120 protein-coding genes, 1 pseudogene and 6 riboswitches are annotated in these 170,774 nt (G+C 35.7%); of the genes and pseudogenes, 80 read left to right on the top strand and 41 right to left on the bottom strand.

Going from position 1 to position 170,774, the window contains the following annotated elements; translation table 11 throughout:
• Positions 1-253: 253 nt before the first annotated feature.
• On the top strand, positions 254-838 hold the full coding sequence (locus tag QA612_RS04810; protein ID WP_278282628.1) for a YdcF family protein: 585 nt from the start codon (positions 254-256) through the stop codon (positions 836-838).
• A gap of 388 nt (positions 839-1,226) precedes the next feature.
• Complete coding sequence (locus QA612_RS04805) at positions 1,227-2,393, top strand: nucleotide sugar dehydrogenase (RefSeq protein WP_278282627.1); 1,167 nt, start codon at positions 1,227-1,229, stop codon at positions 2,391-2,393.
• A gap of 644 nt (positions 2,394-3,037) precedes the next feature.
• Here the strand turns inward: QA612_RS04805 and QA612_RS04800 are convergent.
• Positions 3,038-5,359, bottom strand: coding sequence for an EAL domain-containing protein (locus tag QA612_RS04800; RefSeq protein WP_278282626.1), 2,322 nt, complete (start codon positions 5,357-5,359; stop codon positions 3,038-3,040).
• A gap of 181 nt (positions 5,360-5,540) precedes the next feature.
• Positions 5,541-6,083, bottom strand: a complete 543-nt coding sequence (locus tag QA612_RS04795; protein WP_278282625.1) for a site-2 protease family protein — start codon at positions 6,081-6,083, stop codon at positions 5,541-5,543.
• A gap of 201 nt (positions 6,084-6,284) precedes the next feature.
• Between QA612_RS04795 and QA612_RS04790 the strand changes: the two genes are divergently transcribed.
• From QA612_RS04790 to QA612_RS04770, 5 genes are all read left to right on the top strand, one after another.
• The gene (locus QA612_RS04790) at positions 6,285-6,719 is read left to right on the top strand and encodes a ferritin-like domain-containing protein (protein WP_278282624.1); all 435 of its coding nucleotides are present in this window, start codon (positions 6,285-6,287) and stop codon (positions 6,717-6,719) included.
• Positions 6,720-6,754: 35 nt separating this feature from the next.
• Positions 6,755-7,108: a SpoIIAA family protein gene (locus QA612_RS04785; protein ID WP_278282623.1), complete on the top strand. Its 354-nt coding sequence runs from the start codon at positions 6,755-6,757 to the stop codon at positions 7,106-7,108.
• 69 nt (positions 7,109-7,177) lie between these two features.
• The gene (locus QA612_RS04780) at positions 7,178-8,044 is read left to right on the top strand and encodes an MBL fold metallo-hydrolase (protein WP_278282622.1); all 867 of its coding nucleotides are present in this window, start codon (positions 7,178-7,180) and stop codon (positions 8,042-8,044) included.
• A gap of 169 nt (positions 8,045-8,213) precedes the next feature.
• Positions 8,214-8,297, top strand: a riboswitch (cyclic di-GMP riboswitch).
• 111 nt (positions 8,298-8,408) lie between these two features.
• A complete protein-coding gene (locus QA612_RS04775) occupies positions 8,409-9,713 on the top strand; it encodes a methyl-accepting chemotaxis protein (RefSeq protein ID WP_278282621.1) in 1,305 nt (434 codons plus the stop codon).
• Between the two features lie 79 nt (positions 9,714-9,792).
• A riboswitch (ZMP/ZTP riboswitch) is annotated at positions 9,793-9,873 on the top strand.
• Positions 9,874-10,451: 578 nt separating this feature from the next.
• Positions 10,452-11,651, top strand: coding sequence for a phosphoglycerate dehydrogenase (locus QA612_RS04770; protein WP_278282620.1), 1,200 nt, complete (start codon positions 10,452-10,454; stop codon positions 11,649-11,651).
• Positions 11,652-11,700: 49 nt separating this feature from the next.
• Here QA612_RS04770 and QA612_RS04765 read toward each other — a convergent pair whose 3' ends face one another.
• Both QA612_RS04765 and QA612_RS04760 read right to left on the bottom strand, forming a co-directional pair.
• Positions 11,701-12,168: a hypothetical protein gene (locus QA612_RS04765; RefSeq protein WP_278282619.1), complete on the bottom strand. Its 468-nt coding sequence runs from the start codon at positions 12,166-12,168 to the stop codon at positions 11,701-11,703.
• A 62-nt stretch (positions 12,169-12,230) separates the two neighbouring features.
• On the bottom strand, positions 12,231-12,743 hold the full coding sequence (locus QA612_RS04760; protein ID WP_278282618.1) for an RDD family protein: 513 nt from the start codon (positions 12,741-12,743) through the stop codon (positions 12,231-12,233).
• A gap of 424 nt (positions 12,744-13,167) precedes the next feature.
• Between QA612_RS04760 and QA612_RS04755 the strand changes: the two genes are divergently transcribed.
• Positions 13,168-15,552 carry an ABC transporter ATP-binding protein/permease gene (locus QA612_RS04755; protein WP_278282617.1) on the top strand — a complete coding sequence of 795 codons (2,385 nt, stop codon included), beginning with the start codon at positions 13,168-13,170 and terminating at the stop codon, positions 15,550-15,552.
• 187 nt (positions 15,553-15,739) lie between these two features.
• Positions 15,740-15,822: riboswitch (cyclic di-GMP riboswitch) on the top strand.
• Positions 15,823-15,961: 139 nt separating this feature from the next.
• Positions 15,962-16,159, top strand: coding sequence for a hypothetical protein (locus QA612_RS04750; protein WP_278282616.1), 198 nt, complete (start codon positions 15,962-15,964; stop codon positions 16,157-16,159).
• Between the two features lie 74 nt (positions 16,160-16,233).
• Here QA612_RS04750 and QA612_RS04745 read toward each other — a convergent pair whose 3' ends face one another.
• On the bottom strand, positions 16,234-17,028 hold the full coding sequence (locus QA612_RS04745; RefSeq protein ID WP_278282615.1) for a coiled-coil domain-containing protein: 795 nt from the start codon (positions 17,026-17,028) through the stop codon (positions 16,234-16,236).
• Between the two features lie 174 nt (positions 17,029-17,202).
• Between QA612_RS04745 and QA612_RS04740 the strand changes: the two genes are divergently transcribed.
• The 3 genes from QA612_RS04740 to QA612_RS04730 all read left to right on the top strand — a co-directional run bounded on the left by QA612_RS04740 (position 17,203) and on the right by QA612_RS04730 (position 18,272).
• Complete coding sequence (locus tag QA612_RS04740) at positions 17,203-17,763, top strand: BsuPI-related putative proteinase inhibitor (RefSeq protein ID WP_278282614.1); 561 nt, start codon at positions 17,203-17,205, stop codon at positions 17,761-17,763.
• Positions 17,764-17,948: 185 nt separating this feature from the next.
• A complete protein-coding gene (yjcZ, locus tag QA612_RS04735; RefSeq protein WP_278282613.1) occupies positions 17,949-18,089 on the top strand; it encodes a sporulation protein YjcZ in 141 nt (46 codons plus the stop codon).
• A 42-nt stretch (positions 18,090-18,131) separates the two neighbouring features.
• The gene (locus QA612_RS04730) at positions 18,132-18,272 is read left to right on the top strand and encodes a hypothetical protein (protein WP_278282612.1); all 141 of its coding nucleotides are present in this window, start codon (positions 18,132-18,134) and stop codon (positions 18,270-18,272) included.
• A 227-nt stretch (positions 18,273-18,499) separates the two neighbouring features.
• Here the strand turns inward: QA612_RS04730 and QA612_RS04725 are convergent, their stop codons facing one another.
• From QA612_RS04725 to QA612_RS04715, 3 genes are all read right to left on the bottom strand, one after another.
• Positions 18,500-19,030: a VanZ family protein gene (locus QA612_RS04725; protein WP_278282611.1), complete on the bottom strand. Its 531-nt coding sequence runs from the start codon at positions 19,028-19,030 to the stop codon at positions 18,500-18,502.
• Positions 19,031-19,202: 172 nt separating this feature from the next.
• Entirely contained in the window at positions 19,203-19,502 is a 300-nt protein-coding gene (locus tag QA612_RS04720) for a hypothetical protein (RefSeq protein WP_278282610.1), read from the bottom strand.
• A gap of 401 nt (positions 19,503-19,903) precedes the next feature.
• Positions 19,904-21,868 (bottom strand): hypothetical protein, encoded by a 1,965-nt coding sequence (locus QA612_RS04715; RefSeq protein WP_278282609.1) that lies wholly within the window; start codon positions 21,866-21,868, stop codon positions 19,904-19,906.
• 279 nt (positions 21,869-22,147) lie between these two features.
• Between QA612_RS04715 and QA612_RS04710 the strand changes: the two genes are divergently transcribed.
• Positions 22,148-22,693: a hypothetical protein gene (locus QA612_RS04710; RefSeq protein WP_278282608.1), complete on the top strand. Its 546-nt coding sequence runs from the start codon at positions 22,148-22,150 to the stop codon at positions 22,691-22,693.
• A gap of 97 nt (positions 22,694-22,790) precedes the next feature.
• On the opposite strand, the gene QA612_RS04705 is transcribed toward QA612_RS04710, so the two are convergent.
• Entirely contained in the window at positions 22,791-23,216 is a 426-nt protein-coding gene (locus QA612_RS04705) for a DUF2500 domain-containing protein (RefSeq protein ID WP_278282607.1), read from the bottom strand.
• A gap of 234 nt (positions 23,217-23,450) precedes the next feature.
• Positions 23,451-24,038 carry a TetR/AcrR family transcriptional regulator gene (locus QA612_RS04700; RefSeq protein WP_278282606.1) on the bottom strand — a complete coding sequence of 196 codons (588 nt, stop codon included), beginning with the start codon at positions 24,036-24,038 and terminating at the stop codon, positions 23,451-23,453.
• Positions 24,039-24,215: 177 nt separating this feature from the next.
• Here QA612_RS04700 and QA612_RS04695 point away from each other — a divergent pair, with 177 nt between their 5' ends.
• The 9 genes from QA612_RS04695 (at position 24,216) to QA612_RS04655 (ending at position 34,038) form a co-directional block, all read left to right on the top strand.
• Positions 24,216-25,130 (top strand): ABC transporter ATP-binding protein, encoded by a 915-nt coding sequence (locus QA612_RS04695; protein ID WP_278282635.1) that lies wholly within the window; start codon positions 24,216-24,218, stop codon positions 25,128-25,130.
• Positions 25,130-26,734, top strand: a complete 1,605-nt coding sequence (locus QA612_RS04690) for an ABC transporter permease (RefSeq protein WP_278282605.1) — start codon at positions 25,130-25,132, stop codon at positions 26,732-26,734. The genes QA612_RS04695 and QA612_RS04690 overlap by 1 nt, the downstream gene beginning before the upstream one ends.
• Positions 26,735-27,399: 665 nt before the next feature.
• Positions 27,400-27,795 carry a hypothetical protein gene (locus QA612_RS04685; protein ID WP_278282604.1) on the top strand — a complete coding sequence of 132 codons (396 nt, stop codon included), beginning with the start codon at positions 27,400-27,402 and terminating at the stop codon, positions 27,793-27,795.
• A 487-nt stretch (positions 27,796-28,282) separates the two neighbouring features.
• Positions 28,283-28,381, top strand: a riboswitch (cyclic di-GMP riboswitch).
• A 115-nt stretch (positions 28,382-28,496) separates the two neighbouring features.
• Positions 28,497-28,982 carry a chemotaxis protein CheX gene (locus tag QA612_RS04680; RefSeq protein ID WP_278282603.1) on the top strand — a complete coding sequence of 162 codons (486 nt, stop codon included), beginning with the start codon at positions 28,497-28,499 and terminating at the stop codon, positions 28,980-28,982.
• A complete protein-coding gene (locus QA612_RS04675) occupies positions 28,979-29,332 on the top strand; it encodes a response regulator (protein WP_278282602.1) in 354 nt (117 codons plus the stop codon). The genes QA612_RS04680 and QA612_RS04675 overlap by 4 nt, the downstream gene beginning before the upstream one ends.
• Positions 29,333-29,663: 331 nt before the next feature.
• Complete coding sequence (locus QA612_RS04670) at positions 29,664-30,737, top strand: hypothetical protein (protein WP_278282601.1); 1,074 nt, start codon at positions 29,664-29,666, stop codon at positions 30,735-30,737.
• A 153-nt stretch (positions 30,738-30,890) separates the two neighbouring features.
• Positions 30,891-31,778 (top strand): NAD(P)-dependent oxidoreductase, encoded by an 888-nt coding sequence (locus tag QA612_RS04665; RefSeq protein WP_278282600.1) that lies wholly within the window; start codon positions 30,891-30,893, stop codon positions 31,776-31,778.
• A 294-nt stretch (positions 31,779-32,072) separates the two neighbouring features.
• Positions 32,073-33,248: a sensor domain-containing protein gene (locus tag QA612_RS04660; RefSeq protein ID WP_278282599.1), complete on the top strand. Its 1,176-nt coding sequence runs from the start codon at positions 32,073-32,075 to the stop codon at positions 33,246-33,248.
• Positions 33,249-33,453: 205 nt separating this feature from the next.
• A complete protein-coding gene (locus tag QA612_RS04655) occupies positions 33,454-34,038 on the top strand; it encodes a YdcF family protein (protein WP_278282598.1) in 585 nt (194 codons plus the stop codon).
• Positions 34,039-34,062: 24 nt separating this feature from the next.
• Here QA612_RS04655 and QA612_RS04650 read toward each other — a convergent pair whose 3' ends face one another.
• The gene (locus QA612_RS04650; RefSeq protein ID WP_278282597.1) at positions 34,063-34,911 is read right to left on the bottom strand and encodes a hypothetical protein; all 849 of its coding nucleotides are present in this window, start codon (positions 34,909-34,911) and stop codon (positions 34,063-34,065) included.
• 376 nt (positions 34,912-35,287) lie between these two features.
• Between QA612_RS04650 and QA612_RS04645 the strand changes: the two genes are divergently transcribed.
• The 3 genes from QA612_RS04645 to QA612_RS04635 all read left to right on the top strand — a co-directional run bounded on the left by QA612_RS04645 (position 35,288) and on the right by QA612_RS04635 (position 39,836).
• On the top strand, positions 35,288-36,610 hold the full coding sequence (locus QA612_RS04645; protein ID WP_278282596.1) for an Ig-like domain-containing protein: 1,323 nt from the start codon (positions 35,288-35,290) through the stop codon (positions 36,608-36,610).
• Positions 36,611-36,811: 201 nt separating this feature from the next.
• Positions 36,812-38,620 (top strand): glycerophosphoryl diester phosphodiesterase membrane domain-containing protein, encoded by a 1,809-nt coding sequence (locus QA612_RS04640; RefSeq protein ID WP_278282595.1) that lies wholly within the window; start codon positions 36,812-36,814, stop codon positions 38,618-38,620.
• Positions 38,621-38,846: 226 nt separating this feature from the next.
• Complete coding sequence (locus QA612_RS04635) at positions 38,847-39,836, top strand: ring-cleaving dioxygenase (protein WP_481804409.1); 990 nt, start codon at positions 38,847-38,849, stop codon at positions 39,834-39,836.
• Positions 39,837-39,949: 113 nt separating this feature from the next.
• Here the strand turns inward: QA612_RS04635 and QA612_RS04630 are convergent, their stop codons facing one another.
• Positions 39,950-41,482: a methyl-accepting chemotaxis protein gene (locus tag QA612_RS04630; protein ID WP_278282594.1), complete on the bottom strand. Its 1,533-nt coding sequence runs from the start codon at positions 41,480-41,482 to the stop codon at positions 39,950-39,952.
• 144 nt (positions 41,483-41,626) lie between these two features.
• Positions 41,627-42,388 carry an NRDE family protein gene (locus tag QA612_RS04625; RefSeq protein WP_278282593.1) on the bottom strand — a complete coding sequence of 254 codons (762 nt, stop codon included), beginning with the start codon at positions 42,386-42,388 and terminating at the stop codon, positions 41,627-41,629.
• A 344-nt stretch (positions 42,389-42,732) separates the two neighbouring features.
• Here QA612_RS04625 and QA612_RS04620 point away from each other — a divergent pair, with 344 nt between their 5' ends.
• Positions 42,733-43,119 carry a hypothetical protein gene (locus QA612_RS04620; protein WP_278282592.1) on the top strand — a complete coding sequence of 129 codons (387 nt, stop codon included), beginning with the start codon at positions 42,733-42,735 and terminating at the stop codon, positions 43,117-43,119.
• 87 nt (positions 43,120-43,206) lie between these two features.
• Here the strand turns inward: QA612_RS04620 and QA612_RS04615 are convergent, their stop codons facing one another.
• Positions 43,207-45,156 (bottom strand): InlB B-repeat-containing protein, encoded by a 1,950-nt coding sequence (locus QA612_RS04615; protein WP_278282591.1) that lies wholly within the window; start codon positions 45,154-45,156, stop codon positions 43,207-43,209.
• Positions 45,157-46,441: 1,285 nt separating this feature from the next.
• Between QA612_RS04615 and QA612_RS04610 the strand changes: the two genes are divergently transcribed.
• From QA612_RS04610 to QA612_RS04595, 4 genes are all read left to right on the top strand, one after another.
• The gene (locus tag QA612_RS04610) at positions 46,442-48,259 is read left to right on the top strand and encodes a diguanylate cyclase (protein WP_278282590.1); all 1,818 of its coding nucleotides are present in this window, start codon (positions 46,442-46,444) and stop codon (positions 48,257-48,259) included.
• A 316-nt stretch (positions 48,260-48,575) separates the two neighbouring features.
• On the top strand, positions 48,576-49,382 hold the full coding sequence (locus QA612_RS04605; protein ID WP_278282589.1) for a ZIP family metal transporter: 807 nt from the start codon (positions 48,576-48,578) through the stop codon (positions 49,380-49,382).
• A 94-nt stretch (positions 49,383-49,476) separates the two neighbouring features.
• Positions 49,477-49,956, top strand: coding sequence for a redoxin domain-containing protein (locus QA612_RS04600; protein WP_278282588.1), 480 nt, complete (start codon positions 49,477-49,479; stop codon positions 49,954-49,956).
• A gap of 207 nt (positions 49,957-50,163) precedes the next feature.
• Positions 50,164-50,613, top strand: coding sequence for a hypothetical protein (locus QA612_RS04595; protein ID WP_278282587.1), 450 nt, complete (start codon positions 50,164-50,166; stop codon positions 50,611-50,613).
• Between the two features lie 69 nt (positions 50,614-50,682).
• Here QA612_RS04595 and QA612_RS04590 read toward each other — a convergent pair whose 3' ends face one another.
• The 4 genes from QA612_RS04590 to QA612_RS04575 all read right to left on the bottom strand — a co-directional run bounded on the left by QA612_RS04590 (position 50,683) and on the right by QA612_RS04575 (position 53,879).
• Positions 50,683-52,143 carry a DUF4153 domain-containing protein gene (locus QA612_RS04590; RefSeq protein ID WP_278282586.1) on the bottom strand — a complete coding sequence of 487 codons (1,461 nt, stop codon included), beginning with the start codon at positions 52,141-52,143 and terminating at the stop codon, positions 50,683-50,685.
• Positions 52,144-52,318: 175 nt separating this feature from the next.
• Positions 52,319-52,963 carry a hypothetical protein gene (locus tag QA612_RS04585; protein WP_278282585.1) on the bottom strand — a complete coding sequence of 215 codons (645 nt, stop codon included), beginning with the start codon at positions 52,961-52,963 and terminating at the stop codon, positions 52,319-52,321.
• Entirely contained in the window at positions 52,950-53,291 is a 342-nt protein-coding gene (locus QA612_RS04580) for a PadR family transcriptional regulator (protein ID WP_278282584.1), read from the bottom strand. The genes QA612_RS04585 and QA612_RS04580 overlap by 14 nt, the downstream gene beginning before the upstream one ends.
• A gap of 219 nt (positions 53,292-53,510) precedes the next feature.
• Entirely contained in the window at positions 53,511-53,879 is a 369-nt protein-coding gene (locus tag QA612_RS04575; protein WP_278282583.1) for a hypothetical protein, read from the bottom strand.
• A gap of 739 nt (positions 53,880-54,618) precedes the next feature.
• Between QA612_RS04575 and QA612_RS04570 the strand changes: the two genes are divergently transcribed.
• The 4 genes from QA612_RS04570 (at position 54,619) to QA612_RS04555 (ending at position 57,909) form a co-directional block, all read left to right on the top strand.
• Positions 54,619-55,659, top strand: a complete 1,041-nt coding sequence (locus QA612_RS04570) for a M42 family metallopeptidase (RefSeq protein ID WP_278282582.1) — start codon at positions 54,619-54,621, stop codon at positions 55,657-55,659.
• Between the two features lie 97 nt (positions 55,660-55,756).
• Positions 55,757-56,002: a hypothetical protein gene (locus tag QA612_RS04565; RefSeq protein WP_278282581.1), complete on the top strand. Its 246-nt coding sequence runs from the start codon at positions 55,757-55,759 to the stop codon at positions 56,000-56,002.
• A gap of 865 nt (positions 56,003-56,867) precedes the next feature.
• Positions 56,868-57,263: a CidA/LrgA family protein gene (locus QA612_RS04560; protein WP_278282580.1), complete on the top strand. Its 396-nt coding sequence runs from the start codon at positions 56,868-56,870 to the stop codon at positions 57,261-57,263.
• The gene (locus QA612_RS04555) at positions 57,238-57,909 is read left to right on the top strand and encodes an LrgB family protein (RefSeq protein ID WP_278282579.1); all 672 of its coding nucleotides are present in this window, start codon (positions 57,238-57,240) and stop codon (positions 57,907-57,909) included. Before QA612_RS04560 ends, QA612_RS04555 begins: the two co-directional genes overlap by 26 nt.
• Positions 57,910-58,074: 165 nt before the next feature.
• On the opposite strand, the gene QA612_RS04550 is transcribed toward QA612_RS04555, so the two are convergent.
• Positions 58,075-59,112 (bottom strand): hypothetical protein, encoded by a 1,038-nt coding sequence (locus tag QA612_RS04550; protein ID WP_278282578.1) that lies wholly within the window; start codon positions 59,110-59,112, stop codon positions 58,075-58,077.
• Positions 59,113-59,806: 694 nt separating this feature from the next.
• Here QA612_RS04550 and QA612_RS04545 point away from each other — a divergent pair.
• Positions 59,807-61,159, top strand: coding sequence for an ABC transporter substrate-binding protein (locus tag QA612_RS04545; RefSeq protein WP_278282577.1), 1,353 nt, complete (start codon positions 59,807-59,809; stop codon positions 61,157-61,159).
• 118 nt (positions 61,160-61,277) lie between these two features.
• Here the strand turns inward: QA612_RS04545 and QA612_RS04540 are convergent, their stop codons facing one another.
• Positions 61,278-61,862: a hypothetical protein gene (locus tag QA612_RS04540; protein WP_278282576.1), complete on the bottom strand. Its 585-nt coding sequence runs from the start codon at positions 61,860-61,862 to the stop codon at positions 61,278-61,280.
• Between the two features lie 1,054 nt (positions 61,863-62,916).
• Here QA612_RS04540 and QA612_RS04535 point away from each other — a divergent pair.
• Positions 62,917-64,260: an ABC transporter substrate-binding protein gene (locus QA612_RS04535; protein ID WP_278282575.1), complete on the top strand. Its 1,344-nt coding sequence runs from the start codon at positions 62,917-62,919 to the stop codon at positions 64,258-64,260.
• 649 nt (positions 64,261-64,909) lie between these two features.
• Entirely contained in the window at positions 64,910-66,283 is a 1,374-nt protein-coding gene (locus QA612_RS04530) for an ABC transporter substrate-binding protein (RefSeq protein ID WP_278282574.1), read from the top strand.
• 1,644 nt (positions 66,284-67,927) lie between these two features.
• On the opposite strand, the gene QA612_RS04525 is transcribed toward QA612_RS04530, so the two are convergent.
• Positions 67,928-69,286, bottom strand: coding sequence for an ABC transporter substrate-binding protein (locus tag QA612_RS04525; protein ID WP_278282573.1), 1,359 nt, complete (start codon positions 69,284-69,286; stop codon positions 67,928-67,930).
• Between the two features lie 139 nt (positions 69,287-69,425).
• Complete coding sequence (locus QA612_RS04520; protein ID WP_278282572.1) at positions 69,426-70,775, bottom strand: ABC transporter substrate-binding protein; 1,350 nt, start codon at positions 70,773-70,775, stop codon at positions 69,426-69,428.
• A gap of 969 nt (positions 70,776-71,744) precedes the next feature.
• Here QA612_RS04520 and QA612_RS04515 point away from each other — a divergent pair.
• From QA612_RS04515 to QA612_RS04485, 7 genes are all read left to right on the top strand, one after another.
• On the top strand, positions 71,745-72,353 hold the full coding sequence (locus tag QA612_RS04515) for a polysaccharide deacetylase family protein (protein WP_278282571.1): 609 nt from the start codon (positions 71,745-71,747) through the stop codon (positions 72,351-72,353).
• A gap of 150 nt (positions 72,354-72,503) precedes the next feature.
• Positions 72,504-73,265: an IclR family transcriptional regulator gene (locus QA612_RS04510; protein ID WP_278282570.1), complete on the top strand. Its 762-nt coding sequence runs from the start codon at positions 72,504-72,506 to the stop codon at positions 73,263-73,265.
• A 1,058-nt stretch (positions 73,266-74,323) separates the two neighbouring features.
• The gene (locus QA612_RS04505; protein ID WP_278282569.1) at positions 74,324-75,220 is read left to right on the top strand and encodes a fumarylacetoacetate hydrolase family protein; all 897 of its coding nucleotides are present in this window, start codon (positions 74,324-74,326) and stop codon (positions 75,218-75,220) included.
• Positions 75,221-75,337: 117 nt separating this feature from the next.
• Positions 75,338-76,357, top strand: coding sequence for a zinc-dependent alcohol dehydrogenase (locus QA612_RS04500; RefSeq protein ID WP_278282568.1), 1,020 nt, complete (start codon positions 75,338-75,340; stop codon positions 76,355-76,357).
• 17 nt (positions 76,358-76,374) lie between these two features.
• The gene (gene rhmD, locus QA612_RS04495; protein ID WP_278282567.1) at positions 76,375-77,568 is read left to right on the top strand and encodes an L-rhamnonate dehydratase; all 1,194 of its coding nucleotides are present in this window, start codon (positions 76,375-76,377) and stop codon (positions 77,566-77,568) included.
• A 726-nt stretch (positions 77,569-78,294) separates the two neighbouring features.
• On the top strand, positions 78,295-81,048 hold the full coding sequence (ppc, locus tag QA612_RS04490) for a phosphoenolpyruvate carboxylase (RefSeq protein WP_278282566.1): 2,754 nt from the start codon (positions 78,295-78,297) through the stop codon (positions 81,046-81,048).
• 287 nt (positions 81,049-81,335) lie between these two features.
• Positions 81,336-82,172, top strand: a complete 837-nt coding sequence (locus QA612_RS04485) for a Cof-type HAD-IIB family hydrolase (protein WP_278282565.1) — start codon at positions 81,336-81,338, stop codon at positions 82,170-82,172.
• A gap of 78 nt (positions 82,173-82,250) precedes the next feature.
• Here QA612_RS04485 and QA612_RS04480 read toward each other — a convergent pair whose 3' ends face one another.
• The 3 genes from QA612_RS04480 to QA612_RS04470 form a co-directional block, all read right to left on the bottom strand.
• Positions 82,251-82,820 carry a PilZ domain-containing protein gene (locus tag QA612_RS04480; protein WP_278282564.1) on the bottom strand — a complete coding sequence of 190 codons (570 nt, stop codon included), beginning with the start codon at positions 82,818-82,820 and terminating at the stop codon, positions 82,251-82,253.
• A complete protein-coding gene (locus QA612_RS04475) occupies positions 82,820-83,536 on the bottom strand; it encodes an EAL domain-containing protein (protein WP_278282563.1) in 717 nt (238 codons plus the stop codon). The genes QA612_RS04480 and QA612_RS04475 overlap by 1 nt, the downstream gene beginning before the upstream one ends.
• 73 nt (positions 83,537-83,609) lie before the next feature.
• Positions 83,610-83,693, bottom strand: a riboswitch (cyclic di-GMP riboswitch).
• A gap of 191 nt (positions 83,694-83,884) precedes the next feature.
• Positions 83,885-84,463, bottom strand: coding sequence for a hypothetical protein (locus QA612_RS04470; RefSeq protein ID WP_278282562.1), 579 nt, complete (start codon positions 84,461-84,463; stop codon positions 83,885-83,887).
• Positions 84,464-84,626: 163 nt separating this feature from the next.
• Between QA612_RS04470 and nagA the strand changes: the two genes are divergently transcribed.
• From nagA to msrB, 5 genes and pseudogenes are all read left to right on the top strand, one after another.
• Positions 84,627-85,862, top strand: a complete 1,236-nt coding sequence (nagA, locus tag QA612_RS04465; protein WP_278282561.1) for an N-acetylglucosamine-6-phosphate deacetylase — start codon at positions 84,627-84,629, stop codon at positions 85,860-85,862.
• Positions 85,863-86,248: 386 nt separating this feature from the next.
• Positions 86,249-96,565: a fibronectin type III domain-containing protein gene (locus tag QA612_RS04460; RefSeq protein WP_278282633.1), complete on the top strand. Its 10,317-nt coding sequence runs from the start codon at positions 86,249-86,251 to the stop codon at positions 96,563-96,565.
• A gap of 605 nt (positions 96,566-97,170) precedes the next feature.
• On the top strand, positions 97,171-97,512 hold the full coding sequence (locus QA612_RS04455) for a DUF5658 family protein (RefSeq protein ID WP_278282560.1): 342 nt from the start codon (positions 97,171-97,173) through the stop codon (positions 97,510-97,512).
• Between the two features lie 128 nt (positions 97,513-97,640).
• A pseudogene (locus QA612_RS04450) lies at positions 97,641-98,219 on the top strand (peptide-methionine (S)-S-oxide reductase MsrA); the annotation flags it as partial.
• 45 nt (positions 98,220-98,264) lie between these two features.
• Entirely contained in the window at positions 98,265-99,245 is a 981-nt protein-coding gene (gene msrB / locus QA612_RS04445) for a peptide-methionine (R)-S-oxide reductase MsrB (protein WP_278282559.1), read from the top strand.
• Positions 99,246-99,287: 42 nt separating this feature from the next.
• On the opposite strand, the gene QA612_RS04440 is transcribed toward msrB, so the two are convergent.
• The 3 genes from QA612_RS04440 to thiC form a co-directional block, all read right to left on the bottom strand.
• Positions 99,288-99,563 (bottom strand): DUF1292 domain-containing protein, encoded by a 276-nt coding sequence (locus tag QA612_RS04440; protein WP_278282558.1) that lies wholly within the window; start codon positions 99,561-99,563, stop codon positions 99,288-99,290.
• A gap of 345 nt (positions 99,564-99,908) precedes the next feature.
• Entirely contained in the window at positions 99,909-100,079 is a 171-nt protein-coding gene (locus QA612_RS04435; RefSeq protein ID WP_278282557.1) for a serine protease, read from the bottom strand.
• A 24-nt stretch (positions 100,080-100,103) separates the two neighbouring features.
• Entirely contained in the window at positions 100,104-101,888 is a 1,785-nt protein-coding gene (gene thiC, locus QA612_RS04430) for a phosphomethylpyrimidine synthase ThiC (protein WP_278282556.1), read from the bottom strand.
• Positions 101,889-102,022: 134 nt separating this feature from the next.
• Positions 102,023-102,139: riboswitch (TPP riboswitch) on the bottom strand.
• A gap of 295 nt (positions 102,140-102,434) precedes the next feature.
• On the opposite strand from thiC, the gene QA612_RS04425 reads away from it, so the two are divergent.
• The 3 genes from QA612_RS04425 to QA612_RS04415 all read left to right on the top strand — a co-directional run bounded on the left by QA612_RS04425 (position 102,435) and on the right by QA612_RS04415 (position 106,255).
• Positions 102,435-102,566 carry a hypothetical protein gene (locus QA612_RS04425; RefSeq protein WP_278282555.1) on the top strand — a complete coding sequence of 44 codons (132 nt, stop codon included), beginning with the start codon at positions 102,435-102,437 and terminating at the stop codon, positions 102,564-102,566.
• Between the two features lie 98 nt (positions 102,567-102,664).
• Entirely contained in the window at positions 102,665-103,519 is an 855-nt protein-coding gene (locus QA612_RS04420) for a J domain-containing protein (protein ID WP_278282554.1), read from the top strand.
• Positions 103,520-103,771: 252 nt separating this feature from the next.
• Positions 103,772-106,255, top strand: coding sequence for a septation ring formation regulator EzrA (locus QA612_RS04415; protein ID WP_278282553.1), 2,484 nt, complete (start codon positions 103,772-103,774; stop codon positions 106,253-106,255).
• A 184-nt stretch (positions 106,256-106,439) separates the two neighbouring features.
• Here QA612_RS04415 and QA612_RS04410 read toward each other — a convergent pair whose 3' ends face one another.
• The 3 genes from QA612_RS04410 to QA612_RS04400 all read right to left on the bottom strand — a co-directional run bounded on the left by QA612_RS04410 (position 106,440) and on the right by QA612_RS04400 (position 108,663).
• Complete coding sequence (locus tag QA612_RS04410) at positions 106,440-107,117, bottom strand: PspA/IM30 family protein (protein ID WP_278282552.1); 678 nt, start codon at positions 107,115-107,117, stop codon at positions 106,440-106,442.
• A 107-nt stretch (positions 107,118-107,224) separates the two neighbouring features.
• Complete coding sequence (locus tag QA612_RS04405; protein ID WP_278282551.1) at positions 107,225-107,386, bottom strand: hypothetical protein; 162 nt, start codon at positions 107,384-107,386, stop codon at positions 107,225-107,227.
• Positions 107,374-108,663: a helix-turn-helix domain-containing protein gene (locus tag QA612_RS04400; protein WP_278282550.1), complete on the bottom strand. Its 1,290-nt coding sequence runs from the start codon at positions 108,661-108,663 to the stop codon at positions 107,374-107,376. Before QA612_RS04400 ends, QA612_RS04405 begins: the two co-directional genes overlap by 13 nt.
• 269 nt (positions 108,664-108,932) lie before the next feature.
• Here QA612_RS04400 and QA612_RS04395 point away from each other — a divergent pair, with 269 nt between their 5' ends.
• The 3 genes from QA612_RS04395 to QA612_RS04385 all read left to right on the top strand — a co-directional run bounded on the left by QA612_RS04395 (position 108,933) and on the right by QA612_RS04385 (position 112,877).
• A complete protein-coding gene (locus QA612_RS04395) occupies positions 108,933-109,583 on the top strand; it encodes a ThuA domain-containing protein (protein WP_278282549.1) in 651 nt (216 codons plus the stop codon).
• A gap of 19 nt (positions 109,584-109,602) precedes the next feature.
• On the top strand, positions 109,603-110,688 hold the full coding sequence (locus QA612_RS04390; protein WP_278282548.1) for a Gfo/Idh/MocA family protein: 1,086 nt from the start codon (positions 109,603-109,605) through the stop codon (positions 110,686-110,688).
• A gap of 128 nt (positions 110,689-110,816) precedes the next feature.
• Positions 110,817-112,877, top strand: coding sequence for a glycoside hydrolase family 65 (locus QA612_RS04385; RefSeq protein WP_278282547.1), 2,061 nt, complete (start codon positions 110,817-110,819; stop codon positions 112,875-112,877).
• A 60-nt stretch (positions 112,878-112,937) separates the two neighbouring features.
• On the opposite strand, the gene QA612_RS04380 is transcribed toward QA612_RS04385, so the two are convergent.
• Both QA612_RS04380 and QA612_RS04375 read right to left on the bottom strand, forming a co-directional pair.
• Positions 112,938-113,330, bottom strand: a complete 393-nt coding sequence (locus QA612_RS04380; protein WP_278282546.1) for a hypothetical protein — start codon at positions 113,328-113,330, stop codon at positions 112,938-112,940.
• Between the two features lie 174 nt (positions 113,331-113,504).
• The gene (locus QA612_RS04375) at positions 113,505-114,404 is read right to left on the bottom strand and encodes an SIR2 family protein (RefSeq protein ID WP_278282545.1); all 900 of its coding nucleotides are present in this window, start codon (positions 114,402-114,404) and stop codon (positions 113,505-113,507) included.
• 235 nt (positions 114,405-114,639) lie between these two features.
• Here QA612_RS04375 and QA612_RS04370 point away from each other — a divergent pair, with 235 nt between their 5' ends.
• The 3 genes from QA612_RS04370 to QA612_RS04360 all read left to right on the top strand — a co-directional run bounded on the left by QA612_RS04370 (position 114,640) and on the right by QA612_RS04360 (position 122,044).
• Positions 114,640-116,670 (top strand): PAS domain S-box protein, encoded by a 2,031-nt coding sequence (locus QA612_RS04370; protein ID WP_278282544.1) that lies wholly within the window; start codon positions 114,640-114,642, stop codon positions 116,668-116,670.
• 513 nt (positions 116,671-117,183) lie between these two features.
• On the top strand, positions 117,184-120,186 hold the full coding sequence (locus QA612_RS04365) for an EAL domain-containing protein (RefSeq protein ID WP_278282543.1): 3,003 nt from the start codon (positions 117,184-117,186) through the stop codon (positions 120,184-120,186).
• A gap of 133 nt (positions 120,187-120,319) precedes the next feature.
• The gene (locus tag QA612_RS04360; RefSeq protein WP_278282542.1) at positions 120,320-122,044 is read left to right on the top strand and encodes a phospho-sugar mutase; all 1,725 of its coding nucleotides are present in this window, start codon (positions 120,320-120,322) and stop codon (positions 122,042-122,044) included.
• 164 nt (positions 122,045-122,208) lie between these two features.
• Here QA612_RS04360 and QA612_RS04355 read toward each other — a convergent pair whose 3' ends face one another.
• Together QA612_RS04355 and QA612_RS04350 are read right to left on the bottom strand one after the other, a co-directional pair.
• On the bottom strand, positions 122,209-122,916 hold the full coding sequence (locus QA612_RS04355; protein ID WP_278282541.1) for a hypothetical protein: 708 nt from the start codon (positions 122,914-122,916) through the stop codon (positions 122,209-122,211).
• Between the two features lie 98 nt (positions 122,917-123,014).
• Entirely contained in the window at positions 123,015-124,505 is a 1,491-nt protein-coding gene (locus QA612_RS04350; RefSeq protein WP_278282540.1) for a gluconokinase, read from the bottom strand.
• A gap of 203 nt (positions 124,506-124,708) precedes the next feature.
• On the opposite strand from QA612_RS04350, the gene QA612_RS04345 reads away from it, so the two are divergent.
• A complete protein-coding gene (locus QA612_RS04345) occupies positions 124,709-124,918 on the top strand; it encodes a methionine aminopeptidase (protein ID WP_278282539.1) in 210 nt (69 codons plus the stop codon).
• A gap of 830 nt (positions 124,919-125,748) precedes the next feature.
• On the opposite strand, the gene QA612_RS04340 is transcribed toward QA612_RS04345, so the two are convergent.
• Positions 125,749-126,213 carry a hypothetical protein gene (locus QA612_RS04340; protein ID WP_278282538.1) on the bottom strand — a complete coding sequence of 155 codons (465 nt, stop codon included), beginning with the start codon at positions 126,211-126,213 and terminating at the stop codon, positions 125,749-125,751.
• A 271-nt stretch (positions 126,214-126,484) separates the two neighbouring features.
• On the opposite strand from QA612_RS04340, the gene QA612_RS04335 reads away from it, so the two are divergent.
• The 4 genes from QA612_RS04335 (at position 126,485) to QA612_RS04320 (ending at position 130,908) form a co-directional block, all read left to right on the top strand.
• Positions 126,485-126,985: a VanZ family protein gene (locus QA612_RS04335; protein ID WP_278282537.1), complete on the top strand. Its 501-nt coding sequence runs from the start codon at positions 126,485-126,487 to the stop codon at positions 126,983-126,985.
• 76 nt (positions 126,986-127,061) lie between these two features.
• Positions 127,062-129,119: a penicillin-binding transpeptidase domain-containing protein gene (locus QA612_RS04330; RefSeq protein WP_278282536.1), complete on the top strand. Its 2,058-nt coding sequence runs from the start codon at positions 127,062-127,064 to the stop codon at positions 129,117-129,119.
• Between the two features lie 256 nt (positions 129,120-129,375).
• Positions 129,376-129,972 (top strand): class D sortase, encoded by a 597-nt coding sequence (locus QA612_RS04325; RefSeq protein WP_278282535.1) that lies wholly within the window; start codon positions 129,376-129,378, stop codon positions 129,970-129,972.
• Positions 129,973-130,080: 108 nt separating this feature from the next.
• Positions 130,081-130,908 (top strand): hypothetical protein, encoded by an 828-nt coding sequence (locus tag QA612_RS04320; RefSeq protein WP_278282534.1) that lies wholly within the window; start codon positions 130,081-130,083, stop codon positions 130,906-130,908.
• Between the two features lie 66 nt (positions 130,909-130,974).
• Here QA612_RS04320 and QA612_RS04315 read toward each other — a convergent pair whose 3' ends face one another.
• A complete protein-coding gene (locus QA612_RS04315) occupies positions 130,975-131,217 on the bottom strand; it encodes a CpXC domain-containing protein (RefSeq protein WP_278282533.1) in 243 nt (80 codons plus the stop codon).
• Positions 131,218-131,682: 465 nt separating this feature from the next.
• Here QA612_RS04315 and QA612_RS04310 point away from each other — a divergent pair, with 465 nt between their 5' ends.
• The 14 genes from QA612_RS04310 (at position 131,683) to QA612_RS04245 (ending at position 162,167) form a co-directional block, all read left to right on the top strand.
• Entirely contained in the window at positions 131,683-132,801 is a 1,119-nt protein-coding gene (locus QA612_RS04310; RefSeq protein WP_278282532.1) for a glycosyltransferase, read from the top strand.
• Between the two features lie 38 nt (positions 132,802-132,839).
• Entirely contained in the window at positions 132,840-133,973 is a 1,134-nt protein-coding gene (locus QA612_RS04305) for a glycosyltransferase (protein WP_278282531.1), read from the top strand.
• Between the two features lie 128 nt (positions 133,974-134,101).
• Entirely contained in the window at positions 134,102-134,881 is a 780-nt protein-coding gene (locus QA612_RS04300) for a glycosyltransferase family 2 protein (protein ID WP_278282530.1), read from the top strand.
• A 152-nt stretch (positions 134,882-135,033) separates the two neighbouring features.
• Positions 135,034-135,816 carry an ABC transporter permease gene (locus QA612_RS04295; RefSeq protein ID WP_278282529.1) on the top strand — a complete coding sequence of 261 codons (783 nt, stop codon included), beginning with the start codon at positions 135,034-135,036 and terminating at the stop codon, positions 135,814-135,816.
• A 265-nt stretch (positions 135,817-136,081) separates the two neighbouring features.
• Positions 136,082-138,832 carry an ATP-binding cassette domain-containing protein gene (locus QA612_RS04290; protein ID WP_278282528.1) on the top strand — a complete coding sequence of 917 codons (2,751 nt, stop codon included), beginning with the start codon at positions 136,082-136,084 and terminating at the stop codon, positions 138,830-138,832.
• Positions 138,833-138,875: 43 nt separating this feature from the next.
• Entirely contained in the window at positions 138,876-141,836 is a 2,961-nt protein-coding gene (locus tag QA612_RS04285; protein ID WP_278282527.1) for a glycosyltransferase, read from the top strand.
• Between the two features lie 95 nt (positions 141,837-141,931).
• Positions 141,932-144,490 (top strand): glycosyltransferase, encoded by a 2,559-nt coding sequence (locus tag QA612_RS04280; RefSeq protein ID WP_278282526.1) that lies wholly within the window; start codon positions 141,932-141,934, stop codon positions 144,488-144,490.
• A 186-nt stretch (positions 144,491-144,676) separates the two neighbouring features.
• The gene (locus QA612_RS04275) at positions 144,677-147,889 is read left to right on the top strand and encodes an N-acetylglucosaminidase (protein ID WP_278282525.1); all 3,213 of its coding nucleotides are present in this window, start codon (positions 144,677-144,679) and stop codon (positions 147,887-147,889) included.
• A gap of 240 nt (positions 147,890-148,129) precedes the next feature.
• Positions 148,130-152,107, top strand: coding sequence for a S8 family serine peptidase (locus QA612_RS04270; protein ID WP_278282524.1), 3,978 nt, complete (start codon positions 148,130-148,132; stop codon positions 152,105-152,107).
• A 366-nt stretch (positions 152,108-152,473) separates the two neighbouring features.
• Positions 152,474-153,355, top strand: a complete 882-nt coding sequence (gene galU, locus QA612_RS04265; protein WP_278282523.1) for a UTP--glucose-1-phosphate uridylyltransferase GalU — start codon at positions 152,474-152,476, stop codon at positions 153,353-153,355.
• 319 nt (positions 153,356-153,674) lie between these two features.
• The gene (locus tag QA612_RS04260; RefSeq protein ID WP_278282522.1) at positions 153,675-155,075 is read left to right on the top strand and encodes a sugar transferase; all 1,401 of its coding nucleotides are present in this window, start codon (positions 153,675-153,677) and stop codon (positions 155,073-155,075) included.
• A 124-nt stretch (positions 155,076-155,199) separates the two neighbouring features.
• Positions 155,200-156,141, top strand: a complete 942-nt coding sequence (locus QA612_RS04255) for an SDR family NAD(P)-dependent oxidoreductase (protein WP_278282521.1) — start codon at positions 155,200-155,202, stop codon at positions 156,139-156,141.
• 422 nt (positions 156,142-156,563) lie between these two features.
• The gene (locus QA612_RS04250) at positions 156,564-157,622 is read left to right on the top strand and encodes an LCP family protein (RefSeq protein WP_278282520.1); all 1,059 of its coding nucleotides are present in this window, start codon (positions 156,564-156,566) and stop codon (positions 157,620-157,622) included.
• Positions 157,623-158,354: 732 nt separating this feature from the next.
• Positions 158,355-162,167 carry a M14 family metallopeptidase gene (locus tag QA612_RS04245; protein WP_278282519.1) on the top strand — a complete coding sequence of 1,271 codons (3,813 nt, stop codon included), beginning with the start codon at positions 158,355-158,357 and terminating at the stop codon, positions 162,165-162,167.
• Positions 162,168-162,392: 225 nt separating this feature from the next.
• On the opposite strand, the gene QA612_RS04240 is transcribed toward QA612_RS04245, so the two are convergent.
• The 3 genes from QA612_RS04240 to QA612_RS04230 form a co-directional block, all read right to left on the bottom strand.
• Positions 162,393-163,409, bottom strand: a complete 1,017-nt coding sequence (locus tag QA612_RS04240; protein ID WP_278282518.1) for an LCP family glycopolymer transferase — start codon at positions 163,407-163,409, stop codon at positions 162,393-162,395.
• 443 nt (positions 163,410-163,852) lie between these two features.
• On the bottom strand, positions 163,853-164,143 hold the full coding sequence (locus QA612_RS04235; protein ID WP_278282517.1) for a hypothetical protein: 291 nt from the start codon (positions 164,141-164,143) through the stop codon (positions 163,853-163,855).
• A 161-nt stretch (positions 164,144-164,304) separates the two neighbouring features.
• Positions 164,305-165,309, bottom strand: coding sequence for an LCP family glycopolymer transferase (locus QA612_RS04230; RefSeq protein WP_278282516.1), 1,005 nt, complete (start codon positions 165,307-165,309; stop codon positions 164,305-164,307).
• Positions 165,310-166,053: 744 nt separating this feature from the next.
• Between QA612_RS04230 and QA612_RS04225 the strand changes: the two genes are divergently transcribed.
• On the top strand, positions 166,054-167,010 hold the full coding sequence (locus tag QA612_RS04225) for an ATP-binding protein (protein WP_278282515.1): 957 nt from the start codon (positions 166,054-166,056) through the stop codon (positions 167,008-167,010).
• A gap of 126 nt (positions 167,011-167,136) precedes the next feature.
• On the opposite strand, the gene QA612_RS04220 is transcribed toward QA612_RS04225, so the two are convergent.
• Positions 167,137-167,775: a YigZ family protein gene (locus QA612_RS04220; protein ID WP_278282514.1), complete on the bottom strand. Its 639-nt coding sequence runs from the start codon at positions 167,773-167,775 to the stop codon at positions 167,137-167,139.
• A gap of 717 nt (positions 167,776-168,492) precedes the next feature.
• Between QA612_RS04220 and QA612_RS04215 the strand changes: the two genes are divergently transcribed.
• Positions 168,493-169,632 (top strand): sensor histidine kinase, encoded by a 1,140-nt coding sequence (locus QA612_RS04215; RefSeq protein WP_278282513.1) that lies wholly within the window; start codon positions 168,493-168,495, stop codon positions 169,630-169,632.
• A 156-nt stretch (positions 169,633-169,788) separates the two neighbouring features.
• On the top strand, positions 169,789-170,487 hold the full coding sequence (locus QA612_RS04210; RefSeq protein ID WP_278282512.1) for a response regulator: 699 nt from the start codon (positions 169,789-169,791) through the stop codon (positions 170,485-170,487).
• The last annotated feature ends 287 nt before the right edge of the window (positions 170,488-170,774 follow it).

The following is a 170,774-nucleotide window of genomic DNA, read 5'->3' as shown; positions in this document are numbered from 1 at the left end:
ACTATAAAGGAATATATTGGTGGTATTTAGGAGACTGAAAAGTTGCCCACGGCAATGAAGACTCTGTGAAGCATGAACAGATGTGGCACTTATGCCTGTGGTGAAAGCATTCGCCTGCAACGGATGAACACCTTAGTAAGAATATTTTCATTCTTCATGGTGCAAGATTTTTCTTGCATCGAGGTCTACCCTGAAAATAGAAAATATAAAGTCCTGATGTTAGTGGATTTAGTTAAAGGTAAGGTGATATCTTATGAAAATGGGACGTTGGAAAAAATGGTTAACCATTGCTGTCAGTCTGTTTGTTGTAGTAGGGTTATTGTTTTTACTAAATTTACATAGATTCATAGTTACAGTAGATGAACCGATAGAGGCAGATGCCATTTTAGTGTTGAGTGGTGGTGTAGGCGATCGTGAGGCAGAGGCTGCAGAGCTTTATTTTGAAGGCTTTAGCGATCAGATTATTCTCACTGGTACCCTTGTTGGATGGGAAACGTATTCGTCTGATTTAATGAAGAAACATTTGTTAGCCCTTGAAGTACCAGAGGATGCCATTTTGGAGTTTAAGCCTGCCACTAGTACCCGTGAAGAGGCGGAGTTATTGAAGCCAGAGCTTGTAAAGATGGGAATTGAAAACGTTATTTTAGTGACCAGTAAATTTCATTCGTCACGTGCGCAATGGATTTTTGAAAAAACGTTTAGTGATACGGATATTCAGGTCATTTCTGTTCCAGTCAGAGAGGACACATTTGATCGCCATTGGTGGAGGGAGCACGAAACAAGGAAGCAAGGTGCAAATGAAATTCTTCGGTTTATTTGGGAGTTTTTCCGACTATAGTTTTAATCTCTGTTCATAGATCAGTATTTACAAGTGGAAATGAATGCTTTATATATGAATAGAAAGAGTAAGTGAATGGTTAATGGTAGGGATGTTTACAATACAATTGTTTTATATAAATATCCCTTTAAATTGATGAGGCATTACATTATAATAATTTAGTGGGTTAAATAGGAAAAATGTCGAATTACTTCTCGGTAGATTGTAGATATTGTTCGTCGAAAAAGATGGTTTTTATGTGAACCGAGTGCATCATTATTTTGTGATGTTGTCGTCAGGAATAATATGGTGTTTTTGTTAGATGCTATCATAAAGTGAGTTTTATTATGTGATCGATGACAGTTTAAAATATATATTCATTTATGGAAAAGTGAGGTTTTGTTGAAAAATGAAAATCGCAGTAGCAGGTACAGGTTATGTAGGATTATCAAACGCAGTTTTGTTATCGCAAAATAATGAAGTTGTAGCAGTAGATATTGTTCAAGAAAAGGTTGATATGTTAAACAGAAAGGAATCTCCAATTGTTGATAAGGAGATTGAAGAGTTTTTAACTACGAAAGACTTGAATTTAGTTGCTACAATGGATCAACAGAAGGCATATGGTGACGCGGAATTTGTCATTATTGCTACACCGACAGATTATGATCCAGATACGAATTACTTTAATACGAAGTCAGTGGAAGCTGTTATTCAATCCGTGATGGACATAAATCCAAATGCTGTTATGGTAATTAAATCAACTATTCCAGTAGGATATACGAAAGAGGTAAGGGAGAAGTTTGGTACAGACAGTATTATGTTTTCTCCAGAGTTCCTTCGTGAAGGGCTTGCCTTATATGACAATCTTTATCCGTCTCGAATAATTGTAGGAGAGCAGTCTGAACGGGCGAAAAAATTTGCTGACCTCCTGTTAGAAGGGGCTATTAAGAAAGATGTTCCAGTTCTTTTTACAAATTCTACAGAAGCAGAGGCTGTAAAATTATTCTCCAATACTTATTTAGCTATGCGCGTTGCGTACTTTAACGAATTAGACACGTATGCAGAATTAAAAGGCTTAAATACGAAGCAAATTATTGAAGGTGTTGGTCTTGATCCACGGATCGGTGATCACTACAACAATCCATCCTTCGGTTATGGGGGATATTGCTTACCGAAGGATACGAAACAGCTTCGTGCAAACTATGAAGGCATTCCAAATAACATTATTGGAGCAATTGTAGATTCCAATACAGTTCGTATGGACCACATTGCTGAACAAATCATAGCAAAAAATCCTGAAGTAGTAGGTATTTTCCGTCTTACAATGAAGACAAACTCGGATAACTTTCGAGCATCTGCTATCCAAGGAATTATGGAACGCATTCGTGCAAAAGGTATCGAGGTTGTTATTTATGAACCGGTACTTGAAGAGGACACGTTTGATAACTTTAAAGTTATTCATGATTTAGAGGAATTCAAGAACACTTCCGATGTCATTGTAACGAATCGCTTAAGTGACGAATTAAGCGACGTATTATCGAAGGTGTACACACGGGATTTATTTACGCGAGACTAACTAGCTAGCGTTAATTATAAAATTTATCCATCAAAAAGGAGGAGGAAGCCGGTTAAAACCGAAGCTTTCTTCTCCTTTTCTTGTCGTTGTAACGGATTGAACTAGGGGGAAAACGAAGCAGGTACAGCGGAAGTAGGTACAAAAACCCCCGGTTCAATCCGAGAGTATGAAGGAGCATGAGAGAGCTTGAACCAGGGGGAAACGAAGCAGGTACAGGGGAAGCAGGTACAAAAACCCCCGGTTCAATCCGAGAGTATGAAGGAGCATGAGAGAGCTTGAACCAGGGGAAGACGAAGCAGGTACAGGGGAAGCAGGTACAAAAACCCCCGGTTCAATCTGAGAGCATGAAGGAGCATGAGAGAGCTTGAACCAGGGGAAGACGAAGCAGGTACAGGGGAAGCAGGTACAAAAACCCCCGGTTCAATCCGAGAGCATGAAGGAGCATGAGAGAGCTTGAACCAGGGTAAAACGAAGCAGGTACAGGGGAAGCAGGTACAAAAACCCCCGGTTCAAAAGTGAAGGACGGCAACTCCAGTGGGATAGCGCGATACAAAAATCCCCTACGACTTACTGAGTAAGTTGTAGGGGGTAAAAGATTATTTTTTTCCTCGGTGGTGCAAGTATTAAATTTACTTGCATGAGGGTTACAAGGAAATCCGAAGGTCACCATCATTCTGATCCCACTCTGTGTCTTTGGCTGCTTTTGGTCTGCTGAAATAGTATCCTTGCTGCTGGTGACAGTGTTGTTGGATTAGAAATTGCTCTTGCTCTTTTGTTTCTACTCCTTCTGCTATGACGTTTAGCTCAAGACTGTGGGCAAGGTTGATTACATTTTTTACGATTGCCTTGCTTTTAACGTCATGAAATAGATCATGAATGAAGGATTTATCGATTTTAATTGTATCGATAGGAAAATCCTTTAAATATGCTAGAGAGGAGTAGCCTGTTCCGAAGTCATCGAGAGCTAAACCGACTCCTAGTTTTTTCAGTGCATGTAGTATTTTAGTTGCTTCGTTTTTATTCTTCATCATAATGCTTTCCGTTATTTCTAATTCTAAATATTGTGGCTCTAAAGCTGTTTCAGCTAGTACTGTTGAGACGGTTTTGACAATATCTGTTTGAAAAAATTGGCGAGTGGATAGATTCACTTTTACTGGTATTGGCGAATAGCCTTCCTCTTGCCATCTTTTGTTTTGCATACAAGCCTCGGTTAGTACCCATTCTCCTATCCTTACTATATATTCTGTTTCTTCTGCTATAGGAATAAATTCTCCTGGGGAAACAAGGCCACGAGCTGGGTGTTCCCATCGGATTAATGCTTCCATTCCACATACTTCCCGTGTCCTACTGCAGATCTGTGGCTGATAAAATAGGATGAATTCCTTTTCTTTAATTGCTCGTTCTAATTCATGTTCCATTTTTCTTCTTTCGATGAATGGGTCATGGAACGAAGGGCTATAAAAGGCTGAGGAATTCAGTCCTTTCTTTTTGGCTTCGAACATAGCTAGATCTGAATTTTTTACCAAAGTATCAATCGTTTCGCCATCGCTTGGGTAAATGCTGATGCCAATGTTTGCGGATACGTTCAGCTCCATATCTTGGATAGGGAATGGTTGGTGGAAATTTGCTAGAATATCGTTTGCCAATTTTTCACATTGAGCTTTTTCGGAAAAATATGGTGTGATGAGTGTGAATTCGTCTCCGGCTATTCGTGATGTGAAAACTCCTTCTGGTAGGTTGCTTGTTAGTCGTTTTGTTATTTGCTTTAGTAATTGGTCCCCGTAGGAGTGGCCGAGCCAGTCGTTGATGTGTTCAAAGTTATGAATGTCAAAAAATAAGATGGCGAATTTTTTTGGTGATTGATTATGCTTTTTGGCTTCGTATATTTTTTGTTTAAGTATTTTATTGAAATATCTTCTGTTTGGTAAGTTGGTTAGGGCATCGTGATAGGCCATGTGTTTAATTCTTTCTAATGCTTTTTTTTGTTTCGTTATGTCTATATTTATTCCGAGTATTGCTGGTTTTCCGTGATAGGTAATGGCTGTTGAGTTTGCTTGTACGTCCATTGTTGTTCCGTCTAGTCTTTGTAGTTTCGTATCATATGGTTTTAATTGTTTTTTGGTTTTAATGGCATGCTCTCTTCGTTTTTTTGATTTCTTTTTAAGTTCTGGTGGGATAAAGTCACTTGCTGGTTTTCCTATGATTTCAGTAGGGTGGTTCGCACCAATCATTTTGGCACCAGATTGGTTAATATATGCTAGTCTATCATTTACATGTACGAAGATGGAAATTGGTAAAAGATCGGCTAAATGCTTGTATCGTTGTTCGCTTTCTTGAAAGGATTCGATTGCTTGCTCTTCTTTTGTAATGTTGTTTGCGATGGTTAGTGCGCCAAGTACTTCTCCGTTATCTGATCGTATTTGTTTACTAGTAACCTTTAAGGTGTACTGCTCCCCAGCTTTATTTTTGATCAATATTTTTTCTTTTGTTGTTTCTTCCCCGTGTAGTGCTTTATGTAATGGTAATTCGTGTTTGGTTAATGGTGTTTCAGAGTTGGGATGGATAACTATTGCTTCCTTTGTGTAAAAATCTAGGGTGGACGGTGTGTAGGCTTGTCCAGTTATTTTGCTGTGGGCACGATTAATAAACGTTATTTTTCCGTTTTTGTCACAGGCAATGACCCCTTCTTCCATACTATCGAGGATTGATTTCAATGTGGATTCTCTCACAGATAGTGTAGATAAAGCTTCTTTTAGTATTATATTTTTATACCAAATTACATATAGAAGTGGCAATATTCCGACAATAATGATTGTAAGTTGTATAATCGTTGTCCAAAAGTTATTTAAGTTGTTAAAAGTGATAAGTATTTTATCTAAAAATAATACGGAAGTGAGTACTAAAAAAAAGTATATGGAGACGATGACTTTGTTTTTTGTAAGTTTAATAATTTTCTTCTCCCACATAGAAATCCAGCCCCTCTGATTGTGTGATATTTCAGACAAGTTTCTCGTTTATTTTATCACGTTTGTTACTTTCGAACTATGCGAATGGCAGAATTAATAGATTTATAGAGGTAATGGAGTTGAAAAGTCCTAGGAGGGGCCGGGTGTTGTCCAAGGCACCTGGCGGGATATGTCGAAAACGCTACCTATCCTTTGTTGTTCGATTGTTTTCTCTCATTTTTTCAGCTTCTTCATTAAAGTCTCCTTTTTCAAACGAAACTTTATTTCCGTATCGTAGAAGTTCGTAAATGACTCGGCCATTACTTGGCTGTCCGTCATGGTAGGTCATTGGTATTAAATCAAAAATGACGAAATAGATAGAGAAATAGACAAATTGATACCAAAGAATGGAGGAGTCTAAAACACCGATGATGGTTAACCAGTTTACTAGTAATGCAGCTGAGAGATTCAGGATCATGGGTCCGGAGTATACGAGAATATTTGTTAATCGGTTATCTTTTTCCAAATCACTATAGTAACACCAGCTATACCAAAAATAATATTTTCTGATTTCTAGAAATTTATATTTAAATATTGGCTTTCCGCAGCCAATTGTCATTTTAAAATTTTTAGCACCGAATAGACATGCAAAAAGGAGGTGTCCTAACTCATGTATGAAGGATACTAGTGGAAAAACAATAAATAGTGCATAAATGATTCGGGCTAAATCTGATAGTTCAAACATAACTTCACCCTCCAATTGTATTTATGAAAGTGAAACAGTCAGGGAAGACGCTGTCCTTTCTATGTTTGTGTTTGTACCTTCCTTTTCCAATTGATGAAGCTATTAAACTTTACTACAAAATTGGTTGAGATATGTTTATCTAGAATTGAGTGGGGAATCGAGATAAATATGATAGAAATTTTTTATTCGAGGTGATTTTTAATGGATATTAAAATGAAAGTTTTAATCGATGGACTAAATGAAGATCTAGCAAATGAGTATGCTGCTAGTATTATGTACACGAATAATGCAGCTGTTGTATCGGGTCTATACCGTCAGACATTGAAGCCTTTCTTTGAAAGTGAAATTGGTGATGAACAAGGACATGCCCTATATTTAGCAGATAAGATAAAGGTTCTTGGTGGGACGCCAACAACATCTCCAGCTCCAGTTAAACAGCCTAATGATGTAAAGGAAATGCTTATGGAAGCGAGGAAAGCAGAACAAGAGACAATCGAACGTTACGAATTACGTAAACTACAGGCTGAGGAATTAAATCAAACGGAGCTTGTGGTAAAGCTTGAAGATATGATTGCAGACGAAACGAAGCACAAGGAAGAATTGGACCGAATTTTAGCCGACTCACAGTTTCATTAATCCTAGAGAGTTTACCTAAAATTGGAGGCGTAAAGATGATTACCATAAAGCCCAAAAATAAAGAAGCTATTATGGAAGTAATCGTGAATGGGAAGATTACAACGGAGGATATTGAAGAGTTTGAAATGATCTTCAAAGAGAAGAAAGAGAATTACGGAAAGATTAACCTTCTAATGGAGGTACATGAAATTCAAGGCTACTCCATGAATGCTGTAATGGAGGATTTGAAGTTTAGCGCAAATCATTGGAAGGAATTTAATAAAATTGCTGTTATTACAGACAAAAAGTGGATTGGGCTTGGAAGTAAGATAAGTAATATATTGCCTGGAGTGGAAGTGAAGCACTTCGATTTCGATGAAAAAGAAAAAGCATTGTATTGGTTAGAGTAGTGAGGGGTGCCTGGCACCTCTCCTATTTTTGTATAATGTTATGATAGTAACTAATAGAGGAGGTCTTATATGATTGTATTTAAAAACAAACATGTAACTGTTTTTCAAAGCTCTATCGTTCAAACAAATTCCACTGTAATAGAAACGGAAGATATGATTCTTGTAGTAGATCCTGCTTGGCTTCCAAGTGAAGTGGAAATGTTAAGAGTGGAAGTGGAGAAGTTAATAAGAGAGGCGGATCGTCCTGTTTATCTTTTGTTTACCCATTCAGATTTTGATCATGTTCTAGGATATGGTGCATTTCCAAAGGCTAAAACAATTGCAAGTATAGGTGTGAAGGAGCATTCAGCAAAAGAAGAAATTGTGAAAAAAATAAAAGCCTTTGATGATGAAATATATGTGAAACGTCAATATGAGATTGAATTTCCCCAAATTAATCATGTTATTGTAGAAGATGGTCAAAAGCTCACATTGGGTGCTACAGTCCTAACCTTCTATAGAGCTCCAGGTCATACAGCAGATGGTATTTTTACTGTAATAGATTCGCTTGGGATATTTATTGGGGGAGATTATTTGTCAGACCAAGAGTTTCCCTTTATAGAAAACAGAAAAGATTATGAACGTACGTTAGTAAAAGCAGCGGGGATTGTAGAAAACCATCCCATCACATTGTATATTCCTGGCCATGGTCAACCGACTGACGATACTAGGGAAATAATAAGGCGACAGCAGAATGATCTTCAATATATAAGGAAGCTTACGGAATTGTTCTCCGTTGGGAATAAGAAGAATGAGTTGGAGGAGCACATCAATCAATATGAATTTATTGAAGGCATTCGTCAAGAGCATGATAAAAATATGGAAGTGGTAAAAAAGGAAATAGTACAAGACACTTCTCAAAATTTGTGGAATGAAGATTTAGAAGATAGAAAATAAATAAGTTTTGTAAAATTATCGGTTAGTGCTAGTTAGAAAAGTAGGGAAATAATTTGTCGCAACTCTATAAATCTAATTGCATTCTATTAAATGGGTATTTTTTATACAGTCTTGTATATTTTTGTTTTTTTATATAGACTTTTGTCATTTGATCAATTACTATGTAAATAAAATGAAGGGGCAAACTTTCTGAAAAGGAAGGACGCAAAGCTACGAGCCTAAAGCTATATGCTATGGTAGTCGAGTTGCCGAAAATCGGGTTTAAGCATACCTGTTTTGGTATGCTATTTTTCTGTTTATAAAGCTATATTCTGTTTTCACTAATACCTGTCTAATTATGAAAAGAAGTTAAAGGGGAATTTATATGAACTTAATGTCAAACTTAAAGCTAAGTACAAAAATGAATTTACTTGTTCTAGGCATTCTGTCTACTTTTTCAATGGTGATTGTTGTTATTTATTTTATTCAGATTAATAGATATTTATTGGATTCAGGAGTAAGTAGTGAAGTAATTGAAACGATGGTTGGTAATTTCCTATTTGTGATAGTTATGGTTTTTATCTTTTCCTTTATTGTCGTGTTACTTTTTACAAGAAAAATCAAAAAAAGATTAAAGAACATTAATTATGCCCTTGAACAAGCAGGGAAAGGTGATTTTTCTGTATCAATTACTGATAAGCAGAAGGATGAAATTGGCCAGCTGGCTAATGGTTACAATAGCATGAAAGAAAACTTAAGTGAATTAATCCAAACTGTTGTACAGTCTTCAGAGCAGGTTGCTACATCCTCTGAACAATTAACAGCAAGTGCAGAAGAATCTTCTCAAGCAACAGAAGTAATTTCTGGAACAATTCAAGAATTGGCGTCTGGTGCAGATGAGCAGGTAACTGTCACCCATTCCATCAGCCAATCGGTAAATGAAGTAACTATTGGAGTAGAGCAAATTGCAAGTAGTATGACCAACGTTAACGACTCTGCTTCAAAAATGTTAGAAAAAGCAGAACAAGGAAACAGTGTTATTTATAAGACTGTTGAGCAGATTAGAATGATTGAGAAAAATACAAATAATACAGCAACTATTGTAAATGACCTTAATGAAAAGTCTGTTAAAATAAATGACATTATCTCTTTGATTACTGATATTTCAGATCAAACGAATCTACTTGCCCTTAACGCTGCAATTGAGGCAGCTAGAGCTGGTGAGCATGGACAAGGCTTTGCTGTTGTTGCTGATGAAGTTCGTAAATTAGCGGAGCAATCCAGAAATTCTGCAACGGAGATTCAAGAACTTATTAATGATATTCAAAGTGGTATTAAGGAGTCTGCTTCATCTATGGTAGAAGGACGTAACTCCGTTAAAGAAGGAATAAAATTTGTGGATCAAGCTGGGGAATCTTTTGAGGTTATCTCAGAATCCATTGGGGATGTTACTACACAAGTTCAGGAGGTAACTGCAGCTGCTCAACAAATCTCTTCTATTAGTGAATCAATGGTTGCTTCTGTAAAAGAAACGAGTCAGGTGGCAGAAGAAACAGCAAAGAATTCACAAGAAATTGCATCTTCTGCTGAAGAGCAAAATGCATCTATGGAGGAAATTACTACTTCTTCAGAAATGCTAAGTAAGATGGCAGAAGAACTGCAGCAATCTGTGAAAGTGTTTAAATTTTAATTCGTTCAGTGATCCATATTCTTCCTCTTTTTTTAGGGTTGAAGGTTGGAAGGAAATTTGGTACTATAAAAGAAATGAAAAGGCTATGTGTAACTGGCGAAACACGGAGAACCGTGAGGGAGCACGTAGTGTCGATTAGCCGTTCGCCTGGGCAGAGGTAAGGGGATTTCAAACCCTTACCTCTTTGTGCTTATTAGGGGGGATCATTGGCGATAGTGGTAATAGATTAGGGCAATCGATGTGTGGTTGTAGAGAAGTCGTCTTTGTGAAAATTTGTTGTCATACCTTTACTCGTGATTTAGAAGTGTGTTATTGTGAGGATATTGTAAATCGCTTTAATTCGTTAAAGGGTCAAATTGGATTGCTATCTAGTTGTGAGAGTAGGACGAAATGGTCCTATTTGAATATTGCAAGTTTAAATCGTCAGACGATTCAAACTTTATACTTGACTAACCATCTTTTTTTTAGAATAATAGAGTCTATTATTTTATGTTAGGTTTTTTTACACAGGCACAATATACACAATAATTTTTAAATAGAAGTTTGTTGAGACGGTATCGTTCATGTAGTTGAAATCAAAATTCAAAAAGAGTTCCATTTTATTTTTGCCGAAAAAATCAGTATGGTGTTTCTGTTCATGGTTCATTTCGGTGTTAAGCTATCATTTATTTGTGTTTCTATACACAAGGGTGTTAATAATGTTGAATCAATAAAAAATGGGAAAGAGGAGAATTTATTATGAGCACAGTTACAACTAGCAAAGTGAACACGATTAAAACGTTGAATAATATTTCGGAAAAAGGATTGAATGTTTTTAGTCAGGAAAAATATACGATTGATGATGGAAGTGAAAATCCTGATGCAATCGTTGTTCGTAGCTTCAACATGCATGATTTAGAGCTAGAATCTAATCTGAAGGCTATTGCTCGTGCTGGAGCAGGTGTAAATAATATTCCTATCGACAAATGTACTGAACGTGGAATTGTTGTTTTTAACACACCAGGTGCTAACGCAAACGCAGTAAAGGAGCTTGTGTTAACAACGTTAATCGCTGCATCTCGTAATCTTTTTGATGGGGCTGCTTGGGTTAAAACATTAGAAGGTGAAGGGGAAAACATTCCGAAGCTAGTTGAATCTGGTAAGAAGAACTTTGTCGGTAAAGAAATTAAAGGTAAAACTCTTGGTGTAATTGGTTTAGGGGCAATCGGTGCTCTTGTTGCAAATGATGCTTTAAACTTAGAAATGGATGTTATCGGCTTTGATCCATTTATCTCTGTTGATACTGCTTGGAGCCTTTCTCGCAACATCCATCGTGCAATGTCTCTTGAAGAGTTATTCGCTAAGTCTGACTACATCACTGTGCACGTACCATTAACGCCTGATACGAAAGGAATGTTTAATGCAGAAACATTCGGTATCATGAAGGATGACGTGTATATTCTTAACTTCTCCCGTGGTGGACTTGTGGATGAAAAGGATATTGCTGTAGCGCTTGAGGAAGGGAAAGTAGGAAAATACATTACAGACTTCCCGAATGCAGACGTTTTGAAGATGAAAAATGCGATTCCAATCCCTCATCTTGGGGCTTCAACGAACGAGTCTGAGGAAAACTGTGCAATCATGGCTGCTCATGAAGTGAAAGATTATCTTGAGACTGGTAATATTAAAAACTCTGTGAATTTTCCAAACGCATCGTTACCATACACAGGTAAGCGTCGTGTGACTGTATTCCATAAGAACGTTCCGAATATGGTTGGTCAAATGACAACAGCCCTTTCTGACTATAAATTAAACATTGCAGATATGGTAAACAGAAGCCGTGGGGACTATGCCTACACAATGATCGATATTGACAACAAAGTAAACGGTGAAGTTCTTCCAGGTCTAGAAGCAAAAATTAAAGAAATTACTGGTGTTGTTTCAATAAGATTCATTTAATAGGTAGGTGCTGTGTTAAGTATCTTCTGGATTTAATTGAATTATGACCCTATTGTCGGTATGTATGAAAAAGCGTGGAACTTTTATGGTTCCATGCTTTTTCTTTTAGGGTACACCGGCTATGCAAGTGGAGGTTTGTGGGAATATCGAAGGTCGCCAATAAGCCTGCAAAAGGGAAAAGGAGATTTGCAGGCTTATAGGAGGTCGCCAATAAGCCTGCAAAAGGGAAAAAGAGATTTGCAGGCGTATAGGAGGTCGCCAATAAGCCTGCAAAAGGGAAAAAGAGATTTGCAGGCGTATAGAAGGTCGCCAATAAGCCTGCAAAAGGGAAAAGGAGATTTGCAGGCGTATAGGAGGTCGCCAATAAGCCTGCAAAAGGGAAAAAGAGATTTGCAGGCGTATAGGAGGTCGCCAATAAGCCTGCAAAAGGGAAAAAGAGATTTGCAGGCGTATAGGAGGTCGCCAATAAGCCTGCAAAAGGGAAAAAGAGATTTGCAGGCGTATAGAAGTCCGCCAATGTGCTTACCTGACCTTTATTTGTTAATCCTGATAAGTTCGATAACAGCTTTTCAGGATAGACTACTCTTTAATAACTTCTGTTTTTGCAATGATATCGTACAGTGCTTGTTTCTTTTTCGTGAAAATAGCAGTGAATATATAAGTGAAAATCAGTCCGTATATAATTCCACCAATAATATAGTAACGGGTAGGAACTTGACTTTCTCCTAAGTAAATAAGACGATAAACAAGGAAATGGGATAATTCCCATGGGAGAAACTTCAGTATCGTTCGGAAGGTTACATGAATAATAGAAAGTGGTGCTCCGTTTTTATTTATTATTCGGATACCTGTTCTCCTTTTTCCAAAGGATTGCCCAACAATGGATGAGTCAGTAATAATAAAATAAATGGACACAGGGAGTGTCACCATAATAAACCCTGTGAGCTGGGCTACTATGATAGACCCGGTGAAAAATTCTTGTAAGGATGGAAAAAGGAATATATTTATGAAGAAGAGGATTATTAAGTAACAAAGAATAATTATGTAATCAAACAAGAAAGCTTTTAAGCGTAAAAGAAACGTCGCGTTCATGATTGGAATGGCCTCCCTTTTGGAATGAATTCGGTGTTTTGCAACAAGCTATATTAACCTCCTTAGTATAGCTGAAAAGCTGTGCTCCTTAGTATATATTCGATTTTTTTGAAAGAATTTATAATTTTTTCTATCATTGTCTAGGTGTTAGGAGGACGATGATTTAACCGTTGCCTTCAGGACGTGGGCTGCATCTAGGGGAAATTGGGCGTCTTGTGCTTTTCATACTACTAAATCGCCTCAAGTCATTCATCGATGCTTACTTGGATGTTATTTTCTCCTCTTAAACTAGCAGTCCCTTTTATAAATATTTCATTTTTTCAGTGAGTGAAATCTTTTCCGAACAGAAATCAGCATGTTCATCCTCCCTTCATAATCAAGTGCTACACTATAAATATCTTAACCATCAAAGGAGTAGGTCTGTTTGTGGAAATTTAAGCTTATAGATATAAGAAAGTCGTATACAGCAGGAGACGTTGCAACAGAAGTTCTAAAGGGAATTTCTCTTGAGTTCAGAGAAAGTGAATTTGTCACCATTTTAGGGCAATCAGGGTCTGGAAAAACAACACTATTAAACATTATCGGAGGACTTGATCGTTACGATAGTGGTGACTTAATCATTAAAAATCAATCTACGAAGAAATATAAGGACTCTGATTGGGATGCTTATCGGAACAGATCAATAGGATTTGTATTTCAAAATTATAATCTCATTGGTCATCAATCGGTTTTGCAAAATGTAGAAATTGCCATGACATTGTCCGGAGTGTCCAATTCAGAAAGGAAGGAACGGGCGAAGGAAGTACTCCGCGAAGTTGGTTTAGGTGACCATATAGATAAAAAACCAAGTCAACTTTCTGGAGGACAAATGCAGCGAGTGGCAATAGCAAGATCTCTTGTGAATAATCCTGATATCATACTTGCGGACGAACCTACTGGCGCATTAGATAGTGAGACTAGTTTTCAAGTAATGGAGATACTTAAAGAAATAGGGAAAACGCGCCTCGTAATTATGGTCACGCATAATGAGGAGCTGGCAAAAGAATATAGTACAAGAGTGATTCGATTTTTGGATGGAGAAGTGCAATCAGATAGTAACCCATTGGGAAAAACAGAGTCCAGTACTCATCAAGAAATGGGAAGCTCTAATAAAGTAAAGCGTAGTAAGACGTCCATGTCTTTAACAACAGCTATGCTACTCTCATTTAAAAATTTATTGACGAAAAAAGGAAGAACGATAATTACAGCTTTTGCTGGTAGCATTGGAATTATCGGTGTAGCCCTCGTTCTAGCACTGTCGAACGGATTATCGCAGCAGATTGCTGAAATGGAGTCAGATACTCTGTCTAGTTTTCCTATAACAATTAGTACGGATGAACAGGCAGTACCATTACATAATGATGATCCTTCAAGTGCTGGTGATAGTAATAGAATAAATGATTATGAAGAATTTACAGAGGAAGATGTTATTTATCGTCAAGATCGACGTGGAAATGTTACAAGGCACCGAAATGTATTTACCGATGAATACATAGATTTTATTGGGCAGATGGAGGAGGAAATGCCTGATGCCGTGAATGTCATTTCCTACACAAGGGGTGTGGAGATGAATGTGCTAGCTAAAGGTGAGGATGTCGTTGTGAATTTTGCGCCATCTGCTAGTAGTTCTTCCCAGGGGATGGCTCCTAGGAATGGTTCTAGTCAATGGCAGGAAATGCCGGAAAATGAGGAGTTTATCCTCTCAATCAATGATCTCATTGGAGAGGGGAGTCGCTTACCGACTGCGGAAAACGAGATTGCTCTAGTAGTGGATGAGTATAATCGATTAAATGCTTCATTTTTTGAAAAACTAGGTATTCACTCTGAAGATGAAATGTACAGTCTAAACGATTTTATTGGAACAAGCATGTTAAAGGTCATTCCGAATAATGATTTTTATACAGAAGTAGAAGATGGGATTTTTGAACCAGCAGCACCAGCTCAATACAATGATTTGTTTCACGGTGATAGTGGAATGGAGCTAACAATTACAGGTATTTTGCGAATTAAGGAGAATGCTGTTAGCGAATATTTTTCTCAAGGATTGATTTATACACAAGCTTTAACTGATTTCATTGTTAGTGATGCAAAAAAATCAAATATATCAGTTGAACAACAGGAGTCGGATGTTGATGTTATTCAAGGGGTACCTTTTTCAAGTGAAAGAGAAAAGGAGCAGTCACTTATTCGCTTAGGTGCAATCACTTCTCCAACAGGTATTGATATATATCCAAATGATTTTGCCAGTAAGGATGAAATTAAAGCATATTTGGATGAATATAATGATGGAAAAGAAAAGGAGGATCAAGTTATATATACTGATCTTGCAGAAATGATTACAGGCATGATTGGAGCAATGATTAATACTGTCACGTATGTTCTAGTTGGTTTTGCAGCTATTTCTCTTATTGTCTCTACTATTATGATCGGAATCATTACCTATGTCTCAGTGATTGAACGGACGAAGGAAATTGGGATTTTACGAAGTGTAGGAGCAAGAAAGAAGGATGTTTCACGGGTTTTTAACGCTGAGACACTTATAGTAGGATTCGTGGCTGGTTTACTGGGCGTTGGGATTTCGTACCTTCTTCTCATACCAATTAATGCAATCATCTACGGTTTAACAGAAATTCAAGACTTAGCAAGCTTAAATGTAATCGCAGCCCTTTTACTCATCGGAGGGAGCATGTTACTCACACTCATATCGGGTCTTATCCCAGCGCGAATGGCAGCAAAAAAAGACCCAGTAGATGCATTGCGGACAGAATAATGCACTAGCTTCTGCTCGAATTTTGTCGAACTATACTAGTGACGGGTGATAGTCCTATTATTGTTCAAATTATAATGAGGTTTTATGGTACGACTATATCTAGTTTATGTAAACTTGTAGGAATGTTAATCTGTTCCATGTATAGTAAATAGTATAAAAGTATTAATTTAACTGGATAAAAATAGTTTAAAGTTAATAGCAAACTTATTGAAAAATAAGGACGCAAAGCCACGGGCCTAAAGTGTAAGCTATGGTAGCCGAGTTGCCAAAGAAACTGATATTAGATGGATATCTTTTCTTTAGGTATCCATCTTTATTTGAAAAAGGACTCACTTGTTTCATTCATAAAGATCTCGCTTTTTAACATGGTTTATATGTAATAATCCATTAAAATGAAGGGGGAAATATGATGTATAAAGTAGAACCAAATCTAAAAGAAATGCTTAAACTGACTGAACAAAGTCTGGAAGAATTAAAAGGTAGATACAAAGTACTAATGGAAGAGTTGAATTTTGCAAGAAATGCATTTGAATTTGATAGAGCATCTGAAATAAAAACAGAGATGGTCTACATCATTGAGGAGTTAAAGAAGAGAAGTAGAATGTGAAAGTATAGAGAAATGGAAAAAGCATGGAGGACCATGCTTTTTCACCTTTTTACCAATGGCGAGCTCTTAACAGATTATATCGTCCATCTGTCTACAACTAAACCGACTAAATACCATTCACCATCATACTCCTCGAATGCAAGTATAAGATTAGCCCAATCTAGTTCTCCTTCTGTCGGTGTTACATAGTAACTCACAAAATTAGCCTCAGGAAACGCTTCCTCTACATTCACAATAATATTTCCATATTCTTCAATATCATTCACTACAATTTCTGAAGATTCTCTACTGAAATCACGGATATAAATATATTCTTCGTAGTACTCAGTAGGAGTCATCTCGATTGGGTGACCAGATCCATCTTGTGTTCCCCAATCATACTCTTCGTTGTCATTAGCAAAGTTACCAACCTCTTCTGCACTAAAACTAAGATCTTCGTCAAAATCCACATGTCCATAAGGAGAAAATAGTACACCCTGTTCCGGATGAACGTACTCTCCTAAACTAGTGAAATTCATATTTTCTAAAGCAATAACGACCTGATCTGCTCGATTACGAAGAACTTCATCTTGAGTTGGATCAGAATCTCCATTGGTTTGACCATTGTTATTTGTGCCATTATCCCCTGAATCACCGTTTTGTTCATCTAACTGGGACTCTAAATCAGCAATTTCATCTTCTTTTTCTGCTAGATCAGATCTAAGCTGTGAAATTTCTTCATTCAATTCCTCAATCTGAGCTTGAAGTGAATCTACCTCATTATTATTGTTGTTTTCACCATCATCATTGTCATTATTACACCCACTAATTATGAGTAAAAATGATACAAACGTTAAGGTGAAAATAGGAAATTTTATTTTACGAAACATCTAATCCCTCCCATATGCATCGTATGAATATAGTTTCCCGATAATGAATGAAGTAAACGTTTTTGGTACCAGATGTCTGTGTAAATTTGTCGAAATAAATGTGTAACTTTCTTATTTTATTCGCGACTAAAAAGGTGAAAAATAAATATGGAAGATGTAGAGGAGGTAAGTTAAATGAAGAAACTTTTCATCGTTTTAACTATAGCTATATTGATTCTTTCTGCATGTGGAACTGGAAATAGTGAAGGGAGTCAAGGTATGAATGACAGATTGTCCACTGGAAGTGGGGGGAATGGAGTTCAGGAAGGGAATGATTCGAATAATAACGATTCGAATCATAATGATGATAAAAAGGATGAAGATACCTTGGAAAATGAAGGGGATAGTAGTGAGGAAATGACTAGTGAGCTCGTACCTAATCTAGAAAATGAGGTCCTTTTCCAATATGTTGTCTTTAATGATTCGCAAGACACTATTACAATGTCATTCTCAAGCGGGCAGCGGTTTGATTATTCTGTTGAGACAACAGCTGGTGAACAACTTTTCTTATATTCAAGCGTTGCAGTGTTTATGCAAATGGAAGGAGAAGAGGTAATACATCCGGGAGAACAATTAGATTATGATATTGATTTAAATGAACTTGATCTAGAATCTGGTGACTATGTTTTAACTGCATGGATGACACCAAAAGAAGGAGAAGTCTTTGAAACATCCTTTCCATTTACAGTAGAGTAAAATGGATGAAAATAAAGGTGTAACACCAACCAAGAATAATTTGTCATTTCCTATAATACAACTTGTTCGTATAGGTATTTGCATTAATTAGTTTCATTACCTAGTTTATCGGTACAAATGTCCATTCGTAATTAGATGTATAACATATGCTGTCATTGAAGACAGAGAAAAGGAGATGACTTTTAATGACTTATCCAGCAGGTAAAGGAGCGCCAGCAGGAGAGACAGCAGCGCCAGCAACAACAGCAGTAGGTGGCTTTGCCTTTATTATTGTGATGTTTGTGTTACTAGCCATTATTGGAGCTGTAATAGTCGGGGCTTACTAAGTGCCAGGCACTCCCCGAAATTTGTCTAATAGGAAACGAGATATGATTCTCGTTTCCTTTATTTGGTTTTGGGGTAGGGAACTACATAACGGAGATGAAAGGGAAGAGAACGAATTGACCTCTGCTGAAGGAAATAAAGAGTTGGAGATTGTTCTTAATTTTGACCCTTTTAAACAAGTTTAATGGTGCCACGTACCGATTTCATTGGTGTATGGCACTTTTCCTTTGTTAAATTTCACAGGACAAAACAATCTAAATCACAGGATTTCGACAAATGAACTAATTATTCCCTAGGAAATATAAATTACCTATGTAAGTAGATGACAGGTTATACTGAAAAATTGTGTCGTAATAAAGTAACAGTAGGACAAATGCCTACTTAGCGACACAGTAGTAACCACAACTCATGATCAGGGAGCACTAATCCATTCTCTACCTGTTTGTTTTTCATCATATTTCATTTCATACTTGTATTTAATACGTTGTTTCATTAATAGTAAGCCATATAAAACTAAAATAGTGAAAATCGTAAAGAAGCTACCAGCAATATTAATGTAAATATCGAATAATCTTCCACTGCGATCGCTTAAAAAATATTGATGATATTCATCAATTGCACCAATAATAGATGATGAACTTGCTGCAGTGACGCCTCTTATCCAAATGTTGTGAATTGGAAGGACGATGAATATAAAAGCTGCAAGTGTTCCATAAAAAATAAAGTGACCAATTTTTCGCAGTTGTAATGTAGCTGAACCATCTATAATAGAAAAACTAGAATAAAATGAACTGTTCCAATCAAGAAAAAATAATGGATTCACTTCTGCTTTATAGATACTGCGTATGATGTTTGTATCCATCGATCCATTAGTTTCCTTTCCAATGGACACGATAATAACCAAAAGGGACAAAAAAATAATAACTGGAAAGGCAAATCGCATAAATAAACCTCCTGTCTATTAAACTATCATAGACAAATAGAGGTTTTTTAAACAGAAAGAATACTTAAACCTATGGAATCCAACCGAATTTTACAGTAGGTTGTGCTTGGATGTACAAAGAATTCCATCATTATTATACGTATTTCTTCAGCTGAAAAAATTTAGATTTACTTTATAAAGACAAGCTTATGTCCCCATCCTCTGTTATTTCAACGGTTGAATAGCTTTTAAATGTATCAGGATTTGTAAATTCATGTCCTTCTTCCCTAGAGAAGCTTTCCATATAGTGTTGATATTGATCAAGGTCCTTGATGATATGATAAAAATAAATGGTTTTTCCATCTATAGTGTCTGTATTCCTAAGAGCAAAACGTTCGTGAAACTGCTTTTTAAACCATTGTCTTGCTTCGTCATGATTAATAAAATCGGGCATTTCGTTACTGATAGTAGTAATATCAATGTCCATGTTCATCTTTTTTTAAAGCCTCCTTCTATACTCTCTTTTTTAGTATGGCATGGAGGAAGATAATTAATGCAAGGGAACATTGTTTCAATCAATATGAATTCATTTTTTTGCTGATTAGTTTTCCTTGTTTATGCCAATACTTCATATAAGAAAGAACGGAGGTTGGTGTAGTGGAACGAGAAGGAAATTTTTTTAAAGGTTTATTGTGGGGGACTGCATTTAGCTTACCTCTTTGGGGAATCTTTATCTGGTTATTATTTTGATATTACATGAAAAATTGATAATGTAATTTTATGTGATAGTTTTAATAGTAATCCGTATGAGAAGAGGAACCTTCAGAATTCCATGCTCAAAAATAAAAGCACACTTTATCGTGTGCTTCTACTTTTAGAGTGTATTGATTTAACTTAATCAGCTCTTGTTAAAGTACTATCAGTAATAATGATACTTGGGATATATTCACTTCGTTCGTACGTGTTAGTGAAGTAAATAGCCCTTAGTCGGTTTACTCCTTCTACATTCATTTCAACAGTTTCAATTGGACTGTTAGGAGAGAGTGTAACTTCTGCTAATGGCGTCCCAAATTCTGATGCGTTAGCACCTGATTGTCTATTTCCAAGGATCGCATTATGATCGTAATCATCACCATAGAAAACGACTCTGACATCATTAGAGAAGTCTTGAGATTCAGCTGTCCCAATACTCACTTCCAGATCTGTGTATTGTCCGTATAAGTAAAATCCATCACTTCGATTTCGCACTTCTTCACCACGACTCCCAGTTCCACGCATTGCTGGGAGGATGATAGTATTATTATGAGTATTTCCTACATTATCTTCTATACCAAAAATGTCAGTTTTGAAAATTGTAGATGGTAAAAATCCATCGGCTCTGTAAATACTAGTTTCAGATATTGTATGATATAAGCTGTTGTACTCATCTATAAATTCCTCATCTAAGTTTCCTTCAGTAAGGTCAAGCTTAAATGCTACACCAGCCACAAAGAAGTTCATCATTTTTATTTCTTTACTAATAGGAGTATCTAGATTGATGCTAAAGTCAAACGGAACAACCATATTGGAGAAATAGTCCCTAGTATCTTGTGCTCTCACTTGTGAATACTTATCCAGTTGTGGGATATATACATTAGCTTCAAGTCTATAATCCTGTTCATCCTGTTTAAACTCAATGGTTCCAGATATTGCAATACTATCTTCTATGAATACTCTACTGATAGAAACGATTCTATCATCAGTCTCTATTAGTAATGGGTCAAATGCCAAGAAATCATTATTAGGCAAAACCTCTACTCCTGGAATTGTTATTGTTTCATTAAATTCGGAGAGATCTATGATATTAGTAAAGTCTCCATCTCTATCTATTCTGTAATCTAGTCTTGCTAAAGGTCCATCGTTCTCGTCGAATAAAACAACAATTTTTCCTTGATCACTTATATATCTATTATAATCCGTATTTCCATTCACAATTCTGAAGAGACTGTCGTTAGCATTCACTGAAATGCCTCTAAAGTTAAAGTAATCATCAAATGTTCTTTCCCACTCGGTACTAAACGGTCCTTCAAATAGGATTGCTATTGCATTATTTCCTAAAGCTTCATTGTAATTGTGACCTAATAATGTTACTTTTCCATTTTCATTTTCATGTAAAACCTCGTCAATTTTTATAAAGTCCATCGGTTCCAGTAAGTAATTAACTGGTGCAGACATAGTGTCCGTTACTTCTGCTAACTGGTAATGAATTCTACCGTCTAGTCCTACTCGGTGATAATCCTCGGCAAAATATAAATATTGATTAAATAATTCCTCTCCATTTTCTAAAACGATCATATTAATTTTAACAACTTCATCGAAAGTTTTATACGGTGTGGAGTATGATGGGATGATGTCTACCACTTCATGTTTGACGATAGATGCGCCACTAGGTGTTTCCCATAATTGTCCAATTTCTAACGGGTATTTTAATTGAAGACGATCGGGGTCCAAATTGTCTATACTATCCATGGCCTCCTCTAAACTTAATCCAACAGAATAGATGCCATCTTCATTCTCAAAATAGTAGGTATTTACTTCCTCTCCTTGATAATATGTAATCATGCGTACAAGGCCTTCTTCTACCGTTTCATATTGTGCAACCATATCATCGATTTCGTCACCACGGTGAACATAAACGCCATCTTTAGGTAGAAATGACTTTGTTTTTTCTTGTTGATCATCTGTTTCTTCATCTAGGTTTTCTAGAGTTTCACCATTATTATCGTTGTTTTCCATTTCTGCTTCCGTTGGTTCATTACTATTACAAGCGACAATCAATAGTAATAGAAACAAAAGGATCAATAAATTAACTTTTTTCATTAACATACCACCTTTTCAAATTTTTACAGTATAATATTACCATAAACAATTATGTAAGGGGTATATTTTTAAACTATATTACTTAAAAAGGTTAGAAAATTGTTTTATAATAAGTAAGTTCATTTCTTCATGTGCTAATTTCCTTTAAAACTTGTATATTCATACAAAATGTTTGAATTTATGCGAAAATTAAAGATATATTCAAATAGATTATTGAATGTAGCAGATCATAATATCAAATCACGATTTCAAATTGCTAAAAGGAAGGGGGATGGAAAAATGGATAAGGAAACGAAAGCTCTATTTGAAAAATTAGAGTCAAATGATAAGAACGAAGTGTATGAGGCGTACACGGCTATTTTAGTTTTGACAGAAAAAGAAGTAGATTGGGCATATGAAGTTTGGGATCAATGGAAGGGAAACCTCTCGAGCAAGGATAATCATAAGCGATCACTAGCTGCACAATTTCTTTCTAGTTTGGCAATTAGTGATCCTGAAGGAAGAATGCTACTTGATTTCCCGGCAGTATGGAAAGTGACGATGGATAAGAAGTTCGTTACAGCAAGGCACAGTTTACAGTCTATTTGGAAGATAGGTTTAGCTGGAGATGAGCAAAAGGAATTGGTAACAACTCACCTCATTGAACGATATCGTACGTGTATGTCCGAAAAGAATGGGACGTTAATTCGATTTGATATTATTCAAGGGCTTAAGAATCTGTATGACAAATGCCATGATGAGAACATAAAAGGGGAAGCGTTAAAACTAATTGAAGAAGAAGAGGACTCAAAGTATCGAAAAAAGTATGGGTTAGTTTGGAATTAGCAAGCATCATGTATGACTCTATACTTAACAAAATAAAAAGGGGTGAAACGTATCAGAAACGTTAACCCCCATTTTTGTAAATCTTAAAAATCCTATTTTAAATAGATCCAGCTCTTTCAAAATCCAGATACCTTGTCCCTTGAAATTCTAGGTAGCCTACGTCGTCTTCTGACAGCATAGAATATTCCTTTCCATTTACCTTAAATTCTAAGCGTTGATCATTATCTAATTCAAAGGTGACGTAATATTTCGTAATTGATCGACTCATTCCGATGTTAATACCAGTACCCTTATTTCTATGGGGTCTGTGACGAACATCTTCTCTCTTCGCTACTACCATGGCTTTTTCTTTTTCAATAGGTTTTCTATTATTAGAAAACCATTCTACTATTCGTCGAATGATAGAATAGAACGTGACTCCCAAAATGACAATAACTAATAGTGGAAAAAGCCAAGAAGAAATGTCAGCTAGTAGAAACAAAGGAAGTACATTTCCACTTATGTTTTCTCCAAGTATGAACATAGAAAATTTCCCACCTTATATCCCAAATTCCTTCACTATTAATAGTTTCATTTAGTGGCATTGTGTTTAATGGGTAGATAATGTTACAGTGCCTTTCCCACCATGTAATAATCATAAACATACAGCATTTATAACAATGAGGTTGTATCATGATTGATGTTGGAACGCTTTCAATTTTATGCAAAACAAAAAATAAACAGACCAAATGATATTGTGGTCTGTTTAATATTAAGACTAATCTTTCTTATTGCCTAATATCCCATAAAACATAAGCTTTGTAATATCTTCCGTATGTGGCAGGATCTTAGAATAAATCTCTTCACGCTGCATACTATCCTTTATCATATGCATGTACATAATAATTGCTTCGTTTGAGATAGTTGGATCGATGAACCCTTTTTCTCGTCCTTCATTAAATAATTGAACAAGACGAGGTATGGCTCTTTTCTGGTAAAACTCTTCAATATACGTAATACCAGCGGTGTATTCCTTCATGAAATAGTTGTAAAATTCAGGGTGGATACGATTAGCTGCTTCTTTTTTATTAAAAATAAGTGCCTTTATTTTTTCTTCAAAAGGAATGTCACTACTGACGACAGCCTCCATTTCCGCCCATGCATCATCTACATAAAAGTGTATTGTTTCTTTTGCAAGGTTGTGCTTGCTTTCGAAGTAATTATATATAGTTACCTGAGATACATTTGCTGTTTTTGCGATTTCGGAAATAGACACTTTCTGAACACCATGTGTCATAAAAAGGTCTAGGGCTGCTTTTAAAATTTCTGTTTTTTTCTGCTCTCTACGACGCATAAATCCATCCATGCAGTGATCACCTCATACTATTAAGTGTAATAAAAATTATGAAATAAAACAAATAATATATTTCAAAAAATATTGCAAAGACATTCAATGATGTTATATTATGAAATATATAAAGTGAAATATTTCATATTTTTCACAAGCTACTGATTACATCCTATATTAGGGAGAGGATTCATGATGAGTCTATTGCAAGTAACGAATTTAACAAAAAAGTTTGGAAAGTTTACAGCTCTAGATGGAGTTAATCTTGAAGTGAATAGTGGGGAAATCTTTGGTTTTATTGGTCCAAACGGCGCTGGTAAATCAACAACAATCCGTGTTTTACTTGGGATTTTGAAAGCAACAGAAGGGGAAGTGAAAATATTCGGTAAGGATGCTTGGAATGACGCGGTGGAAATTCATAAGCGTGTTGCCTATGTTCCTGGAGATGTGAATTTATGGCCCAATTTAACAGGTGGAGAGGTTATTGATTTATTTGTAAAACTTCGTGGGGGGAATAATAAGAGCAAAAGAGAAGAATTAATAAAGAAGTTTGACTTGGATCCTACGAAGAAATGTCGAACATATTCAAAGGGAAATAGGCAGAAGGTCGCCCTAATTGCAGCGTTCTCTTCTGATGCAGATTTATATATTTTAGACGAACCTACTTCTGGACTTGATCCGTTGATGGAAAAGATTTTTCAAGAGTGTGTAATAGAGGTAAAAAAAGAAGGGAAAAGTGTTTTACTATCTAGTCATATTTTATCTGAAGTAGAAAAGCTTTGTGATAGAGTAGGTATTATTCGAGAAGGTAGAATTATAGAATCAGGTTCATTAACAGAGCTACGTCACTTAACTCGTACGCAAATGCTCGTGCAAACGAAGGAGCCTGTTAACTTAAAAGAGTTAAAGGGAATTCATGAAATAGAAGAAACGGAGCAAGGTTTATCGTTCCAAGTGGATACGGAAGAGTTAGATAATGCGATTAAGCATATTAGCCAATTTGGTGTGTTGAAGCTTGAAAGTTCCCCTCCTACATTAGAGGACTTATTCATGCGCCACTACGAAGGAACAGAAAAAGCTCACGATACAGGAGTTGGAGGTGGAAAGTAATGGCTAAAAATTTAATTGCCAAAACAGGCCACCTTACAAGGTTTATCCTTCGTTTAGATAGTATTAAAATTCCATTATGGTTAGTAGGTTTGACGTTTTTTACCTTGATCGTTCCTCCTGCGTTTGTTGGATTATTTGATTCCCAGCAGGAAAGGGATGCCATGGCGGAAACGATGGCTAACCCTGCCATGACAGCAATGGTAGGTCCAGGTGATTTGGGTAACTATACGATAGGTGCCATGACTGCTCATCAAATGCTACTGATGACCGCAGTTGTTGCTGGTTTAATGGGAATCCTACTTGTTTGTCGCCATACTAGAGCTGATGAAGAGGATGGTCGAGTCGAAATGGTCCGTTCCTTACCAGTTGGAAGACTTGCCTATTTAAATGCAACAATCATTACTTTAGTGTTTGCAAGTATTGCCTTAGCAGCTATTAATGCTTTTGGCTTGTATGCATTAGGCATTGAATCAATGGATTTTGAAGGATCCTTGCTTTACGGTATAGCTTTAGGAGCTACAACTTTATTTTTTGGTGGAGTAGCTGCTGTGTTTGCACAGTTATCCGATAGCTCCCGAGGAACAACTGGTTACTCTATTGCTATTTTGCTCGTTGCTTATTTATTTAGGGCCATCACGGACGTAAGTTATGAAGCTTTATCGTGGATTTCACCATTAGCTTGGGTAACAAAGGCAGAGGTATATTCCACTAACAATTGGTGGCCAATCCTATTAATGATAGGGGCTTCTATCGTTCTATTTATTATTGCTAATTATTTAAACAGTATTCGAGACTTAGAGTCTGGTTTTTTACCTGCAAAACCAGGTAAAAGATATGCATCAGCTTTTTTACAAAGTCCAACGGGTCTTGCTTTAAGACTTCAACGTACTGGTATAATTTCTTGGGCTATTGGGATGTATGTACTCGGTGCTTCCTACGGTTCGGTTTTTGGAGATCTTGAATCCTTTTTTGAAGGAAACGAAATGCTGGGGCAGATGTTAAATGGAGACGATGATGTGTCATTAGTTGAACAGTTTATTCCTATGTTAATGATCGTCATTTCCCTCCTTGCCACTATTCCACCCATTATGGCTATCAATAAGCTGCGAGGGGAAGAGAAAAAAGGCCGCCTCGATCATTTGTTAGGAAGAGCTGTCTCACGTACTCATTTAATGGGAAGCTACTTAGCTATTTCAGTTGTGAATGGATTTGTTATGCTTTCTCTTGCTGCTATTGGACTTTGGTCTGCAGGGGCAGCTGTTATGGAGGAAGGTTTACAATTTGGAATGATATACGGTGCTGCCATGGCGTATTATCCAGCTATGCTTGTGATGATTGGTATTGTAGTGTTTATGATCGGATTTATCCCGAAAGCAACAAGTTTCATTTGGTTGTATGTGTTGTACTCGTTCTTCGTTCTCTATTTAGGTGGATTATTCCAATTCTCAGAGTGGATTGGGAAGATTTCTCCATTTGGTCATGTTCCTCAAGCACCAATTGAAGAGTTTACATGGGGACCGTTGATCGTTCTAAGTGCATTGGCCATAGTGTTGATGATAGTTGGCTTTATTGGCTTTAACAAACGAGATATTGAAAGCTCTTAATCTATTATAGAAGCCCTATTAATTGGTCGTGTTGATGTTTGATCACTGTGGATTGAAGCGGAAGGATCGTTGGCCCCCTACTGGAAGGAGCATCCTGAAGTCAAAATCAATCAGGAAGATTAACAGCGCAAAAAATGAGCAGTGTCTCTATTTCCTCTACTACATTTATTAAGGAGAAATAGAGGCATTTTTTGTTTTGAAACTACTAAAAAAGTTCATTTGTTTTGAAAAATAAAAGGGATTTTTCATCATATGTTGAAATAGATGCTAAGAAGAGGAACTACCTTATAAAGAGGAGGGGGATACTATGAATGCCTTTAAAATATTCAGAATATTACGGATATTCAGGAGGATACGATTCCTAAGAAGGTTAAAATAATCTGATTTAACTTTAATGCAAGTTGTTACAGTACATTCTGAACGAGAAATGCCATCTCATTCTGCGAAAGGGATAGTAATTCTGTGAGTCAACGTGCTTTACTGGTGAAACGGTGTATTTTCAGGGTAGATTCACCTATGGTGCAAGTGAAGTGAAACTTGCAATATGGGGGGAGAAAATGTTCTTACACAGCAATCACATCTTATGCATTTGTAACATTGCAGTCGTCTAGTTTGGTCCTATTATACTGCAAATTGCATAAACATTACTTGCGGGCACAGAGGAAGTGTCCAGCGTTCCTGCAAAGAGAGAAAATGAGATTTGCAGGCACGGAGGAAGAAGCCAGCGTTCCTGCAAAGAGAGAAAAAGAGATTTGCAGGCACAGAGGAAGAAGCCAGCGTTCCTGCAAAGAGAGAAAAAGAGGTTTGCAGGCACAGAGGAAGAAGCCAGCGTTCCTGCAGAGAGTGAAAAAGGGGTTTGCGGGAACAGAGGAAGTGTCCAGCGTTCCTGCAAAGAGAGAAAAAGAGGTTTGCAGGCACAGAGGAAGAAGCCAGCGTTCCTGCAAAGAGAGAAAAAGAGATTTGCGGGAACAGAGGAAGTAGCAGCGTTACTGCAAAGGGAGGAAAGGATTAGCGGAAGTTTCTTGGCTACCGCATTTCATGATATTTCTGCTTTCCGGTAGTCAAGGCGTTTCTAGTGTGCAACATTTGTTTATTTTTCCCTGCTTTCTGTGCCTTTAGAATGCTTCTTGTAGATCGGGTCTTCGTCCTATCATCCCGCATTTCTGATTTCCCACCGTTTGCGGTAAGATAGCCAGCTTCTATTATCCCGAAATTCAGTTTTTCCACCGTTTGCGAGAACAAGACCCCCTCGATCTCAATCATACTTCACCATGCTCACTGTGATTGAACCGGCAAGTATTGAAGCATGTTCAAACTTCCCCTAGCCATCAAAAGGGTAATTATAAACACGATTAAAAACTCCAGTATGCATTTGTGTTTGTAGGGGTTTTTTCACCTTTAAATAATGGAAAAGAAATAGGTTAAAGGTACCATAAATATAAAATGATTTTATGAGTAAATAATGCAATGTACCCTAATTTGATGTGAAAAATGGTCGGATAATATGGACTTATGACTTATTTTCATATAAAATGAAAGCAATTAAAAAATTGAAAAAGGCAAACCTACTCAAAGGTAGGGACGCAAAGCCACGAGCCTAAGGTATGTTTCTTCATTTTTTCATACTATGGTAGTCGGGTTGCCGAAAACTGGTTTCTGCATTGTAGTGTATACCTTTTTCGGGTGTACATTTTTTTATTTTTCCAAATAACAATCAAACAATTAGTTAAATCGAAAAGTAAATTCATAGGTGGTGAAAGTAATGAGGGAAGTGAAGGTTGAAAGCAAGCATAACTTCATTGTTAAAGAAAGCATTAACGGCATGATTAAAAGTGTGATGGATATTATCCCAACAGAAACAAAGGTGGATTCTCCTTCATTAATAAAAAAAGAGTTTTATAAACGGGAAATGGGTGTGCTTATTGGTCTCACAGGTAATTTAAGTGGACAAGTATTGATTGAGGGGGATAAGGATGCCTTTAATTTCATCGCCCAATCTATGTATGGTATGGCACTTGAAGGAGAAATGCTAGAATCATTTATTGGTGAGTTGGGGAACATGATTTCTGGGAATATGATTACTAATATTTCAAAAAAGGAAATCTCCCTTGATATTTCTCCTCCTACTGTCATTGTTGGTGTTTCTAAATTTACAGCTTTTGAAAACGGTATTCAATTGGGAGTAAATCTTAGTGAAAATGATAAGATTACTATTGTTTTAATGATTAAAGAGGAGGCAGTAGTTTGAAGGTACTAGTAACAGATGACGCAAAATTTATGCGAATGCAACTATCAGATATATTATCAAAAATTGGCCACGAAGTTGTAGGAGAAGCGGAAAATGGGAAGGATGCAATTGAGAAATATAAAGAGTTGATGCCAGATTTGGTTACTATGGATATTACGATGCCAGAGATGGACGGTGTTAGTGCTCTTAAGGAAATCATGCAGGTTAATCCTAATGCGAAGGTTATTATGTGCTCTGCTATGGGTCAACAAAGCATGGTAATCGATTCTATTCAAAGTGGTGCGAAGGACTTTATTGTAAAACCTTTTGATAGAGAAAGAATCGAGAATGCTATAAGTAAACTAGTTTAATAGTGATTGGGAAGCGTGGAATAGAATTCTGTGCTTCCTTTTCGTATTTTCAATAACTATTGGTTTGTAAGTCATTGTTTGAAAACTTCAATATTAGGGGTAGAAGATATGGCAGTTATTCATAAAGGACAAAATGAATTAAATAAGTAAGCAGTAAAGTATCGGAATTTATCCATCCTGTTTTTTGTTCCCGGAACGGAGGAAAGAGAGCAAATGCAGTAAGATAGAGCCGTCCAATGTTCCCGCAACCGAAGAAAAGAAGGATTTGCGGTCGCATAGAAAAAAATGCTTCTATCTTACCGGTACAAGTAACAGTAAAGGAGGTGTTTTTATGCTTGGAAATATAATGAATTTGAAAAAAAGTAAGTTTGTTGTCTTAGATGAAATTCTTCGTCCTATGGTAGATGGGAAGGGGGAGACCGTTCACTTTTATGTGGATGTCCATGCTTTAGTAAAGTCGTTGTATACCCCTAGTTCGTTAAAAATATTTGATAGTTTAAGTGACGGTAAAGATGTACAGGATGTATGTTCTGAGCTTGCATCTGAGCTGTTAAACATCGCTGGTCATTATCGCCGATATTGCGCGACAAGACTTGGAAAAAGAACGGCAATCTATTTTTATTACACCTATGACCGCAGTAAACTTTTAACAGAAGTTCATCACGAGTATAAGAAAAAGCTCTATGAAAAATATAAGACTAATATAAATGAAAAATACAGTAGAATGAACAGAATATTGATAGAGAGCTTGAAGATAGCGAAGCTCGTTGGAGAATATATTCCTAACATTTATTTTATCGATTCTAAACATCTGGAACCAAATGTTGTACCTTATCATTTCATAGAAAACATGAATGATGAGCAGTTCTTTGATACGGATCTAGTTATTTCAAATGATGAACTGAACTGGCAGATGGCAAATCATTTTGGGGTGTACGTATTAACGACCAAAGGGGCCTATTCGTCCATCATAACGTCAGATGATTTAATAGATTTGTTTTTAGGAAAAAATGCAGATGCTGTAGATCATCAAGTGAGCAATGATTTTTATAGTTATTTTTATGCACTAAAAGGACATTCGCAATATAGTGTGAAGGGAATTCCGAAATATGGGGCAAAAAGAACGGTAGAACTCCTAAAGGAAGCTGTACATAATAAAATAATTCCTAATACTAGGATTGATGATTTTCAATCATTAACGGATACATTAATTGAGGGTAAGCTATTGCCGCGGGAATACGGAAATGTAGTCAATACTAATTTTCAACTCCTTGATATACCTACTGCCTATTCACGAATAAGTGAGGATGAAAAGGCTCTTATTCTGGATAGTCAGGTCGTTGATCGTCATGATCTTAAGGAACGGAATAGATTAGTAACATTTATTTTAAAAATTATAAGTTGAACATTCTTTTCTTAATGTCAGGAGAAAAAGAGGATCAAGACATACTTAGTTAGAAAATATAATAGGTGGGAATTTTTTTGGTAGATGTGAAAAACGTCACCGTCTTATACGATCTTTTTTAAATTAATCAAAATGAAGAGGGGATGTAACGAAATGGGTGTGGAAAATACAGTAGGTTTTATTGGATTAGGAATAATGGGTAAGCCCATGGCAAAAAATTTAGTGGCTGCTAACTTGCAGGTGAGTGTTTGGAATAGAACTGCTTCTGTGATGGAGGACGTAGTGGAGTTAGGGGCAACTGCAGCAGCGTCTCCTAAGGATATAGCAGAAAGGTCATCTATTGTTTTTCTTATGCTGGCAAATGATGCAGTAGTAGAGGACGTGGTTTTTGGAGTGAATGGTGTGATCCATGGAGCTTCGAAGCCGAAAATTATAATTAATAGTAGTACGGTAAGTCCAGAAACTTCTAAGAGTGTATATAATCGATTAAAGGGTTTGGATATTGCTTATGTGGAGGCGCCAGTAACAGGGAGTAAAGTTCAAGCTGAGGAAGGTAACCTAAACTTTTTAGTTGGTGCTGATGAAGCGGTGGTGAAGGATTGTGAACCGTACTTTAATATACTTGGTAGAAATACAACCTATTTTGGTGAGGTAGGAACAGCAGCCACTGCAAAAATAGCGAATAATTCAATCGTAGCAATTAATTTATTATCCTTACTCCAAGGGTTAAGCATTGCGAAACAGGGGAATGTGGACGAGAAACTATTTTTACACGTATTAAAGCAAGGTGGAGCTAATAGTGCAATCCTCCAGGGGAAAGAGGAAGCTATTTTAGAAAGAAACTTTGATCCACAATTCTCCTTAGGGTTAATGTACAAGGATTTAGGATTAGCAAAAACCATGGCTGATGAGTTACAAGTACCGACGCCAATGTTATCCCAAGCGAAGGATCTATTTTTACTAGGAGCAAACATGGGGTTAAAGGAAGAAGATATGTCCGCAATGTTAAAGTGCTTTGAAAACATGATAAATAATAAGTAGTAGGAACCCTCCATACAGAAGTTAGTCACAAAGCTGTCACAGACCATGTCTGTGACAGCTTTGTGTATTTACCAACTTTCCAGACCTTACCCAAGGACTACGGGCTAAATGGATTGGGAATAGAACCACATGCGCATATTAAAAACAAAAGTATTATAGATAATGTATAATCAAACTGTATCGACAAAATATCCGTAAATTCGTCAATGATAGAGTTGTTTAGAATTAATTGCATGATAATTTGAATGTGCCGTCATGTTTGAAATGGTACGGAGATAGAAAGTAGGAACAATAATGAAAAACAAAATAAGACTATTGTCTTTGGCTATATTTTTATTGGCAGTTATCTTGGAGGTATATTATTTTAGTGCAAATGAAGGAATTCCGTTCATTCGGTATCTTTTCTTGGCATCACTAATATTATTTGTTTATATATTAGGAAATCGCCTCGAAAAACTAAGTTTTACGATGGAAAGCCTTGTAGCTGACAACCTCAACCTTGAAGAGCAGTTAGAGAAAACAAAGCAAAGTAACCAAGATTATAAAACGCTGTTTAACTCCTTAGATGGAGCTGTTTATTCGTATGATTTACAACGAGAAAAAACGTTTTTCTCAAAAGGAATTGAAGATGTTTATGGGTACTCCAGTGAAGAATTCCAAGACAACCCATATTTGTGGACAGATATTATTTTTGAAGAGGATAAAGAAAAAGTTCGAATAGAGGAGGAAAAGGTGCTTTTAGGTGAGTCATCAAAGGTAGAGTACCGCATCCATCATCCTGAATATGGAATTAGGTGGATAATGAGGTTCTTTTCTCCCATAATTAATATAGATGGTAAGGTTTCAAAGGTAAATGGTCAAATTTTTGATATTACCTTTAGGAAGGGTCTTGAGGAAGAATTAAAGCAAATGGCATATTACGATGATTTGACAGATTTACCTAATAGAAAAGCGTTATATATGCATATTACGAAAGGACTTGCACGGGCAAAGCGACATAAAGAGCAATTGTCCATCATGTTTCTTGACTTAGACGATTTTAAATATGTGAATGATACGTTAGGCCATGATGCTGGGGATGAACTGCTGAAAGAAGTAGTAAGAAGGTTACAAGAAAATCTGAGGGAAGAGGATCTTATTTCACGAATTGGTGGTGATGAATTCATCCTTGTTTTAGAAGAAGTAGCTTCAGAAAAAATGGAAGAGATTGCACAGCGAATTGTGGAAACTGTTTCAAAACCATATCAAATCCAAGGCAATGAAGCCAAGGTCTCCGTAAGTATTGGAATAAGTACCTATCCAGAAGATGGAGAAGATAAAGATACACTGATTGAAAAAGCAGATAAAGCTATGTATACTGCGAAAAATCAAGGGAAAAACAATTACAAATTTTATACCCCAGATTTAGAAGATTACGACTTCCAACAAACAGGGTTCTTAGATAAAATAAAAGCTAAGTTATTTAAATAGAGGTACAAGAAACCTCATGGATTTTGTCAAATAAATATTAAGAAAGCTCGGCAGTTCACAATCATAGCTGAGCTATTCTAAATAGAATATGGACAATATAACAGGAATACATATTTCATATCATTATTGATTTGTTAGACGGAATGCTCGTAGTTTTTAATAGGGTGTATTTAATATGTTGAGTTCAATTGGAGGACTAGTTTAAATGATGCTTTTCATGTGGAGCTTACTACTTTTTATAATAGCTTTTCTCATCATTTTTATTGCACTAGTTTGTAATCTACATCGTTTACTAGTTTCTGAAGATGAACGAGAAAAAGGCGATGCCATATTAGTTTTAAGTGACGGTAACGGAAATGGAGATAGGGAAGCTGAAGCAGCAAAGCTCTATCATGAAGGATATTGTAATAAAATCATATTGACAGGTACGATTGTGGGTTGGAAAACGTATTCCTCCCATATTATGAGAGAACATTTAATTGCCCTTCAAGTACCTGATGACGCGATTTATGAATATACAGGAGTAACCAGTACTCGGGACGAGGCAGAATTGGCTAAGGAGTTGCTGGAAGGGTTAAAAATAAGGAAGCTTTTACTTGTAACGAATAAATATCATTCTGCAAGATCCAAATGGATATTTAAGAAAACCTATAAGAACAAGGGTGTAAAAATTGTATCCGTACCAGTACGGGAGGATACATTTAATCGTAATTGGTGGAAGGATCACGAAACTCGCAAACAGGGTGTAAGCGAAATACTAAAGTTTTTTTGGGAGATTCTACGATTGTGAAGCTTGAATGATCTAAAGCCAATGTTAAATTAGGAAGTTTATTTGTAACCTGGGAGCATCTGGGCCGAGGAACAGGGTGGTGCCAATGAACTTGTAAAAAGAGAAAAAGCAGGTTTGAAGTAATATAGAATGCTGCCAATGATCCCGCAAAAGGGGAAAAGCCGTTTTGCAGGCAAATAGAAAGCCGCCAATGAGCCTGCAAAAGGGGAAAAGCAGGTTTGCAGGAATATAGAATGCTGCCAATGATCCCGCAAAAGGGAAAAAGCCGTTTTGCAGGCAAATAGAAGACCGCCAATGATCCCGCAAAAGGGAAAAAGCCGTTTTGCAGGCAAATAGAAGACCGCCAATGAGCCTGCAAAAGGGAAAAAGCCGTTTTGCAGGAATATAGAAGACCGCCAATAAGCCTGCAAAAGGGAAAAAGCCGTTTTGCAGGCAAATAGAAGACCGCCAATAAGCCTGCAAAAGGGAAAAAGCCGATTTGCAGGAATATAGAAGACCGCCAATAAGCCTGCAAAAGGGGAAAAGCCGATTTGCAGGAATATAGAAGACCGCCAATAAGCCTGCAAAAGGGGAAAAGCCGTTTTGCAGGAATATGGAATGCCGCCAATAAGCCTGCAAAAGGGAAAAAGCCGTTTTGCAGTAATATAGAAGCCCGCCAATAAGCCTGCAAAAGGGGAAAAGCCGTTTTGCAGGAATATAGAAGACCGCCAATAAGCCTGCAAAAGGGGAAAAGCCGTTTTGCAGTAATATAGAATGCTGCCAATGATCCCGCAACCAGTCAATAAAGAGATTTGCAGAATTATTGAAGGCGATCAGTTCCCCTCCATTTTCTCCACACCCCTTCATACACCACAAATCCACAATTTCATTCAAAATTAATATGATCCTCTTTCATAAAGCTCTTCAAAAATGAAAGACACACAACCGTGATGGATGAATTTTTACTCTTTATTATTATACAAAAGTATAGTTTTCTAAAAATTCTGCAAGTTCGTTGTGACGAACGGTGTTGTATGATAAAATTTATGTTGAAGTTTCGCTATAACGAATCTATTGAACTCTTTGTAATGGTTTTTCAAAAAAGGAGGGATTATTTTAACGGTTGATTAAGCTTATTTTTTATTGATGATGTGTAACTGTTTACATATTCATCGTTCGCCAGTTTTCTGAAGGTGGATGGGATATTTTTATTTATTTGTTGTAGGTTGTAACGGAATTCTAGGATATGATCACTTGGAGGTGGACGCTTATGGAAAAAATAAAGAAGTTTAAGAAAAGCTTGATCTTATGTGTATTATTAGTAGTAGTAAAGCCTTTGTTAATGGGAACAACTGCTTTTGCAGTAACGGATGGAGGTGGTCCGGCAGACGCAATACCAATTGATATAACCTTTGAGACAGAAAGCTTTTCTATTGCTGTAGGAGAATCGAAGGAATTATTAGTACGAGAGCTTTATTCCGATGGTTCATTAGGTGAAATATTAGATAATGAAGACGAGTATTTAAGTTTTGAAATAGATGATGAAAGTGTTGCAACTGTTAGTGAAAACGGGGTGTTAGAAGGGGTATCACCAGGAGAGACAACAGTTATAGCTCATATCATGTATGATTATGTAGCAGAAGCTACTGTTATCGTAGAGGAAGAACAGGCTATCCCAGTTGGTATATCCTTTGAACAGGAAATATATTCCCTAGAAGTGGGAGAAACTGTAGACGTTGTTGTAAGAGAGCTTTATTCTGATGGTTCATTAGGTGAGGCGTTAAGCGTTGAACAATATTATTTAGAATTTAACGTGGAAGACGATAGTGTTGCTACTGTTAGTTTTCTTGGTGAGTTGCAGGGGATAGCACCTGGAGAAACAACGATAACAGTTGATGCTGGTCATGGCTACTCGGCTGAAGGGATGATTGTTGTAGCGGAGGAGGATGTTGATCCAGGGCCTGTAGGAAGCAAGGTTATTTTTGACGGGGTAGAAACGAATGTAGAACCTGGAGAAACATATACGATTCCTGGTACTACTGCATCCATTATTTTACCGGACGATTTACCAGATGGGGTTTCCTTGCTTATTGAAGAATTAAGTGAAGAAATGAAGGTTAGCTTGATGGAAGGATCAACATTTGAGATAGCGGGGTCCATTTATCAGTATACATTGATAAACGAAAGTGGATTGGAATTTGAAGGCAGCTTCACTCTTTTATATAGCTATAATCCAGAGGAATATGAAGAGGACGATGTCTCCATTTATTATTACAATGGAGAGGATGAAGAATGGGAGCACAAGGGTGGTATAGTAGATGCGGAAAACGGCATTGTGGCCCTTGAGGTAGATCATTTCTCTATTTATGGTTTATTGGCTGAGGTTCAAGAGGAAGAGGAATCTACGGAAGAAGAGGAAGAAGATTCCTCTGATGAGAATGGTAAAGAGGAAGAAGAAAAAGGTGAAGATGTAGATGGAGATGAACTTCCAAATACAGCAACATCTATGTACACCTTCTTATTCATCGGCTTTGTAATCATGGCTGTAGGAGCAGCAGTATTGTTTATGAAAAGAAAGAGGGTTGAAGTTTAAGTAGGATGGGAGGTGCCAGTCACCTCCCTTTTTTTGTTGTCTCTTGTCGATCTCACACTGGTTCCTACGTTTAATAATGGAATGTATGGGGTATGGGGAAGGATATTAATTGTATCTGTATACGGCAAAGTCTTATTGACTTGTCATAAAAACAATTCATACTTATATATAAATCAAATGTTTACGGTAGTGGGGGATTTTATGTTTGAGGTAGTTAGAAAAAGCTGGCGAGATTTTAAAGCATCCTATAGGCAGTATCTTTCTTTTACTTTAATCTTTATGGTTTTAACGAGTTTGCTGTTTGTTCCTCTAATTTCGTTTATTTTTAATCGAATATTACAAATGATAGGGGCAGGGTCTTTACTTAATGCGGAAGTTTATAGAATAGGGCTAAGCACCGCTGGATTTATTGGTATGCTCATCATTAGCTTTTTAGTGGTGATCATTTTATTAATAGAATTCGGTGTCATGATTACTTTGGCACAAAAAAGATATTTTAATAAGAAGGTCCTCGTTTCGGAGGCATTCTTCACTACGTTAAAAAAATTACCTTCCTTATTAGGATTTGGTATGCTTCAGTTAATCTTTGTCTTTTTACTAATTATTCCATTTATCAGCTCTGCAGGATTACCAGCTCTATTAGATTTTAATTTACCTATATTTTTAACGAATCAGCTTTACGGGCTGTCAATGTTGTCTATTCTAATTTATATATTGGTTTTATTTTTGGTTATTTCTTTCATCATTCGTTTACTATTTACGTTACATTACATTTTTATTGAAGAAACATCCATTTGGACCGGAATGAAAAGGAGCTGGCGTTTAACGAAAGGAAATAAACTCAAATTAATCATTAAGCTTGTTTTACTGAATTTGGTCATCTTTTTGATTGGTTTTGTGTTTGTTACATTTCTTTCTTACATACCTAGAGTAACGGATGCCTTCCTCTTAGGGTACATCATTGAAGATTATTTACTAACGTTTGCTAGTTACATGATGATTTTATTTTCTCTGTTGCTGATTCCCATGAACGTTATTATCCTTACAAGATCCTTTTTTCGGTTTAGGAAAAACCAAGGTGAAGCAGTTGTGGATCATGTAACGATTTATGGTAATAGAAGGTTAACTGCCTTAGAAAATAGAATTGTTCGTTTTTTTACAAAAAGAAGGTTTACGTTATCGTTCGTTATTTTCTTCTATGTAACTGGAATGTTTGCCGTAAATTACAATGTTAATGATAATATCGTTTATTTAAAATGGAATGTACAGGTTGCAGCTCATAGAGGTGATGTACAAAATGCACCAGAAAACTCCATGAGTGCTATTTTGTCGGCTATTGAAAAAGGAGTAGACGCTGTCGAGTTTGATGTGATGCTAACAATGGATGGGCAGGTCATTCTAAATCACGATGATGATCTGCAGCGGGTTGCAGGTGTACCAAGACGGGTGGACGAAATGACGTATGAGGAATTAGCAGAGGTGGACATAGGGCGTTTGTATTCTGATGAGTTCATTGGTGAAGGAATTCCTACATTAGATGAAGTGTTAGAAGAGATTCAAGGTGAAAATGTGAATCTGATTGTTGATGTAAAAGTGTTAAATCCTAGCAGAAATCGAGAATTAGCAGAGGGGATAGTGGAATCAATTGAAACGTATGATTTCATTGACAATGCGTACGTTCAAGCCTTTGATTACAATGTCCTTCAAGAGGTGCGACAGCTAAATAGTGACATTAAAATCGGACAAATATTATTTTTATCAGCAGGTGACTTATCAAGACTAGATGTTGATTTTTATACCATTCGCCAAACGATGCTATCAGAACGATTTGTATCAAACGCCCGTCGTCAAAATCGGGAAGTATGGGTGTGGACAGTAAATCTAGAACGTAATATTAGAGAGGTATTAAAATACGATATCGATGGAATCATAACGAGCTACCCAGAAAGAGTAATGGGACTCGTACCTGGAGTAGCCACTGAAGAACCAATGGAAGAAAACAGAGACTAATGAGGTATACCCCGAAACAGTTCAACAAATGCACACAAAATGTTCACAAACCTGTTTAGTGTCAGAGGCGTTCACAAACATGGTTAGTGGCAATTATGTGTCAATTATTTGCATTAACATTAAAAATAAAGTAACTTTATAAATGTAAGCAAAATCAATAAAATGCAGACCCAATTGAAAAATAGATTCGATTAAAAATTGGTTCCACTTCATTGGAGGGTATCGTATGAATAATGAATTAAAAGGTGTACACCATGTAACAGCCATTACTAGTAGTGCAGAAAAGAATTATGAGTTTTTTACTTACGTTTTAGGAATGCGTTTAGTGAAAAAAACAGTAAATCAGGATGACATACAGACGTATCATTTATTTTTTGCAGATGATGTTGGGAGTCCAGGCACTGATATGACGTTCTTTGACTTTCCTGGTATTCCGAAGGGGACACATGGGACCAATGAAATTTCAAAAACCTCCTTCAGAGTACCGAGTGATGAGGCAATAGATTATTGGGAGAAACGCTTTGAACGTCTAGAGGTGAAGCATACAGGAGTAAAGGAGCAGTTCGGGAAAAAGACTCTTTCCTTTGTAGACTTTGATGATCAGCAATATCTACTTGTTTCTGATGAAGGAAACAAAGGAGTAGAAGCTGGAACGCCTTGGGAGAAGGGACCCATTCCTGTAGAGTATGCCATTACAGGATTAGGCCCATTGTTTGTTCGTATTGCTCAGTTTGATTATTTTAAAGAAATGCTGGAAAAGGTACTAAAGTTTAAGGAAATTGATCAGGAGAATTCTTTTCACTTGTTTGAGGTTGGTGAAGGTGGAAATGGGGCTCAAGTGATTGTAGAGCACAACGCCGTATTGCCACAGGGTCAGCAAGGATTTGGTACCGTTCATCATGCAGCCTTTCGCATTGAGGACCGGGCAGAGCTAGATGCATGGGATGAAAGGTTAAGGAGCTTTGGTTTTCAAACATCTGGTTATGTAGATCGTTTCTTTTTTAAGTCTCTGTATGCACGTGTTGCACCGCAAATTTTATTTGAGTTTGCAACGGATGGTCCTGGGTTTATGGGAGATGAACCTTATGAAACCCTTGGGGAAAAACTATCCTTACCTCCTTTTTTAGAAGGAAAAAGAGAGCAAATTGAACAAATGGTACGCCCTATTGATACGGTAAGGAGTACGAAAAAATTTAAAAAAGAGTACGAAAAATGATAGGGCCCACTGACTACCGACTACCGATCACCATGAGGTGATTCCTAAAGAGCATGATAATTAAAAGTGAACAAAGCCCCAAAGCTATGAAAACTTTGGGGCTTACTGTGTGTTTATTTCCTTTTTGAGATGTCATGAACGAGCTTATCTAATTTTTCCATCATTTCTGTTAAAATTAACGTATTTTCATTAAAGCTTTCAAAGGTAGCAAGCTGCTCTTCAGAGGCTGCAGACATGTTCTCTGTACTTTCTTGATACTGTTCAGAAACTGCAGTCATGGAATTAATGGCGTCTGTTAGATCAGCCACTTTTTGAACAATTTGTTTTGATTTTTCAAAAGTATCATCAACATTTTCATGTACTGTTGCCGTATTTTCTACAATTTGTTCAAATAATTTCTCTGTGGTGGATACTTGATTCAAGCCTTCCCTTACTTGTTGGTTTGTAGCTTGCATTACTTCACTAGCTGCCTCTGTTTCTTGCAACAAATCTCCAATAATAGCGGAAATTTGTTGAGAATATTGACCTGATTGATCTGCAAGCTTTCTTACCTCATCTGCAACGATTGCAAAGCCTCTTCCAGATTCACCGGCTCGTGCGGCTTCAATGGCTGCATTTAATGCCAGAAGATTTGTTTGTTCTGCAATGTCAGACATAAATACTAATGTATTTTGTATTTCTGATGAACGTTCTTGAAGACGTTTTACCACGTCATTCATTAGTTTAACTGCCATGGAAATTTCATTCATCTGTTTTCCTGTATTACTCATGCTAGATTTTCCGGATTCAGCTAATGATAAGGTTTCGTTTGATGACTCTTTCGAACGTTTTGATTGTTCTGTAATGATCGATACTTCTGTAGATACATTTTCAATTGACTGATGACTTGTTTGAGCATACTGTAGCTGCTCACCTGCACCTGTAACAATATACTGAATGGAATTCGTCATGTCTTCAGTAGCAGAAGCTGATTCTTTCACTCCGATTTCTAAATGCTTTATTCTTTCTAGTGCTTCTTTAGATGTAGTTGTTAATTGTTCATTTAGTTCACGAATGACAGAATTCTGCTCCGACTCTCTTAGCAGAACTGTTTTTTTGTATCGTTGGTTTGCAGAGATTTGTACTAGTAGAACACCACTTGTTAATACTAAAAATAAAGCATGGATTAGTAATAAACTAAATGGATATTCTGTCGTTCCTGTAATCAACTCTGGTGAAAGAACATAACCAGCAAAATGCTGTATGGCAAAAACAACAGTGCTTATAATGATTAATCGTTTACTTTCATAATAAGTGAGGATAGCAAGAACCATAAAAATAGAAAAATGGTATTCTACCATTCCATCTCCACCAGCAATAATAGAAATACTTCCAAAAGTTAGTGCGAGAGTTAAATAATATGGTATATGATTGTGTGTTTTATTTTTTATATATAGGATTAGGCCAATTAAAGCTAATAGTAACGGTATAACGAGTAGAATATTTAATGGGACTGAAAAACTGCCGGCACTATGATCATGTGCAAAGGAAGATTGATAGTACTCGTTAAGAAAATGAAAGTTCCTATGTAGTACATGAGTAATTAATGAAAGGATTACAACAATAAATGTAAAGGATAACATTAATAGGTTTTTTCGCTGTTGCAATATAATTTCCTCCAGTAGTAGTGTGTTTTAGTATCAATAGTTTTGCTACAAAAGTTTTATACACTTAATTATACTAGAACATACGTGTAGAAACAGTGACAGTTTTTATAACATTTATGGAGGGAAATACTGATATATTGAGCTTCATTGAAGTGTAAATTCATAAGACTTCACTTGTGTTAACGGTTTATAAGACTTTTCTATAAAGGTACATCTATCATTGTTATCTACGAGAATAACAGTACTAGATCTAGATCCGTACTGTTCTCCTTTTAGAAAAATTGGAGATAGCATTTTTTCCATCTCTAATCCAACTCCTGTGTTTGGTAACTGTGCAGCTGGGGCTTGTTTATCGTTTGAAAGGAGCTGAAACAGTTCATCCTGGAATTTATCCCTTGTCAGGAAAGAGGCCGATTTTGAGCATAGATCAGCGATTCCTTGTCTCAATTTATTTACCTTTGGCCATGGTGAATTAAGCTTCCCATTACTTACTGAATAAATCCCTTTAGTTATTTTTTCCGTCAAGTCTGTTCGGTTGGATGTATAAATGAGCTCATTTATTTTGCCGTATAGGAGGTTGAATCCATCATATTGATCCTTTACTTGCAGTTTTTCATGAAAGGTTTCTGGAGATTGCAAAAATCCTTTCACTAATTCCCCTCTTGATGGAGCATTTTCACTAGCAGTCACCATTTCTCGTACGTTGGTCAAAGCTGCTATACTACCATTTGTTGTGATTCCAAGCCATGATCCTCCTTTTTCTAAGTCTTTTCCTCCGATTATGTGTGGTGACTCCTCCCAAAAATGAGCTGGTAAGGTGGGACGAGCAAAAAATTCATCTCGATTTGCAGCTAATATAAAAGGATATTTTTCGTGTGATTTTAATGCAATGCCTATGATGCACATGTTATTCAATCGTCCTTTCGTGAATTGAGACGTTGGCTAGGCTATCATGTCTTTATTTTATCATTCATTCCTTTTTGTAAAAAATGAACGATCCAGTTCATGTAGGTGCTTAAAATATGTTCATAGTACGACTTAACATTTGAATAAGTATTACTGTTGTCGTCTTTCATCCAACGTATATAGCTTTCAATGAGTATATGCAAAATTCTCGGAATGACAATTTCATAAAGCTTAGGGAGGGAAATGCTATAAAAGCGAAAATGCTGGTGGGACTGTATTTTCTTAGCTTTTTATTGTTGGTCGTAGGGTGTAATGATCCGGTCCGAGATGATATGGATAAATATATGGAAGACTTAGAACCTTTAGTGGAGCTTGAGGATGTCATTGTTTATGAATATAACAGTGTGATTGGGATCAATGCAACGGATGATTGGACAACGTATGTTCATATTGAGGAGGTAGTTGTGCCAATGTATTTGGACTTTATTGATCGATTAGAAGCTGTGTCTCCAGATACTAGAGAGGTAAGGGGTGCCCATGAAATATATATTCAAGCATCGAACTTGCAATATAATGCCATGTTAAAAACACTGTCTGCACTAGAATTTCAGAGCTATGAAATGATGAGTGAGGCGAATCAAATGCTCTCTGAAGCAAGGGCTACTATGCGTAGATATGTACATGAGATGGAGGACTTAGCAGAAAAGCATAATATAGAGTTCGAGGAATAATTGTCCGTGAAGGTATCACTTTTATAAAAAACAAGCCGTCACCCATTTTAAAATTGGTGACGACTTGTTTAATGTTATAACACTTTTTTAACCTACACTTTCTCCACTACTATTACTTTCATTATCATTGGATTGATTTTCTTTCTCAAAAATAGCTTGAATGGAATGGTTCCGATCCATTTTTACTTGGATAGTATGACCTGTACCTAGCACCGTATCACCTTGTCGCCATTCCACTATTCTGGAACCAGAAGCTGCAACAGCAGTCAGTGTTATAGTAGTTCCCTCCTCAAAGGAATTCCCAGATAAACTTCTGCTTACTGTTCCATTTCCTGATGTTGAAATGGTTAGATCATACATTGTGGGAGAAGGTTCTGTCTGATCAGATTCTTTTTCATTATTATTTTTACTATCATCGTTATTATTGTTGGAGTCATTGTTACTATCATTGTTTTTTGAACTGTCGTTTTTCCCACTATCATTGCTATTGTTATTGCTACTATTATTTGAACCTGAATCGTTGTTAGAATTAGAATTACGATCGTTCCTACTAGAATCATTATTATTGCTTGAATCCGATTCAGAGCTTTCATTATCGTTCCTACTTGAATTGTTTCCTGAAGAACTATTTTCACGAACAAAGATGGCTTGCACATATTTGTCGTTATCCATTACAAAGGAAACAGAAGAGGAATTAGACTCAATTCCACCAGTCCAACGTTCAAATTTCCAGCCTGATCTTGGGCGTGCTGTAAGTGTAACCATGTCACCGTGGTCATACGATGTTGCTAGAGAGCTACTTACAATTTCTCCGTGTCCAGTTGTAATTAATGAAAGCTGATAAGTTTTTCTTTGGAAAATAGCTTCAATTCGTTTATGGTCATCCATTGTAAGGGTAATTGGATTTTCATCTCCAGTTATATCTCCTCCCCATTCAACAAAAGACCATCCATTATTCGGTTCGGCTTCAATTGTTATTTCACTGTTTATTTCATAGGCCTCTTCCGTTGGTGAGATATGCAGCTTTCCTTCACCAATGATATCGTGTGTTAAAAATTTATTTTCTCCATCAATAATAATGACGGTTAGTTCCTTTTTCATATCTTCATAAGTAATGTGGATCGTTTCAATACCAGCTTTATTAGGAGTAAAACTTGTTTGTAATTCTGACAGCTGGCTAAGTGTACCTAAATCATTTTCAACTTCCCAATCTGGAGAAAATGTAAAAGAATCGTCATTAAAATCAAAGCCTTGTACAGTAATAGAAACCGTTTCATCCTTGTTAATTTGCACAACATTTTCACTAGTCATTTCCGGATCCGTATTCACATGAATATCCGCTAAAACTTGCTCTCTCACTTCTAAGTCGGTTTGGACGGTTATGGAACTGATGGAAGCTGTTACAGTTGTTTCTCCAACATTTGTAGCTGAAAAAGTGGTAGTAGCATCTTCTTCATCTACAAAGACGTTTCCAATACGATTATTTGAAAGATTCACCGCTGCTTCGATAGGAAAGCTTCGTCCATTTTCAGCCATCCAAAAAACGTCAATATCAACATCGAAACCTATTTGTACGATGTTCCGATCTAGTTTTATAAGGATATTTTCCTCTATGTATTCAAGAAGTTCCTTCAACTCATCATGATTTGTGGCACCGATTCCACGTTCTGTTAACATAACAGCCCGCCTGATGTCCTCTTGAAAAACGTAGAAATCAGCTATGTTTAAATAGTAGGCTACTTCATTTGGAGACTTATCAATTCCCTCCAATAAAACCTGTTCCACCTTATTCCAATCCTCTAATGCAAAATAGCATTTTGCTATTCCTAAGCGTGCTTGAACATTGTTTTCATCTAATTCTAGAACTCTATAAAAAGCCTCGAGACTTTTCTCGTAATCTTCTTCTAAAAAAGCATCTTCTGCAACCTTTAACTGTTCATTTACACTATTAGACTGAACAACGTGAACAGTGAAAAAACCTGCAAAGGTGAGTGTGACGATACTAGCAACAATTATAAAAATATATTTTTTATCCATCTTGTCATCCTCTCCGTCCAAATAATAATAGAAATAAGTCATGAAATCGCATGATAGAGTATATATATGTATTAATAATTTCAGGGGTAAGTTATATTTTCCTCAATGTGTATTCTCAAAGAAAAATTGAAACAAATGCTATTTCAACAAAAATTGGTTTATTTTGCTATCTATCGACAAGAATATCACAAAATGGAAATAAACAGAATAGATTTTTATGGCAAAAATAATCGTAAAGAAGAGGTAGTTTGTTAGTTGAATGAATAGGCTTTCAATGCAGTTGAAAAGTTAGCACAATTTGTTTTAGAATTTTGACAAGATTCTTCACACTTTGAAAGCGTTTTCAAGTATAATAATAGTACACCATAGTGAACGATGCGATGCTGCAATAACTAAGACAAGGGAGATGATGTTATGATAGAGGAAAATAAAGTATTTACTGGTGTATGCTGGGCTGTCTTAATGTGTACTCCTGTTTGGGCACTCATTATATTTTTATTTAAATTAACATTTTTGTAAGAGTTACTTTTAAATTTTGTGTTAACGATAATGGAAAAAGAGTATTGGCCTTTTGGCTAGTACTTTTTTTATGTTAAAAAATAGTGCACAAAGAAGGGGAATAGTAAGTGTATTTTGATAGGTGAAAAAAATAGTGAGAAAAATCAAATAATTGTAAAAATATGTTGAATAAAATAGAAAAAGAATGTAAAATTAAGTTCATTATAAAGAATATTTCGTCTTTTTACTAATTATTGAAATGGATAGAATAACAGAGGAATGTTTTTCTACTATTCTTATTACTAACTAAATAGTAAGAAGAATCAACTAGTTATATAGACGAAAGTACCTACTGTATATAAGGTTTACATGTATCGTTTGTACTATTTCTCGATTTGGATATAGGTATTTTACTTAGGCTGTATTGATAAACATTTATATTTTAAAAAAATAATATAATATCAAGTAATAAGGTGACGATAGGATTTAAGATTCGTTTGTAAGAACTAACTTGTAAAAAACTAGATTTTATTAAATCAGGCTTTTCACAAATGATAAACATTATATTTGGAAAATATTTATATAATGTTAAAATTCTTGCAATTAGGACGTGAAAGGGGGTGAGAACTATGAAAAATTCAGTTTATAAACTTCAGCGCGTTGCTTATACTTTTGCTCTTGTAGGAGCTGTTGTTGTACCATTAGGGTGGAAACTTGTATAATAACTTTTTAGAGGGAGTGAAAAACTAGACACTTCCTCTAAAATATTTAAAAGAGTGTGATAAAAATGGCGAATCTATCAAGAATAAACCTATTAAATTCAAAGCTATATCTTACCACTATTTACTTTATTGGAATAATTTTGTTTCTTTTACATTTAGGTGATTCATTGAGCATTCATCAGCTTAACTGGTTGACTGTTTTATTCCTTATCATTTCTATAACGGTACTTAATTATTTTCTCATTCTCTTACCCCCAAAAGGGAACGGATTTTCAATGGATTCAGCAATATGTTTAGCTACAATGTTTGTATTTGGAATAGAGGTAGCATTGGCTGTTTTATTTTGGAGTAGTCTTATTTTCACAATTATCCAGAGAAAGACCGTTTGGTGGAAGCATCTATTTAATTTTTCTACCTATACATTAATGATAATCGCTGCCTATCATACCTTTCAATTTTTAGGTGGTGATGTTGGAAATATTCAAGTAGAAGGATTGGGTTCGTATATAATTGCTCTATTAGTCTATTTTTCATTAAATATTACAATAGTTGGACTATACTTTTTAGTATTAAAAGAGGAAAATCTGTTTATCATTTTAAAGGGATTGGTAAAGGAGTCCGTATCTGGTTATTTTGCAACGTTAGTGCTGTCGTTAATTTTAAGTATTTTGTTAGTATCTCACCAGAATTTTGGTTTAATTTTGTTTACTACCGTAGTTATATTTTTGTCTATCTTATTTAAACAGTATTTTAACCTTTATTCAGAAGTTCTAAAAAAGGTGAATATTGATGAGTTAACTGGCTTATATAATCATAGTTATTTCAAGGAAGTGTTAAATGATTATTTAGAAAATAAAAAAGTGGATTCATTGAGTCTTGCTTTTATTGATATAGACGATTTCAAAAAATACAATGATTATTTTGGGCATATTGCTGGAGATGAATTATTAACGTTTTTTGGAAAACTACTAAAGGAAAAATGTGATGAGGAAGAGTTTTTTGTTGCCCGATATGGGGGAGAAGAATTCGTCATTATTTTTCCAAATGTTAATAAGGATGAAGCTTATCAATATTTAAACAAACTTAGAAAAGAATTTAATGATTCTTACTTTAAAGGTGTTGAGATTCTTCCTCATGGCTGTTTATCCTTCTCAGGTGGTATTGTGGAGTATGAAAAAGATACGTACAACGCTACTGAGTTCATAAGTAAAGCTGATCAGGCTATGTATCGTGCAAAAACGGATGGAAAGAATACCATACATTTATTTAATAAAAATGATTTTGATGTAAGTTTATTAGATCTTGAAAAGGAAATTGATCAATTAGAGCAGCAGCTTCGTTTTTTCTTATTTAAAGATGTATACACGTATCAGCATAGTAAACGTGTTTTTCAGTATGCGAACCTGTTTTCACAAGAATTAGAGCTCAGCAGATATGACAGAAAGCTACTCATTTTAGGAGCATTAATTCACGATATTGGTAAGATTGAAATTCCTAGAAATATTATTAATAAAAAAGGGAAGTTGTCCCCAGTAGAATGGGATACGGTTAAAAAGCATGTTCAATGGGGGAAGGATATTGTTGCTACAAACAATTCTCTACAGGAATTAATTCCTTTAGTTGAGCTTCATCATGAACGTTATGATGGAAAAGGCTATCCGCATAATTTGAAGGGAGAAGGGATTCCGAAGTTAGCGCGTATGCTATGTATTGTAGATTCCTTTGATGCCATGACAACGGAACGACCTTATCAACCAACAAAGTCTTTTTCTGAAGCTATTAATGAATTAGAACGATGTGCAGGGACACAATTTGATCCGAAATATGTGCCGACATTTATTAAAATGATTCGTAAACATTATCCTAATAAGCTCGGTGCGTAACGACGTAATTTATGTATTAAAAAATATGATGTTGTTTTGTTTCCATCAAAAACCGTTAGCTGTGATTACTCACCGTTGACGGTTTTCTATTTGTTATAGGAAAAAGAAAGCCCTGTGTATATTCCGTCTTAATTTGAAGACGTTAATATAATGGAAGGAAAAATTTTTCAAAAGGTAAGAATATATAAATTTTTATTTTCTACGAAAGGTGTCTAGGAGACAGGACGTCGATGATTTAACCTTTGCCCACAGGACGTGGGCGTTCTTAGGTTAAATTGAGACGCCTTGCGCTTTTCTTATTAGGAGGATTTTTCCAATGTGGAATGCCATATTGTGGGGGACAATCGCAGCTTCAGCAACATTGATGGGGGCTTTAGTTGTTTTAAAATTTTCAATTCCTAAAAAGGTTATTGGCTTTATTATGGCGTTAGGTACAGGTGCTCTAATTGGTGCAACGACATATGAGTTACTAGAAGAGTCTCTTGAGATCAGTGGGTTTATGGAAGTGGCCATTGGTTTCCTTGGGGGAGCACTTCTATTTACTCTTTTAGATTTTTGGATATCTCATAAAGGGGGAGGTCATCAACGGAAGCAATCGGATCGTGGTGGAGACGTTGATGACCAGACTACTTTACTTACGAAGGTAAATGGTGACAAGAAGGGGAAGAAAAAAAGTAGTTCAACGAATGAATCGAAATCAGGTAAGGGGATTTTTATAGGGACTGTCATGGACACACTCCCTGAGTCTGCTATGATAGGGATGAGTCTTATAGGTGGAGGTTCAGTAAGCTTAGCGCTTGTTGTTTCCATTTTTATTAGTAATATCCCTGAAGGTCTTTCAAGTACAGTAGGCTTACAGAAAAGTGGATATTCTAAGAAGAAGATTCTTTTTTTATGGATTCTAGTTGTATTCTTCTCTGCTTTAAGCTCTTTAGCTGGTGCTACATTATTAGAAGAAGCTTCCGACAGTGTTAAAGCGATTGTAAGTTGCTTTGCCGGAGGAGCTATTATTGCTATGATTGCATCAACCATGATGCCAGAAGCATATAAGGAAGGTGGCCCAGTTGTAGGTTTTGTTACTTCTATCGGGGTTTTTATCTCCCTTTGGTTGCATTACTTATAAAAAATAAGCATGGCTAATGATTGTATTTTTGAAAGTAAGGTGAATACTATAATATATATTTCAATAGTTCATTTAGAGGGAGGTTACGAACTGGATGGAAACAACGTTAAAAGTAGGGGATGTAGCACCGAACTTTACTTTATCGTCCACTTTAAAGGAAAAAATTTCTTTGTCAGATTACCGTGGTAAAAAGAATGTGTTAGTTGCCTTTTATCCTCTTAATTTTACACCAGGTTGAATTAAGGAAATTACCTCTTGGAAAGAGGATTATAAAAAGTTTGGTCAATTGGAAGCAGAGGTTTTGGCAATTAGTGTAGATCATATTTATTCACACAATGTTTTTGCTGCCAGTTTAGGAACACTTCCATACCCACTATTATCCGACTGGCATAAGGAAACGGTGAAAAAATACGGAGTCTTTCATAAGGAAAATGAAACTGCCATAAGATCTGTTTTCATTGTAAATAGAGATGGCTTGATTACGTATTTGAATACTTCCTTTGATGCCAATAAAAGAGAGGATTATTATGAAGTATTCAACAAACTGAGGGAACTTACAGCAGGTTCAAAATAATGATAAAATATTGAGGTCTCCAGTTTTCTGGAGACCTTTTTGGTTTATGGGGACGGTTCTCATGAGTCGTTTCCCCCTATTATAATCTGCAAATATAGTAAATGAATCGTAAATAGGAATAAGCAATACCCCTTATTAATATAAATGATGTACTAGTTTATTTATAAATTCGTTTTATATCATTACTATTAATAAGGGGAGGTTAAGATGGGGGTTTTAAACGAGTTTGCTAAAAGAATGAAGGAGTTTACAGGAAATAGAATGGCGATCCGAATAACAAAGGAAAAAATTTTGCGTGTATTAAAAGAAAATATCTCAAAGGACGATGTATTAATCTCCTCTGTAGATTTAGATGTTGGATTAATTGTTATTTCAGGTGTTGTAAAAAAAATGGGGATACCCCTGTCATTCTCTGTATCACTTGTGCCGGATGGTGTAGAAAGTAATATTATTAAATTTCATGTAAAAAAAGTAAAGCCATTACATTTAAATAGTATTAATAAGCGAATTTTTAATAAAGCACCTTATGTTTCTTATATGGATGAGGTCATTTATGTTGACCTTGACCAAGTAGAAAAAGTAAATAAAATACCTGTAGGTAAAATGAAAGGCTTTGATGTTTTTACCGATCATGTATTAATCCGATTAGGTATATAAGGGCGATTAGAGTCAAATTCACTATCACCGAAAGGCCCTTGTATGGTGGCAATCAATCTACATTACAAATTAATCACGTTTATTTAATTCCACGTTCTCTAAAGCAGAACGAGCTCTCTCCCTAGAAAAGTTGAATGAATACCAGGGATCTCGTTCCCCTAATTCATCCTGTTTTTCCTCCAACAGACTTTCTAACCCATCAATGCTAGGATCAGTATTGTACAGTTCAACTAAATGGGGAACAGCACTATGGGATAATGTACTTAAATAATATATGTCGATTTCCTCTGTTGTCTCGTACCGTTCTATATTTTTTGTGATAATAAAGTCATCAATACCAACGACATTTAAGCTAATATAAAATAACAAAGAAAATAACAGATAAAATCGTACCATGGACAATCGTGGTAACCAAACCTTTATTAATGTAAAGGCAAAAATAATAAGTAGATAAACCATGAAAGCATGTGCAAAAATTCTAGAGTACGTGTAACCAAACGCTTGTTCATACATCATCAACCTTATAAATGCGGAAACAAGCATAACACCACTAAATAAAATGATTAAGGTTAACTGACTTTTAACGAAAATACTAACATCCTTTTTGGAAAAACGAAGTGTTGCAGTTAATGTAACATAGTTAATAAGTGTAACAGCTAATAACTCGAAAAAGCCTCTACGTGCATACTCAGCATAAGTAAAATTCGTAGTTAATTCTCCACTACTAAAGAAATATTGAAACTGGACTATTGTAAACAATAAATATATTAGGTTCAAGGAAACGAGGACTGTCGCCACTATAATAGAATCCCAATTTTGGTGACTAACTATAGGGTTTACACTAGTTTGGTTCAGTGGTGTTCTTCTGTTTAGAGTCATTAGAAAGGAATAAAATAAAGACGATAATAACACGATAAGTACACCATCCCATAAAAATGTAAGGTTCAAATTCATTAAAAGTTCTGGAATGGAGGACATTAAGCTTGCAAATTCAGCATCTGCTAATAAGAGTAAATTTATGACAATGAATACAACAGGAAAGGCTATTAGAATCCCAATTGCAATCTTTTTTGCATTTACGTATGCAGAGTTACCTAAATTACGTTTCATTTTCCTTTTTATAATCTTAAGATGTAAATAGTTGCACGAAATCGTTTGAATAAGCTTTTGTTTTATAAAATCGAAAAAACTCGGTTTGTACCAATAAATGTTTCTTGGCCCCATCGTTAAAATAGTGTGACAAAGTATTAGAAATGGAATTAATAAATAGTTTATCCCATTAAAAACCGAATTAGAAAAAATGGCATACATAATGGTCAATGTGACGATGGAAAACAATAAAAACGTACTAATTTGCTTGTGTTGAAATGACTGTCCTTTAAAACGTAAGAAAAATATGATGTAAAAAACGGTAATAAAAATACTGTAGGAAATTCCAATCGGTCCCTTAAAGAAAGTGAAATTCCCTAGAAGCCCAAGTAATACGCAGCTTAATAAAAACAAACTATCAATTTTACTTCCCTTCACCATGATTCAATCATCCTTTCTTCACATACATCGTAATTCTATGTATATGAGCAAAAATTTTTATAGTGGAACACTCTTGAAAGATTTAAACCTAATTTTTTTACCGTGGGTGATGTGTTAGGGGAAAAGTTTTCTAAAGCATCAATACATAGTATTTCTATGTATGTGAGTAAAAAAATTAAATTGAACGACGAATTCCCCACCGGTATCCACTGTAGCTTATAGGATATAATAGGATAGTACATGCAATGCAAGCATAAATAAATGGTTGTGATAATAATGGATCAAACCACCCTAAAGGTATTATTCGGAAGACAACTAATGTCATTAAAAGTAAATTAGGAACTAATGTAAAATAAAAGGTTTTAAATAATAACCCTTTTCCAGCATAACCAAATTCTTTACCAATTTCATATCCTAATAGCAACCAAAAAAACATGTATAATAGCATAATGATCATAGGTATACTCGTTAAAAATAGCCAAATTTGATTACCGATGTGGGATGGAGTAAATTGGTAAAAGGCAGTTAAAGTAACCCCCATTACAAAAAAGAATAGGTTAATTCCTATGAATGTCCATTGTGTTTTTGCTGGGGTGATCTGTAGCTCTTGATGGTAATAACTAGCTACTTCTCTTGGGGTACCTACGCGATCTATCAGTTTTTTCATAGCTTCCTTTTCAGATACATTTTCTATCGTATAGATTTCTGTTAGTACATCTGATAAATGCACATCCATTTCATGGACGATTTCATCTGAATCAGGAGTCTTTTTCAATTCTTTTTTTAATTTATCTAAGTACCCTTGTTTAGACAGAATCATAGCCGTTTCTCCCCATAACCTTATCAATCGTTTTTACAAACTTGTTCCACTCATTTGTTTTTTGTTGTAAAATTTCAGTGCCATCCTTTGTAATGCGATAGTATTTCCTCGCCGGCCCCTTTTCTTGTTCATTCCAATAAGACGCAATAAACTGTTGTTTCTCTAGTTTATGAAGGGCTGGGTAGAGAGTTCCTTCTTTTATTTGGAGAACATTTTCACTCCTTTTTTCCATTTCCTTCACAATCTCATAACCATACATATCCTTTTCAGCTAACAATTGTAATAATAGAAGTGATGTGCTTCCCTTAACAAGCTCACGGTTAAACATTTTTTCACCTACCTAGAATAAAAAGGTATTTGTTGTTATCTATTATAGTAAAAATATGATAAATTACAACCACAAATTTAAAAAAGGGGATAATTTCCCCTCTTTGCTTAAAATAAATTTAGTTTTATTACTACATAGTAAAAATTCAATCGGGTATAACTAGACCGGGTAAAAAAAGCCGGTTCACTTATGAAAAATGTATACATGCAATGGACACCATTAGTTAGCAATTAAATACTTATATGCCTGTTCATATGTATCAAAATGGAACTCCCTTTCATGTTTTGATTCTCTGGTGGTTCTGTTCAATTGCATTTTTGCCAGTGCACCTTGCACTACAACTGCTGCTCTATTCATTCCAAGTGTTAAAAGCATTTGTTGGTGTTTAACTAGTTCATCTCGGGTATCTTGCTTCATCACCTTTACGTTCGTCATATCCACTAATAAATCAAAACCAGGTGAAGAAAATGACTCTATACTTTCTTTTAGTTTAGTATTTGCTTCTAGAATTTCATTCGGTTCCACCATACCAATCCATTTAATTAATAAGATTTTCTTTTCTTTATCTAACAATTTAACGTCATGCATAGAACATATCCCCTTTGTATAATTATTTTTTAACTTCTGTATAAATATAGTATAATTTTAACCTTTATATTTAACAAGTATTACGCACTAAATCTATACAATACGTATACAAATGGTGCGAGGATGATATAAAAGGTGGGAATGAAACTAGATCAATAGGAGTGCTATTCTCTGAAAAATTGATGATCTATTGTACAGGTATAGAGGCGGATATGAGAGAGAGGGAATGAGATTGAACTATGGTGGGATGAACCGAGTACAAGTAGACCAGGTACACAAAACCCCCACGGTGCAAATTTCCACTTACATGACGGCTTACCCTGAAAATAGAAGCGTTCTAGACGACCCAAAGCTAAGAAAAAATGAAATGCGGTATAAAAGAAGCTGATATTGTTCTCGCAAATGATGGGAAATCACAAATGCGGGATGAATGAAGCCGATATTCTTCCTGCAAACAGTATGAGAATGGAATTTCGGGAAGGTAGTAAACCTTAGCTAGAATATTTTCATCCCCTTTGGTGACGATTTACCCTAGAAATAGCAATAGTCTTAATATGAGCATCTATGATTATTGTGTAATCATTGGTGATGATCTACGAAAAAGGTATAATAATAGATGTGTTGACTGATCGGAAGCAGTAGCGAATATATGGTTTAACCTATTGTAAAAACTTCTGTTTACGTTCCATTCATATCATCCTATACATACTAGAAAAAATTAAACTTGGAGGAATTATTAATGACATATCCAAATGCAAAAGAAACCGTACAATTAATCAAAGACTTAGTATCAATTCCTAGCCCGTCAGGAAATACATATGAAGTTATATCTTTCGTTGAAAATTTTTTATCTGAACTTAAAGTAGAAACGAAACGTAATAGAAAAGGAGGTCTCATTGCCACAATTCCTGGGAAGGATCAAGGAACACATCGTATGTTAACGGCTCACGTTGATACATTAGGTGCAATGGTGAAGGAAATTAAATCCAATGGACGATTAAAGCTGGATCTCATAGGTGGCTTTCGATATAACTCCATTGAAGGAGAGTACTGTGAAATTGAGACTGCTACTGGTGAGAAGATTACAGGAACGATTTTAATGCATCAAACCTCTGTTCATGTTTACAAAGATGCTGGAAAAGCAGAACGAAATCAAGATAATATGGAGGTTCGTATCGATGCAAAGGTCCATAGTGCAAAAGAAGTACGAGAGCTAGGAATTGAAGTAGGAGACTTTGTTTCCTTTGATCCGCGAGTTCAAATTTTACCTAATGGTTACATAAAATCTCGTCATCTTGATGATAAGGCAAGTGTAGGGATTTTGCTGGAATTAATCAAACAAATTGTAACAGAACAGATAGAACTTCCATATACTACTCACTTCTTGATTTCTAACAATGAAGAAATTGGGTACGGCGGGAACTCAAATATCACACCTGAAACAGTAGAGTATTTGGCTGTTGATATGGGGGCAATGGGAGATGGGCAAACCACAGATGAGTATACGGTATCGATTTGCGTAAAGGATGCAAGCGGACCATACCACTATGGCTTCCGTAAAAAATTAGTAGAGATCGCTAAAGAAAATGACGTTGATTATAAGTTAGACATTTATCCTTACTACGGGTCAGATGCATCTGCTGCAATTCGTTCAGGTAATGATATCGTTCATGGATTAATCGGACCAGGAATCGATTCCTCCCACGCATTTGAAAGAACACATATTTCTTCTATCGAAAACACAACAAAGCTACTGTATCATTATTTGCAGTCATCATAAATGACAATAACTCCACATGATTTGTAGGAAGGGCGTTTGGATTACCTTATCCAAACGTTTTTCAGAAAATAGGAAAGTTCTCACAAAGAGTGAGAAAGTGAAATGCGGGACGAAAGAAGACTCCATTGTTACAGCAAATGGTGGAAAATCAGAAATGCGGGACAAAGGAAGCCACTATTTGTTCCTGCAAATGGTGGAAAATCAGAAATGCGGGACAAAGGAAGCCTCTATTGTTCCCGCAAATGGTGGAAAATCAGAAATGCGGGACGAAAGAAGACTCCATTGTTCCGTAAATGGTGAGAAATCAGAAATGCGGGAAGGTAGTATACCTAAGTTAGAATAATTTTCATCCCTCATGGTGCAAATTCCACTTGCATCGAGGTCTATCCTGAAAATAAGTGTTATCGAACTTAGCAGTATTAACAAAAAAAGGGCAGGTTAATCATTCGTTTCATCACACATCGCTTTCCGTGGGCAACGCCTCAGCTTCACACTTCGCACACTGTGCCGAAGTGCGGAATCTTCACCTGTTGCTTTTCCCACTGGAGTCTTGTGGGATTCTACTCATTCCAATTGGATTAAAATTATTTTCATCCTCCATGGTGCAAATCTCCACTTGCATGGGCGGTCTATCCTGAAAATACGAAAGTTCTTGACGTCCGGAAAGCAGTAAAAAATCCAAATGCGGTATCCAAGAAGCGTTCTAGAAGCCCGGAAAGCAATGAAAAACAGAAATGCGGTACTCAAGAAACGTTCTAGAAGCCCGGAAAGTAATGAAAAAAGTAAATGCGGTCCTCAAGAAGCCGATATTCTTCCCACAAAAGGCGGAAGATCACAATTGCGGGAAGGTAGTATACCTTAGATAGAATATTTATATCATTCATGGTACAAGTATTCACTTGAATGGAAATCTATCCTGAAAACAGAACGCTTCATGAGTGGAAGACAGCGACTCCTGTGGGATCAGCTCGAGTCGAAAATCCCCTAGCGCTTACCGAGTAAGTGCAGGAAGTTGAGGCCGTGCCCCATGGAAAGCGTTCACCAGTAACGAATGAACTTCCTGATGAGTATTTTCATTCCCCATTGTGTAATTTCCACTTGCATAGGAGGTCTACCCAAGTTTTTCTAATGTCATTAAGGCTTAAGAAGGAGTAAACTATTACATAGATTTATAATGGAAGATTGATAGTTTGAAAGAGGCGATTGTTTTGATTAAAAACGGAAGTATTATTGCAATACAACTGGCCATTTTGTGGGCAGTGAATCAGTTAGGATATGTAATTGTCAGTTGGACAGGTATTCCACTACCTGGTAATGTAGTAGGAATCTTCATTTTACTTCTACTGTTAATGACTAAAATTTTACCATTGTCTTTTGTTGAAAAGGGAGCAAGTATATTAGTGAAGCATTTAGGCTTCTTTTTTATTCCTATTTCAGTTGGGTTGATTGCGTATGGAGATTTATTTTTATCCCACGGTATTCCATTGGCTATCGTTATTATAGTTAGTGTGATGGTAGGTATATATGTATCGGGGATTGTATCACAGGTTTTAGTAGAGAAAAAGGAGAAGAAAAAGCATGAGCATAGTCGTAACCCTGCTTAGTATTATTGGAACGGTAACTGCATATTTACTTTCTAGAAAAATTGCAAATAAGAAGCCGTCCCCATTTACAACACCAGTTTTCCTTAGTACAGTTCTAATTATTTTAGTCATGGTTATGACGGGGACAAGCTACGGACAATATGAACAAGCGAAAGACATCATGACCTATTTGCTAGGGCCTGCTACAGTTGCTTTGGCAGTTCCTATTTATAAAAATCGACATTTAATCGTACAATATTGTGTACCAGCTGGCACTGGACTCATTTTAGGATCAATTGTAACAATCTTTCTTTCTATATTAATTGGTGGTCTTTTTCAATTATCAGAAGTACTTATTTCGTCACTTGCTGTAAAATCAGCAACGGTTCCAATAGCAATTGAAATAAGTCACATTATTAATGGAGATATGTCTATTACAGCAGCATTTGTAATTATAACGGGTATATTAGGTGCCATGCTCGGACCGTGGCTCTTGACGAAAACAAATATTACAAATCCTGTTGCAAGAGGTTTGGCAGTGGGAACCATTTCTCATGGTATTGGTACAGCAGAAATAGCAAGAGAAGGGGAGCTGCAAGGAGCAGTGTCTGGTACTGCCATGGCAATAGCGGCAATCTTCACATCCATTTTTGTACCTCTCCTTTGAGGTGCTAGGAACCTCAGTGAATTTCGCGAAAAAGTTTGTTGAGATAAAGGAAGATGGAAAAGAAACGGGGACATGATAACTTTGTGTCCCTGTTTTTCTTTGAGTTTAAGAACTTGTGAAGATATCGTGGGGGTTCTAGCCAAATTAATTGATGGCAAATTTTAATTAATTTGCCGGGGCCAACGTCCCAATGTGATAAGCATCAATATCAGATATATTATTTTTAATAGAAAGAATGGACACTTGAATTGGATCATATATGGCAGCGGGAACGTAACCTTCAACGATAGTATTCGGTTCAATTGATGTTGGTAATGTATCTACTTCAAGATATTCCAGTTCAGCTACATCTATCTCCTGTTTACAAGTAATTTCATTTTCTTCTATTACAGAGGAGCAGAGAGAGAAATAATCCATAATTAATGTTTCGTCTGTTGTATTAGCAACTCGTAATTTTAATAAAATGATAGTGCCTTCCTCGTTTAGTCGTATACTTCCTAATGTTTTATTGTTTGTTAAAAGTACTTCTGTAATTTGATATTTAATCTTCCCATCTCCAACGATGGCACCCATTCTTGTAGCTTGTGGCATACTACTAGTTCGTAATGGAGTACTATCAGATATGAACTCCCTTGGTGAATCAGTTAGAAAAAATGGTAAATGAAGATTGTCATAGTTTAAATATATTGTATTTACACTCTCCGCTTCAGTAGATACGGTTACTTTCTTACTATCGTTCGGATCAATCGTAATTGGACTATCTATTATGCTTGATATTACTGATTCACTGTCATTGAAGTCGCTTAGATCAAAATATAAGTTTTCATCAGAAATGGTAATTGGTGTGGTACTAGTATTTGCAATTTCAAAAGTTGCCTCTGTTATTTCTGAGGTTGCTATTTTTTCCACAAAAATCATTCTAAAGCTATCCCTATATAGGGGAGTAAGCATTGGTAATGCACCTTGCATGGATAGAGCTACATTGTTCATGGATGGATACGGTTCAAAGGAAAGTGAAGGTCTTTGATCCTTTATCAGTTCAATGTGAAAGTTTAGTTCTTCTAATGGTATGGAGTCAGATGAAATTCCCCTTCCATCATCATTATTGTTATTATTCGTTGATTTTTCATTCGATGTTGAGCAAGCAGATAGTACTACAAGAATGATAAATAATATATAGAAGAAACGCTTGCTTATAAGCATAGTAGGAACCCCCTAGTTTTTTTAAAAACATGAAAGATATACTGAACGAATTATATTTTAGCATATGTATACCATTATTTCTCTCTTATAAAGTAAACCCCATTCAAAATTATTCATTGTTTGTATATAGGAAGCTATCTATGTAGCAGAGATGTTTGTAATGATATTTCTAATAGATACCAGTGTATTTTCATTTAGATGAATGCTTCTTTATGCATAGGGGATATGTCAAGCTGAAAATGACTAATTAAAGATAAGTGAAGTTATTGAAAATTAAGAATATTACAATAAAGTTACACAAAATAGTCTATTTTAATATAGTTGTAATATTTTTACGGTAATATATTAACATATAAAGGAAAAAATAAAAATAAATAACAATATATAGAGGTATTAATGTAATAGTCTTATATATTTTCGCTTTAATATGTCTAAAGTGTGTCATTTTTTAAATTATTGTAACAATTTTTAAAAATTTGTCTTGTAAGCGCTTTATAAAGGTGTTATTATAAATTTACAACGTTGTTCTACAGTATTCGATTTACTTTGTAAGCCTTTTCAACGTTGTGTACTCTATAGAAGTGAGGTGTATAGACTCATAGATAAATAATAATGAAGACTTCAATTAATCAATCAAGAATTAATGGTTTGCCGCAAGTGTAATATCTAACAAATAAATATAGGGGGAAATACAATGAAAAAATTCAAGATTTTCTCAGTAATATTAGTTTTATTACTCGCGTTAGCTGTTGTTGGTTGTTCAAATAATGAAGATGCTTCTGGTGCTAACAACAATGATAATAATAATAATGAAAATAACGACAATAATAACAATAATGACGATGCAGAGTTAGAAGACGTTGAGCTTCGTTACATGTGGTGGGGAAGCCAAACTCGCCATGATAGAATTCTAGAATTAATTGATCTTTTTGAAGACGAAAATCCAAATATTACAATCAACTATGAGTTCTTAAGTTTTGATGATTTCTCTGAGAGACTTGCTACTCAATCAGCTGCTGGAAATGCGCCAGACGTATTCCACATTGTTGACCGTTGGTTACCACAATACAGTCAAGCAGGATTACTAGCTGACTTACAACCGTTCATCGATTCTGGTGCGATTAACACAGATCACGTTGATCAATCTGCATTAAACCCTGGTTACATTGGTGATGAGTTAGTAGCTTTAAACGCTGGAGGGAACGCGTTTGCTCTAGTTTATGACCCAGCGATGTTTGATGAAGCTGGTGTTGATTATCCAGAACCAGGTTACACTTGGTCAGAGTATGTTGAAATGGGACGTGCAGTACAAGAAGCTTTAGACTTACCTTACGCTGTACGAATGGACGCTGCACATGATCGTGAATTCGGTATTAACTTAAGACAACAAGGACAATGGTTATACAATGACGATGCTAGCTCACTTGGATGGGAAGATGATGACTTATTCTTAGACTATGTTAACTTCTGGTTAGACTTAGTTGAAGAAGGAGTAGCTCCTCCTGCAGACGTAATGCAAGCTACTGGTAATATTGAAAACTATCTAATTGTTCATGAAGAAGTTCCGATGCAAGTAATTCACAGTAACCAAATCGTAGCGGTATCTGCTGCTGCAAACCGTGATCTTGAATTAACTATCTTACCTTCAGGTGAGAATGGTGAATCTGGTCAATATATCCGTGCATCAATGTTCATTGCGATGAACGCTAACACTGAACACCCTGACGAAGTTGCGAAGTTCTTAAACTTCATGACAAATAGTCCTGAAGCTCATGAAATTATGCAAGGTGACTTAGGTGTACCAATTTCTTCTGAAATTCGTGAACACTTATACGCTGATGCTGAAAAAACTGTACAACAACAGTTTGACTACATTGAGTTAATTGGTCAGCATGCTGGTGATGCACCACCACCACCACCTGCAACAGGTCAAGAAATGGATAGATTCTTTGAAGATGTTATCTATGAAATTCTTTACGGAGTAAAATCTCCAGAAGATGCACTTGAAGATTACCGTGATGGTGTTCAAGATATTATCGACAGATAAGTTTTAAAACCCCTTAAGTTTTAAACATATAAAAGAAAGCCGACTCTACAAGTTGCGGATATGCAACAAAAGGAGTCGGCTTTTTTATTATTGGTTCAGTTCTACATGACGTTTATCCTTATAAAAACCTAAACGTGCCATCATCCAATGAAAAATAATCAATTATATTATTGATCGCCTCTGAAACATTTCTTCTTTTTACATCATCAAATGCTTCTTCAAATTCTAATAATATATCTTCCTCAAACCCATTCGAATTAATTTCTGACTTTAAATTTTCATATTTATTTTGATATCGCGATTCTGTTTCTTCGATTAAGCTAATACCCCCGCGATAATATGTTTGATACAAATGAAAGACTGATGGTCTTTCCCCTTCATTAGTATATTGTTCGAAATCTGAAATTGCGTTTGAGATGAAATTATTTATGTTTTGTTTAATATCCATTTCAAGCAGGACTAACTTATCCTTGTATGTATTTAATAATTCATCTTCGGAAATAATTGTAGATTCTGAATGATGATTATCTTTGTTTGTTATTTCATTATTTAATATTATGGTGTCATTAACAGTATTGTTAGAAGTAGAATTTTTATGAATTATTTCATTTTCTGTAGTTGTTGAAATACTTTGCTCTAAAAAGAAAGCAATTCCTCCTAAAATAAATACGCTAATTATAGCGGTCCAAGTAAATTTCCTCATAATGAAAAACCTCCATAAATATTGTATTAGCATCCTACCCAATATTTAGTGAGATATTCATACATGAATTACTTTTATGTTTTTCAATTAGAGGTATGCAATATTTTATTAATGACATTTACACAGGTGCCGTAATATAACTATGGTTTATTAGGTTTTTCAAAGTAAAGGAAATAGAGTGAGTATACACTTCGATCCAATTGTTGCATGAAAATTGCTAGAAAAACGTTAAATTTAGTACTTTATCAAAATTGATTTCATGTATGAGGTGAAAATTTTCATTTATTAAAGTGTTATAGTTGAATTTAAGAATTTATTGGTTTTTAGAATGGATTGGACTAATTTTTTCCATTTCACTTACTTTAAATTAACATAACAATATTAGATACTAGAACGTTCAATGTGTGAAGGTTGCTGCTTAATATTTGAAGGGAATGTGATTCCTAAAGAAAGAATGAGCAATAAGTGAGTGATCACTTATTATTATAGAAAGGTATATGAAGAATGATAATGAATGAACATATAATTATATTAATCTATTTATGTTTTTAAAAAAGCAATAATACATTTATAAAAGAGTTTTAAAATGATAAAAATGGAAAAATTTTAAAAACCTTGATTTATACATGTTTTATTATTGATTTATCTATTAAATACTTCAGTATATTGATAAATAATAATATATTATTACAGGACAATAATAAATATTACTATAAAGTTAAATAGTGCACATATTCAAAATTTTTTTAAAAAATTTTAAAAGTATTCGATCCTTTGGGGGAGAAGGGATCCACATTGTGAAATTAATTCAATTTTGGTCGAAATAAATATTAAGCCATTGAAAGCGTTTTATATTTTTGCTACGATTTATTTACAACGTTGTTACGAAGATCAACTCATTCATGAAAACCTTTTCATATTATGAGATGATCTTAAAAAGGTGGTGATATAACAGAGTAAACTTATAGTAATAGTATGGAATTAGTTTAGCTGTTTCGTAGGTTGAATGTGTAACGTAGCAAGAACATTGAAACAAAATATAGGGGGAAAAACAATGAAAAAAAGATATGGTATTTTCTCAGCTTTAGTTTTAACACTACTACTTATTTTTAGTGCATGTTCTTCAAATGAAAATACATCAGGAGATGGAGACGGCAATGGAGATGGCAATGGAGATGGAAATGGCAATGATGAAGTTACAGATGAAGAAGTAGAACTTCGTTATATGTGGTGGGGAAGTCAGACTCGCCATGATAGAATTTTAGAATTAATAGATTTATTTGAAGAAGAGAATCCGAATATTACAATCAGTTATGAGTTCTTAGGATTTGATGACTTTTCTGAAAGATTAGCAACACAATCAGCAGCGGGTAATGCACCAGATGTGTTCCATATTGTTGACCGTTGGTTACCGCAGTATGCTGAAGCAGACTTATTGGCTGATCTTCAACCGTACATTGATAGCGGTGCAATTAATACAGATAATATTGAACAATCCTCATTAGATCCTGGTTACATCGGTGATGAGTTAGTAGCAATGAACGCAGGTAGTAATGCTTTCGCTTTAGTTTATGATCCAGCAATGTTTGATGAAGCAGGTGTTGACTATCCAGAACCAGGTTACACTTGGGATGAATATGTTGAAATGGGTCGTGAAGTACAAGAAGCTTTAGATCTACCTTATGCAGTTCGTATGGACGCTGCACATGATCGTGAGTTTGGTATTTGGTTAAGACAGAACGGCTACTGGTTATATAATGATGATGCAACAGGTCTTGGTTGGGACGATGACGACTTATTTTTAGACTATGCAAACTTCTGGGTTGATTTAATTGACCAAGGCTATGCTCCTCCAGCTGACGTAATGGAAGCTACTGGTAGTATTGAACAGTATTTAATTGTACATGAAGAAGTACCAATGCAAGTAATTCACAGTAACCAAATTGTAGCTACATCTCAAGCTGCAAACCGTGACCTTGAATTAACTATTTTACCATCTAATGAAAATGGTGAATCTGGTCAATATATCCGTGCATCTATGTTCTTATCTATGAATGCAAACACAGAGCATCCAGATGAGGTTGTTAAATTCTTAGACTTCATGACAAATAGTCCTGAAGCTCATGAAATTATGCAAGGTGACTTAGGTGTACCAATTTCATCAGAAATTCGTGAACATTTATATGATGATGCTGAAAGAACAGTACAGCAACAATTTGACTATATTGACTTAATTGGTCAGCACGCTGGTGAAGCACCACCACCACCGCCTGCAACAGGTCAAGAAATGGACAGATTTTTTGAAGATGTTATTTATGAACTGTTATATGGAGTAGCTACTCCAGAAGAAACACTTGAAAACTATCGTAATGGTGTTCAAGACATTATCGATAGATAAATACTATATATAACATTTATATAGTAGAAAAAATTTAAAATTAAAAGGTAGCCTGTTAACAGGCTACCTTTTAATTTTAAATTATGCCGTTGGAGAAGTCTAATTTACTAATAAATTTAAACCTTACATAGATGTCAATGGTTAAGAATTGTTTAAAATTAGTGAAAAAATACAAAGCAATGGGAATATGAAAGAACCATCTTAGGAAGGAAGTTGCTTTATATATTTTTTACGACAATAAGCGACGATCCCTTTATTCGAATGGTACATTTTCGATTAGCTACAGAATATCTAAAATAATTTTTACAGTTATATTACGAAATTTATTAATCAGATAATTGTAAGTATTTTTGAAAAAATAGAAAAAAATTTACAGCTAATAAAACCTTGATACATAAGGGTTTTAATTGTGAAATTAGTTCAAAAAATCAGAAATTTAAAAATTTAGTATTGAAAGCGCTTTATTTTGATGTTACCATTGCATTACAACGTTGTTACAAACGTCCTATACTCTTATGTAAACCCTTACATAAAGGTAGGTAAATTGTTGAAAGTTGGTGATATAATACATAAAATAAATTAGTATTCTTTTCATACTTATGTTGTCCTGTCGCTTTGTGTCACAACAAAAAATAAGGGGGAAAGATTAATGACAAAAAAATTTAGAATAATAGCAGTTCTCTTTGTATTATCACTATTATTAATCTTTGTTGGATGTAATAACAATGAAGATGCTTCTGGTAATGGTAATAATAACAATGACAATACGGAGAACAATGATAATAACGACAATAATAACAATAATAATAATAATGATGAGCTTGAGGAAGTTGAATTACGTTATATGTGGTGGGGAAGCCAAACTCGCCATGATAGAATACTAGAATTAATTGATCTTTTTGAAGGAGAAAACCCACATATTACAATCAACTATGAATTCTTAAGCTTTGGTGACTTCGGTGAAAGACTTGCAACGCAATCTGCTGCTGGAAATGCGCCAGACGTATTCCATATTGTTGACCGTTGGTTACCTCAATATTCAGATGCTGGATTGCTAGCTGATTTACAACCATTCATTGATTCTGGTGCAATCAATACAGATCATGTAGAGCAATCTTCACTTGATCCTGGTTATATCGGGAATGAACTAGTTGCTCTTAATGCTGGTAGTAACGCATTCGCTTTAGTTTATGATCCAGCAATGTTTGATGAAGCTGGTGTTGATTACCCAGAACCAGGATACACTTGGGATGAGTATGTAGAAATGGGAATTGAAGTAAGAGACGCTTTAGACTTACCTTACGCAGTTCAAATGGATGCTGCACATGATCGTGAATTCGGTATCAATTTAAGACAGAACGGCTACTGGTTATATAATGATGATGCAACTGGTCCAGGATGGGAAGATGACGACTTATTCTTAGACTATGTAAACTTCTGGATGGATCTAATTGACGATGGAATTGCACCTCCACCAGATGTAACTTCTGCTGCAGATAGCCTTGAAAACTATTTAATTATTCATGAACAAATTCCAATGCAAGTAATTCACAGTAACCAAATTGTAGCAGTTGCTTCGGCTGCAAACCGTGACTTCGAATTAACTATTTTACCATCAGGTGAAAATGGTGAATCAGGTCAGTATATCCGTGCCTCTATGTTCTTAGCAATGAATGCTAACACTGAGCACCCTGATGAAGTTGCTATGTTCTTAGACTTCATGACAAATAATAAAGAAGCTCATGAAATCATGCAAGGTGACTTAGGTGTACCGATTTCAGCTGAAATTCGTGAACACTTATACGCTGATGCTGAACGTACTGTACAACAACAATTTGACTACATTGAATTAATTGGTCAACACGCTGCTGATGCACCACCACCACCACCGTCAATTGGTCAAGAAGTAGATAACTTCTTTGAAGATGTAATTGATGAAGTTCGATATGGAGTAACTAGTCCTGAAGAAGCACTTGAAAAATACCGTGATGGTGTAGTTGACATCATTGAAAGAGCAGACTAAGTTATCAGATTATAAAACAGTGTCCCTTTGGGGCACTGTTTTTCTGTTCTTTAGCTTTTTGAAAAAATATACTCTCCGGAAAATTTCATCGAAAAAGGTACATTAAAGCCAGCCAGCTATATTGAATAAACAAAGAATGCGATAATAGCTAGGTGGTAAAATATCAAAAGACTTTCAAGGGGGGGAGAAAGTCTTTTGTAAATTATCTATTTAAACTAAGGATTATATATCGTAATTTTAATTTCTATGCGTAACAATCATTTAATGTTCAAAACTACTAAGATAAAACAAGCATGAAAGATTAATTAATCAATTGAGTCAATTGCATAATTCACTATTTCATTCTAAAACACGAATATTTGTACATAAAGGTTAAATTTAATTCGATCCCCGTTTCAGACGGATCAATTACGCCTAAGTACAGCCTACGTCCTGTATGCAACGGCGTAATCCTGCCATCCTAGCTCCGGGCACGGCCTCAACAACCTCAACAACCTCAACAACCTCAACACTAGACATTTTGTATACTGCTAAAGCATATTGTCCTGTCTCTGCCTCTACTAGTATTGCTCTGTTGTTAAGTGCGTAAGCCTATTCGTGAAGCATGTGCTCGTCGCTAGAGTCGCCGTCTTTCACTACAACCGAAAATAATGTTTGTCTTTTTCAACAAATTTTTAATTATGAAATTCATTCATTTAATAATAAAAGCATTTATAATCTAATATCTCCTCCAATGACAACATTTATACATGAGTGAATGATCTAATGTGGTCATTACTCTATGATATATTCATTGTAATAATAATAGATTAAGTAAATATTTAGACATTGTTAAATTATGTAAAATTTGCATGACATTGAATTAATAAATTATTGTACTGGATGGATTTAATGAATAAGTGTGTGTGTTTATAATATGATCTTTCATAAGGAAAGGATCCATAATACTTTATTAGTCTTGTATTCATTATAAGGTAGGAATACGACATCGGTGATAGAGTTACATTGAAAATAAAAATTGTTTAAGGATTGAAAGGCTGCAACTCCGATGAGAAAAAAATCAGGTAAAAGCATAAACATCACGATTTAACTTCGAGTTGTCTGACTCATATATCGCCAGAGCAACACTAGTAGAGTAAGAGACTGGAACATGGTACTTTAACAATGTAAAATAAATAATAGGATGCTGAGGCGTGCCCGTGGTATAGAATGCACTGTGAAGAATGAACGAATGTCGCACTTGGGCTTGTGGTGAAAGCTTCCGAATGTAACGATATGAATCTCCTTTGAAAGTGACTTCATACGCCGAGGTGCAAAATTTTCTTGCAAGAGGTTCTATCTCAAAAGAACATATAATGAAGAATTTACCTTTTTCAACACATAAAATAGTTTAGAGAAAAGTAGAAACTAGTATTATGAACATAAGATTGTTTCACTCATTTCTTTAAAGTGTCTAAGAAATGAGTGTGATACGATAAATATATGCTTTGAGAGAAAGTATTGCATTTAAAATGTAAATAAGGCTCCTAATTATATTCATCGTTCTAAGGTGTTGGAAAAATAAATAGCTCCCTATAAATTTAAAGGTCCTTTATATAAAGTACACTTTAATTATGGGGAGTCTATTTTTATAAAGTAAGGGTATTATCTGTCAATAATATCTTGTACACCTTTTTTATACTTTTCTAACGCCTCTTCAACTGTTGATACTCCGTAATATACTTCATAGAATACATCGTTAAAGAATCTATCCATTTCTTCTCCAGCAGGTGGTGGCGGTGGAGGAGGAGTTCCAACAATATCACTCATCATTTCAATATAATCAAATTGCTGCTGAATAGTTTTTTCTGCATCATCATACAAATGATCGCGAATTTCAGATGAAATTGGAACACCACGTTCTCCACCTAAGATATCATTTGCTTCAATGTCATTCGTTAAGAAATCAAGGAACTTAACAATTTCTTCTTTATGATCTGTATTTGCATTTATTGAGAAGAATTGTGAAGCACGTATATATTGTCCTGTTTCTCTATCTTCGTTTGCAGGCAATGTAGTCATTCCAAATTCATGGTTTGCTGCATTTGAAATAGCAACAATTTGGTTACTATGAACTGTTTGCATTGGAACTTGTTGTCTTGTGATTAATAGATCTTCAATATTTGATGCAGCTTCTGTCACGTCTGGTGGTGGAGCTACACCTTCTTCAACTAGATCCATATAGAAGTTAATGTGATCTAAGAAAATTTGATCATCGTCCCATCCTAAAGTTGTTGCATCATCGTTATATAACCACATATCATTTTGTCTTAACCAAATCCCAAAACCACGGTCATGGATAATGTCTACATGCATTCCAAACTCTAAATCTAAAGCTTGTTGAATTTCACGGGCCATGTCAGCATACTCTGCCCAAGTATACCCAGGTTCTGGATAAGGGAGGCCAGCTTCGTCAAACATAGCAGGATTATAAATCATTACGTGTGCATTACTACCTGCGTTTAATGCAACTAATTCATCACCAACATACCCCGGATCAAGTGCTGATTGGTCAATATTATCTGTGTTTATATCCCCTGAATCAATATAAGGTTGTAAATCTGCTAATAATCCAGCTTCAGCATATTGAGGAAGCCATCTATCAACAATTTGGAAAACATCAGGTGCGTTACCAGCAGCTGATTGAGTTGCTAGTCTTTCAGAGAAATCATCAAAATTTAAAAACTCATAATGTATCGTCACATGTGGGTTTCGTTCCTCATAAAGTTCTATGACACTAATTGTTCTGTCGTGACGGTTTTGTCCACCCCACCACATGAAACGAAATTCTATATCTTCAGGTGAATCCTCAATGTTACCTGAATTATTATTGTTATTATTATTGTTATTATTATCGTTGTTATTGTTATTTGAGCTTGCAGATTCATCATTACAAGCAACCATAAAAGCGACTAATAGAGATAATAATGATAATATCACTAAGTTTCTAATTTTTTTAGTCATAAATACCCCTCCTTTAATTATGAGATTTTAAAAAATATAATAAAGTTCAACAATAATGTAATAAATAGGAATCCGTTAGAGAGTAGGAGAGGCTTTATTTTAACAAAAACCTCTCCTATAAAACTATTAAAACGTGATATTATCTTTCTAAAATATCAAGCATACCAGATTTATAATCTTCTAAAGCATCTTCTGGACTCTTTACACCGTAGTAAATTTCATAGAATAAGTTTGTAAAGTATACATCAGCTTCTTGACTTGTCGGTGGTGGTGGTGGTGGTGGTGAACCAACAATTTCACCCATCATTTCAATATAATCGAATTGTTGTTGAATTGCTTTGTCTGCATCGTCATATAAATGTTCGCGAACTGCAGATGAAATTGGAACACCACGTTCTCCTTCTAATATTTCATTTGCTTCTAGATCATTTGTTAAGAAGTCTAAGAATTTAACAATTTCATCAGGATGTTCCGTGTTCGCATTCATGGAGAAGAATTGAGAAGCACGAATGTACTGACCATTTTCACCATTCGAACTAGACGGTAAAATTGTTATTTCAAACTCATGGTTTGCAGCACTTGTTGCAGCTACAATTTGGTTACTATGGAAAATTTGCATTGGAATCTCTTGTCTTACGATTAACCAGTTCTCGATGTTATCGGCACCTTCGTTAACATCAGCAGGAGGAGCAAGTCCTTCCTCTACTAATCCCATATGGAAGTCAACAAATTCTAAGAAAGTATCATCATCTTCCCAACCTAAACCATCTTGTGCTTCATTGTAAATCCACTTATCGTGCTGCCTTAACCAAATCCCCCACATTCTATCATGTTGAATATCGGTGAAGACACCATACTCTAAATCAAGTGCATCTTTAATTTCACGTGCCATATCAGCATATTCTTCCCAAGTGTATCCAGGTTCAGGATACGGAACGCCTGCTTCATCAAACATATCTGGGTTATAAGCTAAGGTAAATGCGTTACTACCAGCATTTAATGCTACAAGCTCATCACCTATATAACCAGGGTTAAGAGCTGATTGGTCAATATGATCTGTATTGATATCTCCAGAATCAACATACGGTTGTAAATCAGCTAATAATCCAGCATTTGAATATTGAGGTAACCATCTATCGACGATTTGGAATACATCAGGTGCATTACCAGCAGCAGATTGAGTTGCTAGTCTTTCAGCAAAATCATCAAAGTTCAAAAATTCATAACTAATGGAAACATGTGGGTTTCTTTCTTCATACAATTCGATTACACTGATCGTTCTGTCATGACGATTTTGATTTCCCCACCACATGAATCGAAATTCAATATCTTCAGGTGAGTCATCAACGTTACCTGAATTATTATTGTTATTATTATTGTTATTATCGTTGTTATTTGAGCTTGCAGATTCATCATTACACCCCGCTGCAGCACCAAGTATAATTAACAACACCAAAACAATTGAGAAAATTCTGAATTTACTTCTCATTATTGTACCCCCTTGTAAATAATTAAATTTTGTAAAATTACCCCGGACACTCCAAACTTCTATCAACTACATAAATTAGAAGCTACTTTTTCTATTCAATCCCTCCTTTGAAAAGATGTACAGATTTGATTGTAAAGGCTTTCATTTCCGATCTAGTAATTCCTCTTAGTTGTAAAGTCATAGTAGCACCTTTCGTAAACGCTTTCAATATAGAAATTTTAATTTTCAGACAACTTAAACACTATATTCCAATAAAAACGCTGATATATCAGGGTTTTTTCAATAAAAAAATTTTTTGAATTTGTTTTTATTTGAAACTTCTTATTTAGCATCTCTAAACAAAATACTACTCCAATCGTCAAAAAACGCAAAATGCCAGCATTAATATGGGAATTATTTCTATTAGTAAGTCGAAATAAAAGATTTTGGTATAAAAAGTAAAAAATGTTCAATATAGTATAATGTTGATGATGCTCCATTTATAAATTTTGAAATTATATTACAAAAATTTATTTAGGTGGCTGTGGATTCTATAGTGAATGATTAAGTTACAAGTAAAACAGGATTTTTAGGAGGTGAATTAGATAGAAACAACCATTATGTTTATGTAGTAGAAAAGAATAAACAGTCGCACCTGTTCTCGATAAACTCGGTTGCACAGGTGGTAGGAAGTGGGTTCAGGCAGTACTTGTGTTCGAAGTCAAATAACCTGACAGCAAAAAAAGTACTTTTTAACGGCCAGAACATTTGCATAGCGGTGGGAGCCAGGATGTCGATATAACACCGTTACTTACAGGACGTAGGCTGTACTTAGGCGGAATTGGGGCGCATTGTGCTTTTCTTACTAATAAATGAAAAATTTGATATAGTTGTATGTAAGAAAGGACATGTATATTTGAATTAAAAAATGAGGAGGAGTAGGTGTTGGTAAGGAAAAATTGTCCGTGAATTGTTGATGAATCCAGTGTCGTGTACGATACTACAACCGATAATGTCATTACATCAATTGAGAAAAGAAAGACAGAATTTGAGAAAAAACGTATAGTACTTACCTTTGATGATGGCCCTAGTAGAGTGTTGGATCAAATTTTAGATTGCTTACTTGCAGAGGATGTACAAGCTGCATTTTTTTGGCAATCTAAGCTACTCCATTATAAACGACCATGGAAACGTGTTATAGAAGAGGGACATGTTATTGGGACACATACTTGCAAGCATCCAAATTTAGTTAGGATGACTAGACAACAGCAACTTCAAGAACTGAGATTCAGCAAGGAAAAAATTGAACGTATTACTGGGGCGGAGGTTAACTATTTTCGTCCACCATTTGGCCAATATAATAGCGATACTATAAAGGTTGCTAATAAATTACAGTTAACAACCGTTATGTGGAGAGTTGCTTCATTAGATTGGGAATTAAAGGATAATCCTGATAAAATCATGTCTTATGTTCTAGACAATTTAGAGGACGGGGCAATTATACTCCTCCACGAACTTAGACAAACAGTAAATGTTCTTCCAGATTTAATTAAAGAAATTAAAAAAAATGGTTATGACCTAACTTTATTTGATTTCTAAAAACATTTATTTCAAAGAAATTAAATAAATGCTGGACTATGGTTCCCCCTTCTAGGCTTATTAGTTTACTAGATTGTAATCAAAGTATAGAATGATTTAAATACAGTATTAAGCAAAACTAATATATGAGAAAAGATAGGTGATGTGATGATGAGTACGGTACAGTCCATAGAACGAGCAATGAATATAATTAATCTACTTTCAAAGAATCCAAAGGGACTTGGCATAACAGAAATTCATCATGAATTAGAATTACCAACTACAACAATACACCGAATATTAAGTACACTTGGTAAAAACAATGTTGTAGTAAAGAATGGTGAAACTGATAAGTATTCTTTAGGTTTATATTTTCTTCAAATTTCATCAGGTATATTGGATAATTTAGATGTTCGATCAGTAGCACGACCATTTTTAGAAACCTTAAGAGATACAACTGGAGAGGTTATTCACCTTTGTATTCAAGAAGAAGGGGAAGCAGTATATATTGATAAATTTGAAAGTACACAAAAAATTCGTATTGCTTCACAAGTTGGCTACAGAGCATTATTGCATTGTACTGGCGTTGGAAAAATGCTTTTAGCAGGAATGGAGATAGATGAAGTAAAAGACATTATAAATGTAAAAGGATTACCGAAATTCACAGAAAACACAATAACTGACTATGAGTCATTGATTCAACATTTACAAGGTGTAAGGGAACAAGGCTACTCTATAGATAATTTGGAGCATGAAGAAACAATACGTTGTATAGCAGCACCTGTATTTAATTTTCGTGGTGAAACTATAGCAGGAATAAGTATAGCAGGTCCAGCTGAAAGGGTAACGATGGATCGAGTAGAAAATGAATTAAGACCCTTAATTTTAGAAAAAAGTAAGGAAATTTCGAAGGCTTTAGGATATTTTGAATAAATTTTCGAATTTAATTATTCAGACTATTGACAATAATAAGAGGATATTCTAGAATATAAATTATAAGAGATTCTACGAAATCTTCTTAGTAATAAATGAAAACGTTTACCAATATTCTTGTGTGGGAAATGCATCCCACTATATGGGGAAAGGTGTTTATATAGATTGCAAAATTAGAATAGCATTCTTGCTGTTCAAAATTTTAAGAGAATAATAGGGATGTCATTCCATAATGCGGAACGAGGATGATTGGTACTAAAGTGATAATTCAAGATTGGTGATTAAAAATGTAGTTGTACTATTAACTTGTAATTGTAAGCGGTAACATAATACAAGAATTAACCTTTCTTATTTTCATTTACGTAAAGAAGAGATGACTAAATTAACTCCATTAGAAGAGCAAAATTTAATTTAATAAACATATAGGGAATCTCTTTCAATCTTTTATTGTTATAAAGAAATTATGTTCTGAGTAAGTATATCTCACAAATTCAATATTTTTGGAATTTGGAGATATTTATCTAATATATTTGGAGCCATTTATTAGTAAGAAAAACCTTAATAGGTGATCCCGATTCATTAATTTGGATCTTTGACATTTTTTGGAGCCTATCTACTTGCTGTGAGTAGATAGGCTCCCCCCTATTTATAGGACTTTTAGACAGTATGTTAACACGAATAGTTTGATAGTATATACTTACATTTTCTATTAAGACTAGGAAACCAAGGATCCTATTTACTTATTATCGTAAATATTTTTTAGACTTAGATAATTTAACACCTACTTCTTCAAATAATTCGGAATTAGCAGCACGAACGAGTGTAAATTTTATATTATTCAGACTATTGACAATATTAATATGGTAATCTAACATTATTTTATGAACTGTTTATAGTAAAAATTTATTTTTGCCGTAATGTAGGAAAATGATTCCGTAATATGGGACAATGGAATAAAACAGGAATAGCATTCCAGTATTCGGGATATAGGGACTGGGAAACTATAAGTTCTACAGAATTGACATGTATTTTGCAGAAATAGAAAGGGTGGTTAAAAAATGCAATTAGTAACGTTTCAAGTAAATGAGGAGCCTTTATTAGGAGTTTTAAAGAAAGATAGTGTTATAAATCTTAAGGCACTATCTAGTTTGTATAACGAAGGAGAGCCAGCTAAATATGTTCAAGACATGTTGTCACTCATAGAACAACGTGATGAATCCCTTACATATGTGGAAAAATTGCTAGCTTATTATGATCAAAACGATACAATTCGTACAACTGTAGAGTTCCAACTAGAAGACGTTAAGCTATTAGCGCCAATTTCAAATCCAGGAAAAGTTGTTTGTGTAGGTAATAATTATATGGATCATTGTCGTGAACAGAATGTGGAGCCACCGGAAAAACCGCTTATTTTCTCAAAATGGCCTTCGTGTATTGTTGGTCCAGACGAACTCGTTGAATTACCTGAAGAATCGGAGCAAGTGGATTACGAAGCAGAGTTAGTTGTGATTATTGGGAAGGAAGGTAAGAATATTAAGGCTGAGGAAGCCTTCGATTATGTTTTTGGATATACGATCATGAATGATATTAGTGCTCGAGATGTTCAGTTTGCTGACGGTCAATGGGTGAGAGGGAAATCGTTTGATACATTTGCACCATTAGGACCTACAATCGTAACAAAAGATGAAATAGAAAACCCGCAAAACGTAAAAATAAAGCTAGATGTTAACGGTGAAACACTCCAAGATTCAAACACTGAGCATATGATTTTTGACATTCCTTACATACTATCATATCTATCAAAAGGTTTTACTTTTAAACCTGGAGATGTAGTTGCAACTGGAACCCCACATGGTGTAGGTGTTTTCCGCGAACCGAAAATATTTTTAAAAAGTGGAGATATATGCACTATTGAAATTGAACATATCGGTACTTTGAAAAACCCTATTAAGTAAACTGATTCATTCAATTGAATTTTGTTATTATCGGAGCTTATCTATTCATTTCAAAGATAAGCTCTCCCCTAATTATAATTATAGAAAGCGTTACCAATAAAAGGAGCTGATTTAACTTTGAAAACACTTGTCTGGACAGGAGCAGAAACAATGAAGGTAGAACAACAGGAACGGCCTGTTGTTCAAGCTAATGAAGTTATCATACAAGTAGATGTTGTAGGAATTTGTGGATCAGAAATTGAAGGATATTTAGGTCATAATAGTTTACGAGTACCACCTCTTGTAATGGGACATGAATTTTGTGGAAGAATTGTAGATAAAGGAAGAGAGGTTAGCTCCATAGAGATCGGAAGCAAAGTAGTGGTAAATCCATTACTTAATTGCGGTACATGTGATCGATGTAGAAGGGGTTTAGAAAACCTTTGTGATGAACGAAAAATAATAGGTATTCACCGTTCAGGTGCATTTGCAGAATATGTAGCTGTTCCTGCTTCTTCTGTAGTTGTTGTATCAGAAAACCTAGATTCTTTTTCCGCCTCATTAGCAGAACCACTAGCATGCTGTTTGCGAGCAGTACGACGTGCAATGACACTACATCCTTTTTCCAATGTACTAATTTATGGAGCTGGAGCTATTGGATTATTAAGTGGTTTTGTAGCCCAAATATTAGGAGCAAATAAAGTAATTATCGTAGATATTAATGACGAAAGACTTAAAACAGTGCAAAACGTAGGTTTTCATGATGTTATTAATACGAAAATGGAGGATTTAGATAATAAACTCAAGAATATCACAGGTGAGAAAGGTGTAGATGTTGTGATCGATGCTGCAGGATTTTTACCTACTCGATCTCAAGCAATGAATGTTGTTAACCCAGGGGGAGTTATTATGAATGTAGGGTTAGGTATTGATGAAACCCCTCTTCCAATAAATCAACAGATTCGAAGTGAAACTATGATTTTAGGATCATTTTGTTATACGAAACAGGATTTTTATGATGCTGTTCAATTACTAGAAGAGGGAAAAATCAATCGAGATGGCTGGTCAGAAATTCGTCCACTGGAAAATGGGCAGCAAGCTTTTTCTGAATTAGTAAATGGAGAAATTGAAAAGAGTAAAATTTTTCTAACCCTTTAATATAGAGGAGAGTTGTCATGAAGGTAACTGGTCAAAAAATTGCTTCTATTCGTGCATATGTTGTTGAGGGCGGTGGCGGAGATTATCACGATCAAGAAAAAGAACATTGGATTGTAAAGCAAATTTCCACGCCTATGAGTATTTACCCTGAATATAAGGATTCAAGGATAAGTTTTGGTATTAATGCATTGAAAACAATTGTTGTTGAAGTAGAAGCTGATAATGGGAAAGTTGGTTTTGCTATCTCAACGGGTGGATATCCTGCAGCGTGGCTCATTATGAATCACCTCGATCGTTTCATCGTAGATCAACCGGTAGAAAATGTAGAAAAAATGTGGGATCAAATGTATCGTGGTTCCATGTACTATGGAAGAAAAGGTATCGTCATGAATGCTATTTCAGCAGTTGACTTAGCACTCTGGGATTTATTAGGTCGTTTAAGGGAAGAACCAGTCTATGCAATGATTGGTGGTAAGGTAAGAGAGGAACTCGTCTTTTACGCCACAGGACCTCGTCCAGATCTTGCAAAAGAAATGGGATTTATCGGTGGAAAGCTTCCATTAGTCTATGGTCCAGCAGATGGAGAAGAGGGGCTAAGAAAAAATATTGAACAAGCCGAGGAAATGCGAAATCGTGTAGGAGATGATTTTTGGCTCATGTGGGATTGCTGGATGTCTTTAGATCTTCCTTATGCTCAGAAGCTTATGGATAAATCAGAGAATTTAGGCTTTAAATGGGTAGAAGAGTGCTTTAATCCAGATGACTATTGGAGTTATCGTGATTTAAAGAAGCGAGCAGGCAATAAAATCATGGTAACGGGAGGAGAGCATGAAGCAACGAGGTACGGCTTCCGAATGTTAATAGAAATGTGTGACCTTGATATTTTGCAACCTGATGTTGGGTGGTGTGGAGGATTAACCGAACTGATTAAAATCGGTAATTTAGCAGAAAGCTACGGAAAGTTAGTTATTCCCCATGGAAGCGGGGTGTATAGCTCCCATTACGTGACGACGAAAACAAATAGTCCATTTACAGAATACATTGTTATGAGCCCAGAGGCAGATAGTGTTGTTCCTCAATTTTACCCATTACTGAAGGATGAACCTATTCCGGTGAATGGAAAAATGAAGGTGGGAGATGCACCAGGGTTTGGGGTGGAGCTCAATCGGGAAGCTGGTTTAGTAGAAGTGAAAAAGGGATCTAAATTATAAGTGTCATTATAAAGGATGAAAAGCTCTAAATATTTTGGAGCTTTTCTCCTTTTCATTTAATTATCATGAAAGTTGATACTCCAAATAAGTGTACTATATAATAGGAAGAAACTGGGGTGAAAAATGGTTTTGATTTCAAGTTTCTTCTATAATATAGGTGCATAAATAATTTGAATTTCCAGTTCCTTCATTATAATTGTGTAATTTATTAAGTTGACATTATTTAAGTTGATTAGAGTGCAACAAGGTGTTTATTAGTAGCTTTAACTTTTATTGGATTATTTTACTCAATATAATGTTAACTATTTTTAGGATAGACTGCCGTGCAAGTGGAATTTGCACCATGGAGAATAAAAATACTCAGCTAGAAGTTCATCCGAGAAGCATATGCTCGCACTGGAGTTGTCACCCTTCACTGCTAAATTGTTGTATTTTCAGGGTACTATCACAATGAAAATATCCTAAAATAACCAAAAATTTTGAAAAAATTGACAATATATACGAAATAATCAGATAATAAATTGGTCTTTTTCGCTACTTTTTGTTAATATAAAACAATAACTTGTTGAATTATCTAACATGAGCTTACTTTGTATGGAATTTACATTTAGTTGTTAAGGGTATACAGTAATCCCTTTTAACTGAGTGCTTGACCCACAACGCTGTATTACATTAAACCTCAACAGCGCCGAGGGTCAGGTACCCAAAAAATAGGAGGATGATTTAATGATCAATGTAGTAGACAACACTTCTCTTCTAAGGAACGATGTGAAAAAGTTAGGAAATATTCTCGGTGAAATTCTCGTTCATCATGGGGGAGTATCGTTATTTAACAAAGTGGAAGAAATAAGAGAAATGACGAAAGATTTACGAAGAGGTCATGATAAGGAATTGTACGAAAAATTAAAAGAGGAGATTCATCAATTAGAATCACCGACACGTCAGCATGTCATTCGGGCATTTTCTGTTTATTTTCATTTAATTAATATAGCAGAGCAAAACCATCGAATACGTCGCCGCCGACAATATCAGCTTGAAGACGATACGATTGTACAACCTGTTTCCATTGAAAGTGCAGTAGTATCGTTAAAAGGTCATGACTATTCTCATGAAGTTATTCAACAGTTAATGGATGGTTTATCGTTGGAATTAATCATCACAGCTCATCCAACAGAAGCTACAAAGCGAACAGTGTTGGAAATACAAAAACGTATTTCAACTATTTTGCAAGAGTATGATAACCCTATACTTACGAAAAAAGAAAAAAAGCTGTTAGATGAAAGCTTAACGAATGAAATAACAGCATTATGGCAAACAGATGAATTACGTTATCGAAAGCCTACAGTAATAGATGAAGTGAAAAATGGTCTTTATTATTTCGATCAAACATTATTTGATGTGCTTCCAGATATTCATCAGGAATTAGAGGATGAATTAGATGAATACTTCCCAGGGAATAAATGGAGTATACCAAATTTTATACACTTTGGATCATGGATAGGTGGAGATCGTGACGGTAATCCAAATGTAACTCCTGAGATTACTTGGGAAACATTAAAAATGCAACGAAAGCTTGCCATAAAAAAATATGAAGAAAATATAATTGATTTAATGAAGCGGTTCAGTCAATCTACAACACGTGTGACTATTTCTGATGAATTAATAAAGTCAGTTGAGCAGGACGAAAAGCAGTATATTCAAAAAGGGGAAGGCTGGCAAGTGGAAACGGATATATACCGTAGAAAATTTGCTGTCATACTAAAGCGTTTACGGAACGTGGGGAAATCAAATATTGGCTATCAGAAATCAGAGGAATTACTAGATGATTTATTACTTATTAGAGATAGCGCTGAAAAACACCAAACTGCCAATCATAAGTTAAAAACACTAAGGAAATTAATTCGCCAAGTAAAGCTTTTTGGATTCCACCTTGCAACACTGGATATAAGAAACCACAGTGGTGAGCATGAAGCGGCAATTGCTGAAATACTAAAGGTAGTAAATATTACCGAAGACTATAGTGCTCTTTCAGAAAAAGAAAAGCTAGAAATTTTAAATAATGTTCTTGGAGATCCTAGACCACTCATGCTATTAAATGAGGATTACTCTAAGGAAACACAAGAAATATTCAAAGTATTCCAAATGATAAAGGATGCTCATGACGAATTTGGAAGTCGTTCCATTGAAGTTTATTTAATCAGTATGACTCAATCACCTAGTGATTTACTTGAGGTTCTAGTACTTGCTAAAGAAGCAGGTATTTATCGTTTGCACGCTGATGGAAAAGTAGAAAGTGGCATTCACGTAGCACCACTTCTTGAAACAGTAGATGACCTGGTAGCTGGTCCAGAAATTATGAGAACGTTATTTGAAATGGATATTTATCGTAATCATATTGCTGAACGAGGGAATCATCAAGAAATCATGCTCGGATATTCCGATGGTAGTAAAGATGGTGGAACCCTAACAGCAAATTGGAAGCTGTATAAAGCACAACAAGAAATCCACGGTATGGCTAGTGAATATGATATTCGTCTAAAGTTTTTCCATGGACGAGGTGGTTCACTAGGACGTGGAGGTGGACCATTAAATCGAAGTATCTTATCACAACCACCAGAAACCCTAGGTGACGGTGTAAAAATTACTGAACAAGGGGAAGTGTTATCGTCTCGTTACCTACTAGAAGATATTGCTTACCGTAATTTAGAGCAAGCAGCATCAGCATTAATCGAAGCTGAATCTAAGGGCTTACGTCCTGCAGAATGTGAATCATGTCAAGCTTCTTGGGAAGAAGCCATGGAAGAAATATCTACCCATTCATTGAAAAAATATCAATCTCTTGTATTTGGAGATGAGGATTTCTTAACGTACTTTAGACAGACAACGCCGTTAAGAGAATTAGGGGCATTAAATATTGGTTCTCGTCCAATGAGTCGTAAAGGTAGTGAAAAATTTGAAGACTTACGAGCAATTCCATGGGTATTTGCATGGACACAGTGTCGACAAATGCTACCAGCATGGTATGCTGCAGGAACAGGTTTAAGCTCCTTTGCATTGAAGAGTGGGGAAAATTTAAAGTTATTACAAGAAATGTATGAGAAGTGGCCGTTTTTTGAGGTAACAATTAATAACTTGCAAATGGCATTAATGAAGGCAGATTTAACAACTGCAAAAGAGTATGTTAATTTAGTAGAGGATAAAAATATTGGAGAAAGAATCTTCCAGGATATTTCAGACGAATATAATCGTACTCGTGATGTTTTACTAAGTATTACAGGTACTGACGAGCTTCTTGACCATACACCAAATATTCAAGAGACTGTTTATCGTCGTAATCCATATTTAGATCCTCTAAACTTCTTACAAATCGATTTGATTCAAAAAATGCGTGAAGCGGATGGAGAACAATCAGAAGAACTACTTACAGAAGTTTTATTAACAATCAGTGGCGTTGCAGCCGGTTTAGTTAATACAGGTTGATGCTTTAGAAAATGGGGAATCTTAAACAAATTAATACACGATAGATAGTTGAGGATCAAGCGATTTATTGCTTGATCCTTTTTTACCTTTTTAGATCTGTGTTTAGGCAAATCATAATTATTTTGTTCATAAAATTAATACTACTTTTACATTCTTAAACAGAAACATAGGTCTCCTTTATATGTTATTTACCTCAATACTTTAAATTAGTTAATGAGAGAATAAAATTTCAACTTTCAATCATTTGTATAGGATTCGTTGGAAACTAATGTTAGGGGAGAGGAAATATGGAGGCTAAATTAATTGCAATTGATATTGATGGTACATTACTTAATGAAAAGGGATTAATAACAGATAGAACGAAGAAAGTGATTAAGGACGTACAAAATAACGGTATTTTTGTTGTATTAGCCACCGGCAGACATCTTTTAACATCCGAAACAATCGGAAGGGATCTCCATTTAATGGATCCAATAATTTCTCATAATGGTGGTACAATCTACGAACCAATAGGAAAGAATGTTGTTGTTGAGCAAGGGTTTAATATAGATCAGGTAGAACTTGTTCTATCTTTTTTACGAAGAGAGAGAATTCCGTTCTTTGTTAGTACAGCAACGCATTTAATTGCAGAAGAAAACCTGTTAACTACAGATTACTGTTCGGAATTCAACGGGGTGAAGCTAACGTTGATTAGAAATGTGAAAAAAATTAACGAACCAATTCTAAAATTATCTATTTTAGGTGAAGAAAAAGTTATAGATCAATTGAATGGTATTATTAAAAAGTTGGCACCTACGTTACAAATAGTAAGAGGTGGAGAAAGAGGAAGTGATATTATGCCACTTCATTTTAATAAAGGAAGAGCATTAAAGATATTGTGTGAACGTTACGGTGTTAACCTTTCACAAACAATTGCGTTTGGAAACTATTACAATGACATAGAAATGATTAAGTATGCTGGGTTAGGTGTGGCAATGGGGAACGCACCAAAACTAGTAAAACTTGCTGCAGATTTTGTTACCTCGTCTAACAATGAGGATGGTGTTGCGAATGTACTTGAAGAGTTGTTGTGTTCAGGAAATGAGTTTTATTCCTTTCTTCCTGGTGAAATAAGTAGTCGATAAATGCTAGCTCTCGATAAAATGAGGATGTTGAAAGTATTTTAATAATAAAAAGTAGAGGAAATGAAAATTTCACTCTACTTAGTTTATTCTTGGCTCTAAATCATGTTGTAATCCTTGATACTCATTTCCCTTCTTTGCTGATAATTGGTTTAAGGTAAAAAATAGCTGTTGCTCTTCACTATTGCTTAATTTTACAAATTGTAATCCATAATTATAGTGGTCTTTCTTCGTTTTCTCTATTTTCCTTACAATTTGAGCATACAATGTAAATGTCTTATCCTTTAATGAAAAATGCAACTGAACATAGATCGGTTCGTGAATTGGTAGACTAAAATTTGTTACTATTCTGGCTCCACCAATACTGATGTCTTCAAGTTTTGCTTCTACAATTTTATCTTTCAGTGGGGTTAACTTACTATTTTCAAATTCAGTAAATTTAACTAAGCATTTTTCAGATACATTTACGGTTAAAAATTTGTTTTTATTATTAGTCACTTGTTTCGTTTCACTATGATTATTTGATAAAACTTCCGTAGGCTTGTATTGATCTAGCTTCTTAAGTTTCTTTCTTATGAATAATATTAGACTTAATGTAAGTAAAAATAAGATAATTATTAGTAATTGACTAGTGACGATAATGAAGATCATTAAATTACCTCACTTAAACTTAATGGCTTTGATAAGCCGAAGCCTTGAGCATAAATTACACCTAGGTCAAGGGCAGCTTCTTTTGTTAATTCATTCTCTATTCCTTCTAGGATGATTGGTGTATGAAATTCTTTAGAATAGTCCATTAAGTGTTTTAGTAAACTTTGTTTTTTGGGTGTTTGGTGCAGATCACTTGTAAAAAAACGATCCAATTTAATAAAAGCAGAATCGATCTTAGTTAAAGCTTCAAAGTTTGCAAAGCCTTTTCCAAAATCGTCAATTGCAACATCAAATCCAAGCTCTGTTAGCTTATTAATACAATAACGAAGATCATGGAAATTTTCAGGTAATTCTGATTCTGAAATCTCAAAGATTATTTGTTGACTTTTGATAGTACTTAAAGACATAATTTTAGTAAGAAAAGGAAAGAATTTTTGATTTAGAATAGTTGACGGGAAAACATTCAAAAACAATTTTCGATTACTTTTCGCTGATCCTACATTTCCGTAGGAGAATAAGGCTTTATGAATGGACCGCATATCCAATTCATAAAGCTTTTTTTCATTGATTGCTAATTGAAAAGCATCCATTGGATTTTTATGTATACTGGATCGTAATAGTGCTTCGTAGCCTAATATGTTCATCGTTGTTATGTCATAAATAGGCTGATAAAAATGGTAGAACTGTTCCTTCTTAATGAAGTTGTCGATGCTCATGCCGCTAAAAAAACCTCCTTAAAAAATAAAAAAATGCATACCGTAAAAAACTAGTATGCACTCCTACAGTTTTTTCGGTGGCTCGGCGATCGTGGCTATATGCGTTAGACCCGTAGCTTTGCGTCCTTACCTTTCGATAAGTTTGCCTTTTCGTAACTTTATTAAAATTGTAATGTTTATACCATTATATACAAAATGTGAAAAAAGTCCAATATATTTAACAAAATTAGACAAAATTAGACAAAGAAATAAGTCGAATTATAAAACAGTTTATAGGGATATAGAACTATTATCAATACAATAAGAATAGTAAAACCACCATCAATTTTAAATCCTGATGGCGGTGAATTATGAGACGTGATAACCACATTTAAGACAATACTTTTCAGCTTTTTCATGTATTGTTTTTTCTTTACAGGAGGGACACTTTTCCCTCATACCTAGACGTGAGGTCTTTATTTTTTCCCTCAAAAAACTAGTTATGCCTAAACAAACTAATGCTAACGTACTGAGGTAAAACCCAATCTCCAATGTTGTGCCAATGGGAGAATTGAAAGGATTAAGAAGAAAATCAAGGAAGTACACAAGTACCATCGTAAAGGTCAACATTAGGATAATATTTCTTAATACCGTGTACTTTTTTTGTTTATAAATTTTATATAGGGCAATTGCGCTTAATACTGGAATTGAAAGTGATAGTGCTCCAAAGTAATACCAAAAATGAATGAGCAATTCAATGCCTATTCCATCGCCCCAATAAAAAGGTGTTAGAATAAAGCCATCAACTACAATAATTTCAAAAAACAGAACTGCATCATGAAAGAGAGAGTAGCTATTGTTGTAGCTGTGATACCATGGTAAAAAATAAGAAACAATTAATAGTAGTATGAAACTAAATTCAATCCAGTTATCCTTTTGTAATTTCATACGTTCATGTCACCTCATCTTATGAAAAATTAGGAATGTGAAATTTCAGAGGTTCTTATAAAAGTTTAACATGAATTCCTTTATTATTAAAAAATTCGAATCAGAAATGGTGGACAGGACTGTCTTAATGTCCTTCATTAAAGATAGGAAGGAGGCGTTATTTATGATGGAGGATATATTACTAATTAATGCGGAAACATTCACTGGTGAGACATTCCTTTCTAAAGGCACTATTCATATTTCTGATGGAAAAGTGAAAGGTGTTTTTCCTAATGATGTTGGGGATATAAAAGCACTTTGTATGGAAGAAATAAAAAAAGGAAAGCAACATCCTCGTATTATTGATTGTAACGGTGCTGGATGGGTTGTCCCTGGAATGATAGATCTCCATATTCATGGAGCCTATGGATCAGATGTAATGGATGCTACAGAAGAGGCTTTGCTTAACATGTCCTCAAAATTGACACAAGAAGGTACAACGGCATTTTTAGCCACAACGATGACACATACTGATTCAAAAATCGAAAAAGCCCTTTCAAATATTGGAAGTTATATAAAACAAGAAAATACTGTGGGGGCTGAAATCGTTGCTATTCACCTTGAAGGTCCATTTATAAATAAAGAAAAACGAGGTGTACAAGTACTCCAACATATACAAATCCCTAATGTTGAAAAGTTTAAAAGGTGGAATCAGTTGTCAGAAAATAATATAAAAATGGTAACTCTAGCACCGGAAAAGGATAAAAACTTTGAACTAACTAGCTATTTACATAAGAACGACATCGTTGTTTCAATGGGGCATACGAATGGATCCTTTGAAGAAATGTCGGTAGCGATCCAAAATGGAGTAAGCCACGGAACTCATTTGTTTAATCAAATGTCTGGCCTCCATCATCGTAACGGTGGTGCAGCTGGGGCCTTATTATTAACGAAGCATCCTACTGTATCCGTTGAAGTGATAGCAGATGGTATTCACGTTTCATCTGAAATGATAGAACTGGCATATCGTTTAAAAGGAGAAGACAGCTTTATTTTAGTAACAGACTCTATGAGAGCAAAGGGGTTAGGAGAAGGGGCATACGAATTTGGAGGACAAAATGTAACGGTGATAGAAAATATAGCAAAAAATGAAGAGGGAGCACTTGCAGGGAGTGTCTTACCAATGATTGATGCAAGAAATAACTTTGCTAAATGGATAGATGATGACATAGAAGTTTTAACAAAAATAACATCAGTTAATCCAGCAAAAAAATTAGGCCTATATCATCGCAAAGGTTCAATTAGTGAAGGAAAGGACGCAGATATTATATTGATTAGTGATGCTGGAGAAGTTTTATTAACTATTTGCAGAGGGAAGGTTGTTTTCATGAACAGTGTATTCTCTCATTTGGATGATTAAAGCTTCCTTATACGCCTTCCATTAGAATAATTAAATGCAAGTTTTGAAAGGTGTCTCTATGAAGGTAACTTCAATAGTGTCACCTTTTCTTTTGTATGGGAGATTATCTTGAAAACTTATGTTATACAAAATAGATAAAATTGAACCTGGTACAATTAGACTTGGTACAAAAGTATCCGTTTCAATCCGCAAGCACAACGGTACAAATCTCCAACTCACCTGGTAGGTTCACCCTAATTATAAATAAATTCCCAATTATTTCTATAATATCCCTACAATAGCTAACAAAATTATACTAAAGTATAATACTCGTACTATTTTCGTAGTGATACAGTTAAAATAGTAGGTTTTTCTACTAAAAGTATAATAAGGGGGGAATTATATTGATGACAACGAAGCCACTTGCTATTATTCTTTCGTTTGCATTGTTGTTTCAACCAATGATAGCGAGCTGGTCAGTAGGGAATAACTATTTTTCACAACAAAGTAGTAGTGAGGTAGTTCGGACAGGTGACATGTCTTCAACTGATGAGATTACATACGAACTTGGAGGTGAGTATGAAGACTTATTTGATGCAGAAGCTACATTAAGAATGCTTCAAGATGAATCGAATAAGAACGGTGAAGGGAACGAAGAGGATGTAGGAGAATTAAATGGTGACGTAGACTCGGACGGAGAGTCAGAAAAACTAGATGAAGAATCATTAGATGTTGATAATGAAACGAAGAAAGAGAATGATGAAAAAGAAGAAAACTCAAATTCTGACGACGATCAACAGAGGGAAGAGGAACAAGAATCATCCTCTGATGTGACTTTGCAATCCACTGAAACTACTGATCCCGTTAAAATGCAGACGGTAAAAGCTAGTGTAGGTACGGATGGGAGACAAGGAAGAGACAGAGCAGGTAGTCCTTCGATTGATGGTAGCGGTAGATATGTGGCGTTTAGTACTTCAAGTAGTTTAGAAGATGGGATCACTAGCCAAGGTGATAAAATTTACGTTCGTGACCTTCACGATGGGACGACAGAGTTAATCAGTAAAAACGATGATGGTAGTGCTGTTTCTGGTAATCAGCATATGATTAGTCCTGATGGTCGTTACGTTGTCTATCGATCGAACGCATTCTTTTCCGGTGCGATACAGCATGTATTTTTATACGATCGCGAAACGGGAGAAAGGGAATTTATAAGTGGAACGTCTCCAGATGAAAATGGGGAACGACAATTAAGTTCTGCTAACACTTTTAACCCTAGTGTTAGTGAAAATGGGGAATTTATTGTATTTGAATCAACTGGTAACAATTTAGTTGGTGATGGTGGCAATAGTGCCCGCAACATTTTCATATGGGACAGATCAAATGAAGAAATGGCTAGAATAGAAATTGATCACGCCAGTAATCAAAGTGCTAATCCAAAAATTAGTTCAGACGGTAATTTTATTGTTTTCGAATCTAGTAATGCGGATTTAACAGAGGATAAAGAAGGAGATAACAGTGATATATTCCTCTATAATCGTAACGAATCTACCATTGAACGAATTACTAGATCGTTAGATGGTGGGGAACCGAATGGTAATAGTAGGAGTCCTGATATTAGTCGAGATGGTAGTTATATCGTCTTTGGATCAACAGCTACGGATCTTGTAGACATGGAAACTAGTGGTGATCAAATTTATCGTTATCATGATGGTGAATTTGAAATAGTTAGTATTGCTGCACACGGGAGGTCTGGAGGAGATAATACTAGTTTAAGCCCGGCTATAAGTGGAGATGGGAAACATGTTAGTTTTCGATCAGGATCTCGTATATTAGATCCAAATGTTAGGGCTAATGGTTTTTACAATGTTTATGTCCGTGACATGGAAAAAGGGCAAACGCAGCTTATTCAATACAATAACGAAGGGGAATTGTTTGATGATAGTCAAACCTCTCCGACAATAGATGATAGTGGGACAGTTGTTGCTTTTACTTCTTGGACATATAAAGAAACAAACATCGTTCCTTATGATACGAATCGTGTACAAGACGTCTATGTAACCTTCGTTGGGGATAGCTATACAGCACCTTCACACAGCTGGGATGGTGATTTGGAATTTGTTCCAGGTGGAAATGAGGCTCAATTAATATGGGAATCTCAAGAAGGTTTTATCCATTATTATATTTTTCAGGACGGAGAATTAGTAGATTATGTCCATGGTGCTGAAAATGAATATGTGGCAACTGGATTAAAGCAACGGGAAGAATATGAATTTACTGTTCAAGGAATGGATCGATATGGGAACTTGACATCAGATGGTCCTACGGAATCAGTGACAACTGTGGACGTAGTAGCTCCTCAAATCTCTTATATTGCTTATGATCGCGGAATTCTTCTTCAGTGGGATCAGCCATCAAATGGTCAAGCTAGAGGGTGGACACTTTATCGTGATGGAGAAGATATAGGTGGGTCAAATAGTGTTTGGAGAGAATATTTCTCTGATAGCGATTTAGAGCCTGATACTGAGTATCACTACGAACTAAAATCTAGAGATTGGCATGGGGAGGATATCAACCCAGCATCCATCCACATATCAACAACTGCTGCAGGAGAAGGATTTACGACGGAACTTATTTCTCAAAATACAAGTGGGGAAGCTTTAGGTGGATCAAACCCAGCGATGACAGATGATGGAAGTGTTGTTGCTTTTGCATCAAGGTCCGATGAATTTTTAGAAGGAGATAGCAATGACAAATGGGATGTTTTTGTGCGTGACGGAGATGCCATTGAATTAATAAGTATTGCTAATGATGGATCTCAAGGAGACGGTGACAGTGATTCTCCTAGTATTAGTGCTGATGGATCTTTAGTTGCCTTCAGGTCTAATTCCATTAATTTCCATAACGATGATAGTGTAGATTTTCCTGTACACCAAATTTACATTTATTCAAGAACCGCAAATCAATTAGAGCTTATCACACAAGGGATAGATGGAAACATAGGGGATAGAGCTAGCTTCGAACCAGTTATCAGTGGTAATGGACGATTTGTTGTCTTTCAGTCTACTGCAAATAACCTTATTGAGGATGATACAAGAGGTTATCGAGATATTTTTATTTATGATCGTGAGACCCGGGAAATAGAATGGGTAAATAGACCGTATGGAGATGCTACACCTGAACTAACTGACGCGGAAAATCATGCCGTTAGTTATGATGGGAGTTATGTTGTCTTTGAAACCCGTGCAAAGAACTTAATCGAAGGAGGCGCTTCTGGTAACAGCAATGTCAGACATATTTATTTATGGGAAAGAGAAACAGGAGAAATTACTCAAGTAAGTAAATTGCCAGATGGTAGAGAACTTACTAGTGAGCTTGGTGTAAGAATAAGTAATAATGATCCAGACATATCAGATGATGGTAGATATGTTGTTTTCCATACGTACAGTCATCTTCCTGTAAGAGAAACGAGTAATACACGAAGTATTCAACGATGGGACAGGGAAACTGGTGAACTTGAAACAGTAAGCTATAGGTCCTATGGAAATGACGATCTTCTATATTCTATTGCTAATATTCCAAATGAACCGAAAATAAGTGGGGACGGTAGATTTGTCCTATTTAGAACTGCTGATAACTTTATCACACCTGTATCCCCATCACATAGCTCTGATATCCTGTATGTAAGAGATATGGACACAGGAAGAATTTGGATGACATCAGTCTCATCTGAAGGTGTTCCGAATGTTGTAGGATCACTTGATGACTATAGAATTAGCCGAGACGGAAGCTATATTACTTATTCAAGTACAGATAGAGATTTAATTGATGATCGAGATGATATAACTGGCAGAAATATTTATCGTACGTTCATCGAACATGTCCTCGAACCACCAACATGGCCAGAGGATGCGGAGATCACGGTGACTCAACAGGGGCAAACCTTCGTAGCTTTATCGTGGGACCAAGCGAATGGTACTGTTGCAGAATATCAGGTTCGGATAAACGGTGACCTTATTGGAGAAACCACCTCTACTAACTATACTGTGACTAATCTAGAACCTGGCACGGAATATACCTTTACGGTGGAAGCAACAGGACTTGGAGAAACAACACCACCACTATCGGTTACAGCTTCAACAATTGAAGGTGTACCAGGTGAAGCAGGACTTATCGTAACACCTGAAGCAGGAGGAATTGCCCAGCTTTCATGGGATCCAGCCCCACAAGAATTAGGTGTCATTGGCTATCAAATCCAACGACGAGTTCTTGGTGAAGACGCTTGGGAAAATAGAAGCGAAGTTGCTGGCTATGATGCGGTGACAGCAGAGGACACTGGATTACTTGGTGATACAGCTTACGAATATCGTGTACTACAGTTGTTTGATGTTGACGATCCTGTTATTCATACAAGTGTTATTGAAGTGGAAACACCACCGTTGTATTTAGAAGAATTTTATTGGAACATTTTTGATCAGCCAAGAGTGAATCGTCTTGCTCCAGAAGGTGACTTGAATTTTGTCGTAACAGGCGAACCGAATCGGCAAGTATCGGTTGAGGTAACTTATGACTCTTGGTATGGAAATAACCGTAACGGTGGGGAATTACTAGATGAACCAGAAGAAGGAACTAGAAGAGTTCAGCTTACTGAAAGTAGCTCTCAGCCTGGTCTATATGAAGGTACTTTTTCCATGCCAAAGGGTGCTGCATATTTAACAGGGCTTGAAGCTCTTCTCACAGACAGCGCCACTACCTTAACATATGAAGCTGGGGGCTTCCCAATAGAAATTTTAGGACATCTTACAGTGGATGTTCAATTACAAGATGATATTGACATTAGTGATCTCCCTGATACCATTCGTATTCGAGCTTGGAGTGACAGTAGGCAGGATGGAGCTTCCTTAGAAATTGATCATCATGGAACTTTTGTACTGGAAAACCTTCCACAAGCAGATGATTATGTGGTTAGACTTCAAGCAACATCTGGCGCTGATCTTGCAGAGGTACAATCTGGAGTCCAAGTACACGGCGGACTAACTAACCCCGTTGATGATGACTCAGTACTTTTAGAGTATAGAGGACCATCAGATAAATGGGTAGTCGTCACACTCCCTGGAGGTGTACACGGAGATGCAGAGCTAGAAATACCAGATGACTTTACCATTACAGTAAGAGATGCGGATACGAATAGACTCCTTACGAGACAAAAGGCAGCACTTGGAGAAGAAGTTCACATATACTCCTCCGAAGCATCGAATCATCACTTAAATGCAGAAGAGCTCGAAATTACTGTATCAGCACCATGGCCAGGCCAAAGTAACGGTGTAAAAACAGTAGAAGTTCAACCAGGAGAGCACCTGATTGAAGTAGAAATGCCAGAGTCTGACGGAATAATAACCGTCTATGGAACCATTACAAATAGTGACGGAGAACCAGTAGAAGGCGTTGAAGTTAGCGCCACACACCCACGAACAGGATTCCGAACATCTTTTAACTCTCGAGTAAAAACAACAGAGGACGGAACCTACGCCTTACCTGTCCTACCTGGTAAAACGACGATCTCAGCAGCTATTGAATACAACGCAAACCACCGAGGACTTAGCGAAGAAATCGTCAAAGAAATCGAACCAGGAGATGATATCGAACTAAACTTATCAATAGAAGATAGACGCCGATACGTCATGGGCATCGACGAAATCAAATACGTCGTAGGAGGAATGGAACAAGGCCTTATGAACCTAGGAGGAAGCGAAGCAGAAGGCTTTAGCTTTACCATCTCAGGGGAAGACATTTCAACCCTTCGAGCATCTAGGAGTAACGGAGGATATCCGATCGAATCTTGGCTTACAGAAGGGACTGAACTCTCGTTCTGTATTGACGGCTCTCCATTAGGACTTCCAGAACAATGCCAGGACATTACTCTCGGAGAAAACCATCAAGTAGGAGGAGAATTCTACTATGATGAATCCTACTTAGCAGGATCAATCTTCGGTCAACTGGTCCTACCAGACGGTTCGCATTGGAATTCTAGAGACAGAAATACTACTAGCCCAACGTTAAATGTATATGATGAAAGTGGGTCAAGAGTTTTAAGGACGGCAGGGGCTAGTGCAGAAAATGTAAATGCTAATGTGCCAGAAGCAGGGGAGTACCGTCTTCAATTTAATGGACGCCATGATGGGACGGAATATTTTGCAGATGTTACTGTAAATGTAGAGGAAGGTTCTTCTGTTACTATTGGGAATATTGAAATGCAACCAGGAGGTCGCTTCGGTTTTAGAAACGGAAATACACTCACTGGAGATCCTGAAGAGGTTATGCCAGGGAACAATGCAATCGTTCGTGCTACGTATGACAATACACGTCCAGGTACCGTTACAGATACAGAAATGAGGTTTGAGCTTCCTCAAGGAATGAATTTTGTTAGTGGTACGCTTGTTCATAACGGTGATGTAGTTAATCCAACTGAGGTTACTTCTGACCATATTATTGTGGCCATTGGGGACGTAGCGAGAAATGAATATGGATCTATCCGTTTCCAGATCTCTGTGAATGATGAGGTGGATAGTCGAGATACACAAGTCCGTTCCACTATCCAATTTACAGATGTAAATGATGAACGAGAAGAGTGGATTGGGAATGTAGAATTTCTTGTTGGTGGCGTATCTTTAACGATGCAGGAAACGATACATGATAGATCACAGCGTGTTCATGGCCGGGCACCAGGAAATAGTACCATACGGGTATATGCTGATTCCGTTCTTGTTGGGGAAACAATGTCTGCACCAAATGGATTTTGGCAGGTGGATGTAGATCTCCCAGAAAGAGGCTCCCCATACTGGTATACGTTAAATGCTACTGCAACAAATGGTGAGGAAAGCTACTCTTCACCAAATACAAATGTTTTATTCCATCCAGATAGTCCGAGGTTAGTTTCCGTGTCCATGAGGCAGGGAGATACACAAGAGGACATCAATAATTTAGCCCCAATCGCAATGGGGAACATTAACCGGTTTTTACCTGCTACATCTGATTGGGTAACCTTCTCAACAGAAGGAAGTGTTGCACGTTTCCCAAGAACGATGCTTGCAGGGTTACCATTTGAGTTTGAATTAAATTTCAGTGACCCAGATCGTGTATCCAATGTACACGTCTATGTAGAAGGGCCTGCAGGAGGTAATGCACCAGCAGAGCAGGACGAAGACGGTGTATGGCGTTCGAGAATTGAAACAGATCGTGCGGCGAGCTGGAGACTTGGAAAAATTTATGTGAGCTACGATACGGACGAAATGTCTGTCCCTCGAGATGCTCAGTCTGCTTCATGGGGTGATGATGCTCTAGCACTCATTGATGATCCAATTGACTTCAATGATGATTTCTGGGGTTGGGGTGATCACTTTGTACCTGAAGTAGAACCAACAGAAGAGGACTTTGCTGATCCAGAGGACGAGGAATTATCAACGATGATGATTCCACCAACAAGTCCAAATGTTGGAGGAAACGATCCACCAAGAGGGCGTTATGTTATTCAAGAACCTCTTCATCTTGGCAGAAGTGGGATGGATGGTTGGCTAAGTGTAACCCTTGAACCAGGTCATAGTAGTCCAGAGGGTGGTATTTGGTTTGACGGAGGTATTGGAATGGTCGGATCTGGATCTTCAGGACCTTCCATGAGCTGGGGGAACGTAAGTATTCGTCAACCGAATTCACGATCACTAACTATTACGGTAACAGGTCATATTCCAATTGAAGATTTCTTAGAACAAGATCGAAATCCTATTCCACCTGTTTGGCGTGAGGATGCAGCGTTAGCAGTTTCGAGTATGGACTCCAATAACGGAAACCTTGTATTAAACTGGCATCCAGCCGAAGACAGCTTGTGGATTGATCAATATCGAATCTATGAGATCGATGATGATGGTGGAAGACATATGGTAACAGAAGTCTTTGGAGATAATGGAGAAACAGAGCTTACAAACCTAAATGATGGAGAGTTATATACGTTCCAGGTAGCGGCTTCTGATCCTCACGGCAATTGGAGCTACGGCCCAGAACTAGAAGTAACTGTTGGTGATCTCCAAGCCGTAATAGACGGTGATGAGCTAGATTCCTTTATGGCACTGCAAGAAGAACTAGTAGAGGAAGAATGGAAGCAAGTTCTTCGAATGGCTAACAGTTCATCCGGTGACAACAGGGTTCGCCAAACGACAAGAGTCGGCCTTAAAGTAATGGACGGTTTAGGGTATTTGGATGTAGCATTGGCAGCATGGGAAATGGATCGAGATATGGATGCTCTAAGCGAAATTATTGACAATTTCCCTGAATGTGCAGGTCCTGTTCCACCAGACTTAATGAATGCTATAGACAGAGCAACTCTAGCATCTGTTGGTAACTCTGCTTTACCTGTTGTGTTTGCTACTGCAGGAGCTTTGGCCCCAACTGGAATAGGTCTAATTGGATCAGTAGCACTTGTGGCTACTGGAACCGCATCCGCATTAGCAGCTAATGCAGCGAAAAATAGAGCTTTTGATAGAGTAGATGAGTTATTGCAAGAAGCTTTAGAGGATGCTGCAGAAGAATGCGAAGAAGATCCAGAAGGTCCACCTGGATCAGATAATGGTGATAATGATTCTGATTCTGACAGTGAAGATGGAGATACTCCTTCTACTGATCCAAATGGACGTCCATTGAATCCAGGTGCAAGACCAATTGCAAATCCAGCTTGGAAAATCGACCCAAGTGGATTTGTATATGAAGTGGATGAAGATAATCGACTTCAAGGTGTAACAGCAACCGTACTCTACAGCGAAACAGAAAACGGACCGTACGAAGTCTGGGACGCTGAATGGTGGGGCGAGCAGAACCCACAAACGACCGACGCAGTTGGTTGGTACGGATGGGACGTTCCAGAAGGCTGGTGGCGTGTCGTTTATGAAAAAGACGGATACGAAACAACTTACAGTGAGGATGTATATGGCCCAATTCAAGTACCACCACCGCACTTTGAAGTGAACATTCCAATGCGTTCAATACTTCCACCAGAAGTGGAAGAAGTGGAAGTTATTGATGCTGATGGAACGATTGCCATTGCATTCAACCGTCACGTACGAAATGTAACGGTAAGTGAAAATACAGTACAGCTCCTAACAACAGGGGATGAAGTGGAGGAAGTAGCTGGAGAAATCGTCTATATTGATTCAGTGGCAAATCCTCATACCGATTCTAATGAAAAGGACCTTTCACAAGTAATCCATTTCGTACCTGATGAAGCGTTGACGGTGGAAGAAGAATATGAATTGGTCGTTCGTGATTTAATTGAATCATATTCGAATGTTCCGTTAACGGAAGAGGAAGTATTTAGCATCGTAGTAACTGAAATGGAGGAGGAAATTGAACTTGTTTCCATTGAACTCTCACCTACAGAGGTAGAGTTAGAGATTGGTGAAACGGAAAGTCTCACCGTTACTGCACACTATAGCGATGACAGTACAGATGATAAAACAGAGGAAGCGACTTGGAGTAGTTCTGACGAAGGTGTTGCGACTGTGAATGAAAATGGAGTAGTTACTGGCGTAAGTGAAGGTACAGCGGTCATTACTTTCACCTTCGAAGGTGAAAGTGCCGAAGCAACAGTTACAGTGAAGAAAGAAGAAGAGGATCCAACTCCTCCAGATCCAGGAGAACCAGAGTTGACGTCCGTTCAGCTGTCTCCATCAGAAGTAGCGTTAGAGGTTGGTAAAACGGAAAGTCTCACTGTCACTGCACACTATAACGATGACAGTACAGAGGATAAAACAGAGGAAGCAACTTGGAGTAGTTCTGATGAAAGTGTTGTCATTGTAAATGAAAATGGTATTGTTACTGCAATCTCGGAAGGTACAGCGATCATAACTGCAACCTTCGAAGGGGAAACGGCCGAAGCTACAGTGACAGTGAAGAAAGAAGAAGAGGAACCATCACCTCCTGATCCGGGAGAACCAGGAGAACCTGGAGATGGTGACGATCCTCCATCTGACATTCGATTGTTCATCATGAATGGAGAGGAAGTGGAAGTAGCAGGTGGAGAGAAGGTAACTATTAAAGGAACAGATTCCTATATTGTTTTCCCAGAGGATCTACCAGAAGGTTCTACTCTCACATTAGAAGAAGTGTCAGAGGAAGAATTAGATCAACTTCTCGAAGGAACTGTCTATGAAATAGCTGGTGCAATGTACCGATTTACCTTTGATAATCCAAATGAAACAGCGTTTGGTGATAGCTTCACACTGGCATTTAGCTATGACACAAGGGAGTATGAAAAAGAGGACGTTCATATGTACCACTATGATGACGCTACGGAACAATGGACGCTTCTTGACAACAGTGAAGTGGACGAAGCTGAAGGAATTGTTTCCGTAAAGGTTAATAGCTTCTCCATTTACGGTGTTTTAGCTGAAAGAAAAGTAGAGGGAGTGCCAAAAGCACCAGAAGATGTAGAGGATGAAGAGAAAGATCCAGACAAGGATAAAGATTCTACTGATCCAAAGGATGATGACAAAAGTAAGGAAGATGATGGAGTATCTGATGAGGATTCCTCTAAAGACGATGAAAAGGCTGGAGATGGAGACACCGTCCCTGATACAGCAACAAACATGTATAACATGTTAATCATCGGTCTCATTTTCCTAGCGATTGGAACAGGAGTAGTCCTAGTTGGTAGAAGAAGAAAAGGAGTAGAAGAAGAATAATTGATTGTTAGATTTTTTGGATGCCTCTGGAAGAGATACACTTCTAGAGGCATCTTTTAAAGTTTAATTGACTTAATTATTCAAATAAATCGCCCATTTTCCCTGCAAATATGGAAGGGAATGTTTTATAATTAATTGTACGAATGAAAATTTGTTTAAAAATAGGATCAGGATTGACCTTTTCACCCTATGCTAATTTTTAGAGTAAATGCTTGCAAATGAATCAAATACGTCGTTCGCCCAAAAGAGGTGATGCTATGATCGTCATCACAGAAAATAAAATATGTATGAATAAAAGAAAATATAGATCGAAAAAAGCTCCTTCCTACACTAACTTCCTAATCACCATAACAATCCAAGGAGCTTCCAAAAAAATCAAGAGTACTACCCAAGAAAACGTGAGCATCATTTATTCATTATTTAGAACACAACTTATTCCATTGTTACATGGATGAGTTGTGTTTTTTGTTGTGCAATCAGTCAACCATTTGATAGGTATAAAATCGAAACTTTTATACCAAAATGGAAACTATGAAGTTAAAAGTCTATAAATGATCAAATTCAAGTTTTAAAGAATAGTGAGAAAATAGAGGGGAGTGATAATAATGAGTGAATCAGTTATAACGGTAAAGAAACAATGGCACATTACAACTAAAACATTCATTATCTTTATTTGCTGTTTAAGCTTTACAGATGCACTGTTCACTGACATAGGCATTCGCCTTCACATCGTTGAGGAGTGGAATCCTTTCGCCAATATACTTTACGAAAAGAACACTCTCATCTTCTATTCATATAAAACGTTATTGCCTTTGCTACTCTTAGCCCTATACCCCTTCCTCCAGTCATCTACGAAATTAATCGATAAGCTTATAGTGACTACCTTTTCCATTTATTTTTTCGTCAATATGTATCATTTAGTATGGATCGGTTGGTTTTTAATCTAGTCCCGTTTAATATATAACATATAGTAGAAAATATAAGTGTGACAGCTAGCTGACAAGGAGGACGCCCCATGACACATAATAATAACCTACGAACTATCACATTCGGCATGGGCTGATTCTGGGGACCAGATGCCCAGTTCGGACATCTACCTGGAATTATTCGAACTCGAGTAGGATACGGAGGCGGAACGACGGAAAACCCAACATACCGCAACATGGGCGACCATTCTGAAATACTCCAATTAGACTACGACTCAACGAAAATCACTTACAGGGAGCTCATCCATCGATTTTGGGAAAGCCATAATCCTAGACGAAGCCCCTATAGAGGTCGCCAATATATGTCCATTCTTTTTTACAATAGCGATGAAGAAAAAGAACTTGCCCTTTTGGGAAAAAATGAATGGTCACAGCGCCTGAACGGTGAGATTGAAACGGAACTCGTTCCCTATACGACGTTCTATTTCGCGGAGGATAAACATCAGAAATACTACTTAAAACGGTTTAAAAAAGCCACAGAGATTCTACGCAGCTATTATCCAACTCATGAGGATTTCGTTCATTCAACATTAGTAGCCAGACTTAACGGATTTGCAAAAGGCTACGGGACGTTAGCTACATTAAAGAAGGAAATAAAAGAGGAATGGAAGCTTGATGAGGAAGAAACGGATAATATACTCCGTCTGTTAAAAGAGATAAAGTGGTAGATTTAGATAGCAATTAGAATTATTCTTTAATAGGAAGTGGTGCTGATGGAAGAACGTGAACGTGAACGTGATCATTACAGCGTAGCTACCTTTGCTGGAGGCCCTTTTATATTTTTAGTGCCACCCTTTGAAAGGGTAAATGGAGTAAGGAAAATAACCTGTGGTTATACGGGTGGCTATAAAAATAATCCAACACATAAAGAGGTCCTTTTAGGTTATGGAGGTCATTTTCAAGCAATCCAAATTACTTATGATCCAATCGTTTCATCGTTCAATAATTTGTTAAATATTTTCTGGAAACAAATTGATCCAACGGACTTCGGAGGACAATTTCATAATCGTGGGGACGCTTATGGAACTGCTATTTTTTATCATTGTGAAAAACAGAAGCTTGAGGCTGAAAAATCAAAGTTTGCATTAGCACAAAGTAACCAATTTTCCTCAGAAATTGTAACGGAAATTTTACCTGCAGCAACGTTCAATGCTGCAAAGGAGTTCCATCAAAGTTTTCACAAAAAGCATCCCTTCCGATTTAAAATAAAAGAAGAAAGATCAGGAAGACGAGAGGGATTAAGAGAATTGTGGCTTGACCCTAGAGAGGATGCCCGTTTAAAAAAGAGTTTATCTCCATTGCAATACGACGTGACTCAAAAAAATAAGACCGAACCTCCATACGAAAATCCTTATTGGGATAATAAAAAAGAGGGTATTTATGTTGATATTATAACGGGAGTGCCATTGTTCACATCACTAGCACAATATGATGCAGGTTGTGGTTGGCCAAGCTTTACAACGGCGTTGCATGACGAAAATATTGTAAAGGAGCTAGATGTGTCTCGCGATATGACAAGAATTGAGGTCCGAAGTAAAGAAGGGGACTCCCATCTAGGGCACGTTTTTGAAGATGGCCCAAAAGAAGAGGGAGGCCTTCGATACTGCATTAATTCTGCTGCCCTTCGCTTCATTCCGAAAGAGGATTTGGTGAATGAAGGGTATAAGGAGTATGTGCGTATGTTTAGTAAATGATGGAATAGAGGATGTAGTTTTAGGGAAATTGATTTATATTTACTAATGAATGGGATGTCCTCCATCATCTCCATCTTCTTCCTCGATCGTTGCATCAATAGCCAAATTGTAGGCGTCCATTAGATTTTCAATTTCATCTTCTGTGGCTGAAACGAGAGATTGCTTCCCTTCTTTTCCCTCAACTCGCATGACAAGTGTTTCATCTCCGGAAGTAATCATTGCGTATGAATGATCTTCCATATCAAACATGGCATCAACTTGAAAGACCTTTTCGTTTCCTTCATCATCCTCAACTGTAATGTATTCATTATCTGACAATTTCTTTTCCCCCTTTTGCAGCTAATTGCTTGAATTAGAATCTTACTTCTAAATTTCCCAAATATGTAGAACTTTATAGCTTAAAATATTTTACAGATAGGATTGTTTGCAAACTTGCATAAAGAGGGTTTCAAAGTCTGATGCTCATAGAATGTCGAGTATGAATCATAGAAACCACAAACAAGCTCATAGGGGTCTCAAAATAGCTCAATAGAAAGCACAAATCGGCTCATAGAACACCCGAACTGCTCATACATATTTCCCCAAACACAAATTCCATTAATTTAAATAAATTATAATGAAAAAACTACGGCAAATTTCTCCGTAGTTTTTCCAATAGACTATTTAAAAATACAACACTTTAATTTGCTGGCACTTCGTACACTTTTTATAGTAATTGTTTTCTTCATATTGGTGATCACATTTATCTTGTATATTCTTTAGGTGATTTTCTAAGCTATTAATTTCTTCATGTAAATACCCAATCACCTTTTTGATTTCTTGGACATCCTTCATGATCAACCCTCCCAAGACACTTATTTATCGATAAATGTTGCTACCAGCTTCTTTGAATTCCTCAGATTTTTCTTCCATCCCTTTTTTGATTGCCTCTTCTGTATCCAGGTTATTTTCTTTCGCATACGTACGAATGTCTTGAGAAATACGCATACTGCAAAACTTAGGTCCACACATAGAGCAGAAGTGGGATGTTTTTGCCCCTTCAGCTGGAAGTGTTTCATCATGATATTCAACAGCACGTTCAGGATCTAGAGATAAATTAAATTGGTCTCTCCAACGGAACTCGAAACGAGCTTTTGATAATGCATCGTCACGCTTTTGGGCACCAGGATGTCCCTTCGCTAAATCAGCTGCATGGGCAGCTATCTTATAGGTGATTACTCCTTCTCGAACATCATCCCGATTTGGTAATCCTAAATGTTCTTTTGGGGTTACGTAGCATAGCATTGCAGTTCCAAACCACCCGATCATGGCAGCGCCAATAGCAGAAGTGATATGGTCATATCCAGGAGCAATGTCTGTTGTTAATGGTCCTAACGTATAGAAAGGAGCTTCATGACACATCTCAAGCTGTTTATCCATGTTTTCTTTAATGAGATGCATAGGTACGTGACCAGGTCCTTCTACCATTACTTGTACATCGTGCTCCCATGCAATTTTCGTTAATTCTCCTAATGTTTCTAGCTCCGCAAACTGTGCTTCATCATTAGCGTCTGCAATAGATCCTGGACGTAGACCGTCTCCAAGAGAAAAAGCAATGTCGTATGTTTTCATAATTTCACAAATATCTTCAAAATGTGTATATAAGAAGTTTTCTTTATGATGAAATAAGCACCATTGTGCCATGATTGATCCACCACGAGAGACAATTCCAGTAAGACGCTTAGCTGTTAATGGTACATAGCGTAAAAGAACACCAGCATGAATAGTGAAGTAGTCTACTCCTTGCTCAGCCTGTTCAATTAAAGTATCTCGATACACTTCCCATGTGAGATCCTCCGCCACTCCATTTACTTTTTCTAGTGCCTGATAAATAGGAACAGTGCCTACTGGAACAGGTGAGTTTCGAATAATCCACTCACGGGTTGTATGAATGTTTTTACCAGTGGAAAGGTCCATGATCGTATCAGCACCCCAACGAGTAGCCCATGTCATTTTTTCTACTTCTTCAACAATGGAAGAAGAAACTGCAGAATTCCCAATATTCGCATTAATTTTTACATGGAAATTTCGTCCGATAATCATCGGCTCTGTTTCAGGGTGATTTATATTCGATGGAATAATGGCACGTCCTTTGGCAATTTCATCCCGTACAAACTCTGGGGACAAATTTTCCCGAAGCGCGATAAATTCCATTTCTGGTGTAATAATTCCTTTTTTTGCATAATGTAGCTGGGTTACATTTTTCCCTTTTTTAGCTCTGACAGGCTTTCGATCTAGTCCGGTAAAAACCTGGTGGTTGGTCCTTGGATCATTTTCATCTTTATATCCATTGTCCTCTGGTTTTATATGGCGGCCTTCATACTCCTCTACGTCTCCTCGTTCATGAATCCATTGACTGCGAAGGGCAGGTAGTCCCTTTTGTACATCAACTTTGTAATTTGGGTCTGTGTACGGTCCACTCGTATCATACACACGAACAGGTTCATTTTCTTCTTCACCAAAGGTACCAGTAGTAGGACTTAAACAAATTTCACGCATGGGTACTTGAATGTCTGGACGCGACCCAGTAACATAAACCTTTCTACTACCATCAAAAGTTGACATAATTGACATGTTCTTTTCACTTACAGAGTTTGTTGACATAAAAAAATCTCTCCTTTTCGAATTGTTAGAAGGACGAGATCTCGTACATAATCAGCATAGAGGTTTTACAAATAAAAAAAAGCCGGATTCCCTAGTAGGGTGGACCCGGCTTATGTTTAGAAGTAACGTCAATAAGATACGCTGTTTAACTTCCCCACGCTGGTATGAACCAGATCAGGTCCCGAGGGTTAAAAAAGCTTCTGCGTGCCTTTTCTCTCAGCCCAACTCATTGGACACCCCTAGTTAGTGCTATTCAATTGGTTATTATTGTATATGAATTCATGGAATAATAAAAGGGTTTTTTACGAAATTTTATAGATTTTTACAAGGATTAAATGTAAAGGCTTGTGGTACAATCAATCAGAAATGAAGAAAAACCTTTTAAAAACCTTTCTGGATAGCCTGAAAATAGACTGGTTCAGCAGTGAATGGAGACTTTCGTTCTAGAAGCCCAAATTAGGAAGCGTACTCTCTTTTCTATATCACTTTTTTCCTTCCAAAATACAATGTGGTAAGAGCATAGTATTGTAGGAAGGGGAGTTCACAATGGGGACAGAGGAATTCAAGGAGTTAATGAATGAAATTATCCATCGAGGTGAAGAGGAGCCAAACATGGATCCGGAACAAATGCTTGAAATTATTGAAGCTCGTCTTGTGGAGAAATATAACAGGTCTTAATAATAAATTATTTTAATGACAATTTGCTATCTTTCTTTCGTTCTTAAGCAATTTCTATTACTATAATAGGGGAGTATTTTGTCGAGGAGTGTATAAAATTGGATAAAAAAGTTAAAAGAGCTTATGAAATCCTAGATGTTCCTGAAAGTGCATCAAGGGAAGAAATAGAAGAAAAATATTCGTTATGGCTACTTAGATTTAAGCATGAACAAGTAAAAGAAAGAAATATTTCAGAAATAAATAGGTCATATTCCACGATAAAAAATGAATTAGAAAGATTGGACAACCTAGAAAGATTTAAAATTAATCCTGATAAAAGTCCATTTAGGAAAAAAGTTGATCACATTATCTATTATTATAAATTTCATATTATTGCAGCTATTTTTATTATAGGTGTAGGAACCTATTTAATGATAAATTGGATGGATGCTCAACAAGAAAGAGCTCAATTAGAAAGCTTACCGGAACCAGAGCTTGGTGTGATGATATATGGCCCATCTCGTACAGCTGAAACAGATTTGCTAGAAGATAGAATTTCATCTCTCTTCCCAGAATGGGAACGAGTAGCTGTTGAGTTTAACTTTGCTCCATTAGAAATTCATTCGGAATTTGACTTAGGAGAACAGCAGAGCAGTATCATTGCTCTCATGTATGATGAATCAGATTTGTTTATCAGTGACACAGAGCATTATTACACCCTGTTAGAACTAGAATTTTTTCAACCATTAACGGATATGGAAGAAGAATTAGAGGAAATGTTTGGTGCAGAAAATCTCCTTTATGACACGTTAGAACGAAGTACGGAGGAAGAACTTTATGGAATTGACTTAACAGGTCACCCTATTTTTGATGACCTTGAATTAGTTCCAGATATAAATCACATTGCTGCGATCCCTGTGAGAATAGATAATAAAGAAAATATCTTTGCTTTTTTTGAAAAATTAGCTGAATAGAATAACTAACAAACTTGGACAAGCTAGATGATTTATTTCTAGCTTGTTTTTATATAAAGATAAGCAGTGAATCTCTAAGTTTTTCTAACGTTGTCTAGCTCCAGACCACTAGCGCTTTTCTTATTTGATAGGTTTGGAGGTGTCCTTTGGGAACTTTCACGAATCATTATCCGTATAGGTAAATATGTAACAAAAAAGGCATTGTTTTAGGTTATAGTAATATTACATATAGAGAGAAGGAGGTAAATCGTCATGAAGGAAATATTTAAATATACATTTATTGGATTTATCGTTTTTTTACTTACTTTTTCAACATTCAGTCACGTTTTTGCAGACGTGTCATTTGATGATCAAGCTCACTTTTTTAATGCAGATGAAATACAAATGATTGAAAATGACTATTCGGAAACAAAAAACAATTACTTCATAAAAACAGTAGAAAGCTTGAACAATACAGCGATTGATAAATTGGCTGAAGAAACGTTGAATGACGTTCAAGCAGAGGGCTACGATGCTGTTCTTATCATTTCTGCAGCAGAAAGTGAAGTATATCTTCACGTTGCGCCAGGTAGTCACATCAATCAGCACATCGATCAAATTTCTAGTACAGATCCTTTTGGAGTGCTGTTAGATGAAACCTTTATACCAGCAGCGGGAAATGGTGATTTTTCTGGAGGGCTTACTGCCATGCTAGATCGAGTGGAAGCCTTAGAGGCAACAGATAGTGGTTCTTCACAAGCACCACCGCCTATACCGGAGCAATCTCAAAGTGGATCACAACCTACGGGAACTAGCGGCAATAGCTTTAGTGTAGTGCCGCTGTTACTAGTCATTGGTGTAATTATTGCCTTGATCGGTGCTTTTTACCTGTTTCGTATTCTTACGGAAAAAAAGAAGGTAAGGATACAGGTCAAGGAATTACTAGAGAAGCAACAATCTTTGTTATCCAAAGTATTAGATCCTTATAACAATACTTCTGAAAAACTACAATTGAGCAAAGGACATACTGCATCCATTTTTCAAGACTTAAACGATGAAATTCTTGCACTATTAAACAAAGTAAAACAAAGGGAGAAGGAAATAAAGGAATTAGTGATTCCACAATTTAGTTTTGCTCAATTCCAGAAATCACTGCAGCCCTTTGAGCAGGAAACAAATGCTGACTTGTCCCAGCTAGAGAATTTTACCGAGAAGATTGACAAACACATAAAGAAAGAGTTAGAAACATCATCAAAGCTATTAGAGCTACAGGAAATGTTAGATACATGGAATAAAAAACTTGATAAACTGAAGCTGCAAAATGAACGAGAGTTTAAGAATGTGTTTTTGAAAAAACAACATGTTACCAACAAGCTTGAAGAAGTTATTACCTTACAAGATTCCTTTGATTTTTTAGCAGCATACGAGGAATTAAATGAGGCAGAAGAAATGATTCAAGCTTATCGTGACGAAATTAGCTTACTTGAAAAGCTGTTAAAAGAAGAAGGGTCAATAAGTGGAAATATCAATGAAAGAGAACGAGATGTAAAGTCATTGGTTGAACGTGAACGACTTCTTTTAGTAGATGAAGCACCATATGAATTAATAAATGATGCCCGGAATTACGTAAAGCAGCTCCAACAAGTTATATCAGAAGGAAATGTGTACGAAGGTGAAAAAATTGTTAAAGTAATTCATACGAGGCTAGATGATAGTAAAACAAGAGTAGAGCAGCTAGTTCTTTATCGTGATGAAACGAAAGAAAAGCTTTCAGAGGTTAAATCCCTTATAACGACATATGAGAATGTTGAAGGTTTATTTACAGAAGAGATTGAAAGACTTCGTGCTCACTATACAAAAGAGCATTGGGGACATTTACCTGAAAAATTTTCCGTAATGGAACAGCTAGTGAGTAAAATCAATTCAAGGTTTCCTAAAATTGAAAATCTACTTCATGAAGAGGTTCAGCAGTATAAAAAGAGTCATGAGATAATAACAGAGGTTAATCGTGATTTGCAGACAGTAAAAAATTATTATGAAGAATGCTTCCATCTGTTCAACGTCCTTGGGCAAAAGAAGGAAGGGATGGAGCAATGGGTACAGCAGATTAATACTAAAGTACAGGAATTAGTTATTTCCATTGAAAAAAATCAGCTTCCGTTTAATAAAGGTCAGCTTCAAACCATAAAGGAAAATATTCAAAGAATAGAAAAGGATTTAACAAACCTACCTGTAAATGTAGATGAATTATATCAACAAATTAATGAAGAGCAGCTCCAGCTAGATCGCCTGACCGATGAAATTACACATGCTCTTAATGAAAAAAGAAAAGCAGAAAGAGAATGGCAAGATGTCCTTTCCTCCTATCGAACAGCAGAGAGACGATACGGATTTAATATGTTTGCGTCTACCTATCGTAATCGTTTTCAGTCGTGTGAAACTCAAGTTAAGAGTTACATGAATGAAGGACGTTACAGTGAAGTAATGAGTGAAATTGAAATTGGTAGAAGAATTATCCATGAAATGAAGGACGAACATGATCGCCGTGTCATGCGTCAACGAAGACAAGCACAAATGCATCGTCGAACACCACCATTTGGAGGAGGCGGCTTCGGCAGTGGAGGTGGCTTCGGAGGAGGTGGCCGTTCTGGTGGCGGTTCTAGCTTCGGAGGTCGATCTCGAGGAGGAGGCTCTAGCTTTGGCTCCCGTGGTGGAGGAGGAGGCTTCGGATCTCGTGGTGGGGGAAGAAAGTTTTAAATAAAAAGGCGCTGTTAAGTATCAATGTTGAGGTTTGTCGCTGGAGTCTCGTACCATCCGCAAAAGAATTTCAATAAAATAACACCATCTTCTTACACAGCCAAATAAAAAAGAAAAACACCATTATACGGTGTTTTTTCTTTTGGTCTATTTTCATTTGCATTTGTCCTTACATATTGATTTATTATTCCACATCTTTTTTCTGTAATTTTGCTTTTAAGGCTGCAAGTTCATTATCTACAGCACTATTGGAATCAAGGGCTGAAAGTTCATCGTCCAGTGATTTATTCACATTACGCATTTCCTCAGACGTTTCTGCTTCTGCTTCGTGAAGGATGACCTTTTCCTCCATACGTTGAAAACCACTTTTTGCACCAGTTCCGATACCAGACATGGTTTTATTAATTTTTGAACGAGCTTTGGCACTTTCTGAACGAGCCTTAAGGGAGTCTTTCTTCATTTTCATTTCATTGTATTCGTCTTTCATTTCAAGCAATTTTTCTTTTAGTTCAGTGGAAAGCTTTTGCGCTTCCTCGTAGGATTGCTTTAATGATTCCGCATGATTTTGCTGTTTGTTTTTGTCCTCTAACACTCGTCGTGCTAAATCTTCATCACCAGACTCTAATGCTTTAATCGCCTGTTCTTCTCTTCGTGTGACAAAGGATGCGGCCTCTTCGTATTTGTTTTTTAATACTTTTTCATTTGCGATTTGCTTTGCAACAGCTGCTTCTACCTCTGAAATATCCTTCTCCATATCAACTATAAATTGATCAAGCATTTTTGATGGGTCTTCTGCTTTGTTTAATAGTGAATTTAATTCGGATGATACAATTGTACGTACACGGTTAAAAAAACGAAACATGTAAATCCCCTCCAGATCCATAATAATAATTAAATTTTATCACATTTGATAAAAAAACAACTGTCCTATCTATATAAAAATACGGATAAAACAGCAGAAAGGTTTCATTAATTTTCAGGGGGTGGCGGGTCTTCATTTTCTGTCGTAGGAGGCTTTCCACCTTTATTTGCAAAAAGGTCGTAATTTTCATCATTTGGCAAGTCTATCAAACGAGAGCTTGAAAACACTAGAAAAATTACTATTAGTATCGCTGCAATTATTTTTCCCAAATACTAACCCCACCCTTTTTTACATTATCAGAAGCATCTAAAGCAATTTTTGAATACATGTATGCATCTTTATATTTAAAATTCGCTGCTAAATATTCACTATATTGTTTTGCTAAAGGGATGAGAAATAACCAATTTTTTTTAGCTATATAATAATCAATAACTTTCTTTGTAAGTGATTCGTACTTTTCCTTACTATTTGATAAAAGTGCAATTTTTGCCTCTGTTTCCATAACTAAATATTTTTCACTTCTGTCTTTATCCAGTTGCTTTACTTCCTTCAAAAATTCCTTAGCTTCCTTTATTTTATCAATCTCCATATATGTCTCTATTAGGTTAATGTAGGAGTGTACAATATATTGACTTTTTAGTCGTTTTTTTATTTCTATACTTTTTTTGAAATATTCAATACTAAGTTCCTTCTTCGATTGATTATCAAAAACTAAGCCTAAGTTTTCATAAAAATATTCTTCTAGATCACTATATTGATTACGGGTGGTTATGTTTAACCCTCTTGTAAGAGTATCTTCTGCTTCTTCTAATAATCCTGTCTCTAAATATACTAATCCTAAAAGAGCATAAGTCTTTGAAACTTGATACCACATATTTTCAATTTTATATGCTTCTAAAGCTCTTTTGGCAAAGTTAATGGAGTTTCTATAAGAATGCAAATCCCGTTCGACTATTGCCGTATTATAAAAAATTTTTGCTCGTTCCTTTATTGTTTGGCAATGGGCTATTGCTGAATAGTAATATTCTCTGCTTTTTGAAAAGGATTCTCTTTTTTGATGCCAATGTGCAAAAGTATAATAGTAGTAAAATAGTAAGTCATTTGGAATATCTTCTTCATTCTGTACATAGGGATTGATCTTCTTTTCTATAATTGAAGTTGCAAGCTTTATATTGTTGGTAATGATGTAGTAACTAGCTTTTAAAAGGAAATATTTAAACTCTTGAATAATATTTTCAATATACTCGTATTCATTCTCAATGTGGAGAATCAATTGCTCTACTTTTTTGTATTCTTTATCTTCAAGAGCACTTTCTAATTGTTCTAGTTTTAAGTTTAGATCAATATTTTCATTTTTGTAATTTGTTAAATAGGTAATAGGTACCTCTAACTTTTGTGACAATAGTTCTAAAATATCAGTAGAGATATTAAAACGTCCTGTTTCCATGTTACTGTAATGACTTCTTGAAAGTATAGACTTTGCTACCGATTCTTGGGATAGTCCCCGTTCTTGACGGATACTACATATGCGCCTACCTACATGCATGTTAAACCCCCTCTGCAAAAAAAAGACATTCTATTACTTTTATACTACATAAAGTACTAAATAGTTATCAATTAATTCTATCTATCTAATGAAATAATAAGCAACGATAAAAAATAGAGCCGTTAGACATGAATAAAATGCTGCTTGTTTGTGCTATTTTCTTTTGTTTGGCAGCTACTTAAAAAGAGGGTTTTAGAATAAAAAAGAGAAGAGTTATTTATACATGTAGATGTTCTGTTTTTAACTATTAGTAGTCTGGGAGGAAACATATGAAAAAAGCGCTAATTTTTCAAGGTGGTTGGGAAGGCCATGAACCAGCGGAGGTAGCTGATATTTTGAAGGGAATTTTAGAAGAGGAAGACACTGAAGTGAAAATTACTGACACGTTAGTTACTTTAGAAGAGGAAGAATTGAATTTCTATGATCTAATCGTTCCAAATTGGACACAGGGCAAAATTACGAAAGAACAGCTTCACCTCCTCGTGAAGGCTGTGGAAGGCGGTGTTGGCCTTGCAGGTCTCCATGGAGGGATGGGAGATAGCTTTAGAGAGGCCGTTGACTATCAATTTATGGTTGGAGGTCAATGGGTTGCCCATCCTGGAAATGACGGTGTTAGCTACACTGTTAATATATTGGATCGAGATAATCCTCTAACAAAAGGGATAGAAGATTTCCAGGTTGACTCCGAGCAATACTACATGCATATTGATCCTGCTGTAAAGGTCCATGCCACCACCAAATTTCCAGTGGCACCAGGACCACATATGACGAATGGGGAAGTACATATGCCTGTCGTTTGGACGAAAGGATGGGGCAAAGGGAAGATATATTATTGCTCTCTTGGCCATGTAGCAGAAATCGTTAGGATGCCTGAGGTGAAAGAACTTATGAAAAAAGGAATGCTTTGGGCAACGCGATAAGAATTGGAGGGATTGCAAAATGAAAATAGGAATCATTGGTTGTGGCAATATTAGTGGAATCTATTTAAAGAATTTAATGTCCTTTTCAGAAGTAGAAGTGAAAGCGGTTGCAGATACCGTCAACAGTAAAGCAGAAGCACAAGCGTTAAAATATGGTGTCGATCAGGTTATGACTGTTGAAGACATGCTTAATGATAATGAAATTGAATTGGTGGTTAATTTAACGAATCCAGCCGCACATGCAGATGTTTGTAAAAAAGTATTAGAAGCTGGAAAACACGTATACGTGGAAAAACCGTTAGCTGCAGATCTCGAGGATGGTGAGGCATTAGTTCGTATAGCAAAAGAAAAAAATTTACGAATAGGTTGTGCTCCAGACACATTTTTAGGAGCTGGAATACAAACGTGTAAAAAGCTCATTGATGATGGGGGTATTGGGAGACCGTTATCTGTGTCAGGATTTATGATGAATCCTGGTCACGAAAGCTGGCATCCAGATCCTGCTTTTTATTATGAGCATGGTGGTGGTCCAATGTACGATATGGGACCATATTATTTGACAGCTTTTATTCAGCTACTAGGACCGATTCATCGAGTGACTGCCTCAGCATCTAAAGCTTTTTCAGAACGAACGATTACGAGCAAACAAAAATATGGGGAAATAATGCAAGTAGAAACGCCAACCCATCTTGCAGGAACATTGGATTTTAAAAATGGGATTGTTGGTACACTCATCACAAGTTTCGATACATTTACAACGGTGGACTATCCTAATATTGAAATCTACGGAACAGAGGGAAGTATTCGCGTTCCAGATCCAAATACATTTTCAGGCCCTGTGTTATTAAGGAAGCCTGGAGAAAAAGAGTGGACAAATGTAGAAATAAATCATCAATATAAAGAAAATTCACGTGGTTTAGGAGTTTTGGATATGGTTTATAGTATTCGGAACAATCGTCCCCATCGGGCCAATGGAGTTGTCGGCTTACATGTGTTAGAAGCTATGTACGGTTTTCATTATGCAGCTGAAAAGGGAGTTCATTATGTGTTGAAAAATCAGTGTCAATCTCCAGCACCATTATCGGTGAAAGGCATTTGCAACTAAGTTTTTCCCATAGTGTACGTTCGAGATTGTTTGTGAAAAATTTGGATAAGCATCTTTTTGAAATTATTGTAAGGGGTTACATTTAATTATTCTGCATGTTAATTGATAGAGTAGGAGATGAACTATATATGATAGATAGAAAAAAAGTGGTTGAAAGAAATCACCCAGTAATCAATAAGCTTGAACCGTTATCACCATTGTCTGTTGGGAATGGAGAATTTGCATTTACTGCCGATATTACTGGTTTACAAACGTTTCCTGAGAGCTATGAAATGCCTTTAGGAACACAAAGTCACTGGGGTTGGCACTATACAGATAGCTCCACAAAACATCGTCTTAAGGACTTGTCTTTAGACTCTTATGAAACCTATGGTCGAGAAGTAGGCTACCCTCTTTTTCCAAAAGGAGAGGATGATCACGCATATCACTGGTTAAGGCAGAATCCTCATCGCATCCAACTAGGCCAGTTATCCTTTGTGTTAACAAAAGAAAACGGAAAAAAAGCGGTGATCGAAGACATTGAAGGTATCAATCAAGTTTTACAGCTATGGAATGGAACACTTTATAGTGAATTTCAACTTGAAGGGGTGACAGTTTCCGTAACAACTTCCTGTGATCCTCATTCTGATCAACTAGGAGTAAAGGTAGAATCCTCACTGGTGGAGCAGGGACGTTTGCAAGTTGCTATTCGCTTTCCGAATCCAGATATGACTTCACGAACGTGGGAGGAGTCCATTCAACTAAATTGGAAGAATGATGAAAGACATGAAACGATACTTCAGTCAGAGACAGATGGTGCGGTTCTTATAGAACGGAAGATGGATGAGGATCGCTATTTCGTAAAGTGGTCCTGTGATCATGGGACCTTTGAAAAAACAGGAGTCCATGAATGTACACTAGTACCAAATAAACAACGACGTGAGCTTTGTTTTTCTATAGGCTATTCACTAGATTCTTTAATAGATTTATCGCCTGTGGATACCATTGTAGGAGAAAGTGCCGAATATTGGGAGTCCTTTTGGCGAACAGGAGGAGCAATTGATTTTTCCGGAAGTAGTGACGAACGGGCTACGGAATTAGAACGAAGAGTGGTTCTTTCACAATTTTTAACGGCCATTCATAGTGGTGGATCCATTCCACCTCAAGAAACAGGATTACTATACAATAGTTGGTTTGGAAAATTTCATTTAGAGATGCATTGGTGGCACGGTGCTCACTTTCCACTGTGGGGAAGAGAAGAGATATTGATGAAAAGTATGAATTGGTATAATGAGATTCTTCCATTAGCAAAGGAATTAGCAGTTTCTCAAGGGTATGATGGTGCTCGATGGCCGAAAATGGTAGGGGTAGATGGGGAACAAACGCCTTCAACGATTGCCCCTGTTTTAATATGGCAGCAGCCCCACCCAATCATGTTAGCTGAGTTATGCTATCAAGGGAGTCATAGCCGTGAACTGCTCGTAAGGTGGAGGGAAATTGTATACGAATCAGCAAACTTTATGGCTTCTTATGCCCAATGGGATGAGGAGAAGGAAGCTTATGTTTTAGGGCCTCCGTTAATACCAGCACAAGAGTGTCATAAGCCAGAGGAAAGCTGGAACCCACCATATGAGTTAGAATATTGGAAATATGGATTAGAGCTTGCCGTTCTGTGGGCCGATCGATTAGGGGATGATGTGAATCCGGAATGGGAGGCTGTAGCGAATTCCATGGCTCCTCCACCACAGAAGGATGGCGTGTACCTTGCTCATGAGAATTGTCCAAGCACCTATGAAAGCTTTAATCACGATCATCCTTCCATGGTTGGGGCGTTAGGATTATTACCTGGAGCATTAATTGATAAAGAAGTGATGAAAGCTACATTAAAGCGTGTTCGTGCAGACTGGCAATGGGAAACTGCTTGGGGTTGGGATTTTCCTATGTGCGCAATGACAGCTGCTCGCTTAGGGGAAGGTGAGATGGCCGTTGACTTTTTACTGATGGAAGCAACGAAAAACACGTACTTGCCGAACGGCCATAATTATCAGCGTTCAGATCTTATGGCATACCTTCCTGGTAATGGGGGTCTGTTAACGGCAATTGCTATGATGGCCGCAGGTTGGCAAGGGGCAGCTGACAGGAAGAATCCTGGTTTTCCGGATGATGGAAGCTGGGTAGTAGAATGGGAAGGACTTAAGCCAATTTTGTAGGTAGAACATTTATGTAAGTTGGTGATTTGCACTATGGGGGATAAGAGTACTCTTTCAAAGCTACCACATATCGTGGTTTTGCGGTCGTCTAGAACGCTTCTTATTTTCAGGGTAGACGAAGAAAGAGTCGGTCAATAAGCCTGCAAACAGGAAAAAGCGATTTGCAGGCAAATAGAAGGCAGCCAATAAGCCTGCAAAAGGGAAAAAGCGATTTGCAGGCAAATAGAAGGCAGCCAATAAGCCTGCAAACAGGAAAAAGCGATTTGCAGGCAAATAGAAGGTGTCCAATAAGCCTGCAAAAGGGAAAAAGCGATTTGCAGGCAAATAGAAGGTGTCCAATAAGCCTGCAAACAGGAAAAAGAGGATTTGCAGGTAAATAGAAGGTGTCCAATAAGCCTGCAAAAGGGAAAAAGCGATTTGCAGGCAAATAGAAGGTGTCCAATAAGCCTGCAAATGCGCGCCTCACATCTGCATTTTCTTGTTTTCCCTGCTTTGCAGTTGTCTAGAAGCCCACCATTCTAACGCAAATGACATATACTAATATGTTTATGCCAGCTGAGGCCACATTATGGACATGGTGCAATTTAAAGGGGGAAATAGCTTCATGAAAAGTTCCTCTACATGTTATCACCAAGGAAGCCCACTTTCTAATGGTTGATAAAGTTGTAGGCCCAATGAGTTGATCTTATTTACTAATTTTTCATTGGGTTTAGGGTCAATAAGGTAGAGCTTTGTGTGTGGATGTAAGTTTTCAAGATATTGATCTACTTCATTCTGATCTGCTTTTCCGTAAGAGTGACCAATAATAATAAAGGTATTTATTTCCGAAACGCGATCTAAAAAAGTATGGATTCCGTTTTTAACCCACCTTAAAGAACGTTGGTTGTTATCCTTTTTCGGCGGGATAATATCTGCTTCAAAGCGTGGAATAAACCAGTTATTTTTAGGGATTGTTTGGACATTCCCTTTATCCTTACGTACATTTTCTTCAATATGTATTTCTATAGTTTTCCCATCTGACTTTACATCAAAGTCAATGGATCCATGTGGCTTCATAATTGGAATCCCTTGTTTTTTTTCCGTAGATCCAGTTCGGTAATAGGAAATACCAGCACATTCTAACGCTTTTTCTAACACAAGGTCATAATTAAATGAAATGGCAAAAGCAAAGTGCTCACTATTTTCCTTGAACCATTTTGTCCATTTCCAATCGCATATTAGATTACTTTGCTCCACCTCTATCTGGAAGCTGGCATAGGCGAAGGATAGGAACCTTCGAAGCTGAGAATCTTTGTCAACATTGTAGGCACCACTTTTCATATAAGTTTCAATGGCTTCATAATCATTAGGAATTTGCTTTTCTAACAGAAAAAGTTCATTTTTAATTTCTGGGATATAGTGAAGGAAGTGGTTGTAGGATATTTGATGATTATGAAAGTGTGACAAAGGCTCAGAAGGATTTAAACCTAATTGCTCCGCAAAATCAATTGTAAAACCATTTCCGATAAACAAACAAAATTTATTCATACGAACCCTCCAAACGAACGAATTTTCCTCCTGATTTTGTCAAAAAATAGTACCAAATATAACTAACTAATAAATATAAAACCAATCTACTTATTGTAAAATTTATTTTTTTACAAAAGATAATAATTATGTACTGTAGGTAGTAAATGCTTTATTAACATAATTTGTCTATTTCGTCCAACAGTAGCGAATGAAATGGTATAATTAGTCCATAAGACCTATAAAGGAGAATTGGATGTTACAGACCTTATTTTTAAAAAACAAAGAAGAATTCAATACATTTATTGATTATATGGTGGATGCTATTTTCGTAATGGAAGTAGAAAAGGAAGGGCCTTTTTTTCGCTATATTATGGTAAATAAAGAAGGGCTGCGACAGTCTGGTTTAAATAAAGATGTTATAGGAAAAAGAATAGAAGAGGTTATGCCTAGTGATGCTGCTAGCTTTTTTATAGAACAATATAAAAAAGCACTACAAAAAAAAGAACCCTATACCTATGAATACCAATCAAAGGATGGGTGTGTTGGAGAATCTATTTTAACACCATTAGTAGATGATGAAACAAATGAAGTGTCTTATATTTTTGCAGTAACAAGGGATATTACAAAAAGAAAAAAAGCTGAAAGGCTACTTCAACAAAGTGAACAAAAGTATCAGTCGTTAGTTGAGTTTAACTCCCAAACAGTGTTATCTATGGATTTAAAAGGAATTATCCAAAAAGTAAATAAGATGGGGGAGAAGTTATCTGGATATAGTCTAGAAGAGATTGTTGGGAGCTCGTTCGTTCCCTATTTAGAACTATCGGAAGTAAATAAGACTTTCGAACACTTTGAAAAAGCGATCCGAGGAGAATCACAGGAATACAAAACAAAACTAATTCATAAAGAAGGCTATATTATTGAATGCGCAGTAAAGAATGTTCCGATGATTGTTGACGGAGAAGTAATAGGTGTTTTTGGAATTCTTCAAGATATAACGGAAGAAAATAGAGTGAATAAAGCCATTAAAGAAAGTGAGGAACGGTATAGTCAGCTTATTAATCAATCACCTGACGCCATATTGATTCACCGAGATGGATTTATTGAATTCGGAAATGAAGCAGCAAAAGACCTTCTTGAGATAGGGGGGAGTCAGCAGCTAATTGGGAAATCCATATTTGATTTTCATCCAATTCGTACCCGTAATCAAGTAAAGAAGAATATAGAGAAACTTGCAAAAAGCTCTGCTAAATCAGATTTAGTAGAAGAACGAATTACAACCATTAATGGAAATGAAATTGACGTGGAAGTGTCTAGGATGGAAATCATGTTTAAAGGAAACAAAGCGATTCATTCTGTCATAAGGGATATATCACTACGAAAGAGAATGGAGGTAGCCCTAAGAAAAAGTGAGGAAAGGTATCGATTAATTGCTGAAAATACACGAGACCTTGTCCAACTGGTAGATGTGGATCAAAAAATTGTTTATGCATCCCCTTCTCATAAGAGAGTACTGGGATATGTGTCATCACAGTTAATGGACAAATCCTTCAGGAGCTATATTCAATATGACGATAAAGAAAAATATGATGAGGTTTTTAACAAGATAGTAATTGGTAAATCCCATTATTCGACTGAACTAAAGGTTCTGCACGAAACAGGGCGTTTATTATGGTTAAATCTTGATTTCATTTCCATTAAAAATGATGATGAGGAAATTGAAAAAGTATTAATCGTTGGAGAAGATATAACAAAACGGAAGGAATATGAATTTAAAGTTCATCAGATGGCTTATTATGATCAATTAACAACTCTTCCAAATCGAAGTTTATTGAAGGAACGAATGAATGAAGCTATGGAGAAAGCAGAACAAAAGGGCAATCAAGTAGCTCTCCTTTATGTAGATTGCGATAACTTTAAGCCAATTAATGATGAATTAGGTCACGATGCAGGTGATGTTTTTCTCCAGACTTTAGCAAATAGATTAAGAAGTTCCGTTCGTGAAGAAGATACAGTTGCCCGAATCGGTGGAGATGAATTTAATATTTTATTACCTAATATAGATGATGAAAAACAAGTAACAGAAGTAGTGGAAAATATTATGGCAGAAACGAGAAAACCATGGACGTATGATGGAGTAGAATGGGTTGTTACGATGAGTATCGGAATAGCGTTATATCCTACTGACGGAAAAACGATGAATGAGGTTGTTAAGAAAGCAGATGTAGCGTTATATACTGTTAAAGAGAAAGGAAGAAATGATTATCGATGGTATGAGAAAGGATAGTCCTCCCATGCGAATGGTGCTTTTTACCATGGGGGATGAAAATGATTTTAATCCAATTGGAATGAGTGAAATCCCACGAGACTCCAGTGGGAAAAGCAACAGGTGAAGACCCGACACTTCGGCACATAAGTGCGAAGTGTGGAGGCTGAGGCGTTGCCCACGGAATGCGAATTGTGGTGTAGCGAATGAATAAGAATATCTATATTAGGATTATCTATTTCCGAAGATAGACAAGAGGTCTCATAGAGTTTTACACGGTACAGTGATCTGGTATTTGGTTAAGTACAATTAAATATACTACTCAAACAAAAAGGGGGTTGAAGTATGGTAGAAACACCATTATAATTACCATTATTTAGTTTTTATGTTATGTGCGGTTTGGAAATTGTGAGATGGAAGAATCCATATGTGATCTTTTCATGCATGTAATTATAAATCCTAGGTACCACACAAAATGTGAGTTTGGAACGCAACCATGTTCATATGTAAATTGTGTTTATGGAGGTTTTTCACTTGGGAGACAATTGTTCTGGAAATAATAGGGGAAAGGGTTTTACTAACTCTAAAAAAATGGATAAGAGTATTGAAACAAATGAGGCTATAAGGGATTACACAGCTAATGATAGAAATGACGATCCATATGTAAAAATGGAACATCAGTCTATTCAAAATAGCTTAAAGGAACCTGCACACATTAAAACATATGAGTCCCTTTTTTTTAATAGTCCATACTCCATTTTTTTTCTAAGTGTAGAGGGGATCATCATAGATGTTAACCCTGCAGCGGAAAAGCTAATGGAGTTTCCCAAAAAGGAAATGCTAGGTCGTCATTATCGATTTTTTCTTGATGAAGCTGATATAGCATATACAGATGATTATTTTAATAAAGCAATCAAAGGGGAAGCATTGTCCTTTCAAATAACCTCTATGAATAAGACTGGAAAAAGGCTTGCGTTACATTGTACATATATACCTATTGAAAATAATGATGTAATACAAGGGGTTCATGGAATTGTGCAAGATTACACCACACTTCTAGAATCAGAAGAAAAGTATCGAAGATTAGTTGAAAATTCTCTATTTGGTGTATATATTATCCAAAATGGAAGATTTATTTTGGCTAATGCATGCTTTTGTGAAATGTTAGGGTTTGATAAAGAGCAGGATATCATCGGCCAACGTGCAAGTGATTTCATTTATAAGCAGGATATAGAGGAAGTAAATAATTTTTTTAACAAAAGTATATTAGTGTCATCTCGTCAGAATAAAGAATCCCAGCTACAGTCTAGATTAGTGGATAGGAACGGGAATGTATTACACGTGGAAATATACGGAGCAGTCATTCAGTATGAGGGTGAAAGAGCCTTTACTGGAACGGTTATTAATAAAACAGAACAAGTTAAAATGGAAGAGGACATAGAAAAGCAGAAAAAGGAGTTAGTTTTAAGTAAGTACCGCTATCAAGCGTTAGTTAAAAATTCCTATGATGTCGTTAGTATTGCAAATAAAGACGGAATTATTACGTATCAAAGTCCGACAGGGGAGAAGGTATTAGGATACAAAGCATCGGAAAGAGTAGGGAAATCCATATTTGAACTCGTTCATCCAGAGGACCGTGAATATATGGAGACCCTTTTTCGTGCTATTTTAAAAGACTCACAGGACCAATTGAAATTTCACGTTAAGCTTCAACATGCTGACGGTAGCTGGCGTTTGTTTGAGGTTGTAGGGAATAATTTATTAAACGAACCAAGTGTTGCTGGTATTGTCTTTAATTATTTTGATGTAACTGAGATGAATGATACGAAGCAACAGCTAATTGAAGCCTATTATTATGATAGTTTAACTTCACTTCCAAATCGCAATAAATTTGAAAGTATCTTAAAGGAGATGCTTGAATACTCGAAAAAAAATAAAAAGCAATTTGTACTTATGTTTTTAGACTTGGATCGCTTTAAATTGGTAAATGACACTTTAGGTCATTCTACTGGTGATGAACTTATTAAGAAGGTGGCCAAACGTATTAGAAACACAATAGGCAGTGGATCCTTTTTTGGACGGCAAGGTGGGGATGAATTCGTCATCTTGTTACCGGAATCTTCTCTTGACGAAGCAACAGCAGTAGCTAAGAAAATTCTTCATTCCTTCCAAGAATCATTTATTTTAAATGATTATGAAATTAATATTACAACTAGTATTGGAATTTGCTTATACCCTGATTCTGGGGAAGATAAAGAATCGTTAACGAAAAATGCAGATATTGCTATGTATCGGGCAAAGGAAAACGGGACAAATAGCTACGAGATTTTTAGTTCCAAGATGGATGTAGGTACATATAAGACATTCACCCTTGTGAATAGTCTCCGGAAAGCAATTACAAATAACGAGTTAACCTTATTATATCAACCGATCGTGAGCACTGAATCAAAGGAGATCGTTGGCTCTGAGGCACTTGTCCGTTGGAACCATCCAACTTGGGGGATGATTTCCCCAGCAGAATTTATACCATTGGCTGAAAACAACGGTCTAATTATTCCATTAGGGAACTGGGTGTTACGAAAAGCGTGTGAACAGAATAAGCTTTGGCAAAAACAAGGCCTTACACCAATTAAAATTTCCGTCAATTTTTCAACCTTACAATTATTGCAGGCAGATTTATATGAAACTGTGTCAGATATTTTGGAAGAAACAGAAATGAATCCTCGCTTTTTAGTCATTGAAATCACGGAAAATATTTTGTTGAACGAAAATAAACAAACATTACAAGCAATTCAACAGCTTAAGGATCTTGGTGTAAAATTCGCTATTGATGATTTTGGGACTGGCTATTCTTCTATTATGTATTTAAGAAATTTAGATATAGATATTTTAAAAATAGACCAATCTTTTATGAAAGAGATTGAGAAAAGTGAAAACCAGGACATTTTTTCCACTCTTGTGAATTTAGCAATGAATTTAAATTTAGATGTTGTGGTGGAAGGTGTGGAGTCTAAGGAGCAATTTTCTATTGTTAACCAATTTAAATGCAGGGAAGTGCAAGGGTACTACTTCAGTCGACCTATACCACCGATGGAATTTCAATATTTATTATTTGAAGGTGTTACTAATTCTGCCGTTTTAGAACAACAAGCGCCGTACAAACCATTAGAAGAAAAGGATAGACGCGCTTATTCAAGAATAGAATTTTCTGCCCCTTTAAAAGGGCACATGACTATCCAATCAATAGGTGAGAAAAAGGTGAATATCGGTAATACTAAAATTTTAATAGAAAATATAAGCGCAGGAGGACTTAGGTTTATGTCTGACATTCAACTTCCTGTCAGAAGAAACATTAAAATAAAAATTGGAGTTCAGTTAGTTGATGAATATGTAGAGCAACTGGCAAGAATCGTTTGGAGAAATGAAGAAGATAATGGTATGAAGCAGTACGGTATAGAGTTTTTAATAGATGATGAGGAACGGGAGCACTTGCAACAAAAGTTATCTATATTAGCAAATGAAATAGACAAGAAGTAAAAGGGAAATCTCATTTTTTTCAAAATATTGTATGTTTTTGTCGTTTTTTTGACGTTCAAGTTCGCCTCATACTTTGGTAAAATAATCATAGCAAGAAGATCAAAATGGAACATAAAGGAGACCTGGACGAACAATGAGCTGGAAAACACAATACGAAAGATGGATCAGCACTCCGAACTTGAATACGGAATACAAAGATGAATTAGAGCAGATGAAGGATAATGAAGAAAAGCTGGAGGATGCTTTTTATAAGAACCTTGAATTCGGTACAGGTGGCTTACGAGGTGAACTTGGGGCTGGTACGAATCGCATGAACTTGTATACTGTCCGGAAAGCAACAGAAGGATTAGCTCAATTCATTAAATCACAAGGGGCAGAAGCTGTTCAACGAGGGGTTGCAATCGCGTATGATTGCCGTCACATGTCACCAGAATTTAGCTTAGAAGCAGCAAAAACTCTAGGTTATCACGGCATTAAAACATACTTATTCTCAAGCCTTCGTCCTACGCCAGTGTTATCCTTTGCCGTAAGATATTTGAATGCATATGCTGGAATTGTTGTTACAGCAAGTCACAATCCTCCAGAATATAACGGCTATAAAGCATACGGTCCTGATGGTGGGCAAGTACCTCCTAAAATGGCGGAGGAAATTATTAGCTATGTTAATCAAATAGAAAATGAATTAGAAGTAAATGTGAAGGAAGAAGCTGAGCTCCTTGAAGCAGGACTCCTTACATATATTGATAAAGAGGTAGACGAAGCCTATTACGAAAAACTTCTTACTCTTATTGAAAACCAAGAAGTTATTAATGACATGAAGGACGACTTAAGCATCGTTTTTACACCGTTACATGGTACGGCAAACATACCAGTGCAAGAAGGATTAAAGCGGATGGGCTTTACAAATGTTACTGTTGTCAAAGAGCAAGCGGATCCTGATCCTAATTTTTCAACGGTAAAATCTCCTAACCCAGAAGAACACGAAGCATTCGCATTAGCCATGGAATATGGAGAAAAACTTAATGGAGACATCCTTATTGGAACAGATCCTGATGCAGACCGCGTTGGAGTAGCTGTTAAAAATGCAGAAGGAGAGTATCAAGTTTTAACAGGAAACCAAGTAGGTGCACTTATCTTACATTATTTATTAGAGCAGAAAAAAGCAAAAGGTGAGCTTGATCCAAATTATAAAGTCATTAAAACGATCGTAACGTCAGAAATAGGCCGAAAGCTAGCAGAGTCTTACGGAATTGAGATGATGGATACGTTAACGGGCTTTAAGTTTATTGGGGAAAAAATTAAAGAGTTCGAATCGGATGAAAGAAAGTTTTTATTCGGCTATGAAGAAAGCTACGGCTACCTAATTGGAGACTTCGCCCGAGATAAGGATGCTGTTCAAATTTGTCTAATGGCTGCAGAAGTTGCAGCTTACTACAAAAAACAAGGAAAATCTTTGTTGGATGGACTAAATGAAATTTTTGAGAAGTTTGGTTACTATAAAGAAGATCTTGTCTCCTTAACCTTAAAAGGAATAGCAGGAGTGAAGCAAATAAATAAAATTATGTCTGACTTCCGAGCTCAACCTCCAATGTCATTAGGTGGTCGAGTGGTAGAGGTTCTAGAAGATTACCAGGAGCAAGTAACGAAGGATATTGCCACTGGAGATACTTCTCCGATTGATTTGCCTAGATCTAATGTACTGAAGTTTTGGTTATCCGGTAAATCGTGGGTTGCTTTACGCCCATCTGGAACAGAGCCGAAAATTAAATTTTACTTCGGTGTAAATAGCCAATCGGAAGAAGAGTGTACTCAACTATTAGAAACGTTGAAAGATGATGTGTTAGATCGGGTGCAATAATCACTTGATGTTAACTTGTCTTAGAATAATGGGATAAATCAAACAAACAGGGTGACATGAATAATGTCATCCTGTTTGTTTTGTTTACTAGGAAATTTTAGATATCAACCTTGTGGAAATTTTTTTTTTTTGTTTTGGTGATGAGAGAACGGCTTGCTTTGTTCTTATATAATCTTGGAAACAGTAAGAAAGAAGATTTGCAGGCACATAGGGTGCGTCCAATGAGCCTGCAAAAGGGGAAAAGAGGATTTGCAGGCGCATAGAAGCTGTCCAATGAGCCTGCAAAAGGGGAAAAGAGGATTTGCAGGCGCATAGAAGCTGTCCAATAAGCCTGCAAAAGGGGAAAAGAGGTTTGCAGGAGGATAGGAAGCGTCCAATAAGCCTGCAAAAGGGGAAAGGATGGTTTGCAGGTATATAGAAAGGGTCCAATAAGCCTGCAAAAGGGGAAAAGAGGATTTGCAGGCATATAGACCGCCGCCAATAAGCCTGCAAAAGGGGAAAAGAGGTTTGCAGGAGGATAGGAAGCGTCCAATAAGCCTGCAAAAGGAAAAAGCAGGATTGCAGGCGCATAGAAGCTGTCCAATAAGCCTGCAAAAGGGGAAAAGAGGATTTGCAGGCGAATAGAAGTTTGTCAATAAGCCTGCAAAAGGGGAAATGGAGATTTGCAGGCGTATAGAAGGCAGCCAATAAGCCTGCAAAAGGGGAAAAGAGGATTTGCAGGCGCATAGAAGCTGTCCAATGAGCCTGCAAAAGGGAAAAAGAGATTTGCAGGCAAATAGAAGCTGCTCAATAAGCCTGCAAAAGGGAAAAGAAGAAATGATAAGATTCTTAGCTACTTCATTCCATATTTCCCCATATATGCGAACGTCCATCCCAATTTATAGCTACCGCATTTCATGATTTCCCTGCATTGCGGTTGCCTAGACCACTTCTTCTTTTCACGATTGTCCTTCAGATCCAAGTATGTCAATCACTTTGGCAACACTTCCGTAAACCGTTTAAAAGCTTCTTTATAAATACGATGATTCTCCCGAGACGGGGAAACAGGATCATCCATTGGAATAGATTCTTTTATGGAATTTAAATCGGTAACATAGCCTAGAGAGAGGAGACTAAACCATGCTGCCCCCCATGCAGAGCTTTGATGATTTTTAGGAATATATACTTCCTGACCGAACACATCAGCAAGAAGCTGCACTAAAAAGGAAGAACGGGAAAATCCACCACTTGCATAAAGGGAGTGAGATGAACCTGCTGTTCGTTCGACAGCCTGATATATGTAATAAAGATTAAACATGACTCCTTCTAACGCTGCACGAATAAGCTGCTCTTTTTTGTGCTTTAGCGTCAAATCTACATAGCCTCCACGAACGGTGTTATTCCAAAAAGGTGCTCTTTCCCCATTTAAATAAGGATGAAATATCAAGCCGTCTGATCCAGGTTCAGCCTTTTTAGCTGTATCAATTAAGAGGTCATAAGGGTTTCTTCCAATGTTCTGGGCTGTTTGAATCTCGCTTTTATCAACAAAGACGTCTTTTAGCCAATCAAAAATGATTCCACCATTATTTGTCGGTCCTCCTATTACGTATAGATCTTTTGTGACAGCGTAACAGAAAATCTCTTCCTTACTATCGATTTTAGGAGACGAGACTAATTGCCGAATGGCACCACTTGTTCCAATTGTGATTGCCGTGTTCCCATGTTCAATGGCACCAATGCCGATATTTGCTAGTGGACCGTCACTAGCACCAATGGTAAATGGAATTAGAGGAATTCCCATTTCATCGGCTATCTCCTTCTTCAAACCCTCTAGAACATAGGTAGGAGGAACGGGGTGTGATAGCTGATCTTCCGTTATTCCAGCGAAAACTAAGGCAGATGGCTCCCAAATAAGATTTTTACAGTTAAACAGACCAGTTGCAGAAGCAACAGAATAATCGACGACCCATTCATTAAACCAATGAAACAGTAAAAATTCTTTTATAGATATGTACTTAGCAGCCTTTCTATAGGGATTAAAGTTTCCTTCCTTCATCCACATCAATTTAACTAGTGGCGTCATAGGATGGCTTGGTGTCCCTGTTTTCTTATATAATTCCTTTCCTAGATCACTATCTCGCAATCGGTTAGCCTGGTCCACGCCTCGTCCATCTGCCCAAGTAATCGAATGTGTCAATGCTTCTCCATTTTCATCCACACAGATCAACGAATGCATTGCGGAGGATATGCCCACTGAAATAATCTCATGCTTGTTTATGTTACTTCTTTCGATAGATTGTCGGACTGCTTTTATTGCTGCTTTTTCAATTACGTATGGATCTTGCTCTACCCAACCCTTTTTTGGAAAAATTAAAGGATAACTTACTTCGTACTCTGAAAAAACGTCTCCCCTTTTATTGAAGAGAACGGATTTTGCACTTGTTGTTCCTATGTCTAATCCAATAACAAATTCCTTCCCCATTGTTTCACCTCTTCTATTTCTCCTGCATATTTATATAGTAGTACTTTTTTTTATGGTATGTATAGTAGGAGGAACGGTTTATAGAGAGAAGAAAATTGGTTGGTAGATAAATAAGTAACCCATTTTTGAGAAAAATTGGCGAATGATGTATACATTCCTCATTTTTCCACATACTATAGAAAAATACTTTTGAGGTGAAAAAAATGGGTCTTTTCAGTGCAATATCTGAATGGAGAACACAGCAGTACGAAAAGAGAATTTCGAAGATGGAGTCAAAAGGAATTTGTCCAGATTGTAGGGGAAAGGGCTTCAATATGTTTGCCAATGAATATTACTATTCACCTGCATATTTTGAATGCTCTGGCTGTAATGGTAGTGGTTCCTTTCAGGATTGGCAAGCATCGACTGAATAATTCCGCATATTGAATGTAGAATTAATGAAATAGTACAATATCTTCATTAAAAATGAGCTTGGATTTCGCTTATATCACTTTATCCTAAGCTCTTTTTTATGTTTATTTTAAGTTCTATTAAACCTAAACAGGGGATTTTCGTAGCTCTAGCAACAACATTGATCAAATAGATAATTCCGTTCCTGGAGCAAATTATTTTCTATACATAATTCCTTTAGCACTTATCGGTAATATTTTTACAAAAAATTACATTTATTTCATTTTCATTTATCCGTTTAACTCACTTCACTCGTTGAAAATTTTACCAAAACACACTGATGTGATATAAAAATAATAGAGTTATTATTTTTAATGTGCATTTTTGATACGATTCTTTATATAAAAAACATATTGAAAACTAAGATATTTAAGAGGTTTGAATTTTGATAGCATATTTTTTATTGAATTTTCAATCTTCACATAGGTATAAGTCTTGTAATAATAGCTTTTCGGAGGGCGGAGGTGGAAAAGTATTTTTGTGCTAGGGGAAAACAAACATAAAAGTATGATTTCACTAAACGGAAAATGTTATATTTATAATATATTTAAAGGGATGGTTACTACATTAATAAAACTTCTACATAACTTTAAAATAATACATAAGGTAATTCAAAACAATATCTATTAAGTATGTGATTATGCTAATAAATTTATTCTATCATATACCTCTAAAATAGAATTCCTTATAGCTGTAAAGGTATAAAAGTACTGAATGTTATTATTACACACCATAGTTTTAGAGGATGTGCTTCTAGTACGTTAGAACCCACCGAATTCATTCGTGTGGAGGTTCAGTGGTTGTAATTCCACATTACCTTCCAGTCATTTTCTTCTTTGGCAGCATAGGTATCTTGAATAATTTGAAAATTACCATATTTCCCTTTGTATTTTTTTGTAACAGTAACTTTATATACAGTATCTATTACTTCAGCATCCTCGGACATTCTCCAGTTTGTCTTTTTTTTCGGCCTACTCAGTGTATATGAAAAGGTATCTACCCCAAAGTGATTCATAAATACGTGATTTCGATCCTGCATGTAATTGTTTCTAGAAAATTTCTCTTTCATAAGTGGATGAAACAAGTCCCATGATGAAGAAAATCTCGATTCCTGTTCATAGCTATAAAAGGCATCTACCACATTTTTCGCCTGCTGAGATGGGGATAGAAACATAAAGAAAACCACAAGAAAAATACTGATAATAACTGTTCCACTAATGATGATGAAAGGTGCAATTGGTGCTGAACGTCTATACATATGGTGGACTACCTCCTTCAAGTGAAGGGTTGTATAATTTAATACTATTCGAACAACCTGTTGTTTATGAAACCTGATTGTAATGCGTGTGGGATTTCGAATTTGGAAGTGAACCGGGTACAGGTAGACCAGGTTCAAAAACCATGGCCCATTTTCAATAAATCTTACCATTAAAACATCAAGTATACATTGACTTATTTGTTATAATTTACATAATAGCTAGTGTATTTTCGCAATTAGTTAGTGAGGTGTTTGTTTGGAGTCAATGAGAATGAGTAAATTAGTTATGTTTTATATTGTTCCATTGGTTGTGTGGGTAGGTCTTATTTATTTTTCCTCCTCTCAACCGTACGAAAGGCAAAATGTACAACCGATTCTTCAAGAATTTGATCTAGAGTGGGTGGAGACAGTTGGTTCTAATGTTTCCTTTAAATATGGCGATTCAATTATAAGTTTACAATATCGTGATCCAGCGGCGTTTATTGAGTTTTTTATTAGAAAAGGTGCTCATTTATTCGTCTTTGCTGTTTTAGGAATTCTAGCTTATAGGCTTGCTTACATACTGATAGAAAAAAGAATGAAATCAGCTATCATAGCTTGGCTTTTTGTGACTATTTATGCATCCATTGATGAATTCAGTCAACTCCTTCATCCAAACCGTTCTGGAATGATAGAAGACGTTATTTTAGATTCTGTCGGTGGTATAATTGGAGTTGGAATAATCATATTGTGGAGAAGGAGAAACAACCGATTTAAGGTGGAAGAGAAGTGATCGGAAGTAGATGAACGTCTAGTGATTAGAAATAAAAAACAGCATTCTAGATGAAATGAAAAGGGGAGTGATTGTAGTGAAAAAGGCTTTTTTTATATTTTTAATTTCCTTTGCTAATGTAGCCTTTTTGCTGGGGTGTTCGGATGATGAAAAGGTTAATCCTGAAGACACACTAGAAGAATACATAGAGGCGTGGGAAACACATGAATACGATAGAATGGTCGCAACTCTTCATACACAATCAATAGACCTTCTTGAAGAACAGGAATGGAGCTTGCCAGAAAGGATGGGGCAGGTGTATGAGGATTTGGGAGTGGATCAAATCCAAATTACGTATGAATCACGTGATTTTGAAGAAGAAGAAATAGATTGGGAGGTTACAGAGGAGCTTCAATATCCAATCGAAATAACAATGGCCACAATTGCAGGGAATCTTCGTTATGAAACGACTATTACGTTACTGAAGAAAATAGAGGAAGACGAAAATGATGAGGAAAGAGAACAGTGGTATATTGAATGGCACCCATCACATATATTCGTTGGATTGGATTCTCCCACAGATAAAATCACTGTTTCCGCAGAGCTACCGAAAAGGGGAGAGATAGTAGATCGCAGTGGAAGAGAGCTAGCCGTTAATGGCGAAGTGTATGAGGTTGGCTTTGTTCCAAATAGAATAGATGATTTTGATCAAGCGACGGAAGATGTGGCCCGTTTATTTAACATGGATGTAGATCGAGTTAGGAATTTGGCTAATGCATATCCGAATAACCCAGATTGGTTTGCACCTGTTCAACGAATGCCATTAAGTGATGCTAGATTAGATGATCTCCTAGAAATTGGAGGTGTACTTATTAACCGAATTCCAGGAAGAGAGTACCAATATGGAGAAAGCTTAGCTCAATTAATTGGATATATTGGGCCTATTACTGCAGAAGAGTTAGAGGCACTAGAAGGTGAAGGGTATACATCTACTTCAGTTATTGGTAAACGGGGACTTGAAAGTGTATATGAAGAGAGGCTTCGAGGAGAACGAGGTGTTACGATAGCTGTTACAGATGAAGCTGGAAATACAAAGGATGTTATTATTAAGAATGAAGCTATTGATGGAGAGACTATAACATTGACGATAGATGCTGAGCTTCAAGAAATGCTAGCTAATACGATTGGTGATGATTATGGTGCTGGAGTGGTCATGAATCCAACCACTGGAGAAGTCTTAGCGTTAGTAAGTCAGCCATCCTATGATTCTAATTTCAATTATTTAAATATGAGAGATCCAAGAACGGAAGCCCTTGACGATATTAATGTGTTATATGAGAGACGTTTCCAATATGCTTATTCGCCAGGGTCTGTATTTAAGCCTTTTACTGCAGCAATTGGAATAGAGGAAGGAACGTTAGATCCAAATGAAACTATCACAATTACAGATAAATCGTGGCAGCCTGAAGGCAGTAATTGGGGAGGCTATGAGGTTGTGAGGTTTTATGATCATGTCACAAATGTTGATTTAAATACAGGAATGAAGTATTCGGACAACATTTATTTTGCCCAACAGGCGTTACATATTGGTGCAGAAAAAATGGAATCTTGGGCGGAAGTGTTTGGATTTGAAGAACCTATTCCATTTGAATTTCCCCTGTATGCGTCAAATCTAGCAAATGAATCTTTAAGCTCTGACATATTAGTTGCTGATACTGGCTACGGGCAAGGGCAAGTGCAGATGAATGTCGTTCATCTCTCAACTCTTTATACGATGTTTGTTAATGATGGATCAGTCGTTCAACCAGTTCTATTAGAAGATGAGGCAACAGGAGAATGGTGGAAGGAAGATGTTATCTCAGAACAAACGGCAGCAATTGTTTTAGACTCTATTATTTCAGTTACGAATGACCCTAATGGAACGGCATATCGAGAAAACCTCGGTTACAATCGATCCATGGCAGGAAAAACTGGAACAGCAGAGCTAAAGGATACTCGTGATAGTGAAGATGGGAAAGAGTTAGGTTGGTATGTTGCTTTAGATTACGATGAAAAGGACATACTCGTTACAATGATGATTGAACATGTGGAGGATTTAGGAGGAAGTGGATACGTTGTTGATTTAGTAAACGAATTTTTACGTTTGATAGATTAGAGATTTTGACTACAGAAGGATTAAGTGGTTTGGAAGCTCGCCCGCTGGAGTCGCTGCCCTTCACTACTGAAACATTCTTATTTTCAGGGCAGAAATCCCATGTATGTTGTAATTTCCTACAATATCTACTATTAAAAGATTTGTTTTGACTTGCTGTTTCTAGAAAACTAAACTATATCCTTCTATATGTATCTTTTAACTTATATCTACTTCGGTTATAATGAATATATATTTTTAGTTAGGGGAGAGGCGTCGGATGAGAAAATGGATCGGGATCGTTTTAATCCTTACAAGCTTTTTTTTCTTAGGTATAGGAGGTTATCAATATTTCGAGATGAATTCGAAGCAAGACGAAGCACTTCGAACGGCTCAAAGTATTGTCCATAGTGCACAACAAGATGCGTCAGAACGAGGGGATTTAGAAAGTATTTTAAGAGATTTTGAACCAGACAATGGGGATGCAATAGGGATTCTTTCTATTCCAATCCTTGATGATGAATGGCCTATTGTAGTAGGGACGTCTGATGAAGATTTAAAAGCTGGCGTTGGACACTACATTGGTACGGCCTTCCCTGGACAAGGGCGCCAAATACTATTATCCGGACATCGTGATACAGTTTTTCGTAATTTAGGAGATTTGGTTGTAGGTGATATAATTGAAGTCCAGATGGGATATGGAACGTTCAAATATGAAATACATGAAGAACCGTTTATCGTTCCTGCAGATGATCGTACGGTTATTGATTACTCCATTGATGAGGAAGTGTTAACGATTTCTACCTGTTATCCTTTTCGTTTTATTGGGGATGCTCCTGATCGGTATATCATAAATGCAAAACCAGTAAATGAGTAAATTTATAATTTAAATAAACAATGTTTGCCCCCATGTTTGCGGCTTTATAAAAGCATGCTAAATGACGTGGGGGTTACTTATGAGGATTGATTAAAAAGGGGTATTTTTATGAAGAAAGTTCTAGTAATGATGATATTTATTCTATCAATTGGTGCAGTTGTCTTTGGGAAGTTTGCCTATGATAACAAACTTGCAGAAATTGCAAATTCTGCTAAGGTTGATCATGAAACGATGGTACAGGAGCAAATCCAGCGTGAAGAGGAAGCTTTTGCAAAAAGAGAAGATGAGGAGCAAGCGTGGTTTGAGCAGCTAACGGACGGACTGCCAACCTCAATAAAAGCATTGGTTGAACAAAGATTTGATAATGATGAGATACATATTATTGCATTTGGTTCGAGAGCACTTGTGGATTCACAACGTGAAGGCATTGATCCATGGCCCCTTTTATTAGAAAAAGGGTTAAATGAAAAATATGAAAGAGACTTATTTCGTGTTGAAACGTATGAATTTGGCCAAATAACTAGCTTAGAGGTTTTGCAAGAAGAGTATCACTTAGGTGTTGCTAGATTAAATCCTGATGTTGTTATTATTGAACCTTTCCTTTGGAATGATAATGGAATTGTTTCTACAAACGATACAATAACAGCACTTTCTATTATGGTCAATGCTTTTGAAAGTAGTCATGAAGATGTAATCGTGATGGTACAGCCTCCACAGCCAGTGTTCGGAACGATGTATTATCCACAATACGTTGAGCAGTTAAGAACCTTTGTGCAGGAAGAGACAGACTATATGTATATCGATCATTGGAATGATTGGCCTGATGTTGAGGATGAAGCCCTCCATGCATATGTAGGTGAAGAACACCGAATGCCAACAGCATTGGGGCATGAAACCTGGAAAAATAGTATTAAAACATTTTTTGTGAATAACTAATTATTATTAATCACTGAAGAGGGGATGACATTTAAATCATGTCATCCCCTTATGGTATGTACTCACCTATTTTTTATCAACAAATTCCAGTAAGTAAGCTGAAAATCCTCGATAACAATTTGGACATTGAAATGGAAAGGATATTTTTTTATCTAATGCAGCAGTACGAACATCAGGGCTACTCTTCCCATAAATGCTAACTGCTATCTCATTCCATTCTTCTACCGTACTTTCATCTCCGCAGCTCGGACAACATATGTGAGTGCTACATTTTGTTTTTTTATTTTGAAAAAGTTTTAATCCTACCACTGCTCTCCTCCTTAACGACAATCGACACAATTCGATGATATTATCATTATCTAGAATAATTTGCACTTTGTTAATACTTATTTTGTATAATTGTTAAATAGTCCTATAATATAAATTTTAATAGCATAGAATTTAAAGGCTATTGACTTATGGCCTTTCTATTAGTAATTTGCTTTTACTGATTATCGCCGACCTTAGGTAACTATGATATAATCGACAATTATGTCATTAAATACTACCTTTCATCGAAAAAACGCTAGTGTAATTTATATATGGTAGCTAATCCATATTTTTTATAGGAAATAAATCACCAATTTATTGCATCAAGAATCTTCACACGAAGTTACACTAAATTTCACAATTGAGTGACAAACATATTGTTATTATATATTACAGAAGTTAGAAAATTCTATGAGTAAAATGTAGGAAAAATTATAAAGCTCAGCTGAGAAGGGATGTATGTAAATGAAAAAAATAAAGGTGCTCTTTTTCATTTACCAAATGGGAGCAGGCGGTGCAGCTCGTACGTTATTAAATATAATTAACAATTTAGATAGAAGTAGATTCTCTCCTAAACTAGTCACATTAAATTTTGATGGCTCCTACGAAACGGAATTAAGGGAAGACGTGGAATTTATAAAATTAGAGACGAGAAGATTAAGTAAGTCTATAAGTAGCTTAGCAAACATTATTAAGGAGAAGGAAATTGACGTAGTATTTAGTACGATTCCGAGAGTAAATACTATTGCAATTATAGCGAATAAACTATCTTTTTCAAAAGCAAAAAGTGTTATTCGTGAAGCAGATAATTTAGGTGGCACCTTCCGAGAAAATATGCAGCTGCTAGGATTTGGAACGATTTATAAGCTCTCTAATCAAATCGTATCCTTATCTGAAGGAGTAAAAGAAAATTTAGTAACTAAGTACAAGGTCAAACCGAAAGACATTGAAGTTATCTACAATCCAGTAGATTTGGAGCATATTCATGAAAAAATTGACAATGGTCATCTAGCCCAAGAGCATAAAGCATTTTTTGAAACAGGGGACAAAGTCATTGTGACTGCAGGTAGGCTAGTGGAGCAGAAGGATCAAAAAACTTTATTAGAAGCATTCGCTAAAGTAAATGATCAGATAAAGAGTCAATTAGTCATTCTTGGAGAAGGGCCCTTGAAGGATGCGTTGATTAAGCAAGCGACTGACCTTAAGATTAGAGACCGGGTTCACTTTGTTGGCTTTCAAAGTAATCCATACATTTATTTTCATCATGCAGACCTTTTTGTCCTTTCGTCCATACACGAAGGGTTTAGTCATGTGATTGCGGAAGCATTAGCTACAGGAACGCCTGTTGTATCTACTGATTGTAAATCTGGTCCAGCAGAAGTACTAGATAACGGAGAATTTGGTTCTCTTTGCGAGGTGGGTAATGCAACTGACTTAGCTGAAAAAATGCGGGACGTTCTCCAATTGAATAATGAGAACCGAGATGCTCTCATTAAGAAGGGCTATGAACGGGCGCAACATTTTGATGCAAAGGAAATTGTAAAGCAATATGAACAGGTTTTTCTCAGGACACTTCAAAAGTAAAGTAAAGGGAAAAACTGTAGAGGAGATGTGTTTAGGAAATGAGTAGGCAGAAAAAGGTGGTCCATTTAACAACTGTCCACCATCCGTTAGATCCAAGGATATATTATAAGGAATGTCTATCGCTACATGACGCAGGCTTTGAAGTTACCTTCATTGTTCCTGAACACGAAGATATTGATCCCAATAGCTCCATTACTATTTTGCCTTTAAAGAAGCGGAAAAATAGATTTAAAAGAATGTTCCTTTCTACTATGGAAGCTTATAAAAAAGCACGAGATCTAAAGGCAGATTATTACCATATACATGACCCAGAGCTGTTACCTGTTGCATGGCTGTTAAAGAAAAAGGGGAATGTGGTTATATATGATATCCATGAGGATTATGAAACTGCTATGCTGCAAAAGGAGTATTTAATAAAGCCACTGCGGTATGTAGCTGCAAAAATGTATAGGCTAATTGAAAAGTTCTTTTCACGAAAGCTTGAGCTTTGTTTAGCAGAGAAATATTACAAAGAAAAATATCCAAGGGGAACGTGTATATTAAATTATCCCGTTTTAAATGAAAAATTAATGAAACACGAAATTACGGAAGAACCAGCGGAGAATAAACTTATTTATACAGGGAATGTGACAATGGAACGGGGAGCAATGGAGCATGCGAAGCTCCCTTATATTGACAATAGCCTTTCTGTTTATTTTTTTGGGAAATGTCCAAGTCTCTTTGCGGCAAAAATGTATGAGACTGCTGGTGAAAGACGTAATCAACTTATTATTGAAGGAATTGATCGTTTCGTTCCAAAAGGGATTATTGAAGAAAATTATGTGTCTCATCGTTGGTTAGCAGGTGTAGCCTTATTTCCTCCATCTGAGCATTATATGAAGAAGGAATTAACGAAGTTTTTTGAATATATGAGTGCTGGCATTCCTATTATTTGCTCGGATTTTCCAAAATGGAAAGAGTTTGTTGAGGAATATGCCTGTGGTATTGCTGTTGATCCACATAATGATGCAGAAATTAAGGGAGCTCTTGATTATTTGAGGGAGAATGGGAATGCGGCAAAGAAAATGGGCAAGAATGGTAAGGAAGCCATACTTCATAAATTAAATTGGAAAATAGAAGAAAAGAAGCTCGTAGAATGGTATGATGAAATGTGGCAAAACAAATCGTCATAAGCTATTGACATTGGCGTTTTGAAAATAAAAAAGCTTCAGTAGTAGAGATCGTTCGAATGTAGCGATTCAATAAGTATTAGGATTACCTTGTTTCAGGGTAGCCTATAAATTAAACGATGGTGATAATCATGGATAATAGGAAGAACGATAATAAACCACTTATATCGATTATTACTCCTGCCTACAATTCTGAAAGGTTTATTCGTGATACAGTGGAGTCTGTATTACGGCAAACCTTTACGAATTGGGAAATGATTATTGTGGATGATTATTCGTCTGATCAAACAATCGAAATCATTAAAGAGTATATGGAGCAGGATGAAAGAATTAAACTAATTCAGCTTGAACGAAATAGTGGTCCAGCTGTAGCTCGCAATACAGCGATGGAGCATGCTCGAGGACGCTATTTTGCCTTTTTAGATAGTGATGATCAATGGCTGCCAGAAAAGTTAGAAAAGCAGCTAACATTTATGGAAGAGAATGATATTGCTTTTTCCTATACTAATTATATAAAAATTAATGAACGTGGGGAGGAAGTATGTTCAGTAGGGAACATTCCTCCTAAAGTAAATTATCACCAGCTTTTAAAGGAAAATGTTATTGGTTGCTTAACCGTGATGCTAGATACTGAAAAAACTGGAAAAGTGAAAATGGTAAATATTCGTTCTCGACAGGACTATGTATTGTGGCTTTCTATTTGTAAAAAAGGGCATACGGCATACTGCTTACAAGAAGTATTATCTGTCTATCGAGTGGTTGAAAATTCCCTATCCAGTAATAAAATCAAGATGGCAAAGCAAAACTGGAAGGTGTATCGAGAAATAGAGAAGCTCAGCCTATTAAAAAGTACATGGTATTTCCTGTTTTATGTGTATTTTAAAATAAAGAAATATAGTGTAGAGAGTTAAAATTATTTCTAGACATTTTTTTACATTGTGTGATAATAATAATGTTGGATTTGGCTAGGTGTTGTAGCATTTAACGTGATAGTAAAGAAAGAAATATATGAAATAGTAGGACAAAATTTTTATGAATTGAGTAAGGCGGTGCAAGAATAAAGATGCGCGAATATATTAGTGAAATGTTAAAACGAAAAGACCTTTTAATCTACCTTGTGAAATCGGGGTTAAAAGCAGAGCATAGAAATAGTTACTTAGGTTATTTTTGGTGGTTATTAGATCCACTTCTTAATGTACTTGTTTATTATTTCTTAGTTGTTATTATATTAGGCCGAGGCTCTGAAAACTTTAATTATGCTGTATTTCTAGTTATTGGTTTAGTTTCTTGGAGATGGATCAGTACTACATTAAATGGATCAGCTAGATCAATTACCAAGTATTCGTCTATAATTAACCAAGTCTATTTACCAAAAGCAATTTTCCCAATGACGACAACTTTTTCACAAATGTTTAATTTCTCATTTGGGTTAATTGTTGTAGCTATATTTTTAGCTATTTTTAATGTTATTCCTGGATGGCATGTTATATTTCTTCCTATAATAATATTAGTCCAACTACTGTTTTTGATGGCAGTTAGTATGTTTTTATCTTACATCTGTGTCTTTATACGTGATATTGATAATTTAATATCACATGTTGTTAGAATTACTTTTTATTCCTCCCCAATTATTTGGGAAGGTGGCCGGTTACCTGCAGAGTACAAATGGGTAGTGGACATGAATCCAGTAGCAGTAATCATTAACTCTTATCGAGATATCCTGATGTTTCACCGATTACCTGATTTTTCAGGACTTCTCATAATTAGTTTAATTTCTCTTGTGATTATTTTCTTATTGATTTTATTTTATAAAAAAAATGAACATAAAATTATTAAAGCCCTGTAATGAAATTTAATCTGTCATTTATATATTTAAAAGTGGAGTTGTAATAGATATGAATAAACAAACAAACATTTCATTAGCAGAAAAAGAAATGAAAAGAAAACATTGGAAGAACGCAATTGTATTTTGGGAGGCTGCATTGGAGGAAGAACAAGAAAACCCTCCAATTAGACCATACATCGGCCTTGGAAGAGCCTATCGAGAACTTGGCCATCTCCAAAAATCTAGGGAAATACTAGAAGACGGAATAAATATAAATAATTTAAGCTTGGAAGAGCTAAAAATTAATACTGAAAATAACGATTTACCATTTATTATCGACTTGTATAAGGAACTTTATAAAACATATCAGAGCCAATCTCATTGGGCTAAGGCAACAAATGTAGGGGAAGTTTTAGTTAAACTTGATCCAAATAATGAGTTGTTTTACCAATGGCTAGGTACGATGTATAGAAGGAGAAAAAATTCAGAATTAGCTACAATTAATATGAGAAAGAGCCTAGATCTCAAATTAAATTCAAAGCTAGATCTTGTTATTAGTCAAATAGAAGATAGTATAAATATAGGAGAAACCCCGATACAATCATCATATAAAGTGTTAGAAAGTGGAGGTAATAATTTAGGTGTAATTGAACACATAGTTGGTGAAAAGGTATATTATACTAAAATAATTGAAAAAGAAAAGATACGGAATGAAGGATTATTTTATAAGGAAATTCGAAATGACCACAAGATACTTCAACAATTTACTCCTAACTTGTTAAATATCAAGGAATATGCAGGAATTATTTTTATGACAATTGAGAAGGTAAACGGGAGTTATCCCAAAAAGTCACATATTGATGATATTTTAACTATATTTAAGGATATATCTTCACTTCGTTATGAAGATGTTATTCATTACTTCCCTCATACAAAAAAGGAGACTAAATTAGCTGGGAAACTAGGTTTAACGAATGTTTTTAGTGAATTTCACAGTAAAGAAACTAATAGTGAAGTTTTTGAATGGCTTTATTTTCAAAGAAATAAAAGAAAGTATTCTGATAAAACGGTAAATTTAATAAAAAGAATTGAACATTTGATAATGGATAATAAGCTTTACGAAATGTTGGATCCTAAAAAACATTACTCCTTTCTCCATGGAGATTTTCATACACAAAATATATTATATGATGAAAAAAATGATAAATACAGTGTAATAGATTGGGCTTATTGTGGACTTGCTCCTGTTGGTTGTGATTTAGTTAAACTGTTTAGGAGACTTAAGTTTTCATTTAAACAGATAGATATTCATTATTTATCTAATCCATCTTTTGGACAAAAATTAGAAAATATTCAAAAAATCTTTTTTGTGTATGCACTAATTCTTACATGGTTTAATGCTTTTAGTCGTAACCAGATAGAAAACCATCAAGAAGAATACCTAATCCCTGCTATTGCTTATTTGGAAAATTTAGTGCAAAAAGGACTAGGCTTTTCAGCGGAATATGAACCATTAAAAATAATAGAGGAAAAGCCAGAAAAAACACAAAAGGAAGAAGTTTTTCGTATCGAAAATTTAGGTGTATCATTTCTATCTGGGCAACGTTCTGATGACTATAAGTCACATGTTTTTAATCTTTTTCAAAAAAGTAAAAAAAGAAAGACTAGAGATTTAATTTGGCCATTGAGGAATATAGACTTGGTAGGTTACAAAGGGGAAGTGTTGGGGATTATTGGATCAAATGGTTCTGGTAAAACTACTCTTTGTAAAGTATTATCAGGAATCTTAAAACCCGATGAAGGTAAAGTAACGGTTGATGGTAGAGTTTCAGCATTGTTTTCATTAGGCATGGGCTTTAATAAAGAGCTAAGTGGACGAGAAAATGTTTATTTGAATGGTATGATGTTAGGAATTGAAAAATCAAAAATTCAACATTTTATAGAAGAAATCCGTGAATTTTCAGGAATTGGTGATTTTATTGATCAGCCTGTAAAAACGTATTCAAGTGGAATGCGAGCTAGATTGGGGTTTAGTGTGGCTTCATTTTTAGAACCAGAAATATTAATTCTGGATGAATCATTAAATACAGGAGACGAAGAATTTAGTATAAAAGCAGCTAAAAAAATGAAAGAGCTTGTGCAAAAAGCAAAGATGGTTATACTTGTTACTCATAGTTTAAAATATGCTGAAAAGAACTGCGATCGACTAGTTTGGTTAGACAAGGGTATTGTAAGAGATATTGGAGAGCCTGATTATATAATTGATGCATATCGGGAATCTATTCCATTTAGAAAACGAAAAAAGAAAAAGAAAATTGAACTTAGGAAGTTAGAACATGATGTAAAAGACTCTACTATTATAAAGGCTGATAATGTTAGTGTTTATTATAATATGAATCGAACTCAGCACTGGGCATTAAAGAATATTAATTTTGAGATTAAACAAGGTGAAGTAGTAGGAATTATTGGCCATAATGGTGCTGGTAAGAGTACACTATGTAGATTATTGACAAATATTTTATCTCCAGATGAAGGTAACTTATTTGTAGATGGTGAAACTACCGCACTTTTAGGTTATGGGACAGGCTTTAATGCTCAATTAACTGGCAGGGATAATATCTTTTTAAATGGATTGTTATTAGGTATTCCAAAGAAAAAAGTAGAAGAAAATTTTGAAGAAATAGTTAATTTTTCAGAACTTGGGAAATTTATAGATAAACCAGTAAAACAATATTCAAGTGGAATGCAATCTAGATTAGGTTTTAGTATTGCCGCAACACTGCAGCCAGACATTTTTATTATTGATGAGGCTTTATCAACAGGTGATATGGCCTTTAAACGAAAAGCTAGTGATAAAATTCAAGAAATTATGGAAAAATCAAAAGCTGTATTAATTGTCTCGCATAGTATGGGTTTCGTAGAAAAAGTGTGTACTCGAGCTATTTGGGTTAATAAAGGTGAAATATTGTTTGATGGAGACCCAAATGAAGCAATAGAACGATACAAACAACATGTAAAGGAATTAAGAATGAATTAAACAGGAATACATGTCAAATTGTAAGTTAATTGGAGTGAGGATAGTGTCAAAAAAAACATTTAAAGTTAATGGAATTGAGGTTTCTCCACTTGAATATTTATCAATTGCAGCAACGAAAGATGTAGCTTTTCATTTTAGTGAAGCAGGAGAAGATATTAATGTAATAAAATTATTTAATAAAAAAACAAATGGTTTTTATATAGATGTTGGTGCGTTTCGACCTAAAAAGTATTCAAACACTTATTTGCTACACCTGTTATATGGGTGGAACGGAATAAATGTTGATGCTTCAACCGAAGCTATTGAATTATTTAAAAATGATCGTCCTAACGATATAAATATTCAAGCAGCTATTGGTGATGAAAAGCGAGAAGCAACTTATTATAAATTCAAGGAAAAAACTATCAATACCATTTCAGAAGATAATCTTAAAAGACAACTCGATAGAGGGAAAGAGATAATTGGAGAAGAAATAATTAATGTACGAACATTAGAAAGTATTTTCTCTGAATATGTTGGTGAAGGAAAGGAAATAGATTTATTAAATGTTGATATCGAAGGAGAAGACTTAAAAGCTTTAAAGTCAAATGATTGGAATAAATATCGTCCATTAATGATTCTAATTGAAGATTATTCCTTAAAGTCTGATGGTATTGGAAATAGTGATATCTATACTTATTTAAATGGGGTTGGGTATAAACTTTGTTCCCATACTTTCCAAACCTCGATCTATGTTTCAAATGAATTTCAACAGAACCTTTCGAATACACCGAATAACACTAGTTTAGAAAGAGAAAATTTCTATGTAGATTCCAACACGATTGATGATAGAGCTTTGTCTTTAGTTAAAGCTCACCCAGAGTGGAATAGAAATTCCAAACAAATAAAAAAAATTAAAAATCAATTAGATGAAAGTATAGAAGAAAACCTTGTATGTAAAGCTGAAATAAGGCATTTGGAAAATAAAAATAATAAGGATAATAGCCTGTATGAATCAAGAATGGAAAGTTTTAAATTAGAATTAGAAAAAATGCACCAACAGATACTTGATATAACAAATGATAAAGAAAGTATTGAACGGAAGTATAACTCAATCATTGAAAGTCGATCATGGCGTATATTAACACCATTTCGAAACATGATAGACTTTATCAAATACAAATTAGGATTAAAGAGAGAATCAAATACTAAGACAGCTGTAAAAGTTGCTAATAATGAACAGAAGGCAACAAAGAAAAAACATAACAAAAAAATGAGAGTGTATATCCTAGAAAAAAAGCTATGGGGTGGATTTTCAACCTATGCTTTAAAGGATTTAAATAAAATAAAGCATTCGGAAGATAGCTCAACTCAAGAAAAATGTAAAGCAGCTTGGGCGTTGATGCGATGGACATATGCAAATGGAGATTTTAAAGGTGCGTTAGACAATATTGATTATATTAATCAGTTGGACCCTGAGAAAAAGGATAGCTTAGGGAGAATTATAGTTAAGGTGAAGTGTTTAATGCAACTGAATAAAATGGATGAGGCAAAAAGTATCTTACAACAGACAATTGATGAAAAGGGGTATGTTGCAGATCTTTGTTTAGGTATGGCCAATACGACTAAAGACGATAATAATAAATTAAAGTGGATCAATACTATTTTTCATAATACAGGTTATGCTCCTGTCATTAAAAAGAACGAACATGAACCGTTAACTTTAAGTAACATTACGACGGTATTATCAAAAAAAAATCAAGAAATACCAAGTATGAATGACCAAATAAAAAAGGTTTCTGTTATTATTCCTGCATATAACGCGGAAGATATGATCGGTATTACACTAGAAGGACTTCTTGCACAGTCATGGAGAAATATTGAGATAGTTATCGTTGACGATTGCAGTACGGACAATACATGTGATGTTATTTCGTCTTATGCAGAAAAGGATAAAAGAGTAAAATTGTTCAAGAAGGAAAATAATGAAGGGGCATATGCAGCTCGTAATACTGCTCTTCAACACGTTACTGGTGATTTTATCACTATACATGATAGTGATGATTGGTCACACCCTCAAAAAATAGAAAGTCAAGTTAGAGCTTTAATTAATGCACCTGATTGTGTCGCAGTAGTATCCTATTGGAGTCGTGTTTTAGAAGATATGACATTTATGGGGCCGTGGTTCCCTAAAGGAACGTATTTCGAGAGGAATTTATCGTCCTTACTATTTAATAGAAGTGTAATCACTAAAATTGGGGGATGGGATGAAGTACGTGTAACTGGTGATACAGAGTTTTTATGGCGTATACAATCGGTATATGGAAAAGAATCTGTTTTAACCCATGAACCAAATGTTCCATTATCGTTTTCATTAACAAGTGAGACTTCCTTGACTCGTTCTAAAGCAACCCATGTTAGAACAGTTAAGTTTGGATTAAGAAGAGTCTATAGAGAGGGTGCTAATTGGTGGCATACAAATAGTCCACCATCAAAACTTTATATTGATCCAAAGGATCATGGTAGAAAATTCCCAGCACCTATTATTATGTATCATTCTCGTCCAGATGAAAGGAATTATGATGTTATATTTGTATCAGATTTTTCGTATGAAGACGAATATTTTGAATCAACGTTTTATTCAATTAAGGGTGCGTTAACTATTTTAGGAAAAAAAGTTGGTATCATTCATTGGCCGAGATATGATCTCACTCAAGATGAACAACTAAGTCAAAGAATTTATCAATTAGCAAATGATGAAAATTTAGATATAATTGTCCCTGGTGAAGAAGTTTCTTCGGATTTAGTTGTTGTTGGAAATCCTTTAATTTTAAAGTATAAAATAGATGATTCTCCAATAATTAAAACGGAAAAAGTTGAAGTTATTTTAAGGAAATCTAGAGAATCGTTTGAAAAAGAAAATGTCACTTTTAATACTATGATTGCAAATGAGAATCTTAGGTCTGTCTTTGGACACGAGGGCCAATGGCTAACATCTTCTTCATTGGATAAAGAAAAGGTATAGTATGAAAGTTTATCTTTCCTTGAAGTTATACCAAGACCATCATAACGATGAAAAAGCTTTTTTAGTTCCCTTTTGATTTTAGGAGGATGTTAGTCATGATAAAAAAAATATTGAAATTTTTGTACCATAAGTTAAAAGATAATTTTTTTATAAGAAAAGTAATTGAGTTTCTTGCATGGATGGAAAGTAAGAGCAGTACAAGATTAAAAGAACGCATATCAAAAAAACTTTCCCCAAAACATAAAGACATAATTAAAAAGATATTATCCCCCTCAAAGGGGCATTCCAAGCTTCGTTTACAAAAAATGCGGCATCGCCTTTATAGTATCGGTTTTGTCGATAGGCAATTAAAAGAATTGGAATCATTCATCAAAGAAACGAAAAATGACGACTTAAAGAAATTGGCTACTTGGGAATTGGTTTTATGGTATTCTAGTCAAAATAATAAGGAAAGTGCTGCAAAATGTGTAGATCTTTTATCAACTGAATTATCAGGCAAGCATAAACCAATAAACTTGTATGAAACAAAAATAATCGAGGCTGAAAATTATATACGATTAAATAATTATAAAGAAGCGAAGAAAGCTATATCAAAAGGATTAGAAGGTGAAAGGCAGGGGGATCTCTACCTTGCTGCATCTAACGTAGAATCTGATATTAATGAACAACAAAAATATATTAATCATTGTTTGAAACTGTATGGGTTAGTCGAAATAAATATCAATTCTTCAAAGGATAAACTTCCTTTTTACTCAATTTCTAATCATATGGGTAATGATCAAAGAGATGATGATTCTCATAAAGTATCCATTATTGTACCCGTTAATAATGCTGAATCATATTTAAGAAACACATTAGACTCTATTATTCATCAAACTTGGAGAAATTTCGAAGCGATTATAATAGATGACGGGAGTACTGACAACACTGCAAATATTGTAGAGGATTATATTAGGAAAGATAGTAGATTTAAACTAATAAGTTTGTCTGAAATGGCGGGGCAATATGAAGCACGAAATCATGGATTAAAGATTTCAAATGGTGATTTTGTGACTGTATTCAACTCCAATGAATGGGCACATCCTCAAAAATTAGAAAAACAAATAGATCAGCTCATTTCCAATCAAGATATTCTTGGGAATACTTCTCAAAATGTTTGGACAGATAATTATCTCCATTTCTTCCGTCAAAAAAATGAAAGCAAATATACAGTAACAAATACTACCTCTTTTATGTTTCGACTTGAACATGTTAAGAATGCTATAGGTTATTGGGATACTGTCAACTACTGTGGAGATATTGAATTTATTCAAAGAGTTAAAAAAGTATTTGGAGAATCTTCAGTAAAGGAATTAGAAATTGGTCCACTTACGTTAAAAAAAATAGAAAATGACTATTATAATGATTATAATTTTGCAGGATCAAATCAATTTTATATTGGGGCTCAAAAAGAATATGTTGAAAGTTATACTCATTTTCATTTAAAATCAGATTCGTTGTATTATAGTTTTGGCAATAAGGAAAGAATATTTCCAGTTCCTAATACCTTACTTACTAAAGTAAACAAGAGAAGGCATTTTGACGTTATTATTGCATCAGACTTCAGGCTTGTTGGCGGTAGTACAATGTCAAATATTGAAGAAATTAAAGCCCATAAAAAAATTGGTGTAGAAACTGGACTAATTCAGATAAGTCGTTATGATGTAGATCCTACAAAAGAGGTAAATGATAAGGTTAGAGATCAAATTGATGGAGATAAAGTAAATATGTTAGTTTATGGAGAAAAAGTGTCTTGTGATCTTTTAATAGTGAGATACCCTCCAATTCTTCAAGAATGGCAAAAGTTCATTCCTGACGTAAAGACAAATAACATTCGAATTATCATTAATCAACCACCGATGAGTGATTATGGCCCAAATGCTGTTTTGCGATACAATTTAAAGCAAAGTCAACAAAATGTAATCAACTACTTTGGTAAAGAGGGTGTATGGCATCCAATTGGTCCGTTAGTAAGAGAGGCCCTGCATGAGCATCATGAAAGAGATTTACCGTTAATTAATCTTTCAAAAGAGGATTGGTCTAATATTATTGACCTTGATGAATGGAAACGTAGTAAAAGACGTGAAAAAAGCGCTAAAATAAGGATTGGTAGACATTCAAGAGATCATGAAGTGAAATGGCCAGAACGTAAAAATGATTTTCTTTCAATATACCCAGATTCAGAAGAATTTCAGATTTACATCCTTGGTGGAGCAGTAACCCCAAGGAGAATCGTTGGTCGCACTCCAAATAATTGGTGCGTTTATGAGTTTGGAGAATTACACCCTAAAGAATTTCTAGCTGAATTAGATGTATTCGTTTACTATACACACTCAGATTGGGTTGAATCATTTGGACGAGTAATTATAGAAGCGATGGCTGTAGGTGTTCCAGTGGTTTTACCACATAGTTATAGTGACTTATTCGAAGAAGCGGCTATTTATGCAGAAATACATGAAGTAAAAGATAAAATTTTGATGCTTATGAACGATCCTCAAATGTATGATAATCAAGTTCAAAGAGCATTTGAATATGTGGAATCTAAATTTGGTTATAAGATGCACGCAACAAGATTAAAAAAGTACGGCCAAATGGAAAAGATAACAATATTTTAGAAAGAAATTTTTCTCCTCCTTGGAATTCTCCAAGGAGGTATTTTTTCTTTCAAATACATTTAATATTTTGCTGAATTTTGTAGAACATCCCTATTTACATAAGCCTAATTATCTACTATTATCAAAGTTGTACAATTTAATAGATTTGAAGATTTGATTAAGTTAAATAAGAAGAAGGGGGAATATATGAAAAAACTTGTTATTAGTTTATTGTTATTTTCTAGTATTTTTCCTCATAGTGTATTTTCTGAGGGATCTAATTCTGGAGTAGAGGATGAACATAATGAAGAAGTAGTTCTTTCAGCTGAAGAAGTGGATTTAGAAGATATTGAGTATGAATATGAGGAAGAATTAAGGTCAGAAAAAGCGTTTGAGAATGAGGAAGAAGATCATTCTCGTATTGACGAAAAATCCAATACCGAATCAACTACTTTTAGTGAAGAGATGATGGCAACTTTTCAAGTCTCCAGCAGTAATAGTGAAGTAAGAGATGCAGATTCATGGATTCAATACGCGGCCTCTTTAAATACGGCTTCTAAAAGATTAGAGGAGTATATAAAAGGTTATGATGTATACCCGAATGATGAGAGATTCAAATCAGGTATCAATCAAAGTGCGAATTCATTACTTCACTGGGCAATAGGTCAACATGATGAAGGTAATTTTGAAACGGCAATTGAAAGGTATGAAACCATCCTTTCTGCTCCTGCCTTGACTCAAAGTATTAAGCAGAAAGCAGAATCAAGATTAGTTGAGGCGAAACAAGGTAAAAGACCAGCAGATATTCTCTATACCCTAGCGAGAAATGGCTCCACAGCATCAGAAAGACTAGCATTGTATAGTGAGGGATATAGATTTTACCCGAATGATAGTCGTTTTGAAAGTGGTATTAATTCCAGTGCTAATTCTTTACTAAGTTGGGCAAAAGGTCAGCATGATGCTGGTAACTTTGAGACAGCAATTGAACGATATGAAACAATCTTGTCAGCACCAACGTTATCCCAAGGGATAACGCAGGAGACTGAATCTAAATTAAGTGCTGCAAAACAAGGTAAAAGGTCAGCGAATGTTCTATATGCTCAAGCAAAGAATGGCTCTACAGCATCAGAAAGACTAGCATTGTATAGTGAGGGATATAGATTTTACCCGAATGATAGTCGTTTTGAAAGTGGTATTAATTCCAGTGCTAATTCTTTACTAAGTTGGGCAAAAGGTCAGCATGATGCCGGTAACTTTGAGACAGCAATTGAACGATATGAAACTATTCTATCAGCTCCTGCTTTGATTCAAAGTACTAAGCAGGAAACAGAATCAAGGTTAGCTGATGCGAAGCAAGGTAAAAGACCAGCGAATGTTCTCTACAACCTAGCAAGAAACGGTTCTACAGCATCAGAAAGACTAACTTTGTATAGTGAAGGTAATAAATTTTATCCAAATGATAGTCGTTTTACAACAGGTTTAAATAATAGTGCACAATCTTTGTTAAATTGGGCTACTAAAAGACATGATGAAGGCGAATATACTACTGCAATTGAACGTTACAAATTTATCCTTTCTGCTCCTGTGTTATCTAATAGTATTAAACAGGAAACAGTATATAAATTAGAACAAGCGGAACAAGAACTGAGAACGCCTGATGGATTGTATGATTTAGCTCAAAGTCAGTCTACAGCATCAGAAAGGTTAGCACTATTTATTGAAGGTAATGAAGAATTTCCAAATGATAACCGTTTTGTGTCGGGGATAAATTCTAGTGCTCGTTCATTATTAGATTGGGCTACTAGGCAGCATAATAATAGTCAGTTTGAAACTGCAATTGAACGATATATAACTATTTTAGCTGTTTCTCAATTGGATGATATGCTGAAACGGGAGACTGAAGTAAAACTCGTTTATGCAGAGCAAGGTAAACGAATTCCAACGTCAAACGAGCTATTTACAAAAGCTAATAATCAATCAACAGCCTCTAATAGATTACCAGTTTTTATTGAGGGATACATTTTGTACCCATCTGATAAACGGTTTGAAAATGGAATAAACGCTACAGCACAATCTTTATTAAATTGGTCAGTAGACCAGCATCGTTTAGGAAATTTTGAAACAGTAATCGATAGGTATAGTACAATTATTGGTTCATTTGGAGTTCAAAATAGTATTAAAGCAGATGCTAGACATTATTTATCTTTAGCAGAAAAAGGGTTAACACCTAGTAATGAGCTAATTGAATTTACGGAATATAATACTTCTCTGTCAGATGCATTAAATGTACAGATGGGAATTAGAAACCCGCCACCACAAACGGACAAATATAGAAATGCAAATGTCTTTATTCATAGTTCGTTAATAGATATTGAAGAACGTGGTGTTATTACAGGGGATCCAGTCAACTTACGAAAAGAGCCTAATTTAACTAGTGATTTTGTACAAGTGAGTAGGGGAACTTCAGTAATCATTGAAGATGAAGTGACAGGTTCGGAATGGAATGGGAGTAATAAGTGGTATAAAATTAAGCACAATGGTGAAACGCGATATGTTCATACTAACTTAGCTGATGTAAAGGAAGTTGCATTTGTAAAAAGTACAGCAAATATTCGTAAGCATGCAACTACTAATAGTCATTCGTTTGGTTCTGTTAGTGCTAATACGGAGTTAGAAGTAGTGAGGCGACTTGAAGGATCAAGTGTCGGAAATGATGGGCATATTTGGTATGAACTTAAATTTAACCGTACTTGGAGAAATGCTCCGGAAGCTGATGTATTACAAAGTCTAGATCCTGACAATAATAATAGGTTTCAACACCTGGTCCTTTCTGAAAGTGTTGGTGTGCCAGTTAACCAATTAAACAGTATGGTTGCAGGAAGAGGGATATTAGACGGCCTTGGGAAAGCATTTAGTGATGGTGCTAAACAACATTCAGTTAATGAAGTTTACTTAATCGCACATGCTATTCTTGAAACAGCTCACGGTACATCAACGTTAGCTAAGGGAGTTTATGTAGATGCTAATGGAAATCCAATTCGAAATAGTAACGGAAGCCTAGTTACAGATTCATCTAAACTTCCAAGTGATGCTGTGAAGGTATATAACATGTTTGGTATCGCTGCATTTGATAATAGCCCACTAAACGGTGGTGCACGTTATGCGTTCCAGCAAGGTTGGACTACCCCGGAAAAGGCAGTCATTGGTGGTGCAAAATGGATATCTGATAGGTACGTTAATAAATCTTCTAATCCGCAAAATACTATTTATAAAATGAGATGGAATCCAGCAAGTGCAGGTACAAACCAATATGCAACGGATATTGGTTGGGCAACAAAGCAGGCTGTGAGAATGGAGCAACTCTACGATCAAATTGAAATCTTTCCAATGCTCCATTTTGATATTCCAGTGTATAAGTAAGTAAAAAATATAAAAGAATGTGTACCAAATTCTTTGGTGCACATTCTTTTTTTTGTTCGAAGTTTAAAAGACCAAGAGTTACAAATGTGCAAACTCCATTACTTTAACAATTCTTCACATCAAAAAAGAATAACATTAAATACCATAGTTGGCATGAATATAGAGATTGAAAAGAGTTCTCTTTTAGATGATACTATATTAGTAGTTTAAAAGACTTACAATTATTTGGGAGGTAGATAGATGAAAACGAATAAACTATGTATTCTTATGTTATCATTGGTTACCTGTATACATCTAATTTTTCCTATATATACGGTAGGTGCAGCACAAGAAAACTTCCTTCAAGTGGAAGAGAAAAATACGACTAATGACATTGTGTCAAAAATTACAAGTGTTAATGATACCTTTACTCTAGATGAAGAACAGAGTAGTGGTAATAATATAGATAGTAATATACCGAAAATAATCGAAGAAGAAACTATTGAAGAGACTAGTGATGTTTTTGAAAAAGATAAACAATTAGAAAAAGGAATAGAAGAAAAGTTTCTGCAAAATAAATTGTCTGAAATAGATAATAATGAAGAGAAATTTATTGTTTTATTTAAAAATAAAGCAAACAAAGAGTTAATTCTTCAATCAAAAGGAAATATTTATCATGAGTATAAAAATTTACCGGCAATGGCTATTTCCATACCTAGCCAAGCAATCCATGCCTTAAAAAATAATCCTAATGTCATTGCAGTTGAAAGTATTGAATTATTTGATAAGCAAAGTCAGATAGTAGATTGGGGTATTGAACGACTGGAAGCGCAGAAGGCATGGAGTAATGGATTTACTGGAAAGGGAATAAAGGTTGCGGTTATTGATAGTGGGATAGATACTACTCATCCAGACTTAAATGTCGTTGGGTGCTTTAGTGCAACAAATGCACCAACATGTGAAGACGATGATGGCCATGGGACACACGTAGCAGGAATTATTGGAGCGATAGACAATGATTTCGGTGTAGTAGGTGTAGCACCAGAGGTTGATATTTATGCTGCCCGCGTAAGTACCATAAAAGGTGAAATTTGGTCTTCTGATGTTTTAGCAGGTATTGATTGGGCAATCTCACAAGGTGTTGACATTATTAACATTAGCCTAGGATCAAATAGTTATTCATCTGCAATAGATCATGCAATCACAAAAGCATATAACGAAGGGATATTAATTGTTGCAGCAGCTGGGAATGACAACCATGGTAGTGTAAGCTTTCCAGCGGCACACCCAAATGTTATTGCTGTTTCTGCAACGGATAGTAATAATAGAATAACCGAATTTTCAAACATAGGTACTGAAATTGAATTAAGTGCGCCTGGTGTTTCCATTCATTCAACATTTTTACGTAATTCCTACGCTACTCATAGTGGGACAAGTATGGCTACCCCTCATGTTACTGGTGTTATTGCTTTATTATTAGAGGCGAAACCAACTTTAAATAATATTGAAATTAGAAAATTACTTCTGGAAACAGCATTAGATCTTGGATTACCGGGTAAAGATCAATACTTTGGATACGGCTTAGTTCAAGCACCATCTTATCTTTTATCCGATTCACAGGACTCTATTTCAATGGACATACCGTTAGAGGAACCAGATGAATCTGTTCATTTAAAAACTGCTGATGAATGGTTTGAATTTGCGATGTCACAAAGTAATTCATCAGATCGATTATTAGCTTATAGTGAGGGCTATCTTTTATATCCTAATGATGATCGTTTTGAAAAAGGTATTAATGATAGTGCCCGTTCATTATTAAGATGGGCAGGTGAACAACACAATTTTGGGCGCTATGATACGGCGCTAGACAGATATCAAAGGATTTTAAATGCTCCTATATTAAATGATGCTGTGAAACGTGATACTGAGGTTAAGTTAGGGTATGCAGAATTAAATAGAAATATCCCTACAGCAGATGACCTTAATAATACTGCAAGAAAACAAAGTACATCTTCAGAGAGATTAGTTTTTTATATTGAAGGTTATAACCTGTATCCTCAAGATACTCGATTTGCAGCTGGTATTAATTCCAGTTCACAGTCATTATTAAGATGGGCAAAAGGGCAACATAAAGATGGACACTTTAATATAGCAATTGATAGATATGAAGCAATTCTTCTAGCTCCAGAATTGTTGACAAGTATAACGAAGGAAACTAAATTTAATCTGTATCATGCCGAATCTAGAAAACGTACACCAGATATGTACTTTGATATCGCAATTAGCCAATCTTCCTCATCTCCTCGGTTAGAGGTATTTATGGAAGCTTTTGAGTTGTATCCGGAAGACAAGCGGTTTGATGCAGGAATTAATTCAAGTGCACGGTCTCTTCTTAGATGGACAACAAGTCAGCATCAAGCGGGGAATTTAAATACAGCAATAGATCGTTATGAAACGCTTTTAAATGTTCCTACATTATCTGAGGAGACATTGCATGAAACAAAGATAAAACTTGATTATGCTCTTGCTGGGAAAACGTTACCAACAGCAAAGGATATATACCATTTGGCAAAACAACAGTCAACGTCTTCTGATAGACTATCTAAATTTATAGAAGGCTATTCCTTGTATCCTAATGATGACCGTTTTGAAACAGGAATTAATAATAGTGGCCGTTCTCTTTTAAACTGGGCTATTCAACAACATAATGATGGAAGGTATGAGACAGCCATCGATCGTTATGAGATTATATTATTATCTCCAGTGTTACACAGAGATATAATGAAAGAAACTAAAAGAAAGCTAGAAGAGGCAAAGGAAGGTAAAAGACCAGCAGATGTCATTTTTGAATTAGCGAAGCAACAACCAACATCATCTGCTAGGCTAGCATTATATATTGAAGGTCACGAATTTTATCCATATGATAGCAGGTTTGAAGTGGGTATTAATTCAAGTGCTCAATCATTATTAAGTTGGGCAAAAGAACAACACCAAAAAGAGAATTTTAGCACTGCAATTGATAGATACCATGTAATTATTAACGGGATTGGTGTTAATAATAATATTAAAGAAGAAGTAAAAAGTTTATTGTCTTTAGCTGAATTGGGACTAATTCCTGGAAGAGAGGTTATCACCTACACGACTTATAACTTAACTTTGTCAGAAGCGCAAGCAAGACAGAGTCAGTTAAATCCACCACCACAAACAGATTTATACAGAAATGAGCCAGGATTTATTCATAGTAGTTTTGTTGATATCGTTAATCGTGGTGTTACGAATGTAAACAGTGTTAGGCTAAGAACTTCACCAAACTTATCTGATTCAAGTATAGCTGTAACCGTTGCACAGGGAACCACCTTTACGATTCTGAGGGAAGTGAAAGGTGACACGTGGAGTAGCAGTGATACTTGGTTTAGAATTAGTTATCTTGGACAAACCTTATATGTTCATAAAGATTTAGTAGATGTTACAAAAATAGCGGTAGTAACTGAACCTACAAATGTAAGAGAAGTAGCCAGTACAAATAGCCATAGCTATGGCCGAGTAAGTAAGGGGTCAGAGTGGAATTTATTAGAAGAAGTTACCGGTGGCAGTATTAGTGGTAATAATAATTGGATTAAAATTCGCTATTCCACGTGGAGAAATGCAAAGCCTGATCATTTTATAAATTATTTAGATCCTAATCAAAATGACAGATTTCAGCACTTAGTATTAGATAAAAGTACTGGAGTATCTGCTGTTCAACTGAATAATGTACTATCAGGAAAAGGTATTCTTCAAGGACTTGGTCAAGCGTTTATAACTGCAGGTGAGAGGCATTCTATAAATGAAGTCTATTTAATAAGTCACGCTTTATTAGAAACTGGAAATGGAACTTCTCCATTAGCAACTGGAATGCAAGTGAATGGAAGGACAGTCTACAACATGTATGGTATTGGCGCCTTTGATAGCTGCCCATATACGTGTGGAGCTCAATATGCATACGATCAAGGGTGGTTTACTCCAAATGCTGCTATTATTGGAGGAGCACAGTTCATAGCAAATAGTTATCTAAAAAGAGGTCAGAATACCCTATATAAAATGAGGTGGAACCATAAGTATTTGAACTCTTGGCATGGCCATTCTCAATATGCGACAGACATGGGGTGGGCAGTAAAGCAACTCCCTAGAATAAAAGCCTTATATGATCAGTTAGAAAATCCAATTCTATATTTTGATATTGTAAAATATAAGAAATAAAATAATAAAATACAGTGTGCTATTTAACAGGTACACTGTATTTTGCATTGAAATGAAAAATACTAAACACTTTTAATTCATACTTCTATATTTTGACAAAAACATTTTTACGTCATCGTCAATTGTTCAACATTTATCTTTTAATATTATTCAATGTATTAATTATGTAGTAAAAATGCAAGATAGATGAAATAGATATGTCCAATAATGAAATATATTATAACAAATTAAGAAAAATGCTACACTACTCCTAACTGTTACTTTTAAGAGTGGATATTCCAATAAATTCATATTATAATATTATGTGGACTAATAACTCTCAATAAATTAAAAATATTATTTTATGAATAAGAAAGGGAGAAAAGCATGCAAGTAAAAAAGGCAATTATACCTGCAGCAGGATTAGGAACAAGGTTTTTACCTGCAACAAAAGCACAACCGAAGGAAATGTTACCAATAGTTGATAAACCAACTATTCAATATATTATAGAAGAAGCTATTGAATCAGGTATTGAGGAGATACTTGTTGTAACTGGTAGAGGAAAACGCGCCATTGAGGATCATTTCGATAAGTCCTTTGAATTAGAAGAAACGTTAGAAAAGAAGAATAAAACGAAGCTTTTAGAAGAAGTACAAGCAATCTCTAGCATGGCAAATATCCATTATATACGTCAAAAAGAAGCAAAAGGATTAGGACATGCCATATGGTGTGCCCGCCAATTTATAGGAAATGAACCTTTTGCTGTATTATTAGGAGACGATATTGTTCAATCTGACACACCATGCTTAAAACAACTTATTGATGTATATGAAAGATACCATTCTTCTGTCATAGGTGTTCAAGCTGTTCCTGATGAGGACGTTTCTAAATATGGAATTGTTTCTCCAAAGGGAGCAAAGATAGAGGATAATGTTATTCATGCAGATACTTTTGTGGAAAAACCAGCATTAGAGGATGCACCGTCTAACTATGCTATTATGGGGAGATATGTATTAAGGCCTGAAATATTTGATATATTAGAAACATTACCTCCAGGAGCTGGGAATGAAATTCAGCTGACAGATGCGATCAAAGTATTAAATCAATCTCAAGTTGTGTTAGCGTACAACTTTAATGGAATTCGCTATGACGTGGGAGATAAGTTTGGTTTTATAAAAGCAACGGTAGATTTTGCTCTCCAAAGAGAGGATCTTTCTAATGATGTTGCACAGTATATTAAAGATATATATGAAAATGGATTAAAATAATTGAAAAAAGTTAAATTAAATTATAATTATTGAAACAAAATGGTTTAATAAACGTCTAATAGGTAGAGTTCGTTTATTTTCCATTCCAACGAACTCCTCTAAATGTTAAGAAATACATTTAGGGGTTTTCTTTATGGAATTATTAATTCTTTCCATAAAAAAAAATTAGTTTCCATAGACAAGATTCTTTAGTATAATTAATGATTGATATTCACAATTTTATATACTAAGTAACATTTGTTTTACTACAACAGCTAAGGCTTCTTTGCAGTTATAAAAAAATCTCATGTTGCTATACTAATAAGGGAGATGTTTAAAGATGCCTAATATGACCGAATTAAGAAATCATAAATTTATCATCATTGTCGTTGATTTGCTATGTATTTTAGCAGCATATGTTGGCGCATTTTATATAAGATATTTGGATTTCCCACAGCGAAACTGGGATTCATTTATGGCTCTATTACCATGGATTCTTTTAATTGGTTTATTTTTCATTACGGTTTACGAACTGTATGCATTAGATCGTAAAAATACTATTTGGGACATAAATGTGAAAATATTTGTAGCTGTTACCTTCATGGCATTTTTAACTATGTCAGCTTCTTACTTGTTCCGTGAGTTTGCTATGCCACGTTCTGTTATTTTAATTGCCTATTTCTTCATGATTATTCTATTAGTTTTATGGAAGCTAACGTACCTTAAGCTAACTAGAGGAAATGTGGTTGGGAAAGTATTATTGATTGGTGATGATGAAAGCACTCAACGTGTTATTGGAAAAATAAAACACCCTATGCTTAAAGGTACTCGTGTTAAACATATACAACCTACTACCTCAATGGACAAAATAAATCATCATATAAAACAAGTTGATTTTGTCTTGTTAACAACAAATATGAGTAAAGAAAAGAAAGCAGAAATTATTTATCATGCCATGGAAAATAACAAATTAGTCTATGTTATACCATCTTTGTACGAGTTACTTTTACAACGATCCAATGTAAGTCCATTAGATGATACGCTTGTTATGTCTGTGAAGCCATTTGGATTAACTTGGGACCAAGTAATGCTGAAGCGTTTATTCGATATTGTTTCTTCAGCAGTTATACTAATATTAATTTCACCATTACTTCTTGTTGTATCATTGCTTATTAAGCTAGAGGACTCAAAAGGAAGTGTTGTTTATAAGCAGGAAAGATACGGAAAGGATAACAAACCTTTTACTATTTATAAATTCCGTTCCATGATTGAAGGGGCTGAGAAAAGTACTGGTCCAGTATTAGCAACAGAAAACGATGCCCGAATTACGAAGGTTGGAAAGTTTATTCGTTCCACACGGTTAGACGAATTGCCACAGTTATTTAATGTATTAAAAGGAGACATGTCGTTAGTAGGGCCAAGACCTGAACGTGGATTCTTTATTAAACAATTATCGAAGGAATATTATCACTATGGGTACCGAAATAGTGTGCAGCCTGGAATAACAGGCTATGCTCAAATTATGGGTAAATATAGTACAGAAGTAGATGATAAGCTTCGTTTTGATTTGTATTACATTCGAAATTATAGCTTTTGGTTAGATATCGTTATCTTGTTAAAGACCTTTATTGTTTTATTTGATAAGACAAAGGCAGAAGGTACTGCTACGAATGAAAGTAAGAAGAATGTTCAATCAAAAGAAAAATCTTCAAAACGAAAGGCAAAAATGGGTTTATATTAGAACATATTGTAGAATATATAAGGATAAGTTACAAATAAAACTCGGCAACCGCCGAGTTTTATTTGCAAATAATAATCTATAACTACATAACCTAAATTTAGAAATAAAAGTGAGGATTCATGAAATGGAAAAAATACTAGTGACGGGGGGAGCTGGCTTTATTGGTTCCCACGTAGTGGATCGATTAATTAAAAAAGGGAAAAAGGTAATTGTTGTAGATAATTTAAGCTCAGGTAATGAAGAGAATATCAATAATAGCAATAATGTGAGATTTTTTCAAATTGATATAACTGATAGTGAAAACCTGAAAGCTCTTTTCGTTCAACATAAAGATATTGAAGGTGTGATACATTTAGCAGCCCAAAGTAAAGTAACTCCTTCTGTAGAGAACCCTTTAGAAGATGCCACAATCAATATAAACGGTACAATTAATTTATTGGACTTAAGCAACAAACATGGTGTGAAAAACTTTGTATATGCATCCTCTGCTGCTGTTTATGGTCATACAGAAACTTTACCGATTCAGGAGGAAACGCCTGCTTCCCCTTTATCACCATACGGCGTATCTAAATATGCTGGAGAAGAGTATGTGAAAGCATATGGTCGGTTATATGGTATGAATGTTTCTGCATTGCGCTTTGCTAACGTCTACGGCCCAAGACAAACAGCTTCTACTGAAGCAGGTGTTATTACCATCTTCATTGAACAGTTGTTGAGAAAGGAACAACCAGTTATATATGGTGATGGAGAACAAACGAGAGATTTTATCTATGTGGATGATGTTGTAAGTGCTGTTATTTCTTGTTTAATTAATGATGGACCATCAACTCACAATCCGGCTTTTAATGTCAGTACAGGTGAGGAAACAAGTATAAATCAATTATTAACTGTTTTATGTGATGTTTTTAATATTGATTTTAATCCTAACTATGAAGCTGAAAGACCTGGTGATATTAAATATAGCTATTTGAGTAATGAGAAGCTCACATCAAAGTATCAGTGGTCACCAAAGACACAGCTAGGAGAAGGATTAAAAAATACAGTGGATTATTATCAATTCAAATAATTAAATTGAGATTAAGAAAAATTAGCATATTTATTTCTTATTTTCTGTTAGACAATTAATTTAGTCTAGGAAAATTATTAATCATAATTAAATATTCCCATTAATAACAAGTACATTAGAAAACCTGTGTTCAGATTGATGAGCTTAGGTCTTTTATTCATAAATTCAAAGTGATAACTTATAATAATTATGGAGACAATGATTAACAATATGCATATAAGGGAAATGTAATAATTGAAAATTTTATTATGCTCTAAAGTAAGAAGTTTTAGTGCTGTTAAAATTTCAAAAGAGTTCCTATTTGTTACGACTTTCCTAAAGGAGTATGTAGTATTATGGTAATTCTATATGTTTGTTGACATATAAAGTCACATTTTATATGCTTACAAACAGGATAAAATACAGAATAATGAGGGGAAATGATGAATACTCGAAGCGATAAACATGTACCTAAACATAAGAAAAAAAAGAAAATATATAGAGTGTTGCTTTATATTGGTCTTGCTTTTCTAATTGTTGGCTTGTCCTATGGAAGTTATGTTGGTTTTAAATTTTACCAAGCACTTAATCAAATTCAGGATTTGGACTATTCGCAAGAGCATCAAATAGACAGTGACCTAGATGAAAGAGATTTTGATAGGAATGAGGATATCAATACTGGACCTGGTTCTTCAACGGAAGAAATAGAGAAGCTTGTTCGAGAGGGAAATACTATGTCTGTTCTCATTGCCGGTGTGGATAGTGAGCACGGGCAATTTGTAGGAAGATCGGATGTCCTTATGGTAGCAGCCATTGATTTAGATAGCCAGGAATCTACTTTGTTGTCCATTCCGAGGGACACGTATGTAGAAATTGCAGGAACTGGGGAATATGATAAAATAAACCACGCATTTGCAAGGGATGTAAACACCTCTGTTAAAACTGTTGAGAATTACTTGAATATCCCCATTGATCATTACGTAGCTGTCAATTTTACAGGCTTTGAAACCTTCATTGATTTTTTAGGTGGGATTGAATTAGATGTAGAACGGACAATTTATCATAATTTGCATCCGGACCGTATTTATTTGTACCCAGGATTGCAACGAGTGAATGGGGAAAATGCTTTACAATATGTTCGCTTTAGAGCAGATAATGAAGGGGACTTCGGCAGGAATCGCAGACAGCAACAGGTTATAAAGGAAGTCATTGATCAAACAACCAGCATTCGTACAGTAACAAGGTTGCCAGAAGTATTAGATATTATGGGTAATAATATAAGGACCAGTATGAATACGCGAACGATGTTTGACTTAACGAGAAACCTTTCTTCCTTGACTGGGGATAACGTTGAAACACTACGTTTAACTGGTGATGGCAAAATGTTGAACGGAGTATATTACGTAGATGTAGCGGAAGAGGATCATTTAAAGGTAGTTAACGATCTTCAGGACCGATTAAACATAGAATATAAAACTGTAAAAAGGGAATTGGAAAGTTAATAAATTCCCTAAAATAAAGAAATGGAAGCATCTACTGAAAAAATTTAGGATACTTTTGAATAGTAACCTTCTTGATAATGCAATAATACTTGGATTATCAAGAAGGTTTTTTAGTGTAGAAATATAGAAAAAAGCCATATACCTTTGTTTCTAATATACATATAATCGCTTGGAATTTTACACAAAAGAGAATATATATTGTGAGGCTCATTATCCCATCTAAAAACTACCATGGATCGAATCGATTGAAGCAAGTGTAACTACAAACGATTCAGGTTTTTTGTCTGCTTATAAATAGACCAATTACAAATGAACAGTTAATGTATCCTAAAGTTTCAATTTAGTCATTGTGCGAAGAGATTACTAATGGATACAGGATTTCCCCAATCTAACAAAAACGATGGAGGGGTATTTCACTGCTTCAGCTTTTTGATAGGGAGGAATGCTTATGGAAATAGTTAATAGGATAGGAGATTAATTAGGGGACGAGGAACGATTTTTACATAGAAAAAAGAGGTGTGGAACATGCCTATAGACACTGTAAACTAGATCACAGAATAGTAATGCTGTACAAATAATAAAAAATTAATTTCTGATAAACTAAAAAAATAAATATTTACCATTTATTTTTTAGTCTGAAATTATTACTATAGAATTTGAATAGATTGTGGAGGGCGAATAATTTCCCTTTAATCAATTTATCTATAATTAATTTTTTAGGGGGAATAATATGTGAGGAAGTGTCTTGCTTTATTGTTAGTGTTTTTATTAGTTTTTCCACCAAATTTTACCTTTGCTCTTGATAGTTTAATAGAGGAAAAGGACGATGAAGTACACACATTAGATGAAACTGAAGAAGTAGTCGTTGTATCAGAAGAGGTTGTAGAGGAAGTTTCAGAGGAGATAAAAACATCTGACAGTAAACTAGATGAAACTGAAACGAACGAAAAGGAAACAGGTGAAAATTCGGTTAAGGAAGAACTGGTAACTTTAAATGCGGCTAGTGTTGCACCAATGTCTGTCGCTGAATGGTATGAAGTGGCTAGCAGGAAAGGGACAGCTTCTGAACGCTTGATAGCTTTTATTGAAGCTTACGAGCAATATCCAGGTGATCATTCAATAGTAGAAGGTATCAACACAAGTGCTCGTTCATTATTGAATTGGGCAACAGAGCAACACCAGGATCAGCAATATGATGTTGCTGTAAATCGATACGAACTAATTCTTACAGCACCAGCATTATCATCTTCTATTCAAATGGAGACGGAGCTTAAGCTTCAGTATGGAACGAATAGTGAGAGAGTTCCAACAGCAGATCAGCTAGCAACAAAGGCGAATGGACAACCCACCTCTTCATCGCGGTTAGAATTATTTTCTTTAGGATATTATCTGTATATGACAGACCATAGGTTTGAAGAAGGTATCAATAGTAGTGCTCGGTCTCTACTTAATTGGGCAATAGGTCAGCACAATGAAGGAAATTTTGAGGTAGCTCGGGATCGTTATTTACTGATCTTATCATCGCCAACGTTACGGTCAGACATAAAGGAAGAGACGGAGCAACGATTCCAATTAGCAAACGATAAGGTTAGACTAGCGGATGATATTTATCAAGTAGCTAGAAGGCAGTCTACAGCATCAGAAAGATTAGCCTTGTTTATTGAAGGTTATGAGTTGTATCCAGAAGATTCTCGCTTTGAAGAGGGTATCAACAAAAGTGCCCGTTCATTAATAAATTGGGCGACAGGTCAACATCATGATCATCGTTATGATGTAGCACAAGATCGCTATGAGAGTATTTTAACTGCACCAACACTTAGAAAAGAAATCAAACGGGAAATAGAAGTAAAGCTACAATACGCAAAGGTTAGAAATCTTATCCCTACTGCAAATCAGCTAGTGATGAATGGAAATGGGCAGTCTAGTTCTTTAGATCGACTAGAAGTGTTTACTGAAGGATATTATCTTTATCCAGAAGATTCTCGCTTTGAAGTTGGTATTAATAACAGCGCACAATCCCTTTTAAACTTGGCAATAAGCCATCATCGTGTGGGGGAATATGGAGTAGCGCAGGATCGTTACGAATTAATCCTCTCATCTCCAGTACTGGCGAAGGATATAAAGGATGAAACGGAGTATCGATTAAGCTATGCGAAGGAAGGTATTCGTCTTTCGAATGACTTTGTAGATTTTGCTAGCAGTCAATCTACTTCATCTGAAAGATTAGCTGCCTTTATTGAAGGGTACGAACTATATCCTGATGACTTCCGCTTTGTAGTTGGAATCAATGAGAGTGCCCATTCCCTATTCAACTGGGCTATGGAGCAGCATCAGGTTAGCCATTTTGATATAGCATTAGATCGCTATAAAACAATTTTAGAAGCTCCTGCATTGGATGAAGGTATTAAACAGGAAGTTGAACAAAAGATAATTTATGCGCAGGATAATAAGCGTTTTCCAGTTGCAGAAGAATTGATATCACTGGCTGAGGCTCAACCAAGTTCTTCTCCAAGATTAGAGGTGTATGTAGAAGGGTATACTCTCTTTCCTACAGACGATCGATTTGTAGAAGGAATTAATAATAATGCTCGTTCTTTATTAAACTGGGCAACGGGTCAGCATCAGGATAGACGGTTTGATGTGGCGATTGATCGATATGAATCGATTTTAGCTTTACCCATAGTAGATCCTTTGATTAGAAAAGAAACAGAAAATAAGCTTATTTATGCAAAAGAAAACAATCGTCTTCCTTCTGCAAAACAGTTAAATAATTTAGCGAATGAACAGCATAGTTCTTCTCCTCGTTTAGAGGCATTTATAAAAGGATATCTTCTTTATCCTACCGACAAGAGTTTTGAGGTAGGAATTAATGATAGCGCCGAATCTTTGTTGAACTGGGCAACAGGACAGCATCAAGATAGAAGATATGATGTAGCCATTGACCGATACGAAAATATACTAGCAGCACCAGCGTTAAGGCAGTCGATAAAACGAGAGACAGAGATTAAGCTTCAGTATGCAAATGGTAGGCAGCGAATTCCATCTTCAAATCAGCTAAGCAATGCAGCAAGCGCTAAAGGGACTTCATCAGAACGGTTAGAAACATTTATTGAAGGCTACTATTTGTATTCGAATGATAGTCGTTTTAGAACTGGAATTTATAATAGCGCTAGATCATTACTTAGTTGGACAAGCGGTCAGCACCATGACCGTCGCTATGATGTAGTCATTGAACGTTATGAAAGTATTTTAGCTGCACCAGCTTTGAATCGTTCAATTCGTCAGGAGACGGAGTTGAGGCTAAAATATGCAAAAGGAAGAAATCGAGTTCCAACTGTTAATCAGTTTCTGAATCTAGCAAACAATGAATCTTCTTCTTCAGGAAGATTATCCATTTATAATGAAGGTTTAATATTGTATCCATCAAATAATAGAATGCGGACTGGCGTACAAGAAAGTGCAGAGAGTTTGTTTAGTTGGGCGGTTGGGCGACATGGTTCTGGAGATTATAAAACAGCTATTGATCGTTATGTCTTAATTTTAAATTCAAATGGGGTTCATCCATTTATTCGATCCCAAGCCCAAGAGAATAAAAAGCTTGCGGAGAATAGAAATAGACCTATTTCTTTCAGAACATTAGTTAATGGACGCGTTCAAAACTATACGTATGAAAAGATGCAGCGGGATCTAGGGGATTTACAGCAAATGTATCCTGGTTTTATGGAGACATCAGTGATCGGTAAATCCGTTGATGGAAGAAACATTTACGCTGTGAAATTAGGCTATGGAAATACGGAAATTTTCATTAATAGCTCCATCCATGCACGAGAGCATATGACGACTAATGTTGTGATGAAGATGATTGATGATTACGCTTATGCTTACGCTAACGACAATACGTATGATGGATTTAATGTAAGACAGGTGTTAGACAATACAACCATTTGGTTTGTTCCTATGGCCAACCCTGATGGTGTAACGTTAGTGCAGCAAGGACCTAATGCCATTAATAATAAAAATCTAAGAGATGAAGCCATTAAAATGAATGGTGGTAGCAGGAACTTTGATAGTTGGAAGGCTAATATAAGAGGAGTAGACTTAAACAGAAACTTCCCTACCCGTTGGAATTCGGTTCAACAGGACCCTGGAAAGCCAGGTCCATTTAATCATAAAGGGCCGAAACCACTCAGTGAACCAGAATCGATTATATTAGCTGACTTTACTAGAAGTAGAGACTTTAAAACGACAGTGGCGTATCATTCTTCTGGTGAAGTTATCTTTACAGGTTCACCAGGTCCTGTGGCCAACCTTGTTAGTAGGAAAACAGGGTACCCAGTAATTGACACATCTCGAAATATTAGTGGTGGTGGCTACAATACGTGGTTTATAGATGAATTTGGTAGACCAGGGCTAACACCTGAGATTTCTCCATCAGTGGGACATAGACCTGTTCCATTAGCTAATTGGGACAAAATTTGGAGACAAAATGACTCCGTTGGTCTTATTTTAGCTGATGAAGCATTTCGAAATAGGAATAGGCGATAAAGAGTTTGAATTTTAAGTAGGATAGCTAGCATCTGTGCTAGCTATCCATTTTTATGGAGATATGTGAGAAGGTCGACTTTATAGTATATAGATAAAATATTCATATATTTTGTCCTTATAGAGGTTATACTTACAGCTTGGTGAAAGCTAAAAAAGCACCTTGGATAGAATTGATTTATCATCCAAGGTGCTTTTTTAGTAATAAATTATATTAATCTTGAAGTATTAGTTGGTTACACTATTTTGACTATAAAACTCTTCTTCTGGAACTTGTATATCCTCTTCACTAATAATATTCAAGTGTAGCTGCAATGTCTGGGTAATTTCGGCTACAGACTCTTCCTCTAACTTATAGTAGTAAATGCCCTCTTCTATATAATTTCGTCCATCCAGTTTGAGTGATTCAATATTCCCTAACTTGTTTGCGTACGAATGCATAGATAACATATTGTTAAAAGTAATGTTCGTATTTAAATTGTTTCCAACACTGTCCATTACTGAACCAAAGCGTGTTATGGAGCTTAAGGATACTGCTTCCTTTATAATTGCTTCAATGACTTCCTTTTGTCGTTCTCCTCGGCCTAAATCACCTTGAGGGTCTTGCTTTCTCATTCGTACATAAGCTAATGCCTCTTGACCGTTTAATCGATGTTCTCCTTCTTCGAGAACAATTGTACCGTATGTGGCATTGTCTTTTTCTGTAAAGGTGAATGGTACATTAACGGTTACGCCACCTAATTCATCGATGATTTCCATAAAGGCATCAAAGTTAAGGGATACAAAATAATCTACAGGAATATCAAACAAATTTTCTACTGTATCTATGGTCATATCCACGCCACCGAATGCGTGAGCATGATTTATTTTATCCATGAATCCTCTACCGACAATCTCCACTCGAGAGTCCCGTGGGATGTTTAACATTTTAATGGTTCCTTCTTCAGGATTAAATGTTGTGAGAATCATAGCGTCTGTTCGGCCAGTTAAATCTCCATCCCTACTATCTAATCCAAGGAATAAGATAGAAATAGGATCATTACTAGGGTTTACAACTGTTTCTCTTAAGTCAGAACGATCACCACGATCAAGCTCTTGCTGTGCACTAGATGTGACACTTGCCATTTTGTAGCCCATATAAGCTAAGACACTTCCAGCTATTAAGAAGACTACTAATAAAGATAATGCTGTTATTTTGAAAAAACTATTAAATGTTTTTTTATTATTTGTGCGAAATTGTGCCAATATAAGACACCCCTCTATTCTAATTTTATACTTGATAAACACTACTTAATTTGACGTATGAAAAACGTGATTGGTTTCACCATATTTTGTCATAAAGCTATTAAAAAAATTCTAGCCTACTAGCTAAAATTTTTAGAAAATGTATAAAGAATACTGCTGCGTCAACTTTCTATTAAAGTCTAGCAACACTATTTTATGACAACTATTGTATTTTACAATAAAACTAGATGGTAGTAAATATAATCTTTTAGTAAGAAAATGTAAAATTATGTTCTAATAGTTAATCAATCATGTAATATTGTTGAACTTTAGAAAAATAGTTGGTGAAAATTGTAATTGGAAGTAGGGTGAGGGGGGAGGCTAGGTTGTGCCTGCGGTCAAGATCATTGGGAATATAAATATTGTTGGAACTATCGTGACCGAAGGCGGTGTTAAATGAAGTTTTATAAGAGCTTTCGATCTATTTTTTCAATGATTGATTCGATTTCTTGAAGTTCATCCTCGTTTGCCAATGTAAATTCTTCTAGCTCTCGTCGATAATGGTTTGTTGTTTCCTTCAACTTGTCCATAATAATTCCTTTGTTTTGTTCCTTAATTGTTGAAGCCATATTTAAACGAATTCTATATTTATTAAGCTTTGTTTCGATGATTTCTCTTCTTTTTAATATTTCATCTTTCCGTGATTCTAACTCTTCTTTCCAAGCTAATAACTCTTCGTTTTCATCAATCTTCATTTATTACCCCTCCCAACATAATAGCGACTATACAATATTTTCTCATGTTCGTTCCTATTTTTCAAAGACTACCCTGAAAATGATGCATTACGAAGAGTTGTCAAAAATCAAGAAACCACCATCAGTTTTCAGAACTAATGGTGGCTTCTTTGAACGGTTATTTAGCTTTCGTTTACTTCTGTGTTTATATCTTGGTCAACCTTTTCTATCATGTTTAAATGTTCTTTAAAGGTACGTGAGATTTCTTGTACTGACTCATCACGTAATTCATAGTAATAAATACCTTCAATAATACGATTGTCACCTTCTAGTGTAAGAGATTCAATATTTCCTAGACTTGAAGCATAGGTGTGCATGGAAACAATGTTACCGAAGCTTAAATTAGTTTTTAAATTATTTCCTAAGCTATCCATGATTGGCCCAAATCTTGTAATTGAGCTGAAGCTAGCTGATTGACGGATAATAGATTCAATCACTTCTTTTTGACGTTCTCCTCGTCCTAAATCTCCCATAGGATCTGATTTTCTCATACGAACATATGCAAGAGCTTCCTGACCGTTTAACGTTTGCTCTCCTTCATGGAGTGTAATGGTTCCGTATGTTGCATTGTCTTTTTCTGTAAAGGTAAATGGCACGTTTACATTCACTCCACCAAGTTCATCCACAATTTCCATAAATGCAATGAAATTCAGAGAAACGATGTAATCAACTGGAACTTGTAACAGATTTTCAACTGTATCCACGGTCATGTCAACCCCACCGAAGGCATGAGCATGGTTGATTTTATCTAGTCTATCTCTCCCAACAATTTCAACTCGCGAGTCACGAGGGATGTTTAACATTTTGATGGATGAATCCTCAGGATTAAATGTAGCAAAAATCATTGCATCTGTTCGACCTGACAAATCCTCATCTCGACTATCTAGACCTAGGAATAAAATGGAGATTGGATCCTTACTAGGATTTACTGTATTTTCACGTAAATCAGACATTGCTCCACGATCCAATTCTGCACTCGATGTAACACCTAGAATTTTACTTGCTACATAAGCTACTCCGCCTCCAACAAGCAACAGTAATACTAACAATGTATATAAAGTAATTTTTAATTTCTTCTTTGGCTTCTTCTTCTTGCTTCTTTGATATTCCGTTCTTGATTGTGTCACAGGAGACACCCCTCTATTATATAGATTTTAAAATATATAGACGAAATAAACGTAAAGAATGTATCATTCCTAAAATTTTATACAAATAATGTATAAAAAATGATTCGAAAATGAACCATCAATACATTTTACATCAATATTATTCGACAGTAAATACTATTTTTTGGATTAAGTAATGAAGTGGATTAATTGGTCAAAGAGGCAATCATCCTAAAAAATGATAGGCAACTAAATAAACGCAAATGTCCTGGTAGGTAGTATATTGTCAAATTTTGTTGAAAAAAAATTAAAACTATAAGGTAATAGTGATTAGACACTTTCTATTGGTGTACTAAATTTTGTAGATAATTTGTCATAACCGTAAAAAAATGTCGAATAATATATTGTTTGTCAAGAGGAATTTATTTCGAATTGTATTTACAATTGATTTAGTAGCGTATTAAAATAATAAAGTAAGTAAAAAATGTGTGTATTTAGAATGATATATATCAGTTTTTGTTAAAATACGAAGAAAAATATAGGAAAAAATAAGCAAATTCATCTAGTCATATGTTAATACATTTATATTTAGAATTAGTGAGTTATTCGTCGATATTTGAGGAAATAAGCATAATACGATGATATATGACAATATAAGTATTAAAATGTATTTTTTTACAATGGTATTATTGAGCTAATGTTTTTATGGGGATGAATATTAAAAGGAATTTGTAGATGATTTGTACTAGGGAGAAGGTGGAGTGATTGGGATATCGTGCTGTAGATAAATTCACTATAATGAACGAATATAATAATGAAGGGGATTGTCCTGGTAGGATGATCGTTGATGAGGAAGGTTATATTAGCCATATATGCCAGCATTGTCGTAATCATGTGGGGTTGGAAAAAGACCTTAACAATGGTGCTAGCATATTAACTACGTCTTTGGCTTCTGATTTTTATTCCCTACTAGATAAAAAACAAATAGATGAAAATGTTTTAAAAAATATAGATCATGATAATGTTGATTTGTTACAGAATCTCAATGACCATCTCCTTACATCTTCTGCTCGTTGGACACCGGATACAGAACGGCTCATACAACAAATTAGTCTTCGATATGCCCATGAAATTTTAAATGCATTGACACCTGTATATGGAATTTTACAAATACTAATGAATGAACAAGATAAGAACCCAAATGATAATAGTGACTTATTAAAAATTGCCCAACAAGAAGTAGTAAAAGGGAAAAATTATGTAAATGACTTTTTAAATTTTAATTTCGATACTCCTCCTCAGGCTGTGGAACTTCCTGTTCATGAGTTGATGCATTATATTGAAACCCATTTACATGAACAGTCTCCAGAGTTTACACCTTATATTGTGTTTGAAATTGAAGGAGACGGTAGTAAGAATGTGTTTATAGATAAAAAGAAGCTACGTTTAATATTGCAGCTAATTTTAAAGAAGTGGATAGAATTCGTAGAGGATATGGTAGGTATTAAAGTTATTTTTACTTTGGAAGAAGATAGATTTTTTGTATCAGTAAAATCATCCGTACATCAAGAAGGTGTACTTTACCATCAAGATAATGAACTCATGTTTTACCTCCACCTTATTTCAAGAATGATGAGGAGAAATGGAGGAAGGCTGAAGGTGAGGGATGGCTTAACATTAGAATTTTATAACAGCAGAGATTTTGCAGAACAATTCATGTGAAGACAAGCATCGTCAAATGGAACGGAATAGGATAATTTGCATGCTTGTTTTGTTTTACAAAAAAGTTCACAAAATCGTACGGGACCATGTCCCGCACGATTTTGTGAACTTATGCTATATGGTTTGTTAGTAGGGAATATCTTCTTCAAGATATTTGACGGAGGTTTTTTCGATTTTCCCTTGACCGTTAGTTAGGTTAGTCATCCATTCTTCAAATTTGTTTTCTTCTCCTACAATCACATATGTATGAACGTGCACTTGGTCTAAATATTCAATTTCCTTTATTAAAAAAGGGGAAGAACGTAATTCGTTTTCCACTTTCCCTAAAAAATGATAATCAATCGACGTTCGATAAACTTGAGCTAGATTTCGTTGAACAATTCCTGTAGCTTTAAGTCCTTCTGAAGTACTAGTGCTATATGCCCTAATCAAACCACCTGCACCAAGCTTAACTCCACCAAAATAACGAGTTACGACAACTACAGTATCTTTTAGCTGTCGTTGCTTTAATACTTCTAGCATTGGAACACCTGCTGTTCCAGAGGGTTCTCCATCATCGTTTGCCTTTTGGATTTGATCATTTTCTCCGATCATATAGGCAGAGCAATTATGATTAGCATTCCAGTTTTCCTTTTTAATTTTTTCAATAAAGGCTTGCGCTTCTTCCTCGGTTGTAACTCGGTTCACATAAGCGATAAATCGGGAACGTTGAATGGAAATTTCATGTTCTCCAAATCCTTTTACTGTAAAATAACTAGTAATCATCAAATTCCCCCCTTTCGTATCAAAAACTGATCAAAGCGTATCATACTAAATAACTAAAAATCGAATATTTACGACATATTAATTATTTTTAGGTTATGATGAATGAATAGGTGTGTCAAGGTGAGAACCATACTAAGATGTCTGTTTTAGCATTGATATTTTCATGGTAGACCTCCATTCAAGTGGAAATTGCACCATGACATATGAAAATATTCTTTCAAAGGTGTTCATCCGTTACAGGTGACAGCTTTCCGCGGGTAATGCCTCAGCCTCCCCACTTCGCACTATCGTGCCGAATTGTCGGGTCTTCTGATATTGCTTTTCCCACTGGAGTCGTCACCCTTCACTGCTGAACCGTTCTTGTTTTCAGGGGAGACTTCCCATGCAATGGAATTTGCACCATCAGGTGGGAAAACACATCACTCCTGAGCTTTATGAATGAATGGTATTTATATATTTGGTTTAACTATTTTCATGATAGTCAATGTGTAAAATTTACGTTAATAGAACGAAATCTTATATTAATGAAGAAATATGTTTTTATAAATCGAATTAAATAATTGCTTGTCGATAATATATGTCTAAAGTATGATACTTCTACAAAAAATAACCCTTTTTTTTTATAGAAGAAAAGCATAAAATTTTCATAGGGGAATAATAGGGGATGAAAATCAATAAAGGCTACATTGACAGCTGAAATTAAAGGTAGGGAATCGTATGTCCAATATTAAAGAACAAAGCACAATTGAAATCATCTTAGAAAAAATGATGGATGCTGTTGGGGATAGTAAGGAAAAGATATTTGAAATTGGTGAGGACTCTAGAGGAGAGTATAATATTCTAAAGTCTGAACTAGAAAGTGTTCAATCAAGTGTCATTGAAATTATCGAGAAAAACGAGAAAATGGAGGTTCATTCCCGTTTTGCAAGAAATCGATTATCGGAAGTGAGTAAGCATTTTAACCAATTTAGTGATGAAGAAGTAAAGCAGGCATATGAGCAAGCAAATGATTATCAAGTGCGGTTAGCTATCTTACGGCAAGAGGAGAAGCAATTAAGGGAAAGACGAGATCAAATAGAACGGAGGCTATTGAGGCTAAAGGATACAATTGATCGAGCTGATAGCTTAGTTGGACAAATTAATGTGGTGATTGATTACCTTACTGGAGATTTAAAGCAAGTGACAGAAATGGTCGCCGATGCTGTTGAAATGCAAAAATTAGGGTTGAAAATTATTGAAGCGCAAGAAGAGGAAAGAAAGCGACTTTCTAGAGAAATTCATGATGGACCAGCTCAGATGATGGCAAATGTGATGATTCGTTCTGACTTGATTGAACGAATATATAAGGAAAAAGGCGTGAAGGAAGCAATGGAGGAAATTCGTGATTTGCGTTCTGTCGTAAAAGATTCCCTTGCAGAGGTTCGGAGAATTATTTATGATCTACGTCCCATGGCATTAGATGATCTAGGACTAGTCCCTACATTAGAACGATATTTAAGGCATATTCAAGAGCATGTTTCAGCTAGCATAGTTTTTAAAAGCTTTGGTAAAGAACGTCGCTTGCCATCAGAAATGGAAGTTGCCTTATTTCGATTCGTTCAGGAAGCAGTGCAAAACGCTAATAAGCATGCTAAAGCAACAGAAATTGCTGTTAAAATAGAATTAACTGCAACGAAGGCCTTAGCTATTATTAAAGATAACGGCGCGGGCTTTGATCCAGAAGTAAAAAAAGAAGGGTCATTTGGTTTATTAGGGATGAGAGAACGAGTAAACATGTTAGACGGCCTTTTAACGATAGATTCGAAAATCGGTAAAGGTACTTTAATCATGGTACAACTCCCTGTTAATGGTAAATAGATAGCATTTTTGTCTCATTAAATATTGATTATTTACATGGTCAAAATGCTATAGAAAACGACGATAATAATAGTGATTGATTTACTATTTAAAAAAATAGTTTAATATAAATATAGAACATAACTAGAATGATGTGGAACTGGAGGAGGAGAATAGATGGATAGAGATAAACGTATTAAAATAGTCTTAATTGATGATCACCAGTTATTTCGAGAAGGGGTAAAGCGTATTCTAGCTATGGAACCATCCTTTGATGTTGTAGCTGAAGGAAGCGATGGGGAAGTTGTTATAGACTTAGTTCGAAATTATCAGCCAGATGTTGTATTAATGGATATAAACATGCCTAATGTAAATGGAGTAGAAGCAACAAAACAGTTAGTTGAAACCTTTCCTAACGTAAAGGTATTGATATTATCCATTCACGACGACGAAACATATGTGACACATGTGTTAAAAACTGGTGCTACTGGCTATTTATTGAAAGAAATGGATACGGAAGCCCTTATTGAAGCGGTAAAGGTAGTTGGTGAAGGGGGAGCTTATATCCATCCAAAGGTTACCCACAACTTAATTAATGAATATCGCCGTTTAGCAACAGAAGACGGTCCAGAAACGGAAATTGGGTTTAGGGAAGTAGAGTACCGTAGACCATTACATCTTTTAACACGAAGAGAGTGTGAAGTGCTACAGCTAATGACTGATGGAAAAAGCAACCGTGCTATTGGTGAAGCATTATACATAAGTGAAAAAACAGTAAAGAACCACGTGAGCAATATTTTACAAAAAATGAACATGAACGATCGTACCCAAGCAGTTGTTGACGCTATTAAGAACGGCTGGGTGAAAGTTAATTGAGAGTATAGTGAACGTTGTTGGATTTGATTCGGTGTTTTCTATTATTCATTGAAATTAATTGAATACGTTTACGAAAAAACTACGGAGATTTTTTCTGTAGTTTTTTCGTTATTGAATAATGATTTGTTCATTTTTTTAGGGTGCAAGTTGATAATAAGGTTAGACAGCGATTGTAGGTGGGATTTGAACTATGGAGAATGAAACTAATTTTTCACAGCAATCACAGCTTGTACTATTGTAACTTTGCTGTCGTATAGTTAGGTCCAATCGTCCTGCAAATTGCCTAA

Source organism: Evansella sp. AB-P1 (assembly GCF_029688925.1).
Taxonomy (GTDB): Bacteria; Bacillota; Bacilli; order Bacillales; family Salisediminibacteriaceae; genus Evansella.
This window is presented reverse-complemented; position numbering and strand designations above follow the sequence as displayed.

What these genes read in the sequence shown, in the direction of transcription:
- QA612_RS04810 (WP_278282628.1), top strand. Translation starts at nt 254, where the DNA reads ATGAAAATGGGACGTTGGAAAAAATGGTTAACCATTGCTGTCAGTCTG.
- QA612_RS04805 (WP_278282627.1), top strand. Translation starts at nt 1,227, where the DNA reads ATGAAAATCGCAGTAGCAGGTACAGGTTATGTAGGATTATCAAACGCA.
- QA612_RS04800 (WP_278282626.1), bottom strand. Translation starts at nt 5,359, where the DNA reads ATGTGGGAGAAGAAAATTATTAAACTTACAAAAAACAAAGTCATCGTC.
- QA612_RS04795 (WP_278282625.1), bottom strand. Translation starts at nt 6,083, where the DNA reads ATGTTTGAACTATCAGATTTAGCCCGAATCATTTATGCACTATTTATT.
- QA612_RS04790 (WP_278282624.1), top strand. Translation starts at nt 6,285, where the DNA reads ATGGATATTAAAATGAAAGTTTTAATCGATGGACTAAATGAAGATCTA.
- QA612_RS04785 (WP_278282623.1), top strand. Translation starts at nt 6,755, where the DNA reads ATGATTACCATAAAGCCCAAAAATAAAGAAGCTATTATGGAAGTAATC.
- QA612_RS04780 (WP_278282622.1), top strand. Translation starts at nt 7,178, where the DNA reads ATGATTGTATTTAAAAACAAACATGTAACTGTTTTTCAAAGCTCTATC.
- QA612_RS04775 (WP_278282621.1), top strand. Translation starts at nt 8,409, where the DNA reads ATGAACTTAATGTCAAACTTAAAGCTAAGTACAAAAATGAATTTACTT.
- QA612_RS04770 (WP_278282620.1), top strand. Translation starts at nt 10,452, where the DNA reads ATGAGCACAGTTACAACTAGCAAAGTGAACACGATTAAAACGTTGAAT.
- QA612_RS04760 (WP_278282618.1), bottom strand. Translation starts at nt 12,743, where the DNA reads ATGAACGCGACGTTTCTTTTACGCTTAAAAGCTTTCTTGTTTGATTAC.
- QA612_RS04750 (WP_278282616.1), top strand. Translation starts at nt 15,962, where the DNA reads ATGTATAAAGTAGAACCAAATCTAAAAGAAATGCTTAAACTGACTGAA.
- QA612_RS04745 (WP_278282615.1), bottom strand. Translation starts at nt 17,028, where the DNA reads ATGTTTCGTAAAATAAAATTTCCTATTTTCACCTTAACGTTTGTATCA.
- QA612_RS04740 (WP_278282614.1), top strand. Translation starts at nt 17,203, where the DNA reads ATGAAGAAACTTTTCATCGTTTTAACTATAGCTATATTGATTCTTTCT.
- yjcZ (WP_278282613.1), top strand. Translation starts at nt 17,949, where the DNA reads ATGACTTATCCAGCAGGTAAAGGAGCGCCAGCAGGAGAGACAGCAGCG.
- QA612_RS04730 (WP_278282612.1), top strand. Translation starts at nt 18,132, where the DNA reads ATGATTCTCGTTTCCTTTATTTGGTTTTGGGGTAGGGAACTACATAAC.
- QA612_RS04725 (WP_278282611.1), bottom strand. Translation starts at nt 19,030, where the DNA reads ATGCGATTTGCCTTTCCAGTTATTATTTTTTTGTCCCTTTTGGTTATT.
- QA612_RS04720 (WP_278282610.1), bottom strand. Translation starts at nt 19,502, where the DNA reads ATGAACATGGACATTGATATTACTACTATCAGTAACGAAATGCCCGAT.
- QA612_RS04715 (WP_278282609.1), bottom strand. Translation starts at nt 21,868, where the DNA reads ATGAAAAAAGTTAATTTATTGATCCTTTTGTTTCTATTACTATTGATT.
- QA612_RS04710 (WP_278282608.1), top strand. Translation starts at nt 22,148, where the DNA reads ATGGATAAGGAAACGAAAGCTCTATTTGAAAAATTAGAGTCAAATGAT.
- QA612_RS04705 (WP_278282607.1), bottom strand. Translation starts at nt 23,216, where the DNA reads ATGTTCATACTTGGAGAAAACATAAGTGGAAATGTACTTCCTTTGTTT.
- QA612_RS04700 (WP_278282606.1), bottom strand. Translation starts at nt 24,038, where the DNA reads ATGGATGGATTTATGCGTCGTAGAGAGCAGAAAAAAACAGAAATTTTA.
- QA612_RS04695 (WP_278282635.1), top strand. Translation starts at nt 24,216, where the DNA reads ATGAGTCTATTGCAAGTAACGAATTTAACAAAAAAGTTTGGAAAGTTT.
- QA612_RS04690 (WP_278282605.1), top strand. Translation starts at nt 25,130, where the DNA reads ATGGCTAAAAATTTAATTGCCAAAACAGGCCACCTTACAAGGTTTATC.
- QA612_RS04680 (WP_278282603.1), top strand. Translation starts at nt 28,497, where the DNA reads ATGAGGGAAGTGAAGGTTGAAAGCAAGCATAACTTCATTGTTAAAGAA.
- QA612_RS04670 (WP_278282601.1), top strand. Translation starts at nt 29,664, where the DNA reads ATGCTTGGAAATATAATGAATTTGAAAAAAAGTAAGTTTGTTGTCTTA.
- QA612_RS04665 (WP_278282600.1), top strand. Translation starts at nt 30,891, where the DNA reads ATGGGTGTGGAAAATACAGTAGGTTTTATTGGATTAGGAATAATGGGT.
- QA612_RS04660 (WP_278282599.1), top strand. Translation starts at nt 32,073, where the DNA reads ATGAAAAACAAAATAAGACTATTGTCTTTGGCTATATTTTTATTGGCA.
- QA612_RS04655 (WP_278282598.1), top strand. Translation starts at nt 33,454, where the DNA reads ATGATGCTTTTCATGTGGAGCTTACTACTTTTTATAATAGCTTTTCTC.
- QA612_RS04645 (WP_278282596.1), top strand. Translation starts at nt 35,288, where the DNA reads ATGGAAAAAATAAAGAAGTTTAAGAAAAGCTTGATCTTATGTGTATTA.
- QA612_RS04640 (WP_278282595.1), top strand. Translation starts at nt 36,812, where the DNA reads ATGTTTGAGGTAGTTAGAAAAAGCTGGCGAGATTTTAAAGCATCCTAT.
- QA612_RS04635 (WP_481804409.1), top strand. Translation starts at nt 38,847, where the DNA reads ATGAATAATGAATTAAAAGGTGTACACCATGTAACAGCCATTACTAGT.
- QA612_RS04625 (WP_278282593.1), bottom strand. Translation starts at nt 42,388, where the DNA reads ATGTGCATCATAGGCATTGCATTAAAATCACACGAAAAATATCCTTTT.
- QA612_RS04620 (WP_278282592.1), top strand. Translation starts at nt 42,733, where the DNA reads ATGGAAGACTTAGAACCTTTAGTGGAGCTTGAGGATGTCATTGTTTAT.
- QA612_RS04615 (WP_278282591.1), bottom strand. Translation starts at nt 45,156, where the DNA reads ATGGATAAAAAATATATTTTTATAATTGTTGCTAGTATCGTCACACTC.
- QA612_RS04610 (WP_278282590.1), top strand. Translation starts at nt 46,442, where the DNA reads ATGGCGAATCTATCAAGAATAAACCTATTAAATTCAAAGCTATATCTT.
- QA612_RS04605 (WP_278282589.1), top strand. Translation starts at nt 48,576, where the DNA reads ATGTGGAATGCCATATTGTGGGGGACAATCGCAGCTTCAGCAACATTG.
- QA612_RS04595 (WP_278282587.1), top strand. Translation starts at nt 50,164, where the DNA reads ATGGGGGTTTTAAACGAGTTTGCTAAAAGAATGAAGGAGTTTACAGGA.
- QA612_RS04590 (WP_278282586.1), bottom strand. Translation starts at nt 52,143, where the DNA reads ATGGTGAAGGGAAGTAAAATTGATAGTTTGTTTTTATTAAGCTGCGTA.
- QA612_RS04585 (WP_278282585.1), bottom strand. Translation starts at nt 52,963, where the DNA reads ATGATTCTGTCTAAACAAGGGTACTTAGATAAATTAAAAAAAGAATTG.
- QA612_RS04580 (WP_278282584.1), bottom strand. Translation starts at nt 53,291, where the DNA reads ATGTTTAACCGTGAGCTTGTTAAGGGAAGCACATCACTTCTATTATTA.
- QA612_RS04575 (WP_278282583.1), bottom strand. Translation starts at nt 53,879, where the DNA reads ATGCATGACGTTAAATTGTTAGATAAAGAAAAGAAAATCTTATTAATT.
- QA612_RS04570 (WP_278282582.1), top strand. Translation starts at nt 54,619, where the DNA reads ATGACATATCCAAATGCAAAAGAAACCGTACAATTAATCAAAGACTTA.
- QA612_RS04555 (WP_278282579.1), top strand. Translation starts at nt 57,238, where the DNA reads ATGAGCATAGTCGTAACCCTGCTTAGTATTATTGGAACGGTAACTGCA.
- QA612_RS04550 (WP_278282578.1), bottom strand. Translation starts at nt 59,112, where the DNA reads ATGCTTATAAGCAAGCGTTTCTTCTATATATTATTTATCATTCTTGTA.
- QA612_RS04545 (WP_278282577.1), top strand. Translation starts at nt 59,807, where the DNA reads ATGAAAAAATTCAAGATTTTCTCAGTAATATTAGTTTTATTACTCGCG.
- QA612_RS04540 (WP_278282576.1), bottom strand. Translation starts at nt 61,862, where the DNA reads ATGAGGAAATTTACTTGGACCGCTATAATTAGCGTATTTATTTTAGGA.
- QA612_RS04535 (WP_278282575.1), top strand. Translation starts at nt 62,917, where the DNA reads ATGAAAAAAAGATATGGTATTTTCTCAGCTTTAGTTTTAACACTACTA.
- QA612_RS04530 (WP_278282574.1), top strand. Translation starts at nt 64,910, where the DNA reads ATGACAAAAAAATTTAGAATAATAGCAGTTCTCTTTGTATTATCACTA.
- QA612_RS04525 (WP_278282573.1), bottom strand. Translation starts at nt 69,286, where the DNA reads ATGACTAAAAAAATTAGAAACTTAGTGATATTATCATTATTATCTCTA.
- QA612_RS04520 (WP_278282572.1), bottom strand. Translation starts at nt 70,775, where the DNA reads ATGAGAAGTAAATTCAGAATTTTCTCAATTGTTTTGGTGTTGTTAATT.
- QA612_RS04510 (WP_278282570.1), top strand. Translation starts at nt 72,504, where the DNA reads ATGAGTACGGTACAGTCCATAGAACGAGCAATGAATATAATTAATCTA.
- QA612_RS04505 (WP_278282569.1), top strand. Translation starts at nt 74,324, where the DNA reads ATGCAATTAGTAACGTTTCAAGTAAATGAGGAGCCTTTATTAGGAGTT.
- rhmD (WP_278282567.1), top strand. Translation starts at nt 76,375, where the DNA reads ATGAAGGTAACTGGTCAAAAAATTGCTTCTATTCGTGCATATGTTGTT.
- ppc (WP_278282566.1), top strand. Translation starts at nt 78,295, where the DNA reads ATGATCAATGTAGTAGACAACACTTCTCTTCTAAGGAACGATGTGAAA.
- QA612_RS04485 (WP_278282565.1), top strand. Translation starts at nt 81,336, where the DNA reads ATGGAGGCTAAATTAATTGCAATTGATATTGATGGTACATTACTTAAT.
- QA612_RS04480 (WP_278282564.1), bottom strand. Translation starts at nt 82,820, where the DNA reads ATGATCTTCATTATCGTCACTAGTCAATTACTAATAATTATCTTATTT.
- QA612_RS04475 (WP_278282563.1), bottom strand. Translation starts at nt 83,536, where the DNA reads ATGAGCATCGACAACTTCATTAAGAAGGAACAGTTCTACCATTTTTAT.
- QA612_RS04470 (WP_278282562.1), bottom strand. Translation starts at nt 84,463, where the DNA reads ATGAAATTACAAAAGGATAACTGGATTGAATTTAGTTTCATACTACTA.
- nagA (WP_278282561.1), top strand. Translation starts at nt 84,627, where the DNA reads ATGATGGAGGATATATTACTAATTAATGCGGAAACATTCACTGGTGAG.
- QA612_RS04460 (WP_278282633.1), top strand. Translation starts at nt 86,249, where the DNA reads ATGACAACGAAGCCACTTGCTATTATTCTTTCGTTTGCATTGTTGTTT.
- QA612_RS04455 (WP_278282560.1), top strand. Translation starts at nt 97,171, where the DNA reads ATGAGTGAATCAGTTATAACGGTAAAGAAACAATGGCACATTACAACT.
- msrB (WP_278282559.1), top strand. Translation starts at nt 98,265, where the DNA reads ATGGAAGAACGTGAACGTGAACGTGATCATTACAGCGTAGCTACCTTT.
- QA612_RS04435 (WP_278282557.1), bottom strand. Translation starts at nt 100,079, where the DNA reads ATGAAGGATGTCCAAGAAATCAAAAAGGTGATTGGGTATTTACATGAA.
- thiC (WP_278282556.1), bottom strand. Translation starts at nt 101,888, where the DNA reads ATGTCAACAAACTCTGTAAGTGAAAAGAACATGTCAATTATGTCAACT.
- QA612_RS04425 (WP_278282555.1), top strand. Translation starts at nt 102,435, where the DNA reads ATGGGGACAGAGGAATTCAAGGAGTTAATGAATGAAATTATCCATCGA.
- QA612_RS04415 (WP_278282553.1), top strand. Translation starts at nt 103,772, where the DNA reads ATGAAGGAAATATTTAAATATACATTTATTGGATTTATCGTTTTTTTA.
- QA612_RS04410 (WP_278282552.1), bottom strand. Translation starts at nt 107,117, where the DNA reads ATGTTTCGTTTTTTTAACCGTGTACGTACAATTGTATCATCCGAATTA.
- QA612_RS04400 (WP_278282550.1), bottom strand. Translation starts at nt 108,663, where the DNA reads ATGCATGTAGGTAGGCGCATATGTAGTATCCGTCAAGAACGGGGACTA.
- QA612_RS04395 (WP_278282549.1), top strand. Translation starts at nt 108,933, where the DNA reads ATGAAAAAAGCGCTAATTTTTCAAGGTGGTTGGGAAGGCCATGAACCA.
- QA612_RS04390 (WP_278282548.1), top strand. Translation starts at nt 109,603, where the DNA reads ATGAAAATAGGAATCATTGGTTGTGGCAATATTAGTGGAATCTATTTA.
- QA612_RS04385 (WP_278282547.1), top strand. Translation starts at nt 110,817, where the DNA reads ATGATAGATAGAAAAAAAGTGGTTGAAAGAAATCACCCAGTAATCAAT.
- QA612_RS04375 (WP_278282545.1), bottom strand. Translation starts at nt 114,404, where the DNA reads ATGAATAAATTTTGTTTGTTTATCGGAAATGGTTTTACAATTGATTTT.
- QA612_RS04370 (WP_278282544.1), top strand. Translation starts at nt 114,640, where the DNA reads ATGTTACAGACCTTATTTTTAAAAAACAAAGAAGAATTCAATACATTT.
- QA612_RS04360 (WP_278282542.1), top strand. Translation starts at nt 120,320, where the DNA reads ATGAGCTGGAAAACACAATACGAAAGATGGATCAGCACTCCGAACTTG.
- QA612_RS04355 (WP_278282541.1), bottom strand. Translation starts at nt 122,916, where the DNA reads ATGGACGTTCGCATATATGGGGAAATATGGAATGAAGTAGCTAAGAAT.
- QA612_RS04350 (WP_278282540.1), bottom strand. Translation starts at nt 124,505, where the DNA reads ATGGGGAAGGAATTTGTTATTGGATTAGACATAGGAACAACAAGTGCA.
- QA612_RS04345 (WP_278282539.1), top strand. Translation starts at nt 124,709, where the DNA reads ATGGGTCTTTTCAGTGCAATATCTGAATGGAGAACACAGCAGTACGAA.
- QA612_RS04340 (WP_278282538.1), bottom strand. Translation starts at nt 126,213, where the DNA reads ATGTATAGACGTTCAGCACCAATTGCACCTTTCATCATCATTAGTGGA.
- QA612_RS04335 (WP_278282537.1), top strand. Translation starts at nt 126,485, where the DNA reads ATGAGTAAATTAGTTATGTTTTATATTGTTCCATTGGTTGTGTGGGTA.
- QA612_RS04325 (WP_278282535.1), top strand. Translation starts at nt 129,376, where the DNA reads ATGAGAAAATGGATCGGGATCGTTTTAATCCTTACAAGCTTTTTTTTC.
- QA612_RS04320 (WP_278282534.1), top strand. Translation starts at nt 130,081, where the DNA reads ATGAAGAAAGTTCTAGTAATGATGATATTTATTCTATCAATTGGTGCA.
- QA612_RS04310 (WP_278282532.1), top strand. Translation starts at nt 131,683, where the DNA reads ATGAAAAAAATAAAGGTGCTCTTTTTCATTTACCAAATGGGAGCAGGC.
- QA612_RS04305 (WP_278282531.1), top strand. Translation starts at nt 132,840, where the DNA reads ATGAGTAGGCAGAAAAAGGTGGTCCATTTAACAACTGTCCACCATCCG.
- QA612_RS04300 (WP_278282530.1), top strand. Translation starts at nt 134,102, where the DNA reads ATGGATAATAGGAAGAACGATAATAAACCACTTATATCGATTATTACT.
- QA612_RS04295 (WP_278282529.1), top strand. Translation starts at nt 135,034, where the DNA reads ATGCGCGAATATATTAGTGAAATGTTAAAACGAAAAGACCTTTTAATC.
- QA612_RS04280 (WP_278282526.1), top strand. Translation starts at nt 141,932, where the DNA reads ATGATAAAAAAAATATTGAAATTTTTGTACCATAAGTTAAAAGATAAT.
- QA612_RS04275 (WP_278282525.1), top strand. Translation starts at nt 144,677, where the DNA reads ATGAAAAAACTTGTTATTAGTTTATTGTTATTTTCTAGTATTTTTCCT.
- QA612_RS04270 (WP_278282524.1), top strand. Translation starts at nt 148,130, where the DNA reads ATGAAAACGAATAAACTATGTATTCTTATGTTATCATTGGTTACCTGT.
- galU (WP_278282523.1), top strand. Translation starts at nt 152,474, where the DNA reads ATGCAAGTAAAAAAGGCAATTATACCTGCAGCAGGATTAGGAACAAGG.
- QA612_RS04260 (WP_278282522.1), top strand. Translation starts at nt 153,675, where the DNA reads ATGCCTAATATGACCGAATTAAGAAATCATAAATTTATCATCATTGTC.
- QA612_RS04255 (WP_278282521.1), top strand. Translation starts at nt 155,200, where the DNA reads ATGGAAAAAATACTAGTGACGGGGGGAGCTGGCTTTATTGGTTCCCAC.
- QA612_RS04250 (WP_278282520.1), top strand. Translation starts at nt 156,564, where the DNA reads ATGAATACTCGAAGCGATAAACATGTACCTAAACATAAGAAAAAAAAG.
- QA612_RS04235 (WP_278282517.1), bottom strand. Translation starts at nt 164,143, where the DNA reads ATGAAGATTGATGAAAACGAAGAGTTATTAGCTTGGAAAGAAGAGTTA.
- QA612_RS04220 (WP_278282514.1), bottom strand. Translation starts at nt 167,775, where the DNA reads ATGATTACTAGTTATTTTACAGTAAAAGGATTTGGAGAACATGAAATT.
- QA612_RS04215 (WP_278282513.1), top strand. Translation starts at nt 168,493, where the DNA reads ATGTCCAATATTAAAGAACAAAGCACAATTGAAATCATCTTAGAAAAA.
- QA612_RS04210 (WP_278282512.1), top strand. Translation starts at nt 169,789, where the DNA reads ATGGATAGAGATAAACGTATTAAAATAGTCTTAATTGATGATCACCAG.